We start from the raw sequence: 214,537 nt of genomic DNA on the forward strand, positions 1-214,537 counted from the left end.
CGGATACGTCGTCAGCCACACCTGATTCAGCTAGGCGTCCATGGGCCACTCATGTCCTGCATGTATCGAGGACATTGGTTCAGCCCGCAGCATCGGTTTGGCAGGGGTCAAACCTGCCGTTCTCTGCATGTGCAATCTTCTTCTAGCTATCAATACTACATGCCAAAACGCGGCTCACTTCCGTCAAGCTGCGACCGGACTGGTCGACCCACGTATTGAACGCGCCTTGGACCGCTGACATTGCTTTCAGGGATGTCGGGGCTTTGTCGATTACACCTTCGGCGACCAGCCGAGCGACCACATCACGCGACAACAAGAAGCTGTCGGCACCAAGGCGGCGCAGCGCATAAGCGCCCACGGATCCGCCCAAACGCGATCCATTCTTCTTTAGCCAAATCATCAAACCCGCAAAGTCATCCTTGGGCCAGTCGGCGATAAAGGCGCCAAAGTCGCCTGCCTCTTGGATCATCACAGCATTTTCCTGAATGGCGCGGATTTTCGGGGCGCTGCGGATCACCCGCGTGTCGGTGATCAATTCGTCGAACCAGTCAGGCGACATGAACGCAATCCGCCCAACGTCAAACCCGTGAAAGGCTTCCAAAATGCCCGGCCACTTGTTTTGCACGACAGTCCACGCCAAGCCGGTTTGGAATATTCCTTCCGCGAAAGCGGCCAGCCATTGTTCACCCGGAATAGCGGCGATTGCATCACGAGATTTGGGCAGGCTCATGCCTTCCCACACAACGGCTTCGCCCCCTTTACGATCAGCGGAAATGGCGAGGATCTCGTCGAAGTGTCGCATTGGATTGTCTCCTGATTTGCGGCGAGATTGCCACGCGCTTGGCCGCGAAACAAACAGGTCTTGACCCAGACCGCAAAAGTCCCCATTTCAAGCGCGAACACATAACCCGCAACCGGGCGCTTTGTAGGCGCCAAACTGACGAGGAGCCCATAGCATGGCCCAGATCTCCCTTACATTTCCTGACGGCAATTCACGTGACTACGACGCAGGCGTAACCCCTGCTGAGGTTGCTGCATCTATTGCATCGTCCCTCGCGAAAAAGGCAATCTCTGCGACTGTAAACGGTCAGCACTGGGATATGCAGTGGCCGATCGATGCCGATGCATCCATTGCCATCAACACTATGAAGGACCAAGAACCTGCGCTGGAATTGATCCGTCACGACCTCGCGCACATCATGGCGCGCGCGGTGCAGGAACTTTGGCCTGATACTCAGGTGACCATTGGACCCGTTATCAAAGACGGCTGGTATTACGACTTTGATCGTAAGGAACCCTTCACACCAGAAGACCTCGCGGTGATCGAAAAGAAAATGAAAGAGATCATCAACAAACGCGACGCCGTCCGCACCGAAGTGTGGGACCGCGATGTTGCAATCCAGCATTATAAAGACAAGGGCGAACCCTATAAGGTCGAACTGATCGACGCCATTCCAGGCGACGAGCCATTGCGCATGTATTGGCACGGCGATTGGCAGGACCTGTGCCGCGGTCCTCACTTGCAAAACACGGGCCAAGTTCCGGGCGATTCATGGAAACTGATGTCCATCGCTGGCGCCTACTGGCGTGGCGATAGCGACCGCGCGATGTTGCAACGGATCTACGGTGTGGCATTCCAGAATAAAGAACAGCTCAAGGCCCACATGAACATGTTGGAGGAAGCGGCCAAACGCGACCACCGCAAGCTGGGTAAAGAAATGGGCTTGTTCCACATGCAAGAAGAAGCCCCCGGTCAGGTGTTCTGGCATCCGAACGGCTGGAAGGTTTATACAACCCTGCAAGATTACATGCGACGCAAACAAGAGGCTGGCGACTATGTAGAGGTGAACACTCCACAGGTTGTGGATCGTAAGCTTTGGGAAGCGTCCGGCCACTGGGACAAGTACCAAGAGAACATGTTTATCGTCGAAGTGGACGAAGATCACGCACGTGAGAAAGCGGTCAACGCGCTTAAGCCAATGAACTGCCCGTGCCACGTGCAGGTGTTTAACCAAGGTTTGAAATCTTACCGCGACCTGCCTTTGCGCATGGCCGAGTTTGGATCATGCGCACGTTACGAGCCATCTGGTGCCTTGCACGGTATCATGCGTGTACGTGGCTTTACGCAAGACGATGGCCACATCTTCTGTTCTGAAGATCAGATCACGGACGAAACCAAAACCTTCATCGACTTCCTGTCCACGGTCTACTCTGACCTTGGCTTTGACAACTGGAGCATCAAACTGTCCACCCGCCCTGAAAAGCGGATTGGTTCGGATGAGGTCTGGGACCGGATGGAAGAAGCCTTGGGAGATGCCTGTAAGGCCGCTGGCCACGACTTCGAAATCCTTGAAGGCGAAGGCGCGTTCTATGGTCCGAAGTTGGAATTCACTTTGACCGATGCAATTGGTCGAGAGTGGCAGTGCGGTACTTTGCAGGTTGATAGCAACCTGCCTGAACGGTTGGATGCGAACTATATCGGCAAGGATGGCGAAAAGCACCGCCCTGTTATGTTGCACCGTGCGACGCTCGGGTCCTTCGAGCGATTCATCGGTATCTTGATCGAAGAGCACGCAGGAAAGCTACCGTTCTGGCTTGCACCGCGTCAGGTTGTTGTGGCGTCCATCATCTCGGACGCGGATGATTATGTGCAAGAAGTCGTCGCTGCCTTGAGAGCCGTTGGCGTGCGGGCCGAGGCCGACATCCGCAACGAGAAGATCAACTATAAGGTCCGTGAACACAGCTTGGGCAAGGTTCCGGTGATTCTGGCATGCGGTGCACGCGAGGTTGAAGAGCGTACAGTCTCAGTTCGCCGCCTTGGTGAGAAGCAAACATCTGTAACATCTATGGATGCGATCCTTGAAGACCTGCAAAAATCGGCCACACCACCCGATCTTTTGTAACATTCTGCACCGCAGCAGTGTTACAGGCCCGATCGTCTTTGACGGTCGGGCCTTATTTTTATGGAAATCCGAACCGCTACGTTCTGACATCAGATAACGCACACGCGATACACGCGCCCGTGAATGGCTTGTTAAGCCAGCTCCAGCATAAAGTTAGGAAGTCGCCAATCACGGCGCATATCTGCAACTGAACAACAGGAATTATCCCATGTCCAAGACAACAACTACACTCGCACTCGCAGCTTCCGTAGCAACAGCAATCGCTGGCCTGTCCACAGCAGCTCACGCTCAGGAAAACGAAAAGTGCTTCGGTATTTCCCTTGCTGGTGAAAACGACTGTGCAGCTGGCCCAGGCACAACATGCGCCGGTACATCCACTGTTGATTACCAAGGCAACGCTTGGACATTCGTTCCAGCGGGCACATGTGAAACAACAACAATCGAAGCTATGGGCGACTCCCCAGAGCGCATGGGTTCATTGACTGAGCTGGACCGCGACATCCCAGCATAAGCTGATCCAGATCGTTTCATGACTTTGGCGCCCATCCGCATTAGGGTGGGCGCCATACCTTAAAGGAGCCTGACCATGCTTGATGCCACGCGACACCCCTCCCTGCCCAATCGCCCAGGTGTCGGCTACAAGGCCCAGCACTTTAATGACATCATGAAAGACGCAGGCCCCGTCGGCTGGCTCGAAATTCATGCTGAAAACTATATGGGCATGGGTGGCCGTCCACTCGCGCAATTGCGCCACCTCTCCGAACAATTTCCGTTTTCCGTCCACGGTGTAGGTCTAAGCATTGGCGGCGAAGGCCGCTTGGATGCCGACCACCTTGCACGTTTGAAAACCCTGTGTGACTGGCTGAACCCTGCCAGTTTTTCCGAACACCTTGCGTGGTCGACCCACGAAAGCGCGTTTCTGAACGACCTTCTGCCCCTGCCCTACACGGCGGCAACCGTCACCCGCGTTGCCGATCACATTGACGAAGTGCAATCTGTGCTTGGACGCCAGATGCTTCTTGAAAACCCGTCCAGCTACCTCGCCTTCGCCGAAAGCGACATGTCCGAAACAGATTTCCTTTCTGAAATCGTGACGCGAACGGGCTGTGGGCTGTTGTTGGATGTGAACAACGTTTTCGTGTCCGCCGTGAACCTTGGCTATTCCCCGCAAGGCTACATCGACGACTACCCCCTTAATGCTGTTAAGGAAATTCACCTTGGCGGCCACGATGAGGATGAAGATGAAACAGGTGCGCCCATGCTTATCGACAGCCACGGCGCTGAAGTCGTCGATCCTGTTTGGGCACTGCTTGACTACACCTTGGCCAAATCCGGCCCCAAGCCATTGTTGATCGAATGGGACACCGATGTCCCTGAATGGTCTGTTCTGGTCGAAGAAACCAAACGCGCTGACGCCGCCCTTTCGGTGCTCGCATGATCACGACGCAGACGGAATTTCGGACGGCCCTTCTGGACCCTGCTAGCCCACCGCCAGAAGGTGTGCGAAACCCTGACGGTGTACAGGCCATCAAACGGTTTGACGTATACCGCAACAATGTCGCGGTGAGCCTGACAGACGCATTGGGGGCTGCCTTTCCCGTCGTTGCCAAGCTCGTCGGCGATGACTTTTTTCGCGCAATGGCAGGGGTTTATCTGCGGGCACACCCACCGACTTCACCTGTGATGATGTTTTACGGCGAAGAGATGCCGGAATTCCTTGCGGGGTTCGGCCCAGCACAATCCGTGCCCTATTTGCCAGATGTGGCCCGTCTTGAGCTGGCCTTGCGCCACAGCTATCACGCCAGCGATGCGACCCCGATTGCAGCGGATGCATTGGCCCAAATCGCCCCTGACAGCCTGCCGCAGGTGACTTTCGCCTTTGCGCCTTCTGTTTACCTGATCCCGTCGCGTTACCCGCTACAGTCCATTTGGGCGGCCAATACATCGGGCGGCGATATCGCAAAAGTCGCGCAACCAGCACTGGTAACGCGCCCCGAATTTGACCCAATGGTCGATGCGTTGACGCAAGAACAAGCCGCCGTCACCCAAGCCCTGATCGGCGGACAACCGTTGGGCCAAGCCCTCCAAAGTGGCGACGCTGGCTTTGATCTTGGCCCGCTTCTCGGCCTTCTTTTATCCCGCAATGCACTGATTTCCCTCAAGACCTGAAAGACCAATACCATGTTCGCAACTTATGACCGCATCACCCAATCCCTAAACGCCTCTGCAGCGGCGATCCTACCTACTTTGGCCCGTTTCGTCTTTGCTGCGACGTTGTTGTTCTATTTCTGGAACTCCGCGAACACTAAATGGGATGGTACGCCGTTTTCACCCGGCGTCGGCGGCTACGCGCAGATCTTCCCAAAGGCGATGGAGGCCGTTGGCTATGACATCAGCCAAATGTCGACCTTCCATTGGGCGGTCGTTGTTGCAGGTACCTTGGCAGAATACATCTTGCCCCTGCTGATCGTGATCGGGTTGTTCACCCGCTTTGCGGCACTCGGCATGATTGGCTTTGTAGTCGTTCAATCCCTTACCGACCTGTACGGCCACGGCGGGATTGCGCATACCGAAACGCTGGGCAAATGGTTTGACGGGCTGCCAACCGGCGCGATCTTGGACCAACGTGCGTTCTGGATGGTTGTTCTGGTGACGCTGGTGCTAAAAGGTGGCGGCCCATTGTCCGTGGACCGCCTGCTCAGCAAAAACCGTTAAAAGTGCGCGACGTCTTCATCCGGCTTGCCGGCGGCTATCGCTAGGATGCCGCCCAAGCCGGCGAACCCGATCGGGAACATCGTCGCCACATTAAAACCAAAGGCGGCATAGAACAGCCCTGCACCAATCAGCAGGGCGATCCCGCCCCACAGCGCGCGCGCCTTGGCCATCGCACCACCCGCGATGCAGGCCAGCGGCGCGGCAAAACTTGCGAATTGAACAAATCCGGGGCGTTCAAACATGCCTAATTGGCTTGCTTCGGGCACCTCATTGGTCAGGCTGACCCAGCCGTAGCCGAACAAGCCGACGAAGATGCCCATGATCCCTGCAATGATGCCTAAGATGGCTGCTGCGTTACGCATTATTCTACTCCTATTTCGGCCTTGGTAGCAGGTGTCCAACCTTGATACCATGCGCCATCAACCTCGATCATAGGACGTTTCATCAAGGTCGGGTGGGCCGCCAAAAGCGCGGCTGGATCGCGGGCACGGTCTTCTTCACTTAATCCCCGCCACGTTGTGGATCGGGTGTTAAGAACCCCTGCCCCAAACGCATTGATCATTGCTGCTTGATCTGCAGCACTTACGCCATCGGCACGAACGTCGATGACTTCGACCTCGCGGTCAGCAAGCTGCTTGAGTGCCTTGCGACACGTATCACATGTTTTTAAGCCAAAGAACCGCAAGACTGCCTCCGTTTTAATCATTTTTCGTATCATCCCCTGATTTCTCAGGATTGTCATTTGCCTTTTTCATTCAAGTCTTAACGGTAGCGCAAGGGCTCGCCGTGCGGCGCCCTAAAGACAATATTAAGGAGAAGAAAATGGCCAAAGGCACAGTAAAATGGTTCAACACAACCAAAGGCTTTGGATTTATCGCACCTGAGACAGGCGGTGCAGATGTGTTTGTACACATCTCTGCTGTAGAGCAGTCCGGACTAACAGGTTTGGCGGATGATATGCCTATCGAATATGACCTGATTGAAGGTCGTGACGGGCGTCAGATGGCAGGCAACTTGCAAGCAGGCTAAGCCTTCTTCGCTTCCTGATCTATCAGTTTTCTGAATAAATCTCGTACCTGCTGGGGCGTCAGCGGGTACAATGGGTTGTGCTGTGTTGTTTGATTTTTCATGCAATACATATGACAACCTCCTCGTTACAATATCAGGGGAGAATGGATTTCCCATTCCCCGCACCTGATACATTTCAAATCAGTGGAAGAACCACCGCTTCTTAACAGGCGCAGGCGGATCGTTCTTTACAAGTCCGTCGGCAGTGTCGGACAGGCGGTCCAAAAGATCCGTACGGATTTTAGGAAAAGTATGTGTTGGTTTCGAACTCGTTAATGTCGTTTTCACTTTAGCCCCCATAGGTTTTTGGTGATGCAACCTTTCTACAGGGCGAAACGACTGACCAAAGCGGGAACAATAAATATCCATTCCCCAAAGCACGTAGCGTCACATGTATTGACTCTCCGATTCGGAAAACGGTTTTCTTTTGTTTTCAGTGACTTATAAAAAACGTCGGAAAAGTGCCAATTACCGCAAAAAACGAAACAAATTGAATAATTTTCGCTTATTGCTTCCCAAAAACGGCTGAATAGTTAACAAATTTGGCCGCGAGCAGGCAGGTGCCGCCTCATTTTTGCGCGAATCGACGTGGCATCGTGCAATTCGTTAACGAATTTCAGCGATCTGTGCGCACTAGAGCCATTCTGCTTTCGTGGCTTCGCCCCACCCCACCGTAAACTTGGTTCCGTCCGTTATGACTGGCCGCGCCATGACGGCTGGAGTATCGGCCAGCTGGGCCTCGGCTTCGCTTTCTTTCATCCAAGCGTTTAAGTTGCGAAAGGCTTGGGATTTCCGATCCACCAGATTGTCACCGAACTCAGCTATCAGGGCTGCCCACTCTTCTTCTGAAAGTGGCTCTGCCCGCACATCACGGAAGGTGACCTTGATCCCCTCGTCCTCAAACGCCTTAAGCGCTTTCTTACAGTCGGTGCACGTTGGTAGGCCGTAAAGGATCATGAGGTTTGGCTTTCTGTTGTTTGAGGGACTGTGCCCAAAATTCATCTGAAAAACCACCACCCTATCGGCTAGCGACGCCCCTGACCCGCCATCGGGAGGCAGCAACTCTATGCGCTTTCCGAGCCCGTGTTACGATTTTTCGCATCTTTGGCCAATCTAGCAAGTCGCTGGTTCGGCTGCGCAGAGCGAGTTTCAAAATTAAGAGTCACTTTTCCCGTGTCACGGGACCGAGCGGTGATTTTATCAAAGTGCTTCCTGTCATATTTTTTTTCCGTTTGAGGCGTCGATTTATTTGCTTCGCCAGACTCCGTTTCTTCATCGCTCATAATATTTCTCCAATAATCCAAAATAACATTTGGCAAAAAACCAGTATCGCCGCGAATAAGAAAAGAGACTGAAGCGCTGTCAGCTTTCCCTCGTTTAATTTGTAGTGGTCGAACCTCATTAGTGAGACCATAGCTTTACTTTCAAGCTCATCAACTTCCTCGTCTACGAAAACGTACTTTTCCAAGAAGTCCTTCGTTGAGTTGGAAAAAACCCATCCTCCCTTAGGGATAAGTATCATTATGCAAAGCACAACAGCAACGACGGCGAAGCCGATGGCAATCCAACCGATTAGCAAAGAATCACTCTGTTCAGCGTTGTTAGTGGCCACTCGACCTATTGAAAAGAAATCTCGCGCAAAGAATGATAATACAAGGCCATTGAGTGTGAGCAGGTATGATGTTCTAATTCGCAAATTATGAAGCGTACTACTTTGATCGCGTAGAGCATTTTCCACATCGGCCAATGCATAATTTACCAGTTGAAGTTTCGCTTCACTCACCTCCACAAGCTCCCATAGTCTCACGCTGCTCGCTTTTTCTCATCCCTGTAGCCTCCCGCGCATCTTCACTCATCTTTAAGTATTGACCAAAAGCAGTCAATCTACTTAAGGGGTGGTTTCACCCTCTTCTACCCCCGCAAAAACTCCCGAACCACGCACTTCGGCCCCTCTTCCCGCAGCACCCGTTCATTCACAAGTCGCCAGTCGTTCAGATCGACCTCGGGGAAGTAAGTGTCCGCGTCCTTGACCGTCATCTCGACGTCCGAAATCAGAAGCCGGTCTGCAATCATCAGCATCTCGGAATAAATCCCAGCGCCGCCGATGCCGTAGATGCGGGCGTAGCCTTGATCGGACGCGTATTGCACGGCCTCCGCGACCGAAGACACAACGGTCTCCGCAGCGCCCGGTTGGGACGACACCACCACATTCAGGCGCTTGGGTAGCGGTTTGAACGGTAGGCTGTCCCACGTGTTACGTCCCATGATGAGCGCACCGCCCAAAGTTTCACGCTGAAAGGATTTCAGGTCCTCGGGGATGTCCCAAGGGATCGTCCCGTCTCGGCCAATGGCACCGTTTTCATCGCGGGCGACAATCAATGTAATCATAATCTAAACCGCCACTGGTGCGCGAATTGCAGGATCAGGGTCGTAGCCAATGATATCGAAATCCTCATAGCGGAAATCGAAGATCGAGGTCACGTCGCGATTGATCTTGATCTCAGGCAACGCTTTGGGGGTACGGGACAGCTGCAATTGCACTTGCTCCATGTGGTTGGAATAGATGTGGGCATCCCCCAAGGTGTGCACGAAATCGCCAGGCTCATAGCCTGTCACATGGGCCAGCATCACCTGCAAAAGCGCATAAGAAGCGATGTTAAACGGTACACCCAAGAACATGTCGGCTGAACGTTGGTACAATTGCAGGTGCAGTTTGTTGTTAATGATACGGACCTGCCACATCGTATGACATGGCGGCAAAGCCATGCGCGGCACATCACCAGGGTTCCATGCCGAAACGATAAGACGGCGGCTGTCTGGCGACGTTTTGATCATCTCTACGAGATTGGAAATCTGGTCGATCTCGCGACCTTTAAACAACGGTTCACCGTCGAGTCGCTGATCTGTCGGTTCAAGCGCGGGAAAAGAGCGCCACTGATGGCCGTACACTGGGCCAAGGTCTCCATTTTCATCGGCCCATTCATCCCAGATCGAAACGCCGTTTTCTTTCAGGTATTTGATGTTCGTATCACCAGACAAGAACCACAGAAGTTCATGTATAATGGAGCGCAGGTGCAGTTTCTTCGTTGTGACCAACGGAAATCCGTCCGCGAGACGATAGCGCGATTGCAGCCCAAAATAAGACAGCGTCCCCGTCCCAGTCCGATCCGAGGACTCTTCGCCGTTCTCCAGAATCGTGTTCAATGCTTCGTGGTATTGCCGCACTTTAGTCCTCGTTTCTTATGTTTTCACCCGGCCATCATGCCGAGGATTAGATCGATACGCCATCCGATTATCGCCCCCTTTGGGCAGCAAAAATGCTGCCTGACAGAACGCGCAGCCCGCCAACGGGAGGGAAAGTCATATGAAAGTGGTTGTCCCCTGTTTTGAAACAAATCGCAGGCAGTGATTCTGCCCTGAAGCACCTCACATACTATATCTACGCAATATTGTGGCGAAAACCGCCACATGCGGTGGAGTTTCTCGTCAACCACGCGTTGACTTGGGCGCGTCAATTTCGGACTATGCTCGATAAGAACGCAAACAGCGCAGCATTGATCCGGGGACGGCCGTTATGAGCAGAATTATTACCGCACTTTCGATAGCGGCCCTCTTGGCAGGGTGTGATGGGAAGAATCCGTTTCAAGATGACATCGTGGCAACGAACGAGGATACTGGCGAAACTGAACTGGTGGATGCCAATGATCCCAATACATCCGTAGACAACAAGTTTGCTTATGAACCCACTCGGAACTTGACCATGAATTCGGTCGATTACGATGACAACGACACCCCAAATGACCCGACCGATGATACGCTGGTTATCAACAACCTGCCTTTTGACGGACCCGATGGCGTCTACGATGATATAGCGGGTGCGAGCACAACCAATGCCGATGGTCAAACCACTAACATTTTCCAAAACACCGAAGAAACGATCAGCGGCGAAATGCAGTACTACGCCGTTATGGTCAGAAGCGACTACCTAGAAGCGACGTCCGCTGCTGGCCAGGACTGGGCCAATTTCGGATTTGCTGGCGCCAATGTTAATAGAGATGAATACGACACACCTGACGATTTTCAGGGGTCTTATACCTATGTCGGCGTCTACGCCGGCACGCGTACATATGACGAACGCGGTGGCATTGAGTTGATCCGCGGTGACGTGACGCTCTTTCTCGATGTTCCGGATATTGACCCTCTTGAGGGCCAGCAGGGTACAATCGTAGGCTATGTTGAAAACCGGACGCGGGACGCAAATGGCGATCAAATGGTCGGCGACTTGCCTGATATCTCGATTGAATCCGTGACCTTTGATACCGACACCGGCGTTTGGGCGGATGGCCAGGCCTCGACTTACTACGATGGTTCAGTCCGCGATAACGGAACTCATGACGGCTTGATCGCAGGACCGAACGCCGAAGAGATGGGTGGATATCTCATCATCGAAGGTGTGGCCGACATTCAAACTGTCCAATTCGAAGTTGTTGTCTGGGAAGACTTAGATGGCAATTTGAATGAAACAAATGGCTATGACGTTGCAGATGCCGACACTATCCAAGCGCAAGTCAACGCTGGGATTGACGTAGGTCTTTTGACAGTGACTGCGGCGGATTTGCCGATTGGTGCAAATATTCGCGGCACCTCAACAGAAAGCGTCGATATCGAAACTGAATACCAAGCGCGCGAAATCGGCGTTTATGTCACCGACCTGCAGCCCTAACCCATGATCAAGCCGCGTTTTTCTATCGTGGCTGGGGCGCGGGCCGCCTTTGTCGCTTTGGTGTTGTGTGTTGGCGGGATGCCGACTGACACAACGGCACAGACCACGGGACAACGGATTACACCGCAAGAAGCGCGAACCTTGGCGGGTCAATTGATCGACGCGCGTCAGCCAGCTGCCGCGCGTGAGATCGCATTGAGCCTTGTGAACGCGAACCCAAACGATGTCGCATCGCTGGTCGCACTGGCACGGGCAGAAATTGCGCTTGGCAATCAAGATGCGGCAATAGCGGCGGCTCGCTCTGCCAAAACCGCAGCGCAAACACCGGCACAGAACTACCTCGCCTCTCTCGCCATGGCGGATGTCTTGGCACAATCTGAACGGTTCACGCGATCACAATTTTGGTTACGACGCGCGATCCAGTTCGCACCAAATACCCAAGCCGAACAGGTCGCCGTGCAGGCATTTCGCCGCGTGCGGCGCGCAAACCCTCTTGCCGTAGAACTTAGCTTCGGGCTCGCCCCATCGAGCAATGTAAATTCGGGTAATGCAAATCAAACCATCAGCTTTGCTTATTTACCGGGTGTTTTGGGGGAAATCGAATGGCTAGTCCCAGCCGATGAACGCCCCCTAGCGGGGTTGGAACTGTCGCTCCAGACTGACCTACGCTACCGCATCGCCCAATCGGAAACCAACCGCACATCGCTCGAGTTTGGCTTGTTTGGCCGCACTTACATCATGTCATCTGAGGCACGGGACACTGCGCCCGACGTCACCGGCGAAAGCCTGTCTTACTATAAGGTCTCGACCGGCATATTGCATGAATGGCGCCCACAAGGATCCGCTAACCCTTATTTCGCAAGATTGAGCCTCTCAAACGCTTGGTCGGGGGGGGATCCTTACCAATTCGAAGTCGATGCGACCCTTGGAACAGGTTTTACCTTAGCCAATGAGGACCGCCTGTCCTTCTCTGGCGGGCTGCGCCACACGTCACGCCACGGGAGCGATACGGAAATTTTGACCTATTCAATACGCAGCCGTTGGTCGCGTACGCTGGGCAATAGCGACGTGCTTGGCCTCAATGCGCAACTCGCCCGTGCAACATCCGATACCACCGATCTTGCATATCGCGACACCACGATTGGGGTGAGGTATGACTTCGGTGATATCATCGAAGGGATCGACCTAGAAACTAGCTATTCCGAACAGTTCCGCGTCTATGAAACCTCCGCCTATGACCCCGCAGGTCGCGAAGATCGGATTTCGTCGCTCCGGTTTGACGTCGGCGTTAACAAAGTAGATTTCTTCGGATTCCAACCCGTGGTCACAGTTCTAGGTCGGCGCACAGATTCATCCGTGCCACGGTTTGACACTGAAGGCGTGCAAGTTGGATTAAATTTCCGATCCAGCTTCTAACGACTGGTCGTCTGTTACATCCATGATAGGTTCCGACTAATAACCTAGGAGGTCACATGTCCCTAAAGTATCTACACACGATGGTCCGCGTCAAAGACTTGGACGCTTCAATTGCATTCTACAAACTGCTCGGACTTGTTGAACGAAAACGAACAGACCATGAGGGCGGGCGGTTTACGCTGGTCTTTTTGTGCCCGCCGGATCAGGCTGACGGTCATGCCGACGTAGAATTAACTTACAACTGGGACGGTGATGATGCGCTGCCGTCCGACAGCCGACACTTTGGTCATCTCGCCTATACATGCGAAAATATTTACGATCTTTGTCAAACACTTATGGACAATGGCGTCACCATCAACCGCCCGCCACGCGATGGCCATATGGCATTTGTCCGCAGCCCAGACAACGTATCGATTGAGCTCTTGCAAGAGGGTGACAGACTCGCCCCTGCGGAACCTTGGGCAAGTATGGAAAACACAGGTCACTGGTAAGTTCCAAAAGGCTATTCATAGCTGACATCGACCACCGTCAGATCAAGCCCTGAGGCGCCCCCGAACCATGTTTGGTTTCGTGTGGGCGCCTAAAGCCCTAGTAGATATAGCGAATTTGGTCGGTCCAATATCGCTCAACGCGGCGCAACGCCGTGGCAATCTCATCGAGGCCATTCATATCTAATACACCACGTTCTTGCAGCCCCGTTGCGTGATTTGCAAAGAGGCGCGACACGACATCACGGACACCTCGCCCCTTTTCGGTGAGACGAACACGCACTGAACGGCGGTCAATCTCGCAGCGTTGATGGTGCATGTAGCCCATTTCGACCAACTTCTTGAGATTGTAACTCACATTGCTGCCTTGATAGTACCCCCGGCTTTTCAATTCCCCGGCGGTGACTTCGTTGTCGCCGATATTGAACAGCAACAATGCCTGAACAGCATTGATTTCCAATACGCCAACCCGTTCGAATTCGTCTTTGATCACGTCCAACAGCAGTCGATGCAACCGCTCGACCAAGGTCAAGGCATCGAGATAGGTCGTCATGAATTCAGCCTCAGCCCCGCTGGGGGCCGTGCTGGAATTAGGCGGCAGCGAATGCAGGCTCATCTTAAACTCCGTCACAAAATTGTCTGCGACTCGATTGCCATGCGGAGGTAAAATATTCCGTTAAATTGCTGGAAATTCGATATGATCGATAGAGGGCTTCGAACTAGGGTTTGGTCAGGCCAACGGCACCTTCACGGATCTTCTCCATCAAACCCGAATAGTGGTCCGGCTCTACCACCTGCCCCGTAACCCATTGATATAAATCATGATCGTTTTCTGATAGCAGCGCATCATATTGCTGCAACTGCGGTTCACCCAGATCTGCCAAATGCGCCTCAGAGAAAGCCGTTAAAATGATATCCATTTCTTTGATGCCGCGCCGGATAGACCGCATGTGCAGCCGTTTTCGCATTACGTCCAATTCTTCGCTCATGATTTCCCCACCGCTCGGAACCGTTTTTCCAGCAATGCCAGACGTTCAGCAGACACCGCCATTTGTGCACGTACCGACCGCAGTTCAGTCAGTAATACCGTCATGTCAGGTGCCACCTGGTCCTCTTCTTCGGGAGCCTCGACGCCTTCGCCCTCGCCGGTCAAAAGCCAGCTAAGCGAAACCCCTAGAATGCCTGCAAGAATGCTTAGTCGGTTCGCACGCGGTTCACTTAAGTCATTTTCCCAATTGCGCATCGTGCTGTTTTTGACACCGACCCTCTGTGCCAGCCCTTTTTGGCTCAGCTTGGCAGCCTCGCGTGCTGCAGCCAAGCGATCTCCAAACGTTGCCGTTTCTTCACTGTACCAATCGTGATTGTCGTCTACGTCAGTCATGCTCGTGCCTTATCTGAATTGCGCGTTGCCAGCGCCTACCCCGCCCCATATGACAGGTCTTAACCGATCTTGCTACACGAGGCCCCAAATGCCCTTCCTTTCTGCGACACTCGACCGCGTCAAACCGTCCCCGACCATTGCAATGAACACCAAAGCCGGTGAACTGAAGGCCGCAGGCAAAGACGTCATCAGCCTTAGCGCTGGTGAACCTGACTTTGACACGCCGCAGAATATCAAAGACGCAGGGATCGCCGCAATCAATGCCGGTAAGACGAAATACACGGCCCCTGACGGTATCCCCGAGCTGAAGCAAGCAATCTGTGATAAGTTCGCACGCGAGAATGACCTTTCATACCAACCGAACCAGATTTCAGTCGGCACGGGCGGTAAGCAGATCCTTTATAATGCACTGATGGCCACCCTGAACGAGGGCGACGAGGTCGTAATTCCTGCCCCCTATTGGGTCAGCTATCCCGATATGGTTCTGCTGGCTGGCGGAACTCCAGTTATCGCCGAAGCCTCGCTTGAGGCCGGTTTCAAACTGACGCCAGAACAGCTTGAGGCGGCGATTACCGACAAGACCAAATGGCTGATCTTTAACTCACCGTCCAATCCAACGGGCGCGGGCTACAGCTGGGAAGAGCTAAAGGCGCTGACAGACGTTTTGCTGCGTCACCCCCATGTTTGGGTAATGTCGGATGATATGTACGAACACCTTTCATATGGGGACTTCAAATTCTGCTCCCCCGCGCAGGTTGAACCGCAACTCTATGATCGCACATTGACCACCAATGGTGTGTCAAAGGCCTATGCAATGACGGGCTGGCGGATCGGTTATGCGGGCGGACCAGTTGCTCTCATCAATGCAATGCGCAAAGTGCAAAGCCAGTCCACGTCCAACCCTTGCACCATCAGCCAGTGGGCTGCAGTTGAGGCCTTGAACGGCACACAAGATTTCCTCGAAAGCAACCGCGCACTGTTCCAACGCCGTCGCGATCTGGTTGTGTCTATGTTGAACGACGCCGCTGGCATTGAATGCCCTGTCCCCGACGGCGCATTCTACGTCTACCCAAGCATTGCGGGCTGCATCGGCAAGACCAGCGCTGCGGGCATCAAAATCACCAATGACGAAGTATTCGCTACAGCCTTGCTGGAGGAGACTGGGATCGCAGTTGTCTTCGGTGCCGCCTTTGGCCTTAGCCCGAATTTCCGCGTGAGCTATGCGACGTCGGATGAAGCATTGAAAGATGCCTGCTCTCGCATTCAAACCTTCTGTGCGGGTCTTCGCTAAACCCTAGCGACATCACATTCGCGCTGCTAACATACCGCAAACCAGTGAGTAGGCCCCACCATGAGTGCAGAGCTTCCCGACTATTATTTCCGTGTCCGTGAGAACGGCGCAGCGGTGTTTCGTGTGGACACGGAAAACCGGCAGCGACGCATTGAGATGGACCAGATTGCGGTCATCAACATCAAAAACGGCGAAGTGAAACCACACGGGGATCGCACGCTAAGCGATGAAGACATCGCAGAAATCGAAAGCTGGATGACGGATCGTAAAGCCCTGCTGGCACGCCGCGATATTGACGACATCCACCGTGCTGTGGATTACCTCAATATTACGACACAGTGGGTGCAATCAAAGGCCGAAGACGACCAGTTGGAGGAGGTGACTGACGACCTGCTTTTGGCAATGCATGACCTGCGCTCGCTGCTTGTGCGCAAAAAGGCTGACCGCCTGATGAAGGCGCAAGATGCCGCTGAATAAACAACGCGCGCACTTAGCCGGTGCTGCGCGTTGTTCGCGCCCAAAACCTTAAGCCAAGCAGAATAGCAGCGATTCCCAAGCCCACGGTCAGCCCCAACCACAAGCCCACAGGCCCGACCCCAAATGTGAACGCGAGCAGGTAACTCGACGGAATGCCGATCACCCAATAGCTGACAATCGCCAGCCACATAGGAACGCGCGTGTCTTGCACGCCGCGCAATACGGACAGCGCCACAATCTGCCCTGCATCCACAAACTGAAACAACGCCGACACGATAATCAGCGATATGCCGAGCGTCAAAACGGCATCACGGGCCGGATCGGTCGGGTCAATGAACATGGACACCAAGGTACCTGGCATCGCGAGGTAAACCAAGACGACCAGCAGGCCAAAGGTCAGCGAAACGCCATAGGCTGCGTATGCTCCACGTTTCAAATCAACTTCGTTGCGGGCACCAAAATGACGGCTGGCGCGGATCGTTGCGGCCTCGCACATGCCGACGTGGAACATGAACATGAACGCCGTCAATTGCAGCGCGATTCCGTGGGCCGCTAATTCCACTTCACCGATCCAGCCCATCATGATTGAGGACCCAACGAACAAGCCGCCCTCTGCAAAGGACGTCAGCCCAATCGGTAGGCCAAGCCGGAACACTTCGCCCATTGCTTCGGCGTCGCTGCGCCAAATACGGCGAAACAATTCGGCCTCTGGTTTGGTGCGCTGTGTATAGATCATGAGGGCGATCATCTGGAGCAACTGGATCACAACGGACGCAATCGCCGCCCCTTCGATGCCAAGTTCAGGTGCGCCCAAATTACCGAAGATCAAAGCGTAATTGACCAAGGCATTGGCCGCGAGTGCGATCAGAGTGATCCACAATTGCACGGCTGTCAGTTCCATCGCACCCAGATAGGACCGCATCACTTGCGCGCCCATGGCGGGGAACATGCCTAGCACTGCGATCCGCAGGTACAGCCCACCCTCGGCGGCAACGCTCGGTTCCTGCCCGATCAGCAGCAGCACCTGTTCTCCATACATGAACGGAACGATCAACAGCGTCGAATATATTGCCGAAAGCCACAACGCCATGCGTGTCACGCGGCGCGCGCGAGTCTCATCACCCTGCTCTATGGCTTCGGCAACCATTGGTGTTACCGCACGACCAAACCCTGCGCCGATGATAAAGATCACGAACCACAGCCCGGTCGCCACAGTCGCGGCAGCTAGGGACGAAACCGAATACCACCCAAGCATGATCGTATCCGTCATATGGATCGAAAAGCCTGCAACGTTGGCCCCGACCAAAGGCAGACCCAGTTTCAGCAATCGCGAGACATGCGTTTGATATGACATTGGTGTAGACATGATATCGGCATAGGCTCAATCTTAGCTTGGGTCTAGCCAATGTCTGTTAACCGGAGCACACAATGTTTGATACTTTGATTAACGACGCGCAGACCTTTCTACGCGCCCTGTCACGCGACAACACCCGTGACTGGTTCCACGCCCATAAGGCCGAGTATGACAATAAGTTGCGTGATCCCGCCAAAGCGCTGCTCGACACGATGTCACCAAGGCTAAAGTCTCTGACGGGGTTCGACGTCACGCCAAAACTGTTCCGCGCGCATCGCGACGTCCGGTTTTCCAAAGACAAGACACCCTACACGACCCATTTACATATGATGTGGGCCGTTGAGGCTGGCGCGCGCCAGAACCCCGTCGTGTTCTTTGGTATCAATCTGACTGAGGTCACCGTTGGCACCGGAATGATGGAGTTTAGCAAGGACGTGCTGATGGATTGGCGTAAGATGGTCGACCTTGATGGTGATCACATGGCTGGTCGCATCCGCTCCGTCACTGATAAGGGCTACACCCTTTGGGAGCCCAAATTAAAACGAGTGCCGCCGCCCTTTGACAAAGATCACCCTTATGCTGACCTTTTGCGCCAAAAAGGCCTGGTCGCCACGGGGCAGCCAGAAATGTCGGGCGATCTGGTCGAACGTTTGGATGGCGCCTTTGCTGACCTTTGGCCCCTGTCAGACATGCTGATCGGCGTCGCTGAAACGCCGACGCTATAGCCTAGAGGACCTGATCAGCGACGTCCTTGAATGCTTTTAACGTCGCATCTACGTCGCGCAGTTTATCAATGCCAAACAATCCAATACGGAACGTGCGGAAATCGGCGGGCTCATCGACGGCCAATGGCACGCCAGCTGCGATCTGCATCCCAGCACCAGCGAATTTTGAACCGTTCTGAATGTCTGGATCATCCGTATAACCGACCACCACACCCGGTGCGCCGAACCCGTCAGCGGCAACGGATTTAATGCCTTTGCTTGCGAAATAGGCCCGCACACCGTCGCCTAGTTTCCATTGGGCGTCGCGCAAGGCGTCAAAGCCCATTTCTTCGGTTTCTTGCATGGTATCGCGGAAATCGCGCAGGGCATCTGTCGGCATTGTCGCGTGGTAGGCGTGCCCACCGTTCAGATAAGCCTGCATGATCGAATACCACTTCTTCAGATCAACTGCGAAGCTGTCAGAATTCGTCGCCTCTAACCTTTCCAAAGCGCGCTCGGACATCATGACCAAGCCAGCGGACGGGCTGGACGACCAGCCTTTTTGCGGCGCCGAGATCAGAACATCAACGCCTGTCGCCTTCATATCAACCCACGCGCAACCAGATGCAATGCAATCCAGAACCATCAACGCGCCAACCTCGTGTGCGGCTTCGGCAAGGGCGGTCACATAATCATCCGGAAGGATAATTCCCGCACTGGTTTCCACATGCGGCGCAAAGACCACAACAGGCTTTGCCTCACGGATGGCGGCGGTGACGTCTTCAATTGGTGCCGGCGCGAATGGGGCGCGGCTGTCGTTGCCAGTTTGGCGAGCCTTATGAACCGTCTGCTTGGCCGCAAAATCGCCCGCGTCGAAAATCTGGCTCCAACGGTACGAAAACCAGCCGTTGCGCACGATCATCGCATGCGCCCCTGCCCCGAACTGTCGTGCAACAGCTTCCATCGCGTAAGTGCCGCCTCCTGGAACAATCGCCACGCCGTCCGCGTTATAAACCTTCGCCAACATCCCGTTCAGATCGCGCATGACGCCCTGAAACACCTTTGACATGTGGTTCAACGAGCGATCGGTGAAAACGACGGAAAATTCCATCAAGCCATCGGGATCAACTGGGGAATGATTAGCAGTCATCTGAATATCCTTTACATGTTAAGGCAACGACACTGTGCCCCAACTGGTTGTGCAAAGTCTTTCGCAGAATACTGGAAACTGTCTAGCCCAAATCCGACTTGGCCTAAATGGGACCGGGCCTGCGTTCATCGCTCAACAACACGTTGGCCTCGACATCGCCAACACCAGGCAAGGTCATGACACGGCGCCGCAAGACCCGTTCGAAATCTGCCAGATCACGGGCGACGACACGAATGCGGTAATCATAAAGCCCCAGAACATGTTCAACCAACTGCACTTCGGGGATTGCCGTGACGGCGCGTTCGAAATCATCAAGACTAACGCGCCCTTTCGTCGCCAGCTTTACCCCCAAAAAGACAGTAACCCCAAACCCGAGCGCTTGTGCGTCCAGCGACACCCGTTGTCCCGCAAGAACTCCAGCCTCGCGCAGGCGTTTTATCCGTCGCCATGTCGCAGGTTGGCTTAACCCAATGCGCCCCCCAACAGCCGCAGCGGTCTGCGTGGCGTCTCTTTGTAGTGCTGCCAAAATGGCGCGATCCATGTCATCCAGCGTCATAACGGCAGGCTTTCGTCATTGAGCAGAGTCGCCACGGTCATCAAGGCTTCGATGTCAGCGATATGGGGCAGCGCTAGAATTTGATCGCGGTAAATTTGCTGATAATGCGCCATGTCACGGGCGATCACGCTCAGACGCACATCGACCCGTCCTAGAAACGTCTGGATTTCGGTCACTTCGGCTATACCGCGAGCCGCTTCCATGAATTCGTCAAACGCACGGACTTGGGTTTTGTCCAAGGTGATCCGCAACGAAACCCCGACCGCATAGCCCAACGCTGCCCAATCGATTACGGCATGTTGCCCCTTTAGAATGCCCTGTTCTTGCAATCGTCCTAAACGGCGCGTGGCTTTTAGGGCAGACACGCCAGCGCGCTGCGCCAATTCGGCGGCAGTCAAAGTAGGTTCGGCCTGCAACTGGCGCAGTAAACGGCGATCGGTATCGTCAAGCATGATAATCTCAATTTATCTACAAATCACGAATAACAACTTCATCAAATGAAATAAACCCATAAGAACGCCACTCGCATCCATCCAAAACCTGCGCCATAAGGACCGCAATCTAACCGCAACCAAAGGATTTCCCCATGCGCGTTTATTATGACCGTGACTGCGATGTTAACCTCATCAAAGACAAAAAAGTCGCCATCCTCGGCTATGGCTCCCAGGGCCACGCCCACGCTTTGAACCTGCGTGATTCAGGCGCGAAAAACCTTGTTGTCGCCCTGCGTGAAGGTTCCCCTTCTCAAGCCAAAGCCGAAGGCGAAGGCCTGAAAGTTATGGGTATCGCTGAAGCTGCGGCTTGGTGTGATGTGATCATGTTCACAATGCCCGACGAACTGCAGGCAGAAACATACAAGAAATACGTCCACGACAACATCAAGCCAGGTGCAGCAATCGCATTCGCCCACGGCCTGAACGTCCACTTCGGCCTGATCGAGCCTAAGGAAGGCGTTGACGTGATCATGATGGCGCCAAAAGGCCCAGGTCACACTGTGCGTGGCGAATACACAAAAGGCGGCGGTGTTCCGTGCCTCATCGCTGTTGACACAGACGCATCCGGCAAAGCCCAAGAAATTGGCCTGTCCTACTGTTCCGCAATCGGTGGCGGTCGTTCCGGCATCATCGAAACAAACTTCCGTCAGGAATGTGAAACTGACCTCTTCGGCGAACAAGCTGTTTTGTGTGGCGGTATCGTTGAACTGATCCGCATGGGCTTTGAGACACTTGTAGAAGCTGGCTACGAGCCTGAAATGGCGTATTTCGAATGCCTGCACGAAACAAAGCTGATCGTAGACCTGATCTATGAAGGCGGCATTGCAAACATGGATTACTCCATCTCCAACACAGCTGAGTACGGCCAGTACGTCACCGGCCCACGCATCTTGCCATACGAAGCAACGAAGAAAGCGATGAAAGAATCCTTGGCTGACATTCAGTCCGGTAAATTCGTTCGTGACTTCATGCTTGAAAACGCTGTTGGCCAGCCAACAATCAAAGCGTCCCGTCGTGCAAACGACGAGCACCAGATCGAACAGGTTGGTGCAAAGCTGCGCGCAATGATGCCTTGGATCTCCGAAGGCAAAATGGTCGACAAAGCGAAGAACTAAGTTCTAAGCATTTAGAACGCGATAGGCCGCCCCATATGTGGGCGGCCTTTTGTTTTTCAGGTTCTGTTCACGCCAGATGATGGCCTGCAGTTCAGAGGTTTTGGCGCACATAACCCGGATTGGTGTAAGTGACCCCCTCTTGGTATCCCGTACGCAAGTGAATGCGACCGGCATCAAACAAGGCCCTGCAATCATTTGCATCTGCATATGCATCCTCAGGCAGTAAGACTGTATGCGCACCTGGGCCATCGAAACGCGGGTCATCACAATCACCGTCATTTGCCCACTGGCTTTCATTGGTGCCCCAAACGACCCCCTCAGGAACCGTCATACAGCCAGAAACGGCCCCCAAAAGACAAACCCCAACAATCATCTTCCCAACACTTCCAGCCATTTCGCGAAACTCCAATTCGATAATAATATCACCCAACAGCGGGTGGTTCTTAAGGCCACTCTGCGGAACTCTTTGCGAAGAGACAAGGCAGCTGATCTCCGTCGCCTCGGTCTGAACCGCGCAATCAAAGGTACATGGCAACTGGACACGCCCCTGTCCATCTGTTCCAAGACGGCCATGACATCCCACCCCACGACAACAAATTGGCTCTCTATCTTTTTGCTCGGCCTCATTTGGGGCGGAACTTTTATGGTCGTGGCCATTGCATTGGAAGGGTATGGCCCCCTGACGGTGGCCTGTGCGCGCACGACCTTGGGTGCCGTGACTTTGCTACTGCTTGTGCGGCTGTTGAACCGGCCCTTTCCGCGCGGGCGCGCTGTTTTTGCCTACCTCGGGATCATCGGCGTTTTGAATACGGCCCTGCCCTTTGCGCTGCTGTCTTGGGGTCAGCAGTATGTCCCGTCGGCCTTTGCCGGTATTTCAATGGCCGCACTGCCCCTGTTCGTGCTGCCCTTGGCCCATATTTTTACCGACGAGAAACTGTCTTCCCGTAAACTGCTCGGCGTCATGCTTGGCTTTCTCGGGGCGGCTGTCCTAATTGGGCCAACCGCGTTTGACTTCTCCGAAGGGTCACTCGCTCTGCCACAACTGGCCTGTATCGGAGCGTCTTTCAGCTATGCGATCTCGAGTGTGTTAACCCGTCGCTGCCCGCCGATCGACAGCATCACCATGGCCGCACTGACACTTGTTGTCGGCGCGTTCTGTTTGATACCGGCGATGTTGGTGTTTGAGGGTATTCCCGAATGGACTGGCACGCGTTCCAGCTACGCCATTGTCTTTCTTGGGCTCGTTCCAACGGCGTTCGCGGCCCTGTTGCGGGTCGCGACGATCCGAACCGCAGGCGCCGTCTTTATGACGATGGTCAACTACCAAGTCCCTGTTTGGTCCATGGTCTTCGGCGCGTGGGTCCTGTCCGAAGTCCTTCCGTTGCGCTTCTTCGTGGCACTCGCGATCATTCTCATCGGTTTGGCCATCAGCCAATGGAACAGCCTAAAGGCTATGTTCAGGCACTGACGGTTGCCACAGCTTCGACCTCGGCGACGATACTATCGACAACCTTTTCCAACAGTGCATCATCTACACATTCCGCCATGACACGGATCAGTGGTTCTGTTCCTGATTTGCGGATCAGCAAGCGGCCTTTACCCACAAGGGCTTCCTCAGCAGATGCAATAGCGGCCTTTACTGAAAGCTCGCCAAGTGGATCGGCTCCGTCACCGTAACGCACGTTTTTCAGCATTTGAGGTACTGTTTCGAAAACGCGGCACAACTCGGACGCGCGCTTACCGGTTTCGATCATCGCCGCAAGGAATTGAAGACCCGCCAGCAGGCCATCGCCCGTGGTCGCGAAATCGGACATGACGATATGGCCGGATTGCTCTCCGCCAAGGTTAAAGCCACCTGCACGCATACCTTCGACCACATAACGATCCCCGACCGAAGTGCGCAGAAGCTTTAGACCTTTATCTTCCAAGTGGCGTTCAAGCCCAAGATTGGACATGACCGTGGCCACCAGAGTGCCACCGTTCAAACGCCCTTGCTCGGCCCAACGGGTCGCAAAGAGGCCCATGATCTGATCACCGTCCGCGACCTCTCCGTTTTCATCTAAAATCATCACGCGGTCTGCATCGCCATCAAGACAAATGCCAACATCTGCACCGTGGGTTACAATGGTCTCAGCCGCCGTGCGTGGTGATGTCGACCCGCACCCTTCGTTGATGTTGAACCCGTCTGGCGCAGTTCCGACAGGAATAACTGTTGCGCCAAGCTCCCAAAGGACTTCCGGGGCGACTTTATAGCCTGCCCCGTTGGCGCAATCGATGACCACTTTAAGACCATCAAGGCGCATGCCTGCTGGAAAGGTACCTTTCAGACGTTCCGCATAGCGGAAACGACCATCATCAATGCGCTTTGCGCGGCCAATGTTGTTCGCCTGCGCTGGTTCAATTTCGCTTTCCATTAGACGCTCGATTTCGGCCTCGGCTTCGTCGGACAATTTGAAACCGTCAGGGCCAAAGAACTTGATGCCATTGTCCATCGCCGGATTGTGGCTAGCAGAAATCATAATACCGAGGTCAGCGCGCATTGACGTTGTTAGCAAGCCAACGGCCGGCGTCGGGATAGGCCCCAGTAACAGCACATTCATGCCCGTGCTTGTGAGCCCCGCCGTCAGCGCGTTTTCAAACATATATCCAGAAAGGCGTGTGTCTTTGCCGATAACAACGCGGTGGCCGTTGGACCCGTCATTGCGGAAATATCGCCCTGCAGCCGCGCCAATCTTGAGCGCCATGTCGGCTGTCATTGGGTATTTGTTAGCTGTGCCCCGAACGCCATCGGTTCCGAAAAATTTACGCGCCATCTATGTCTACTCCGCTCAGTGCCTTTTGCAGGCTTAGCGCCTGTCTGGTTTCCTTTGTATCATGGACCCGCAGTATCTGAACACCCTGTGCGGCTCCATGTAGCGCTACGGCAACCGAACCCGCCATACGATCGGCGGCAACATCCGTTTCAGAGATGGTTCCGATGAACCGCTTGCGCGAAGCCCCCAACAAGATCGGCAAGCCAAGGTCATGATAGATCGCCAAGTGGCGAAGTAACGTCACATTGTGTTGCAGTGTCTTACCAAACCCGATGCCAGGGTCCGTGATAATCAAATCGTGCGAAATCCCTGCTGAGACGGCGCATTCAATGCGTTCTGCAAGGTGATCAAAGACGTCCAACACCACGTCGTCGTACTTTGGATCGTCCTGCATGGTCACTGGCGTCTCAACGGAATGCATCAAGCAAACGGGCACCGCAGCATCCGCGACCACCGCCGCCATATCTGGATCGAACCGCAATGCAGTTACGTCGTTCACCATATCCGCCCCCGCCGCGAGGGCCGCAGCAGCAACAGCGGCTTTCCGCGTATCAATCGAGATCGGTGTGGTAATTCCAGCGTCGCGGATCGCCCGAATAACAGGTGCCGTGCGAGTAACTTCTTCTTGAACGTCAACTTCAACCGCACCGGGGCGGGTACTCTCTCCGCCAATGTCAAGAATGTCGGCGTCTTGCGCCATCAGCCGTGCACGAGCTACGGCCTGGTTCACCGTTGCCAGATCCCCGCCATCCGAAAAGCTGTCTGGCGTGACATTCAGAATTCCCATGATACGTGGACGATCCAATGTAAGGCCACAAAGTGGCGTACGCGGTGCGCTTATCCGTTCGCGGACATCTTGCGGTACGTCCTGAAGACGCAGCTCAGTTGGGCTTTCCCCAAGAACGATCTGCTCCAACCGATCAAAATGAACATAGCCACTGCCGCCCAAACCACAGAATTGGGCTTGAGATGCGCCTTGAAAGGTCTCAGGGATCGCGCGACGGTATATGGTCACACGGTTTCTCCTGCGGCCATAACTCGCACGGGAAAACCCACATCAGGTGCATCTGCCCCGATTACGATCATTTCGGCCGCCTGCATTTCGCCTGCAAACCACGCCGCCAACGCCACAGCATCATTCGGCCCTGCATCGGGGCCATCAACGGCATCCAGCACAATCTTGGACGGGGCCCAAACACTGATTTGGCCATTCTTCATAGCCCAATCAAGCTCGGTGCGGGTCCCGACCACAACACAGCGTTTATCGCGCCCTGCAAGCACCCATGCGTTTTGCTCAATGGCCAGCAGATCAATGCGACGCTGCGCTTGTGGGATACTTGAACGAGGTGCGGTAGTGTCGCCAGCCCCAAGACAAAAGATCAATGGCGTCTCATCCTGTAGAAGCTCGTCAATCGTTCGCGCCAGATCATCAGAGGCAATGGTCTCATTGGACAAGAACACCAAGCGCGGATGTGGGGCCTCTACGGTTTGAACAGCGGCATCCAGATTTCCGCCCTTTTCGCGGGCGATCTCAACCCCAAGCGAATACGGCCCACGGTCAATCTTTTCGATGCGCACAAAAACCCGCAACGCCTGTGGTTCCAGCAGAATACGTTCAGCCACGCGGGCCGCCAGTGTTTCAAGGAGGTTCAGCCGTTCATCACCAAGTTCAGCGTCGATTGCTTCTGTAACGCGGTCATAGGACAGGATGCGATCCACATCATCGTCAATGGCACCTGTAAGGGGTTCAACCTCGACAACCACATTAAATTTGATGCGTTGAAGCGTTCCGCGTTCCTGTTGAAATGCTCCGATTTCGACTTCGCGCGTATAATCGCGCAAGGAAATCCGGTCACGTAGCCCGCTCGGGGCAGTTGCCTCTGCCCTCTCGGATGGGTGGGCGAATGCCAATTTGGTGTCACTGCTCATGTCGTCGCCCTTATTGTACCCGATACGGGATACTAAGCGCACAGCGCAACAGCAAGCGCCTGTTGCGGCAGGTTGCCTAGGGGACGCGACTAGCTTTGTCGGTAAAAGTGATGCGACCCGATGGTGGTCGTGCGTGGAAATACACTTGCCCAACGTGGGTTCACGGCACGTGTGTGATAATGCGTTGCGCCGTCCGTCAACGTGCGCGGTGCGCCATCGACCAACAACCGAGCGACCTTACCAACACGGGCCCAAGCGGCAGGTTCATGGATGACCTCAGCGGCACCATCGCAGGTATAAGTGAACTGGCAGGCGTATTGGCGGCCTGTTCCTTGGTTGATCACACCACACAGCGTATTCGGGAAGCGGCCGGAATCGACACGGTTCATGATAACTTCGCCAACTGCGAACAACCCGCGCACGCTTTCACCGCGGGCCTCAAAGTAGAGCGCTTCCGCAAGGCAACGCCATTGGTCGCCACCAGAAGCAGTTGGCTGTTCCGCAAGAAACGCATTGTCGTAAGTAATGACATCAGGAGCGGTCGGGATATTGCGCACGGAGGCAGGAGGCACAGACGTCAACGCCGCGAGGCTCGAGTCTGGCACCTGTTGGATCGCAGCACGTTCTTGCCCAAGCAATGCACCTAAACGGGCAGCTAAGACCTCATCTGCGTTCGCAGGTGCCAATGCCGCAAATCCCATGCTCGTGGCCAAAACAGCCGTCGCACAAATACGCAATCCCAGTCGCTTAATCATCAATCAGTCCAGATCGGCACATGGCAAGCCCCATGCAAGCGCCCCGCCTTTAAGGGAAACTTAACCAACAGTCTAGGATGTCTGATGCGTCAGGAACGCGCACTGCTGTGGTTAAGACACTAGGTAAACTATGACTCACAAGATATTGCGGAATCACAATAATCCCAATCAAGGGATGGACGCTTAGCGAGGATCTTTTTTATCCTCGATTGCCAATTGAGCGGCGGAAAGTCGCGCGACTGGAACACGAAACGGTGAACAAGACACATAATCAAACTTTTGCGCGCGGCAAAATGCGATGGCGTTGGTATCCCCGCCATGCTCACCACAGATCGACAATGTCACGTCCGGGCGGCCTTGTCGGCCCCTCTCAGCGCCAAGCTGTAACAGCTCTCCGACGCCTTCAAGGTCAAGGGTATGAAAGGGATCTTCGGCATATACATGCTGATTGACATAGTCCGACATGAACTTCCCTGCGTCATCGCGCGACAACCCATAGGTCATCTGGGTCAAATCGTTTGTCCCGAACGACAAGAACGCTGCATGCTCGGCAATATCCGCCGCCCGCAACGCGGCACGCGGTGTTTCGACCATGACACCAAGACGGTAGTCAAATTCAACACCGGTTTCTGCATGCACAGCCGCAGCGACAGAATCCACCCGCGACTGAACAAGTTCGACTTCACGCATCGCACTGACCAGCGGGATCATAATTTCAGGAACGACGGCCTCGGCCTCAGCGTTGATAGCCACCGTCGCTTCAAAAATCGCGCGCGCCTGCATTTCATAGATTTCAGGGACAGTGATCCCCAACCGCACGCCACGCATCCCCAACATAGGGTTATACTCGGACAGATCATCAACACGCGCTGTAACCTGCGCCAAAGGCACATCCAATAACTCAGCAAGTTCACGCATGCCCGCTTTGCCCACAGGAAGAAATTCATGCAGAGGTGGGTCAAACAGGCGAATGCAAACTGGCTGGCCTTGCATGATACGGAACAATTCCGTGAAATCGGATCTTTGAAGTGGCAGCAGGCGTTCCAAGACGGCCGCACGACCTTCTGAAGTTTCTGCAAAGATCATCTCGCGCATTAGATCGATACGATCCCCGTCAAAGAACATGTGTTCCGTCCGGCACAACCCTATACCTTCAGCGGCAAAGTTGCGTGCTGTCTGCGCATCTGCAGGCGTGTCTGCATTCGCACGGATGCCGATATCACGCACCTCATCCGCCCAAGACAGCAAGGTTTGGAACCCATCATCGAGAGCCGCTTCCAACATCGCCGTTTCGCCTGCCAGTAATTGGCCTGTCGTACCATCGACAGTCACCATGTCACCGGCGGAAAAGCTGCGTCCATCAGGTACTTTGATGCAGCGTTTGCGTTCATCGACGTCAAGATCCGCTGCACCCACGATACAAGGCAAACCAATGCCGCGCCCAATCACGGCCGCGTGGCTTGTTACTCCGCCGCGCAAAGTTACCACGGCTGCGGATGCATGCATTCCACGAATGTCTTCAGGTGTTGTCTCACGCCGCACAAGAACGCAGGCTTCGCCACGGGCCGCACTGGCTTGTGCTTCACTGCCTGAAAAGACAAGACGACCACTTGCGGCACCTGGGCTGGCGGCAATGCCGCGCACCAAGAAATCTCGTTTCGCACTGCTGTCGACCTGACGGTGCAAGAGTTCTGATAAAGCCGCAGGTTTGACCCGCATCACGGCCTCTTCTTTGGCGATAACGCCGGTTTCCGCTAAATCCACAGCAATCCGCACCGCTGCGCGGCTGGATCGCGGCAATCGAATACCATCCAAAATGGACAGCGCGCCATCACGCACAACGAACTTGATCTCCATCTCTTCGCGCAAGCGCGTGCGAACCAGTTCCCCGTATTCAATGAGTTTTTGATAGGCCTCTGGCGCTTGTTCTTCCAAAGACGGTCCGCGCTTATCGCGCGATAGGAATTCGGCGTTCTTGCTGTCCCGCAAAGATGCGGTTGGCGCTGCCTGCGGGACAAACCGGCCAATGACCTGTTTGCATCCAGTGGTTCCGTCGACGAATTGCACCACGCCAGACCCTGACACCCCTGCCCCTAAGGCCAACGCCATTTCCTGCACCACAAGGCCAAGCCCTGCGTCAGCAGGCGCGCCCTTTGCCTGACGGAGCAACCGCGCAGTCGTTCCCTCCCATGCACGGGCCATGGAACGCAGCACTTCGCTTAACTGTTCACCTGCATCTTGCGGGAACTCTGCATCCATTTCCGACTCATATGTGGCCAACATTGCCTTCAAAGCATCCTGAGACGGGTGATCGGGCAAGTAAAACTCTTCAGGGTCCAGCCGCGCAACTTCGACCGCAAAGGACTGGATGTGGCGCATATAAAGGCGTGTCGCGACGTCTTCGCCCAAGCTTTGGCAGAGTTCTGCGTGCTTGGCATCGTTCAGACCGATGTTAAGCATTGCGCCCGGTCCACCCCAATCGGGATCCATGCTGCTGGGCCGTACGGATAAAAGTGGGGTTTCCTCAAAGTGGCGCAGAATTTGAGGAATATCAGCACCTTGACCAGCGGCAATTGCACGAACTGCATCAAATGAAATCGCAACAGTCGTCGGCACAGGCATGTCCAGACGGATCAACCGCTGAAGACATTTTGCCCGTCCACCATGAATGTCCGCGGCCATCGGCGCGGTCTTGGTGACAAGACATAAGTCTTTTAGCGTAATAACCTTCTGCACTGCAGCATTCCTTTTTCCCGCACCTTAGTCAGGTAGACGGGTTGAGCAAGGATAACCTTAATACGTCCCTAGCCGGCAAGTTTTCTCAAGTCGGCAACACTCAGGCAAATCGTGCGGATGCGGTGCAACAGGTTCAAACGGTTGCGGCGCAACAAATCACTTTCTGCATTGATCTGAACCGTCTCAAAAAATGCATCGATCGGTGTGCGCAAATCAGCCATCGCAGACATAGCGGCCGCAAAGTCCTCGGCCTCCATTGCGGGGGCGATTTTAGCATCTGCAGCATCCAACGCGGCGAACAGCGCTTTTTCCTCATCGGAGTCAGCGAACTTAATGTCTGCCCCAAATGAGTACTCAACACCGTCCTTTTCTTCGGCTTGGGACAGGATGTTGTTCGCCCGCTTAAAGCCTTGGATCAAGTTTTCACCGTCGTCCGTTTTGAGGAACGCAGCTAAAGCTTCGGCGCGGTTCACCAGCAAAAGCAAATCGTCGTTGCCCGGCATCGCGAGAGACGCATCAATCACGTCGTGGCTGATGCCCTCATCACGAAGGTAAACCTTCAAACGGTCGTGGAAGAACGCCAATAGCTCAACAGACTTGTCAGGAACGGACTGTTCAAGCGCACCAAAGCCATCAGACAAGACTTTGTCGGCATTGCCCCATACTTCCTTCATAGTGCGATAGGCGGCGCCAAACACGCCGTGCTTGGCGATCAGTTCAACAAGTTCGTTCACTTCGTCGTTGGTAAGGCTGTCTTCGACTTTAACTTTGTGACGAACCAATTGCGCGTCGATGAACCGATCAAGGCTCAGCCGCAGATCGTTATCAAGCACTAATCTGATAACACCAAGCGCCGCGCGGCGCAGGGCGAACGGGTCTTTGGACCCCGTCGGCTTTTCATCGATCGCCCAAAATCCGGTAAGCTTGTCGATTTTCTCAGCCAAAGCGACAGAGACGGACACAGGCGCAGTTGGCACATCATCGGACGGGCCAAGCGGCGAATAGTGATCCTGCGCGGCCGCAGCAATCGCGTCAGACAGGCCCGCCTCTTTGGCGTAATAACGGCCCATGAGCCCCTGAAGGTCAGGAAATTCATAGATCATTTCAGACGACAGGTCCGCCTTGGCAAAACGCGCAGCGGCTGCGGCTTCGGATGCGTCTGCATTTACCAACGGCGCAAAGTCAGCGCTAAGGGCGGCCATACGGTTGACCAATTCAGCGACAGTTCCAAGCTTATTGTGGAACGTCACATTGCCAAGCGCGTTAAGCCATTCAGCCCCACCTGTCTTGGCAATCCGAAGATCGTTTTCCCAAAAGAATTTCGCATCCGACAGACGGGCGAAAAGCACTTTTTGGTTACCTGCCAAAATCGTCTTGCCGTGGTCTTTGGTTTCACGGTTGGCGACCGTCACAAAGCGCACGACTTGGCCTGTCTTATCACGCACAGAGAAAAATTTCTGGTGTTCTTTCATAGAGGCCGTCAGCACCTCAGGCGGCAAGCCCAAGAAGTCGTCCGCGATGGTTCCCATCAACACAACGGGCCATTCAACAAGGCCCGAGACCTCAGCCAACAATCCCTTATCTTCTACCAGTTCCAAACCAGCAGCAAAGGCTTGGTTCGAAGCTTCCGACCAAATCATGTCAGCGCGCTCATCGGCACGCAAAACGACTTTAGCACGCTTTAGCTTTGACTCGTAATCGTCGAAGGACGTTACAGAAAACGCATTCGGAGCCATGAACCGGTGACCTTGAGTTGCATCACCAGATTTGATGCCATCGATATCAAAAGACACAATTTCAGCGCCAGCTTCATCGGTAAGAATGCAGACAATAGAATGCAACGGCCGCACCCATTTCAGAGAGCCACTGCCCCAGCGCATCGATTTGGGCCAAGGGAAGTTTCGGATCGCATCCTCAAGTACTTCGGCAATGATTTCGGCAGCTTTGCGGCCCGGCTTTTCGATTACGGCAAAATAGACTTCGCCCTTACCAGTGTCTCGCGCTTCAAGGGTTTCGCGTGCAATACCGGCACCACGGCAGAACCCTTCGATCGCCTTCTCGGGCGCACCAACTTTGGGGCCTTTGCGTTCTTCGCGCGTGTCAGGGGATTCAGCCGTCAAACCCTCAACCGACAAAGCCAAGCGGCGTGGCGTAGAGAACGCGCCAGCACCTGAATAAGTCAGGCCTGCTTCAACCAGTCCATTCGTCACAAGCCGTTGCAAATCGGACGCGGCTTTTGCCTGCATTCGTGCAGGAATTTCTTCGGAAAACAATTCAATCAGAAGATCAGGCATCAAGTTTCCTCCGCTGAGATTTCAGGAACATCGGGGCAGCCTTCTGGGTTACTCTCTCCGTCGAAAACCGCTTCGCCGCAGGCGTTCAGCTGATGCCAAACAAAGCCGCGCCCGTCCGGAAGAACCGCAACAACACGATCAACGCCAAACGAAATATTCTCTTCGCTCAGAAAGGCAATTGCGGCGCCCTCTTCTAGGGCAAGGCCGATTTCTTGGGCATTAAAACAGTCAAACCAAGGCGGCGCATTCAGCGGCACGGCATCATCAAAGATCACGAATGTTTCGGACAACATTGCCTGACTGTGCGGTGTGTCAAAGCAGGCGCGGAAAGAAATTGCGCCAGACAGGCGAACACCGTCTTCGACAGTATCAATGGCCTTTAGATTATCCAACATAATCGGTTCGGATTCACCGGAAACAACACTAACAAGTTGGATTTCTCCAACCTCAGAGCGGGTGAGTTCAGCGTAGCCGGCATAGACCAGCTGATAATACATCAAGACAGCGGCAATCAAAGCGGACCCCAATATAGCAACGATAGCAAGGCGAGTCGCATTCATGCTGCCCCCCCCGCTGCGGTCTGCACAAAGGCATCCGCGCAAAGTTTCGAAAGTGTACGCACACGACCAATATAGGCCTGACGTTCAGTGACAGAGATCACTCCTCGAGCGTCCAGCAAGTTGAACAAATGGCTGGCCTTGATCGCTTGGTCATAAGCAGGCTGCGCCATAACGATCTTGTGCCCTGTTTTCGGGTCGATCTGTTCATGGCTAAGGATCGCAGCACACTCTTTTTCTGCATCCTCAAAGTGTTTCAGCAGAATTTCTGTGTCCGCGATGTCAAAGTTGAACCGCGAGTATTCCTGTTCTGCTTGTTTGAACACGTCGCCATAGGACAACGGAATCGGTGCATCCGGATCGTTGAATGGCATGTCCATCACGTGATCCACGCCCAAGACGTACATCGCAAGGCGCTCAAGCCCGTAGGTTAGCTCACCAGACACGGGGTGGCAGTCATGACCACCAACCTGTTGAAAATAAGTGAATTGTGACACTTCCATACCATCACACCAGACTTCCCAGCCAAGACCCCAAGCGCCCAATGTCGGGCTTTCCCAGTCGTCTTCGACGAAACGGATGTCGTGCATTTCCATGTCGATGCCGATGGCCTGCAACGATCCAAGGTACAGCGCCTGAAGATCGGGTGGGCTGGGTTTGATCAGCACTTGATACTGATAGTAGTGCTGCAGGCGGTTCGGGTTTTCACCATACCGACCATCTGTCGGGCGGCGGGACGGCTGCACGTAAGCGGCTGCCCATGGCACATTCCCCAAAGATCGCAGGGTCGTGGCCGGGTGAAAGGTCCCCGCGCCCACTTCCATGTCATAGGGTTGCATAATAGCGCACCCCTTAGCGGCCCAATAGGCCTGAAGCCTTAGGATAATCTCCTGAAAACTGCGCGGTGTATCACTCATATCGGCCCTCTTGGCATTATGGCGCTTGCATAGGGGGACGCGCGGTTGGGGTCAATGTTTGCAAATGCCGCTAAATCGGGCCGAATGAGGTTAATTTACCCCCGTTTCATATCACTTTGGACGTGCGCTTTGGCGCTGTGGTGATAAATTGCGCCAAATGTCCGACTCCCTACAGCGGACGACCGTATTTCTAAGGACGCTTACTCAATTATGTTTCGGATTCTCTCAGCACTCGTCGTCAGCCTATTCTTGGCACTGCCCGCGGCAGCACAGCAATCGGTTTGGGTTCAAATCGAAGCACAGCGAACGCTAACCGGCGCGCAAGACGCAGCACGGGGCTATGCGGCGCGCGGTGTCGATGATGTAACAGGATTTGCCCTACCGGGTGGGTGGTACGGAATTGCGTTGGGGCCATATTCCGCTGCTGATGCCGCAAGCCAGCTGCGCAGCTTGCGCGCCTTAGGCTTAATTCCAAGCGACAGCTACACAGTCGATGGCCGACGCTTTCGCACCCAGTTTTGGCCTGTCGGCGTAACGACCTCAACCGACCCAGTTGCGATCCAAACACCGACACAAACAGAACCGGAAAACACGCCCGTCACCACTGCTGACCCTGAACCTGTTGTTGTGCCAGAACCTGACCCGATCCAGACACCGGACGAAACCCTGCGCGAAGCTCAGGCCAGCGAACAAGCCTTGGACCGCGATGAAAAGCGCCTTCTTCAGACCGCGCTTCAGTGGGCCGGTTTTTATAATTCGGCGATTGATGGATCCTATGGGCGCGGGACACGTCAATCCATGCGGGACTGGCAAGAAGCCAAGAACCACGAAGTGACAGGTGTTCTAACAACGAACCAACGTGCTGAATTGCTAAACGATTATAATTCGATCCTTGATGGTATCGGGCTTCAATTGGTCCGTGATGATGCAACTGGTATAGAAATTCAGATCCCAACCGGTGTGGTTGAATTTGCAGAGTATGAACCACCCTTTGCGCGGTTTGATGCCTCTGGTGACCTCAGCGCGCAGGTATTGTTGATCAGCCAACCGGGCGATCAAACACGTATGTTCGGGCTTTATGAAATCCTGCAAACGCTAGCGATCATCCCACCAGAAGGCGACCGCCGCCGCCGCGATCGCGGATTCGAAATCGAAGGCATTGACGAAAACATTCATTCTTACACCTCTGTTGTGCTGGAAAACGGCGAAATCAAAGGTTTCATTTTGGTTTGGCCAGCGGGTGACGATGAACGCCGTCGTCGTATTTTGACCGAAATGCAGGCAAGCTTTGCGACCGTTGATGGTGTCCTTGATCCGGCCATCTCGCGCCCTGACGAAGACCAAGCGATTGATTTGATCGCAGGCCTAGCGGTGCGTAAACCTGTCCGCGATCGGTCTGGCTTTTATATCAATACTGCAGGCGAAGTGCTGACCAGTGTTGAAGCAATCGCCGAATGCACATCAATCACGCTAGGTATGGAACATATCGCGGCTGTCGTTCATCAAGATGATCAACTTGGCTTGGCGGTCTTGCGCCCCACAGATCGCCTTTCGCCGCCAGCGGTTGCGGAATTCCAAACAGGCGTTCCGCGTCTGAACGCGGACATCGCCGTGGCTGGTTTCCCTTATGGTGGCGTTCTGACGACCCCTGCCCTGACGTTTGGCCGATTGGCTGACATTCGCGGCCTGAACGGCGAGGACGAAGTCAAACGCCTGTCTATCTTTGCCCAGCCGGGTGATGTTGGTGGTCCGGTCTTTGACAACGGCGGCGCAGTCTTGGGCATGCTGTTGCCAAAGGTACAGACGAACGGGCAGTCTCTGCCGCCTGAGGTGTCCTTTTCTGTGGATGCCGACCAGATCATCACATCCCTCACGGATGCTGGTCTGGCAGTGCAAACCACCGATTCCCTTGCCTATATGACCCCAGAAGTCCTGACGCTGATGGCCGCTGATATGGCCGTACTGGTCAGCTGCTGGGAAGACTAAACCGCTACGACTGACTTACTGACAAAGGGCTGGCGTCATGCGAATAATCGTCGGCCCTTTTGCGGTGAAGGCCGCGGCAAGTGCGGGGGCGAGTTCGCCTAACGTCTTTGGCTCCACGGCCTCTGCCCCGTAAGCCCGCGCTAGGGCCAGAAAATCCGGATTGCGTTGAATGACCGAGTTTGGCGCGATCTGTGCGGCGATCATGCTGTCCTCAATCGCGCCCAGTTTTCCATTGTCCCACAACAGGATCGCCAAAGGCAGCCCAAGTTCAACAGCCGTCCCAAGTTCTGCAATTGTATATTGGATACCATAGTCCCCGATGATGCAGACCGTTGGTTTGCCCTTACGCGCGACGGCCCCGCCGATTGACGCAGGTAGCGAATAGCCCAAGGTGCCAAAACCGGATGGGTGATGCCAATGACCGGGGTAAGCCATGTCCCAACATTCTTTTGCGGCATAAGCGAATTGGGTCATATCGGAATAGATCATCGCGTCGTCCGGCATGGCATCACGAAGGCTGTCCATGATCGGCAAGATGTTGGGAAACTCTGCGTCGACCTCGGTGCGCCATTTCGCGCGTGTCTTTGCGACATCAGCGGCTGACCAGTCCGACGGCTGGCTGCCCTCCCCCAGTTCGGCCAGCAAAGCATTCACAAAGGACGCGGCATCAGCTCGAATGTTGTAAGATGCATCCGCAAACGTCGTCAGCGCCTCTTGGTTGGTATCCACGCGGATCATCTTGGCGGTGTGGCCCAAGTGTTCGCGCCAGATGTCGACCTCTGCCAGTTGTGACCCAACCACAAGTACAAGGTCCGCCTCAGCGATGACGCGTGCGCTGTCAGGGCGAGTCAAACCCGGTCCGTAGTGCAGGAGGTAATCCAATGGCACAATGCCCCGCCCAGCAAAGGTACAAAACGTCGCCGGATTAACGCGGTCTAGCAGTGGTGTGATGCAGTCCACCGCAAGGTTCTTTGCGCCACCGCCAAATACAAACAATGGCTTTTTTGCTTTGCGCAGCTGTTCCGCAGCAAAGCGCACGTTCTCGGGCGCAGGCGGTTGTCCGGTCTCGCCTCGGAGAGGTGCACCATGTGGTTCGGCCATGCCTTCTAAAGCCGCAATCGGCACATTGATCGTCTTGGGCCGCGGATCACCAAAAGAGAAGTCTGCCAAAGCGCGGTCGATCAACCGATAAGCGGTTTTGGCGTCTTGGGCCGTTTCGGACCAATCGCAGACGGTGGCAGCGGCGCCTTCTTGATCTTTCATCTGATGCAACTGGCCTTTACGCCCCGTCACATCGTCCAAACAACTTGCCAAAGTAAGCACCGAAACACTGTCCGAATAGGCTTGACCAAGCGGTGTCATAATGTTGCACAAACCGGGGCCTGTGATGACATAGCACACACCAAAGCCGCCCGTCGCTCGGGCATAGCCATCGGCCATGAACCCTGCACCCTGTTCGTGGCGCGCTAGAACGTGGGTGATACCCGCCTCTTCGATGCCGCGATACATTTCCTGATTGTGCACGCCCGGAATGCCAAAGATCGTATCAACGCCACGGTCTTTCAACATATGGGAAATCTGTGCGCCCAAGGGCCGCTCAAGGGATTTTGTCATCATGCTCTCCAGAAGTGCCAGCTAATAATCGTGAAGACGGCCATAATCTCGAGCCGGCCCACCAACATTGCAATTGCAAGTATCCATTTTGCAGTATCGTTAAGGCCCGCAAAATTGCCAGCTGGTCCAATTTCGTTTCCGAGCCCCGGCCCCACATTTGCAAGCGCCGTCGCAGCACCTGAGATCGACGTAATAAAGTCGAGGCCTGTGAGAGCAAGCGCAACACCGACAACGCCAATAGCCACCATAAAGGCAACAAAGAACGCCATAACCGAGTTCAAAACGTCTTCACCCACGGGGCGCCCCTGATAGCGAGGCGTAAAGATTCCGCTTGGGCTGTGGATGCGATTGATCTGCGCTTTGATAGAGGTAAACAGCAACTGATAGCGGAAGATTTTCACACTACAGGCCGTTGAACCCGCACAGCCGCCAATCAGGCCGATAAAGAAGAACATCGTGACCGCAAACGGCCCCCATTGCATATAGTCAGCGCTCGCATAGCCTGTACCCGTCAGGATCGAGACAACGTTGAACAGAGATTTACGAAAGGCGGTTTCTGTCATTTCTGCACTGAGAGACCATTGCCAGACCGAGATCAACACGACCAAAATCGCCGCAACGATAAAGAACGTGCGGATTTGGCTGTCTTTCAACATTGGCGTTGCTCCACCACCCGAGATCAGCTGCACGTAGCGCACAAATGGCAACGCGGCCAGCATCATGAAAACGACGCCCGCGTACTCCACCCCGGACCCGAATTGCCCGAACGAGCTGTCGTAGTTGGCAAACCCGCCCGTAGCGATAGTGGTCATCGCGTGGATGATGGCATCAAACGAATTCATGCCCAGCGCCGAATAGGTCACGGCACAGGCTAATGTCAGCCCCACATAAATAACCGAAATACGCGATGAAATCTCAGTCGCGCGTGGTAGGATTTTGCCCATGGTATCAAATCCTTCGCTGCGGAAGATTTGCATACCACCAACACGTAGTTCTGGAAGAAACACCATAGCTACAACAATAATACCAATGCCGCCGAGCCATTGCAGAACGCCGCGCCACAACTTGAGGCCTTCCGGAAGCGTTTCAATGTCACTGATGACCGTCGACCCTGTCGTGGTTAGGCCTGACATGGCCTCAAAGAACCCATCGGTGAAATTCAAGGCCGATCCGCCCAGAACGAATGGAATTGACCCAAACAATGGCAGCGCAAGCCAAACCATCGTCGTCAGCAAGAACGTCTGGCGAATACTAAGGCCTGATGACACACCGTTCTGGCAGGCCAAGGCAACCAGCCCCCCAATCAAGATCGTAATAACCGCGCTTTCAAGGAACACAGGCCAATGGCCATTCCCCGCCATTAGATCCGCCAACAAAGGCGCGAACATGGTGGCCCCAAGAGCCGCGACCAAAAGGCCGATAACATATCCAACAGGACGAACGTCAATCATAGCGCAGGGTTGGCGTGATGGGCATGAATAGTCAAGCGATGGGATGGCGAAGTCTGCAATGCGGAACAACTCTACCGATCGCTGTAGACGCCTGAATGTCAGCTGTTGAGATACCGGTTAACAAATGTAATTTTTGGAAAGGTTTCGGCAAAAGCAAAGCAAGTCATGAAAGCGCTTTATGGCGAAATCATCCGAGAGAGTGAGGGACTAGCTTGGTACCATCGCGCCACGAATTAGGGTGCTTGAGCCCGGACAGGGAGAGTAAAGTGACGCGACGTAGCGCCTAAAAACAGTTAAAAATGAGCCATTTTCGCCTGAGTTCCCCTTTCGCCCAACCGCGACTGGCTTTCTAAGGAGCATGAAAAGAATTTGCTGCTGAACCTCAATGTTTGTGAGTGCCAATTATGATTAAGAAGTATGTAACCGCCGCTTTAATTTGCGCAGCGCCAGTCGCTCAAGCAGCGACGTTGGATCCGCTTGAACTCCTTAGCGGTTTTAACGGCATTGTCCTGAATGACATGACCTCAACAGTTAACCACGTTGAAGGCACGCTTTTTGTTGGTGGCGATCTGGTCGCCAGCTCTGGCTTTTATGCAAATAGTCGTGGTCTCGCTGATGGAACGGTTGGTGACGTTTCGGGCGCGCTAGTTGTAGGTGGCAGCATCACGAACGGTCTTAACGACGGCGGCCAAGGCGATATCGTCGTTGGCGGCGCAGTCACCGGCACTGTTTCTTCTGGTTCGAACGCAAGACTGACGACAGGAACGACCATCGCAGTAAATGATGTTGCGGCAGCGATGACAGAACTGTCCGGCGCTCTCTCGATGTATGACGATACAGCCGGCGCGAGCGTAGATTTCAGCGATCCTAACCTGAAGTCGATCACAAGCGGTGCGGGTGGCACAGATGCATTGGAAGACATTGCCATAATTAACCTTGATGCCGCAGCAACCATGGCGTTTCTTTCCGGTGGCAACTTGGCGAACCTGAACCTCGTCAGCGGTGTGACCACAATTCTAAACCTTGCTGGCGATAACATAACGCTGTCTGGTAATTTCAACCAAGACGACAGCTCCGTGTTGTTCAATTTCTTTGAAGCCTCGGACCTTCAGATCAACAGCACATTCGGATTTTCCGTCCTTTCACCTTTTGCAGACGTGACCTTGGGTTCCGGCGGCATGGACGGCACTTTGGTTGCCTTCAACCTGAATCAACGGGTTGAATTGCGGCCCTATGGAACGACCGGAGTTTTTGACGGGACCCTGCCAGCGGCGCAGGTTTCAGCTGTACCGCTTCCGGCTGCTGCGTGGATGCTACTGGCTGCTCTCGGTGGGCTTGGCTTAATGCGTCGTCGCACCACTTGATCGCACCCTATGCCTTAGGTGGCACGATCCGTCTGCTGCTTTTGCCCTACAAGTTCTAAGATCGGCCCTAGGTCAATGACTTGGGCCATAGGTGCAGCAACGGTCAAACACGGTTCTAAGTGGACCTACGATGCGGTCACACTTTTTCGGGTCGTCCGTCACCCAACATGAAACAACGTTGCGAACAATCGCGGGTCAAGGCTTTCGGCATCAAACGTTTTGCCTTCGGTCAACACGGACACCGCGTCATGGCTGTGTAGGCTTTCTTGATGGCTGGCGATCACGCGATAATCGAGAACGCGCGCGTCCGCATGTAACCCCTCTGCAAACAAGCGTGCGGCATCTTCAACAAAGATCGGGTTGGCGGCGTTGAGTTCTGCAAAGGCCTGTTCGTCTTCGCGCTTCACCATCACTTGGGTTTCCGTCGGAACGGCCACACGGCATAGATCGATCAAGTCCTCGAACCACAGAATTTCACCGTCGGGAGCCATTTCCACTGAAATGCGCGCAACCGAGCGTTGCGAATGCGGCGTCGCGAGTTGGCCACGGAACTGGCGGGCATGTTCGGACAATTCCAGCGAACAAGGGCATGTGCTCGAATAGACGTAGTCAAGATGAACGATCTTTTTGCGTTTGCCTGCGGTTTCGATCAGCTCAAGCGCGATGTCGTAGTATTGATATCCAGCCAGCCCAGAACGCAGTGAATTCACCTTCATCGGAAAGGACATGCGCATCATGATGCGGGCGTCAAAACTCTCGAGGTCAGTCTTATACGCGTCCAGCGCGGCGTCGATGACTTCAAAACTAAACGTTTCTTCCGCGTGTTTGTAGAATGTCCGCATAATGCGGGACATGTTGATGCCTTTCTTTTCCGCCTCAAGGCTAACCGTGCCCGTGACCGAGGTTTCTACAGCCAGATCGGCGCCATCGCGGGTGTGGAACCGGATCGGCAGGCGGAAGTTGGAAATGCCAACATGCTGGATCGCCCGTTTAGCGCCTTTGATCAGGCTGCTTGGGCCATTTTGCAGATCAGGCATCGTTGCGCGATAGATTTCATCGGCTTCGAATTCTTCAGGATAGGCCCGTGCAAGGGCTGGGTAATTGCTCACCTCGCGCCCGGGAACAAGCCGTGACACCAAAGGATCAAGGGCTGCGATTTCCTCATCGGTGACGGTTGACGCCCAATGGCGAAGCCGCTCGAGCGCCTCTGCGGCGTCGTCGTGAGTCAATTCGGTGTCAAAAGACTTGGTGTGTTCCGTCATGTCGGTCCCTTCAGGCGTCGCCCTTAGAACTTCTAAGATGGGTCGTTTTGAGGAATTGTCCACTATACGGCTCCTGAAACTGGTCGCGCAGCGAAGGATGACTGTAAATCGATGGAAACGCCAGACGACTGTGTCAGATCGCGTCTAGCGCTACCATCAGATCGTCGATCAGATCATCTGCGTCTTCTAAGCCCGCAGACAAACGCACCAATCCGCCCGTAATTCCCAACATGTCCTTCTGGTCTTGTGGCAACCGTTGGTGGGTCGTCGTGGCCGGATGGGTCACGATAGACTTTGCATCCGCAAAGTTGTTGGAGATCGTGAACAATTCCAGTGCGTTGAGGAATTTGAAACACGCCTCTTTACCGCCCTTCACCTCAAGCGCCATAACGGTGCCGCCTGTTTCAGCTTGCGCGCGCGCAAGTTCATGTTGCGGGTGCGCTGCGTGGGTCGGGTAGCGGACCGAGTTAAGTTTGGGGTGGCCGTCCAGCGCCTCGGCAATCGCGAGTGTCGTCGCAGATTGCTGATTGACCCGCAGATCAATGGTTTCAAGCCCTTTGAGGTGGGTCCACGCGGTGAACGGGTTCATCGCTCCGCCCGTGTGTTTCATGTAGGCTTCGATGGGACCGCGGATCAGATCCTTGTTGCCCGCAATCAAACCGCCCAACAAACGCCCCTGCCCGTCAGTGTGTTTTGTTGTCGAAACGACAGCCAAGTCAGCACCGCATTTGGCGGCATAAGAATAGATCGGCGTGGCCATGGCATCATCAACAACGACCAAGGCACCAACGGCGTGGGCAGCCTTACAAACATGGGTAAGGTCGACGACTTCGAGCGTCGGGTTTGAGATGCTTTCAAGGAATACCAATGTCGTGTCCGGCCGGATCGCAGCGTCCCAAGCAGCGTTATCGGTGCCATCGACCAAAGTGATTTCAACGCCAAACCGCGCAAGGATATCTTCTAGCACATAAAGGCACGACCCAAACAAGGCGCGCGACGAAACAACGTGATCGCCAGCCTTCAGCAATGCCGTTAACGCACCGGATACGGCGGCCATGCCAGATGTGCAGGCAAATGCATCTTCATACCCAAGAAGATCCGCCATGCGGTCTTCGAACATACGAACGGTCGGGTTGCCGTAACGGGCGTAGATGAATTCATCCTCGCCTAAAGCCTCAAAGCGCGCTTCGGCGGCTTCGGCGGACGGATAAACAAACCCCTGCGTCAGGAAAATCGCTTCACTGACTTCGCCGTAGCTGCTGCGGCGCGTGCCTGCGTGCACGGCCCGTGTGCGTTTCTTCCAAGTATTCTTTTTCTCTGTGCCCATTTGAATTGCCCTCCTACGGCAAACAAAAACCCTGACACCGGTAAAGGTATCAGGGCTGCGCCTGTCCTCTTTAGCGGCATATTTAAAGTGGCCCGCAATCCGGTAACAAATCGCCACTGACGGGGGGATACGCCTGCGACAACCAGTCGTCAACTGCCTTGCGCCCAATCGTGGAACAGGCATTGTGCCAAGAAAAGGAGCCTATGCGATGATTGATCTATATTTTTGGCCAACCCCCAACGGATGGAAAACCACCATCGCCCTCGAAGAGATGGGCCTGCCTTACCGCGTCAACCTGATCGACATCGGTGCAGGTGATCAATTCAAGCCTGATTTCTTGGAGATCGCGCCAAATAATCGGATGCCCGCAATCACCGATCCGGATGGACCGGATGGTGAACCGATCTCGATCTTTGAGAGCGGCGCCATCTTGCAGTACCTTGCCCGCAAGACCGGTCAATTCGGCGGCCCAACTGAACGCGACCGTATCGCGGTGGATCAGTGGTTGATGTGGCAGATGGGTGGGCTTGGCCCCATGGCAGGTCAAGCGCATCACTTCTTGAAATACGCGCCGAACATGACACCGCCCAATGATATTCCTTACGCCAAAGACAGGTATCGCAATGAAACGGCGCGGCTCTACGGGGTTCTGGATCGCCAGTTGGCGAAACACGAATATGTGGCCGGCGATTTCTATTCCATCGCGGATATGTCGATTTGGGGGTGGGCATCTCTTTGGGAAGGCCAGCAGCAAACGCTTGACGACAAACCCCATATGAAACGGTGGTTGGAAACTGTATCCGCGCGTCCTGCTGTGATTGCAGGCCGCGCCGTTGCCGCTGAAAAACGCGGTGATTACAAACCAGATAAAGCGGCCCAAGATACGCTTTTCAAACCACGCAGCTAACTAAATATTAACGAATAAGCACGACCATGGAACGGTGAGTTCAGGAGTGGCCGATGTCAGAACGTGATAAAAGATACCCAACCAAGTATCCTGTCGTGCTTCGCAAAGGGCCCGAAATGTTTGCAGCCACCTTGTGCAATATCAGCCAAGGGGGTGGCTGTGTCCTTGGCGCGCCAGCTGTAAAAAAGGGTGATACATTTGTTCTTGATTACGGATCAGGTCAGACCCGTGCGACAGCTATGTGGACCATGGCACGCATGACAGGTCTAAAATTTGAAAACCGCTTGTCTCGTGAAGGCCTCAACTCGATCCGTGTTCTGACGGCCCCCGCTTAGGTTTCTTCAGCCTCGGGTTCGATCACGTATTGCTGTAGAGTCACAATCTGCGCCCAAAGATACAAGAACAATGCCAGCGGAAAGCCGAAGGTTTCGATCTTAACCCATGCATCAGTCGACATGGTTCGCCAGATAATTTCGTTGGCAATTGCCAATACGGCAAAACCTATCGCCAGACGCTTGGTCAGCTTCATCCACCCTTCGTCTTCCATCGGCAGTACTTCACCCATCACGTATTTCAACAGGCTTTTGCCGCGCAACAGACCTGCGCCAAGGATCACAGCGAACAATCCATTTACGATGCTGGTTTTCATTTTGAAGAAACGCTCGTCGTTGAACCACGCCGTGAGCGCACCAAAAAAGATAACCATAAAGGCGGTAAACACCTGAATTCTGCTCAGTTTTCCTGTGAGGAACCATAGAATTCCCATCGCGGCCAAAAGAATTGGCACAAAGATGATCGTCGCGACAATGAAACCAGAATACTCGGTTCCGGCGAATGTATAGACCTCATCCTTGATCCGCAGATACAACAGGAAGAACACAATCGTTGGCCCAAGTTCGAGGACTTGTTTCAACACGGGGTTTATCTTTTTCTCACTCATGTGCCCCACTTAACCCCCAACTTGGACCATTACAGCCCCCAAAGCGATTAAACCCATCAAGATTAAGCGACGTGGCCCAACAGTTTCGCCCAAAACGAACCAACCAATCAGGGCAGCAAAGACCGTTGATGTTTCCCTTAGCACCGCTGCTTCGCCAACGCCGCCAAGACGGGTCGCAAGCATCACCCCGCCAAAACTGACCCAAGCGATCATGGCGCCGGCCATTCCGCGACGGATCAAAGAACCTATACCACCTGGCGCGCCCGTGCGGCGATATCGAAAGGCCGCCAGAATAGGAAAATCCAGTGCGGTCAGAAAGAAAAACCAAGCCAAAAATGTAAAGGGATCCGGGCTTTGACGGATACCGTAGGCATCCCAAACCGTATAGATCGCAACCAGGATTCCGCCAGCAAAGGCCCAAAGCAACCCGATTTTCAGCCCACGCAGATCAACCTGTTCAGCAGACATATTACGCAGTGCTAGCATCATCATTGCGGCAGACAATAGCACGACACCGGCCCATTGCAGCGGTGCGAAATGCTCATGAAACAATAAGCTCGCGCCGATCACCGTCACCAGTGGCCCCGTGCCACGGATAACCGGATAGACGACCGTATAGGCCGCCCGTTCATATGCCAGCGCGACCGTCATTTTGTAAGCAAAGTGAACTACCATCGCACCAAGCAACATCACGAAGGTTGGGCCATTCGGCCAAGGGACCATGAACAAAGCAACAGGCGCGGAAATGACAATCAAAGACGCATCAATTGACCCACGCATAAGCCACGGATCATGGCGTCCTTTTTGCAGCGCCCCGAACACAGCGTGAGCCAGAGCCGACATCAACGCCAAAGCCGTTGCCCATGCCGCCCCTGCAGGCGTACCGGAAAGATTGATAATCCAATCTGACATCGCGCTTAATCGGCGTTTTGAGCGTCAGGGCTCCAATTGGCAGACACTGTCAGTCCGTGAAACAGGATTTCCATCGGGTTTTGCGTCGCGCTGCCGCTTTCGTCCATTATGTCAGTTGCCATCGTTGCCATCGACATCACGACTTGCATCAAGCCCAAACCAGCCTCTGAGTCCACAGACACTTCAAGGGTGCCAATTGGTTTGGGCAGATCGCTTGCGAAGGCCGTCAATTCCGCACGCGATGCATCATCAACGACGCCGTCTGGCAAGGATGACAGCGTATCAAAGGCCGCATCGAATTGAGCTTGAGGATCTCCGCGCATTTCAACCGAGACACCAAACCCAAATGGGTTTTCATGGGTCCCATCCAACGTCAGGGTCATCAATCCAGCCTTGAACGCGGCTGATCCCATGGAAACTTGCATCATTGACGACGACGACAAGAAGACCCGTTCAAACACGCCTGAAACGGCCAAACTATCGCCTGCACCGTTTTCCATAACGGCGCGTTCAACGACTATCATCCCAGCCTCGGGGATTTGGCGCAATGTCGCTTCTATATCGACAGGTGGGCGGGTTGTTTCACCGCCGCCTTGCATCTCATCAGGACGCACATCAAATACACGCACTTCAACACCAAGCGGAGGTATCCCCCCGTTTGTCCAACGAATGCTTTCGTCCAAACGCCATTCGATTGAGCTGAAGTTCAGGTGGTCGGTCGCGTTTGTGACTGTAAACTCGCACCATCCTTGCGGCGTGGTTCGAATGGTCCGGATTGCATCTTGTATGGCCGCGTTTTTTGTCTCGCTCTGGTACGAGACAAGATCAAAAACCCTTTGCACGCCATCCTGACAATCACTGCGTGACATCCTGTCAAACGCCGCTGCAGGCAAAGCGGTAAAAGCAATAAGCGCAGCTGGTACAAGGTGTCTCATGACTAATCTCCCGTTGGGGTCCAAGTAACAAACAGGTCCACGCCTTCTAGGCCGAGGTCGATAATCTGCTGCTGTGTAGGCTCCCCGCCCAGCAAAGCAAGCGGCGCCATGCGCGCTGCCCCGATCGGTGGGTCCGCATCCAATTGGAACCGCAAGGTTCCGCGCGGTTGAGGCAATGCGTGAATGAATTCCACAAGGGCCTGTTCACTGGCATCCGGCAAGACCGTATCAGGGATTTCAGCAAGGAACTCACCTGCTTGGGTTTTGAGAGAAGCGACCTGCCTTTCTGGTGACGGGCCGTCACTGTCCAACAAAGCCGCACCAAGCGCCATGGCGGCAAATGTTTCGAACCAGCCGTCGAAATCGCTGGTTATCAAAAGGTCACTTAGGCCCATCGAACCAACACTCGCCTGAATTGTTTGGGAATCAGTCAGATCGATATTGTCGATCCGTGCCGAAGCTTCGATCCGGTTTCCTTCATAGATGTCGACATACAGGTCCTCGATCATGAGAGTGTTTTGCACGCCGTCCCAACGCACCAAAAATCCGAACCCGGATTCAGCGACACTCGTTTGCAGCCCGATAAGATAATCCATAACCGCGTCGCCGGTCTGCGGGACGACAGCGAACCCTTCGCCAACCATTTCGATCGACCGCGGAGGCAGCCCATCATCGAGCAACCGCTCGATACCGCCAGCGCGCCACCGCAACGTGTCGATACGAACGCTTTGCCTTGGGTCTGTCTTTAAAATCAGATCTTGGACCGCGCACCATCCTTCGTCGTCTGCTTCAGCATGAACGCCGCTGACAGGAAGGCCGAGCAATGTTTCAACGGCTTCGACCGACAGAAGGCATTCTTCTGAAGACATGCGTTCTTGGGCATAGGTCGGCGTGCTGAACGCAAGAAGTCCGACTAAAAAGAGCTGTTTCATCGGTCAAGTCCAGTCAAAGCTGCGGCAAATTCTTCAGGATCAAACGGGGCGAGGTCGTCAATCTGTTCACCCACGCCGATCGCATGGATCGGCAGGCCGAACTTATCAGCCAAAGCGACCAAGACGCCGCCCTTCGCGGTCCCGTCCAGTTTTGTCATCACCAAGCCACTGACGTCGGCCAGCTCTTGGAACGTTTTTACTTGGCTCAAGGCATTTTGACCCGTGGTCGCATCAAGCACGAGCAAAGTATTGTGGGGTGCGTCGGGGTCTTTTTTGCGGATGACGCGTACGATTTTTGACAGTTCTTCCATCAGGTCGGCACGGTTTTGCAATCGTCCAGCTGTATCGATCATCAACAGATCGGCCCCGTCTTGAGCTGCCTGTTCCATGGCATCATAGGCCAGTGACGCGGGGTCGCTGCCTTCGGGCGCCGTAAGAACCGGAACGCCAGCGCGTTCACCCCACACCTGCAATTGTTCCACTGCGGCCGCGCGGAATGTGTCGCCCGCTGCAATGACAACCTTTTTGCCAGCAGCCTGAAACTGGCTGGCGAGCTTACCGATGGTCGTCGTCTTCCCTGACCCGTTCACGCCCACAACCAAAACCACCTGCGGCTTGGTCGGGTAGAGCGGCATAGGGCGCGCTACTGGTTCCATGATACGGGCAACTTCGGACGCCAATAGCTCTTTGATTTCTTGTGTAGAAAGCCTCTTTCCGAAACGACCTTCGGCCATATTCGCGGTGACACGAAGCGCGGTATCGACACCCATGTCGGCGGTGATCAGAAGCTCTTCGAGCTGTTCCAACATGTCGTCATCGAGTTCGCGACGCACGACGGTCTTCTTTTCACCTCTCCCCAGAAGGCGCCCAATAAGACCGGGTTTAGCTGCTGCCTCTTGGGCCTTTCGGTCTTCTTCAAGTTTGGCATTTTCAGCCTCGCGAATTTCTGCTGCTTTGCGCGCCACTTCTGCTTGCCGCGCAGCTTCGGCGACGCGGGCTTCTTCAGCCTCTCGGGCTTCGTCTGCCAAACGTGCCTCTTGCGCCAGCTTGGCTTCTGCGGCCTGTTGCGCCTCTTCGGCGCGGCGCGCTTCTTCAGCAGCTTGCGCTTCCTGCGCTTGTTTCGCTTCGAGGGCTACTCGTTCAGCTTCGGCGACGCGCTCGGCAGCCTGACGTTCTGCTTCAGCAGCCGCAGCTTGGGCTTCGGCCTTTGCTGCGGCTTCGCTTTCGGCCGCTAACTGTTCTGCACGGCGGGCTTGTTCTTCTCGAGCTTTTTGGGCTTCTGCTTCGGCCTCGGCGGCTGCGGCAGCACTTTCGGCGGCTAGTCGGTCTTGCTCGACCTGTGCTTCTCGGGCTGCGTCAGCTTCGCGTTTTAGCTCTTCTTGCTTTGCTGCTTCTACGCGGCGGGCTTCGTCGGCATCGGCCTGTGCTTGCAATGCGGCTTGCGCCTCAGCTGCGGCTTGTGCTTCTGCCGCTGCCGCCTCTGCTGCGGCAACCGCTTTTGCTTCTGCTTCGGCCGCCGCAATTGCTTCGGCTTCGGCACGTTCTACCGCATCATTATCAACGGTCTCTAGATCGGTTTCGACGTTCTCCTCGACGCCTCCATCGCTGACAATGGCATCCAATCCATCCTCAATTTTGGATGAGGATTTGAACAATCGATCTTTGAGCTTTTTAAAAAACGCCATTCAGGGCTCCGCTAAAGGTTTTGTAATACCTAATGGCCTAATAAGGCAGGTGAAACCCACGGTGCACAATTATTCCACTTCTTGCACGTTTGTCGGGGCCTTCCACCGTACAAAAACCACAATCAATAGGTTAACCTGAAGCCCAATAAAGGTTAACGCCTTGACCACCCAACCTGCAGGATCAGAATTTTGCGAAATCCAATGCCAATATTCACTGCCGTTACTCTCACCGCGCCAGCCTTGGTCGCTGCGGGTGCGATATGGGGCGGTGTTTGGGCCTTGGCTGGGCTGATTTGGATGACCCTTCTGACCGCGTTTTTGGATCGGTTAATTACGGCGACACTGCCAACCGTCGAGGGGGATGAATTTCCAGCGGCGGACCGCCTCTCGATTGCGCTTGCGATAGTGCACTTTGCACTTTGGGTCTTGGTCATTGCTGCATTGTCCGGTTGGACGGCTCTTGTCCTTTGGGAAAAGCTTGCTGTTTTCCAAGGTGCGGCGCTCTTTATGGGGCAAGTGAGCAATTCGAATGCACATGAATTGATCCATCGACCGGGCCGTTGGCTGCGCCGTGCAGGCCGTTGGATCTACATCTCAATCCTTTTTGGCCATCATTTGTCCGCCCATACGCTGGTCCATCATGTTCACGTAGGAACCCCTTCAGACCCAAACACAGCGCGTTTGGGCGAAGGATTTTACCGGTTCTTACCCCGCGCCTGGATCGGAAGTTTCAAAGAAGGACTGCGCGCCGAAAACAAACGGTTCCCGCGATTGGGTCGGCCTTGGTACCGCCACCCCTATGTTGCCTATGTTGGAGGTGCAGTTGGTTTCGTGGTTTTGGCGGCCCTCATAGGTGGACTGAAAGGCGTGCTCGCGGCAATCCTTCTGGCATCCTTTTCACAGACACAGTTGATGCTTTCAGATTACGTGCAGCACTACGGACTGTCGCGACGCATTATGTCAAACGGTAAGCCTGAGCCCGTAAATGCGCGTCATTCTTGGAACGCGCCTCAGCCAATGTCATCGGCTTTGATGCTGAATGCACCACGCCATTCCGATCACCACGCGAATCCAGTTCGCCCTTATCCGACCCTAAGGCTGGATGAAAACATGCCGATGCTACCGAGATCTTTGCCAGTGATGGCCACGCTTGCGCTTTTCCCACGCTATTGGCGTCGGGTCATGGACCCGCGCACCAAAGAATGGCAGGCCCCCGCCGGCTAAGCAGCATGCGATAGTTTAACTAGTAAGCGCTGAAATGCTCTGGCACAGTTGGCGCATGAAATACTTATTGCTCTTATCGCTACTCGCAGCCCCTGCTCTTGCAGAAACTCCAATGTCAGGCGACGAATTCGAAGCCATGGTCGAAGGAAAAACTTTGACGTTCTCGGCAGAAACGGCGCCTTTTGGAACAGAGTACTACGCCCCGAACCGGCGCGTTATTTGGTCATTCGTCGGCGGTGAATGCGTCGCAGGTGAATGGTACGAAGAAGCCCATGACACAGGGCCAAGCATTTGCTTTGTATATGAAAACGACGAAATCCCGAAGTGCTGGTTGGTCTACGATGTGGACGGAAAAATTCGGGCGGATTATGTGAACACGCCCGGAACGACCGTGCTTTATCAGGCTATAGAATCGGAACCTTTGGTCTGTGGCGGCGTCGGCGCGTAATACTGCATTAAAAGAGCGACCCTTGATCAGATGGATCAGGTTTCTTCTTTGCAGGTTTGGCTTTAGGGGGCATTGCCTGACCTTGGCTTCCACCCGTAACCATCGTCCCATCGGCGAATTCAATCTCAAGTGATTTGGCCTTTGCCGCAGTTTTGGTTGTCGTGACGACCTCGCCATCTCCTCGCACAACCGCGTAACCCCGTTTGAGCGTCTCACGATAACCCAGCGTCTCATGCATCCGGTCCAATGCGCGCAATCGGCTGCGGTTGCGTTCGGTTTGTGTCGATGCGGCAGTTGTAAGACGCTGCACGACCGCCGAAAGATCTTTGGTTGAACGGCTTGAAACCGACAAAAGCACGTCAGGTCGCAATCGGCGCGTCTGTTGATCCAAATCCCTTTTGGCCTGAGAACTCGTGCGCCCCAACGCTGGGGCCATTCGAGCGTCCCAGCCCGCAAGACGTTCGCGATGGCGCTGCATTTGTGTGTTCAGCACCGAAGGCCGCAAAAGGCCAGACGCCTCACCCAAACGCAAACGCCCGTCTTTGATGCGTCCAATCAGAACCGAATCCAATTTTTCAGACCAGTAGTCGAACCGTTGGCGCGCATCCTCGACCAATTGTTGTGGCTTGGGCATAACACGCGCCAGATCGGCCACACGTTGTTTGCGCCGCGTGACCCCCTCGCCCACAGAACGAGACGCCCGTGCGCCCAGTTGATCCACTCCTGCCATGAGTTCAAGGCGCACTGGCACAGCCATTTCCGCTGCGGCACTCGGTGTTGGCGCACGCCTATCGGACACGTAATCAATCAAGGTCGTATCAGTTTCGTGTCCAACGGCGGAAATCAACGGTATCTCGCTGGCAGCAGCCGCGCGGGCTACGATCTCTTCGTTGAAGCCCCACAGGTCTTCGATGGACCCACCACCACGCGCCACAATGATCAAATCGGGCCGCGGCAAAGCCCCGCCCTTGGACATTGTGTTAAACCCAGCAATCGCGCGGGCCACTTGCGGGGCACATTCTTTGCCCTGAACGGCGACGGGCCAAACCAGCACCTTGCGCGGGAACCGATCCCGCAAGCGATGCAGGATATCGCGAATTACAGCCCCCTGCGGCGACGTAATGACGCCAATAATTTCGGGTAGGTATGGAATCTCCGTTTTGCGGTCCGAAGCGAAAAGCCCTTCGGCTTCCAGTGCTTTTTTGCGCTTGTCGAGCATCGCCATCAACGCGCCGACCCCAGCCACCTGCACTTGCAGCACATTCAAAGAATACTGGGATTTGAACCCAGAGGCGGTCATACGACCCGACACAACGACTTCCATCCCCTCTTCCGGACGCACATCAAGGCCAGACATTTGACCTTTCCACGTCATGCAGGACAGCACATTACGATCATCTTTGAGGTCAAAGTACATGTGGCCAGACCGTGCTAGAACCACACGCCCCACTTCACCTTTGACACGGACATGGCCAAATTCGCCCTCGATCGTGCGCTTCACCGCACCTGACAGTTCGCTGACTGTAAACTCTGGCGTGTTGCCTGCGTTTTCGGGTTCGTCGATCAAGTCCAAGGGCGGCCTCTTGTGCTGGGAGTTCTGGCACCATAGAACGCGCCAAACCAGAAGGGAATTGCCAGATGAACATCCTGATCTTGGGCGGCGGCGGACGCGAGCACAGCCTTGCATGGGCTGTAAAACAGAACCCCAAATGTGATCGCTTGATTGTAGCACCAGGAAACGCTGGAATAGCCCAGATTGCAGATTGTGCTGCGATTAACATTGAAGACGGGGACGCTGTGGCGTCCTTTTGCGTCGAGAACAAAATCGATTTCGTCATCATCGGGCCAGAAGCCCCCCTCGCCGCGGGCGTTGCCGATACGCTGCGTGCTGACGGAGTGTTGGTGTTTGGCTGTTCCAAAGCGGCCGCGCAGCTGGAATCATCTAAATCCTTTACCAAAGCGATTTGCGATGCCTGCGATGCGCCAACCGCTGGCTATGCGCATTTTACGGATGCTGAGGCAGCTAAAGCCTATGTCACGCAGCAAGGCGCGCCAATTGTCATCAAAGCCGATGGTCTTGCAGCGGGCAAAGGGGTCGTCGTGGCTATGGAACTGGACACGGCACTTGCTGCGGTGGATGATATGCTGGGCGGTCAATTTGGCGATGCCGGTGCTGAGGTCGTGATCGAAGAATTCATGACTGGCGAAGAAGCATCGTTCTTTATCCTATGTGACGGCAAAACCGTTCTGCCTGTTGGCACAGCCCAAGACCACAAACGCGCTTTTGATGGTGACGAAGGCCCGAACACCGGCGGCATGGGCGCCTATTCCCCTGCCCCTGTCCTGACAGACGCTATCGCAGAAAAGGCCTTGGCCGAAATCGTGCGCCCAACCGTAGCTGAAATGGCTGCGCGTGGCACACCGTTCGAAGGCATCCTTTACGCGGGCCTGATGATCGAAAACGGTCAGCCGCGCCTTGTGGAATACAACGTGCGATTTGGTGATCCGGAATGTCAGGTCTTGATGATGCGGTTGGGGGCTCAGGCGCTTGATCTGCTTTTGGCCTGCGCCGAGAACCGTCTGGATGAAGTCACGCCAAACTGGGCGGACGATCACGCGATGACCATTGTCATGGCTGCGGACGGTTATCCCGGGGCTTATGAAAAAGGCAGCGTAATTAACGGCTTGGACGATCTGCCCGAGACGTCGTTGGAAATGACATTCCACGCAGGAACCGCAGAAAAAGACGGCCAAGTCATTGCAACTGGAGGGCGGGTTTTGAACATCACGGCGCGGGGCGCGACACTCAAGGACGCACATGCCAAAGCCTATGCCATGACACGCCAGATCAATTGGCCCGAAGGATTCTACCGCTCTGATATCGGGCACCGCGCCCTCTAAGGCCGCACCCATGAAAATACAAAAACCCGCGCTTTCGTTGATGAAAGCGCGGGTTTTTCATTGCCTGAAAGACACTTAAGCGGCGGATGCGCGACTTTGTAGCGTTTCCATGATCTCAGCGTTGGCATCTGTTTCATTGCCATTGCCGACTGCCGCAATTTCACGGGTCAGGCGTTCCAATGCAGCCTCATAAAGCTGACGTTCGGAATAGCTTTGCTCACGCTGATCATCGGCGCGGTGCAAATCACGCACAACTTCGGCAATCGCGATCAGATCGCCAGAGTTGATCTTTTGCTCATATTCCTGTGCGCGACGGGACCACATGGCTTTCTTGACCTTGGCCTTGCCTTTGAGGGTTCTCATCGCGTCCGCAACAACGTCAGCAGACGCAAGGCTACGCATACCGACTTCTTCGGCTTTGTTGGTTGGAACGCGCAGGGTCATCTTATCCTTTTCGAACGCAATCACGAACATTTCCAGTTCGAACCCAGCAATTTCCTGTGTTTCAATCGAAACGATTTTTCCGACACCATGGGCCGGATAAACTACAAAATCGTTCGGGCTATAATCGTACTTCTTCTTCGCCATGAGATTTCCTTTCCTCAAAGCAGCATCACCAGACACAAAAAGACCGGCGGGGACCATGCGGTCTCCGTCAGTACATCTTCATATCTGGATCAACAATTACGCGGCATTGAAGCCACCATATCATAAAAAACGCCTGATTCCCACAGGAAACGAAAGCGTTACAACGTAGCGTTTCAGCCGCCTTCGCCTGGCGCTTCGGAGAACAGCTCCATCTTGCCTTCTTTGCCGTCCATCTCTTCGGCATTCGGCAATTGGTCTTTCTTCGTAATGATGACCGGCCACATCTCGGAATACTTGCGGTTGAACTCAACCCACTTTTCCATGTCCGGCTCTGTGTCAGGGCGGATCGCGTCAGCGGGGCATTCTGGCTCACACACACCACAATCGATGCATTCGTCTGGGTGGATCACCAACATGTTTTCACCCTCATAGAAGCAATCTACGGGGCAAACTTCGACACAGTCGGTGTATTTACAGGCGATGCAGTTATCGTTGACGATGTATGTCATGGGGCGTCCAAATATATGGGTGTAGAACTTGTTTCGCGACGTCTCTAACGCTCACCTGCCCTGCCTTCAAGGGCCGACATGGCGGCAGCATCACCGCGACCCTTTCAGAATGTCCATGTCGCGGCGGTCCTTCTTAGTCGGACGGCCACCAACCCTATGTTCTAAAGGGTTAACTTTCGGTTCTCGCGCTGGAGTTAAATCTTCGTATAGGGCTTGGGCTTCTGGTGCTGGCCCACGTCGAACACCTAGCCCTACGACCCTAATCACCCGTACTTCGTCTTCTTTCGGGAAGGTCAGAACCACACCGGCGCTAATTGTACGGCTTGGTTTGGAAACGGGTGTGCCATCGACACGACACCGCCCCGATTTGACCAGTGCTGCGGCCAGCCCGCGCGACTTAAAGAATCGCGCGTGCCAGAGCCATTTGTCTAAACGGAGTGTGTCCGCCTCGCTCAATCTTTCTTAAGCCCCGCCAAAGCAGCCGCGAACGGGTTGTCCGGATCGATAGCTTTTTCTTTCTTGGGAGGACGCGCAGAGAAGTTCTGCGCTTTGTCACGCTGAGGTTTGCCACCCTTTTTGCCGCCCTTGCCTTTCGGTGGGCCACGGCGCTGGGGTTTGTCACCTTGCGGACGTTGCTGACGCTTTGGTGCCCAAGAGATCGTGTAGAATACTTCCATTTCAGGGGCATCTTCTTCGGCAACGGCTGCCGTCTCACCCTCTGGAATCGGGTTGGCTGGCACGTCATCGGCAGGAGCATCAACAACAGCCTTCACCTTTTCGCGTTCACCTTTTTCTGCCTTGTAACCAAGGCCTTCCATTAGGTTTGCGAATTGCTCAAGCGTCATGCCCGTGATCGACAGCATATCTGCGGTCGCCTCAAACCCAGCGCGTGTGTTCTGGTCGCGCAGCATATCAGCCAAGCGTTCCAACATATCGATGCGGATCGCACGCTCACCAGCGGCGCGGTAGCCAGACATCGCGTAGGTTCCAGGCTCGAGTCCGGAAATCGTTGGTACAGTTACAAGACCCGGGGGCGGAGCTTCTGGAAAGTCCTGCAAACCCTTGGAAAGAGACCACAAAACCAACCGAAGACGCGTCGGCGCTGGCTTTAGCAACAACGGCATGAAAATCGTGAACTGGCCGAAACGCACACCATGTTTGCGCAAAGCACCACGGGCATCTTGGTCCAACGCTTTGACATCTTCAGCAACGTCTCCGCGTGGCAGAACGCCAAACCCTTCGGCCATTCGGAACGCGAAACCTTTCGCGAGACCAGTCAGCGTCTCGTCAGCCTGCATTTTGATCATTGGCTCGAACGCGGACGCGATCTTGCGGTCAATAAAATGCTGCAAACGGCGCTGGACCTTTTCAGCCACATCAGCGCCAGCTTCGTCATCAACAAAGGCTTCAACGCGAGGCTTGAGCGGATCATCGCCGCTGGTCAGCTTACCGACGGCTTCGGCACCCCACATCAGGCCACCTTGCTCGGTGAAATCAATTTCTGTGTCGGGGGCGTTGTAGAAACGATCCGCGCGCAGATGGAACTGCGGCGCCAACGCCTGAATGGACGCGGCGCGAATTGTTTTCGCCTCTTCCGCGCTGGCGTTCTTATCCTGACGGAACCGGAACCCCTCGATTTTACCAACAAACTGCCCTTCGACAGTCACTTCACCTTTGTCGTTTACGTCGGCCACGAGGCCCTCCTTTTGGTTGAGCCGGCGAAGCAGAACACTGGTCCGCCGGTCCACAAATCTTGCTGTCAGACGCTCATGCAGGGCATCTGATAAACGGTCTTCTACAGCGCGCGTCGCGTCACGCCAATGGCTTTCGTCTTGGACCCAGCCATTGCGTTGCGCAACGTAGGTCCATGTGCGGATATAGGCGAGTCTTTTGGACAGAGCGTCAATGTCCCCATCTGTGCGATCAATTCGGTTCACCCGCCCAGCCAGCCATTCATTTGGCACACGGCCAGATTCATGCAAGAAATTGTAAATCTCGGTCAAAAGCAGCGCGTGTTCAGCATGGCTGATTCCCCGAAAATCCGGAATACGACAAACATCCCACAACAAGCGCACCGATGGGCCATCTGTTGCCCGCGCTGCGACTTCTGCGTCTGCGGATAAAGCCTTGAGCGCGCCAAGATCATCGCTTTCGCGCACGCGAGTTAACCAAGGATCATCTGTTCTCTCTTCGAGCGTTTGTATCAGTCGCGCCGTAGATCCGAACTGCAACCGCGCGTTGCGCCACTGCAGCTTTTTGACCGGCGCGAACTGGTTGTTTGAAATTGCATCAACAACGTCTTCGTCCAAAGTCGGGGCTTCGCCCGTGACGCCAAATGTACCGTTGTTCATATGACGCCCTGCCCGCCCCGCGATTTGCGCCAGCTCATTGGGCATCAAATGGCGCATGCGGCGGCCGTCGAATTTGGTGAGGCTGGAAAACGCGACGTGGTCGATATCTAGGTTAAGCCCCATTCCGATGGCATCCGTCGCCACAAGATAATCTACATCCCCGTTCTGATACATCTCCACTTGGGCATTGCGGGTTCTGGGGCTTAATGCCCCCATAACCACCGCAGCACCGCCCTTTTGACGGCGCAAAAGCTCTGCGATGGCATAGCAATTTTCAACCGAAAACCCAACGATCGCGGATCTTGGCTGCATCCGACTTATCTTTTTGGAACCTGAATACGTTAGCGTACTAAAACGATCCCGTTTCAGGAACTCGGCCTCAGGCACCATGGACGCAATCGCGCCCCACATCGTCTCGGCCCCCATGAAAAGGGTCTCTTGCAGGCCACGCATACGAAGCAACCGGTCGGTAAAGACATGGCCACGGTCGAGATCCGCGCACAGCTGGATTTCATCAATCGCTACGAAATCCGCGCCCATATCTTCGGGCATCGCTTCCACAGTGCAGACCCAATAGGCAGCCCGCGGTGGCACGATGCGTTCTTCGCCTGTGACCAACGCCACAACACTCGGGCCGCGAATGGCGACGATCCGGTCATAGACTTCGCGCGCCAATAGACGCAGCGGCAAACCAATAACGCCTGTGCGATGCGCCAACATACGTTCGATTGCGTAGTGGGTTTTGCCCGTGTTTGTAGGCCCCAAGACAGCCGTGATCCGGCCTCGATTGGTCATAGTTACGATTCCGATACCGAATTAGAGAGCTTCGCCAGACAGTTGTACTTCTAGCCGTTCAATCATGGCAGCGACTTCTGGGGCAGACGGGCTAAAGGCTGCAACACGTTGCCAAACTTCAAGCGCATCTTCTGGCCGCTCCAATTCTTCGAGAATCACCGCCACGCCAATCATTGCCCCGAAGTGCCGCGGTTCAAGCACCAAGACCTGACGCAAATCATCAATTGCCGGCCCATAAAGTCCAAGTTGGTAATATGCCGCCGCGCGGGCATTGTAGCCTTCGGCGAAATCTGGCGCATGATCGACCAAAGCGCTGAAATGTTCCAAGGCGACTTCAGGCATGCCCTCATCGATGGCGTCTTCACCTCGGCGCAGCAGCAAATCCATCGCAGGTGATGCGCTTTTGCTCCATTCAGTCATGATTTGGTCTTCGATGCGGGCCACGTCCTCGGGCTCCGCCTCAAGAAGACGTTCAAATAGCGTATCCAATCGTTCGGTTTGCGACCAAACGGGTGTGGAAATCCCTACTCCAAAAAAAAGTGCCGTAAGGATAGAATTGAGAAGCTGTTTCTTAATGCCCATAGTGAGAGTGTAGCGCATCATGCGCATGATACCAGAGGGCCTGAACGCAAACTGTTCACAATACCGAGGCCTGCAACCGAAGGATTGACCAAACTATGAGCGACGTAATTTCCCAAGCTGTAACAGCCCTGAACGATAAAATCGGCGGTTCCGGCTTTGACGGCACCGCAAAGTTCGAGATCGAAGGCGAAGGCGCAATCGTTGTCGACGCTGACGGCGCGCGCGAATCTGATGACGAAGCAGACGTCATCTTGAGCGCTGATGCCGACACGTTCCAAGCGATTCTTGAAGGCGAGCAAAATCCAACAGCCGCATTCATGACCGGCAAACTGACAATCGATGGTGACATGGGCCTTGCCATGAAACTTGCAGGAGCATTGGCTTAACATGTCTCAAGCGGCCCCCTACCACGCTGATATTGCAGGCAATTCCGACGGGATTTGCCATTGGTTGACCACCGTGGATGGGGTCCGCATTCGGGTGGGCCATTGGCCTACCCCGAACGCTCAGGGAACTGTCTTAATTTTCCCCGGGCGTACTGAGTACATCGAAAAATATGGCCGCACGGCGACCGAGCTTACAAAGCGAGGGTTTGCTTGTGTGGCGATTGATTGGCGCGGTCAGGGAATTGCAGATCGCCTTCTGCCAAATCGTGCGGTCGGCCATGTTGATGTCTTTGAAGACTACCAACTTGATGTGAAAGCTGCACTTTTGCACGTCAAATCCCTTGGCTTGCCCGAACCTTACCATCTGCTTGCCCATTCCATGGGGGGCTGCATCGGATTGCGGTCCCTCTATGAGGGTCTCCCCGTCAAATCCGCAGTTTTTTCGGCCCCTATGTGGGGAATCAAAATGTCTCCTGCATTGCGGCCTATCGCTTGGGGTCTCAGCTCGGTCAGCAAACAACTTGGCTTTGGTGGAGTGTTCGCCCCGGGTCAGCAAGCCGAAACATATGTGTTGCGCGCAACAGCCGACGACAACACGTTGACGTCCGACACTGCGAATTTCGATATTCTGCAACAACAGTTAAAGGTGCAGCCGGACCTGGCTCTTGGCGGCCCATCGCTGCATTGGCTTAATGAATCGCTGCGCGAAATGCGGGTGCTGGCTCAGCGCCCGTCCCCTGACATCCCGTGTCTTACATTCCTTGGATCAGATGAGGCTATCGTAGACCCGACCCGTATTTACGAACGCATGGCCAACTGGCCGAATGGCGAACTGGTGGTGCTAGAAAAAGGCCGTCATGAAGTGCTGATGGAAGTGCCTGACATTCGCACACGCGTTCTTGACGGTGCAGCTGCGCTGTTTTCTGCACATTCACCGGAAATGGCCTGACTTTCTGACACTCGGCCACGCCGCCCCATGGTCAAGCCGCCCACGCGCCCCTACATAAGGGGAAACACCAACACGTGAGGCGCTATGTCATTCCCAGTTTTCACTCCCCGTCCCGCAACTGATCCCCGCATGTTTGATGCGAACGCCTCATCTGGCGACGCATTTGGTGATCTTCCGGAATGGAATTTGACCGACCTGTACCCAAGTCCTAACGCCAAAGAGCTTTTGAGCGATCTTGACTGGCTCGAAACTGCCTGCAGCAGCTTTGCTGAAGACTATGAAGGCAAACTTAGCGCCCTAGACGCTGCCGGATTGCTCGAAGCGGTTAAACGATATGAACAAATTGACATCACTGCGGGTCGGATCATGTCCTATGCAGGGTTGCGGTATTATCAGCACACGACAGACCCAAAACGTGCACAATTCATGTCTGATATGCAGGACAAGATCACCACGTTTACGACCCCGCTTGTGTTCTACGGACTTGAATTTAACCGTCTCGAAGACACGCATGTTGACGGTCTTCTCTCTGCAAATGCGGACCTTGCCCGCTACAAGCCCATCATGGACCGGATGCGCGCGATGCGCCCCTACCAACTGTCTGATGAGTTAGAAAAATTCCTGCACGATCAATCCGTTGTCGGGACATCCGCATGGAACAAACTGTTTGATGAAACCATTGCAGGGCTAAAGTTCACGGTCGACGGCGAAGAATTGAACATCGAAGGTACACTTAACCTTCTGTCCGAACAGGATCGCAGCAAACGCGAAGCCGGGGCACGTGAATTGGCCCGCGTTTTTGGTGAGCAGGTCGGCTTGTTCGCCCGTGTCCACAACACGCTCGCCAAGGAAAAAGAGATCGAAGACCGCTGGCGCGGCATGCCATCACCACAAGCAGGCCGCCACCTGTCCAACCATGTGGAACCCGAAGTGGTCGAAGCGCTGCGCAACGCTGTCGTTGACGCATACCCACGTCTTTCGCACCGCTATTATGCGCTGAAAGCCAAGTGGATGGGCCTTGAAACCATGGAAGTTTGGGACCGCAACGCGCCCCTCCCTATGGAAGCCGACCGCACCGTGTCATGGGACGAAGCCGAAACCACAGTCATGGACGCCTACGCCGCTTTTGACCCGCGCATGGCCGAAATCGCCAAACCGTTCTTCACAGACGGCTGGATCGACGCTGGCGTCAAGGAAGGCAAAGCGCCGGGTGCGTTTGCGCATCCAACAGTCACAACCGTGCACCCTTATGTCATGCTAAACTACCTCGGTAAGCCTCGTGATGTTATGACGCTTGCCCACGAACTGGGCCACGGCGTGCATCAGGTTTTGGCCGCGGAACAAGGCGAACTGCTCAGCTCTACTCCGCTGACCCTTGCTGAAACTGCTTCTGTATTTGGGGAAATGCTGACGTTCCGCAAACTTTTGGATCAGGCGGAAACCCAAGAAGAACGCAAAGTTCTGCTCGCCGGTAAAGTCGAGGACATGATCAACACCGTCGTTCGCCAGATCGCGTTCTATGACTTTGAATGCAAACTCCACGATGCACGCGGAAACGGCGAACTTACGCCCGATGACATCAACGAACTGTGGATGTCCGTTCAAGGCGAAAGCCTCGGCCCAGTGTTCAATTTCATGGATGGCTATGAAACGTTCTGGGCCTATATCCCGCACTTCGTCCACTCGCCCTTCTACGTCTATGCTTACGCGTTTGGCGACGGCCTCGTGAACGCGCTTTATGCGGTCTATGAGGATATGGGCGAAGAGTTCAAAGACAAGTACTTTGACATGCTCAAAGCTGGCGGATCCAAGCACCACAAAGAACTGCTGGAACCGTTTGGTCTGGACGCCTCTGACCCTAAATTCTGGGCCAAGGGCCTTGGCATGATCGAAAGCATGATTGATGAACTGGAAGCGATGGAAGGCTAGTTTCGCTTCCTTTACGATAGCTTAGAATTACATCGAGGGAAGAGGCCGCCTCTTCCCTCGATTGCAATCAATCTGTCACCGGTAGCTTGGGTGCGCGCTAGTCTAGTTCGGTCCAAGGCCACGGCTTAACCTCTGATGCAGCCGTCTGATACCGCGTCGCCTTGGCAACCCAAATCCCGACGTCGGTGCCTAGTTCCGCAATCCGCTCGTTGGGCTGTTTATTGCTCGCCAGCATTATTATGAACTGGATCAACGCCAGCACACCAATAACAGTGCCCGCAAACGAGATCATGAACGCAATAATGATCATATAGATAAGCCGCGTGAACAGGTTCTCCTGAACAGGTTCTTCCGGTTCACGGCGGGACGTGTTTTCCGGCATTACGTCGTCAAATTCATGCGGATCAGCCATCGTTCGAATCTCCTTGTTCCGGCAAGTCTAACGTTTGGCGTCCGCCGCATAAACCACAACAATTTTGTCCCCCGAATACAAAAGGCGCCAACCTTGCGGTCGGCGCCTCTGCGGGAGGGAAGTTTATGCCGCTGGCAACATGCCCTTTTCGCGGGCCAATGTTTGCATTTTGGCTTGCAGTTTCTCGAACGCACGCACTTCGATTTGGCGAATTCGTTCGCGGCTTACGTCGTACTGACCGCTGAGTTCTTCAAGCGTCACCGCTTTTTCGGTTAGGCGGCGCTGCATCAGAATGTCTTTTTCACGGTCATTTAGAACGTCCATAGCCTCGGCCATAAGTTCACGACGCATGTCGAGTTCGTCTTTCGCCTCATAGTCACCCGCTTGGTCGGCGGATTCGTCTTCTAACCAATCTTGCCACTGCATGGTGCCTTCGCCCTCGGAACCGACAGTTGCGTTCAGCGATGCATCCCCACCGGACATCCGGCGGTTCATTGAGATCACTTCATCCTCTGTCACGCCAAGGTCATTGGCGATGCGTTCGACGTTCTCAGGGCGCAGATCACCCTCTTCTAAGGCACCAATACGGTTCTTGGCTTTGCGCAGGTTGAAGAACAGCTTCTTTTGCGCGGAGGTTGTGCCCAGCTTAACCATAGACCAGCTGCGCAGCACGTATTCCTGAATGGACGCACGGATCCACCACATAGCGTAGGTCGCAAGGCGGAAGCCCTTTTCAGGGTCAAAACGTTTCACAGCCTGCATCAGGCCAACGTTCGCTTCCGAGATAACCTCGGCTTGTGGCAAACCGTAGCCACGATAGCCCATGGCGATTTTTGCTGCTAAACGCAGGTGTGATGTAACCATTTTATGGGCCGCTTCGGTGTCCTCATGGTCCACCCAGCGTTTTGCCAGCATATATTCTTCATCCGGTTCCAGCATTGGGAACTTGCGGATGTCTTGCATGTAGCGGTTCAACCCCTGCTCGGGTGATGGCGCCGGTAGATTTGAATAAGAGCTCATAGTGTCCCCCTAAATTATTGTCGATCGCCGTTGTTTATATGGCGCAATGCCTATTATGTTTACGGCCTTAACATGGATATGGGTATGCAGCATGCCCAATTCAAGACCGTTTCGTTCAGTTTTCGTAAAATAGATTTAAGGGTGTATGAACAGATGACCAGAGTTGTTTCTGCGCGCTCACGCACATGGGAAAGATTGTTTCAGTAGAATTAAACCGAAACCTTACCCGTCGCATAAGTTTTGGGCAAAAATGCAAGCTCAACCGAACGGCTGCACGACTGCTCAATATGTTGGTCCACAACACTCGTCAGCTTTTCCAACAATGCCTGCATAAACGCGGCATCGCGATGTGGTTTGTCCAAAACCCTAACCGTCAGGAAAACATGAGTGTGATTGAATTCAGCTGCCGGATAGGCGCGCCCCTTGCAGTCACCTGCCCCGCTATCAAAGTCACTTATCTCGGCTTCGATTGCAGCCAACAACGCAACCGCATCAATCTTCATATCCACTGAATACTTGAGATCTGCTTGGGGCATGTCTTAGTCCTTTGACGCGTTTAAGGCGGCGATCAGTTCGTCCATGTCGTCGGGCATCGGTGCCTCGAAACGGATCATTTCTTTGGTTACGGGGTGCTCGAACCCTAGTGTCGCAGCGTGCAGCGCTTGGCGCGGGAATATGCGGGCAGCTTCGCGACCTGCTTCTCCAACGGCTTTTTCAGACAGCTTGCGGCGACCGCCATAGGTCGGATCGCCAATTAAACCGTGACCCGCATGGGCCAAATGCACCCGAATTTGGTGCGTGCGGCCCGTTTCCAGCCAACAATCCAGCAGTGCGGCAACGGCGGGTGAGCCCAATGGCTCAACAATTCGGGCACGCGTGACCGCATGGCGGCCATTGTGCCAAACCACGGCCTGTTTCTGGCGGTCATGTTTATGACGCGCCAGTTGCGTTTGCAGTTTCAAAATATTGCCGGGCTCAAAGGATGCCCCTTTGATGCCCCGCACCCGAGGGTCTGCGGAATCAGGCACACCATAGCAAATTGCACGGTAATGGCGTTCAACGGTGTGGGCCTCAAATTGCGCGGCGAGGCCGTGATGCGCTCGATCGGTTTTGGCGACAACCAAAAGCCCGCTGGTTTCTTTATCAATGCGGTGCACGATACCCGGGCGCTTTTCGCCACCCACGCCAGAAAGCGCGTCACCACAATGGTGTAAAAGTGCGTTCACCAATGTGCCCGACGGCGTACCGGGGGCCGGATGAACCACCATGCCCGTGGGCTTGTTGATGACAATCAGATCGTCGTCCTCAAACACCACATCCAGTGGAATATCTTCGCCCGCGACATGGTAATCATCCGCAATTTCGACAACGATCTCAACGGCGTCGCCCTCAACCGGCTTTGCGCGTGGATCCGTCACAACCGCACCGTTCACCTTTACCGCGCCATCGGCCAACAGCCGCATCAACCGGGATCGGCTAAGCGACGCCTCGATGGGCACATCGCGCGCAAGCGCTTTGTCCAGCCGTGGGGCCGGATTCTCGGAGATGGTGAATGTCACAGTTTGAGAAGTCATAAACGCCTCTTAGGCCAGCGCGACGACCATGTCACGCAACACGGGCTGCGCAAATGCGTCTCATTTACAAATAAGGGGTGGTGGTACCGCCTCCCCGGCTCGAACGGGGGACCCCTGGTTCCACAAACCAGTGCTCTAACCAACTGAGCTAAGGCGGCAACAAGGGGGGATTTAGCGAGGCCCCGCCACGATTGCAAGACAATACAGTGCTCTTTTTTGAAGCTTTGCAGATCGCAACTGGGCCACCACGCGGGGAAAGGGCCTGCCCCCTTGTCATTGGCCACAGGCGCGGGGTAAATCCAAAGGACTAAAACACACCAGCAGTTCCAAGGAACCATTATCATGGGCATCAATACCGAACGCGACATCGAAGCGAACTTGCAAATCGGGCCGACAGATCACGGGCAAGTACGACTGTTTATCGAAGGCGAAGGCATTGAAATCCCCATGGATTTTCTTCCCGAAGAAGCTGAAGAGATCGCCGAGGAAATTCTAGCCGCTGCAAAAGCCGCGCGGCTTATAAAGCCCTGATAACGTGACCGACACTCCCCAAGGGCCACCCTTGTGGCAAGTCGGCGTCGTCATGTTGGCATCGATGACGTTGATTGTGGTTGGGGATGTTGCCGCCAAAGTCTTGTCGCAAGTCGGGATTAGCCCGATATTTGTTGCTTGGACGCGATTTGCGCTAGCCTCCGTTGTCTTAATCCCCTTTAGCGGCTTGCGCCGGAGCGACACCCCTGCCTTGCGCGACCCTGGTGTTTGGTTACGCGCGTTTCTGATTATGGGCGGCATTAGCTGCATCCTGACGGCCCTGCGGACCGAACCTGTCGCCAATACGTTCGGTGCCTTCTTTATTGGGCCAATCGTGGCTTATGTGCTGTCTGTCATCGTGTTGAAGGAAAAGGTCACGGCTTCTCGGACTTTGCTGCTTGGGCTGAGCTTTATGGGTGTTCTGCTAGTCGTGAAGCCCGGGTTCGGGGCAACGGTCGGAATGGGGTTCGCGGTTTTGGCGGGTGTCTTGCACGGCAGCTACGTGGTCGCCACACGCTGGATCGCACCGAGATACCGCCCGAGGCTTTTGCTGATCTCACAATTGGTTCTAGGTGCCATTCTGTTGGCGCCGTTCGGTCTGGCCGCCCGCCCCGAGGCAATTACGTGGGGCATATTTGGGTTGATTGCGATTAGCGCCATGGGGTCGGCAATTGGCAATCTTTTCCTCGTCACGCTCAGTAAGACCACGCCATCTAGCATCATTGCCCCGCTGATTTACACGCAACTTTTGTCTGCAACGGTGCTTGGTTATCTGGTGTTTTCCGATTGGCCGGACTGGATCGCATTCGTCGGCCTGGCAGTTATCTTTGCCAGCGGTGTAGCATCGCTCGCCCTGTCGCGGAGCGCGCGTTAAAGCATACCGCTTTTCATGCGGTGCGTTGGATCACGAAAACTGTGAAGGCGCTGCGCTGCCGTGCGCGCAAACTTGTGCACCATGACTTTGCGCCGCGCGGCTGCCAGTTTGTCGTCTGGTCCCATACGGACGATTTCAGCGTCATAGGCATCGCCAAGGATCAGGCCTGTATCATCGGGCAACAATTCTGTCGGGAAATCCGCATCGACGGCCCAAAAGAACCGATCACACCATTCCAGATAGCCCTGCCATTTGTTGTCCGATTGAAAATCCGCACGGCTGGATTTGCACTCGATTATCCAAACATCGCCTTTCGGTCCCAGCGCCATTACATCAACGCGCAGGCCTCGCGTTGGCACCAGTTCTTCGACACAAACGAAATCCAAGCTGCGCAAATGGCGGCACACACCCCGCGCCAGAAGTTGGCCGGGTTGGTAGGCGGTCAGGTCATCTAGGATCGCGTCATCTGGCATCCCTCAAACATGAACAATATGTGAACATCCGTCAAGACACAGAGCTTTCGTTCAAACACCCTTGACGTAATACCATTTAGTATCACATAAACATGAAACCCTTTGGTATCACGTGAGTCGAAAATGAATGAACCCCAACCACTATTCCGCGCCCTTGCTGATCCAACTCGACGCGACATCCTTTTGATGCTTCGCACTGAGGACATGACAATCGCGCAAGTCGCGGAGAATTTCGACATGACCCGTGCCGCCGTTAAAAAGCACCTCACAGTGTTGTCGGACGGCGGGTTGATTACAGTTCGGGCCGAAGGTCGTGAAAAGATAAACACCCTTAACCCAAGCGCTTTTGCCCCCATCAAAGACTGGCTGTCCTACTTTGACGCCTTCTGGGATGACCGCTTGGGTGATTTGAAATCGGCTATTGAAAAGGACGTCCAATGACCAACATATTGAAAAAGAACATCTATCTCCGCGCCACAAAGGAACAGGTTTGGGCCTATCTGACCGACCCAGACAAGTTAGCGATTTGGTTTCACAAGCCCACCGAGACTCTCGCTGAAGGTTCAGACTATGAAATGCACGGCGTGCAGTCTGGTGACAAATTGATGTGGGGCAAAGTCACAAAATCCCAACCCCATGACCTACTGGAGTATACATTTACGATTGCCCCGATGGGCGATGCAGTCAGCACTGTGTCTTGGACCTTGACCGAGGTTGCAGGTGGCACGCAGCTTTCCCTTAAGCATTCCGGCCTTCCTCAAGGCGAAGACGCCTTCGGTCTAACGCTTGCTCTCGACAAGGGGTGGGACGATCACTTGGGCCGGATGCGCAACGATATTCATACGGTGGAGTGCTAAATGGACTATTCCGCGACCATAAAGGTTCCTGCCGATCCGCAGGTGGTAAGTCATGCGATCCGCAGGGAAATGCACCTCTGGTGGTCAACTCGGGTTGAGATGAAAGAGGATGGCGCGACCGTTCGGTTCAACAACAGCCATGTGACGTTCGCCTTTGACCCTATGGATCCCGCCCTAAAAATGACTTGGCCCTGCACAAAGGCGCATATGATCATTGAAGACGTCCCAGACACCGAGGAATGGGAGGGGACGTCCCTAATCTGGGACATCTCTGCGTCGGTAACTGGCAGCGAAATAACGTTGACGCACAAGGGGTTAAACAATGACCTTCAGTGCCTAGAAGTCTGTTCGCGCGGCTGGGACCATTTCTTTGTCGGATCTCTTCACAAACACTTAAGCGGAAAAACCCCAACACCAGAAACAAGCACTTAGCCCTTGTTTGACCTGCTATGCCACACTAGATCGAATGGTGGCGGGCTTCTGCTCTTCTCGTAAACATGAGGCAACATTCCAGTGGCCTTAAGCAAATCCGAGGTGGCTGGCGCTGTCGGGGCTCTGGCTTCGTTACCTGGCTACCACCTGTACATACAGGTCCTCGGGAATTAGACCTCTACGGTCGCTGCGGGGCCCGCCACCTTGTCCCGAACAGTCATCCTTGACGTCGCTGTGCTGGGCGATCAACACGCACGGGGATCGGTTCTGCCAGAAAGACCTTTACTGGGCGACCGCCGCGTGGCTCATCGTCGTCATCATCCGCCATGCTCATGATTGCAAAGGCAAATTGCACGCCCGCAAAGACGATCCCGTTAAAGATCCAGATCATCATCACAGCAACAATGCCGATGTCAGACCCCATGATCAGGCCACGCAATCCTTTAACATCAAACCCTATCAGCAGCCCTACAAAGACCGCCGACGCAAGAAAGCCGATCAAGCAACTCTTGATATAGAGCTTGATGAGTTCCGGCATTTGATTTGGATGTTTTTGAGCGGACATGACAGTGCCTCCTGCCCTTAACTTAGGAACTTGAGGCGCAATGTCCAAGCGTCAGAACGCCTCAGGCTTGGCCTCTTTTGCCATATGGTCCAGCACGGCGTTGACGAACTTCGGTTCATCGCCGTCCTCAAAGAATGCTTTTGCAACATCAACGTATTCGGTGATTGCAACGCGCGGCGGCGTATCACGACCAATCAGCTCAACGCCGGCCGCCCGAAACAAGGCGCGCAGTGTTGGGTCGATCCGCCCCAATGGCCAACGGGCCACAAGTGCGCGATCTGTCATTTGGTCAATCTCGGCCTGATGATCGACAGCCCGTTCAACCAACATTTTGAAGTGTGAAATGTCGCCATCGATCATTTCGGCACCTTCATAGGTCTCGCCAAAACGGAAATTCAGAAACTCGGCTGTGACTGCGTCAATGGTCTGGCCACTGTGTTCCATCTGAAACAACGCCTGAACCGCATAAAGCCGCGATGCGGATTTCATTTTACGCCGTTGATTACCGGACTGGTTTGATTGGGTCTGCGTCATGCTGTGGTGCTGCCATCCGTATTGCCTGCCATCAAGATATCGTTGGTGAATCCAACGCCCCGGCGAGAGCTGCCCCACTTACGACTGAGTGCGATCAGGTGCAAGGCCGCAGCTGCTGCCCCGCCCCCTTTGTTTTGATCTTTCGGATCAGCACGCACTTCGGCTTGTTTCTGGGTCTCAACGGTTAAGATGCCATTACCGATACACAATCCCTGTAAGCCAAGCAGTTGGATCGCGCGCGAACTGTCATTGCAGACAGTATCGTAATGCGTGGTCTCCCCGCGAATAACGCAGCCCAGCGCGACATAGCCGTCAAAATTGCTCATGCGTTCTGCGATTCCAATGGCTGTCGGAATCTCCAAGGCACCGGGCACGTGAACAACATCCAAGGATGCGCCTGCGGCTTCGAGTTCGGCAACCGCACCTGCGATCTGATTATCGCTGATCTCTTTGTAATACGGCGACGCCACGATCAGAACTTTGACAGGCATGTCAAACGTCGGGCGTTCAAGAATGTGATGTGATGATCCGGCCATTAGCCTAGCTCCGAAATTTTGCGTGTGCCGATGATTTCAAGGCCATATGCATCCAGCCCGACAATCTTGGGCTTGGGTGAATTAGTTAGGAGCTCGATCTTCCCCAACCCAAGCGAGGACAGGATTTGCGCGCCAAGTCCGTATTGCCGCAACGTCTGAGGAGATACCTCATCATGGGCCTGCATTTTCATGGCTGTATCCCGCAAAAGCACGACAACGCCGCGCCCTTCTTCAGCGACACGCATCATAGCTTCACCAAATTCATTAGTGCGCCCTTTGGGGCCAATGCCGATGACGTCTTGCATCGGGTCCATCGAGTGCATTCTCACAAGGACAGGCGCATCGCCGGTAAGGTCGCCCTTGGTCAGAACAATATGTTCGTCCCCATGGGTTTCGTCCGCGTACACCTTCATTTGCCAATCACCGCCAAATTCAGACGTGATGGTTTTCACTTCTTGCACGCGTACCAGATTGTCGTTGCGGCGACGGTAGGCGATCAGATCGGAAATAGTTCCGATCTTTAGGCCGTGCTTTTGCGCGAAGGCCACCAGATCGGGCAAACGTGCCATTTCGCCGTCGTCTTTCATGATTTCACAAATCACACCGGAAGGGTTCAACCCTGCAAGGCGGGAAATATCAACCGCAGCTTCTGTGTGACCTGCACGGACCAGAACGCCCCCTGCTCGAGCACGCAACGGAAAGACATGGCCCGGTGTCGCAATATCGGTCGCGCCTTTTGTCGGGTCGATAGCCACGGCAACGGTTTTCGCGCGATCTGCGGCAGAAATACCTGTGGTCACACCTTCGCGGGCTTCGATCGATACCGTAAACGCCGTTTCGTGACGGCTGGAATTATGCGTCGACATCAGCTGCAAGCCCAGCGCATCAAGCCGTTCTGCTGGTAAGGTCAAACAGATCAACCCGCGCCCATGGGTCGCCATAAAATTGATCGCATCCGGCGTTGCCATTTGCGCAGGGATCACGAGATCGCCTTCGTTTTCACGATCTTCGTGATCGACCAACACAAACATGCGGCCATTGCGAGCGTCATCGATGATGTCTTCGATGCTGGAAATCGCGTCTTTCCAGTCTTCTTCAACTGGGCCGGGGTTTTCGAACGTCTGGTTCATGGTGATCCTCTAAGCAGGTATAGCGCAAATAGCCTTTTGCCCCCCTATTGAAAAGGGGCACAGGGTCGGCTCAGTCTAAAAGCCAATCAACATTACGCATTGCAGCTGAATAGGCAGCGTATTCCGTTTTGTATGTTAGTACTTCGCCGTCGACGGCATCCCATTCGTCGCCTTCGCGGTGCAGTTCGGCATAGGTATAATGCCCCTCTGGGTGGCGTGCGATTTCTACGACGCGTGTGTCGCCATCGTCGTGAAGTGTTTGGACAATCTCAATTGCATCATCGCTCATGGTGTTGCCTCAAAATATTGCGAAGCGCTCAAAACGCCTGCCATGCGGCCCGCTTCGGCCCACTCGCGTTCCAACTCTGTTTCGCAAATCAACACAACGCGGCTGGACGGCGTGCCTGCCGTAGCGAGTACATTGCGCAACTCTGCGCGGGTCCGAACCCACGGGGCCAAAGGTTTTGGCGCGGTGAACGCCGCCTCCAACGGAGGCACCAGCTGTTTAGGATCGACCGGAGCATGCGCTACACCCACCGTCCGCGTATCTTTCAGCGCACTCAATTTATCGGCCTTTGGCGCAGGCACGACGTCTGAGCGGCGCAGCACATCCAGCGCATTGTTGGAAAACATGAACCCGATCAGGTCATCCCCAGATGCCGCACGTAGCCCCGCATAGGTCTTATACGGCAGGCCCAATTCTTTGGCCCGAGCCACGCGGCGGCGGATCACTTCGATCGGGAGCTTTGGCATCAATTGCTGACGCGCCTTGGCCCAAACATGGGTACGCCAGCTTTTGCCCGGCTCATCCACACGGCCCGAGTTGTGGCCGATCCCGCTCATGAGTAATCCTGCAAACGCGCAACGTAGCGTGCCATTGTATCCACCTCGAGGTTGATCGCATCGCCGACTTTCGCATCCCCCCATGTGGTCACCGATTTGGTATGCGGGATAAAGTTAATCCCAAAAGAGGCGCCGTCGACCTCGTTCACGGTTAAGGATGTGCCATTCAGCGCGACGGACCCTTTCGGGGCAATGAAACGCGCAAGATCCTCAGGAGCTTTAAGAGTAACACGGGTGCTGTCGCCTTCATCCACCATCTTGATGATCTGTGCGACACCATCCACATGGCCCGACACAATATGCCCCCCCAGTTCGTCACCAACTTTCAAGGCCCGTTCCAGATTGACGCGTTTCCCGACAGCCCAATCACTAAGATTGGTCAGGTTAACGGTCTCCGCCGAGATATCGACATCATACCAACCACTTGGGTCAGCTCCCTTATCCACAACAGTCAGGCAAACACCATCTGACGCGATCGATGCGCCAATCTCTATGCCTGAAATGTCATATTCTGTGCCGATCCGCGCCCGCAAATCACCGCGGTTCTCGAGCCCCAAAACGGTGCCCACGTCGGTAATGATCCCTGTAAACATGGCATATCCTTTCGAATTTTCCCCGCGTCATGTTAGGCGTATCCCCTTGATCGCGCGGGGGCAAGGTGGCTAGGTAAACCATAGCCCTTAACCTCTCTGTGGTGTCGCCATAATTCGGCCCTACTGCTTAGTTAACCATAGGGAAACCCACACCCGATATCGATGGGACCGAAGTGAGCGAGCACGACACCAAATCCTTCCTGTTCTTGCAGGGGCCTCATGGGCCGTTCTTCCATCGACTGGGCAAGATGCTCCGCGCGGCGGGGGCGGATGTGTGGCGCGTTGGCTTCAATGCGGGGGATCGCGCGTTCTGGTTTCGCGGCAAGGGCTACATCCCGTATCACGGCACACCCGAAGCATGGGTCGAAACATTTCGCCAGATCGTAGCCGAAAAAAACATCACCGATATCGTCCTCTATGGTGACACCCGTCCGATCCACGCAGAGGCCGTCACCGCCGCGAAGGAATTGGGCCTGAACGTTCATGTTTTCGAGGAAGGCTACATGCGCCCCTTCTGGATCACCTACGAACGCGGCGGAACAAATGGGCATTCCAAACTCATGAACACGAGTGTCGAAGACATGCGCGAAGCGCTTGCGCAATCCGAACTCGACGTCCCAGAAGCCCCCGCGCATTGGGGTGATATGCGCCAGCACGTTTTCTACGGTGCAGTCTATCATTGGTTCGTGATGTTCCGAAATCGAGAATACCGCAACTTTCAGCGCCACCGAGAACTTCCGCTTGTCGCTGAAACAGCGCTTTATACGCGCCGTCTTCTCTTGATGCCTGCCATCGCGATGGACCGGATCATTTCAACGTTTCGGATCAAACATGGCGGCTACCCTTATCACATCGCACTTTTGCAGCTGGAACATGACAGCAGTTTTCAGATGCATTCGCCCTTCGACCGGATGGAAGAATTCCTAACAGTCGTGATCGAAGGCTTTGCCAAAGGCGCGCCAAAACATCACCACCTTGTTTTCAAAGCCCATCCACTTGAAAACGGCCGCAGCCCCCTTCGTAAGATCATCCGTCGTCTTTCAAAGGAAAACGACGTCTTTGACCGTGTGCATTACGTGCGCGGCGGCAAGCTGGCGCAAGTGCTGGACCATGCCCGTACGGCAGTCACTGTCAACTCAACGGCGGCGCAGCAGGTCTTGCACCGAGGCATCCCACTGAAGGTCTTTGGCAAAGCCGTCTACTCCAAACCAGAATTCGTGTCCGACTTACCCATTGATACATTTTTTGCCCAACCCGAAAGACCAGACAACCGCGCGTTCAAAGACTACCGCCGTTATCTATTGGAAACATCTCAGGTTCCGGGTGGGTTTTATTCGGCACGCGGTCGACGACAATTGATGCGCCAAGTTGTCGATATGATGCTTGATCAGCGCGATCCCTATGATGCGTTGCGGTCTGGCAAAGCACCCCCACGCCAGCAGTTGCGTGTCGTCAAATAACCGCCACAACACTTAGGGGTAGCGGTGGCACGGCAGCCACACCCAGCCCGCAGTGCAAGGTAAGACTGGATTTTGTGACGGGATTCCGGTAGCTTCCAAACAAAAGGTGAGGTGAATACAAATTCGCCCGCATACGACTGAGGCAGTTTTAAATAGGTCGAGGAGACCGGAGCAGTGAAATCTAATAGATTGCGCCTGACAAAAGGCGTGGCCCTGATTGCCGCATTGGCGGTTGTAGCGTCTTGTGGTTTGCCCCGTTCGGGCCCGACCAAAAGCGAAATTTTTGCCGGCTCAGTAATGGAAGAAGGCGATGCCTTTGTCCTGCTGGTTGATGACCGTGTAAATCGGGTCGCAGGCGTAACCCCCGCCCTCGGCTTTTCCGCCGGCTTCCGCGATGCTGCCGACCTTGGCAGCGACACGATCCGCGCTGGCGACGTTCTTGGCCTGACGATCTGGGAAAACGTGCGTGATCCATTGCTCGTTCCTGCGGGTCAAAACGCAACTGTCCTTGAAGAAGTACAGGTTGACGGCTCTGGCTTTATCTTTGTGCCTTACGCAGGTCGCATCCGCGCTGCAGGCAACACACCAGAAGCCATTCGCCGCATCATCACAGCAAAACTAGAAGAACAAACACCCGATCCACAGGTCCAAGTCCGCCGTTTGGCTGGTGATGGGGCCACGGTGTCAGTCGTTGGTGCTGTTGGCGCACAGGGCGTCTATCCTATCGAACGCCCGACCCGCACCTTGGCCTCAATGTTGGCCCGTGCTGGTGGCGTTGCCGTTCAGCCCGAAATCGCACAGGTCACAGTCGTCCGTGGCAGCCATTCTGGATCTATCTGGTTCGAGGACCTCTATGATCACCCCGGTCATGACATCGCTTTGCGTGCAGGGGATCGTATTTTTGTTGAACAAGACACCCGCAGCTTTACGGCAATGGGCGCGACAGGCGCGCAATCTCGTGTGGCTTTCGAAAGTCAGACTATTTCTGCAATCGAAGCGATCGCACAAGTGGGCGGCCTCAACACCAACCTCGCTGACCCAACAGGCGTTTTTGTGTTCCGCAACGAACCAGAAGAAATCGCCAACCAGCTTGTTGGGCGCACTGACCTGATCGGGACACAGCGTGTTGTCTATGTTCTCGACCTGACAGAGCCCAACGGCATGTTCATGGCGCGCGACTTTTCTATCCGTGATGGCGACACTGTTTACGTCACCGAAGCGCCGTACAGCCAGTTCAGCAAGACGATTTCTGCCGTATTCGGCACATTGAACGCGGTTGATGCAGCAGCCAGCCTCTAATCCATGACTATGGTTAAAGAAGATCCAGCCGCCGTGAGGGCAACCTCACGGCGGCTTTTCGTTTACAACGGTGGCTTTCTGACCAAAACGCGCATCAAACGCATTTTGGCGCTTTCGGGCTATGACGTTTCAATCGGGAAGCCATCGCCAGACGATCTAATTGGAGTCTGGGGCCAGTCCCCAACATCATGGCGCGGCGAAGCTGTCGCCGAACGCACGTCTGCCCCCGTATTGCGGGTCGAAGACGCATTCTTGCGCTCTGTCCTTCCTGGGCGTGATGGGGAACCTCCAATCGGGCTGCACTTGGATAGCCGCGGCGTGCATTTCGACCCATCCAAAGCATCTGATCTGGAAATGATCCTGCGCGAGGAACCTTTGGATGACACCGCCCTGTTGAACCGCGCCCGCGATGCAATGGAGGCGATCAAACGCGCCAACTTAAGTAAATACAACGCTTTCGACCTTGACCTTAACGCGCCCGATCCGGGCTATGTCTTGGTCATTGACCAAACTGCTGGGGACGCATCCGTCACTGCGTCGCGCGCGGACCGCAACACGTTTCTTGAAATGCTCTTCGTGGCCCGCGAAGAACATCCCAGCGCGCGCATCCTGATCAAAACGCATCCTGAAACCGCACAAGGCCACCGAGACGGCCATTACCGAGACGGCGATCTCGGTGAAAATGTTGAATTCTATAGCGATCCGATTTCCCCCCATGTGCTGCTAGACGGTGCCGTAGGGGTCTACACGGTGTCATCGCAATACGGATTTGAGGCGATCCTCGCTGGTCATAAACCCGTTGTGTTTGGCCAACCGTTCTACATCGGTTGGGGGTTGAGCGATGATAGAATGCCGCTTGATCGTCGCCAACGAAAGTTGACCCGTGCGCAACTTTTTGCAGGTGCTATGATCCTTTATCCGCGTTGGTATGACCCGTTTCACGACACGCTCTGCGAGATAGAAACGGCGATCCATTCACTGGACGCAGCGGCCCGCGCTTGGCGCGACGACGCACAAGGTTGGGTCGCCTCTGGCATGCGGCTCTGGAAACGTGCGCCGCTTCAAAAGGTTTTTGGGCAGCACCGTAAGCTCGTGTTTGAGGATAATCCCGAAAAGGGAGACGCGATCGCAGCAGATACAGGGCGTGGTCGAATGGTTTGGGCGGGAAAAGCCGCCGGTCATGACAGTGCCTATCGCGTTGAAGACGGGTTTCTGCGATCTCGGGGCTTGGGCGCAGACCTGATCGCGCCCTTGTCTTTGGTCGTTGATGATCTTGGCATTTACTACGACCCAACGGGCCCTAGCCGCCTTGAGACGTTGATAGAAGCCTCCCCCAATTTACCCGACGGCGCGATCCGCCGCGCGGAAAGCTTGATCACCAAAATCACATCCGCAGGGTTGAGCAAATATAATCTGTCCGCCGATGACCTGCCAGACAACCTGCCCAGCGGGCGGCGTATCCTTGTACCCGGACAGGTAGAAGACGACGCCTCGATCCGTTTGGGTACCACTGACATTAGCACAAATCGCGCCCTACTCGCCGCAACCCGCGCGGCGAACCCTGCCGCAGTAATCTTGTATAAACCACACCCAGATGTAGAAGCGGGCCTACGTGATGGCCACGTACCTGACGCCGCAGAACTTGCTGACGTCGTTTTAACTCACACATCGCCGATCGCCGCACTGGAAGCAGTCGATGCGATCTGGACCATGACATCAACAATCGGCTTCGAAGCCTTGCTGCGCGGTAAAGACGTCACTTGCTTTGGCACACCGTTTTATGCGGGTTGGGGGCTGACGGACGACCGCGCCGTCCCAACGCCACGCCGCACGGCACGACCGACTTTGGCACAGTTCGCGCATGCTGTCCTAGTGGACTACCCAAGGTACTTTGATCCGGTAACTTCCCAGCCTTGCACAATCGAGGTGGTAATCGAACGCTTAGAAACGGGGACACTCCCCCGCCCGACGCGGGCAAATCGCTTACTGGCGAAGTTACAAGGAGTGTTTGCCAGCTATGCGCACCTGTGGCGTTAGGATCGTACCCAGCGATGCAGCGCGTCCGCACCCAGTTGGCGCGTTTCGATTAAGCTAAAGCGTGGCGCTTCGGCCAAAGACTCAATTCCCATCGCACCGATTGATGGAGTGCCTTCTGCGCCCAATGTCACCCCAGCCGTGAACCCGACAAGTTCATCGACCAAACCCGCGCCCAACAAGGACGCCGCAAGGCTGCCCCCCCCCTCGCAAAAGACCCGTGTGAGGCCTGCGGAGGCTAATTTTTGCATCATATCAAGCGGATCAATCTGGCGGCCCTGTGCTGTGCAAGCGATTGGCTTCGCGCCACGATCAGCCCACTCTCCAACGGACGCATCAGGTCCATGGCACAGCCAAAGCGGAGCAATGTCTTGAGTATTCAACAGGTTCGTCGCAGTAATATCCAACTTTCGCGACGCGACAACGCGTCCAGGTTGGTGTGTCACACCTATGTCGCGCACTGTCAGGGTCGGGTCATCGGCACGAACGGTCCCTGCCCCGACCAGTACTGCATCATGACGCGCACGCATGGCATGAACAGCGCGTCGCGCATCGGGGCCTGTGATCCATTTGCTCTCACCGCTTGCCGTCGCGATGCGGCCATCAAATGAACTGGCGAGCTTTAGCGTCACAAAGGGCCGGTTCTGAGTGATCCGAAGAAGAAACCCCGCCATATCGGAGCGGGCTTCGTCTTCCCTCACTCCGGTATCGACCGTAATCCCAGCGGCCCGCAGCATCGCAATACCCTTGCCTGCAACACGCGGGTCTGGGTCACCTGCCGCTATCACGACCCGTGCAACGCCCGCCGCGATCAGTGCTTCACTGCAGGGCGGCGTCTTGCCGTGATGGGCGCAAGGTTCCAGTGTGACGTAGGCCGTAGCACCACGTGCATCGATCCCATCCAGCGCTTGGGGTTCTGCATGAGGGCGCCCGCCATCGGCCGTCCAGCCGCGTCCGATCACGCGTCCGTCTTTTACAACCACGCACCCCACATTGGGGTTAGGCCAGACACGACCAAGGCCCCGCCGCCCGAGCGACAGGGCCATGCCCATGAATCTATGGTCTAAATCCGCGCTCAATCGTCCGGTTTTTCAGGCGGACGCAGTTCGCTTACGAACTTGTCGAAGTCATCTGCAGCCTGGAAGTTTTTGTAAACACTCGCAAACCGCACGTAGGCGACGGTGTCGATGCGGGCCAAAGCCTCCATCACGATCTCACCGATTTGCTTGGACCCAATGTCGGTCTCGCCCATACTTTCTAGGCGACGCACAATACCGGAAATCATCTGATCAACGCGTTCCGGTTCTACGGGGCGTTTCTGCATGGAGATCCGAACGGATCGTTCCAGTTTCGGCCTGTCAAAATCTTCGCGACGCCCGTTGGATTTGATTACGATCAGATCGCGCAATTGCACGCGTTCATAGGTCGTAAAGCGACCCCCACATGCCGGGCAAAACCGACGGCGCCGAATGGCGACGTGATCTTCCGCAGGGCGGGAGTCTTTCACTTGGGTGTCGACGTTTCCACAAAAGGGGCAACGCATGTCTGTCCTCGTTTTTCTGCCTCTGGGGTCTAACGCCCCATTTATCCACAGCCACTATAGGCGTTGGGATAAGTTTTGGGTAGTGGGCAAATCACACCACAACATCATGAGTCGGATGGGCCACAGTCTGGAGCTAGTCTGGCAGTGCGTTCCACTCGCGAGTAAGGTGGTCCCAGACATATCCAAGGTTATTTTTGGCCTCTCCGAGCGCTACATCCCACGTAAAATCAACGGTTTCGCGTGCACAAGACAGATCAGTGATAACCTCATCGCCGCGCGTGACACGGACCCCGCCAAAATTTCTGTGTGGGATGTCTTCGTATTCTTCCTCATCGAACATGCGTTCAAACCCTGCCGAAACCTCATATGAGTATCCGTTGTTTTCAAACTGAACCGTCTCCCAGATCGCGCGCCCTACGCCAGGCCACGGGGTGTAATCGAAGGTTTCGATCGACTCCTTAAGTTCCAGTTCAGGAAGTTGGCCTAGTGCGCCAAACCGATAGTAAGCCGTGTGTTCCGTAAAACAGACACGTAGAACGCTTTCGCTGTTTTCGATCTGACAGGACATGAAGGCGGCTTCCGATGGAAGGCATACGGCCCAAGCAGGATTTGTGATAGCAATCAAAGCAATAGCGAACCTCATAGCGCCTCCAATGTTGAATTATGTCTATCTACCCGCGCTGAGTTTGGGCGTATTTTGACCATTTGGATGGACGTCAGCGTACAAGATCGCCCCCTGCTGGTGAGTGCACGGACAAAACCAAGTCTACATTTTAAGCGTTGATGTGCCACTGCCGTCATATTGCACCGCAGTCGGCTTATGGACAGATCAGATGCGCGCCCGGCAGTCTCTCTGCAATTTTCAGCCGCAATCTGAATCGCAGATTTTCTCAAGACATCATCCCTATAACCTGCCGCCGATGCGGAGCCGTTCTATGTTCAAAAAGGTATATGCCTTGCCACGTTCCCAGCTGCATTCGGCCGTCAATAACTGGAATCTGCAGGCTGGTCGGAAGGATTGCCGCCTTAATATGAGCAGGCATGTCGTCAGGGCCCTCATAGGTATGCCGCAAGTAGGACATGGACGGGTGATCCGAAGGTGGAACGAGCCGCTCAAAAAATGCCGAAAGGTCAGATTGAACTTCGGCGTCTGCGTTCTCTTGAATAAGGAGTGAGCACGAGGTGTGCCGTACAAAAAGGGTCAATACACCCGTCCCGTGCAACCGTCCTGCCACGTCGCGGGTAAATTCATAAAGGCCGGAGCCAGATGTCTGAATATCAAAGTTCATAAGGCAAGTGTCCCTGCCCTATGAAAAAATCTCAAGCTCTTACTTTTTAGGTTTTTCAATAACCTGGTAGCCCGTTTTTTCTAACGTTTTCAGCGCCTTCATGCCGATCTTCGTGAAATCTTTTTGGGCTTCGTACCATGCAGTACGGCGTTCTTCTTTGGTCGCGTTGGGATTTTCGGCCTTAAACCCCGTGAGCCAAACACCGCGTCCAATCGTACGGCCTACACGCATACGCAATTTATGTTCAGGTGTCGGGCCATCTTTTTTGGCGTCGGATGCTGCCGCAGCCTTTGCTGTCGTCGTGCTCTTAGTCGTGGTGGCCATGTTTAGGTCTTCCCTTGTGTTGGGCAAAACGCCCTTTACCGTTACTCGATTACTGATCCAAGAATGACCGCAGACGGCGCGACCGGCTTGGGTGTTTCAACTTACGAAGCGCTTTCGCTTCGATCTGGCGAATACGCTCGCGGGTAACGCTAAATTGCTGACCGACTTCTTCAAGCGTATGGTCAGTGTTCATCCCAATTCCGAACCGCATCCGCAACACGCGTTCTTCGCGTGGCGTCAGGGATGCTAGTACGCGTGTCGTGGTTTCCTTCAGGTTTTCCTGAATCGCGGAATCCAACGGGAGAACGGCGTTCTTATCTTCAATGAAATCACCAAGCTGGCTGTCTTCCTCGTCACCGATTGGCGTCTCGAGGGAGATCGGCTCTTTGGCGATCTTCATGACCTTGCGTACCTTCTCAAGCGGCATCTGCAGCTTGGCGGCCAATTCTTCCGGCGTCGGTTCGCGACCAATTTCGTGCAACATCTGACGACCAGTACGGACCAGCTTGTTGATCGTTTCGATCATATGTACCGGAATACGGATCGTGCGGGCTTGGTCAGCGATAGAACGGGTGATCGCCTGACGGATCCACCATGTCGCATAGGTCGAGAATTTGTAGCCACGGCGATATTCGAATTTATCAACCGCTTTCATCAGGCCAATGTTACCTTCTTGAATCAAATCAAGGAATTGCAGGCCACGGTTCGTGTACTTTTTAGCGATCGAGATAACCAAACGAAGGTTGGCTTCGACCATTTCTTTCTTGGCTTGGCGAGCTTCTTTTTCGCCCTTCTGAACCTGCTGAACAATGCGGCGGAATTCGGAAATATCGACCCCAATGTAGTTACCTACCTGTGCCATCTCTGCACGAAGGTCTTCGATTTTGCCAGTTGAGCGTTCAATCAGCATCTGCCAACCACGACCTGACTTCTGACCCATCTCGTCCAACCACGTCGGGTCAAGCTCACGGCCTTTGTAGGCGTCGACAAATTCACGACGGTTGATACGGGCTTGGTCAGCCAGTTTCACCATATTGCTGTCGATCTGCATGATACGGCGGTTGATGCCATAAAGCTGGTCAATAAGCGCTTCGATACGGTTGTTGTGCAGGTGAAGCGAGTTCACAAGCTCAACGATTTCAGACCGCAATTTCTGGTATTTCTTTTCTTCTTTGCCAGAAAAACTGTCGTCCTCATTCAAGGTCGCGGACATCCGCGCGTCTTGCATGTCTGACAGTTTGGCAAAATCGCGTGCGATCAATTCCAGCGTATCCAAAACCTGTGGCTTCAGTTGCGCTTCCATTGCAGCAAGAGACAGGTTTGCCGCATCTTCTTCATCGTCGTCATCGTCTTTCGCGATCGGGTTACCGTCTGCATCGAGTTCTTGTTTTTCTTCTTTTTTGTCACCGTCACCGGAAGTTACGACTGCCGCTTCCTCGGTCTCTTCCGCCATCTGGTCACCGAACGTTGTCTCAAGATCGATAACATCGCGCAGCAAAATGTCTTCTGACAGCAATTCGTCGCGCCAGATTGTAATCGCCTGGAATGTCAGAGGGCTTTCGCAAAGCCCAAGGATCATTGTATTGCGGCCGGCTTCAATTCGTTTGGCGATGGCGATTTCGCCTTCACGTGACAGCAGCTCAACACTGCCCATTTCACGCAGGTACATGCGAACTGGGTCGTCGGTGCGGTCAAGCTTTTCAGTCTCAGCCGCGCCAAGCGTCACTTCACGCCCGCCAGCCACAGTGGCTACTTCCTTAGACTTGCCGTCGTCATCGACTTCTTCGGACTCTTCTTCTTCGGTGACCTGAATGCCCATCTCGTTGAGCATAGACATCACGTCTTCGATTTGATCCGAGGACACCTGATCTGGCGGCAAAACTGCGTTCAGTTGATCATAGGTGATCGTGCCACGTTCGCGGGCTTCGGCGATCATCTTCTTGACGGCAGCTTGGCTCATATCAAGGGAGTGCGCACCGTCGGCGTCTGCGTGGCGGTCATCAGTGTCTTTGGCGGCCATGTGTCGTTGTTCCTTCGACTAATGTGGGGCGATTCGCCCGCACCTGATTCGCAGTGATTCGGTTAGCCACGAATCAATCAATCTGTAGAGTGATTCGCAATGGCCAAACGTCTTGTTTCTTTGGGCTGTTGCCCCGCGGTAATCCTTGGCGGTTAACCCGCAGTTTCGACCAATAAGGCAGCTTGAACAACCACTTAGGTGTCACGGCCTGATTTTGCAAAGTCGATTTTGTCTAAAAGTGCGTCAAAAGCACTGCGTTCTTCTTTTTTGATTCGGGCTCCGTTGCCACTGGTGTCGTATTCGGCACTGTCGTCATTGTCTTGGCGGCCAGCGTTGTTCATGGCCGCAATGGATTGCGCCAATCGTTGCGTTAACCGCTCATCAGCCACGTCCGAGTTCATCTCTTCTATAGCGTCTTCTACTTCATGCGCATGGCCGCGCCGTGCGGTCAGTTTGGCGAGTTCTTCGGCGAGGCACATACGCGCCATGTCACCATTGTCAGGCCGACGAACCGGAGGTGTAATTGCCACGTGGGCTTGGCTGAACAGCATTTCAAGTGGCTCTTCGCCGATCTGTTCGATCAACTGATCCTGGAGGCCCTCCTCGGCCTCCATGCGCAGTAGGGCTTGGCGTAGGTGATCCGCTTCGGGCGTCGAACAGCGCATCCGTTCTAGAGCGCCATAGAAATCATTCAAAATCAACGGATTGCGGATCAATACCGCGAGGATTACGGCCTCACGAAGGTGATCTTCGGACAGGTTATCCCCAGCAAGCATCGACGCCTTTGTGCTCGATTGCGCAGGCAGTTTTGCGCCTTTCGGCGTCCAAGTATTTCGCGGACCTCCACCGATCGCGGCAGGGCGCTTTGCCCCAAACAAGTCCCAGCGCATGTCCTTAATCGCCTGCCCATAGTGGCTGCGAATAGACGGATCTTTGATCAGCTTGATCTTCTCACGGAGCGATTTGTCCAACGCGGCTTTGCGTTCAGGACTGTCAAAATTCTTACCCTCAACTTCGCGATCCCAAAGCAGTTGCACCATCGGCAACGCGCCTTCGATCTTATCGCGCATCGCGCCTGATCCGGCTGATTTCAAAAGATCATCAGGGTCCTGTCCTTCAGGCATCATCGCAAAGCGGACCGATTGCCCCGCCTCTAACAATGGCAAAGCCAGATCAATTACCCGCATTGCAGCCCGTTGACCCGCTGTGTCCCCGTCCAGCGTGATGACGGGTTCTGGCGAAACGCGCCACATCATCTGCAGTTGGTTTTCGGTGACTGCAGTGCCCAGTGGCGCGACGGCGGCTTCAAAACCCGCCTCGCTTAGCGCGATCACGTCCATGTACCCTTCGGCAACGATCAAGGGCTGCCCTTTTCCGGCAGCCTCGCGCGCGGGTTTTAAGTTGAACAGGTTGCGTCCCTTATCAAACAGCTCCGTTTCAGGAGAATTCAGGTATTTCGCGTTGTCATTGGGGTCCATCGCACGCCCACCAAAAGCAATCGCACGACCACGCGCATCACGGATCGGGAACATGATACGGTGGCGAAACGTATCATAAGGTTTCTTGCCCTGATTGCTTGGCTTGCCGAGCCCTGCGCCAAGGATCAAATCCTCGGTCACGCCCTTACCCGTAAGATGATCCCATAAGTTTTGCCACCCCGGAGGAGCGACGCCAATTTCCCAACGTTCAAGTGCACGATCACCCAGCCCGCGCCCAGCCAGATACGCACGCGCTTCCGCCCCTGCCCCTGTCTTTAGCTGAAGCCGATAGAACTGCACGGCCATTTCCATGACTTCGGCCAGTTGAGTACGCCGGTCGGATTTTTGCTGGGCTTGCGGATCACGCTTGGGCATCGGCATCCCAGCCTCGCCTGCCAAAATTTCAACGGCCTCCATGAACCCAACATTCTCGGTTTCGCGCACAAACGAAATCGCGTCCCCTTTGGCGTGGCACCCAAAGCAGTAGTAGTACCCTTTGCGGTCATCCACGTGGAAACTTGCAGATTTTTCCTGATGGAACGGGCACGGCGCCCAAAGATCGCCTTTGCCTTGGTTGCTCTTGCGTTGATCCCACATGACTTTACGCCCGACGACTTGCCCAATGGACAGTCGCGTGCGCAGTTCATCTAAAAATCCCGGTGGCAATGACATGACGTCTATATTGGGTCTGTTGGCGCTAGAGTCCAGTTACCCTTTGGTTTGATACGCAGATGGTGTGATCCGCCGCTTAGCAACAGCTTCGCGCCACGTGATGAAACTGACCGACGCCAAAATGACGCCCCCGCCCAACAAAACCCAAGCATCCACAGGTTCGTTGAACACGACCGCTCCAAGGATCACGGCCCAGACCAACTGCAAGAAGGTCACAGGCTGTGTCACCGTCAAAGGCGCTGCTGCAAAGGCCAACGTCATAGAATAGTGACCCGCGGTGGCAAAACAGGCGACCAGAAAAAGCCAGCCTATATTGGCCATACTTACAGGTTCCCAAACCATAACAGCGAAAGGGGCCAAACCGATCGTCACCGTTATTGAAAGCATTCCGACGACAACGGCCGCGCTGACCTCTCCGCTCAATTGTTTGGCGATCAAATACCCTGCTGCAAACATCAAAGCCGTGCCCAACATGGCGATATGACCTGAATCGATTTCCCGCAGCCCAGGGCGAAGAATAATCACGGCCCCCAAAAGGGCCACCACCACAGCGGCCAAACGGCGTGGTGGCAATGGCTCCTTCAGTAAGATGGCCGCCCCAAGTGTTATGTAGACCGGTGACAGATAGTTCATCGCGGTGACGTCTGCGATAGGAATGCGTGCCATGGCAAAGAACCACAATATGACTGCAATGGTGTGCATCACCCCACGCGCTGCAAACAGCTTAAGCTGCCGTTTCGTAAGGCGCGCGGCCAGAATGGGCCGGATCATCGGCACCAAAAACACCAACCCTAGCAGATAGCGCAGGAACGCCCCTTGCGCGGCAGGCACGTCTGATCCGACATGTTTCACGAGCGCAGTCACCGCTACGAAGTTCAGCCCCGTTAGGGCCATCCAGAATACACCTAAAAGGGGACGATCTTGAGTTACCATGGGCGCACCAGACGCCCCCGCGCGCGGAAGATCAAGCCCCGCGAATAAGACCGTAAGCGATGGCCCACATCACACAACCAATCAAAGCCTCAAGGATGCGCCAAGACAGCGGCTTTGCCATAATGGGGGCCAACAATCGCGCGCCGTAACCAAGCCCGAAAAAGAAGGTAAATGAAGACGTTACCGCCCCCGCCCAGAACCCAACCTCAAAACCGGAGAACCGTGTCGCTACCGACCCGATCAGCATTACGGTGTCCAAATAAACATGTGGGTTCAGCCATGTAATCGCGAGGCAAAACATCACCGCCGCCTTAAGGCTCAGGCCCTTACCCGATGCTGGATCCAAACCAGCGCCGCCCTTCCAAGCCCGCCAAAAACTAAACGCGCCATAAGCCAGCAAGAAGATAGCCCCAAGCCAAAGCATCACGGGCGCCAAACTAGGCATCACATTCGTAAGGGCGGCAAACCCGAACACACCGACGGTAATCAAAATAGCATCCGAAAGCGCGCAGACCAATGCAATTGGCAGCACGTATTCGCGCCTAAGCCCCTGCTTTAAAACAAAAGCATTCTGAGCCCCAATCGCCAAGATTAAGGAAAACGCAACACCAAACCCATTCAGATATGCCGATAGCACTGCGTAATCCTCTTTGTATCTTGTTCAGAATTACCGTTGCCAATGGCACCGATCAACAACACACGGCACCGCCTATCGCGATTGGCTCACGGCAAAACAACAGCCCAATTCTCATGCAGTGGCGTGAGCCACTCCATTCAGATCAACCGTCGCTTTCAGCAAACGCCTGCATCACTTCGTCAGAAGCATCCAAGTTGGTCGTAACGGACTGGATATCGTCGTCATCTTCCAGCGCCTCGACCAAACGCATGACCTTTTCCAAACCTTCCAAGTCAACTTCGGACTGGATGTTGGGTTGCCAGATGAGCTTGGTGGTTTCAGATTCACCCAGCTCGGCTTCCAATGCATTGGACACATCGTTCAAGTCCGTATCGCCACAGATGATCACGTGGCGTTCTTCGTCACTTTGCACGTCTTCCGCACCGGCTTCGATCGCAGCCATCATGACAGTGTCGTCATCACCAACGGACGCTGGATAAACCACCTGCCCTTTGCGGTCGAACATAAAGCCAACGCTGCCTGTTTCGCCCAGATTGCCGCCCGCCTTGGAAAAGGTGGATCGCACTGTAGACGCTGTGCGGTTTTTGTTGTCCGTCATCGCTTCAACGATCACCGCAACACCTCCGGGCGCATAGCCCTCATAGCGGATTTCGTCGTAATTTTCTGCGTCCCCACCAATCGCCTTTTTGATGGCGCGATCGATGTTGTCCTTTGGCATGGAAAGGCTCTTGGCCTCTTTCACGGCCATACGCAGGCGCGGATTGTTGTCCACGTCAGGATCACCCATTTTGGCAGCAATCGTGATTTCCTTGCTCAGTTTACTGAACAATTTGCCACGGATCTTGTCCTGACGCCCTTTGCGGTGCTGAATATTTGCCCATTTTGAGTGGCCGGCCATTGCTGCTCTCCCGTTCGATCACATCTCGTTTCGCCGCCCTCTATAGGGCACGCGGCGACCTGCCTGCAATCCCATCCGGCGTCAGACCTTCGCCTACTGGCCAATTACGGTGTTTTCGTCAGGGGGCCGGCGCGTTACACCTTTGTCATGAGTACAGATCAAATCATTCTATTCACCCTCTTTGGCGCAGTATTCGGCATGTTGCTTTGGGGACGTTTTCGTTACGATCTTGTGGCGTTCACCGCCTTGATGATTGGCGTAATCTTAGGCGCAGTCCCGACGAAGGACGCGTTTTCGGGGTTTGGCCATCCGGCAACAATCATTGTGGCCTTGGTGCTTGTTGTCTCGGCGGGGCTTGTGCGCTCTGGCGCGGTTCAACTGATCACCAGCACGCTGGTTGATTCCTCAAGGAAGCTTGGGGCTCACATCGCGATTATGGGGGCAATTGGCGGCGTTCTATCTGCGTTCATGAACAACGTTGCAGCCCTCGCCTTATTGATGCCCGTCGATATCCAAACCGCCAAAAAGGCGGGGCGTTCGCCTGGTTTGTCCCTGATGCCGCTGAGCTTTGCGACTATTCTTGGCGGTATGGCCACGCTGATCGGCACGCCGCCTAACATTATCATCGCTTCTATCCGCGAGGAAACACTGGGCGAGCCGTTCAAGATGTTCGATTTCGCACCAGTCGGCGGCATCACCGCAATTGTTGGCCTGCTATTTGTCGCGCTCATCGGATGGCGCTTAATTCCAACACCAGAAGGAAAATCCGCCAGCGCATCGCTCGAAAGCTATACAGATTACCTTGCCGAATTGACCGTTCCTGAAGGCAGCAAACAAATCGGCAAACGCGTCAGCGAACTCTATGAAATCGCAGAAAAAAGCGACGTTGCGATCCTTGGCCTTATCCGAGACGGCAAACGCCGCTACGGCACCGCAAAAAACGCGACCCTTCAAAGTCACGACATTTTGGTCATGGAAGCCGCCCCCGAAGCGTTGGATGAGTTCCGGACGGCATTGAAACTGAATTTCTCCGATACAAAACGCGAAGAAATCCTATCTGCCGCAAACGACGGGCTCGTGAAAATCGAAGTCGTCGCGACAGAAACGTCCCGCATCACAGGCAAGACGGCCGAGTCTATCGGTTTGTCATGGCGCCAACGCACGGTCCTGATGGGACTTTCCCGCAAGGGGAAGGCTGTCAAATCCCAGATGCGCAAAACCGTAATTCAAGCTGGCGACATCTTGCTTTTGCTTGCACCGCAGGATGCCGCAAATGACGTGGTGGAATGGCTCGACTGTCTTCCGCTTGCCGATCGTGGCGTCGCTGTAACTGCAAACTCCAAGGTCTGGCTCGCCATTGGCCTGTTCGCGAGCGCAGTGGCGCTGGCCAGCTTTGGGCTGGTCTACTTGCCTATCGCTTTGGGCCTCGTGGTTGTCATCTATGTGCTGGCAAAAATCGTACCGCTGTCGGAACTATATACTCATATCGAATGGCCCGTGGTCGTCTTGCTTGGCTCGATGATTCCGCTGGGGGCTGCTTTGGAAACGTCTGGCGGCACTGAACTGATCGCTGGCGCCTTAGTGAGCCTAACCGAAGGGCTCGCACCATGGATGATCTTGACGGTTCTGATGATTGTCACGATGACCCTATCGGATGTTCTGAACAACACCGCCACAACCATCGTTGCCGCGCCTGTTGGCATACAGATGGCGCAATCCCTCGGCGTCTCGGCGGACCCGTTCCTTATGGCAGTTGCGGTTGCGGCTTCTAGCGCGTTCCTTACTCCGATTGGGCATAAGAACAATACCTTGATACTTGGTCCCGGCGGGTACTCTTTTGGAGATTACTGGCGCATCGGTCTGCCGTTGGAAATCCTTGTGGTTGCCGTTTCCATTCCCGCAATTCTTGTGTTCTGGCCGCTATGAGTAAACGCTTCCTGATCCTGCAATTGCGTCCCGAAGCCGAAGCCTCGGATGATGAATACGCGGCCTTCTTGCGCTTTGGTGGATTGGCTGCGTCCGACACCCACCGTATTCGTCTGGAACGCGATGACTTGCCGGATCTTGATGTCACCGACTACGCTGGCGTGATTGTCGGGGGTGGCCCCGGCTGCGTGTCCGATGCGCCAGAGGACAAAACCGAACTGGACGCCCGCGCCGAGGCGGCGTGCCTTTCGCTTATGCCGCAGATCACCGAAATGGATCACCCCTTTATGGGATGCTGTTATGGCATTGGCATCCTTGCCCATCACCTAGGTGCGGAGGTGTCTAAAGCTCAGTACGGGGAACCCGTCAGTGCAGTCACCTGCACCCAGACCGCCCAAGGAGAGGTCGATGCGATGCTGCAAGGGCTGCCGCAGCAGTTTGATGCCTTCGTGGGGCACAAAGAAGCGGTGCAGCACCTGCCCGATGGGGCGGTTCAATTGCTAAGTGGGGACACCTGCCCGTTCCAGATGATCCGTTATAAATCAAACGTCTACGCAACGCAGTTCCACCCAGAAGCAGACGGGCACGGTTTTGCGACACGTATTCGTATCTACAAAGACAAAGGGTATTTCCCCCCCGAGGATGCTGAGGCCCTGACAGAGATGGTGCATGCCGCGGATGTCACCGCCCCACCCGCGATCTTGCGAAATTTCGTCGACCGTTACCGCTAGTTCATAGCGGCCAGAAGTATGGGATCGCCGCTGACGCGAGCAACCCAATAGTCAGGTTCAACGGTACGCCGACCTTTAGAAAGTCGCTGAATTTATAGCCACCAGGACCATAGACCAACGTATTGGTCTGATACCCGATTGGGGTCGCAAAGCTCGCCGAGGCGGCGACCATTACGGCCACAACAAGTGGACGCGGATCAAGCCCCATAGCCTGCGCCAATCCAATCGCGATCGGGGTCACAACAACGGCAACCGCATTGTTGCTGACCAGTTCGGTCAGGATCGACGTCAGCAGGTATATGGCCCAGATAATCAAGAACGGCGGAAGCATGGCCAGTGCAGGCGCAACGGCCTCAACAATCAGCGCCACGGCACCTGACGCCTGCAAGGCAGCGCCGATCGCTAACATCGAAAAGATCAGCGCCAGCAGTCGCCCGTCGACGAATGAAAACGCTTCTTCGGCGTCAATACAGCGTGTGATCAGGACCACTGCGACGGCGAAAATGCTTAGCAAGAAGATCGGCGCGACACCAAAGGCCGCGAGCCCGACAATACCAACCAGTGCTATCAGCGCGATTGGCGCATGTGCACGGCGATATGCCCTTTCGGTCGGGTGTGACACGTCAACCAAATCCATGTCAGCGGCAAGGCGTTGAATGTCCTCACTGGACCCTTCCAGCAAAAGCGTGTCACCCACGCGAACGACCAAATCATCCAACTGACGGCCAATATTCTGATTACGGCGATGCACCGCCAAAACGTAAACACCGTAGCGACGGCGCAGGCGCAACGCACCCAGCGTTCGGCCAATCATTTTACAGCCCGGAGTGATCAGCACTTCGACTGTTTGGGTTTCCACCGCAGACACCTGATCCACGCGCCGCAAGTCCTTGGTTGCTTGCAACGACAAGAGTTCTGTCATCGCAGTCCGCAAAACAACTCGGTCTCCGACCGCCAATTGCACGCCAGAAAGGTTGCGGCGCAACGACAGATCACCGCGCACCACATCGATAAGACGCACACCGTCGCGCTTGAACAATTGAACGCCCGTCACTTCGCGACCAATAAGGTTGCTGTCTGGCGGGATCACGGCTTCGGTAAAGAACCGCATCTTTGAACGGTCAGATAGAAGGTTTGCCATGCTGTCGCGGTCCGGCAGCAAGCGCGGCGCGATCACGCCAAGATAGATCATGCCCCAAATCACAAGGATAATACCCAACGGGGTGACTTCGAAAATCGTGAATGGTTCAAGCCCTTCGGCCCGTGCAACACCATCAACCAACAGGTTGGTTGATGTGCCGATCAACGTCAGCGTTCCGCCCAAAATCGCGCCATAGGACAGCGGGATCAGCAGCTTAGATGCCGAAAGCCCCATGGATTTCGCCAGTTGGACAAAAATCGGGATCATAACAACAACGACCGGCGTGTTTGACACAATGGCCGATGCCAAAACAACAAACGTCATCATTGCGCCCAGCGCGACGATGGGTCGATCCTTCGCGTTTCGCTCTGCCATCGCAGTAAGCGCCTCAAGCGAGCCAGTTCGCACAAGCGCGCCCATGACGATAAACATTGCAGCAATCGTCCATGGCGCGGGGTTGGACAAGACGGTTAAGGCTTCTTCGTAGGGCAACACGCCGGATGCCAACAGCAACGATACCCCTGTCAGCGCGACGACCTCTGTGGGGTACGTTTCGCGCAGGAAAAGAACGAACATGATGGCAACCACGGTGAGGGTCATCACCGCTTGGCCTGTTTGTGTTATTCCAAATAGTTCGACCACGTTTTTAGGTCCTTCGCGTGAGTTTAACGCAGTTTCGCTTGGAGGCGACGCCCGCGCAAGCCGCGATTAACGAGGGTGCCACTACATCGGCCCTTGCTGGGACAGCAGCCCGCCCTGTCGAACCTGTTCTACACGCGTGGCTTTGCCACTGCGGTCATCGGTTTCGACGTAAAGGCCAGAAAGGGTCGCCTCGCCTTTGGCGGGTTCAAACCGTGCTTTCGGCATTCCGGTGATGAAACGTCGAAGCGGTTCTTCTTTTTGCATACCGATCACGGAATTATAATCACCACACATGCCTGCATCAGATTGAAAAGCGGTTCCGCCAGATAGAATCATGGTGTCAGATGTCGGGACATGGGTGTGCGTGCCCACAACAATCGAGGCCCGCCCATCGCAGTAGTGCCCCATCGCCATTTTTTCGGACGTGGCTTCGCAGTGAATGTCGATTAGACTGGCGTTGACGTTTCCGCCCATTGGATGAGCACGAAGCACGCTGTCGACGGCAGAAAACGGATCATCAAAGGCGCGTTTCATAAAGACCTGTCCAAGCACTTGCGCAACAAGAACCTTGCGACCGCGCGTGGCCTCGAAGACCCGTGCGCCTTTGCCGGGGGCGGCTTTTGAAAAGTTTAAAGGCCGGATGATGCGTGGCTCTGCCTCGCAGTATTGCATCATGTCTTTTTGATCGAAGGCATGATCGCCCAAGGTCAAAACGTCAGCACCGGCGTCTAGCAATGCTTTGGCGTGGGTTGATGTCAGCCCCATACCGTTGCTGGCATTTTCACCGTTGACCACTACAAAATCGAGTTTCCATGCCTCGCGCAGTTTTGGCAATCTTTCGATGATTGCGGTGCGACCTGCGCGGCCCATGACGTCGCCTAAGAAGAGTATTTTCATGGAGTCGGGTATTCCAAGCCTGTCACGGTTGAGCAAGGATGAAATTGCACAAACGGGGGGCCGTCCCCACGCTCCCGATGTATTTAGGAAACAATGACCGCTTCATGAGGGTTCGATAATGCCGCGTTCCGTCACGATCAGGTCGAGCGGCTGGTCCGTTGGTTCCAGCGGGAGATCGTCGAGCTCTTGCGCTGAAAAGGCATATCCGATGGCGAGTGTCGATTTCTTTGCGCGAAGTTGCTCGAGGGTTCGATCATAAAACCCGCCGCCATAGCCCAAACGTCCGCCATCTCGTGAGAAAGCAACCAGAGGTACGATCAAGATTTCTGGTGTGATCCAATCGCCGTGCTCCGGAACTTGCGCCCCAAACGGGCCATCCACCATCAAGCAGTCCGGCGTCCATTCACGAAACTTCAGCGGTTGTCCCGCGGCTTGAATCACGGGCATTGCAACCGGCCCGTGGGCGCTGGCCTCTGCCATGGCGGGGGTTGGGTCAATCTCGGTGCGCATTTGCGCATACCCAGCAAGGGACACGCCGCGATAGCCCGCTAAAACCGAGGACAGGTGGCCTGCGTAGCTTAGCCCCGCATCGTGAGCCGCTTTGCGAGCGGCGAAGGCCGCCTTACGGGCTGCGTCTTTACGGGACTGAAGGGTCATAACAACATCACCGCGGCAAGGCCAAGGAAGGCAAAGAAACCGACGACATCGGTCACCGTCGTCACGAACGCGCCCGATGCCAGTGCAGGGTCAACGCCCATTTTCTCAAGAACGACAGGAATGGCCGTCCCCGCTAGACCCGCAACAACCATGTTGATCACCATCGCCAGCGCAATCACCACACCCAGCATCGGTTGGCCAAACCAGACCCAGCCAACGATCCCCATGACGACTGCGAAAATCACGCCGTTGACCAAACCGACGAGAACTTCGCGTCGGATAACGCGCCAGACGTTTGCCCCAGTAAGGTCTTTGGTCGCAATGGATCGTACCGCAACCGTCAGCGACTGCGTGCCAGCGTTGCCACCCATAGACGCGACAATCGGCATCAACACTGCAAGCGCCACAAGGCTGGCGATCGTTTCCTCAAACATCGAGATAATCAGAGAAGCCACAATCGCTGTTGCAAGGTTCACGGCCAGCCACGGGAAACGACGCTTGGTGGTCGCTATGACTTTGTCGGTGAGGCTGGATTCCCCATCAACACCGGCCAAACGCAAGATGTCTTCTTCGTGTTCTTCGTCCAAAACGATCATCGCGTCATCAATGGTGATGACACCGACCAATCGATCGTCTTCATCGACAACGGGGGCGGAAATCAGGTGATATTGGTTGAACGCATAGGCAACGTCTTCTTCGTCTTGATCTACGCGGAACGTGCGGAATTTGTCTTCGGTCAACGCGGTCATTTTGATCTGGCGAGGCGTGCCAAGAAGGCGCCCAAGGGTGACATACCCCACGGGTTTCATCCGCGGATCAACAAGAATGACGTGGTAAAAATGCTCAGGCAGATCATCATTGGCGCGCAGATAATCAATCGTTTCACCGACGGTCCAATGTGACGGCGCGCGCACGACTTCCATCTGCATCAAACGGCCAGCAGATTCCTCGGGATAGGCGAGCGCTTTTTCAACAACGAGGCGATCGCCCGCCTCTAGCGCATCAAGCACCTGATCTTGTTGGGACTGTTGAAGGTCTTCGACCAGATCAACGACGTCGTCCGATTCAAGGTCGCGTACGGCGTCGGCCAATTCTCTTGGCCCAAGGACATCAATAATCTCTTCACGCAGATCATCGCCAAGTTCGGACAGGATTTCCCCGTCCATCCCACCTTCCCAAAGCGCCAGCAAAGACGCACGATCCCGTTCGTCGATTTGTTCTAACAAATCGGCGATATCAGCCGCGTGGAGCGGTTCAAGCAACCCTTCCAATCCAGCGGCATCCCGTGCGCCGACTGCGTCGACAACGGAAGCGACAAGGCGCTTTGGAAGAGCCTCTTTTTCGTCTGTGATGGTGTTGATTTGATCGGCCATAGGACCCCCTGTTGCAGCGCAGCATATCCAGTTGCCAGCAACCCTCAAGAGGTATCCTTGATTTCGCGATTTACGACCATGGGGAGTGGGGCTAGGTTGATGGAATGAAAGACATTCTCCTCATTGGTCAGACTTTGCGCTTCACGGCGGATCCATTTACCGTTCCGCTGGAAGACGCCGCTAAAACAAGCGCTCGCGGGGCTGTCTTGGTGCGTGACGGCAAGATTGCCCAAACCGGTGAAGCCGCTGATTTACAGCGCGAAAACCCACTGGCCGAGGTTATTGATAACGGCGACCACGTCATTACGGCCGGATTTGTTGACGCGCACATGCACTTCCCACAGACAGCCATGATTGCCTCGTGGGGGTTGCGGCTGATTGATTGGTTGAACACTTATACTTTCCCAGAAGAAATGCGGTTTGCGGACCCGACTTATTGCGACAAGATCGCGGACCGTTCTTTGGATCTTGCTCTGTCGCATGGCACGACGACACTCACCAGTTTTTGCACGATTCACCCTGCCAGTGTTGACGCGTTCTTTAGCGCTGCCGCAAAGCGGAACATGGCAGTGGTCGCAGGCAAGACCTGTATGGATCGAAATGCACCGGATGGGCTGCAAGATACGGCACTAACTGCTTATGATGATAGCAAGGCGTTGCTGAACAAGTGGCATGGCAAAGGCCGTGCGACTTACGCGATCACACCTCGTTTTTCGCCGACTTCCACACCGGATCAGCTTGACGCACTTGGTGCGCTTTGGGGTGAATTTCCGGACGCGATGATGCAAACGCATCTCTCCGAACAATTGGACGAGATCGAATGGGTGCGTGGCTTGTTCCCTGACGCGAAAGACTACTTGGACACCTATGAAACCTTCGGGCTTCTTGGTGAACGGGGCCTATACGGCCATGCGATCCACCTTGAAGGCCGTGAGATTGATCGCCTCGCTGAAATGAATGCCGCTGTGGTCCACTGCCCGACATCCAACACGTTTATTGGGTCAGGGTTGTTTGACATGGCGGGCCTAAAATCACGCGGTATTCGCACAGGACTGGCAACAGACACAGGCGGCGGATCGTCCTTTTCCATGTTGCGGACGATGGCAGCGGCCTATGAAATCGCCCAATTGCGCGGGACGGCACTACATCCGGCTCAACTCATGTGGCTGGCGAGCGAAGGATCGGCATCCGCCCTTCATATGTCCGGAGAAATCGGATCGCTGAATGTTGGGGCGGTGGCGGATATTGTCGTGCTCGATCTGTCATCGACCCCAGCCATCGCGCAACGCACGGCTGAGGCGGAAACGTTTTGGGAAGCACTGTTTCCTACCATCATGATGGGCGATGATCGTGCAATCGCGCAGGTCTATCTCGCAGGCAAGCCGGTCTAGCAACCGCGCCCCATCATCAGGACCCACATCGTTCCAACACGCCCGACGCCAATCTCAGTGGCATCCGCCAACAAAATATTGCGCCGATGGCCAGGCGAATTCATCCAGCCAACCACGACTTCACCTTGGGTGTCTTGTCCATACGCGATGTTTTCCGCTGCGGCGCAGTCATACCCTGCAGCACGCGCTCGATCTGTAAACGAAGACCCTTCGAAGCCGGTATGTGAAAAGTAATTCAGCGCAACCATGTCTTGCGCATGCGCCGCCGCCGCCCGACTTAGTCTGGTATTTTCAACAACAGGTCCCAAACCTTGGTCGGCCCGCAACTGGCTTAACGTCGCCGCCATAGACCCAGAAGATGCGCGCGCAGCCATCGGCGCCGGCGATGTGGATACGGACGGGGATTGCGCAGCTGGCTGACATGCCGCCAAAACGACAACCCCAAAGAGTGCTGTGAATCTCATCATGACGTCATCCTTGTAGCTTTTGAACCAATTGGTTTTGACGTTTTATAGCACGCCCCAGATCAAAACTCACCACCACGCCGTCCTCAACGACGCGACGCCCCTCAACCAGCAGGTCGCGCACTTTGGTTGGACCAGCCAAAAGGAGTGCAGCTGGGTCCCACGACCCCGCACTTTCGACACCCGTTGTGTCCCAGATCGCGATGTCTGCACGTTTTCCGACAGCAATTTGCCCGCAGTCATCACGGCCCAATACCTCTGCTCCGCCGCGTGTGGCGATCTCCAGTGCCTCGCGTGCGGACATTGCGTCGGCCCCTTGTGCGACACGCTGCAACAACATGGTTTGGCGGGCCTCTCCGATCAATGATCCAGCGTCATTGGAAGCGGATCCGTCCACCCCCAGACCAACCGGAACACCCGCATCCCGCATCGCCCGAACAGGCGCGATACCCGACCCAAGGCGGCAGTTCGAACAAGGGCAGTGAGCGACACCCGTTTTGGTTCGTGCAAATAAATCAATATCTTGCCCATCGAGCTTCACGCAGTGTGCGTGCCAAACATCAGGCCCTGTCCAACCGAGGTCTTCGGCGTATTGCCCCGGTCGGCAACCGAATTTTTCAAGGCTATATGCAATGTCCTCGTCGTTTTCAGCCAGATGGGTATGCAACATCACGCCTTTGTCCCGTGCGAGGATCGCTGCGTTACGCATCAAATCGCGACTGACCGAGAACGGCGAACATGGCGCCACACCGACGCGCACCATCGCGCCCTCGCTTGCATCATGGTGAGCGTCGATCACACGAATGCAGTCTTCGAGAATGGCAGCTTCTTTTTCGACCAGCGTGTCAGGCGGAAGTCCGCCATCGTTTTCGCCGATGCTCATCGCGCCACGGGTGGGATGGAACCGCAAACCGACTTCAGACGCCGCTGCAATCGTATCGTCTAAACGTGATCCGTTGGGATAAAGGTAAAGATGATCAGACGTCATCGTGCAACCAGACAACGCCAGTTCTGCTAGCCCCACTTGGGCAGAGATGAACATCTCTTCGGGGCCAAATCGCGCCCAAATCGGATAGAGCGTCTGCAGCCAGCCAAATAGCAAAGCGTCTTGGCCACCCGGTACGGCGCGGGTCAATGTTTGGTATAGATGGTGGTGTGTATTGACCAACCCAGGCGTCACGACACAGCCAGCGGCGTTGATAATATCGGCGGTTCCGGCCTCAAGACCAAACCCGATTTCAGCGATAGTGCCGTTCGAAATTAAGACATCTGCGCCCGCCAATTCGCGGCGTGTGTCGTCCATTGTCAGGACTGTCGAAGCACCCTTAATCAAAACATCAGGCATAAGCCCCCCTTTCGATCCCGTTCGGCAAGGAAGATGTCGCCAGAACGGGTAAGGACGCGACGGTTTGAATTAACGAAAAATCAAGGCTGTTTTCAAGTCATCGATGCGTTTGACAGTATCTCAAGCGCGCGTGCGTGGATGTCCGCGTTTGCGGCGGCCAAGACCTGCCCACCTTCATGGGCCGGGCCGCCCTGCCAGTTTGTCACGACACCGCCTGCGGCTTGGATCACTGCAATGGGTGCTTGGATATCATATGGGCTAAGGCTTGCTTCAACGACCAGATCAATCTGCCCCGCAGCCAGAAGCGCATAAGCGTAACAATCCATACCGTAACGCGTCAGCTTACAGTGAGAGGCAACCGACCTGAACGCGGCGCCCTCGGCCATTGTGCCGACTTCTGGGAAAGTGGTCAAAATCGTAGCATCCGCCAGATCAGTTGTCGTTTTGGTGCCAAACGCAGCAATCCCCATGGGGCCAACAACTTCGCCAATGCCAAAGCCGCCTTCAAATCGTTCGCCGATATAGGGTTGATCGATGATTCCGTAGATCGGGCCACTGGCATCACGCACCGAGATCAGAACACCCCAAGTTGGTGTGCCACTAATGAACCCGCGTGTGCCGTCAATCGGATCAAGAACCCATTGCAGCCCGCTGGACCCGTCTTTGGTTCCGAATTCTTCGCCCAAGATGCTGTCATCTGGACGCAGCCGCGCCAAAACTTCTCGCATGGCCAGTTCGGCAGCGCGATCGGCTTCTGTAACGGGATCAAACCCGTCGGCTTCTTTGTTGTCAGATACAATCCCTGTCCGAAACAGGGGTAGGATGGCAGCGCGCGCAGCATCAGCCAATGCGTGCCCGCAGGCACGCAAAGCTGTCTGATCGTCCGAGCTCAACGTAATTTGTTTTAGGGTCATTGTGCCCCCCCTTTGGCTGCCTGTGTCCCAGCGGTAGCGGGACTGGCAGTCAAAGGTCAAGAGGGTCGCTTAAGCGGCTTCGCTTAGGACACGTGCCAGATCGAACAACCGGCGACGCTGGTTTTCGGGAATGGCATAGTAAGAGCGCAGCAAATCCAACGCTTCTTTGTCGGACAGGACATCACTTGGCATGTCTGATCCGTCTGCTTCGATCAACGCGGCATCCAGACCTTCGAAGAAGAAAGAGACGTCGACACCCAGAGCATGAGCGATATCCCAAAGACGGGACGCACTAACACGGTTCATGCCAGTTTCGTACTTTTGAATCTGCTGGAATTTGATTCCAACTTGGTCGGCCAACTGCTGCTGAGTTGTACCACTTACCCAACGGCGATGGCGAATGCGTTTACCAACATGGACGTCAACTGGGTGCTTCATATACTGGTTCCTGTTCTTTCGGCCTGTCCAGGCAACTGGCTTCGCTGTACCTTGCAGACTATTAGGGTGACAGATTTCTCTGCTGATAAGCCTTTACACGACACCAGACGCGGAACACGCAAGGGTTGCACGCCGACCCCTATCCTTTAGGACAGGTTTTGCATCTGTTACCCTGTCGAAAAGGATAGTCTTCCGTTTCTTTGGCCAAAAATAGCCTCCTAATTAACCCGCCCCAATTCAGTATCCCGCCGACTCAAAAGGGTTTAATTCCATGAAAGATCACATGCGCGCCTATCAAGTTATCAAGTCCGGAGCCCTACCTGAGACCGTAAACGCCTCGATTCCAACTCCCGCAGAAGGCGAAGTCTTACTCAAGATCGAGGCCTGCGGGCTCAACTTTGCTGACCTCTTGATGGCCAAAGGCACGTACCAAGACACACCGGACGCGCCATTTACACTGGGAATGGAAGTCTGCGGCACGGTCCTGGCACAAGGTCCGGGTGTAACGACACCGGCCATTGGTGCGCGGGTTGCTGTATTCGGCGGACAAGGCGGGCTGGCGGAACAGGGCGTCTTCCCTGCTGATCTGTGCCAACAAGTGCCGGACGGTATGACATCTGAACAAGCTGCTGGCTTCCAAGTCGCCTATGGCACCTCCCATTTGGCGCTAACGCGTCGTGCCCAGCTGCAAGCCCATGAGACATTGTTGGTACTGGGCGCTGCGGGCGGGGTTGGCCTGACAGCTGTTGAAGTTGGTAAGGCGCTTGGGGCAACCGTGATTGCCGTTGCCCGCGGCAAGGAAAAGTGCGCGGTCGCCAAGGCCGCAGGGGCTGATCATGTTTTTGATGCAAGCGCGGACATCACGGCCGAAGTCAAAGCATTGGGCGGCGCCGATGTGGTTTATGATCCTGTGGGCGGTGATGCCTTTACCGCTGCGATGCGGGCAACCAACCGCGAGGGACGCATTCTGACAATCGGATTTGCCAGCGGCGATGTTCCACCGATTCCCGCCAACCACCTTTTGGTGAAGAACATTAGCGTAATAGGCTTCTATTGGGGCGGTTATCTCAAATTTAACCCTGAAGCGCTCACAACCAGCATGGCAGAGCTGTTTACGATGTTCTCACAGGGACGCCTTGCGCCCCACGTCAGCCACGTTTTGCCCCTTTCGCAAGCGGGTGATGCGCTGGAGCTTTTGCGCAGCCGCAAAAGCACCGGCAAAGTTGTCGTCACGCCCTAGGCGCGCAAACGAGTGTCCTCAACCGCCCATTCTGACATGTAGGAATGACGGATCATGTCATAGAGGGCGGCCTGAACAGGATCGGATTTGGACTGCATATACAGGACAATCTGTGATTTCCCTGGATCTGGCAGGTTTGCCTCCGCAGGGATCGGAACTGTTTGACGGGCATAGACGCCTTTGATGACGGCGTGCACGGCCAAGTCTGCACTCACCACCGCTTGGATGGCCGTGTCCGTATGAGAATCAACGATCATTTCCCATTCGAATTTGGCGTCGTCCATGCGCTTCAAAACACCCGCACGGAAAATGCAGTTGCTGCAAAACGCGACAGGAAGTGGGCGTTGTTTCCATGCGTTGCCCCCTTGGGACCCGACCCAGACCAACGGCAAAGTGACGAGCGACTCGCCCCCTGGGCCAGGTTCCGCTTCGGTGGTGATAATCGCGTCGCACTCGCCGCGATCAAACATCTCGCGCAGGACGCGCGTCGGTTCTGACACCAAATGAATCTTCATACGTGGAAAGTCAGACGCAAAGCGGCGCAGCACCGCAGGAATATAGGGATCGATAATGTCGTGCGGCACACCGAGGGTGATCTCTCCTTCGAAATCATCCGCCGTGAGCCGCTGTAAGGCTTCGTCGTTCAACGCCAGCATCCGGCGTGCATAACTGAGAAGCTGTTCACCTTCGGGCGTGACGCCAATTTGGCGGGCAGACCGATCCAGAAGCGACGCCCCAAGGCTTTCTTCCAATCGCTTTAGCTGCATGGAAACCGCCGATTGCGTCAGGTGCAGAACTCCAGCGGCTTTCGTCACGCCACCCGCATCTGCAACCGTCACAAAAGACCGCAGCGCCGTCATGTCTAAATTTCTCGCCATATCAAATATCCTGATGTTTCATCTATCAATCATTCATTTCACTTATGTCATGAGATCGTGGATATATCAACGTACAACATATGAATAACGCAACACATCACGAAAGGACTTGTAATGACACAATCAATTAGCCGCGCAGAATGCCTGCCACGCACCACATCCCAACCCGCTCCGCGCACGACCCTTGGCACTTACATGGCCGTCTGGAAACAACGCCGCGAACTGGCGTCCATGGATGTTAACCGCCTGAAAGATCTTGGCATTTCCCCAAGAGATGCCGCGAAAGAGGCAACACGCCCGTTCTGGGACCTGCCACATTGACCCCGAAAACGCGGCGCTAAGCGCACTTCCGGCCAAATTCACACCGATTTGCAGCAAAGCGCCGCTGGTTTCCCTTGAAAATCAGGGCAAACGTGCCAATATCCAATCCAAGGGAGTTCATCAGAGGCGTTGTGCCTCTTTTCGGGCCCGTATTTTTAACGTTCACCCCTGGAGGGACTTCATGGCCGACTATAGAAACCCGCAGATGACAGCTGGAGCTGGCGTCCGCACCGCAGAAATCGACGCGGGCCTTCGCGCCCACATGAACAAGGTCTACGGGCTTATGTCCGCGGCCATGGTTGTCACAGCAGCGATTGCCTACTTCATTGGCACAAACAACGCAGCGCTGGCAACAATCTACAACACACCGCTGTTCTACGCCGTGGTCTTTGGCCCGCTGGCCTTGGTTCTGGTGCTGAACTTCAGCTTCGCCCGCCTTTCGGTCGGCGCGTTGAACGGCATCTTCTGGGGCTACGCAGCCCTCACTGGCGCTTCGCTCGCAGTGATCTTTGCTATGTTCAACTTGGGCGAGATCTTCTTGGCTTTCGGCATTACGTCTGTCGCCTTCCTTGGATTGTCGCTGACTGGCTACACCACAAAACGTGATCTTGGGCCAATGGGTGCCTTCTTGATCATGGGTGCATGGGGCCTTGTTGCTTTGTCGCTCGTGTCTTGGATCTTCGGCTTCAGCTTTAGCGGCATGTCATTCTTCATCAACGTTGCCGCGCTGGTGATCTTTGCAGGGCTCACAGCCTACTACACGCAGAGCATCAAAAACGAATACCTGCAGGCCCGTCAGTACGGTGGTCCAGAAGCAGAGCAGTACCTTGAAAAAGCCGCCATCGTTGGCGCGTTGAGCCTCTACATCTCGTTCATTGCGATGTTCCGCTCTATCCTGTTCTTGCTGTCGTCCAACGACTAAAGACCAGCACAACCAAATCCAAAGGGCCGCCTCGGATCAATTGTCCGGGGCGGCCTTTTTTTATTCTAAGACCCGTTAGGCGCCCCCAAAACCCACGCCGCGGCGGCGGTAACCTGCTTGATTACGGCACGCCCCTCCCCGCCCGTTTCTTTGCGACATCCGAGTTGTTAGCATTCCGTACACAGGCGCAGGCGTCTGGACTTGGGGCGATATGGGGCGAGACTCTTGAATTTGATGAAGCGGCTCTTCGGCGATGGCCAACAGGAACAGACCACTTTGGTCCGCTCTGAACTTGCGGCCGCCGATCCTGCCAAAGTGGCTGGTCCATGGGCTCACATCGCCGCTTTGGGCATCCCTTATATCAAAGCGCTCGGGTTTGACCGTGTCAGCGAAGACATGCTGGTTGTGACCAGTAACGGCCAGAGTGTGATCTGCGGCCAAACGGGCGACATCATTTACCGCAACCGTGATGAAGATGGGTTCGACGCTGAGGCGCTTAAGGGGACCCGTTTAGATCACCCTGCAAACGAACGCTTTGACATGGCAGGGCCGTTCGGTGGGGGTCTACGGACCCGCCTTAAGGATGGATGGAAGGTCGAACAATTGGACCAATACCGCGTCCTGACGCCAGCTCTTGGATCGATCCACTTTCGCGGTCCGTCGTGGGACGGGCAGGACCACGACGACACCTTCCATCTCTTGGATCGCTCTGGCGATAGCTTGCAGGTTCTTGGCTTTTCATGGACGGGGCGCACTCTTGTCTGCGCAACATCAAAAACCTTGAACATCTGGGCCCGCCCTGCCCCCTTGACCCTCTGACAAACGAAAACGGGCCGCCGCAGAAATTAATCTGGGGCGACCCGTAAATCCGACCTAGAAAGGCGATCTTACTTGATCTTGCCTTCTTTGTATTCGACGTGCTTACGGATAACTGGGTCGTATTTGTTAACGACCATTTTTTCAGTCATCGTACGTGCGTTCTTTTTGGTCACATAGAAGTGGCCAGTGCCTGCAGTGGAGTTCAGGCGGATTTTAATCGTGGTTGGCTTCGCCATGGTGTGTCTCCGGCTTCGCGCGGCAAAATGCGACGCGTAAATTGAATCTGAACCCGCCTTTTAGGGGGTTTGCCCACCGAGTCAACAGCAATCGGCGCTAAACATCCTCCGAAGACGTCGCCCAGAGGTTTAAGCCTTTATCGCCCGCGAATTTATCGATCTCAGACAACTCTTCTGCGGTGAACTCCAAATTCGAAACCGCACCCGCGCAATCCACAATTTGGCTGGCTTTAGACGCACCAATCAGGGCCGTTGTGATGCCATCGTCGCGCAACACCCAAGCGATCGCCATCTGTGCCAGTGTTTGTCCGCGTGCCTCAGCAATTGCGTTAAGGCCCTTGAGGGATGCAATCATCTCATCCGTTATCGCGGCTGCATCAAGCGAGCTGTCCTGCGTCGCACGGCTCCCTTCGGGAATGCCGCCAAGGTACTTTTTCGTCAAAAGCCCTTGCGCCAGTGGGGTAAAAGCGATCGATCCAACCCCAAGTTCGTTCAGCGTGTCCTTAAGGCCATCACGTTCTACCCAACGGTTCAGCATGTTGTAGCTGGGTTGGTGGATCAAACAGGGCGTCCCAAGGTCCTCAAGGATCGTTACGGCCTCACGGGTGCGTTCGGAATTATAGGATGAGATGCCAACGTAGAGAGCCCGGCCTGACCGCACGATATGATCCAGCGCGCCCATGGTTTCTTCAAGCGGTGTATCGGGATCAAAACGGTGCGAATAAAAGATGTCTACGTAGTCAACACCAAGCCGTTTCAAGGATTGGTCACAGGATGAAATCAGATATTTGCGGCTGCCCATTTCACCGTAAGGGCCATCCCACATATGATAGCCTGCCTTGGAACTGATTATCAGTTCATCACGGTAACCTTTGAAATCTGTCTTGAGGATTTCACCAAAGGCTTCCTCGGCGCTGCCTGCCGGAGGACCATAGTTATTTGCGAGGTCAAAATGCGTAATTCCGTGGTCAAACGCAGTCTGGCACATTTCGCGTTTGGCATCATGCGGCGTTGCCCCACCGAAATTGTGCCAGAGGCCAAAGGAAACAGCGGGCAGCTTTAACCCAGAGTTACCGCAGCGGCGGTAGGTCATCTTGGAATAGCGATCGGCGGCGGGTGTATATGACATCTGGATGCTCCTATTTGCTTGGAGTTTGAGCGAGCGAGGCGGCGGGATCAAGACTGATCATGGTGATCAGTCACTGAGTCACACTGTCTAAGCGGGCTGCGCCCTTGTAGACAAACATGCCTTTCCCATCCGTTTTTTTTGGCCTTAGATCAGAAATACGCGGAGGATCTATAAGCCGGATTTTGTTCCCCGCCGAAACGGTTCGATGACCATTCATCTAAGGTGCCTGTTACCAGACACCCTCTAGCTGCCAACCCGGACCTGCTCGGATCAAGACGATCCTGCGAAGGTTGCCCTTCACGCGCGGCCCCTATTTGGCATTGCTCCCGATGGGGCTTGCCGTGCCAGCGATGTTGCCACCGCCGCGGTGGTCTCTTACTCCACCGTTTCACCCTTACCCACACATGATGGGCGGTCTGTTCTCTGTGGCGCTGTCCGTCAGGTTACCCTGCCTGGGCGTTACCCAGCATCGTGCCTTGATGGAGTCCGGACTTTCCTCGAACAGGTTGCCCCGCTCGCGGTCATCCGATCCTCCGCGTAAGACGTGTCCTAAGAAGTGAGGTTGAACTTAGCAATAGGGAACCGCGCAGCAAGATCAGCGGCGATTGCACAATCCCACCCGTCCAGCGGGCCAACATGCCCCTGACGATGCCGCATCCGCAGCACTGAGATCAGAAGATCCAAGTCGATGCCGTCCCCATAGCCTATAGCCGACATGTCCGTGCGAAACGTGTCTTCGCTCACGGGGGCTGGCGTACTGGGGGATGCCATTACGGCTAGCCCTGTCCTTACCAAACGCGCCCAATCAAACCGCGAACCCGGATCAATCTTGCGACCCGGCGCAAGATCAGAATGGGCAATGACGCGGTCTGGACGGATCGCCCAGCGGTCCATGATTTTTGGGAGCAGTGTTTCGACGGCGTCCATCAGCGGAGCGGCAAACGGCGAGTACCCATCATTGGACAATTCAATCCCGATAGATCGGGAATTGACGTCCGTAACATCACCCCACGACCCTGCCCCCGCATGCCATGCACGTTGGTCTTCATCGACCAAAGATACGACCTCACCCTGTGGGGAAATCAAGTAATGGGCGGACACTTCTGCTTCTGGATTACACAACCAATCCCGCGCTTTGCGCCAGTCAGGCATCGCGGTGTAGTGCAAAACGATAATGTCGGGTGTCGCGCCGTCGCGGCGCGGACCGAAATTAGGCGAAAGACCCAATCTTAGTTTCCAGTTGCGACCGAACGGAACGCCTGAGGGTCCCAGCCGCATGCAAACCCGTCACCGTCAGGGTCAATGCCTAGACGGTCACGCTGTGGGCCGCCACGGGTCAAGAAATCGCGCTGCGCTTCGTCGGGAGTGCGGTACTTGGCGCAATTGCGCTGGAACCGGCTTTCTCCTGAAAAACCAGAGCGATCAAAGACGCCTTCGCCACGATTGTTTGGCGCTTGAAGGGCATAAAGCACGATGTTCGGTTCAACACGGCCATTGCGTACGGGTAATGCTGTCGCTTCGATCAACTGATACGCAGCAGCTTGGCGGGCACGGCGTTCAGCGTCGCTTTCGATGCTTTCGCGGCCAGATACGGCGCTGAAATCTTGTTCATCCGAGATGTCAGGGTTTGACGCCAGCGCGGTCTGCGGTTGAACAGGGTCCGGTGTGGTTGGTGTCGTTCCGATCCCAGCCTCAGCAAGCTCGCTTGTGGTGACAACATTCGTTGTTGGCTGCACAATCGGGCCAGTGGTCAGCGGCGGTGCCGTCCCTCTCAGCGCGGCCTCGCGGCGGGCGCGCTCAATTTCATAGTCAGCATAATCGCTAAAACCAACGCCAGCACCGCTGTCGGGAACCTGCGGTGCACAGGCCGTTAGGGCCAAAAGGCTCGCGCCAAGAATTGCAATCTTCTTCATATACTTTTCCACGAAAACGGCCTTGTCTGACTGACTTCAATCTGTTGCTTTAAGGCGGTTTACCACCAACGGCTTGGTTTTGCTACAAATTGCGCAGCTTTCTCAAGTGCATAGGCAGTATTCAGCAACTCGCCCTCTTCCCATGGACGGCCAATCAGCTGCAAACCAAGCGGCAAACCGTCTTTATCGACGCCTGCAGGCACAGCCACACCTGGTAGCCCTGCAAGGTTCACAGTCACTGTGAACACGTCGTTGAGATACATTTGCACCGGATCCGCATCCTTCATCGCGCCCAACTCGAATGCAGATGATGGTGTAGCAGGTGTCAGGATCGCATCTACACCGTCAGCGAACACGTTTTCAAAGTCGCGCTTGATCAACGCACGCACTTTGCGGGCGCGGTTATAATACGCGTCATAAAAACCAGCACTTAGGACGTATGTTCCGATCATCACACGGTTTTGCACTTCGTGACCAAACCCTTCGGCGCGGGTCTTTTCGTACATCTCGGTGATACCATCGCCCGCATCAAGTTTGGCACGGTGGCCAAAGCGCACCCCATCATATCGCGCTAGGTTCGACGATGCCTCAGCAGGCGCAATTACATAATACGCAGGAAGCGCGTATTTGGTGTGTGGTAGCGTAATATCGCGGATTTCGGCGCCTGCATCTTTCAACATTGCTGTGCCATCGGCCCAAAGTTTACTGATCTCTTCGGGCATGCCATCCATGCGGTATTCTTTTGGAATACCAATGACTTTGCCGCGAATATCACCTGTAAGGGCTGCCTCGAAATCGGGCACTGCGATATCCGCCGAAGTGGAATCTTTCGGATCGTGACCGGACATCGCGTTCAGCATGATCGCGCTGTCGCGCACGTCTTTGGTCATTGGGCCCGCTTGATCCAGTGAACTTGCGAACGCAACGATGCCCCATCGGGAAACACGTCCGTATGTTGGTTTGATGCCTGTGATACCAGCAAAAGCAGCAGGTTGACGGATAGATCCGCCAGTATCCGTGCCGGTCGCACCAAGACACAGATCAGCCGCCACAGCAGAGGCAGAGCCACCCGATGACCCACCAGGTGTCAATTCAGCAGCGTCGTTTCCGCGTTTCCACGGGTTCACAGCGTTGCCATAGACAGAAGTTTCGTTGGAAGACCCCATCGCGAATTCATCCATGTTGAGCTTACCCAACATGACAGCACCCTGCCCGAACAACTGCGTTGTTACTGTCGATTCATATTCGGGCTTAAACCCTTCAAGAATGCCGGACGCCGCTTGTGTCGCCACACCCTTGGTGCAGAACAAGTCTTTAATACCCAACGGAATACCATTCAGGTCTCCGCCGTCTTTGCGCGCATCTGCGGCCTTGGCTTGCTCCAGTGCAACCTCCGGCGTCTTGTGGACGAAAGCGTTCAATGTGCCGGCCTTGTCGATCTCGGACAGGCAAGCTTCGGTTAGCTCAACGGAGGTCACTTCGCCCTTTTTCAAGGCATCGCGCGCTTCGGAAATTTTTAGTTTGCTCAGCTCAGACATTATTCAACCACCTTTGGCACAGCAAAGAACCCTTCGCGGGCATCAGGAGCGTTTTTCAGAACGGCTTTTTGCTGATCGCCATCCGTCACTACATCGTCACGACGTTTCAGTCGCTGGGGTGTCACGGATGTCATCGGTTCGATTCCGTCAACATCAACTTCGTTCAGCTGTTCGATAAATCCAAGAATCGCGCTGAATTCATCGGCCAACTCTGGCAATTTGTCTTCTGGCACCTGAATGCGGGCAAGCTTTGCCACGCGGCGTGCGGTTTCCGTGTCGATGGACATGAAAGGTCTCCGGTTTGACTGTTAAGTTCGCTTTACCTGCGGCGCGGCGCGGCTTCAACCATTGTGGCGTCAGCGATCACGTTTTGCGGCAAAGAAACCCTTAAGCAACTCTTCTGAGGCTGTTGCGGACAGGCCATCATAGATTTCAGGCACGTGGTGGCATTGCGTATGTGCAAAAACCCGAGGCCCCTGCGCGACGCCGCCTGACTTCGGGTCTGCCGCCCCGTAATACAGCCGCGCAATACGCGCATTCGAGATAGCTGCTGCACACATCGGGCAAGGTTCAAGAGTCACATAAAGGTCGTGCCCCGTTAGGCGTTCTTGGCCCAATGCAGCGCATGCCGCGCGGATCGCTAGTATTTCTGCGTGCGCTGTCGGGTCGTTCAGTTCACGGGTGCGATTACCTGCGACGGCAATCACGTCACCGGATGGCGACACTACAACGGCGCCCACAGGCACTTCGCCACGTGCAGCGGCGGATTTAGCCTCTATTAGGGCGGCGTCCATGTGGCTTTTGAAACTCATGCGCTTTGATGGGCTAATGTGGACGACTTTTGCAAGGGGCGGGCACTTGGCGGATAAACTTGCGGCCAAAGGACAATGGGCCGTTTCCCTTGCTGCATGCCCTCGGTAGCATCGTCTTATGATTGATGATCCGTCCTATGACCCCGAAGACGTCGCCGCATTGTTTGACCGTTGTGCAGGAAATTATCGATGGTGGAGCAATGTTTCATCCTTTGGGTTCGTTGAACGGTGGCGCAAAGCCGCAGTGCGCCAAATTCCAAGTGACAATCCCGAAACTATCGTGGACCTGATGGCAGGCACCGGAGAGGCGTGGCCCCATATTTTGGCCCGTTACCCTGATGCCAAAGTCACCGCGATCGACATTTCCCATCAGATGCATCTGCACGCGCTGGACGTTTTGCATAAAGAACGCGCTGACAAGATTACACATATTGAAGCCAATGCGCTGACCACGCCTTTGCCTGACAGCATTGCGGATGTTGTGTTTTCTACGTTCGGCCTAAAGACTTTCAATCCCGAACAACACGTCATTCTAGCGGGCCAAGTCGCGCGATTGCTCAAGGACGGCGGCGCGTTTTCAATGATCGAAGCCTCTGATCCAAAAGGTTGGATTTTGCGCCCCTTTTATCGGTTCTACATGGATCGGGTGATCCCTTTAGTTGAGAAAATCTTCCTTAAGGGCGCCGAGGATTTCAGCATGGTTGGCCCCTATTCGAAGCGGTTTGGCGGCTGTGACGGTATTGCGGATGCATTACGCGCTGAGGGGCTTGAGGTGCAAATAAACCGCCACTTCTTTGGCTGTGCGACCTCTGTGTCGGGGCGAAAGCCTGTTGCGTGAAGGCGGCCGAGTGCTTAGGCGGACATCATGACAGATGAAAAGAACAAGACACCATCAGGTGATCGTATCGCAAAAGTTTTGGCGCGTGCTGGTATCGCCAGCCGCCGCGAGGCCGAAAAGATCATCGAAGCCGGACGTGTGACCGTGAATGGTAAAACCATTCTGACCCCTGCCCTGAATGTGACGCGGCGGGACCGCATTGTCGTGGATGGCAAAGAACTCGCCGAACCCGAAGCCCCGCGCATTTGGATTTATCATAAGCCAGCTGGACTGGTCACGACTGAGCGTGATGAAAAAGGCCGCGATACAGTGTTTGATGCGCTGCCCAAAGACATGCCTCGTGTGATGTCTGTCGGCCGCTTAGATATCAATTCAGAAGGGCTGCTGTTGTTGACCAACGACGGTGCCCTCAAGCGAACGATGGAGCTGCCCGCAACCGGATGGCTGCGCCGGTATCGCGTGCGGATCAAAGGGTCCCTTTCAGAGGCCAAACTGGACGAATTGCGCGCGGGAATCGAAGTCGATGGCGTCCGTTACGCCGGCGTCGAAGTGAAATTTGACCGCCAACAAGGCGCAAATGCGTGGCTAACTATGGGGTTACGTGAGGGCAAGAACCGCGAGATTCGACGCCTCATGGAAGCCCAAGGCGTGATCGTGAACCGATTGCTTCGCATCTCTTACGGGCCATTTCAGTTGGGCACTCTCAAACCCGGTGCCGTTGAAGAAGTAAAACAACGTATTGTGCGCGATCAGATGGGTCTGAGAGACGCTCCAAAGCCATCAAAACCCGTGCCAAAGGGCAAACGCCCACCGCCAAAACGCGGCACTGCTGCCTCTGCCAAGCGCCATACTGGCGGTTCAAGGGGTGGCGCAGGGGGGAAATCTGGCGACAGATGACCCTTGCCCAGATATTATGGCTGTGCATGGATAGGCGTGCTGATGAACGCAGCAAAGTTTGGGGGCACGTTTTTTGCCAGAGATTCAGGACTATTGCGCGCACTATTTACCGTGCGAAACGATGTCGTGGACTCGTAAGACGGTCGTAATGCCCCTATCCTTGTTAAAGATCGCGACTACTGGAGGCGCTTGTGCCTAAGACAACCAAGACAATATCTTTCGCATTGCTCATTGTGCTCATGCTTGGCGTGGTCACAGGCTGGCTTGGAGGGCTTTGAGCATGGCCAAGAAGTTTGGTGGAAAATTTAGCCCCGACGGAACAACGCAAGACGGCATCCGCGAGGCGGTCGTAGATCAGCGCAAGGTTAATGCGGCTGGCGCCAAGGCGAATTTGCTATTTGTACCAGGCGTCTTGCTGGCGTTCTTATCCTTGAACGAAGGCGCAACAGGTTTGCTGATGGGGCTTGGTGGCGCCGCGTTGATGTCTCTAGCAGCTTGGCTCACTCGGGATGGTATGCGCGCTGCGGCGGCTTATGACCTACGCAAAGTGGCGCGCAAGCCCAGCATTCCGCGCAAAATGATCGGGTCCGTACTGACCGGCCTTGGCGTTACTCTAGCGTCTTTAATGAATGATCCCAGCATGTTGGCGGCAATTCTTTATGGAATCGCTGCAGGCGGCCTACACACGATGGCTTTTGGCATCGACCCGCTGCGCGACAAGCGCATGGAAGGGATCGATACCTTCCAACAGGATCGCGTGGCAAAGGTCGTCGACGAAGCCGAGGCAAACCTAGCGTCGATGACGGACCACATCGCCAGCATTGGCGATCGCCACCTCGAAACCCGCACAGCGCAGTTTCAGGCGACTGCCCGCAAAATGATCCGCACAGTCGAAGAAGATCCGCGTGATCTAACCGGCGCTCGCAAATTTCTTGGCGTGTATTTGATGGGTGCGCGGGATGCGGCGGCAAAGTTCGCCGACCTTTACAAACGCCAACGCGATGAAACTGCACGCGCGGATTTTGAAAGCCTGCTCAGCGATCTTGAGCAGAACTTCGCCGCACGGACCGAAAAGCTGTTGCTCGATGACCGAAGCGACATGGATATTGAAATCAAAGTGCTGCGCGATCGATTGCAGCGAGAAGGCCTGTAAGCAGGCCGTATTATAGGGGGACATTATGTCTGACACAGTCGTAAAGAATATGGAGGCCGCGAAAGCGAGCCTTGGACAGCTGGAAAAAGTCACTGCCGTGATCTTGGCTGAGCCAAAAAACGAGCTGGTGCCACTGGCCGCTGCGGATGAACCGACCAGCGCCGAAATCACCAAACGCATGGCCGAGCTGGACATGGAAGACACCAATTCCATTATTTCCTTCGGCTCATCTGCCCAAACGGAACTGCAGACGATTTCACAATCCATGCTGCAAGGCGTGCGCAACAAAGACGTGGGCCCTGCAGGCGATTCCCTTCGCGAGATCGTTACAACGATCCGTGGCTTTAACGTTTCCGAACTAGACGTGCGTCGTAAACGCAGCTGGTGGGAAAAGCTTTTGGGTCGTATGGCCCCTGCTGCAAAATTTGCCGCAAAGTTTGAAACCGTTCAGGGGCAAATCGATAAGGTCACAGATGATCTTCTCAAGCATGAACATGTTCTTCTCAAAGACATCGAAAGCCTCGACGTTCTTTATGACAAGACATTGAATTTCTACGACGAACTGGGGCTCTACATCGCTGCCGGTGAAGCTAAACTTGCTGAAATGGATGAAACTGTCATCCCGGCAAAAGAAGCCGAAGTCGCTGCCGCGCCAGAAGATCAAGGTGTGATGAAAGCGCAAGAACTCCGCGATCTGCGTGCCGCACGTGACGATCTGGAACGCCGCGTACACGATCTTAAACTGACCCGACAGGTCACGATGCAGTCCCTGCCGTCCATTCGTTTGGTTCAGGAAAACGACAAGTCCCTGGTGACAAAGATCAATTCTACGCTGATCAACACAGTGCCATTGTGGGAAACACAATTGGCACAGGCGGTGACGATCCAGCGTTCTGCAGAAGCCGCAGTTGCGGTCCGTGAAGCCAACGACCTCACCAATGAACTGTTGACGGCAAACGCGGAAAACCTGCGCTCTGCGAATAAAATGATCCGCACCGAGATGGAACGCGGCGTCTTTGACATCGAAGCGATCAAACAGGCCAATGCCGACCTGATTGGCACCATCGAAGAGTCCTTGCAGATTGCCGACGAGGGCAAGCGCAAGCGTGCTGAAGCAGAGCAAGAATTGCAAAACATGGAAGCGGAACTGAAAGAAACTCTTTCCGCTGCCAAGGCGCGTGGCACTGCATCCGGCCACAACATCGGTTCTGCCACTGGCGAGGCCTAATCCTTGACGAAGATGGCAAGCGGCATCACAGCGATCAGCATGGGTTTAACGGCCCTGCTGGTGCTTGCCGCTTGCGAGCCAGCCGTTCCTGCGCTTCCACCCGTGGCGCCACAAGAGAGGCCCAACAATTTGGTGCCGCCAGTTGAGCCGCCTGCCCCTGCGATCAGGCCGCAGCCATCGGATGCCAGCCGCGCCCTATCGGTCTATTACAAGCGTCAGGAGAATGATCTCATCGCGATTGGTTCGCTACGTAGCGATGGCGGGGGGCCAGATACGATGTTCACCGCTGCGGAGCTCGCGCGGAACTTCGTTCGCATTGCGCTGTTTGATGAATATGCGACAACTCCAACTGGCCTACGTGCGCAACCTACCATCAGCCGTCTTCGCCGCTGGGAACAGCCCGTCCGATTTACTGTTCAATTTGGGAACACGGTGCCTGACGATCAACGCATGGAGGACAGTCAGAACATTAGAAACTATGTGTCTCGTCTAGAACGTGTGACCAATTACCCGATGAGCATGGACGACACGGACCCTAATTTTCACGTACTGATCCTGAACGAAGACGACCGACTAGGATTTGAAACCCAATTGCGCGCTTTGGTTCCAGGCATTAACGCAACAAGTGTGCGGGCGTTTATCGATGTGCCTCGTGACACGTCCTGCCTTGTTCTCGCGTTTAGCGTGGACAACAGCCCCGAATATTCCAAAGCCATCGCGATGATCCGAGGTGAACACCCCGATTTGATACGACTGGCCTGTATCCACGAAGAACTCGCGCAAGGGCTTGGCCTGGCCAACGACAGCCCTCAGGCACGCCCCAGTATCTTTAATGACGACGAAGAATTTGGGTTGCTGACAACCCATGATGAGTTGCTTCTCAAAATGCTTTATGATGATCGTTTTGAAACTGGAATGTCCGCTGCCGAAGCCGCCCCGATCGCGCGGGTAATTGCAACAGAAATGCTGAACAACGGGCCGTCCTAACTGGCCCAACTGACTTAACTATGAAGGAGTCCTGACATGGGCATTCTCGATTTTCTCACTGGCGAATTTATTGACGTCATTCATTGGACAGACGACACGCGTGACACCATGGTTTGGCGTTTTGAACGCGAAGACCACGAAATCAAATATGGCGCCAAGCTGACCGTCCGCGAAGGTCAGGCAGCTGTGTTCGTACACGAAGGCCAGTTGGCGGATGTGTTCACGCCTGGTCTCTACATGCTTGAAACCAACAACATGCCGATCATGACGACCCTGAATCACTGGGATCACGGCTTCAAATCTCCGTTCAAGTCCGAGATTTATTACGTCAACACAACGCGGTTTAACGATTTGAAATGGGGTACAAAAAACCCGATTATGCTGCGCGACCCTGAATTCGGTCCAACCCGTATTCGGGCCTTTGGCACCTATTCCGTAAAAGTAACTGATCCAGCCAAATTCCTGACCGAGATCGTCGGCACTGACGGCGAATTCACAATGGATGAAATCAGCTATCAGGTCCGCAATATCATCGTGCAGGCCTTTACCCGCACGATTGCTGCATCTGGCATTCCGGTTCTCGATATGGCTGCAAATACGGCCGATCTGGGCAAACTCATCGCAGGCGCGATTGCAGACACTGTTGCACAGTACGGTATCTCGATCCCCGAGCTTTACATCGAAAACATCAGCCTCCCGCCTGCCGTAGAAAAGGCACTGGACACACGCACGTCACGTGGTTTGACAGGCGATCTGGACGCCCACATGAAATACGCTGCCGCCGAGGCACTTCGTGCTGGCGGCGAGGCCTCAGGTGCGATGGGTGCTGGTATGGGCGCTGGCATGGGCATGGCGATGGCACAACAGATGGCGAACCCGTGGGCGAATGCTGCGGCACCGCAAGCGGCCCCTGCCGCTGTTGCACCGCCTCCACCGCCAGTTGAACACATTTGGCACATTGCGAACGCGGGTAAGACAACCGGTCCCTTCTCCAAGGCGGACCTTGGGAAGATGGCCGCTGATGGATCCCTCACACGTGAAACGCACGTCTGGACAGCGGGTCAAGACGGTTGGAAAACTGCCGACGAAGTCGCGGAACTTGCGCAATTGTTCACGGTGATGCCACCACCAGCACCGGGCGCATAATTCGAAAGGCGGCAATTCAAGTTTATTGCCGCCTTCAGCCGCCCGAATTGCATCGGGTATTGCGGCACATGCCGACGATCACATTCAGCTATGAAACGTTTTGATGTCTGAAACATACTTAGAAGACAAACCAACACCGGCCGACGAACACCGTTTCCCTTGTGATCAGTGTGGGGCGGATTTGCGTTTTGACCCTGGTCAAGATCAGCTTATTTGCGACCACTGCGGAAATACGCACCCAATTTCACAGGGACCTTGGCGCGGCGGGTCTTTGGCCGAACTGGATTTCCGTGCGGCCGTTTCTGGCGATATGCCCGAAGCCGAGATCGAGGAAACCCGCGTTGTTTCCTGCCCCAATTGTGGGGCGCAAACTGAATACGACGAAACCGTCCACAGCGCCGAATGCCCATTCTGCGCCACGCCTGTTGTCACCGATACCGGCCTGCATCGGCATATCAAACCCAAAGGGCTATTACCGTTTGCGCTGGATGAACGGGCAGCGCGCGGCACGATGTCGGACTGGCTTGGCTCGCTTTGGTTTGCACCAAACGGGTTGAAAGACTACGCGCGAAAGGGGCGGTCTTTGTCTGGTATTTACGTGCCTTACTGGACCTTCGATGCCGATACCAAAAGTGCATACACCGGACAGCGCGGGACCCATTACTACGAAACCAAAACCGTTGTTCGCGACGGCAAACGCCAACAAGTGCGCGTCCGTAAAACCAAATGGCGCGGCGTTTCTGGCCGTGTAGCGCGGTTCTTTGATGATGTTTTGGTGCTGGGCTCACGCAGCCTTCCGAAACGATACACCGACGCGTTGGAGCCTTGGGACCTGTCAGCGATGGAACCTTACCAGCCGGAATACCTCGCTGGGTTTCGCGCCGAAGGGTATCAAGTGGAGCTTGAGGATGCTTTTAAAGAAGCGCGCGAAGTCATGGACCGCGTGATCCACCGTGATGTTAAATTCGACATTGGTGGGGATGCCCAGCGTGTCGGCACCGTGGACACAAAAATCGGGACGCTCACGTTCAAGCATGTTTTGCTACCCGTCTGGATGGCCGCGTATAAGTATCGCGGAAAAACCTACCGCTTTGTTGTGAACGGGCGGACTGGCCGCGTTCAGGGTGAACGCCCTTACTCCGCAATAAAGATCGCAATCGCTGTGATATTGGGATTGATCCTTGCAGGCTTTGTCGGATTTGTTATCGCTAACAGTCAGTGATAGTACGACGCAAACTTCGGGGAGATAAGATATGATTCTGGCATGTGGTGAAGCGCTCATTGATATGTTGCCGCGCGAAAGTACGGCGGGAGAAGACTGTTTTGCGCCCTACCCCGGTGGTGCTGTTTTTAACACGGCGATCGGCCTTGGTCGTTTGGGCGTCGATGCACAATTCTTTTGTGGCATGTCTTCGGACTTCTTAGGAGACATCCTTCGCAATGCTTTAGACGCCAGCGGCGTTGACCACACTCCTAGCCCTCGCATGGTGGCTCCTTGCACGGTTGCCTTTGTAAAACTCGTAGATGGCCAAGCAACATACGCTTTCTATGACGAAAACTCTGCCATGCGGACCTTGGCCGCCGCCCCCGAGATCGAGGCAAACGCCCTCTTCTTTGGCGGTATTTCTTTAGTGGGCAATGGCTGCGGTGAAGTCTACGAGGCGATGATGCTGCGCGAAGCACCGCGCCGCGTCACGATGATTGACCCGAACATCCGCCCATCCTTCATCAAAGACGTTGTTGCCTATCGCGCACGGATCGAACGGATGATGGCAACTGCTGACGTTATCAAACTCAGCGACGAGGACCTTCATTGGCTGGAAGGCGAAGGCGACTTGGCCGAGCTTGCTCATGGGTTGGTCGCAAAGGGTGCCAAGCTCGTTTGCATAACTCAAGGCGCCGACGGCGTGACAGGTTACACGGCAAATCACGAAGTTTTCGTTCCGTCCGAACGCGCCGAAGTCGTCGATACAGTAGGCGCGGGTGACACGTTCAACTCTGGAACATTGGCTGGACTGGACCGTCTTGGCTGCCTGACCAAACATCGGATCGCCAACTTGACCGAAGACGAAATCCGCGAAGCGCTGCACCTTGGGGTTCGCGTTGCGGCCGTAACCGTAAGCCGAGCGGGCGCAAACCCGCCAACGGCGGCTGAACTTGGCCTCTAAATGCGTGCTCTTATTCAGCGGGTGACCTCGGCACAGGTCCACGTGGACGGTGATCTGATCGGTGAATGTGCGGCAGGTGTTTTGGTGTTGGTCTGTGCTATGCAGGGCGACACAGATGATCAGCCAGCGAAACTAGCGGCAAAGATTGCTAAACTTCGGATTTTCAAGGATGATGACGGTCGCATGAACCGATCGCTCCTCGACATCAGTGGACAGGCCTTGGTTGTCAGCCAGTTCACCTTGGCTGCGGACACGTCACGCGGCAATCGACCCGGGTTTTCTGCCGCGGCATCGCCCGAAGACGGCAATCGTCTTTATGAGTCCTTTGCAACTGAAATGGGGGCTTTGGTTCCGACTCAAACCGGCCAGTTTGGCGCGGATATGGCGGTATCGTTGGTCAACGATGGGCCAGTCACGATCTGGATGGACACCGACGCCTGAACGATCAAACTAAAGCTGTTTGCCAAACAAATGCAGGCGGTGCATCCGGCTGCTGCCTGCCTTTTCAGCCTGAGCAAGCGACATAGGGTTAACATCAGCGATCCACGTGTTGCCGATAGACGTATAGCCCGCGTCACGCGCGTTCTTAAGGACATGATGCAGGATAACAGGGTTCACCCCCTGGCCTTGCAGATGCGGCATGATCCCCGCAAATATCAACACAGCACGTGTATTGGTCATCCGTTGGCGGATGAAATGCCACGGTGTTGTTATCCCGATGCGCGATCGAATACGGCGCAAAAACGGGTTCATGTCGGGCACACAGATCACACAGCCCGCTGGTTCACCTTTGTGATGCAACACCGCAGAAATGCGTTTATCCATCACCCATTTCATGTCCTTAGCCTGAAAATGAAACTCTTCCGCACTTACGGGAACGAACATCGGGTTTTCTGCGAAGGATGCGTTCAGGATCAGACGCGCTTCTTCAAGCCGTTGGCCAATCGTGGCCCGTGTGATGGGTGCAAATGAAAAATCAGGGTTATTGAGAATGGCCTGATGTTTCGGACCAAGCGACATATCGGATGCCGCTTGCAGGTCTTTGGTTTCCATCGTGGCCATCGGAAACGTCGCTGCATAGCCGTTTTCCATAAGCAGACGCGCAATATGGGGCGGTGACCATGTTTGATCCAAGTAGGGTGCATGTTCAAACCCTTCCGTGACCACACCGATTTGCTGCATCGCAGTGAGATTGAAATTTCCAGCAATTTCATCAAGGCCACGTAAGCGACACCAGTTTTCCGCCGCGCTTAGCAGCGCTGCCGCAGCTTCGGCGTCATCGGCACAGTCGAAATACCCGAAATAGCCCCGTTTGACACCGTGAATACGGTTAGAAGCGCCATGTACATGGGCGGTGATCCGACCAACAGCACGGCCCGCCCGATGGGCCGTGAAATAGGTTAATGCCCCCTCGCCAGCGCCGCTGACCAACGGATTGTCTTGCGACAAGAACCGTTGCAAATCCCCCTTTAGGGGGGAGACATAAGGGCTATCTGTCCCGTAGGCATTAAACGGGGCATCAAAGAATGCGTCAAAGTCTTCAGTGCGAATTTCGAGGTCCATACAGTGCAATACCTTTGCTGCCTAATGCGACCATACCCCCAGCTTCGAACGTTTCCCAGAAACTCCGATCAGAAATCAGTCGGGGCACCACCCTCAGAAATGCGCCGCGCAACAAAGTCTTCCAGCTCGGACTTGATACCTGCATCTATGGGCGGTTCTTCGTAATCCGCGATAATCTCTTTGAAGGTACGGTGGGCGCGTTCTGCCGTCCAAACACCTCCGGCAAGTTCCCATGCTTCAAAGTTGCGCCAATCAGACACAAACGGCGAATAGAACGCGTCCTCATAGCGGTCTTGCGTATGCTGAATGCCAAAGAAATGCCCGCGAGGGCCGACCTCTTTGATGGCATCAATTGCGATTTCTTCGGGGCCCGTCGCGGTCACGGAGGGCTCCATATACCGCTGGATCATCTGCAAGACTTCGCAATCCATTACAAACTTTTCAGGGCTGGCAATCAGCCCCCCTTCAAGCCAACCCGCCGCATGATAAACCATATTGGTTCCCGACTGGACCGACGCCCAAAGCGAGTTTGAGGTTTCCCACATCGCCTGCCCATCCGGCACATTGGCCGCACAAACACCGCTTGATCGCAGCGGAAGCCCGTAAAACCGCGCCATTTGCCCCGTCATCTGGGTCGCACGCATATACTCAGGCGTGCCAAATGCTGGGGCGCCGGATTTCATATCAACGTTGCTGGTGAACGTGCCGATCACACAGGCGGCGCCGGGGCGGACATATTGAAACAGCGCAATGGCAGACAAGGCTTCTGCAATGGACAAGGCGACCGCGCCCGACATCGTCACAGGAGCCATAGCGCCCGCCAAGGTAAACGGTGTCACTACAACCGCTTGCCCGCGCCGAACACAGCGCAGGCATCCATCGATCATGGGGACGTCATGTTTCAATGGCGATGTGGAATTAATGTTTGTGTACATCTTTGGGCTGGATTCGAATTCCTCATCCGTCCATCCACCGGAGATACGAACCATTTCCATCACGTCTTCGACGCGTTCCTTACCCAGCGAATAAGCGTGGCTGACTTTGTCGGTCAGGATCAGTTTATCCAATCCTATCACAAGATGCCGATCGCGTGGATGAACATCGACAGCTTCGACGGGATAACCACCCGCAAAATGGATGCAGTTGAAATACTGCGTCAGACGCAAAAGATCGCTGGACTGCTTTCGATTGCCAGTGACTTTGCGACCAATCTCAAGGTCGAAGTAATTCGGGGGCGAAGACACATTCCCAAACAGGATATGGCCCCCGCCGATTGTAATCTTTCGATCCGGATTGCGCGGCGTAATGTCAAACTGCTCTGGCGCTTTGCCGACCATCTCCATGACCCAATCACGCCCCATCCGAACGTTGGTCCCGTCAACTGTGCAACCGGCTTCTTTGAAAATCTCGATCGCTTCTTCATTCAGAAACTCGATCCCGATTTCTTCAAGGATCCGCATTGCCCCGTCGTGGATGGCTTGAACACCATCTTCGCCAAGGGGTTCGGTCGGCCTGTCGATATTGATCGGAATCCGCCACGGCATTTGGTTCAGTTTTGCGGTTTGACGTTTGGCGGCATTGGCTGCACGGCCGCCAGCGCGACGGCGTTTGGGGGCGGTGTCGTTTGACATTTTATGGCTCCGGTTACGGTGCCTTTAGCGTGACAGCCTAAAATCCGAGCGCGGCGCGGTTTGCGACATCTGCTGTCGTAAACTGTGCATCAGGCAGCTAGAGACCCAACCACGCAGGTAATTCGGCAATCGAACCCAAGACGACATCCGCATGTGGTGCCAGCTCATCGTGCCCTGCTACACCTGTCAAAACCGCAACCGTTGTCATCCCCGCAGCCCGTCCTGCGTGCAGGTCGTGGGTGCTGTCACCGACCATGGCACAGACGTCAGGCGAAAGCCCTGTCGTCGCGCAGAAAGCGTGCAATTGGCCCGCTGCTGGTTTGCCGCCAAATCCGGAATCAAACCCCGCGATGAAATCAAAGAACCGCGTCGCGCCTGCGACGTCTAAATGCGCGCGTGCAGGTTCCTCAGCATCATTGGTTGCTACCCCCAGTTTCAGGCTCGCAGTTTTCAAGCGGTCCAGAAATGGCACCAAAGGTGCAGCCTCAACCTGCGGCACATCCATGGTTGCAGCATTGAAACGCGCAATGATTGGGGCCGTTTCACTGTCCGGAAGGTACGGTAAAGCAGCCAAGGCCACATCCTCGATCGTACCGGCAATCACAATACTTTGCGGTTTGAACAATCCAGCATCAAGATCATACCCTAAAGCCTGAGCCAGTGGCGCAAGCATCTCGGGCGCATTTGCAGTCTCGGCCGCCAGCATTCCGCGCGCCCAAGCCCCCCATGTCGCATTGAAATCAAAAAGCGTGCCATCTTTATCGAAGATCACACCTTTGATTGCCTTTTCGGTCATGTCCAATGCACAGCCTCTGCTCCCGGTAGCGCATAACGCGCGGTTAAGGGTTCTTCGTACTTAAGATGATGAACATCGCAGAACTCCACGACCCACGTATCGTCCATTGTTAAGAAATCGAGCACCGCCGCCAGAAAAGCGGGGTTTTCCGCCTGTTCTCTCAACTCATCTGCATTTGCGCCAGAAGCCCCTAAAAACACTGGGAAAAGCTCTTCGTTTTGGCCAAGCCATGACAACGCTAAAATAGCAATTTGTTCGGCACGCTCGGGGGACATCACATTCATTACCTTCACGGAAAGAGTTTCTTAACCATTTAATACGCAAACTTAGTGAACAGTAAATTGATGCAAAGCGTGAAAGGTTTCAAGAATGCCTGGGGACATACTGATCATAGATTGCGCTGCCACGAACCGGATCATCCTGAAAGTTAAACTTCTCACAGCCCAATATCGCGTGCGACCCTGCTCAAATGTCGCTGAGGCGAAGGTCGAAATCGCGGCATCTCTTCCAGATCTCATCTTGATGGACATCGGCACGGACACAGAGGCCATCATGGCGTTTTGCCAATCTCTAAAGGCGCAGGAAGACACAAGTTTGATACCAATTATTGCCACAGGTGGGTTTTCCACCCCACAAGAACGCGTGACCGCCCTTGAAGCTGGGGCGGATGACGTTCTGACGAAGCCTTTTGATGATCACATCCTACAAGCCCGTATCAGAAGCATGTTGCGGGCACGCGATGCACGTCAAGAACTCCGCATGCGGGAAGGAACGAGAACTGCGCTTGGGTTCGCAGAAGCCTGCAGCGACTTTACAGCTCCGTCGACGGTTGTGATTGCCACGATGGACGGTAAGGCCACGGGCGATGGGCTTGATCTCGAAAACTGCCAAGTGTCTAGCGTTGCAATAGAACGGCTAACTTCGGGCACTGAACGAAACACTGCGGCGGATCTCTTTGTTGTTGATTTCAGGTTAGGGCTTCCTGACGATACTATCCTGTTTCGACTGTTATCTGAGCTGCGCAGCCGATCCAAAACCCGGCATTCCAGCATCTTAGCGCTTCTATCGTCCAATACACGCCAAGCAGCAGCGATGGCGCTTGATCTTGGTGCCAATGATATCGTTACATCGCCAGTCGCAGACGACGAAATTCGGCACCGATGCCGCGTTCTATTACAAGCCAAACACGAAGCCGCTGCACTGCGCCGCACGGTCGAAACAGGCCTTGAGGCGGCGATCACGGATCCCCTGACCGGCCTGTTTAACCGCCGCTATGCCCTGCCCCATCTGGCACGACTATCTGAACAAAGCCGGAAGACGGGTCGCCAATTTGCGATTATGGCGCTCGATCTAGATCACTTCAAAGGGATCAACGACACTTATGGTCATAAGGCAGGTGACGAGGTACTGCGGCAAGTCGCGCTTCGGCTGCAAGGAAACTTGCGAGCAGTTGATCTTCTGGCACGCATCGGCGGCGAGGAATTTTTGGTTGCGATCCCGAATAGCGACGTGGTTCATGCGCGCACAGCGGCTGAAAGACTATGCAAACTCATCGGAGACACACCATTTTTCGTCGGCGAAGACGGGACCGAATTAAGCATAACAATGTCGGTCGGCGTCAGCCTCAACAGCGGACCACAGACTGACGACGAAGAAGCCGACCTAGAAGAGCTGGTAAACGCCGCAGATCTGGCGCTTTATGCAGCGAAAAGCGGTGGCCGGAACATGGTTAGCCTTTCAGCCGCTTGATTAGTTCTTTCGAGGGCCATGACGGTCTTCGCGCGACGGCGGTCCCTGACGTGACTGACTTTCAAGACGATCCGCAAAGGCCGACCGTTCTTCTAAAGACATATTGCCGATTTCAGCACTCACCACATCCAGCACTGCGTCTTGCCCAACTTGCAGTCGGCGGCGTTGGCGCTGGAGTATCTCGAGGAATTTTTCACTATCGAATGCCTCAGCACGGATTGTTGCCACGAGGGCCTGCATGTCCTCGTTCATCGCAGAACGATCCCGGCGTTGGAAAACATCGCTCTCGCGCAGCGCCGTGCGGACAGCCGCGCGGTTATCATCATCCATAGCGCGGGTCAGAGGGCCCGCTGTCAAATCGAAACGCTGTGAAGAACCAGGAGGGCCGCCGTTGAAAACAGCACCCGCTACAACACCAAGAACAACAAGGTTCAGCGCCAGTGAAGACACCAGCAAGACACGTTGCCACCGCTTTGTTTTTCCTTGCTCATTCGCCATTCTTAACCCTCCAATGCCGCAAATAGATCGCTTTCAAGAAGCGGCACCTCAATGGTGTCTCCCCATAGTCCTGTCGACAGATCCGTCAGGGCAGCGGGTTGAGCCGCCCCAATCCAAACACCAGCCACTGTCGCCGCTGCGAGGCCCGAAAACGTCGGCCAGCCGCCGATCACGTCTCGGAACATCGCACTAAGCCCACGTTTGGGTCGTTGCGGTACAGTTGCCCCTTCGGCCAAGACCATGTCGGCATCCAGCATAATCCGGTTCATCAGATCCTCTGACGGAACTGGATCAGCAACGCGCATTTGCGCGAAGGTCTCATTCAGCATCTTTTCGTCATTGTCAGTGGTCATCTTCATACCCCAATTCTGCTTTGCGTCCCGCCAGTCGTGCGATCAGGGAACGCTTTCCCCGTGCTATCAGACTTTCGACTGTGCGCACATTCGTCTTCATAATCTCTGCAATCTCCGGATTGCTGCGGTCTTCTAAGTGGCGCAGCGTGACCGCTTCAGCCTGTCGTTCTGGCAGATCACATAACGCTGTGCGCAAGGCCTGTGCGCGCGCTGTGTCCTGCAATGTTTCCGCCACAGATGGCGCTGTGTCGGCGGGTTCTTCGATACTGTCGATATCAACACCGCGTCCGGACTTTCGCAATCGATCCGTACACAGGTTTGCCACAACGCGGTAAAGCCATGTCGTCACTTTAGCCCGGTCCGGGTCCCACTCTGGCGCGATCTTCCACAGACGCAGCATCGCTTCTTGCGCGACATCTTCTGCTTCTGCCCGGTTACCCAGCATTCGATAGGCTTGCCCCATTACACGCGGGGTCAACCGCTGGGTCAATTCCAGCGCAGCACTGCGGTCGCCGCCGGAAAAGGCCGCTAATAAATCCGCGTCGGTTAAGATCTTCGCCGAGTCTGTCATAGAACGTAGTGCTATCCATGTCGTTGGGCCGTCACAAGGTAAGATAGGTGGCACGGCGGATCATCCGCCGTGCCACGGGTCGTTCTTAGTTGTCGCCGCGCGGGCCACGTTCGCCGCGTTCGCCACGCTCACCGCGTTCGGCCATACGTGATTTCGCTGCTTCAAACTCTTCAGCGCTAACCGTGCCGTCTTCGTTGGCATCTACGCGGTCAAACATGCGCTCAAGGTTTGGTCCACGACGACCTTGACGGTCTTCCATCTGGGCTGCCATTTCTTCAGCCTGCAAAAGTCCGTCACCATTGGTGTCCGCATTTTCGATCCGTTCAGCAAGACGTTCGTTGGCACGTTCGGCACGCTGAGCGTCGCGTTGCGCAGTCATTTCTTCGGCAGACAAACCACCGTCTCCGTTTGTGTCTGCTGCTGCAAAGCGTTCTGCTGCAAGTGTCTGCATTGCTGTTTCGATTTCTTCGAGCGTTACGCCGCCGTCTGCATTGACGTCGAGCTGTTCGAATGTTGGCATTTCCATACGCTGGCCACGGTCGTTATCACGCGCATCTGCTGTTGCCGCTACTGTCGCGCCTGCTGCGATTGCTGCCACAAGAATAAAGGTCTTCATTTTTTAGTTCCAATCTTTGGTTTGTATTGAGCGACGTCTTAGCCGCTGATGTAAGTGAAACGGGACAGCTCGAAATTTCCGTCGTTTTTGCACCAAAAAAATTTTCAGACCGTGCGCCGCGACACTTTCGCCTATAGTCTCTGGCCTTAAAAACAGGCCACAAAGACGGGATTAATGTTTAATGAGGTGACCAGATGTCCCAAGACGCTGCCCCGACTGCCGAACGCCCGACAAAGCCCGCAATCTGGAACGGATTGCGCCGCTGCTGCCCAAACTGTGGCGAAGGGAAGATTTTTGATGGTTACCTGAAAGTCGTGGACAACTGCCCTGTCTGCAACGAAGACTTATCTCATAGCCGCGCAGATGATGGGCCCGCCTATCTTACTATTCTGGTCGTCGGACATGTTCTGGCGATCCTTATGCACCTTGGATTTTCTCAATTCCGGCCGGACCCGCTCTTGTTTGCCTCTGTGCTGACGGTGATTTGTGTTGGGTTGTCTCTCTTTCTATTGCCGCGCTTTAAGGGCATGATCATTGGGATTCAGTGGGCCCGCAGAATGCATGGGTTTGGCGGCACCACATAAGCCACGAAAGCAAGCTATTTGATGAGCGATCAAATCGACAAGACAGCGGTACGCGATGCGGCAACCGTCATCGTGCTGCGTGATCGTGAAACAAAACCACGTGTTTTAATGGGACAGCGCGGGGCGTCTGCGGCCTTTATGCCAAACAAATACGTCTTTCCAGGGGGCGCAGTTGATACTGTCGACGGTGCGATAGACTTATCGTTGCCAGCCAAAACACAGGCAAACCTGAGCGAAGACAGCACACGATCCGCGACAGCCCTTGCCGCCGCCGCAATACGGGAATTGTGGGAAGAAACGGGGCAGATATTGGGGCGAGCCGCCAATTGGCCAGACCCGCCCAAAGGCTGGCGTGGGTTTGCAGCATCAGGCCATTTGCCCGACGCATCTGCGCTTGATTTCGTCTTTCGAGCGGTAACACCGCAAGGCCGCCCCCGCCGCTTCGATGCTCGGTTCTTCGCGGTTAATGCGTCCCGTCTGGCCAGCGACCCTGATGATTTCACCCGTGCAGAAGATGAATTGAGCCATCTGCACTGGGTTCCTTTGGATGAAGCCCGCGCGCTCGACCTGCCGTTCATCACAGAAGTTGTCTTGGCTGAAATTTCCGCGTCGTTGCGGCGTGGTCCGGCGCCCAGCGTTCCATTCTTTCGCAACGATGATGAAACGCATTTGGTGACGCGGCTCGGCGGACGTAGCCCGCTGGACGTCTAAGTCACTAGGATCAACGCCAGAACCGATAGCATCAACAAAGCACCACCCCAAAGCTCTCTCGCTGTGATCTTTTCTTTGAAAAAGAAAAACGAGACAAACAACGAAAACAGCAATTCTATCTGCCCCAAGGCCTTAACGTAGGCCACGGTTTGCAATGTGAACGCGATAAACCAGCTGGCTGATCCAATCATACTGGTGATCCCGACCAGCCCCGCGATACGCCAGTTCGCCAAAACCCGGCTGATCTCCCCTGCTTCGCGCAGACGTAGATAGGCAGCCATCGCGATGGTCTGAGCGGTCGTCACACACGCGAGCGTCAACGTCGCCCGTAAGAACACGTCGCCAGTTTCAAGCGACAGCGACGCCCCGCGATAACCAACACCGGAACAGGCAAACAGCAGACCAGATGCCAGACCCAGCCCAGTTGCACGATTTAGGATCCGTTTGCGCCACGGATCGCTGGATACCGTTGGCGGATCAGAAAGCAGCAACACACCCGCCACACCGATTAGGATGACCGCAAAGCCCCAGCTTGAGACGCCTTCGCCCAAAACGATAAGACCAACGAACACGGCCATGAGGGCCTCTGTCTTTTTGAATGTGATACCAACCGCGAAGTTACGGTGCGCAAAAAGGGCCACGACGCACATCGTCGCCAAGATCTGAGCCAATCCACCCGCCAGCGCATAAGGCCAGAAACGTGCAGGAATTTCGGGCAGGTTTTGCCCCGTGAGGGCGGCGTAAATCAGAACGCCAAGCGCGACCAAAGGCGCGGAATAAACGAACCGCGCAAACGTCGCCCCCGCCGTGCTAAGCCGCGTCGCGCGCAGTTGCTTTTGTAACCCGAAACGGGCCGTCTGTGCCAAAGCGGCCAAAATCGTGACGTAAATCCAAGCGTCCATTCGCTACTCATGACGAGTTTGCCGTCCAGAAGCCAGACAGGAATGGTCTTGGCCAAGTATGGACGGGCTGCTTTTACGGCTTTGGGTCGGGATTTTCCGTATGGCCATCAACCGAAATAACCTGCCCAGAAACCCGCCCCGCGCCACTGGACGACAAAAAGACCGCCATATCTGCGATGTCGGATGCCCGCACAAAAGTCTTCATCGAGGTGCCAGCGGCATAACCTTCATAGACAGCATCACGCGACATACCCTTGGCAGCAGCTTCGCGTTCGAGCACGCCTTCCATACGCGGCCCTTCGACAGCGCCTGGGCAAATCGCATTCGCCCGAACACCAAACGGGCCAAGCTCCATCGCCAATGTCTTCATCAATCCAATAACGCCCCACTTGGCCGCCGCATAAGGCGCGCGGTTGGGATAGCCAAAGACACCCGCCGTGGATGACGTCAGCACGATCGCCCCTGCCCCCGCCGTCTTCATGATGGGGGCGGCGTATTTCGCAGTTAGGAACGCACCACCGAGGGTAACGTCAACGCAGGACTTCCAATCGTCCCACGCCACGTCTTCGACCTTAGCCGTTGGTCCCGCGACACCCGCATTTGCACACACGACGTCTAACGGCCCCGTCGCTGAAACCTCTGCAAACAGTGCTGACATATCGCTTTCGGATGCCGCATCTACACGCCGCATCGTCCAGTTATCCGGACATGCCGCGAGCGCGGTTTCATCAACATCGGTGACCCAAACGTCATATCCCGCTGCTTCAAACGCCTGCCCCATTGCATACCCGATGCCAGACGCCCCTGCGGTGATCAAAACACGCATCAGCGTTTGCCGACAGCTGCACCGGCACCAATCGGGCGTGGCAGCTTCGCGTGTGCCGTTGCAAGTTCCGAAAGCGCCGCTGCTACCTGTGGTGCCGGATTGCTGGCCGCGCGGGTTTTGAGGTCGACGTGGATAAGCATATGCTCACCAGTGGCCAAGGCGCGGTCGCCTTCATACATCGTGTGGAACAGTTGCATCTTCTTCCCTTCACCAAGCAAGACCTGTGTCTCAACCCTGATCCGCGCACCTGCGTGCACTTCATCCAGATGGCGGATGTGCGTTTCGGCGGTAAAATAGCTCCCGCCGGACGCTATATAGTCAGGCGTGCAGCCCACAATCAGCATCAAACGATCAGTGGCGTCGCCAAACGCCTGCAGATAGCGCGCTTCGTTCATGTGGCCATTATAATCGGTCCAATCCAGCGGCACGGCACGGTCCACCGTTTTCACCGGGCGAGTTATATCCGCGACATCGGCCAGACTGTTTGGGATCACATTCTGCGCGTTCATGACCTTATCGTGGCCATTCAACACGGCGCCAGCACCCCAATCCCGTGCCTTGAGTGTGCGCATCATACCAACCAAGTTGGCGTCTCGATGGCGTTCTAGTTCACGAATGCTGTACATGCCGGATTGGGCATCTGACTGGTCCGCGATTTGATCGATCAGCTCATCTGTAAGCTCCGGAACATCCATCAGTTTGGTCCACGGCCATGACAGGCACGGGCCGAACTGTTCGATAAAGTGGCGCATACCGGCCTCTCCGCCTGCGATACGGTAGGTTTCAAACAACCCCATCTGTGCCCAGCGCAATCCGAAACCCATGCGGATCGCTTCGTCAATTTCGCTCGTCGTCGCGACGCCGTCTTTGATCAGCCAAAGCGCCTCGCGCCAGACGGCTTCAAGGAAGCGGTCCGCGATATGCGCGTCGATCTCTTTCTTAACGACAAGGGGGAACATACCGATCTGTTCCAATACCGTCTTTGCCCAGTCCACAGCACGCGGGTCATTATTATCGCCCGGCACCAATTCGATCAGCGGCAAAAGGTAAACTGGGTTAAACGGGTGTGTGACCATGATCTGCGTCGGATCTTTGGCGCCCTGCTGAAGCTCGGAAGGTTTGAACCCTGATGTCGACGAGCCAATGACGGCCTCCGGATCAAGGTGCGCCTGCACTTCGGCAAATACTTTGTGCTTTAACTCTAGCCGTTCTGGCACGCTTTCTTGCACCCACGACGCACCCGATACGGCTTGTTCAAGTGTATCGCAAAACGACAATTCGCCTTCGGCAGGCATCGGCATGTCATACAATCCAGGCAAGGACGCCCGCGCATTATCAAGAACCTCACCGATCTTGCGCTGCGCCTCTGGGTCTGGATCAAAAACCCTGACATCCCAACCATTTAACAGGAACCTTGCGGCCCAGCCGCCCCCGATTACACCACCGCCGATGATTGCCGCTACTTGTGCCAAAGCTTGCCCCTTTAATGTCAAAAGCCCCGCTCATGCGAGGCTTTTTTAGTAGGGACGTCAAGCCAATTAACGACCAATTGCGGCGTTAACCGTCGACGACTTCGGCCGTCTGTGGAACAGGACTGCCTGGATGATCAAATTCATTAGCCGGGACAGGTTCGCGGCGCACACGTGGATCACATGCGATCATCGGGCTGCCACTGTCGCGAATGATGATACCGCCACGAGAACGGCACTCTTCGAAACCCATATTGGACCCAAGAACGAGGAATTCCATCCGGCCGTTACCGCCGCCTGTCACCGCGCTCGCCATCGGGAAGCCAGCCCCACCACCAGTCGGCATTGCGATCTCGTCACAGCCCGTCAACGCCAAAGCGCACCCTAGTCCTACAATTAAACGATTCATCTTCTTACCTCTTGGAGTCGTGACACATCATAACCAAACCAATCCATAATGTCCCGTGCCGCAGTGATGCGATCACCCCCTCCGGTCGGATTTTTATCCATGATCCAGCCAAATTCCCCTGTCGGAATGCCTATAGCCACCGTACGGGTATCAAAATCCATCCACATCACCCAGATTTCTCCATCAAACAAAACCGTTTGATCCCCTGTCGGCTTCCAGCGACCAGGGCCAACGGCTTCAAGTAAAACAAGGGTTTCAAACTCTGCGCAGGTGCCATCATCACAGCGATGCGTCATCACATTCATCTGCAAAGCGCCTTGCGGCAGAGTGCTGATGGAGATTTCATGGGCCGGACCGGGTTGGCCAGCAAATCTTTGCCGAATGACCCAATTACCAGCCATTCTGTCAGCCGTAACGTCAGTTTGGGATGCAATTTGTGCCGACTGATCCCTGAATCGTTCCATGACGATGGGAATTTCAGGGCTCTCAGGTTCTTGGGCCAAACAAGCCGCCAAAATGACAAACGGCAGCACCTTAAAAAATCGCTTCATTCCACCCCTCGTCAGGGATCCATCGAGCAAAACCCGCCATCTGACCCCATCACAATACGCCCACCCAAACCGTTACAGGTGGTTTCTTCAACCATTGTCACACCAAATGGTTCCGGCAAAGGGGCTGGGGCCGGAACAGTTGTGCAAGCGGACATTCCGCCAAGCAGGATGGCCCAAATGGCACAGATGACAGGTTTCACGGGTGTTACCCTCGGGGCGCTTGCTTCACCAACCCCAGCTTTTCACGGACTTCTGCTGGGCCAATGACCCGTGCACCAAGGTTTTCAATAATCCCATGCGCCCGCTCAACGAGTTGCGCATTGGTCGCCAGCACGCCCTTATCGAGCATCAAGTTGTCCTCAAGACCGACGCGCACATTGCCACCTGCCAACACGGACGCCGCAACGAAGGGCATCTGGCTGCGGCCAAGCCCGAAGGCGCTGAACGTCCATTCATCCGGCACGTTATTCACCATTGCCATGAATGTATTCAGGTCATCAGGCGCGCCCCATGGAACACCCATGCAAAGCTGAACAAGCGCGTCCGGTTTTAGAATCCCTTCGGCAACCAGCTGTTTGGCGAACCAAAGGTGGCCTGTATCAAAGGCCTCGATTTCAGGTTTCACACCGAGGTCAGTCATCATTTGGCCCATCGCACGCAGCATGCCAGGCGTGTTGGTCATCACGTAGTCAGCCTCGGCAAAATTCATTGTACCGCAGTCGAGCGTACAGATTTCCGGCAAGCATTCAGCAACGTGGGCAACCCGTTCTGTCGCCCCGACCATATCGGTCCCTGCCACGGTGGGCAGCGGGCTTTCAACGCCACCAAAGACGATGTCCCCCCCCATGCCTGCCGTCAGGTTCAAGACTACGTCGACATCTGCGGCCCGAATTCTGTCCGTTAGTTCGCGGTATAGGTCTAGATGCCGGCTTGGCACGCCACTTTCAGGATCGCGCACGTGACAATGGACCACTGCAGCCCCTGCTTTGGCGGCATCAATTGCCGACGCGGCAATCTGTTCAGGAGAGCGCGGCACATGTGGGCTGCGATCTTGCGTGCTGCCTGATCCGGTGATGGCAGCAGTGATGAAAACGTCGCGGTTCATGGTCAAAGGCATTGGGAATCTCCTGTATTTGCCTGAACCCTAGTCCCACCATCTTGACACGCAAGGCCTCAAAACGCCTCTAATGGCTCATGAACGACATCGCCTCCGCCACCCGTGACGACCTACCTGTTCTCTATGAAATGATTTGTGCTCTTTCGGCATTTCATGGGGATGAAGCGCAGGTCTCTTTGGCCCATCTAGATGACATCTTTTTCGGCCCTGCCCCGATGGGCACCGCGTTGATCGCCAAACAGGACGGATCACCTGTAGGTTATGCGGGCCTAACGCCTACAATGGTCCTACACGAAGGCAAAATCCGCGTCGATATTCACCACCTATTCGTCGTTGAAACGCACCGCAGCACAGGCGTCGGCACCGCGCTGATCCTTGCCGCGAAATCGCACGCAAGAAAGATCGGCGCGACCCGATTGACCATTGGGACAGACCCGAGCAACGAAACCGCCATTGCAGCTTACCGAGCGATGGACATCCTCAAAGACATTACAGGCGCAGGTCCACGATTCATGGTTGATTTGACGACCTAATACGGCATCGGGTGCAGACGGTGCACGGCGTCAATATCGGCCTTCGCCTCAGCAGACAGTTCGATGTCTTTACCGTCCAACAAAGACGCCAATTGTTCGGACGTGGTCGCGCCAAAGATCGCGCTCACTTTGAACGGGCGGGATCGTTGAAATGCCATCGCCATATGTTCCAACTTCATCCCGTGTTTGTTGGCTACATCTTGGTAGGCGTCCACGGCCACAAATGCGCGCGGCGTCACCCGCCCGCCAAGTTTCGGCCCATGAGTCATGCGCGACCCTTCCGGAATTGCACCGTTTTGGTATTTACCCGTCAGAAGCCCCGTGGCCAGAGGCGAATAAGAGAAACAGACGACGTCTTCGTTGACCGACATCTCAGCCATGTCGGTGTCGTAAAGACGATGAAGAAGCGAATATTCGTTCTGCACCGACGCCATGCGCGGGGCCCCGATTTCTTCGGCGACATCGATCCACTTTGTCGATCCCCATGCAGATTCATTGGACATGCCGAACGCACGGATCTTCCCTGCCTGTTCCGCCTGTTTCAGTTTCTCAAGAACGCCGCCCATGTGGTCGATCGTCTGCTGGCGGTTCTGTTTGCTTGGGTCGAACGACCAATTTTGACGAAACGCATAAGACCCACGCATGGGCCAATGCAGTTGGTAAAGGTCGATGTAATCAGTTCCGAGACGTTGCAGATTTCCGTCCAAGATAGACAGAATATTTTCGGGGCTATATCCCTCACCGCCACGGATCATCTGGCTATCGCCGCCCGCTTTGGTTGCGATAATAGCATCCTTGCGGCGGCCCGTTTTGGCGATCCAATTGGCAATGCACTTTTCTGAATTTCCGACAGTTTCTTTGCGGATCGGGTTAACGGGATACATCTCTGCGGTATCCATAAAATTGATCCCCGCATCGAGGCACATGTCAATCTGGCGATGTGCGTCATCTTCGGGGGTTTGGGTGGAAAATGTCATCGTGCCAAGGCACCAATCGCTGACATTAATGCCTGTCCGGCCAAGTTCGATCTGTTTCATAGCGCCCTCATGTTTTCTTAGCGGAAACATAACCTTGGAACGGCGCTGCACAACCCGTTGTTCCCGTGATTTGGTCATCCCGGTGTTAAATTCAGCCGATACGACATCCACGACACAATAAGTCGAATTAGCCCTAGCGCTGGCCAGTAGTTCCAGCGCTTATGGCCCTATGCGGATGTTTATCTCTTTTGCAGCCCTGTTTTTAGCGGCTCTTCTCCTGCAGCTCTCTTCGGGGGCTGTCGGACCTCTGGATGCTTTGACAGGGTTGGGAAGCGGTTTCAGCACTGGCGAAGTCGGATTTCTGGGCTCCATGCACTTCGTCGGGTTCTTTGTCGGCTGTTGGTGGGCGCCGCGTTTGATGGGCGACGTCGGCCATTCGCGTGCCTTTGCGGTTTTCACCTCCATGGGCGCGATTGGCATGGCGGGCCATATCCTTGTGTTTGACCCGACGGCCTGGGCTTTCTTACGGGTCATGTCTGGGATTTGCATTGCGGGTTGCTACACCGTGGTTGAAAGCTGGCTACAAGCCAAAGTCACCAATGAAAACCGTGGTCGCGCCATGGGGATGTACCGCGTTGTAGACATGGGCGGCAGCTTGATTGCACAACTTCTAATCGGGAGTTTAGCCAGCATGGAAACCTATGTGGCATACAATCTGCTAACAATCCTGTGCTGCGCTTCCCTTTTGCCACTCGCTCTGACCCGTGTTCCCCAGCCCGACACGCCAAAGGCACCGCGCCTACGCCCGGGCCTTGCATGGCGCATGTCGCCTCTTGCGGTTGCTGGAGTACTTGTGGCGGCCTTGTCGGGTGCATCGTTTCGTATGGTCGGGCCAATCTACGGTCAGGAAGTCGGCCTCGAGGCAAGCCAGATTGGCTTGTTTCTTGCGGCCTTTGTTGCGGGCGGTGCGGCTGCGCAATATCCGGCCGGTTGGCTGGCCGACAAATATGACCGTCGCTGGGTGCTGATCTGGTTGTCTGTGGCGTCCGTGCTGTCATGTGCTGTCACGGTTGCCGCATCTGGACTTGGCACCGTTGGCGTAATGGCCAGTGCAACTTTCTTCGGCTTCACGACATTTCCAGTCTATTCGGTTGCCGCATCCCACGCCCATGACTTTGCCACCTCCGAGGAGCGGATAGAACTGTCTGCCGCATTGATGTTTTTTTATGCCGTCGGCGCAATTGCGGCGCCTTGGGTCACGTCATTGCTAATCGAAAACTTTGGCCCCGCCGCATTGTTCTACTTTATCTCCGCCGGCCATATTCTATTGCTGGTGTTCGGCCTGAGCCGGATGAAAGTGCGCGAAACCCGCGAAGATCGCACGCCCTACATTTACGCGCCGCGTACATCCTTTACGATTGGGCGGCTCTTGGGGCGTTCGCGTGACCAGAAAGACGAAAATTGACACCATCACCGCCCAAATCTGACAGCCGCTACAATCTTATCGGTAGCCTTTGGATGATCGCTGCGATGGCCGCTTTCGCAGTCGAAGACGCACTTCTCAAGGCCGCTTCCACGACGCTACCAGTCGGTGAAATCCTGATACTCTTCGGGCTGGGTGGCGCTTTGGTTTTCGCGGTGATTGCCTTGCTTGGCCGCGACCCGTTATTTCCGGCAGCCGTGCTATCACGCCCTATGCGCATCCGCGCAGTGTTCGAGATTACAGGACGGTTGTTTTATGTGCTGGCCATTGCGTTGACGCCTTTATCCGCGGCCACGGTGATCTTACAGGCGACACCGCTGGTGGTGGTTGCCGGCGCTGCATTGGTATTTGGCGAAACTGTTGGCTGGCGCAGATGGGGTGCAATTATAGTCGGATTGATCGGCGTCATTATCGTTGTCCAACCTGGGGCAGACGGTTTCTCGGCCCTATCAATCTTCGCGATCTTAGGCATGTTAGGCTTTGCGGGGCGCGACTTAGCCAGCCGTGCAGCCCCCAAGTCACTGAGCACGACCATACTCGGTCTTTACGGTTTTCTGGCGGTCGCTGTCGCCGGGGCGATGTTTTCTCTGTGGCAAGCCAAGCCATTCGTGTGGCTTGATTGGCGAACAACGATCTACATGCTCGCCGCGATATTCACAGGCGCTGGCGCCTATGCATGCTTGATGAAAGCAATGCGCACGGGCGAGGTTTCCGCAGTCACGCCATTTCGATACACACGGCTATTATTCGGCATCGCCCTCGGGGTCATGCTATTTGACGAAGCCCTAAGTGGGGCAATGATTTTCGGGTCAGGACTGATTGTGTTGTCTGGATTGTTCATTCTGTGGCGCGCGAAGCAAACGCCTTAGTTTCACATCAGAGTGGGCGGCCAGTTGGTGCAGTAGCGACCCCGCGCACGGGATCGCTCTTAGTGCATGATGGAAAACTCGTCAGAGGATGAAATCATCCGCCGTCAGCGTTGTAACACCTGACACCAGAATACGCATGTCAGCGACCCCGCTGCCGTCTGTATCAAGGTAAACATTCGTGTCCCCACCAGCCGAAACCACTGCGCGCAGTTCGGGTGCAGTGCCCGAAAAGCCCGCCGATCCAATGAACGCAAATGCAGGGCTGCTAAGTTGGCTGACCCCGATCAGATCAACACCCACTTCGAAATCGCGGATGATATCGCGGTCGGTGTTAGTATTGGGACTGTCGGTGATTGAGGTGAACAAAAACTGATCCTCGCCGGACCCGCCAAACAGACGGTCACTGCCAGCGCCGCCATACAGCACATCAAGCCCAGCATCGCCGCGCAGAATGTCGTCGCCATCGCCGCCGAACAGAACGTCTTCGCCTGCTTTGCCCAGCAGACGATCATCGTCGTCTTCACCGTAAAGCACGTCATCACCGACGCCGCCGTCCAAGACATCGTCATCACTGCCGCCAAACAACACATCATCACCGTCAGCGCCGCGCAGGATGTCATCGCCAGCGTCACCGAAAAACTCGTCTTCGCCAGATGCGCCCGTTAATGTGTCATCACCGCTACCACCCACGATAGACCCAGCCACGGCACCATCCCCGATTGCACGGTAGATATCGTCGTCACCGCCCAAATCGACATCCCCGTCTATGAGGCCGAAGTTAAGCAATTTATCATCACCGTTGCCTAGGTTTACGTCGCCCCCGATCAGCCCGCTGTTGGCCACGTCCTCGATTCCAGCCCCGCCCTGCATGCCGGCAACGTTTCCTGAAATTGTACCGTGGTTGTTGATATCACTGACGAGAATCGTACTGTTAGAATTATTGACAAAGCCGTATGCGTCGCCAACAATTTGACCAAAGTTGTTCAGCGTGAACTCACTCCCAAAAAGATTAGACATGATTACGACACCGGATCCATCTTGAGAGGACGTTCCAATGATCCCGCCATCCAAATTGGTAATGACAGACGCACCACCGCGAACCACAACCCCATGGTCTACAAATTCATCCGTCCGGTCGTTCGCACTTCCCATAATCGTGCCGCTATTTACGATCGTGGCATCCGTATCCCACAAAAGGACGCCGGATGTCCCTGAAATCTGACCGCTGTTGTTTAATGTCGCAGATGGATCGCCGAAGAAAATGCCAAACATGTCCGACCCCAAAATTGTGCCGTAATTGGTAACGGATGCATTCTCCCCTTCGAAATTCAACGCCCCAGTGCCGGCATCTTCTAGAGTTCCGATTACCGATCCAGTTTCCAAGATGGTCAGAGTGATGTCGTCCCCGAACGCCATGATGCCTCGATTGTCGCCGACAACGGTTCCTGCGACTGTGATATCAACGTTGTCAGCCGACGTGCTCCCGTAAATGCCGTCGCCTGTCGTTGAAATGACGTGCACGCCTTCTAGGATTAAAATTTCATCATCGGTCGTAAGGGTTACGCCATTTGCTGTCCCGATGATGTCGCTAGAAACTACGGTAAATGTCATTGATCTTTTCCAATATATCTTAGGTTTCAAATTTATTTGGCTTCAAAGCGGACCCTTGAAAAGGATGCGGCAAACATTCTCTCTGATTGTCGAAATTGACGGAAAGAGATGTTATAAAACAAAAAAAGGAGCAGCTTTAAATTACCGGCACAGTACCGACGTCAACGTTTGAAACAAGGTATTGTTTCACATACCAAGGTGTGTACCCTTCCACTGGCGACACACGCCTCCTTATTCTCATGGCGAAAGAAAACCCGCCGCTCGATACGGTTCATGCCATTGCAAGGCATCCCGCACGCCTGTTGGCCCCTGCGGAAAGTGTTGGAAGGTCTGGTAAGGACCATGCACCCCTGATAAAGCGAAATTTCATTCAGATAATAGACGGTTTACATGGCGCGCCACCTTATCACCTCCGCAATTCCCTACATCAACGGGATCAAACACCTTGGTAATCTCGTGGGCAGCCAACTGCCTGCCGACTTGTACGCTCGCTACCTGCGTGGACGGGGTGATGAGGTTTTGTTTCTATGTGCGACCGATGAACATGGCACCCCAGCAGAACTGGCCGCAGCCAAAGCGGGAAAACCCGTTGCGGATTACTGCGCAGAGATGTGGGCCGTGCAGGCAAAACTCGCCGAAGGGTTTTCACTGTCGTTTGATCATTATGGGCGTTCCAGCAGCGAACAGAACCGCAAGCTGACACAACATTTTGCAGGCGTCTTGGCCGACAACGGGTTGATCGAAGAACGCATGGAAACGCAGATGTATTCCCATGCTGACGGGCGCTACCTGCCGGATCGCTATATTGAGGGCACCTGCCCCAACTGCGGGTATGAAGACGCGCGCGGCGATCAATGTGACAACTGCGGCAAACTCCTTGATCCGGTTGATCTGATCAATCCACACTCCACCATCTCCGGCTCCACAGATCTGGAAATGCGCGAGACCAAGCACCTTTATCTGCTGCAATCCAAGCTGAAAGACGACATCGACGCATGGATCGACAGTCAGGACGGTTGGCCTGTCCTCACCACCTCCATCGCCAAGAAGTGGCTCCATGATGGTGACGGGCTGCAAGACCGCGGCATCACCCGCGACCTTGATTGGGGCGTTCCTGTTAAAAAGGGCGACGACGATTGGCCCGGTATGGAAGGCAAGGTTTTCTACGTCTGGTTTGATGCGCCCATCGAATACATCGCGTGTTCGCAGGAATGGGTCGATGCAGGCAAAGGCGACGATTGGGCACGCTGGTGGCGCACCGACAAAGGCGCAGACGACGTGCGTTACACCCAGTTCATGGGTAAAGATAACGTGCCATTCCACACGCTGTCCTTCCCCGCGACAATCATCGGGTCGGGCGAACCATGGAAGCGCGTCGATTACCTAAAGTCGTTTAACTATCTGAACTATGATGGTGGCCAGTTCTCAACGTCGCGCGGACGCGGCGTTTTCATGGATCAGGCACTTGAAATTCTACCCGCAGACTACTGGCGCTGGTGGTTACTCAGCCGTGCGCCAGAAACGTCGGATTCCGAGTTCACGTGGGACCAGTTCCAAACGGACTGTAACAAAGACCTTGCCGATGTTTTGGGCAATTTCGTCAGCCGCGTCACCAAATTCTGCCGTTCCAAGTTTTCTGAAAATGTCCCGGCGGGCGGAACCTATGGCGACGCCGAAACTCAGCTGATTGCCGATCTTCAGGCCCGATTGACCAGCTATCAAGACGCAATGGATAAGATTGAAATTCGCAAAGCAGCCGCTGAATTGCGTGCGATGTGGGCTGCAGGCAATGAATATTTGCAAGCGACCGCGCCTTGGGCGGTCTTCAAAGAAGACCCGGATCAAGCCGCCGCACAAATCCGCCTCGCGCTAAACCTGATCCGCATCTACGCGGTGCTGTCCGCACCGTTTATCCCGTCAGCCTCTGCCAAGTTGCTGTCCGCGATGAACACGCTGGACACGGAATGGCCCTCGGATATGGCGACCGCCATTGCGGCCCTACCAGAAGGCCACGAATTCACGGTCCCAGACAACTTGTTCGCGAAAATCACCGATGATGAACGCGAAGAATGGTCCGAAAAGTTTGCCGGGAAACGCGACTAACCTTTGACCGCCCGAATAGAAAGGCAATCAATCGCAGCCGTCGTCGCCGCGATGACCATTTCCTGTGACTTTTCACCAGACGTTCAAAGTGTTCTTTTTCCTCTCTTGCATAGTTTCTTGGGCCGTTTGTGTTAGAAGAAATAAGCGATTGCATTTTTCACCTATGGAACTGATGCGACTAGACCCAAGATATATTGCCTTGATTAACTCATAAAACTGCGCAAATTTTGAACATGGCTTTCAAAAATGAAATCAGCTTTGATGATCTCGCTCTCCTTCTTGCAGTCGTTGAGGCAGGCAATCTTACATCTGCTGGACAACGCATGGGGATCCCTTTGCCGACGGTGTCACGCAGAATGAGGCACCTTGAAACAGAACTTGGCAGAACCCTTCTGGACCGTAACGGACCGTCCGTCACCCTCACCGAAGATGGGCGCTCACTGGCCGACGAAATAACGAGCCTCAACGAAGTACGAAATCGCCTTCGGCGTTGGCGCGACAATACAGACCCAGCACCACTGGTTCGGATCACATCCGGCACCTGGACGCTCACGCATTTGGCAAAACACCTTCCAAATCGCCCCGATTGGCGCCCCGCCTTTTTGGATACGATCAACCATCTGGACCTTGCGCGACGCGAAGCGGACATAGGAATTCGAAACGCGCCGCCAGACCACCCTTGGCTGGCAAGGCAAAAAGTTCGCCCTGTAGAATTTGCGATTTACGGAACCGATCCATCAGTTAAGGGCTACATTGCACCGGCCCCGAGCGATCATGCAGGGTCATCCCAACGTTGGTTGCTTCGCCACTATAGCGATCAGATCGTCGCAACGGCCTCAACGCCACAAATAGCGTACGAGCTGGCAAATACTGGGTTTGGCCGTGCTATCCTACCAACGTTTATTGGCGATCCGTCCGAAACCATGGTGCGTCTTTCTGACCCCATCCCACAGCTATCCCATTCACAGTGGATTGTGGCCCATCAAGACGCCCGCCAAGACCCCGCCATACGCGCCGCGATCGATGTTATCGCAGAGATCCTTTCCCTTTGATTGGCGATGCAACGCCGAAAAGAGAAAAGGCCTTGAAAACCTGACTACCCCCTTCACCAAAACATGTTAGCTTCTGGTCAACCATTCAACCGGAGTACTCTTAATGCGTTTCGTTCTTGCCGCCGCTTTTGCGGCCCTCGCCTCACCTTCACTTGCTGCACCATGCGGCAACGACAGCAGCGGTTTTGCCGCTTGGAAACAGGCTTTTGCCGCAGAAGCCGCAGCCGCAGGTGTCGGACAAGCCGGCCTTTCCGCACTGGCCAACGCCCAATACTCCCAATCCACGATCAACGCAGACCGCAACCAAACTGGCGTGCGCTATGAGTTGAACGAATTTATCCGCATCCGTCTTGGCAGCCTTGATAGCTTTGCTGGCCAAATGCGCCGTCAATACAATCAAAACGCTAATTTCTATGCCTCTCTCGAAAGCGCTTATGGCGTGCCAGCGGGTATCTTGCTGGCCATCCACGGGATGGAAACAGGGTTCGGGCGTACAATGGGCAACACACCCGTCGTCGATAGCATCACGACTGTAGCTTATGATTGCCGCCGTTCTGGGTTCTTCACACCACACGCGATTGCCGCGTTGATGTTGGTGGACCAAGGTGGGCTCGGCGCGAACCAGCGGGGCGCAGCCCACGGTGAAATGGGCCACACACAGTTCCTTCCAGGCAACGCGCTACGTTATGGCGTCGATGCAGACGGCAATGGGCGTGTTGACCTCTATTCTGTGACCGACAGCCTCGCGTCTACGGCGAATTTCCTGCGCCAAAAAGGCTGGCAACCCGGACAAGGCTATCAAGAAGGCAGCGCCAACTTCCGCGTGTTGAACGAATGGAATGCCGCAACCGTTTACCAACAGGCCATCGCCCTGTCCGCAGCACGGATGTAATTTCAAACCTATTCAATGGAAAAGCGGCCCCGTATTCCGGCGGCCGCTTTTTTTCATGCCCTGCATGTTTTTTTCATCTGACGTTTCTTGAAGTGAAAACACCTTGGTACCCGCGGCCGGACTCGAACCGGCACGGCCATACGGCCAAGAGATTTTAAGTCTCCAGTGTCTACCATTCCACCACGCGGGCACACGGGTTAGGCAACGAGTGCGAACATAGGCAAATGTTGCGCGGCGTCTAGTCAGATATCGCTTTCAATTGACCCATCCAGCAAATGACGTTCCGCAAGCCACGGATTGATGTCTAAAGCTTCACGCAAAACCAGCTGCGCCTCGTCGTCGCGACCCAATTCTATCAATGTGCGCGCTTTGCCTGTTAGGGCCCCCAAGTGGACGGGCTGCAAATCTATCGCGATATCCAGATCAACCAATGCGGCCTCATAGTCAAAAGACAAAAACGCCGCATAGGCCCGTTGATTATACCCTTCGGCATACCTCGGGCAGTACACAATAAGCTCGCTCAATACAGCGCGGCTCGCATCGTAGTCACCATACCGCTGAGTGGCCAAGCCCTCGTCGAGCATCGCTTGCGCCAGCTCATCAGGTGCATCCAACCAGATTTCCCACATCGCATTCGAAAACTGGCGCGCAGAGGCTTCGCTCGGCGCATCACGCATATTTTCGACGATTTCTACAAGGGCCTCACCAACGCCTACGTCTTCGGGACACACAGCAAAGGCTGGTGAAGCAAAGATCGGGCTCGCTGCTAGGCACAAATGTTTTAGCGTTTTCATGACCCCAAAGAATGGCCCAAAACTGCGCTGCGTCAACTCACGCCTTTGCGATCATCCAACAGGCGGGGCGACAGCCTCTTCTTTGACAGACTGCATCGCGACATATGTCGACGTGTTTGCCAGATAAGGTAGCGTCGACAAACGTTCAGCCAAAACAACGCGGTAGCTCGTCATGGAGGCCGTGCGGACCTTTAACAAATAGTCAAACGCGCCCGCGATCAGATGGCATTGTTCGATCTCGGGGATCTGCAACACCGCATTGTTAAATTCAGCCAACGCCGCTTCTCGCGTATCGGTGAGCTTCACCTCAACGAACGCAACGTGGTCACGCCCTAGCCGAATTGGATCCAGTAAAGCGCGATAGCCGCGCACAACGCCATTTTCCTCAAGCCGCCGCAGACGGGCTTGGGTCGGGGATTTCGACAGGCCAATCCGCTTTGACAACTCGGTCACGCTGATTCTACCGTCTACGGCAATGACGTCGAGAATCTTGCGATCAAACCCGTCCATCTCAAAAGTTCGTTCGGTCACAAATCACTCCACCCTTTAAGTAAATAGACCACGATATGGGACACCTTCAGTCCACTTGAACGGTCATTATAGGATATCAAAGGCAAAAGATACACAAGGATTTTGACAGCAGGAGGCCCTATGTCCCACCGTACAGCAAACCACTTTCGCCAACAGATCGACGCGACCTACCTCCAAGACGAAGTGACTGCCGTTAATTCGCTTATCGAGACGGCCAAGCTGTCACCGCAAGATCGCACAGATATTGCAGCGGCCGGGGCTGACCTTGTTAGCCGCATTCGGGCCGCATCCGACCCCGGTTTGATGGAGGTCTTCTTGGCCGAATACGGGCTTTCTACAGACGAAGGCATTGCGCTGATGTGTCTCGCTGAGGCGCTTCTGCGAGTCCCTGACGCCGATACGATAGACGCGTTGATTGACGATAAGATCGCCCCATCCAATTGGGGCACTCACTTGGGAAAATCCGCTTCAAGCCTTGTGAACGCATCGACTTGGGCCCTGATGTTGACCGGACGCGTGCTGGAAGATGATCGTGGTGTGGCACAGCCTTTGCGCCGTGCAATCAAACGATTGGGTGAGCCCGTCATCCGTACTGCTGTAGCGCGTGCCATGCGCGAAATGGGGCGGCAGTTCGTTTTGGGCGTAGACATTGATTCCGCAATGAAACGGGCCGCCGGAATGGAGGCACAAGGATTCACCTACAGCTACGATATGCTTGGCGAAGCGGCGCGCACAGATGAGGACGCAAAACAGTACCATCTGGCCTATTCCCGCGCGATTTCATCCATCGCCGTCGCCTGCACCTATGACACTGTCGCTGAAAACCCTGGGATTTCCGTCAAACTCTCGGCGCTGCACCCGCGTTACGAAGAAGCCCAGCGCGACCGTGTCATGGCCGAGCTTGTCCCGCGACTGCGCAGCCTCGCCATGCTCGCCAAATCGGCGGGTCAGGGTTTCAATGTAGACGCAGAGGAGGCCGACCGCCTTTCGCTCTCACTTGACGTGATCGAGGCCGTCGTAAGCGACCCTGCCCTTGCAGGATGGGATGGGTTTGGCGTGGTTGTTCAAGCGTTTGGTCAACGTGCCGGTCACGTGATTGATTGGCTTGCCGACTTGGCCCAACGCACGGATCGCAAACTGATGGTGCGGCTGGTAAAAGGCGCCTATTGGGACGCCGAGATCAAGCGCGCCCAAGTGATGGGGTTAGATGGCTTTCCCGTCTTCACATCAAAAAACCACACAGATGTTAGCTATATATCTAACGCGCGCAAACTTCTCGCACTTACCGATCACATTTACCCGCAATTCGCCACGCATAACGCACATACAGTTGCTGCAATCTTGCACATGGCGCGCGACACACCGAAAGATGCCTTTGAATTCCAGCGTCTGCACGGCATGGGTGAAACACTGCATAAGATTGTGCTAAAGGATAACGACACCCGCTGCCGGATATATGCCCCAGTCGGCGCCCACGAAGACCTGCTGGCCTACCTTGTGCGGCGCCTGCTGGAAAACGGCGCAAATTCATCCTTCGTCAACCAGATCGTCGATGAAACCGTCCCGCCCGAAGTCGTCGCAGCTGACCCATTCGAGGACATCGGGAACATGCCTGATCTTCCAAAAGGGCCGCAACTGTTCCTGCCCCAACGCGCTAATTCCCGCGGTTGGGACATCACGCACCAACCAACACTTGATGCGATCGAAGCTGGCCGCAAACCTTTTGAAACCCACCAATGGCATGCGGGGCCTTTGACATCTTCAGACCCGTCGCCCTCTACCCCACACCCCGTGCGTAACCCCGCCAAACCCGATGACATTGTCGGGCATATTACATGGGCCAGCATTGATGACGCACAATTCGCAATGGGCACGGCAACGCCGTGGAATATCCCTGTCAAAGATCGCGCCACCGTTTTACGTGCAATCGCGAAATCTTATGAAGACAACGCAAATGAACTCTTTGCATTACTGCACCGCGAAGCCGGGAAAACCATGCTCGACTGTGTCGGAGAGTTACGAGAAGCCGTTGATTTCTTGCACTATTACGCCTCTGAAGCTGAAGAACGAGGTCCAACGCCACGAGGCATCTGGGCCTGCATTTCACCGTGGAACTTCCCGCTCGCGATCTTCACAGGACAGATTGCGGCGGCGCTTGCGGCTGGGAATGGTGTCCTCGCAAAGCCCGCAGAACAAACCGGTCTGATTGCACACCGCGCGGTGAAGTTGATGCACGACGCCGGCGTTCCGAGCGAAGTGTTGCAACTCCTGCCGGGCGGGGGTGATATCGGGGCGGCAGTAACATCTGATGCGCGACTGGGAGGTGTTGCCTTTACCGGATCGACCGCCACCGCGTTGAAAATCCGCAAGGCGATGGCTGATAACTGCCAACCTGGCACACCGTTGATCGCCGAAACGGGCGGGCTAAATGCAATGATCGTCGATTCCACCGCCCTTCCCGAACATGCCGTGCGCGATATCTTGCAATCAGCGTTCCAGTCCGCAGGTCAGCGGTGTTCGGCGCTGCGTTGCCTGTATGTCCAAGAAGACGTCGCCGACAAAGTGCTGCACATGCTGAAAGGCGCGATGGATGAGCTGCGCATGGGCGATCCTTGGTTGTTATCCACGGATGTTGGCCCCGTCATCGACGAGGCCGCGCGGAAAACGATCCAAGACCATATTGATTTGGCAAAAACCGAAGGCCGAGTGATGCACGCACTAACAGCACCGGCTGGCGGCACCTTTGTCGCCCTAACGATCATCAAAGTGAACGGCATCGCCGACCTAGAACAAGAAATCTTTGGCCCTGTGCTGCACGTGGCCACCTATAAGGCCCGCGATCTGGACAAGGTCATCGAGGATATCAACGCCACGGGATACGGGCTTACCTTTGGTCTGCACACCCGCATTGATGACCGTGTCGAACAGGTTTTGGACCAAGTTGGCGCCGGAAATATCTACGTGAACCGCAATCAGATTGGCGCAGTCGTCGGCAGCCAACCCTTTGGCGGAGAAGGACTTTCTGGGACGGGACCCAAGGCGGGCGGGCCGATGTATATGCCCCGTTTTGCAGCACACGTAGATCACCCGACACCACCAGCCGCGCCAATGGATCTGCCTGGCCCAACGGGTGAATCCAATCGATTGTCGTCGCATCCGCGTGGCCCGATCCTGTGTCTTGGGCCTGATCGACAGGCGCAAGCGGATCAGGTTCTCGAACTGGGCGGGATACCAATGCTGCTCAATGACGTCGAACCCGACCTCACACAGGTAGAATGCGCCGCCGTGGTCTGGAACGGCGACGCAACCTTGGCGCGCCGCTTTGAACAGGCACTTGCCAAACGCGCTGGCCCTATTGTTCCGCTGATCACGGGTGCACTGGATGCAGGACACGTGCTGCACGAACGCCATATCTGTGTCGATACAACCGCAGCGGGCGGTAATGCGGCGCTTCTGGCGGATATGGGCGCATAATTCCTTGACCGTCCGTCGCGATTGGCGGACGGTCACACGATGTTACCAATTCGAGATCACAACCCGTCCGAACGCACGCCTTATGTCACTTATGCCTTGATCGCGATAAACATCGTAATTTTTGCGTGGCAATATGGCGTACTCACGAATGTCAGCGCCTCAAATCAGTTCCTGATTGACTACGCATTCTGGCCCGTACTGTTTGAAACCGGTGAAGGCTACACAGGCATGTTTACCCATATGTTCTTGCATGGCGGCTTTATGCATCTCGCTGGAAACATGCTGTTTTTATGGATTTTCGGCGACAATATGGAAGAAGAGTTCGGGCATATCCCGTTCTTGATGTTCTACATCGCCAGTGGGCTTGCGGCCGCTTACCTGCAGTACCTTCCCAACACGAGCAGTCAAATTCCTATGGTCGGTGCATCCGGCGCGATTGCTGGCGTTATGGGAGGCTATTTACTGCTGTTTCCAAAAGCGCGGGTCGATATTTTCTTCTTCTTTGTGATCTTCTTTCGCATCTTCTCATTGCCATCGTTCATCGTATTGGGTGTCTGGATGGCGTTGCAGGTGTTTAATGGCCTCGGCAGTGACCTGAATGGCGGCGGCACCGCCTACTGGGCACACGTTGGCGGCTTTATCGCAGGACTGGTGATTACAATCCCGATATGGTTGCGCCGCGGGGCCACCAAGTATTGGGATCGCACCCACGGCCACCCACCGCATCCCGAAACCCACTATCCGACATCAAATGTCCCTCTTGTTAGGAGAAACCGATGACCAAAGTGACATGCCATTGCGGCGCGGTTGAGCTCAAGGTCACGCTCGCGGATGGGCTGAACACTGCACGGCGGTGCGACTGTTCATTTTGTCGGCGCCGTGGTGCCGCTGCTGTCACCGTGAATGTCGGCGATTTAGAAGTGGTAAAGGGTGCCGAGAACTTGACGCTTTATTCCTTTAATACCGGCACTGCAAAACACCATTTTTGCAAGGTCTGCGGAATTTACACGCACCACCAACGTCGCTCGAACCCGAACGAATATGGGGTCAATATGGGCGGTATCGATGGCGTGAACCCAGCAGAGCATGAACCCATCCGATGGGACGACGGTGTTAATCACCCCTCTGATCGAAAGGCCTGACATGATCCGACTAGATGCTGTTGCTGTTTCCACCACAGATATGGCCAAAACAGTCGCGTTCTACGAATTACTGGGGTTTGAATTCCCCGAATGGGGCGCGGAAGATCAGCACGTTGAACCCATAACCAAACAGGGCGATGTGCGCCTGATGATCGACACCGCCGCTTTGATGGAACAGCTTACGGGGCATGCGCCCGTGCCGCCCAATCATTCCAGTTTTGCAATGCTGTGTGACACGCCAGCCGAAGTTGATAAAGCAGCTGCGGCGCTCAAGGCTGCGGGTCATACCCTAACGGTTGAACCTTGGGATGCTTTTTGGGGTCAACGGTACGCCACGGTCAAAGACCCTGACGGATATCAGATCGATCTTTTCGCCGAACTTTGATGCGTGAGCTTAGTTGCGGATAACTTTCGCGAACTGATCAAAGATTGGTTCTGCGGCACAAATCACGGCTTTGTCGCCCATGATGTCACCACCGACAGTCAACGGCTCAACGATGCCACCTGCTTCGCGCACGATCAGCAAGCCCGCAGCCATGTCCCATGGGTGAAGGCGACGTTCCCAGAACCCATCGTAACGGCCAGCTGCAACATAGGCCAAATCAAGCGCAGCAGCGCCCCAACGGCGCACACCGGCACAGGTTGGCAAAATGCGTGCAAGGTCCTGCAACGTTTCTGGCAAATCAGACCGGCCAGCAAATGGCAGACCCGTTGAGAAAACACTCTCGATCATCTTGTTGCGGCCAGACACGCGCATACGCTTTTCGTTCATCCATGCGCCAGAGCCTTTTTCCGCAAAGAACAACTCGTCCTTTACAGGGTCATAAATCACGCCGATGACAATCTCGCCTTTGTGCTCAAGCGCGATCGAAACGGCCCAGTGCGGCATCCCGTGCAAAAAGTTGGTTGTGCCGTCCAGCGGGTCAACGATCCAACGACGCGTCGGGTCTTCGCCTTCGACTTCTGTGCCTTCTTCGCCCAAGAACCCATAGGTTGGGCGCGCTTCCATTAGCGCTTCTTTGATCATATATTCCGCGTTGCGATCTGCGCGGCTTACAAAGTCGCCCGGCCCCTTTGTAGAGACCTGCAAATTCTCGACCTCACCGAAGTCCTTAAGCAACGCGCGACCTGCGCGGCGCGCCGTTTTCATCATCACGTTTAGATTTGCACTTAAAGCCATGGTGGTCTCCTTGGTGTGCTTGGGCCGCATTGCCCACACACTCATTCGAAGCGGCGTATAGGGGAGTGCAGTTAAACCGACAAGGGGCAGCAAGATCGATATTGAACGGTTTTAGCCCACGGCGACTGGAATTTGGACGATCATGCTGTCTAAACGGTATCTGGCCGTTGAAGTTTCACTGCTTCTTGGCGGGCATTTCGCACAAGATGCGCCACATATGGTAGGTCTGCCTCTTCTTCGCGTACCGCTGCATAAAGGCGTCGTGTCAGACCCTTTTCTGTCAACGGACGCGTGATGTAATCCGACCCGTATGAGGCTTGGCGAACCACCCAATCGGGCAAAACAGCTACCCCGCGATTAGACGCCACCAACAACAGGATCACCGCTGTCAGCTCAACTTGGCGCAGGTCCTTTGGCGCGACCTTCGCTGGGGTCAACAACTGTGAAAACACATCAAGCCGTGCCCGTTCAACCGGATAGGTAATTAACGTTTCATTTCGGAAATCTTCTGCATCGATCCACTCTTTTGCTGCCAAAGGATGATTAGTAGCCGCCACGAAAATAGGCTCGTAATCAAACAACGGCAGGAACGTGATACCAGGAATGTCTTCGGGGTCCGATGACACGACCAGATCCACCTCTTCTTTGCGAAGCGCGGGTAGTGCGTCAAACGCCAAACCCGGTCGGATATCGACATCCACGTCAGGCCAAGCCTTACGGAACCCTTCAAGAACGGGAAACAGCCACTCAAAACACGCATGACATTCGATCGCAATATGCATGCGCCCTGCCCGTCCTTGCACCAAGCCGGTGAATTCCTGTTCTAAAGCAGCCACCTCTGGCAGGATCCGTTCAGCCGCAGCCAACATCCGCAATCCAGCCGCCGACAGCTTTAAAGGCTTAGAGCGGCGCACAAACAATTCCACGCCAGCCTGATCTTCAATCCCCTTAATTTGATGGCTCAACGCTGACTGCGTAATGCCCAATGTCTCGGCGGCGCGTGCCAATCCGCCCGTGTCGTGGATCGCCTTGATTGTGCGCAGATGACGGAACTCAATGTGCATTTCCCAACGATCCTCATGATCTTATTGAAGGTTATGAATTTGCTTCACATACACCAATCCGAGATAAAGGCGCAACCTTCAGGAGAACCTCATGACCACCCCGTCCGTCTCATTCGAATTCTTCCCGCCCAAAACTCTGCAAGCCTCGTTCCGGCTGTGGGACTGTGTGCAGGTCTTGGCACCGTTTGCGCCTGAATTCGTATCGGTAACGTATGGCGCTGGCGGCACGACCCGCAAACTCACCCATGAGGCCGTGGACACAATCGGCACAACGACAGACCTCAAAGTGGCCGCACACCTGACCTGCGTTGATGCCACCCGCGAAGAAACCCTGTCTATCGCGGACAGCTATAAAGCGGCTGGCGTAAACCACATCGTCGCATTGCGCGGTGACCCGCCAAAGGGCAGCGGCGGCTTCACGCCCGCTAAAGACGGCTTTTCTGGTTCAGTTGAACTCACCCGTGCGCTTGCTGACAAAGGGTTTGACGTGACCGTGGGTGCCTACCCTGAACCCCACCCTGACGCCACAAACCCGCAAGCCTGCATCGATCACCTCAAGGCTAAGTTTGATGCTGGTGCGACGCGCGCCATCACTCAGTTTTTCTTTGAACCAGACACGTTCTTGCGGTTCCGTGATGCTTGCGCAGATGCCGGCATTACTGCGCCCATCCTTCCTGGCATTCTGCCGATCGAAAACTGGAAAGGCATTCAAAAATTCGCCTCCAACTGTGGCGCTGCGATCCCAAAGGTCCTCGCGGATGCATTCGCCCATGCGGATACACAGGAAACGGCTGATCTCCTCGCCGTGGCGCAAGCCAGCGAGCTGTGCGACGATTTGCTGAACGAAGGTGTCGAACACCTGCATTTCTATACGCTCAACAAACCGGAACTCAGCCGCGACATCTGCCGCGCTTTGGGGCTGACGCCACAGGTTCGGCTTGAAAAAGTAGCCTAACAGCGCGCGCGACCACCCGAGATGAGCTCAGCTCAACCAAACGCGCCAATGAAAACAGCAGCTGCCAATGGCGGCTTCAATTTGGTAATGGCACGCGACGTATGCGTGTTTTGCGACCAAGTAGGGATGGGTGCAGCCGTTCCGAAGGGTCGCGCCCCACGACACGGGCTTTGCGGGACAAAAACAATTTGGACCATCCTTTCCAACGGCCAATCGAAGGTGCCGTTTGATCTGTCGGAAATCGACCCAGCCAATCGTCGGGCAAAGGCAATCCACAGGCCTCCAAACGGTCCAGCATCCAAACCAGCGACATGTTTGCTAATGGACGGACTGCGTCCACGCCGTCAATTTGCCCGCCAACATCACCGTGTGTGCCAGGGAACCAAAGTTGCTCGACGCGCCCTTCCCAACCCGGGGGACAGGACCACAAAACGGGTGTGTATGCCTCTCTCGTTTCATCAATGGCGAGGGCATGAAACCCGTTCTTCACGGAGGGGCCCAGCGCATGGTTGTGGAATTCATGATCAACAACGGACCAACGCCATAGGATCGGCAACCGCATCCCAAGGGCCTTGACCGTGTCCCATACAGCGACCGCTTCGATCTCTACGTCAGTATGGCACATACGTTTGCGAAAGGCTTCGGCCGCCGCGCCGCGACCGCCACGGCGATAATGGCGGTAGGCCAATTGAATGTTTCGTTCGGTTGCGCAGTCAGATTTCACAAGTCCGACCATATCCACAACGCCCGCCAACGACCGCACGGCATAGGCCCCACGTGAATACCCCGCCAACACAATCGTATCGCCAGCTCGGTAGCGCGATGCCAACACACCATACGCCCGTTTGATCTGCCTATTGATGCCGCGACCTTGCATGACGTCCAATGTCGCGCGCCATTCTTTCCATTGGATGCCAGGTTCGTAATAGACTGTCAGGTTCGCCCCGGTCCCAGCCTCACGTAATAGCTTGTAAAGCTGGCCCGCGTGGGTCTCATACCCATCTTCGAGCGATGACATCGTACCATCCAGAATGATTACATGAGTGGCTGGCCCCCGTTTGCGGATGCCCCCTGTCTCACTATGACCGTGCCGACCAAATAGTGATCGGACAAACCTAGTCAGCGACATAAGCGCCCCTTTGAGGTGTCAGCATCAATCCAGATGTCTCAAGTGTATTGTCGGCTTCGTGCATGGGTCCAGCATCTCCCAAGACGACATCACTGTCTATCAACGAAACCGAGAACACCTAAGAATACCAGATGGGTCATATTCATTGCGCCGTTTCCAAACCGCCGCCATGATAGCCCTGACATCAGGTCACCATCCCGTATCGAAAGGCCCCATATGGATCGTGTAAAGTTCACCCAAATGAAAGACGGCGACGCCGAAGACTATGCTTTTCTGACGAAACATGAAGTCGAATACACCAAGGGCACCGCGGACCGCCTCTTGAGCGCGCTGGTCAGCTTGGACGAAAGCCTGTCGGGATATCAGATCACCCGCCTTGGCCACTCCTTGCAATCGGCTACCCGCGCAGAGGCCGATGGCGCAGATATCGACTGGATTGTCGGCACGCTCCTGCACGACATTGGTGACATCTTCGCCCCTTACAATCACGATGAATACGCCGCGACGATCCTGCGCCCATTTGTGCGCGAACAGGTCACATGGGTCGTCGAAAAGCACGGTGATTTCCAGCTGGTGTATTACGGCGAACATGTGGGCGCAGACCCTGAAAAACGCCAAGCCTACGCAGGCCACCCCTATTTTGAGGACTGCGCGACCTTCTGTGAACGCTGGGATCAGTCGTCATTTGACCCCGACTACACGCACAAGCCTATCGAATATTTCGCCCCCATGGTGAACACAGTCTTCGCCCGTGAACCCTATGATCCTGCCGTTATTCGCGAAGGGGAACGTGAACCACTTATCAGGGGCTAATGCCCCGAGCATGGGGGAGGCAAAACAGGGTCCATGCGTAGACGGAATTTCTGGGTAAGTGGTGCCTACATACGGGTCGATAGGGATACGTATTACCATGCACCCTGTTTTGCGGGGGTGCAGCCCATCCCGCTGCATCCCCAAGTTGTTTCTGCAACGGGAACTACTAACAAACCGTTAACATTTGTTCATATTCCATTAACCGGTGCCAAATTTCTTGGTTTCCGCCCGCTGCCGCTTTCCCTTTCCGTCCCCTTTGGCTATTTCATGCCCAACTTGATGAAAGGCACACCCCCATGCCCATGGAAAAGAAATTTGACGCTCACGAGGCCGAGGCCCGTATCACCGACCGCTGGCTGTCCGCTGACGCCTTTAAGGCTGGTGCTAATGCCAAACGTGATGACACTTATTGTGTGATGATCCCCCCGCCTAACGTCACTGGCGTTTTGCACATGGGCCATGCCTTCAACAACACGCTTCAAGACATCCTTGTGCGCTGGCACCGGATGCGCGGGTTCGACACCCTTTGGCAGCCGGGAACGGACCACGCGGGCATCGCCACGCAAATGGTTGTGGAACGTAAGCTTGCCGAAAACGGTGAACCCAAACGCACCGAATTGGGGCGTGAAAAATTCCTAGAAAAGGTCTGGGAATGGAAGGGTGAATCCGGCGGTCAGATCATCAATCAGCTGAAACGTCTTGGCGCATCCTGCGATTGGTCCCGCGAAGCGTTCACCATGTCTGGCGCGCCCGGTGCCCCTGCCGATGCGCAAGGCAACTTCCACGACGCGGTCATCAAAGTCTTTGTTGAGATGTACAACAAAGGCCTGATCTATCGCGGCAAACGTCTGGTCAACTGGGACCCGCATTTCGAAACAGCGATCTCTGATCTCGAAGTCGAAAACATCGAAGTCGACGGCCACATGTGGCACTTCAAATATCCTCTCGCGGGTGGGGCGACCTACACCTACGAAGAGAAAGATGAAGACGGAAACGTAATACTTAGCGAAACACGTAACTATATCTCAATCGCGACGACGCGCCCTGAAACCATGCTTGGTGACGGCGCGGTTGCGGTGAACCCAAGGGATGAACGTTACGCGCCAATCATCGGAAAACTATGTGAAATTCCGGTTGGCCCGAAAGAGTCCCGTCGTCTCATCCCGATCATCACCGATGACTATCCAGATATGGAATTCGGTTCTGGTGCGGTGAAAATCACCGGTGCGCACGACTTCAACGACTACATGGTCGCCAAGCGCGGCGGCATCCCGATGTACTCCCTGATGGACACCAAAGGTGCCATGCGCGCCGATGGGAAGCCCTACGTTGAAGAAGCAGCCACAGCCCAAGCCATCGCCAACGGCGAACAGGAATTCGACGAAGCGATGATCGCTGCAATGAACCTTGTGCCCGATGCTTACCGCGGCCTCGACCGGTTTGAGGCTCGTGAAAAAGTCATCGCAGACATCACCGCCGAAGGCCTCGCCGTCATGCACGACGTGACCCGCACGGTGAAGAACGACGACGGCGAAAAGGTCGACGTGACCGAGACCGTCCCGATGGTCGAGAACAAGAAAATCATGCAGCCGTTTGGTGACCGTTCCAAGGTCGTCATCGAACCCATGCTCACGGACCAATGGTTCGTTGAAACCGACAAAATCGTCGGCCCTGCCCTCGATGCCGTTCGCGATGGCACAGTTAAGATTTTGCCAGAGTCTGGCGAGAAAACATATTACCACTGGCTGGAAAACATCGAACCATGGTGCATCTCCCGCCAGCTCTGGTGGGGTCACCAAATTCCGGTTTGGTATGGGCCGAAACTGGATTCCTTGAAAGACGATAGAGAACTCGCAGCGGAGCTTGCTCGGCTTTCAGAAGGAAAAGCGCCCAAAGAGAAAATTGCATTCTGCGCATCTTCTTACGATGAAGCACGGGCGATAGCTCAAGAATACTATGTCGGTGTACTTGCTCCAATGGGTGTCCAAGCGATCATTCCCGCTTCAGTGGTTGCGATGGAAGAAAGGGTCTTTAAAGATTCACATGGGCAATGGTTCCACCTGGATCGCGACCCCGACGTCCTCGACACATGGTTCTCCTCCGGCCTCTGGCCCATCGGCACCCTCGGCTGGCCCGAGCAAACCGAGGAACTGGCGAAATACTTCCCAACATCCGATCTGATCACCGGACAGGACATTCTGTTCTTCTGGGTCGCTCGGATGATGATGATGCAGCTCGCCGTCGTCGACGACATCCCCTTCGACACCATCTACCTCCACGGCCTCGTGCGCGATGCCAAGGGTAAGAAGATGTCGAAATCCACGGGCAACGTCATCGACCCGCTCGACATCATCGACGAATACGGTGCCGACGCGCTGCGCTTTACAAACGCCGCCATGGCGTCCCTTGGCGGTGCGCTAAAGCTCGATACGCAACGCATCGCGGGGTATCGAAATTTCGGAACCAAACTCTGGAATGCCTGCCGTTTTGCCGAAATGAACGGGGCCTTCGGGGCAGATCGCGCCCATACCGGACCCATATCGGACCCATACCCGACCCATATCACGCAATCCGTGAACAAATGGATCATCGGAGAGACCGCGACGGCACTGGCAGACGTCAACGCCGCGCTTGATACTTACCGTTTCAACGACGCTGCCGACACGCTGTACAAATTCGTTTGGGGCAAGGTTTGTGACTGGTACGTAGAGCTGTCCAAGCCATTGTTGATGGACGGATCGGACGAAGAAAAGCAGGAAACTCAACAGGTTATGAATTGGGTCTTGAACCAGTGCCTGATCCTGATGCATCCGATCATGCCGTTCATCACCGAAGAACTATGGGCGCTGGATGGGAACACCAACCTCCTCGTTCATCAGGACTGGCCCGAATATGGCGCTGATCTGATTGACAAAAATGCCGACGCCGAGATGTCATGGGTGATCCAGATCATCGAAAACATTCGCTCAACTCGCGCGCAGATGAACGTGCCTGCAGGCCTTTACGTGCCGTTGATTCAGACAGAAGCTGATGACGCCGCAAAAGCCGCTTGGGCGGGCAATGAAGCCCTGATCAAACGTCTTGCGCGGGTTGATAGCCTGACTGTTGGTGCGGCCCCTAAGGGGTCCATGATGGTTGGAACCAAGGGCGCGACCTTTGCGCTGCCATTGGCCGACATCATCGACGTGGACGCAGAAAAAGCGCGTATCACCAAGTCTTTGGGCAAAGTTGAAAAAGAGGCTGGCGGTTTGCGCGGGCGCTTGGGCAACCCCAAGTTTGCCGAAAACGCAACTGTTGAAGTGGTCGAGGAAGCTAAGGCAAACCTCGCTTTGCGCGAAGAAGAAATCGCGCAGCTGTCCGCCGCTTTGGCCCAGCTCAACGAAATCTAACTGGGGGGGGTGGTTCCTAGCGAACCACCCGTTCCACCGCACGCATCATGCCGAGCGATTTGTCGTAGACCAGCGTCAGAATGCGGCGGCCAGAAACGCTCCGCGCGAGTGGCGCAACGCCACGTACGCTTAGGGCTGCGCCCGATGTGGCAAGAAATCCGCGTCGTGTAAGTTTAGGCATAATTAATCTCCTGAATTATAGGTGGTCGTTGCGTTAACTCTTTTCAAAGGGGAACAGACGGACCAAACTCCCCCCATGTCCAAGACCTCAGAAAATGACCCGCGCCTGACCCCTCTTGCCGCTCGCCTTCCGGCGACGGTTCCCTTTGTCGGACCGGAAGCGCAGGAACGCGCTGCGGGTGTTCCCTTCAAAGCCCGCCTTGGTGCGAACGAAAACGCATTTGGGGCATCTCCTGAAGCGGTCCGTGCCATGCGAATGGCCGCCAAAGAGACGTGGATGTATGGCGACCCCGAAAGCCACGATCTACGCAATGCGTTGGCCGTAAAACATGGCGTTGCCGTGGACGAGATCGTGGTCGGGGCCGGCATTGACGGATTGCTCGACAGCCTTGTGCGCCTCACCGTGACCGAAGGTACGCCCGTCGTGACGAGCGCTGGCGCCTATCCGACGTTCAATTATCACGTGACGGGCTATGGTGGGGTGATCCACACCGTCAACTACACAGCTGATCACGAGGACCCCGATCACTTGGTCGCAAAGGCCCGTGAGGTAGGCGCAAAACTGATTTATTTATCTAACCCAGACAACCCGATGGGAACGTGGCACACCGCCGGAACTCTCAAGCAGATGATCCAAAGTCTCCCCGAAGGCTGTCTCTTGGTGCTGGATGAAGCCTATGTTGAACTCGGGCCCGACGGGATCGCGCCGCCAATCAACACGGCCGATGAACGCGTCATTCGCTTGCGAACCTTTTCAAAAGCATACGGTATGGCGGGCGCGCGGGTCGGTTATGCTATCGGCCCCAAACGGCTGATCGCGGCCTTTAATCGCGTGCGCAACCACTTTGGCATGAGCCGCGTCAGCCAAGCTGGTGCATTGGCCGCTTTGGAAGACGAAGATTGGCTTGAAAAAATGCGCGCAAAGGTCTCGCAAGCCCGCGAGACGCTTTATCAAATCGCCCAGGATAATGATTTGAAGGCGGTGCCGTCGGCGACCAATTTTGTGGCAATCGATTGCGGCGATGACGGTGATTTCGCACGTACTGTACTTGCGTCGCTGATCGAACAGGGCGTTTTCGTCCGTATGCCATTCGTCGCACCCCAAGATCGCTGTATCAGAGTGTCGTGTGGGCCGAACAAGGACCTGAAGCTGTTCGCCAAGGCGCTTCCTAAGGCGTTAGCCGCCGCGAAAGACAGCACACAAAAGGTTTAAGTGATTTCCCAACCCACCGCGCTAAGATGAAGTACCATCTAGCCGGAGGATCAAAATGAGCCGCCCAATTCAACGCGTCGAAAACTACACCAACGCCTTTTTGGTAACGGCGGGAGTGACGCTCTTTATGGCGTTTTTTACCCTTGCCGCGATTAAAGGCATTGTTTGGGTTATGCTATCCGCAGCATTTCTCGACGGGCTTATCCGTATTCGCGCGGCTCGTATCAGCGCCAGCTAGGTCGGCCAAAACAGCGGATGCGGCCTCGAGAGCGCCTTTGCCGTGAGGAATGCCCAGCGCCTTTAGCCCCGCATCAATGGTCCCCAAAAAACCCATAACCATGTGACCATTTACGTGGCCCATGTGACCCAATCGGAAATACGCGCTTGCGGGTGCACGGCCTAGACCGATCCCCAAAGTCACGCCCATCTTGTTTTCGCACCATTCCCGCAAGGCATCGCCCTGCCCTTCGCCCAACTTTACAGACGTCACTGCGCGAGACCGTTGCGACGGTTCAGCGACATTGATTTCAAGCGGGCCATCTGCCCCCCACGCATCAGCTGCCGCCCAAATCGCACGCGCCAAGCCTTCGTGGCGGGCCCACACATTTGAAAGGCCTTCTTCTTTGATCATATCGAGGGCCTCGCGCAGCCCATAGATGTGGTGCGTAGGCGCGGTACCATTAAAGTACTGATAGTATTCCTCTGCGGAGGTGCGCGGCCGCCAGTCCCAATAGCGGGACACGCGTTTCATGTCGCCCCGCACAGCGTCGGCTTTGCCATTAAACCAGACGAACCCAATTCCTGGCGGCGTCATCAAGCCCTTCTGGCTTGCGGCGACGGCAATATCGACACCCCAATCATCCATGTGAAATTCGTCACAGCCCATGGATGCGATGCAATCCACCATGAACAACGCGTCATGCCCCGCCGCATCAATTGCGCCACGTATTCCTTTGATATCATTTAAAACGCCTGTGGATGTATCCACCAAAACCGTCATGACGGCTTTGATCTTACCTTCGTTATCCGCCTTCAATGCGGCTTCGACCTGCGCAGGATCAACTGCGTTGCTCATACCAAAGTCGATCGTTTCTACATTCGCGCCAAGCCCGTCCGCCATTTCGCCCCAGCCAACGCAAAAACGACCCGTCGCAAGAACAAGAACAGTATCGCCTTCGCCAATCACGTTGGACAAAGCCGCCTCCCAGACGCCATGCCCGTTCCCGATATAAATAGCGACATCGTGTCTAGTCCCGGCAACGGCTTTTAGATCAGGGATCAAACCGTGCGTGATGTCGTGCAATTCACCCGTGTAAATATTCGGCGCTGCCCGATGCATCGCGCGCATCACACGGTCGGGCATTACGGAAGGTCCTGGAATGGCAAGATAGGGCAGACCATTGGCAAACATGCGATACGTCCTTAACTGTGAGAAATGAGGTGTCTTTAGGGCGACACTATCCTCACCGCAGGCCGCGTCAATGCTCGTTATTGTGCCAAACCTTCCCCCCCTTAACGAATGCGCGTAAACCGAACGAAACAAGGCGACGGAACCAAGATGACCGACATACCTTCAAACCAAGAACGCACCAGTAAGGCCATGTTTGGCTGGTTGTGGAACGGCTACCTGAAAAAGCAGGCAGGATGGCTTATCTTTGCGACGGTCTTGATGATGTTCGAGGGCGCAACGTTTGGCTCTCTGAGCTATATGATGCAGCCTATGTTCGACAACGTGTTCGTTGGCGGTGAACGCAGCAGTATTTGGATCGTTGGACTTTTGATCTTTGCGATCTTTGCAGCACGGGCAGTGACCGCCTTGGCGCAGCGTGTGATCATGAAATACGTGTCTGAAAAATGCGCGGCCGAGATGCGCGGTGACCTAATGAACCACCTGATGCGGCTGGATTCATCGTTTCATCAATCCCATCCCCCAGGACAATTAATCGAACGGGTGCAAGGCGACGTGCAGGCCTTGGGAACCGTTTGGACCAGCTTGCTGACAGGGCTTGCGCGTGATCTTGTCGCTGTGACCGGTCTATTTCTTGTGGCCGCGATGATTGACTGGCGTTGGATGTTGATCGCGTTGATCGGCATGCCGATTGTTGTGTTGCCGTCTTTTGGCCTGCAAACCTTCGTGCGCCGCAAAGCATTAGCCGCCCGCAAGGTATCAGGCGATATGTCGACGCGCCTTGATGAAGTCTTTCATGGGATTTCCCAGATCAAACTGAACAGCATGGAAACGTACCAGTCCAAACGCTACGAGGGCCTAATCCGCCGTCGTATCAGCACGGAAACCGAAGCCGCTGCAGGGCAAGGACTGATGTCCAGTACTGTCGACATCATGGCGGGCTTGGGGTTTCTTGCAGTGATCATCTACGGCGGCTCTGAAATCATTGACGGCGAGAAAACCGTCGGGGAATTCATGGCGTTCTTTACGGCGATGGCAATCGCGTTTGATCCGCTGCGCAGGCTGGCCAAGATTGCGGGCCTCTGGCAGGCCGCAGCTGCCGCGATTGACCGTTTGCTTGATCTGTTCGATGAACAACCAACGTTGCTGTCACCTACCTCTCCCGAAGCCGCGCCGACGGATGCTCCCAAAGTCACGTTCGACAATGTTTCCCTTAGCTATGGCGACTTGCCAGTTTTGAACGGAGCAAGCTTTGTCGCAGAAGCCGGGCAAACCACGGCATTGGTCGGCGCATCGGGTGCTGGCAAAAGCACGCTGTTCAATGTGCTAACACGTCTCGTTGAACCGCAATCGGGCGCGGTGACATTGAACGGATCTTCGATTGATGCGCTGGCACTGACGGATTTGCGCGGGATGGTTTCGACGGTGTCTCAGGACGCAGCCCTGTTTGATGAAACCCTGCGCGACAATATCCTGCTTGGCCGCGAAGACATCAGCGATGACGCACTAAAGGCAACGTTGTCTGACGCCCATGTCATGGATTTTCTCGACAAACTTCCAGCTGGCTTGGACAGCCCCGCAGGTCCACGTGGGTCCAACCTGTCGGGCGGACAGCGTCAACGCGTCGCAATTGCGCGCGCGCTGTTGCGAGATACGCCGATCCTGCTTCTTGACGAAGCCACAAGTGCGCTTGATACGAAATCTGAATCCATCGTTCAGGGGGCGTTGGACCGCCTCGCAAAGGGCCGCACAACGCTGGTTATCGCCCACCGTCTGTCGACGATCCAGAACGCCCATAAGATTGTCGTTCTCGACAAAGGTGCCGTCGTTGACCAAGGCACGCACACAGAATTGCTTGCGCGTGGTGGACTTTATGCTGATCTGTATCGACTACAATTTCGGGACGGCAAACAGGTTGTGGACGGCACAAACCGTCCAGCCCATGTTCCAACCTCTCAACCTGCAACACGCACCAAAGGGACTTGGCTGACACGCCTTTTCCGACGTGGAGAACCACAATGACAAACGATCGCAGCCTCATCCGTCTGTCCGGACAAGACAGCCGTGACTTCCTACAGGGTTTGATCACCAATGATGTCGCCAAGACATCAGACGGTTTGGTTTATGCGGCGTTGCTGTCCCCGCAGGGTAAATACATCGCGGACTTTTTTGTGCTCGCAGATGGGGACGCCTTGGTGTTGGATGTGGCCTCGTCCCATGCTGCCAACTTAGCGCAAAGGTTGGCAATGTATCGCCTTCGCGCCAAAGTCGACATTGCAGAAAGCCCCAAAGTTGTGTCGCGCGGCACGGGCCCTGCCCCCGACGGCGCCTTTATTGATCCCCGTGATCCAAACATGGGATGGCGGGCCTATGGCACCGAAGACATCAGTGACGATACAAACTGGGATTCCTTACGCGTGGCCCACGTTATCCCCGAAACAGGGATCGAACTGACGCCTGACACATATATTCTTGAAACTGGGTTCGAGCGCCTAAATGGCATCGATTTCCGCAAAGGCTGCTACGTCGGGCAGGAGATCGCCGCACGTATGAAACACAAGACCGAGCTGAAAAAAGGGCTGGTTCAAGTTGAGATTGAAGGGGTGGCCCCTGTCGGCACCGAGATTACATCAAATGGTAAATCTGTTGGCACGCTATTCACCCAGAGCGGAAATCGCGCGCTTGCGCATCTTCGGTTTGGCCGTGCCACCGATGAGATGCAGGCAAGCACAGCCACGCTGCGCCTGCCCTAGTCGACGCACTTAGGCGCGTTCGACGTATTCCATTGTTTCCGTGCTTACGATGATGTCTTCGTCCTGACCAACGAAAGGCGGCACCATAACGCGTACACCATTATCAAGGATGGCAGGCTTGAAAGAGTTCGCAGCCGTCTGACCTTTGACCACTGGCTCGGTCTCAACAATCTTGCAGGTCACTTTTTGCGGCAGTTGCATGTTCAAGGCTTCTGCTTCGTGGAACTCTACAACCGCGATCATCCCGTCCTGTAAGAAGGGACGACGTTCGCCCAAAAGTTCTGCAGGAAGTTCGATCTGTTCGTAGGTCTCGGTGTCCATGAACGTCAGCATTCCGTCTGTTTCGTATAGGAATTGTTGATCTTTTTGTTCCAGACGGACCTTCTCGACCTTATCGGCGGACCGGAAGCGTTCGTTCAGTTTTGACCCATTGCGAAGGTTGCGCATTTCGACTTGTGCGAATGCGCCGCCCTTACCGGGTTTCACATGATCCGTTTTCACTGCGACCCAAAGGCCACCATTATGTTCCAGCACGTTACCGATGCGGATTTCATTGCCGTTGATTTTTACCATGGGCCAAATGTGTCCAAATAATGTCAAAAGGTTGAAGGAAGGTTGACGCGCCCTATATCTTGGGTTGAGACCCCGTGCAAGCCAACCAAATACTGTTCACGAAATGGGAGAGGTATGCAATAAGTGCATATCTGCTATTCCAAATTAAGAACCCCGAATCGGATAAGAATAGGCATATTGCCTCCTACGCCTGATACAAGACTAAAAACAAAGAAGGATCCAATATGCGTGATTTCGTCGACGGCACAGCGTTTAACAATGAACAAGGCAATCGCGCGCGGAAACTCTTCGCTGCTGTGGTACTTGCTGCATTGGATGACGCAATTGCAGACGACAAGAAATACGGCAACGGCCCCGAACAGATCGCCCGCTGGGCGCGCTCTCGTGATGGCCGCGAAGTATTGTCCTGCGCAGGCATCGATCCCAACGAACGTGTTGTGACAGGTCTGATGGACTTTGTCGGCAAAGGCGTACGTACATCCGTGGCTCTGTCACGTGAAGAAAGCGAACGTCGCGCAGTGGCTGAAGCCGCTGAAATGGAAACTCGCGCCGCTTAAACACTTAGATATTTTAGACTGCCATAGAACGCGACCCTCTGCTCGGGGTCGCGTTTTTCTTTTGCCCAGACTGGGGCGCAAGAGTTGCGACTTGAACAAGGCCTGTTTCTCACTCCACGGCACCATAAAATCAAAGATCAGAGGCGCTGTGGCGCTCATAGGTCTTCCCTCGGGCGGCATGGCTGCTAGGTAAGACCGTGGAGGGTTCTCATGGCCAAGGCAATCATGATCCAAGGTGCAGGCTCCAATGTGGGGAAATCCATGTTGGTGGCAGGGCTGTGTCGCGCGGCAGTGCGACGCGGACTGTCCGTTGCTCCGTTCAAGCCGCAAAACATGTCAAACAATGCCGCCGTAACGTTGGATGGCGGTGAGATCGGCCGCGCACAGGCCCTACAAGCCCGTGCATCGCAATTGGACCCGCATACGGACATGAACCCCGTCCTTCTTAAGCCCGAGACCGACATTGGCGCGCAGGTGATCGTTCAGGGGCAGCGGTTCGCCACGATGAAGGCCCGCGAATACGGGAGCCGCAAGTCAGAACTGATACCAAAAGTTGTGGAAAGCTACCGCAGGCTTGCCGCAGACCATGATCTTATCCTGATTGAAGGTGCGGGTTCGCCGGCCGAGGTTAATCTTCGGGCGGGCGACATCGCCAATATGGGGTTTGCGGAAGCCGCCGACTGTCCTGTGGTCTTAGTTGGCGATATCGACCGTGGCGGGGTCATTGCGCAGCTGGTTGGCACCGATGTGATCCTGCCCCCAGAAGACCGATCCCGCATCAAAGCCTTTGCGATTAATAAGTTCCGCGGTGATCCGACGCTGTTTGCTGACGGTCTGACAGCGATAGCCGACCACACGGGTTGGATATCCTTGGGCATCGTTCCTTGGTTTGACGACGCATGGAAGCTTCCTGCTGAGGATGTGATGGATGTCGCGACACGCAAAGGCGGTGCAATCAAAGTTGCTGTTCCTCGTTTAAACCGGATCGCTAATTTTGATGATCTTGATCCGCTAGCTGCCCAGCCGGACGTCACGGTTGAAATCATCGAGGCCGGTCGCCCCCTGCCCGCGGATGCAGACCTCGTGTTGATCCCCGGATCAAAGTCCACGATCGCCGATCTTGCGCACTTCAGGTCCCAAGGGTGGGATATCGACTTGAACGCGCACGTAAGGCGGGGTGGCCATGTATTGGGCATCTGTGGCGGGTATCAGATGCTAGGACAACAAATAGCAGACCCGGACGGAATCGAGGGGGAAGCGACGACAGTCGAAGGCTTGGGCTTACTGGACGTCATGACCACCATGACGGCACAAAAGCGTGTCGCATTAAGCGATGCGCACTATGACGCGACAGGAGACGCTCTGACGGGCTACGAGATCCATCTAGGGGCGACGACAGGTCCTGACATGGAAAACAGCTGGTTAACCCTAAATGGGCGTCCCGAAGGCGCGGCCAGCGACAATGGTCGTGTAAAGGGCTGCTATTTACATGGATTGTTCGCCGCTGACGGATTTCGCTCCGCTTTTATGGCGGCAGTCGGCGTCCCCATTCAAACAATGTCTTATGACGCTGGGGTGGAAACGACCCTAGATGCGCTAGCTGCACACCTTGAGGCCTGCCTAGACGTGGACCGACTATTTGACTTGGCCGAGGATGTCCCAAAAGGACCGTAAAGTGCGAGCGACACCCGTTGTTAGTCGAATTCTTGGCTCGACAACACGCGGTAAATCTCGCGACGGACCAGTTTGCGCACGTTTCGAGTGATGCGTTCGCCCAAAGGCCCTGTCAGTTCTTCGCGTACAACATCGGACACCAAATCGCGCAATGCTTCTTCGTCCAGCGCCACACCACCTGCTTCGAGAAGACCATCAAGATCATCGTCCGCATAAACGTCAGCCTCGGCACGTGCGTCCGTTTGCGGATTTTTCGGCGGGCTGTCATCGCTGGCGGCATCAATCTTGGGCTCGTCAGCGACAATACCGGCGTCATCAGGTGATAGGTCGTCAACGGCCTTGTGGTGGAAATCCATAACCGTTTCATCGTCATGACCGCTGTCGATATCGTTTGCATCTACGGTCTCGGCGATTTCGGCATCTCTGATCTGTTCGGCAGATCGCGCGATCGTCCCCGGCCACGCAATCGTTTCAGCCATATGTTCGCTAACATCAATCTCACTGCCGTCTGGCTCGTAATCGTCTTCACCACTGCTTATTGCGGCCTCTAGCTCGGCGATGGTTGCCACCAACTCAGAGCGATCAGGTGTCTCGACTGCAATATGAACACCGTTGTCACCGTCGTCTTCGAAATCACCCATGTCAGGCTCAGGTGCATCCCAAACCATGTCTGTTAATTCTAACGGGGCAACATCGTCGTCATCATGTGCACTGTCTACAGTTTGATCCGTCTGATCGCCTTCAACTTCTTCTACAGCCGCAACTTGATCTTCATCATTATCATCTTCGGATGCATTTGATTGCTCAGTACCGCCAGCAACAAGGAAGGCTGGCGTCAAAACCAGTTTTCCAGGACGCGCGGCGCTATCCGATTCGGTAGATTTGACGTCCGCAGACGGAACCGTTGGAACTTCTTCGAGTTCCGCTGCAATCGGGGCAGTGTCACGCGTACGCGCCTTATCTCCATCACTCACCAGACGGCGGATAGACGTTAAGACATCCTCGATTTCTACGTTGGTTACCGGTTCGGACATTGCTTATCCTGCGTTTGTACTACTGTTGCCTCAGCGGTGACTTTAACCTGACACCGTGTTTCAAACAACAGATAGTCGGGATTTGAGGCACTAATCCTTACCCCACGCCCGGAGCGCTTAACCACAGGATTTAGCTTACAGGTTGCTTAGTCGCCGATAGATTGCAGCACACGATCCAAAGCCTGCCCCTGACGGGAGTGCGTCGCTGGCGCTTCTCGTACGAGGTTGTAGTAGGCTGCTGGGTCGTAGGACTGAACACCAAGGTTTAAGTGACTGGCTGTCAAAAGCCCCATCGTGGCCAACACGCGATAGCTTGCGACCACCTCATCCGCTTGGGCCGAAATCTGACTGGCTTGGGCATCAAGCAATTCCTGTTCAGCGTTCAAGACATCAAGTGTCGTACGTGCACCAAGCGTTGCTTCTTCACGAACGCCGCGGAAAGCGGTGCGGGACGCTGTGATTTGCAGCCCCGCAGCTTCGCGGCTCGCGCGAGCGACGCGCAGGATAGCATAAGCGTTGCCCACGTTCTGATTCACCGCCTGCGTTGTCACAAGAAGGCCGGAACGCGCTGCATCACGGCGTGCTTGGGCCTGCCGGATCAAGGATTGCAATTGGCCGCCTTGGTAGATCGTACCGCCATACGTAAGGCTGAGACGGCGTGTTACGTCTCCGTCTTCATCAAGGGATACGCCTCCGCCCAAAGTCAAATCCGGCTGCAAGCCCGCTTGAGCACGACGAATATTAAGTTCAGCCGAAGCAACACCATGCTGCGCCCCAATCACATCAGGGTGGTGACGCATGGCAAAAGCCCGTGCGGCTTCAATATTGGATTCAACGCTTGCTGGGCTAACAACATCAAGACGTCCCGGTGCGCGCCCTACGGCTGCGCGAAATTCTTCATTCGCCTGTGCGAGATCCCCTTCCGCGGCAGCCAATAGACTTTGAGCGGCAGCCAAACGTGCCTCAGCAAGGGACACATCGGTGCGTGTCACTTCACCAACGTCAAACCGGTCCCGTGCAGCACGCAATTCTTGGTTGATCACCCCAACATTGCTGCGTCTCAATGCAAGAAATTCAGAAGCACGGCGTACTTGCATATAAGCCTCAACGGCGCGGAAAAGAATCTCCTGTTCAACCTGAACAAGCCCTTCTCGTGTCTGCAACACCAGCTCTTTTTGCGATTCTGTAGCCAGCGCACTGGCTCCGCCATCGGCAAGCAGCAAGCTCATTGAAATAGATGCAGACGCTGTAATGTCGTCGGACAGGCTGCTGGAACCCGACTCCGTCGCGGAATAAACCGCCTGCGTTTGCCAAGTGACGATTGGCCGTAGCGCGGCCAAAGACTGTGCAACGTCTTCATCAGCCGCCCGCAACAACGCACGATTCTGATCGAGAAGCCCTGAATTGTGGTACGAATCCCGCAAGGCATCGGCCAAGCTTTCTGCACGCGCAGGAGAGACCAGAGTGACGCTCAAGAGGCAAATGGCGGTGATTAGTCTGATAGCTGGCATTTCAACGGTCCTTCGATGCTCTCGCAACTATTTATGGGGTTGTTAAATGGCGGCAGCCACCACGTTCTCAGAACGCGAAAGCTGCTACTTTTTCAAAGCCGGACAGGACCGGTGCAGTCGCATTGAATGCCATGCGCCAATTCATTGCTCCATCAATTTTACGCCCGACACGGACCACGCCCAATGCACCTTCTGCAAAGATCGCAACGATGCGGCCGCCTTCTTTGATTTGTGACGTAAGATCGTCAGGAATTTCTTCAACAGCGCCCTGCAACAGAATCAGATCATACGGACCATTCTTGGCAGCCCCTTGCGCAAGCGGCCCCGCAAATACAGCAGCGTTGTCCACGCCATGGGACGACAAGTTTTGCTGAGCTTCTTCTGCGCGGGCTTCATCATCTTCGACGGCTACGACAAATTCCGCCATATGGGCCAGAACCGCAGTCGAATACCCCAAACCACAGCCCAAATCGAGAACCACATCGGTTTTTTGCACGTCTGCAGCATCGAGAATCTTAGCCAAAGTTCGCGGTTCAAGCAAAACGCGCCCCTCACCAAGGTCGATATTCTCGCCAATATAAGCGGCATCGCGCAACGCGTCCGGCACGTACTCTTCACGCGGTACGTCCAACAACGCATCGATGATCGGGAATTTGGTTACATCTGAAGGACGCACTTGCGTATCCACCATCAATGTTCTGCGATTTTGAAAGTCAGTCACGAGCTAAACTCTTTCGTTCAGTATCTGTTGCCCCAACATGCCACACCCCCCGAGGCGGAGCAACGGCCATTGCACACAAACAACCATTGCGCACAACAGTAACGTCGTTGATGTAAAACGGGCTATTGAACCCACCGGACAACGCGGCTAAACGACCACTCAGACCACAGGCGGCGAGTTGGCGGAGTGGTTACGCAGCGGATTGCAAATCCGTGTACACCGGTTCGATTCCGGTACTCGCCTCCATTTACTTTCAATGACTTAGAAAAATTTCGGTAAATGCGCGTCGCGTGCTCTAAACAAATGTCTAAACATTCTGTTTTTGTTCTGTTCGCTTTTGCTGCGCTTGGATAGCACGAATTTTCTGGCGAACCTTCTTTGTGTAGTGCTGCACCATCGCAGGGCTTTGGCCTGTGACTGCCGCCACAAGGTCATCGCCACACCCTGCTTCGACAAGTTCGCAGGCCGCATTGTAGCGCCATGAGTGGATATCGAAGTCCAACGCGCCGACGCTTTCCCTGACCTTGCGCACGGCCTGAGACGCACCCCGATAGGACCAACGGTTTGTACCGCGTTCGTTTGTTAGGATGAAAACTGAATGGCGGCTGGCGGCGTCCAAGGCTGTCTGTAGTTCTGGCAGGATCGGAACCCAGAGTTCCTTTGCCGTCTTATTCTGACGAATAACAAACCCGCCATCTTGAATATCGCCCCAGCGCATTTCCAGCACGTCACCAATGCGCTGGCCAGTGCCGACGCACAGCTCCATCACAAGGCGTTCTCTGGTGCCGATGGGGCAGCGGGTGCGGTAAGCTTCCAAAAGCTCATGAGGCCAAGGCTCACGAGCTTTTTTGTCAGTTTTGATTTCTTGCACACCTTTGGCCGGATTATATTCCGACCACCCCAGATCGACGCAATGTTCCATGAGAACACGCAGAACGCGGAGCGAGTAGTTGGCAAAGTATGGTTTGTCTGCGTTTGCGTCTCGAAGCCTGATGACGTCCTTGCGCTGCATCTTTGCGGGATTGGCATCCCCCATGATGGATTTGAAAAAACTCAGATACTTGTCGTAGTCCAGCGCCGTCCGAGGTTTAAGCCGCCGGTAACGCGGCGACTTATGATAGTGGTCGATCAGCGAAGAAAAGTTGCGGGACGACACAAACTTCGACTTAGGTTTGATAGCGCCGTTAAGTATATCGGAATACTCGGCCCAAAACTCGGGTGAGCCAAACTCGTTTTTGATCTTATAGGAGGGCCAGCCACGGCGCTGAAAATACAACCCATTCTTTTGGCGGTAGATGTGTTTTGGAAGCTCACGTTTTGCCATGTCGCATGTCGATCCTATCAAATTCATCGCGATCATCACCTCTAAGAAGCTCGATCTCAATACGTCGCCCGTCGATGACCACACGGCTGACCGCCCTGCCCGCGTTCTCAAAGGCGTCGAGCATCTGTAAAGCACGTTGCTCAGGCTTAATCGCGGGCATGATCACGCCCCCAAATAATAATATTCATTTTTTGCCCGGTAGAAGCTGATTGCAGGACACTTCTCCCTATCAAACACTGTTGTTCTAGCCTTGAAGTATGGCGCCCTGTCGCAGTGCTCTGAACCAAGTGAAATTTCCGCAAGGTTGAGTCTAGTAACGGAAAATTCGATTTGCTGATACTTGACGGGCAAGCCCTCAAGTCGTTGGTAGCCTCCACGTCCACAGTTCATCCCTTTCACTTTTGTTCGCGCGCCAAATGAGGCGAATGGGGAGCACCCCATGCAAACCGTTCTGAGGGTGAGTTAGGACATTAGAAGTACCTTTCGCAAATCGCAGATCACGGACGCGACCACTAAATGGATAAGAGCATCTGCAACAAATGAAACATATCGTTACAGATCGTGGCCCCATTGAATGGATCTAGAGTGCTGGATGGAGTGGGCATTTGAAAAAATGGGGGATCGACGTGTTATAGCTGATCGCGACCACTAAAAAGATATACTGTCAAGATAGTGTAAGCTCCCTGCCCCAACATCATTATCGAATGAGGTTGGGGCAGGACATCGCGAGAGTACGAGCGCACCCCTTTCTAAGGGGTGCTAGGCTCTCCTAACAAATTGAATGCCTCCGGCATCCAGCGCATCGCCAACAGCGACAGTCAACAAGGCCCGCTCCCAGAACTTGCTTAGAAGGGCGCAGAAACGGCACCTAGAGCGCCGTCGCACCTTGCGGCGAGGGGGCACCGACCAGCGGCACGACTTAAAGCTCTGAGCTATGCTCTAAACAGGTTCACGTTCATTCGGGCGAAAAGCAGACCTGCGTTGCTACTGCACTACTCATTGACCCCAATTGAGCTATCCCAAAACTGGGATGTGAAAGATCGGTAAGACGGCTTAGTTTGGGTCGCAAGCTGTCAAAAAAGCAGATTCAAACGTATCGGGACGCTTCAGCTTTCATAATTTCCGTCAGCACTAAGCTGAACCAGTACAAACCAGGATCAATCAGAATTGAACAAATAGTGTTTGATCCCTGCATGCCGTCAAGTTTGAAGTTTTCATTCGAAATTGCATTGTGGAAAAGTCGATTTCGACAAGACACCATGAAGCTGGAAACAGATTTGAATTCTATTGAAACCCCATCATTCGGGCTTGCAAACCCCGTATGAGAAATGTTTGCGTTCGATAAAACGAAGCTATCAAGTTGCGATCTCAGGTGTGCTCGGGCAGACGCGTCAAATTCATCAAATGAATAGTCAATCGACAGGTCGGAAAAAGAACCACTTTTAGATATTTCTTCTGAAAAATATCTAAGGATAGATAAATCTTGATCTCTCTCGTTCTTTGAAAGTGACTTGATAAATCTGACGGCATCACGAAAATCGGCGACTTTGGTGGCATAGATCAAAGGCAAAGCGACGGAGACAAGTTCAAAGACACGATAGAGGTGCAAGAAAGCCTCGACGTGCCTATGCTTCTTTTTTGCAGATAAGCAAAAGCATATCTCAGTTTTTAGCTCTTCCCAGAAGGCTCGGTTGGTGCTTGCTGACCTTGTTAAGTAAGTTCCAGCGTCTATGGCGCTTAAGTCTCCATCAAATGCCAATTCGACAATCTTTTCAGTTGTATTTCCTGAGAGCCGCCGAGATTTCTGTGAGAGGTAGCAAAACCTGTGCTTAACAATCTTACTGCTGGGTTTATGCTCTACGTCCAGCGACCCAGTAAGCAATCTTAAACATTCAAAAACTGGGACACCATTGCTGCGTACTCCAAATGGACTTGCAAAAGTTCCCGCAGGCAGCGGCTCCAAGAGTCTAAAAGTCGAGGGCATACACTACTCTGAAATTGTCTGTTCAAAAAATGCAGCTTCGATTTCTCCAACCGACGCTTCAGCGTAGGTATCTATGCTTGAAACGAAAAAGTAGGAAAGTTCGCGTCTTATCTTTCCAACATTGACCTTTGAGGGGTTGATGGCGTCAAATGCTTGATCGAACTTTGCTATAACCTGAGCAAAGTCATCGGGCTCAATATTTCTGAGGGCCGCCAAAGATTGTTTTGCGCCAACTGTAAAGCCGATAAGGTTATTCCCCAGCCGCAACCATGTTCTTACTTCGGCTTGCGTAGAAAGTCTTCCCACCTCCTCAAGAATGGCCGAGAAACTAACATCTTCGTCAGTTAGGCTCGATTCCATAACCCGCCCAACTAATATGTCATTAAGTTTAGATTCGATTATTTTCTTATTTTGGTTGTTAACGTTATTAGTCAAATAGGCTGTGTAAGCTTCGATAATATCAGACTTTTTGAATGCTCCAGAGACCTTGATGTTCTCAGTCTCTTTTTCTGTTAGAATCGGAAAATTTACGCCTGAAATATCGATAGCTCCGCCAGTGAGCATCTCAATTTGGTGCCGCGCCGTCATCGGCTTCTGACCGTTGTTGAGCGTTATCATTCGATAGAGCAGCAGGTCATATTTCTTTGCAATGATGACGTTAATATGAATTGGGCGATTGACATCGAACGACAAATCTTCTGACGCATCATGAAGAGTATTCAAGCGCTGCATACCGTCAAGAATATAACCTTCTTTAATATTCTCGTTTATGAATTTCTGGGCCTGCGATGTACTTAAGTCCTTCGTTGAATCTTGGCTCACGAACGCAAGTGTAATCGGCGGCATAATACACCCAGATAGGATGTCTGACTTCAGTCTGGAGTAGAAGCCTTTTGACTGAAGTTTACGCTGTTCGCCAAATCGGTTCAGTAGTGGGTACAGTTCATCTAAAGCAAACGAATAGTTCGCCTTACCAATTGCGACAATGCTATTGATTACATTGTCACGGTCAGTGCTGAAGACTTCTATCACATCGTCACCCTTATTCTATTCTCTGCCTACTTGGTATTGTTACACAGGCACGTTGCCGAGCATATGGCGGGGAGCCTCATTTCACCAGGCACATCATGGGTGTTTGAACCAAAGAAATTTGGGCATCGGCCAATCCTTGATTGAAGAGGGTCACTGCACATCATGTCAGAGGTCGATCGATGTCCGCTTTGGGCCGTTGGCAGCGGTGTGCCTACACCTGTGAAGCTGGACTTGCCGCAATGAAGCGAAGTTCAGCTTCGAGCCTATTTTGGCGAATACTGCGTTGTGGTTGGATGCCTGCAATGCGCAAGCCAGCAGGGAACTTCATAATCCGACTGCAGCCGCGACCACATCAAATCGCTGAATGATGTAATCTAGGCAGAGCATAATTGCCGCCAAGCCGGTGGCATTAGCAGCCGTAGAATTTCTAGTTGCACCACGGGCTGCTCGCAGAGCTAATAGTGCCGCGACACCAGTCGATACTACGACCAGAATAGTGATAATAATCTTAGCGAATTCCATAACTTATCGTCCCATTTTGTATCTGTTTTTTAAAAATCAATTTGGCATGAGGATAGAACCGGCACCAGCATTAAAACGCGCATACACAATTTCGAGCTTCGCGTTCTACAATGAGTGAACCAATCCACCGCATCAAAGAACCACCGTTTTGGGGCCGAATGACCAAATCGGACATTGGGCGCTTGCACCGAAGGTCTGAAAGGCCCCGCATTGCAGTCCTTGGTCTCCCATAGGTGCCGAACGACCGCTTCAGAGAAGCTGCGGCGCAGCGTCGGACCAACTCACGAACGACAGATTTGGGCCGATTTTCTCCGCAATGGGCAAGCTTTTCCAATAGCATAAATCGTTCTTGCGAATTATTGCGAGAAGGAACAATTTAGACATTTAAGAAATCGAACATATTGGGGAAAACTGTGGTGAACGAAAGTATATTCCTATTTATAGTGGTCATCTACTTGGCTCCGCTTGCATTTATCTTATGGGCTATTTTGTCGGCAGTATTTGCGCTTAGGCGGATTGCAAGTGCATTAGAAAATCAAAGTACTGGCACATACCAGAAATCTCAAAAGGCAGTTTCGTTGCCAAAAAAACAGGAACCTAGAATCACTAAAGGAGACGATCCAGCCTTCAAGTACATCCCTAGGTGAACGAGAATTGTCCTGTGCTCACCCGAGAAGTTGAAACACGATGACCGACGAACATCCGCAAAAGAAGCGCCGATGGCCTTGGGTCGTCGGTTTCTTGATTTTACTTGCTATGTGTAGCGATGACGACGACGATAATGATCGCCCTCGACGGTACTGCTATGACTTTTCAAACAACGAAACTCTTTGTTTTGCTAAGCCGCTACCAGCCGATCAATTTTGCTATCTTGAGGAAGACGACAAAGTCAGGTGCTATGATGAACGCAATTCCAATCGATAGAAGAAACAGAAACTGAAGCCCAATGCTTCTGGCTCACAGAAACCTGCTTCATCAACTCTGGATGCATCTAAACATTCTCGCAATGTTCTCACTGCCAAAGCAGCCTACTCTAAGCAAAAAATCACATAAACTCAAAAAGATGCTTAGTCTTGCAAATCCGTGTACACGAGTTCGATTCTCGTACTCGCCTCCACTAAAACCACAATATGCTGTGTGTTTTTCCTAATACCCCCATCAAGACCACAAGCCGCAAGCTGTACACAAATCGTACACACTCCGCATGCAGTTTTCGCTGCACGTTACCCATTTTTCCGTATAGCATTAAATAGAAGGTGTTTGAGGGGAGCGGTACACGATGAGCTACGGCGCAAAGACTGTAACTGTGCACAAAAAGCTAAAGCTCGACCGACGTGCTAACAGCACGAATTGGTATGCACGATTAACGCTTGAGAACGGCAAACGAGTTATCAAAAGCACTAAGACAGACGACTTAGAAGACGCGAAAGAAATTGCGTTAGCGTTATATTATGAGACGCAAGCACGCATCAAAAACCAGCTTCCTGCCCAAACACGCAAGTTCAAACACGTTGCTGCTTTTGCCATCAAACAAATGCAGAACGAACTTGCCGCTGGCAACGGCAAGCAAGCATACAAAGACTATATCTCCGCACTGCAACGCTGGCTCATTCCATACTTTGGCACCTTAGATGTAGCAAAGATCGATTTGGCAGCACTGACTGCGTTTGACGCTTGGCGCACTGAGCAAAACAACAAGCCGTTTTCACAAAGCGGCATCAATAACCACAACGCGGCTTTAAACAGAGTTCTGGATCAAGCCGAATTGAATGGCTGGATTGTAAAATCAATGCGCCCCACCCTGCTAAACAAGGGGACCAAAAGCGAAAGTAGAGGCAGCTTTACGGACGCTGAATACACGAAAATATACACAGCTCTGCGAACTTGGCACAAACAAACTCAGAACAGTAAAGCTGTCGCAACACGTGAAGTTCTAAGGAACTATGTACTGTTCTTGGCAAACACTGGCGTGCGACATGGCACCGAGGCGCTTGGGTTGAAATGGCGCAATATTGAGTGGGAAACAGTTAAGGACGAGCGCTATTTGATGGTGAACGTCGACGGCAAAACGCGAAAACGCAGCGCTGTCGCACGCGACAAAGTCGAAGAATATTTGGACCGTCAGCGCAAGTTTAACGCGCTACTGACCGACGGAACCTTGGATGAGTTGATTGCGGCGCGTAGCGATGAGTTTGTTTTTACGACGCGGCTTGGCGACGTTGCGAATATCTTTAGCCTAAATCGCGCCTTCAATGCTCTTCTAGACACTCTGGACCTGAAACATGGCGCGGATGGAAAACCACGCACTTTATACAGCTTCCGACATTATTACGCGACGCGCGATCTAAAGCGTGGCGTTAGCTCGCATGCACTTAGCAGACAGCTGGGCAACAGCACAGCGATGGTCGACAAACATTACAGCAAATATAGCCCGCTGCTTAACGCTGAAATGCACAGCGCACGCAACATGCGCAGCGAAACCAAGTCGACGCCTAAAACGGGCGCACAAAGCGTCGTTGACGTCGCGTTTACGATGCTTGCGGATGCGCAGCTAGATGAGCATGGGTTGATTGCTGTACTTGGCGTCGGTCAGAACGGTTATTTTGCGACGGACGAAATCAAGCTCAAAGCACTTTCAGCAAAAAGTGCTGAGTTAATCACCAACGATACGTTTCTATTAATTTTGAATGGATAAGCAGGCGCAGGGTTCGCGCCTGCTCGATGTTTAAGCAGCCTTGCGCTTGTTCAACCCAGCTTCGATTGCAGCATCCAGTTCGCCGCTACGTGCGGCTGCCAAAAATGCACTCAGTGCAGTTTCGACTTCCTTCAGCGTTTTAACAAACACAGCGTTCCCGTTGCCAAGATCAAGCACTTTGCTGCCGTAGCGACACTGCACATACCAACCACTGTCTTGCTCAAAAAACCAAGCACGCACCTGCCGCATTTTCTCAATGGCAACTTTTTCGCCTTGCTCGTTCTTCGCCCAGCCCTTTGCACGCACCATGTGCGTTTCTCCCTTAAGCGCCGCGGCTAGTACTTTTACTTGTTCTTCGATTGCAACGACAAGCTTTGCACGTCTTTGCTGCGTCGGATCACTTTTGCTTACCCGCTTAACTGTCTTCAAAGTTAGTTTCGTTAGTTCCGTCATTCGTTCGCTCCTTGCAAATAGATGCTGCAAGTGTGTTTTCAAAATGAGCTTTGAGCTATCGGAAATCACCATAAAACACTATAAAGCCTGTACAAAATGTACAGGCTTTGCTGGTTTAAACTAAGCGCAACGGCGGTTTGGTTTTTGGTGGAGGATTGGCGTTTCGGATCGTTTTATTCACGGCTGTCTGGATCGGTCGGAAGTCGACTGTCGTTGTCTTGATTGGTAGCTGAGCAGTAATTAGTTCCAACACCTTGTCTCGCCCTACATGTAATCCTGCACATGCCAATTTTGACTGAACCAGTGGAACAAAGTTGCTTGGCGCTTGCGGGCGGACTTCGAGCTGGGTGTTGAACCGACTAACTAGTGCTGGTGAAAACACTTTACTTGTCGCTATGCGATCAGACACTTTTACGTTCGTTGTTGCCAGTATCATGCTTCGCAACCCGTCAGAGTTACTCCAATCAATAAACGCCGTAAGTTCTCGCTGTTGCATCCCAGAAAGCTCGTCCAATTCATCAATAATCAAAACGGGACAGTTTGAATAAAAATGCGCTAAGTTATACCAACCTAGAAGCCATTTGCTGTTCAGTTTTTTGGCAACCTCCTTGTCCTTACAGTTCAAAAATATTAACCCGTCCTCTGTCAACGCCGCAGTACTGCATCGTCCTTGCGCAATCGCCTTTGCAATTGTTGTCTTGCCCGTGCCGGGCAAGCCCCACAGAAGCAAATTATCGGTGTTGGCGGGACTTAAAAAATCCCGCGCTTCATCCTCGGTAAACTTGTCAGCGAAAACACATTGCTGAAAGCTAACGGCTTCATCACGCTCCCACTTATCGCTCATCACGCTGCCTCCAGATCAATGTTTGCCGATTCAGAAATCAACTTAGTCGCGTTTGCAGCATCTTCCTTTTGCTTGCGCTCCAATTCATCGGCGCGTTCCTTGCTGTCCTGCACGTCAAGCGCTTTGCCAACACGTGCCAGTGCCTGCTTAGTCAGCGCCGCATTATCTACAGTTGTAACAATGCCAAACGTTCCGTCCGCATTTTTCCGCACGACTGCCACACAGTATTCAGCATCTGGTTCCGCAGCGCCCATCGAAGCGATGTGGGCAGACGCAACAGGTGCTAGCTGGTCGGTGAACTTAAGTTCGGCACGAGCGCGCGCGATATAGTCGACTGGAACTTGTCCGTTTCCACTGCGACGCACTGCATCAATGCCGCCTGCTCCGATGATCCAGTCTACAAAACTAAGGTCAGTATTTGTGTGCAGGTCCTCAGCGAATGCGATGCGAAGCACGCGAGCATATGTGCTTTCACGCTTATTGTTCAGATTACCGCAAACGAAGCGGATAACTTTGAGTTCAAGACTAGTTGCTTGGGTTGCGTGCTTCGCTTTGCTGCTGCGGGTCATCTCGCTCAGCTTGTAATCAAACAGCTCACGAACCGGCTTCGGCTCTTCTGCAGTTTTTAGTTCGACAAGTACAGCGAATGCATTGGATAGCACGTCATAGACGGCGTTATTTGCGCGGGTCAGAAGTGCATCAGCAGACTTGAAGCGCTTTTGAAGCTTTGTGAGGTCGCTAATGGCTTTGATGGCAACGTCGTTGTTCAAGACTGAGTTTTCAGTTGTGGTAGTCATTTTGTTTCCTTTCAAGATCGAAACAAGATTTGGGATATTTCCCTTTTCGCCGAGGCTTGATTGCCAGCGACATATACAGAATACGTCAAATATATGCGCTTTGCGGGCTACCAAAAACACACCGACCTGATATGATATAAAATCTATTAACCAACTGGTTTAAAACAAATGATTGAAAACAGATATGCTGTTGGACGTGTGTTTTACGTTCATGCGCCACCCTTCAAAGGCAGAAGGTCAAAAACAACAGGTGAATTCCTGTCAAAACGACTCGCTCGAATCAAACAACCGTTCGTCGGCGCTGAGCCGTGGCAGTGTTCGATTTATTACTTTTGGTGGGAGTTCTTGCGCCGTCACGAAGGCTATAAGGACTGTTGCCTGCGCGGTGGTAAGGGACAGTATCGACAGCTATTCAAAGACTTTGGTGACATTCACGCTTGTGGCGTCGAGGACTTTTGGGCGTGGTGGACGACAAAGCGCGATGATGGGCTGAAACGCGGTGAGTATCTTTTTGCTGAACCACCTGCTCGGCAATTGCGCGCAACCGATGGGGTGTTGAACACCCAAACTACGGACACACTGCTCGTTGAAATACCACTAGAAGTCAGAACTCCGCAGTTAGTAAAAATGTTTAGGAAAATGCTCCAAGATCACAGTAGCGAAGTCCGTTCAGCCCGAAAGATTAGCCGAGCACGTTATCCTGTCGCGACCAGCGTTCCACTTCATACCCTGCACCTCTCTCTGAGAGCATTGGACACTTGGAATGAGCATCTTCACCGCAAGAAAAAATATGAGCAATGCGACATTGCTGGCATCTACGTCAACGAAGTCGTGCATGGAGAAACCATCGCAAAGTTGATGCGTGCAGACTTGCCATACAAAGATGTTGAACGTGAAGTCCGCAGACGCAAAACGCAGGCGTTCAATCGCTATTTGACTGCCGCACAAGAATATGTCGAATACGCAAGTATCGGGAGCTTCCCTCGAAGAGGTTAGTGGATGCTTTTATAGCCTTCATCCAATCAATGAAGCATTCAAGAATGGGAGCATAAAATCATAGACGTCTTCATACTTGTCTTCCGACAACAGCGACCTCTTGCTATCAGGCTCAATCAGTCTCCCAGGCGGTACAATCCTATTCAAGCTGCCCGTAGCTAATATCAGTTGACTACCGACTGGTTTGTTTTCGATCGCAAAACGTATCAGGCGCTTTGAGTTTTCGGGGTCTTGATCTTGTTGTAGTGGTGTATCAACGACGATCGGGCAGAAGCACGAAGTGGAGAATTCATCTATAGTATGAAGAACCGCATAGTAGTATGCGAGTAGCAAGCGCGGGTTAAGACTACCAGTTTCGCTAATTACTGGACGCACTTTCCCCCAGACCGATGATGGAATGTTGGTAATATTTAGCAACCCGCAAAACTCTCTTAGTTTCGCATCATAAAATTCAACTATTTTTTTCTTTCGTGAAGCCTTGGTTAGGGAATCCATCTCAGCTTTTGCATCACTAGCAGTGACGTTTAATATGCCTATCTCCCCATCCAACACCCGTTCTTCGTCTTCAAACGATTTATCCACTAGCCGTTCGCTCTCGTCTTTCAACATATCGGCAAGCTTCACCTCTCCTCGGGTCTCTTGAAGAATTGCCTTGATCGAAGAAATACGCTTTTCAAGACTAGGCACACTTCTTAAAACCTTCTCGATGTCTCCATCGTGCTTTGCGACCTTCGCGCGTGCCTCGATTAGGACAATACGACATGCATCAGCGTCGTTAATTAATCCAAATCGATTGGCAAAGTCGTTGTCATGAACAGTACTGCAAACTGGACAGACGATTTCATCGTCCGAAAAATCTGTGGCAAACTTGATGTCTGAGTTGAGTTCGCTAAGAACTCGTTCAGCAATATCGACTTCTTCCTGTGCAATCGAACGCAGTGACTGCAAGTCCGAGACTTTCGCACGAAGATCATCATAGAGCGATTGCAGAGCATTTTGCTCTTTCAGCAACGCTTGGATGCGGTCTTTGAAGACTTCAACGTCCAAAGCAATGCCAAGCTTCTTTCGCTTGTCAGAGAACCGCTTTTTAGCCTTGAGCAATGCGCCCTTCTCATCTGAAAGCAACTTCCGCGAAGTTATTGCCTCATCCCGCTTGCTCTTTGCTATATAGTACTGGCGCGGCTTGATGCCCGTGTGGAACTCAGCAATCTCACTTTTATACGCTGGGACCATACCTAAGCCCGAAAAAGACGCCCAAGTGTCGCTCCACCCATTGTCTTGATCTACATAAAACGGCAGGAAACAGAACGCAGGAGGTGGCGTAATTGACTTTCCGCCCTTTTGTTTCAGGGAGATATGGAAGTCCAAAAGTTCACCAATTTTTGGCGCAAGTCCGGCAACTACTGAACTCGCAGTCCACAGCAGTTTCTTTGCATCATCAAAAAGAGCGAAGTAGCCTTCCTGGCGTAAGATATAATATGTTGCGCCGCCTACTGTAAAACGAAGTAGCAGTGCTACTTTTGCATTTTTCCACGCCTCTGGTGTCTTGTAAGGGTCGGCACCAAGTGCGGAGTACAGAGATTTTACTAAACTGGATTTTCCAAACTCGTTGTCTGCAACGATTGAGGTAACGTCTGGATCAAAGCTCTCAGTTCTCGCTCTTCTCTCTTGCGTCGACAGCAGCCAGAGCTTTTCGAATTTCAGCCTTTTCATACTGTTTGGTCCTTAAACTTCGGATAAGTGATTTAAAACTCTCAAGCTTCTTTGTTTGTATACGTTTCATATAGAACCATAGCCTTTATTCGTTCCGTCGAAATCAACGCCAATTCTTGTTGTGCATATTCAGCGACACTGCCATTGACTTGGTCGACCAAGTCAGTAAGACCAAGAAGTTGATATTGCTCCTCGTCCAGCAATTTACTTATCTTACGTCTGACTCTTCGAGTTGCTTCATTAGGATTCAACACCTCAACACGGTAAGCCCCCCAGTGCCTTCCAATCTTAACCACTTCCAAGACAGGCAAAGTCAGTTGCGGCGCAATTACCTCCCAATTGGGGCAATCAACGACTTCACTTACTGTTGCTATCCAGTTTTCCGCATCATTTCTGGTAACACCGCGATCCCTCACGACTTCATCGAAATCGCTCAGCTCACTTGTTGCTCGCGACTTGCGCGTGCATTCATCGGCGACAGCAGTAAACAATGCTGAAACGGAAAATGAAACTTCACCAAGCTGTGCAGCAACAAAAGCCTCCAGCTTCCCTTTTGCATGAGTGTCCATATCTTCAAGACTGAGATCAGAACGCCTGAAATGAATGAGATCCGTGCGAATAACCGACTCATTCGGAAATTGCGCTTCGAGCTTTGCTTTGAGTTTTCCCAAGTCATCAACGGTGCATTCCTCCAAACAAAACTTAGCTTTATTCTGAGAGAATTTCATAGGTGCATTTGAGACAAAGGTTGTTGCTTCGACGGTGTCGCCAAATGCAACAACGTTGTCGTACATCTTTCCAATAATGGACGGCAGCATAGAATCCGACTTTTTAGATTTTCTCTGTCCTGTTAGCGAAGCGTGTGTCCACTCTCCGCTTCCTTTTGTTTTAACTTGATAGAAGCGAACAGAGGTTGGTTCAGAACTGCTGTTGAATACGGCAACATCGTCGTGAAATTCAAAGACTACTGCGTAGTCACCATCCAGAACATGCCGTTCCAGTATCAATGCCATGCCAAACAGCGCTTGATAGCGAAAACGGGCAGTTGTTCGTGCACCACTATCCTCCCGCAAAGGGGTTTGAACCAACTTTTCTTTCAGATCGCTCAAATCGATGCACTCCACTGCTCAATGACACAACCATTGCGCGTGCAGTGAGTTTTGGCAAGTACATGCAACTCCTTCCAGCCCTTTGTGAACTAACAAAATTTCCACTTTGGATGCGTGCTATATACACATCTCATCGAAGCTCTAAGGCTCCATTGGTAGTTAGGCGCTGCCTTTGTCCTCTAATGATAAATATATCAAAGAGGACAACACTATGAACACGAAACCAAACGCAACATCGAACAGACGCAAAGCAAAAAGCCGCGAAACGTCCCTAGATCCAAAACCACCCGTAAAACCCATCTCCGTCGCCGCTCCTAGCAAACCCAAGAAGCCAAAATACAATGGACTTTGAGCAGCAGCAAAAACTGACGCTTGTCGAACTAGTCTACGAGACGCTTGCCGAACATGACCTTGTCCTAACAGCAGAGGATTTTAGCACCGACTGGTGCAGGAAGAGCAAAAGTTGGTACGCTGAACGAAAGCACAACGGGCGAGGGTTTAGCGTTACGGCTGCTATTGACTGCCTTGATGCGGTTAACATGAAATGTGCAATCCTAAGCTTGAGCCAGCGGCGAATGGGTGGGCTTTTAGAAGCCGAGATCAATGCACTTGGCGACATCAGTGAAGCGCTGAAAACTTACTTGGCGGAACAACATCGCATTACCGAAGTCGCACTGCGCAAGACACCAACATCGAAAATGTTAAGAAAGTAGTATTCTCTAACATTATTGTCTAACCACGTTTGTTTTCAATGACTTAGCTAAACTCAAAATAGTGGTCGTCCACAAAAATGTTAGAATTTACAATGCATTACAGTGAAACAATACATTTCAGGTGATGCATGAAACAAGCCAAGCTACTGACAGATGCAGAACGCAAGCGCGTTGCAGCAATAATCAACGCACATCGCTACACAACGAGGAACCATGCAATTTTTGCACTCAGCTTTTATGCTGGGCTGCGTGCATGTGAGGTTGCAGCCTTGCGCGTGGGCGACGTCTTCGATGAAACTGGCACGGTACGCGATACGATCTTTCTAGAGGCAGCGCAGACCAAAGGCGACGAAGCGGCAACGGTGCTTGTGAGCAAAAAGTTGAGCAAGGAACTGTGTGCGTATGCAGCGCATTATCCTCGACATTGCAGCAATCAGAACGCCTCGCTGTTTTTCAGCGCAAAAGGCGGCGGCTTTAGCCCACAAACAATCGTCAACTTGTTCGCGCGCTTTTACAAGCTCGCAGGGATCAAAGGCGCTAGCTCGCACAGTGGTCGTCGTCAGTTTTTGACCGAGCTAGCAGACAAGGGTATCAACGCTCGTGTTATCCAAGCACTTGCGCGCCATAAGCACCTAAACACCACGATGCGCTACATCGACCTAAACGAAAACAAGCTGCGCAATGCAATTGAACTCGTTTGAGGTCAAATTCGCCAAAAACGCTACATTTGACGCGGTGACGAAGTCCAAATGATAAATAAATTAGTCAGCTAAGGCTGTATGAAAAACTGAACCCAAGGTTAGCACGCCAGTCGAAATTGTGCCGCAAGTCCGTTCTGATGTGTGACGGTACGCAAACGCATTGTCAGTTATGCGCTTCAACAGTCTACCCTGCCATTGTGCGCAGGATGCTTAAAGTACGCCGCCTATGCGAGACCGTATCTTACTGTTGTCGGAATGGTTGTAGCGCAGAGATGCGTGAATGAAGTGAGACGGAAAGACAAGCTGCATTGCAGCACCCGTCATCGTGTTGGAACAGCTATGCTACACCAGCCCAACACGTGCGTTGATATCCCAATAATAGAGATGATAGCAAAACCTGCTCTTCCAATATTTGGTTTGGGGAGTGTAGCCCATAATGTGACGAGTAAAGTTGCCAAGTTGGATTGAGCCTAAACAGGCTTGATCCATTGGCTCTAAGTAAAGCCAAAAAAAGACAATAAAACATTATCGCATAATTATATTCTGATGATCGAAATAAATATGCATTGAAGTGAAGCTGATGCTTTGCGCAGCAAAGTTGAAGTATCACAAAGATGCTTGTGAAACCGCAAAGCGGTTACGCAATTACCACGCCAAATTGATAGTTATTCAGCTGCTAAGCTCAAATCGAACTGGCTTTCGCAGTCCGAAAGAGCGATTTCATCTCCGCGAAGTGCGCAGATGATACTTCTGCCGATCATGTTGGCAACTGGAGGCGGAAATGCGTTTCCAATTTGACGGTACACAGAAGTTTTTTTCCCACTAAACTCCCAGGCGTCTGGAAAGCCCTGAATCCTTGCAGCCATACGCAATGTCAGACGGGGTAAATGGTCTCTTGAATGTGTAGTATTCGGCGGTTCATTCGCGATTCCTTTGCCGTCAACACCCAACTCAGCCCACTGACGTTTTGCTCTTGTTGGACCCAAATCTGCACCGCCATGTTTCTTTGAACCACCGACGATTGTTGGAGCTATAGCGTTTGCCTTCTCAAGCCAACCGTCAACGCCCGACCAACCATCAACTGCCATTAAGTCACCCAATGCTTCGGCTACAGTGAGTTGCTTCTTAATCGGTTCGGGAAACTTAAAATTAGCTGTAAACTCTTGTTTGAGGGCAACCAACACAAAACGAGGGCGCAGCTGCGGCACTCCGTAGTCGCTAGACTTAACAAGTTCCCAAGAAACCTTGTACCCCAACCTTTCAAGATTCTCGACTATGCCCTGCCTGTAACCCTCAAATCTTGGCGACGATAACCCTCTAACGTTTTCCAGTAGAACTGCTTTCGGGTTGCACTCTTCAACAAGCCTTAGTGCTGAGGGGAAAAGATCACGTTCGTCGTCAGCCCCCAACTGTTTGCCTGCGACCGAGAAAGGGGGACAAGGCACACCGCCAGCTAGCAAATCGACCCCTTCAAAAGGCTTTGCGTTAAAGGTTTTCAGGTCGCCTTCAACAACTTCCCAATCGGGTCTGTTTAGACGAAGCGTACCGCACGCATCGCGATCAATCTCGACGGCTGCGGCGGTCTCAAACCCAGCGCTCTCAAGTCCTAGCGCCTGCCCGCCAGCACCGGCACAAATTTCTAAAACCTTGAATTTAATCGACATTATTACCCCCAAAGAGACTCTAATACATTGTAACGCCGTTAGTCTTTGACGCAAGAAGAAGTACAGTCATGTCTGGCTAGTTCAGACATTGAAGGCTACCGTTAGCCCCGAGCACATGTTGGGTAGGCAAGAGAGCGATATGAATATTGACGAGTACATCAAACTAGTAAGCAAGAAAAAGCTGAGCGTCGTCAAAACACTGATCATTACGACGTTGTGGAGCTCCAGTAACACCTTTCCTAGAGCTTGGGTAGCTAGCTCGAGATTGCTGGATCTCACCGGACAAAAGTATTTCGACCGCCGAACCCGCGAGTTGCGTGATGAGTTAGGTTGCGACATTGAAACTCAACATATTGATGGCGAGCATCACTACCGCCTTAAATCCAACCTGCTCACGCAAGCAAATCCCCGCGCTTACTTGTCTAGCGCCGAAAAAAAGAAATTATTCATAGCGGCGGGCAATCAATGCGCGATTTGCGGGAAGCAAACTTCTGCTGGAGTTCGAGGCTTGCAAGCAGACCACAAAACACCCTTGATACGGGGCGGAACTAATGACCTCGGTAACTGGCAAGCAATTTGTAACGATTGTAACGTCTCAAAACGGAGGGCGTGCCAAGGCTGCAATGAAACCTGCTCGTCTTGCTCGTGGGCGTTTCCCGATGTGTTGGGCGTAGGCATTAGTCTGCGGCTACCCGTTTCAACTGTGCAAAAGATACAACTCCAGACCGCTGATGCTCCTAAGTGGATTGCAGACCTGATTAAAGAAAAACTAAAGGAATAGGACGCCTCAGTAAATTCTGATGCTCTGCAAAGCAAAGTAGAAGGATTCCAATGGTGCTTATCAAACCGCACGACCGCGGCGAAACGAGTTAGAGACGCAGGATTGGTTGCCGAAAAAATGCTAAGAATGACACTCATTCATAGCTCATCGCCGCTACTGCCAAACCCCGGATGGAAAAGCCGTTTGTAGAGCTTCTCTGCATAGGCGTCAGTCATTCCTGCGACATAATCACAAACTCGTCTTTCTCGTGTCGCATCGACGCAACCATCGCTCCAAGAACCTTCGGGAATCAGTGCTTCGGGGTTTGAACTCAGCACTTCGAATAATCTCGACACAACCATTTGCCCACGGCGTTCTAACTGTTGTAGTTCTGCCTTCTTTATAACCAGCTTATACGCTAATTTTTTGATCATTTTCAGAAGCCTAAAGTGTTCGTCCGGCAAAACTGCGTTGAATCTCAAAAGAGGGTGTTCAAATTCACCAGCAGTTTCAATTCTGACGCTTGTGACGAACAAGTTCACAAGGCACGAAATCATTTGCTTCCGCTCAAAACTGTTTTCTAATAAACCCGTACAGACAAAGTCCGCTGTAAAATCCGTATTGCCATGGCTCAGTTTTCCGCCAACCTCCTCAAATGCCGTCTTCACAGCGGCTCGAATATCCTCTGAAGTAGCAAGCCCACGTGCTACGATGTCTTCGAGATCGTGGATTCCGTACGCTATATCGTCCGCGAGCTCCAATATACTGCAATCAAAAGTGTGATACTTACCTTTTGCCTTTTCAAGATCCGGTTTCTGAAACTCTGCTCGGTCATCTTCAGTAAATGCGTCAAGCGCCCAATCGACGATTTCTTTCTCTTCTGAATGGTAGCACTTAGGCGGTTCGGACTGATGAGCATTCATGTCAAACGCGTCAATTGCACAGGGGTATTTCAACACACTAAGAAGCAACCGTCTCGTTGGATATATGCCCCTGCCCCGCTGCTTATACTTCTCAAGCCGTGCCAGAATTCTCAAAGTCTGACCGTTGCCTTCGAAACCGCCAAATTTCAACATTGATTGATGGAGCGCTTTTTCGCCTTTGTGCCCAAACGGGGGATGACCAAGATCATGTGCCAAGCCAGCAGCCTCAATCAAATCTCGGTGTGGCAGCCAGCTCTGGATCGCTGCAGGATAAAGTGCTTTGTTTTTCTGCAGTACTTCAAGAATACCGTAACCAATTTGGGCAACTTCAATTGAATGTGTAAGCCGCGTGCGGTGAAAATCCCCTTCACCAACTCCCATAACTTGGGTTTTGCCTTGCAGTCTTCGAAAGGCTGCAGAGTGCATTATGCGAGCACGATCTCTCTGAAATTGATCACGGCGATCACCTGAACGATTTGGTTGCTCCTCGTGGAGGCGCTGTTCAAAGTCTTTAAAATTCTCTGTCAAAGCAAGTCCTTACTAACATAAATTCAATGAGAAACACGTATGTGAACAAAGGCTATCATGACTTGTCAGTCAAAGCGCAAATGCCATGAGCCTAGATTGGTCATATGCCAAGTTCCTCCGTTGTTTGCTGGCTTGGTCTCGCCAGTGAACGAAATATGAGGGATCGAACTGTCCGAAAATAGATTTGAGTTGTCCTTACTCATGTCAATTTCCGGTTCAAGATCGTCTTCTTGCAGTCGATCTTTAGACTGTTTGCGTTCCAATTCAGAGACAGAAATTGCCTGAAGATCTGTAAGTTCAGAAAGCAGAACTTTTCGCCGATTTCCTGCATTGTCTCGACGAGTCACAATTCGAAGGTTATGCGGTCTGTTATCAGACGGGTTATGATTGACATGATCAATGTCAAATTCTCGCGGTGCCCACTTACCCAACGTTACCGCGGCGATAAACCTATGGGTGAGAATAGATTTCCCTGCGTGCTGAAACCAATAATAGTCATTCCCCTCGCGGCTCTTACTTCCGTTCGGTGTTTCGCCCTCTACTGTGCCTAAATCGTAGTCGAACTCAATCAAGTTAATAGTTTCGTCTAAACTTGGGTATGGAATTTCATGATCACGATGCATCTTATAGCTGTCCGTCAAAACAGCTTTAACAAACTCTACGTCTAAAAATTCCATGCAACATACCTCTCAAATCAGCATTAAATTAGGTAAGTATGTGCTTGGCAAAAAACAAGCTAGGGTTGATCTATAGAGCGTGACTACACCGCTCGACATCGACGTACACAAAACTGTACACACCTAAATATTGACGCCAATTTCGCTTGATAATAAGCGATTATAGCAGTGCAATGTTATTGCAAATCCGTGTACACCGGTTCGATTCCGGTACTCGCCTCCATCTTTTCCCGAACTATTGAGTAATTGTCGGCATTTCAGGTGCTAGGCTTTGATCGCTTCGGTTCGCACCAATCGGGGACATCCAGTTTAAGATACTTTGTGGCGGGTGAACGAGATTTGAGCAGCATGACAATTATCATTTGCGTCACACACGGGCTAAGCGCCCGTCATGATGCAAACCATTTACGGGCCTAGGTTGCGCCAAATGTGTTGCACCCAAGCTTTGATCTGCAGGGCTTCGTCCCAGCGGTTCGACATCTCGCGCCCATCAGGGCCGGTCATCGCGTAATCTGGTGGACCCAGTTCGCATAGGAACACACAGTTGCCTTCAGGATTGCGAGATCGCCAGCCGGCAAAACCTTCTTGCCACCAGCCTTTAAACATCTCGACCCATTTTTGGTTCTGCGGAAAGTCTAATTGCAGCTGAATCTGGCTTCGGCTGGCGACGCGACCTTGGAAACTGTCAGACCGCGCGAGAATGCGGCTCATGTGTTCGGCGTCACGTGGGCGTAGCGGACAGGCCATTTCACGCCCTGTTACGTAGTGGGACAAATCTGCACACATCCGCATCTCGGGCACCGCGTCCAGCAGGCAGAGCGTGGAGAAAAGATCATTGGTGATGCAGTCTCGGTGGGTTTCAAACAGGATTGGCATCCCTTCTTGCTCTGACATGTCGATCCATGCGCGGATAACGGGGATCATGCCCTCCACGCTCACAGGCATCACCTGCCCTATCACAACCACGAAAGGCGCGCCGAAGTCTTTCGCCAATTTCAAAGTCGGTCGTAGGCCTTCGATGGTTTTCGGAAAATCAACCAAGAACGGTCGAAGCCCAGCGCGGGCCATCATGGGTTCAATTCGTTTAACGTCTTCAACCGAGGTCGCGCCGAAGTCCAGCGCCATGCCTTGGTATCCAGCATCTGCAACCATTTCGACAACAGCTTCAAAGGGCAGTTTAACACCGCTTGGGTCATGGGGCTGCATCGCCCATAGTGAGGTGTAGATATCGAGGGACTGGGTCATTCGGCTTCCACCCGCATGCTGCGTCCGTTCACTGGAACCACCCAGACTTCGTTCATCGGGTACTTGCTTTCGTCCTGTTGGCGCAACTTTTTGATGACTTCGATTTGGAACTCGATCCACCCCATGCGCCAGACCTCACCGCCGATTTGGGTTTCGATTTTGTCGTTCAGATCACGCAGCTTCCAAAATGGCACGGACGGGAATGTATGGTGGGCTGTGTGGTATGGCATTTGCCAGCACAGCCAGCGAATAAATGCATTTGTGCGCGTGCTGCGGGTGTTTTCCAAGATGTTATCTTCGTGGCTCAATCCCAAATGCTCGATTGTATTTTGAAGCTGGTGAACGGGTTTGGTCAGGATCATCGGCAAAATCCAAAATGTCAGCCACGCCCAGCTTCCTGCAATCAGTGATCCGACAAGGATCGCGACATAAAGAGCGAGGTGGATGCGGCTTTCACGGATAACTTTGGCTTCTTCGTCGGTTCGGATAAAGGGTTCTACGATAACCCCACGCGCCCGGCGCACGACGCCAAATACGCGATTACGCCAATAGGTGACGCCGCTGAGCCATAAAAGATAGGTTGTCAGAGTGTAAGGTTCACGCACCAACTCGCCGTCGCGTTCCCAATCTTGGGTCCATTTGTGGTGGGCAAAGTGCATGACCTGATCAAAGTCGCGTGGAAAGATCATAACGAACCCGATCACACGCCCCCAGATTTCATTGACCTTCTTGGTGGCAAAGACTGTGCCGTGAGATAGTTCGTGTTGGCCTGCGTATAAAAAGTTCAACAACACCCCTAGCACAAATCCGGTCGCCAGAACCCAAACGCTCCCCATCGCCTGTGCATGAAGGATGGCAAACACGACAATGGCACCAACATGGCTTAGAATCTGCATCCATCCACGCAAGTCGGACCGCGCGTTGAGATCGCGTAACTCCTGCGGTTCCAACAACTTACGGCGTGAAAAGCTGGCTTCCATGGCGTGATCCTCATGTTTTTTGCTATTCAATCACTATTCATCTAATTTTCGCATGTCTAATGATTAAATTCACCCGAAATCATGAAGTAACCACATGAGTTTACCCCCTCTTTCTGCCTTGATCGTTTTGGATGCACTGGCCCGAACAGGGACCGTTCGTGATGCAGCGGTCGCGGTTCGACTGAGCCAAAGCGCCGTAAGTCACAAACTGAAGGCCCTTGAGGCGCAACTTGGTTTTGCGTTGACCACTGCAAAGGGTCGCGGTGTTGTCCTCACATCAGATGCTCGACGTTACGTGGCGGCTATTCGGCCTGCCCTTTCGATATTGCATGAAGCGCATAGTAGTTTGGATCAGGCCAAGGGTCCCCTTGAAATCGTGGTAGCATCTGGATTTGCAGCGACTTGGCTGGCACCACGCCTGTCAGATTTTCGACAACGCCATCCCGCGATCTCACTTAGGCTGCGCAGTATTGCAGCTGGCGAAGACATACCGGAATGTGATCTTGCGATCCTGTTTACGGACCGTCCTGCTGAAGGGTCGATACATCTGTTTGATGTCACCTTCTTTCCGGTCTGTAGCCCTGACTTTCTCCACGCGCGTGCGCCGCTGACGTTGGACAGTCTCACAGCGGATATGTTGATGCACCTGAACTCGCAGGACGACTGGAACCAATGGATGGCGCAAACGGGTCAGTCGTTGGCGATCGGTGAACCCAGCATGATTTTCACAGGACTTTTAGCTATGTATGCCTCGGCTGAGGCAGGTATGGGCCTATGCCTTGGTGATGCGGTGACATCAGATCACGCCCTTCGTTCCGGGCGTTTAGTGCGGCCGTTTACGTATGAAATTCCTGTGCGCGCGTCTTATTGGGTAACACCACCGCCGAACGGCTTTACAGCGCCCGCCGCGGCTTTTGCGCGATGGTTGCGCGAAAGGTTTCCCCAAGAAACGCCAAAGGCAATCGTTGGGGCGAAGACATAAAAGTGTCGATAAAAGTCTTTGGAAGTAACAAGGCCAACGGGAAATTCGTTGTAGAACCTGTCTGCCACGTCCCCGCCGACCAATGCTGATCCGCGATAAGCAAAGGATCGTTTCTACGTTTGGTCCAATGACGCATCGATGGCTTCAAAATGAGGGAATGACCGAACATCAGACCCGTTAACCTGCCGACTTTTTGTATACGCAATGAAGCTTTCAATGGCCGGTTCCGGCTGCCAGTCAACTAAGGCTTGGCGATAGCTTGGTCGTTCCGAGACACGCTGGAACCATGCTTCAAGATGTGGCGTCCTCCCAAACGGCCAATCCATCAACTTGAATCGATGCACGTTCGGCATCCAAGCGATGTCGCTGAGGGTGAATTCTGGGCCTTCCAAATAGGTTCGACCGTCCGACAACACTTGGTTCAGGTGCTGAAAACCAACGTCCGTGCGCGCGATTGCGTCGTTGATGCGGTCACTGTCAAACCCGTCGGCAAAGTCTTTGCGAAACTGCTGCAGCCATTCATTCTTGTGGCCTTTTTGAAAGGCTTCGACAGCTTCTGCTGGAGGGGGCGGATCCGCGCGAAACAAGAATTCAAATGTCAACAACTTGAGGTCAAGCTGCGCCTCGTCCGCCATTGTCAGAAGTGTCTTATCCCGAACGCGGGCGAGCGGGCTATCGGCGCCCGCAATATGTCCAATTATATCGATAGACTCGATATATAGCCGCCCGTCTTCAACCAAGGCCGGAACCAACCCTTTAGGATGGATTTTTTGATACTCCGGCGTTGCATGCTCGTCTTTTTCGAGGTTAACAACGTGGCTTTCGAATGTGCGATCGCTTTCGAACATCGTGATCCGGACCCGCTGTGAACAGCTCGACATTGGCGCATGCCAAAGGTGAAGCCCCTTAAGGCTCTTTAGGCTGGTATCCTTTGGTTCGATCTCTGGCACGGCTCGCCCCTCTTAGAAATTCACCCGGTCTCCGCCCTTAAGATCAAGGATCTCACGGGCTTCGTCAGGTGTAGCGACAACAGACCCGAGGTCCTCGACGATACGGCGGATCTTGGCGACTTGTTGGGCGTTGCTTTCGGCCAATTCGCCGCGATTGATAAACAGGCTATCTTCAAGGCCGACACGTACGTTGCCGCCCATTTGGCTAGCTGTCGTGGCCATCGGAATTTGCGATGCACCCGCGGCAAGAATGGACCAGCGGTAATCATCCCCAAACAGCTTGTCGGCGGTCTGTTTCATGAACACGAGATTGTCGATGTCCGCCCCGATCCCCCCCAGAATGCCCATGACGAACTGGATGAAGATGGGGGCCTTAAACAGCCCGATATCCATGCAGAATTTCAAGTTATAGAGATGTCCTACATCGTAGCATTCGTGTTCGAACTTGATGTCGTGGGGGGCCAGCGTTTTGGCCGCTTCTTCGATGTCGCGGAACGTGTTGCGAAAGATATTGCCGTCTGATCCCGCAACATATTCCTTTTCCCAATCAAACTTCCAATCATCGTCGCCATAGCGCTTGGCCAAGGGGTGGAACGAAAAGTTCATCGATCCCATGTTCATGGAACACATCTCGGCGCTGAATGTTGCTGCGGGTTTGATCCGATCCTGAATTGAAAGTGTGAGAGAGCCGCCAGTCGAGATATTCACAACCGCGTCGGTCGCCTGTTTGACACGCGGTAGGAACGCCGCGAAATCGTCGGGGTTCACAGACGGGGCGCCTGTTTCATTGTCACGCGCATGAAGATGCAGGATTGATGCTCCTGCTTCGGCTGCTTCAATTGCTTCGCGCGCGATGTCGTCGTATGTGTAGGGCAACGCATCAGACATCGTCGGCGTATGAATGGCACCCGTTACGGCACAGGTGATAATGGTCTTTTTCTGGCGTGCCATGGTCAGGCTCCTTTGTCGTTACTATCAACCCGAACCCGATAGCTGAGTGGGAAGAGTTCAAGGTCGTATCTGTCACGGATCAGGCCCCAGACGCCTTTAGGCGCTTTGAGCATAACCACGATGGCTACTGCCCCGAGGGCGATCAGGTAAATCGTTCCGTAATCGGCCAGCGTTTCGCGCAAGGCGAAGAACAGTAAGGTGCCGATGATGGGTCCCTCAAGTGTGCCAATGCCGCCGATCACCACGATGAAGATTACGAAAGCCGTCCAGTCATTGACGCTAAAAGCCGCATCCGGTGAAATCCGTAACTTTTGAAGAAAGATCAGCCCGCCCACTATCGCAGTGAAAGCGGAGGTTACGACGTAGACTTCGAGCTTGGTGCGCCAGATATCAATGCCGAGCCCCGACGCAGCGATTTCGCTGTCTCGGATGGCGGTCAACGCAAGGCCGCGACGTGTGCGCAAGAAAGCGTAGACGGCTCCAATAACCACAACGGCCGCCCCGAGTGCCAACCAATAGGATAAGGCCTCGCGCCCCGAACGGGACTCGGAAAGTGACTTAACCACACCAACAGGCAGCGACGAACCGGACCCGCCACCAAGGGCTGATGCTTGTGCAAAGGACAGGCGGAAAACCTCTGCTACGACCCATGTTCCAATGGCGAAATAAGCCCCGCGTAAACGAAAGATCAGGATGGCAATCGGCACTGACAGCACCGCCGCCAACAGCCCGCCAATCAAGATCGCGACTATGGGATGTACGCCCCCGAAAATAGTTAACGCAAAAAGCATGTAGCCACCAAAGCCGACAAAGGCCTGCTGGCCGACAGAAACCAAACCCGCATATCCCGCCATCAGGTTCCAAAGACAGGCCAGCGACAGGTAGAGGAAGATTTCCCCCATAAGCCGCAGATCGGCACGACCGGCCCACCATGGTGCGGCGGCCAAAACGATTAAGGCCAACAGCCCAATGATCATTGCAACGCGCGATGCGCGGGTGGCTCTAGTGACGATACGCGCGTTCAATGGTCTATCCTCGGGAAAAGGCCGTTCGGGCGGACTGCCAAAACGACAAGAAAAGCAATATGTCCGGCCAACAGCTGCCATCCGGGATCAATCTTTGCACCGATCGTTTGCGCGACACCAAGGATGACACCGCCCGCCAATGTGCCCCAAAGGTTTCCGAGCCCTCCGATGATCACCGCCTCAAAGCCAAAAATCAGGCGACCACCGCCAACTGACGGATCAAAGCTGGTGCGCATCCCCAAAAGAATGCCCGCGATTGCAGTGACCGCCAGCGCAAGCGCCATAGCCAGCCCAAAGATGTGCGACTTGTTGAACCCCATGATCTGGGCGATGTCCTGATTGTCGGACACAGCGCGAAACCCGCGGCCAAGGCTCGTGGCGTAAAAAACCCATTGCAGCAGGGCAATCACCGCGACCGCGATACCAAATGTCAAAAGTGGCAAAACACCAAGAGCCAATCCGCCAACCTGCAGACTTGCCGTTTCAATCGCGCCACCGTTCAATTTTTGCGGATCGGCGGTGTACCCTTCTAGAAGGGCATTCTGGATGATGACCGAAAGCCCGAAGGTAACAAGAAGCGGTGGCAAGATGTCATCGCCAAGCGTCTTGTTCAGTAGCCCCCTTTGCAAAACATAACCAAGCCCCGCCATGACAGGGACGACAAACAGCAGCGCAACAAAAGGATGAACGCCCAACAAAACGGTCGTCGTCAACCCGAAATAGGCAGCGAGAACAATGAGATCGCCGTGGGCGATATTCACCAGACGCATGACCCCAAAAATCAAAGACAGCCCTGCCGCAAACAATGCATACAAACCGCCTAGCAGGATTCCCTGCACAATCGCATTGGTCCATTCCATCATTCCGATACCCCAAAATATGCTGCTGTGATTTCGTCTCGACTGACGTCTTCTGTGCGCCCTTCGAGCGAGACTCGACCTTCTTGCATGCAGTAAAAACGAGACGACACACGAAGCGCCCGCGAGATGTCTTGTTCGACCAGCATCGCCGTCATCCCTTCCGAGATGATCCCCGGCAATGCTTTGTAGATGTCGCCGATAATGACCGGAGCCAATCCAAGGCTGATCTCGTCGAACAGGATCAGATCAGGATTTGAAAGGAGGGCCCTACCGATGGCGACCATCTGTTGCTGCCCACCAGACAAAGACGTGGATTTTTGCTTTCTGCGTTCTTCAAGGATCGGGAACATGCTGTAAATCTTCGCAAGGGTCCAAGGACCCGCGCGACCTACGGTTCCACCAACAAGCAGGTTTTCTTCAACGCTGAGTGACGGGAAAAGCTGACGCCCTTCGGGGACCATTGCCAGACCGAGGTACGCGACTTGATCCGCGCGCAAGCCGCCAATGGGCTGCCCGTGAAATTGAATTTGCTCAGATTGGTTTGCCACGAGTCCAGTGATCGACCGCATCAAGGTCGTTTTGCCTGCGCCGTTTGCACCGATAATGGCCACGACTTCGCCTGCGTGAACATCCATATCGACACCGTAAAGCGCTTGAAAATCCCCGTAGTGGGCATCAAGGCCCGCCAATGAAAGCAATGGGTCAGACATCGGGATCCACCCCCAAATAGATTTCTTTTACTTCTGCGCTATCCATGATGGCCTTAGGTTCTCCTTCAGCAATTTTCTTACCGAAATCGATGACGATGAGTTTTTCGACAACGGCGAGTAGCGCATGGACGACGTGTTCGATCCAGATGATCGTCGTACCGGAGGCATGTACATTTCGAATGGTCTCGATAAGGGCAACGCATTCGCCGTCGGTTAGGCCACCCGCGATTTCGTCCAGCAGCAACAGCTTTGGCTTTGCTGCCAATGCCCGCGCCATTTCCAGTCTCTTACGGTCGAGCAATGACAGAGATCCTGCCCGAGTATTCGCTTTGTCGATCAGCCCCGTTGCCTCCAATACCTCCAAGACAAAGGTTTGCGCATCGCGTCCAGACAGACCCGCGCCCTGTGTCGCGCCAACGAGTGCGTTTTCGAAAACCGTCATGCCGCCAAACGGTTGCGGCACTTGGAACGACCGAGCGATCCCCATCTTGCAGCGCTTCGCGGCGGATTGGGCCGTTACGTCCGTGCCCCCAAATTCGATCCGGCCCGCATTTGGCCGCAATGTGCCCGTGATTAAATTGAACAAGGATGTCTTGCCCGCACCGTTTGGTCCGAGGATTCCAACTGCGGAACCTTCTTGGACGTCGAAGCTGGTCTCATCGGCGACCACTACGGCGCCGAAAGACTTGCTAAGTCCTGAAATGGAAAGGATTGCGGGCAAGATTTTTCTCCTTAGTTCAACAGTTGCAAGTCAGCGGTGATCGGGATTTCGGGTGCCGATGCGTTTCCTACGATCTGCAACTCGAAGCCGTCTCCCTGTCGCTGCCACTGACCGCCGACAAGCGGTGTCTTAGTGACGTTGTTGATCGGGCCGTTATCCCAGTTCACCGGGCCAACCATGGTGTTCAAATTGGTCGATGAAATAGCCGCAACAATGGCCGCAGGATCGTCCAAATCTTCGGCGCGTGCGACAACGTCGGCAACGACTTCGAACAATGCGTGCTTGAACCCAATCGGTTGTGTCCATGGACGACCAGAGGCCGCAGTGTACCCTTCGGCCAGATCACGCGAAGACGTGCCCGTTAGAGAAGACGTGTAAGGGTGATGCGGGGACCACCAAACCTCGGTCGTTAGACCATTTCCGCGATCGCCGAGGCCTTCGATAACGGACGGGAACAACAACGCCTTACCGATCGTGACGATCTTGGGGTTAAATCCTTGCTGCGCTGCCTGAGCCCAGAACGTCGCAAAGTCTGGCGGGATCATGTTGCCAGTCACGATTGTACAACCCGCCTCTTTGAATGCGGCGATCTGGTTGGAAAAATCGTCTGAAAGCGGCTGATACCGACCTGGGTCTGTTACAGTATAGCCCGCCGCAGCCATCGCTGGCGGCAAGCCACGTTCTGGATCACCAAACGCGTTACCGTCCGCGTCATTCGGGAACAGTCCAGCAACTTGCGTTCCCATATCCGCTTTGGACCACATATCCAAAGTCGCGGCGATCCAGTCTTCAATACCAAAGAAGAAGTGATAGGTGCTTTGGAAACCTTCACCCGGCACGCCGTTGCGGCCAAAGAAATACGGCTGCCATGGACAGTCAGTCGTAACGCAAGGCACTTCGTTAATCTCGGCTTGATCTGCGACCGGGTTCACTGTGTCAGGCGTTGACGCGGCAACGATAATGTCGACCTCGTCACCAAGGATCAAGTCAGCTGCGACTTCTGCAGCACGGTTCGGGTTCGATTGGCTGTCCTTAGAAATGATTTCAATGTTGTAGGACTTGCCATTGTTTTCGATGCCTCCCGAAAACGCAGCCTGGATACCTTCCAGAATGTAATCGTCAGCTTCCGCAAAGCCAGCCAATGGCCCTGTGCGTGGGCTAACATGCCCGACCCGCAAAGTAGGTGTCTGCGCATATGCGCGCGTCGCCGATAGGATTGCTGGCGCGGCCGCCGTTGCAGCCAACCCTCCGAGTAGTTTCCGTCTGTTTGTCTTGATAGCCATGATTGTCTCCTCCCAAAGAATGATCAGTGTGGCAGTATTGCCTCTAGCTTTTTCAGATGTTGAGCGACGCGGGCTTTTGTTGCCTCTAGATCGCCTTCGTTCCAGTCTCGGAACCCTTTACCGCTCGCCATACCGTCGCGTCCCTCGTCTCGTAGTTTTTGGAGATAAGGGGACGGGTCCGGTGTCGTTTCCAAGTCAAACAAGACCTGAGCATGAATGTCATGGGTCAGTTCAATCCCGACGAGGTCGGCATTTTCCAAAGGCCCCAAAACCGCCAAGCGACGTCCAAAGCTGGCTTTGACGACATCGTCTACAGCCTTGGCCGAACATATCCCGTTCTCAACCAATGAAATGGCTTCGCGCCAAAGAGCGTGTTGCAGGCGATTGCCGATGAAACCGGGCACGTCCTTTTCGACCATCACCGGGGTCTTGCCCGCTTCGGCAAGCAGATCATGCATGCATTGGGCCACGCTTGGATCAGTCCATTCTGTCTTAATGACTTCGACCAACGGGATCATGTGTGGCGGGTTCCACCAATGGGTCCCGACGGCACGGTGGCGGGTCGTTAACCCCTCCATAATTTTGCTGATCTGAATGACAGAGGTGTTTGACGCCAGAATGGCGTCTTCAGGCGCATGCTCTTCCAACTGGGCAAAGATCGATTGCTTCAGCTCCAGCTTTTCTGGTGCCGCTTCAAATACGGCTGTCGCCCCCGAGACGGCCGCTGCCAGAGTGTCCACAGGGCGGATCTTGGCCAGCACACACTCGCATTCTAGCTCATCCACGCCCATTAACTTCAGGCTTTCGGCGACGCGATCTTTGACGGTGGCCAATGTCTCGGCCATCGGGTCCGTGATGTACACATGGCAGCCAGCCCGCGCGAACGTGAGCGCAATGCCATGCCCCATTAATCCAGCACCGATAACCGCGATATCCCGTTTATTGGTCATCCTGCGGTGTATCCGCCATCAGCATAAAGAATATGCCCTGTATAAAAATCGGACGCCTTTGACGCTAAAAACAGGAGTGGACCAGACAGGTCCTCGGGTTCGCCAAGCCGTCCTTTCGGAACACGTGCAAGAAACCCGGCGCGGACTGCTTTTGCCTTTTCGTCGTCTTCGAACATCCACTGCGTGAGTGGAGACCGGAACACAGTTGGCGCGATGGCATTTACCGTGATCCCCGTCGGCCCCAATTCACAACCCAGCGACTTGGTGATGCCGTCTACCGCAGACTTGGACGCACAGTAGGCCGTGTATCCAGCAGGGTGACCAAGGAGACCCCGAGCCGAGCTGACAAGGACGATTTTGCCACCATTTCCTTGCGCTTTCATTTGCGCGGCTGCGGCACGAGCCAATAACCAGCTTTGCGTAACATTGGCATCCATTACTGACGTAAATGTTTCGGGCGACATGTCATTGATCATCGCGATCTTGTTCATACCAGACGCCACAACAAGGATATCGAGCCCGCCAAATTCATCGACCGCTGCTTGCACAAGTTCGGCACAGATAAGTTCATCTGTAGGGCGTTTGTTTACGGCCACAACTTTGGAACCTGCACCGCGGCATTCGTCCGCAATATCATCCAACGCGTCCTGATTTCCTGCGACCAGAACCAGATTACAGCCCGCCCCCGAAAGGACCCGCGCGGCAACCATTCCGAAGGCACCGGATGCGCCAGTAATCAGTGCGGTCTTACCTTTGACGTCGAACATCTCAAGCGGATTGGAAATTGTGCTCATTACTTCGCTCCCGGTGGGTACGGCATAACAACCAGCATCTTACAGACGTGATTGGATTTGTTTTCGATCTGGCGCACTTGGCCGGGTGGGATGGTGCAACTGTCCATTGCGCGCAGCACCTCGGTCTGGCCGTCCCATTCGATCGTCATCTCGCCTTCGAGAACGACATAGACTTTTTCGAATGGCGTGCTGTCTGGCCCTGCCCCGCCGCCAGGCAAGAATTGGGAAAAGCCGATCCATTGATTGGTCGGGCCTCCATCTTCGAAGCCCTGTAACCGCAGCCCTGTAACATCCCAATGATTGGGCGCCTCATAGGTCTCAGCATCGTCATAACGTTTGATTAGCATCATTCCCCCTCCCAAAAGAACGAAGGGCATCGCCATCGGTTGGCGATGCCCAAATGTTCTAGAAGCGTTCGCCTGCTTCGATACGGTACGCCTGCTCTTTGTCGGTGATGGCGACCAAACGGATAATACAACCGTCGCCGCGATCCCAGTTCCACGGGAAGAACGCGAATGTCACGCGCTTGCCTGTGACGCTATCGAGATCACCGCCAACATTTTCGATTCCGAGAATGCCGTTTGAGAACAATGTGTTGTGAACTGGCTCCCACTCAGGGAAGTCGTCTTTCCAATCGTTGCCACCAGACCATTCACGATACTCTTCTTCCAGATGTGGTAGAATTGGACCGTTGCGCTGTGGGCCAATCGCTGTGGCGAGCGGATGATCGTTGGCTTGGGTGTCGTGACCGACAACCTTAACGCCCTTTTCAACCATCCAATCTGCGGCAGACTGAACAAGGCCAGGGCAATACGCAAAGTAATCGCCATCCTCGTATTCTTTGTGCCAGCCAGTGTTGATGATCAGTACGTCACCCTTGCGGATCGCATGGCCACAGGCTTTCTCCAGGTCTTCGCCCGTGATGCTTTCCCACTTTTTCTTTGGAATCGAAACGACCAGTCCAGACCCGAAGAAATGCGGCAATGGCACTTCGTCAATGAAAGGCGTGCCCTGAACAACGTGCGCAGGTGCGTCGATGTGAGTTGTCACATGCATTGTCGTCGTAATGGTTTGCGATAGAACCCCAGACTTGGCCATGTAGTGTTTGCGCTCGATTGCGACGTCTTTGAAGTAAGGCCAGTTCGGGCACTGATACCCGAAACGGTGGCTCAGGTTCACGAACTCGAGCCCCATGTCGTTATCGTCGTTTGCTTGAAAATCAATTCCGCGGATCGTGATGCTCATCTGTTCCTCCCAGTGCTCAATCAGCTGTCCCGCACAATGGTGCACATGTACTGCCAGGCGGTCAAGTATTGATTTGGATTCAGAACGCACCTAGGCTAAATCACCTGCTAACGGCGCACGCATTAAAAGAGGAACAGTTCTTGGACGATCAGAAAGATCATAAAAATCAAGGCATTAAAGTCATCACCCGGGCCGCCGACATTCTTAAGGCGCTGGGGCAATCTACAGCTGGACTCAGTCTCGGTCAGATCGCCTCACGGGTCGAACTGCCCCGTTCTACGGTACAGCGAATTGTTGCTGCTCTGGAATCGGAGGGTTTCATTTCAATTGAGAAGGGCAACGCTGGAATCAGATTAGGCCCCGAAATCCAAAGTCTGGCTCAAGCGCGATCGAGTGCGATCCGCGATAGATTGCGTCCCTTGATGAAAAAGATTTCAGAGACCACCGGAGAAACCGTTGATCTGGCGGTCCTTGAAGGAAAGCGGATGCGATTTATCGATCAGGTTATTGGCAGTCAAAGACTGCGCACTGTCTCAAGCATCGGTGAGTCCTTTCCACTTACAACGACGGCGAATGGGAAGGCAGCATTGGCGACCTTCGATCAAACAGAAGCCACCAAACGGATCATAGAAGAATTTGAAGATCGGCCAGACACAAAGCACGATCTGACCGGCCTGCTCGCCGAAATTGAAGCAATCCGAACCGGAACCCTTGCACGCGACGAAGGCGAACACACCGATGGTGTAAGCGCCTTGGGGTTTGCAATCAGTGAACCAGGGGGTGGTGTTTATGCGATCTCCGTACCGGTCCCGACCTCAAGGTTCGCCCGCAAAGAATCCGAACTCACCACAGCTCTAGAAAAGTTTCGTTCAGGCTACACTGCTTAAGCTGGACTATTAGGAAGCCCCCCAGCTAGAGCACCCAATTCCAGTTGATGCTTACGCATACGGTTCTTGTTCAAGAATTAAGAGCGATTTAGGCCCTGCCCTACGGACACGACATCCTTCGCTATTTAAGGTGCGTCTTGGAGGATTGTTATGGCTTCAGATTCCGCCTTTAGGCTACGCGAATTGGCTTATCTGAAACAATGTCTAGACGAATAACGTGCTCTAGATCCTCTCCCTTCACGTCTACTAAAATGCTCAGCATAGACTCGAGAGTGAAGTATGCGCGAAGCACTCGGAAGATCAGGTATTCGGGCAGCGCAAGAATACCTTTGGGCACCCCATTCAAGAGCGATGCTAGAACAGCCATGATCGCTGGCGCCCCCGTTGTGACAGCGACGATTGATTGCCAAATGATCGGGCTGTCAGGATTAAGTCGAAGCCCCCATTCAAGCACCCCATAGAGAATCAGCGGAACCAACATCGCACGGCGGGCAGAATTGATCAGCATATATGGCAGGATGATCTTACCGCGGAGCGTCTTGTTGGGCCCGTAAATCAAATCGCGGCATCTCGAAGAGATATGATAGATCGAACGGAACCATCTCATCCGCTGCTCACGCATATGGCTATAAGACGACGGAACCTCGGAAATATAGCGGATCCTCGGATCAACGACTGAGTGGAAACCAAGTTCGCCAATACGCAACGAAATGTCAGTGTCTTCGCCATTCATGCCCTCAACAAATCCGCCAAGGTAACGTGGATGGTGGGTCCGATAGACAACGAACATTCCAGGGATGCCCACGACGCCATTCACCGCGCCCATAGCAACCGAGTAGAACCCATGTTTCACCAGAACCTCGAGAAGGCGCGCACGATCAAAGAGCGCCCCGCCGGGCGGAACCGGGACCCCACCAACAACCCCGACTTGCGGGTTGGCAAAGTATGGCATCGCGCGCGAGAAATTATCCTCTCCAACCAATGTATCTGCGTCTACGCGAACGAGGAATTCAGTTTCACAGGCATCCAAGCCAGCATTCAACGCGTTCGACTTTCCAGGCTTGGGAACATTGATCACCCGCCCCTTTGCGGCCTTGCAAGCTGCGAGAGCCGCGCGCGCGATATCTTCGGTATCATCCGTTGAATTGTTGTTCATGATTAGGATGTGAACATCGCCGCCATAGTGCTGTGCCGCGACGTCCATCGCGTTGATGGTATCCTTTATGATGTAGGACTCATTGTGAGCAGGCACGATCACGGAAACAGGGGGCCTAAAGTCCGGCGTTTTGGCAGTCCAAACATCGTAAACAGCCAGCAAGTAAAGCTGCCCAAACAGCGTCGGCAAAAATAAAAATACCCCCGGCCCGATGCCCCCTAACAAGGTCCATTGCCGCAGTACTTCAACAAGCCGAATGTCCATTCCACCGACCCAGATCGAAACAATCGTCGCGACCAGCAATGTAACGCCGATGCGCCAAAATGCGCGCCCCTGACTAACGGGAATATGTTCGATCCGAATGCGCGCAGGCATTAACCCACGTTCAAGCAATTTGAAGGAATAGATCGCAAAGCCGAAAAGCCCCGAGAGGATCGCGCTGAAATGTAACGACAGAGATTGGCCGATAACGCTGTGTGCAGCCAAATTCCCCAAATCGAAAACAGCGCATCCCGCTAGAAACGTGAGAACCATATCGAGCCCAAACAAAACGCGCCCGCGTATGTCTCCATTGCTAAATGCGGCAAATGAGACAAAGAACGAGATTAAAAAAATCCGGATCGCAATCGCATGGCGCCCTTCGTGAGGCGAAAAAACGTAATCATGGTTTGGAAAGATCCGCGCCGCGGCCTCCAAGTTGACGAGCCAAAGCTGCAGCGTTGCAAGCGCCACAAAGACCACTAACATTTTCGGGGCGTGCCACTCAGTCACGGCACCCGCAAATCGTTTCGGCGCGCTATCTACAGAAATGAAATTGATCTGTTCGCGCTTATCATCTGCATCGCTCATCCGGCCACATCCGTCAGGTTGACGCCATTTGGAACAACTAGGATCCCCAGACCATGACGCGGCAATTCGGAACCTTCTTGGATGACTTCTGCCACCAGTTTTTGGGATATGGGATCTCGTGTGACCAACCAAACTGGCCCTGAGCTTGGAAAAGCTGCAATGCTGCGATTGGTAGACGTTAGAATGATGTTTGCGGATTCAGTATTCGGGCCGATAGCAACAGCATCCGGCAGCAACGCCCCCAACATCGCACTCGCCACTTGGGCATCAGATGCTGATAAATCCGCGAAGGCCCAAACATTCAACCGGTCAAGCCACTCGAGTGTGGCCCGAAGTTCATCAATTGAATCGTTATATGTCGCATCGCCATGATAAAGCGCGGTTGTCGGCAATAACTCGGCAATTAGCTCTGGCCCGTTATCGCATTCACCGACGGACCGGTGTGGTGAAATCACACTAATTTCGATAACGTTTTCGCGGGTTTGCATTTCTTCAGGAAGGGGCACAGAAGCTTCAAACTTAGTGTCCTCTGGAGCAACGATTTCTTGATACACAAGGCGGTTATTGAGCGCGACTGTAACGGTCCAGCCCTGAGGGTGTATTTGCCGCCCAAGCGCGAGATGAAGTTCCAAGGTCGCAGGCACTCTTAAGGCTGGGTCATCTCGTAAATCATATCGTTCACGCCATGTTGTACCCCGATAAAAGTGACGAATGCCCGCGTTTGCGCCGCTTTGTGCTAGCTCTTTAGGCCAATCAGCACCCCCGAGGTCATCTTCCTGCGCCTCAAAAAACGGTAATGCATTACGCATATCATTGGTCGTCAGTGCATCATTCGATTGCCCATCGACCATCACGGATTGGATGCCTTCCATCTCGAATTGTGAAGCGAGGATTAGACGCCGAATGCGTTCTTCTTGCTGCAACCAATCTGGCCATGCAACGCGTACTAAATTGCCCCATGCATGTACCCTGTCACGTGGTGTCTCCAACTCACGATCTAAGGTCAGAGCCAAAAGGCTGGTCGTCTCAATCTCAACGACGGCTTCCAAACCTTCGTTCCTAGAACAGGAAGAGCCCGGGCCCTCGCCTTGTAGTGAGAAAGAGACGACCAACTGGTCCCTAACAAAATCCGTCGGTGAAAGCGGAATTTGCAGGGAACGCTCGACCACGCCTGGACGCAGCAACACTTCGCCTCTCTTGGTCCCGTCAATGGAAATCCGAAGAACCCCTTCAACGCCCTCGAGAGCCTGTAGTGTTGCATTGATTTGGAGGTATCCAGATGTAGGTCGCGCATCCAATGGAAGATTGAACTGAATGCTTTGAAAGGCCGGAAGCCCAGAAAGAATAACCGGATGGTTTGGGTTGGATCGATAGACCATCGCAATGTCTTCGCCACTCGATTCAACAGCCTTGCGGTCTTCAAAAACAAGACTTTGATCGTGTTTTAAAGTGCCAACATAGTGTTGCCCTCTTTCCAAAAGCCCCGTCGTTGAAAGCAGGAGAGCCACGCCTGCAAGGAGAATCCCTATAAGCCCAATGCCAATCATTCGCATAGTTTTCACCGATTTGTTCTGAGGTAGAGTCGACTAAATCGCAGCGTTCCACCTCCAAGCGGAACGCTGCGACAGTGCCGACCCGTTAAGCCGCTCGCGAGTTTTCCGGATCAATCACGCCAGGGCGCTGATTGTCGGTCCATGTCGAGACACAAGGGATCATTTTCCGGATGCAACGTCCTGCGTACTTTGCCGCGATGTGCTGCGTTTCATCCATTAAGCCTTCTGCCAGTGTCACAGGTTTTAGGCCCAATGAGATGAAGGTCTTGTTCGAGACACGCAGATCATTTTCTGCCGCTTCGTTGCGCGGATTGTCGACATTCGCAATCTTGGCGCCAGACGTTTCAGAAACAAGCTTAGCAAGCTCCCGCACGGTGTGCGTCTCCGTCATTTGGTTCATGATCGCGACTTTGCCATCACGCACTGGCGGGTTTGCAACAGCCAATGCAAGACATTTCACTGTATCCTGAATGTGAATGAATGCGCGGGTTTGCCCGCCTGTGCCATGCACAGTCAATGGATGCCCAACGACAGCCTGCATCAAGAAACGATTGAGCACCGTTCCGTAATCACCGTCATAGTCAAAGCGATTGATAAGCCGCTCGTCCAAGCGAGTTTCGTTCGTCTGCGTTCCCCAAACAATCCCTTGGTGCAGGTCGGTAATACGCATTTGGTCGTTCTTTGCGTAGAACTGAAACAGCAACTGATCCATGGACTTGGTCATGTGGTACACGCTGCCCGGATTGGTTGGGTACAGGATGTGACGCTGGAATATCTTCTTGTCGTCGCCTGGGATGTAAACAGGAAGGTATCCTTCTGGGATTTCGATGCCATCGTCGTCGTAACCGTAAACACCCATTGTTCCGAGGTGAACAAAGTGCGCGTCCAAGCCGAGCTCAACGGATGCTGCAAGCAGATTGTGTGTGCCAGAAATGTTGTTGTCGACTGTGTAGCGTTTCTCGCTCACGCCTTTCATCGAATACGGCGCGGCACGCTGTTCTCCGAAATGGATGATGGTATCGGGCTTCACTGCAGCCATAAGCTCACGAATGCGGTCAAATTCACGTGCGACATCGATCTTCTCGAACTTGATCGTGAGACCCGTTTTCTCTTTCCAAGCAAGAAGGCGATCTTCCATTGAGGCAATTGGCGTTAAGCTGTCGGCGCCCATTTTTGCATCGATCTCTCGGCGTGACATGTTGTCCACGATAGTGATGTTGTGACCTTGTCCAGACAAGTGCAGAGCTGTTGGCCAGCCGCAAAACCCGTCGCCACCGACTACGATGATATTTTTCATTTTTGTCATTTTCTTAGTCCTTTCAATTGGGCCCCTCCAAGCGGCCCGTGTTGTTGATGAACAAAGAAATAAAGACTGAACGCCTAAAGGCCCCCCGCCCGAGGGTGTAGGTTACAAAAAGAGGGAATAGGTCGACTACTCGGTCGGATAGGTGGCCCGCCGAAAGGATATCCTAGGACGGCACCGACATCCGCACATAGAAGTCCGACTCTGCTTTGCGGGCGCAGCGCTCGAGAACGTCCAGCTGCGCGATGAGGTCAGGAACCGCCCCTTGACGCGCGTCTTTTTCTACCTTTTCCAACAAAGGCTCCAGCTCTTCAAAGCCAAAAAGCGACGCAGCGCCTTTCATTTTGTGCGCCGCCTCTGCAAGTGCCAATGGCTCTCCTTCAAAGAGGCCTTCTCGGGCCTGTGAGGCGAATTCTCCGAGCTCATTAAAGAACTGTTCCCCGACAGCGCTCGCTTGCTCAGCACCAAGTGCATCGCGCATCTCGCCCAACGCGTCTGGGTGCTTAGCAGAAACCATGGGCACAGGATCGGCCACAGACAACTCAGCAATGATTGACCGCAAAGCATCGAGGCGAATGGGCTTGGTATGGAACGTGTTCATTCCAGCTTGTTCCGCCGCTTCGCGATACTCTTCGCGGCCGTGTGCCGTTAGCCCGATAATCCGCGTCTCAGCGTTGGGGCCATTGTCGTGCCTAAGTCTGCGTGCAGCCTCAATTCCATTCATGACCGGCATGCTGATATCCATAAATATGACGTCGAATTCTAACTGTGCAGATTTTTCGATGCAGTCAGCACCGTTGACGGCTTGGGTCACGTGGTGTCCCATTCCTTCAAGCATATCGCTTAACACTTTGCGGTTGATGCTATTATCTTCGACAACCAGAACTTTGCATGGCTTCATGGACGGAGCGACCGGATCTTCGTCCGTTGCATCGCTATTTGGCACCTCTTCCCGGCGCTGCAAAGGGACCGTTAAGGTGAACGTTGATCCGACCCCGACCTCACTTTTCAGGCTGATATCACCGTCCATTCGACGCGCAATTTTTTGAGAAATTGACAGCCCAAGGCCATCGCCGCGTGATTGCCGCCCTTCGCTTGGGGCAAGCGCGACAAAGGCGTCGAACACTTGTTCTTGGTGTTCCGGTTCGATTCCAGACCCTGTGTCAGAAACTTTGAACTTCACCGACGAATGTTCCGGGCCGTGGATTCCGTCTACCTTCACAGTGATTTGGCCACTATCTGAAAACTTAATCGCGTTGCCGATAAGGTTTGTCAAAATTTGGCGAATGCGATTTTTGTCCCCGTAGAAATCCATACAGACAGGATCGCCCAATTCTACGATTAGGCGTAGTTCCTTTTCACGGGCTAACGGTTCAAGGACATCTGCCAGACCATTAACCAATTCCGGTAGACTAAACTGCTGAAGCGTGAGTTTCAGGTCGCCCGTTTCAATGCGCGTAACATCGAGCGCCTCATTTGTGTGTTCCAAAAGAATCTCGCTCGATGCGAGCGCGATGTCGGCGTAACGTTCCTGTACAGATGATAGTTTGGTCGTCTTAAGCAGATCCAACACGCCCATAATACCGTTCAACGGCGTGCGCATTTCGTGGCTAATCAAGGTCAGGAACTGCGACTTGGCCTTGTCTGTACGTTCCGCGCGATCGCGTGCATCTACCAGTTCTTGTTCCGCAATCTTGCGTTCGCTGATGTCCCGAATGTAGGCAATGAATTTTACGCCATCCTCATCCTCGGTAGAGGTGATGTTCAGTTCGACTGGAAACTCTTCGCCGCTTTTGCGCAACGCCGACAATTCAACCCGCCCCGCATCCACAACCCGTGGCTGACCGGTTTTGATATAACGTCGCATCCCATTGTGGTGCGCATCGCGCATATGATGAGGGATGAAAGTTTCCTCCATAGATTTTCCGATAATCTCACTTCGGCTCCAACCAAACACGTTCTCGGCTGATGCATTAAAGTCGATGATCTCACCTGCTCCGTTCGCAGTTACAATCGCGTCGAGCGACGCAGAGACTGTAGAGCTAAGCAGCTTTGCCGATGACTGAAGTGCCGCGTCATTCTTGGCCGCTTGACGGAACATGCGGTCCAGCAACATCAAAAGAGCGCCCATCAAAACAAGCAGTACAATCGCAATGCCCCCGGTGCGCCGCAGTTGTCCAGCAAACTGGGCACGGCGTTGTTGAGATTGCTCGGCTGAAAGGCTTAGGCCAAGCAAAGCTATTCTGCGGACATTGGGGCGTAGTTCTGTGACGATCGTTAACAAATCTGCAATCTGATCATCCGTGAGTGGGTTCGAACTATCCGAAACAGATATCGCCAGTTCTTCAAACTGGCCGAGGTCACGTATCAAAGAAGTAAGCTCATCGTTTTCACCGATAATCCGCGCCGCGCGACCGGAGTTCACGATATCGAGGCGACTTAGCGTAATGTCGACCCGCAACTTTAGATCTTCGTCTGAAAAGCGCCCTGTCGCCAATTGATCTAAAAGGTCCGCATTTAGATTGGCGAATTCCGTATCAAGTTGGGAAATGCTCCATTGCGTGCTGTCACCCTGCGCCGTCGAGAGATCGCGTAGCTGTGACAAAAGATTGGTCACCATTAGACCCAACAACAAGACCAACAGGCCTAGGCCTGCCAGTATCGAGAGTCGGTACTTTCCTGAGTTCATTCTCACGTTAACCCCTTGGACTGAGACCACCCTAGGGTGCGATCCCTCATCAATCTATGATGTTTAAGCGGGTCAATTGCCAAATACTGCGCGCATAGGTGACTTCGGTGCTGTACTTTGTGTCGCTGTCATACGGAAAAACCACCCAAAACGGCCCTTTGTCACGTACCGACATGATGTTCCCATCCATTCTCGTTGCAATGATAGGCGCGCCGTCTTCTAAGTCGGAAATCGGCATCGTCACCGCGTAATCATTAAGTGCGACCATTTCGATTGTGGAGCCGTTTGCATCAATGCTTTCCAACAAGGCCTTAAGCGAAACACCTGAGAAATGGGTGTCACCGTCGGTCCAAATTGTTGTCGTCGTGAACTCGACTTGATCAAACGCATCCAGCGTTTCACGGCTAAACTCAATAATGTCCGAAGACGTCGCGCTTGGCACAACTTGAAGCGCCATCCCATCTTGAGATGCCGCACTCGACGCAAAAAGCGTAGCGAAAACAACAGAAAGGATCGATATCCGTGAGCGGGTTAGTGCAGCCATTTTCCGTTTCCTTTGATCACATGACTTAAATTTAGAAGAAACTCGAAAAATTAGTTTGGGGCATCGGCATAGCGATCTATACTTTGGTATAGGTCTGCCACTTTTAGATCATATTTGATGTGCAAGTTTCGGTGGAAATTAAGGACGATAAACTATGCCTAATATTCTTCTAGCCGACGATCATGATCTCGTTCGCGATACAATCGCGGCTTACCTAAGAACCGTCGAAGAATTCAATGTTCTGACAGCCCCCGACCTGGACGCGGCTTTGGAATTGATGGGCGGGATCGATTCTATCGATCTATTGATACTAGATTACAATATGCCCGGAATGGACGGGCTAGATGGGCTTACGAAAGCACGCGCGGCCCACCCTGTCGCGAAGGTCGCCATTATGTCCGGCGTTGCTAACCGCGACGTGGCGAACTCTGCCATGGATCGTGGTGCGCACGGTTTCATTCCGAAATCCTTGACTGCGGACACGCTGGTAAACGCTATTAAGTTCATTCTCGCGGGTGAGCGTTATATCCCGTTTGATTTCGGGTCGAACGATCCTAAAGAGAAAGCAAGCGGTGAGTTTGCGAATTTGTCTGCTCGTGAAATGCAGACATTGGAACAATTATGCCTAGGACTGTCGAATAAAGAAATCGCTAGAAATCTCGACATTCAGGAAGTCACTGTAAAGCTGCACGTCAAGAACCTTCTGTCAAAGCTTGGCGTCTCAAACCGCACTCAGGCGGCACTCTTCGCGAAAGAGCGCCACCTGTTCTAGGCGGCTACAGAAAAGTGTCATAGTCCGAAACCAAAAGATGTTTGGGGGCTTCGTCCTCTTCAATCGATGCAAACCGCCCGATTTCCATCTTGAACTTATTGTCATTTCGATCGTCGTTGACGGTGGAAACTTCGCCAATTAGCACGTCGCCCCCCTCGCCCCAAAACGCATGCCAGACACCGGGCATCAGCGTGACACTTTCACCCGGTTCAAGTTTCAAAAGTCCGCCAGCAGGCAAGGTCTTCAAACGTCCGTCAACAGGAACAACAACGTCAGCGGATGGGTCAATTTCACCAGTCTTGTCGCTGGAAAATAATTCTAGAACCAAGGTGCCGCCACCACGGTTGATGATGTCTTCGGCTTTTACAAAGTGTTTGTGCATAGGGGACAGCTGCTTATCGCGGCTGATCATGATCTTCTCTGCATATAACATTCCATTGCCGCTTTTTAGATCAGCTTCGAGACCATTGCGGACTGTGAACAAGAACAGTCCCAATTCGTCGAACTTGCCCTGGCCATAGTCTGTGATGTCCCACCCCATACCGCGTTCCCTGATCATAGAATGATCACTCGCCTTGAGTTCGCTAGGTGATTGATAGGCGAACGGTGGCATCACGTAGCCAAAGGACCGAATGAAGGCGTCACCCTCGGTAAGGATCGAATTTATCAGTGAACGTTTCATCATAGTTTCTTTCGTTAAGTATCTTGCAGGCTCCGGCAGACAATTTAGCACTATGCGAGGTGGCGCCGTCGCCTTCGGCCATCAGTGATCCACGCCCCGTCGAACCAGATCTCATGCACTGTGCCATTACACGCTTGAGCTTAGTGTGCATAGTAGGCGGCCATTTTCCTCTAACAATCGAACACTTACGATAGATGCAACGCTTACGGTCAAGTAACTGAGCTCTACGAGGACTTGGCTTCGATCTTGGCTTCACCAATCCCAAAAAACAACAAAACCCACCGTTCTACGGGTGAGGTGTAAGTTGTTTTTGATTGCGGAAGGGCGCAACCGCCGAAGCCTACCTGCGCTGAAATGTGTCGTATGACCTTTAGTTAATAGGGGCCGAAAGCGCTCACCCTTCAGTTTTCGGGTGATGAAGTTGCCTACTAGAAGGCCCCTAGAAAGGGGCTCTCAAGCTTGGGGTCCAACAACGGCTCAAGGAACGGCGTCTCGAGGCCCAAGGGGACGAATTGTGACTTACAGAAGCCAGTTTGCTTCCGCTTTGGGGATCGCTTCCGAGAAGGACATTTCGTGTATGATTTCGCCGGTTGCGACCTCGACGCCGCCATCGAGAGGCACTGTCATCCTGATGTCACCGGCAAGTCGGATATAACCGGGTTGTGCGGTTTCATCATTCGGCTCTTGTTCGGTATTAAGCGCGTCACTCAAAAGGTGATTGCCCGAAATCTCGATGCGGATTTTGTCGCCATTGTAGGGCGTTTCGATCAAGAAGCCGTCCGGCCAGCCGTTCCCGGACTGCGGGCCCACGTGGATTTCACCAACAAAACTGTCCTCGAACGCACCCGTACTCAGCAAGATTTCACTGCCTTTTGCCAACATGAACTTGCAGACGACCTTGTTGCCGTAGTCGGAGTTGTGTTCAATGTACGAAAAATTCAACGTGAATTCCCCACATTCAGCACGGCCCCAGTGCCACGCCTTGAGAACACCTTCGATGCCGGCGTTGCCCCAATTGTGGTCATGGTAGCCCATGCCGTCTTCGATGGCGATGGTTTCGCCCGCGACTTGAATGGTACCATTCACAACGCCACGCGGCGCGGGCACGACATGCGCGTTAAACACGGTCAGAGCTTCATCGAAGTACATCGCACCTGATCCCGCACGCCAAGATTCAACGGTCGCAACAAGTTCAAGGTCCACGACCACATCTTCATGCTCAGCGTGAAGCTGCCAATTCGGGTAGCGCCCTTTAAGCCAGTTGTTACCCAGCCTCACGTCGCAATGATCTTCGGCCGCGATGAAGTCCACGCCAGGGAATGGCACCTGAAAATCACGGTTAGTGCCATCGGGAAGTTCGACATTCAACATCATCATCGGCGGCAGATCTGGGTTGTCCAACATGATCAATGGGCGATCCATAAGGACCACTGCGGCCTTGAGCCCTAAAACGGTAAACAAATCAAAGTACCACCACTCGTAATGGCGCGGGTTTCCGTCGTTGTGATAGCCATCGTCTCGATCTGTCACGATTTCCTGGGCAGCCTGATCGTACAGGCTTGGCGCTTCGTAGTTGCCAATGACGAATTTAGGCGTTTGGGCCATCGCCACAGAGCGCAAGCCTGGCACAAGCAGAAGCCCTGCTCCGAGCGCGGTTGAAGTCAGAAAGGATCTGCGTGAGATTTCCATGGTCTTTCCTTTTGAAGGAGTTAGATGCCAGAGGACGACCGTCCCTGTGGCCGGTGTGTGGGGCACAGGTCGATGCCTTGATCTTTTGGGTCTGAAAAAAGTGAGTGATGCCGGGGCCTTGTGCGCCCCGGCGGTGGCTTTTTAGCCGTCGTACCCGTCATAGTGATCATCTTCGCGGATGGTGAAGACGATCTCGTGTAGGGCCTGTGTTTTGAACTCCTGCGTTTCGCCCGCTTTGGTGATGCGAATGGTTTCGTTCCCAAGGTAGCGGTAGGCGGGTTCCCCGTTGGGGGCGCATTCTTTCAAGGGGCGCTCGACCATAACAAGGTGGTCTTGGTCGATCTAGAATTCAATCGCGAAATCGCCCTGAGCGGCCTGCATTTTGAGGGTTTTGCCGTAGGGCAGCCCCAACTCACTCTCGCTCGCCGGGACCATATCTTCCACCGAACCGGTCATCGTTAAACCTTCGCGGTTAAAGACCGGGTCAATGACCGCGCCATCCTTTGAGAAGACAAGGCAGCTAAACTGTGGCGGGCCGTCACGCAGGATCATGACCGAGTAATCGACGGAATACTCGGGCGTGTGCAGCTTGCCCCAATACCAATTGCGTTTCCCGGCGGACACGGGAACCTTGCCCCAATTGTGATCGCGGTAACCGCTGCCTTTGACGGGCGTTTCAACACCATCTTTCGTCAACGTCCCTTCGGCGCGCCCCTGCGGCACGGCAATAGTCCAGCCCATGGCGGCCGCCGCCATTTCTTGTGGGGTTTTACCAACCACCCAGGACGGGAAATCTTTGTAAAGTTTCAGGTGGACCCCGTGATCATTGCACAGCGCCTTCATCTCGAAGTGGTCACCTTGGTCGATGCAAAAGTCATCGCCAATACGCACATCACATTTGTCATAGGACAGGCTGACCTGATCGTCAGAATAGCGAACCAGCTCGCTGATTTCACGACCGTCAGGTGCGAAGATATTCAGGCGAACGGTCGGTTGGCGCGGCGACACACGGGTGTCATTGGTGGACCACATCACGACGACATGGTCGCCGGTGTCCAGTTCGGCGTCGAAATACCACCATTCGAAATCCGTCTCGCGGTCTTCCATCGGGAACGGCAAATGCATTGCGTCGTGCTTCAAAAACTCCGTCATAATCTTCTCCTAATTACACGAGCCATTCGAGCGGGCGGATCAGCCCTTTCGGCCCAAAAGCTTGTTGTATTTGGTCAAAAACAGGTCTTTGCCCTTGATCCTGCTGGTCAGGAAGTTTCCTGCGATGAAGACGCCAAGGAAGGAACTCCCCAGCTTGGGGCCTAGAGGCACAAGGATCGGCGCCCTGTTGCCCCATGGCTTGTAAGGTTTGATGCCTTCGAGCGTTTTGCCCTGAGCCAAGCCGATCAGCGCGGCCTTAAGCCATGGCAGTTGGCGGCTGATGGCCACGATGGTCATCGCATCGCCCCCATCCGCAACATCACCCGCCGCAAAGACGTTGGGCAACGTCGATGGGCGCATCCACGGGTCGACTTTAATGCGGTTCGCGTTTGATTTTTCGACACCATTAAGCGCCTCCAGCAACTCGGAGTTCGCGCGCGATCCGATGGCAGGGAATATCAGATCAAAATCGTGCTGTGATCCATCGGTGAGCTCTAAGCTGCCCGCATATGGCTCGGTCATGCTTTCAAGGTTCTCTGCCCGTTGGCCGAGGAGGAGTGTAACGCCTGCCTTGCTCAATTTCTTAGCCAGAGAGCGACCCAGCTTTGGTGGCATAGTCGGAAACAAGGTGTCGTCGCTTGAAATCAGCGTCACCTTTTTGCCGGGCATGGCATGGGCGATTTCACCCGCAAGCTCGGTACCGACAGCACCTGCTCCGACAATACCAACGCTCTGCGCTGCTTTGAGTTGCTGATGAATACGCTGGTTGTCCGCCCAAAGACCCGCAATGTCTGCGCCATGTGGCTTGAACGGCATGGCATTGCCCGATCCAGTGGCGACAACGATCTGATCCGCTTCAACCCGTGTGCGGTCGTCCAAGGTTACGCCAGTTGCGTCTATACCCGCTGCCTTGGCTACGACAATCCGGCCATTCTTGAGCAGCCCGTCATAAGGGATGAGCGCACGGTCCAGCAGCGAGGGATCAACAACAGCGCGGATCATTGCCGGCGAGTGAACAAAATGACTACGCGGCTCGATCAAGGTGACTTGTGCGACTTCGTCCAAGGATTTCGCAAGTTCGGAGCCTAAGTAACCGCCTCCGATGATAGCAATTTTCTGTGACATGGTGCTGTCCTGTCCGATCTCTTTGGTTGCATTTCGATTCGCAACACTACATAACGGAAGTTGAATTGGAAAACAATAGACCATGGTCCATGGTTTGGAGGTATTGATGAAGATTGGCGAACTTTCCGAAAGATCCGGCCTGAGCCGAGACACCATCCGACTGTATGAAAAGAACGATTTGATCTCGTCCTCCGCCAGTCAAAGCGAAACCAACAACTACCGCGACTACAGCGACGACGTCTTGTTACAGTTGAAGTTCGTAAGCTCAGGTCGGGAGGCAGGGATATCTATCTCCGATCTACGCGAACTCATGAAGGCGTTTTTCGGCAGTTGTGATCCGTCTGAAGCGGAGAATGTCATCGTCGCCAAAACTGCCGAACTCAAAGAACGGGTATCGCAGATCGAAAACGTGATCGTGTTTCTTGATGCTGCGCTGGTAAAGGTTCGTGAAGGGCTTGATGAGACCTGAAGCGGTAGAAGACGCTTTTGGGTTTCGATCGCTTAAGGTGACACAAGATCGGCCGAGAGGTTATCCGGACACTTTAGACCGCTAGCACCCCAAAATCACAGCCGAGAACCTGTCGTTCGTTATGTGATGGCTCAATTGGGAGCGTTGCGTTGCCCTACCGCGCTTTGATTGCGAGGCTTGGCCGGAGACACCCCGCCCCCCGATCAATGACAAAATAGCCATTGAAGCTTAGGTACGAAAAGAACTCCGTGACGAAAGAAGAGACAGAGTACGGTTGTCCGGTCAATTGAAGGTCCACCAAAAACTCCCAGTATCTGGCAGGTCAGAACATCTGTTAAACGATCAAACAAAGGGCATTAGCCCCGCGCAATTGTTTTGCTCCCACAACGACGGAGCGCCTCCCCAGCGTTAGGGGCAGACAGATAGCTCTCAAAGCTACCTACAGTAAATTCTCAAAACAGCGCCGCCCAATGCCTGCTGGTGACAGCAGCCGAAAACGCAGAAATACTCTGCCAATCAAAGCGGTCTCTGCAAAAGTGGCGAGTGACAGAGATTAGTTTCGTCTACGATAAAATCGGTTGCTGTCTTTGCAAGTCATGATGTTTGGTCCGTGGTCCCAAAGGATCTGACGTTAGTCCCCCAGTAGGGTTCATGCCG

The 214,537-nt window shown here is 54.0% G+C and carries 219 protein-coding genes, 3 tRNA genes, 1 other RNA gene and 1 riboswitch (1 of these 224 cut by a window edge); of the genes, 80 read left to right on the forward strand and 143 right to left on the reverse strand.

What is annotated here, in order from left to right; genetic code table 11:
* On the forward strand, positions 1-25 hold the end of the coding sequence (locus tag L0666_RS05615) for a hypothetical protein (protein WP_235259331.1). It extends 215 nt beyond the left edge of the window; the window shows 25 of its 240 coding nt (coding positions 216-240); the start codon falls outside the window, past its left edge; it ends in the stop codon at positions 23-25.
* 117 nt (positions 26-142) lie between these two features.
* Here the strand turns inward: L0666_RS05615 and L0666_RS05620 are convergent, their stop codons facing one another.
* Positions 143-802 (reverse strand): DNA-3-methyladenine glycosylase I, encoded by a 660-nt coding sequence (locus L0666_RS05620; protein WP_235259332.1) that lies wholly within the window; start codon positions 800-802, stop codon positions 143-145.
* A 154-nt stretch (positions 803-956) separates the two neighbouring features.
* Between L0666_RS05620 and thrS the strand changes: the two genes are divergently transcribed.
* From thrS to L0666_RS05645, 5 genes are all read left to right on the forward strand, one after another.
* The gene (gene thrS / locus L0666_RS05625; protein WP_235259333.1) at positions 957-2,903 is read left to right on the forward strand and encodes a threonine--tRNA ligase; all 1,947 of its coding nucleotides are present in this window, start codon (positions 957-959) and stop codon (positions 2,901-2,903) included.
* Positions 2,904-3,111: 208 nt separating this feature from the next.
* Positions 3,112-3,414: a BufA1 family periplasmic bufferin-type metallophore gene (locus L0666_RS05630; protein WP_235259334.1), complete on the forward strand. Its 303-nt coding sequence runs from the start codon at positions 3,112-3,114 to the stop codon at positions 3,412-3,414.
* 75 nt (positions 3,415-3,489) lie between these two features.
* Complete coding sequence (bufB, locus tag L0666_RS05635; protein WP_235259335.1) at positions 3,490-4,341, forward strand: MNIO family bufferin maturase; 852 nt, start codon at positions 3,490-3,492, stop codon at positions 4,339-4,341.
* On the forward strand, positions 4,338-5,072 hold the full coding sequence (locus L0666_RS05640) for an HvfC/BufC N-terminal domain-containing protein (protein ID WP_235259336.1): 735 nt from the start codon (positions 4,338-4,340) through the stop codon (positions 5,070-5,072). The genes bufB and L0666_RS05640 overlap by 4 nt, the downstream gene beginning before the upstream one ends.
* A 12-nt stretch (positions 5,073-5,084) precedes the next feature.
* A complete protein-coding gene (locus L0666_RS05645; protein WP_235259337.1) occupies positions 5,085-5,618 on the forward strand; it encodes a DoxX family protein in 534 nt (177 codons plus the stop codon).
* On the opposite strand, the gene L0666_RS05650 is transcribed toward L0666_RS05645, so the two are convergent.
* Both L0666_RS05650 and L0666_RS05655 read right to left on the reverse strand, forming a co-directional pair.
* Positions 5,615-5,980, reverse strand: a complete 366-nt coding sequence (locus L0666_RS05650) for a hypothetical protein (RefSeq protein WP_235259338.1) — start codon at positions 5,978-5,980, stop codon at positions 5,615-5,617. The two genes, L0666_RS05645 and L0666_RS05650, sit on opposite strands and share 4 nt — an antisense overlap.
* Complete coding sequence (locus L0666_RS05655) at positions 5,980-6,324, reverse strand: arsenate reductase family protein (RefSeq protein ID WP_235259339.1); 345 nt, start codon at positions 6,322-6,324, stop codon at positions 5,980-5,982. Before L0666_RS05655 ends, L0666_RS05650 begins: the two co-directional genes overlap by 1 nt.
* A gap of 116 nt (positions 6,325-6,440) precedes the next feature.
* Between L0666_RS05655 and L0666_RS05660 the strand changes: the two genes are divergently transcribed.
* The gene (locus L0666_RS05660) at positions 6,441-6,647 is read left to right on the forward strand and encodes a cold-shock protein (protein ID WP_235259340.1); all 207 of its coding nucleotides are present in this window, start codon (positions 6,441-6,443) and stop codon (positions 6,645-6,647) included.
* A 672-nt stretch (positions 6,648-7,319) separates the two neighbouring features.
* On the opposite strand, the gene L0666_RS05665 is transcribed toward L0666_RS05660, so the two are convergent.
* The 5 genes from L0666_RS05665 to L0666_RS05685 all read right to left on the reverse strand — a co-directional run bounded on the left by L0666_RS05665 (position 7,320) and on the right by L0666_RS05685 (position 9,911).
* Complete coding sequence (locus tag L0666_RS05665; protein WP_235259341.1) at positions 7,320-7,643, reverse strand: arsenate reductase family protein; 324 nt, start codon at positions 7,641-7,643, stop codon at positions 7,320-7,322.
* 107 nt (positions 7,644-7,750) lie between these two features.
* Entirely contained in the window at positions 7,751-7,969 is a 219-nt protein-coding gene (locus L0666_RS05670) for a hypothetical protein (RefSeq protein WP_235259342.1), read from the reverse strand.
* Positions 7,966-8,469, reverse strand: a complete 504-nt coding sequence (locus tag L0666_RS05675) for a hypothetical protein (protein WP_235259343.1) — start codon at positions 8,467-8,469, stop codon at positions 7,966-7,968. Before L0666_RS05675 ends, L0666_RS05670 begins: the two co-directional genes overlap by 4 nt.
* 128 nt (positions 8,470-8,597) lie before the next feature.
* A complete protein-coding gene (locus L0666_RS05680; RefSeq protein WP_235259344.1) occupies positions 8,598-9,074 on the reverse strand; it encodes a dihydrofolate reductase in 477 nt (158 codons plus the stop codon).
* Between the two features lie 3 nt (positions 9,075-9,077).
* Entirely contained in the window at positions 9,078-9,911 is an 834-nt protein-coding gene (locus L0666_RS05685) for a thymidylate synthase (RefSeq protein ID WP_235259345.1), read from the reverse strand.
* 349 nt (positions 9,912-10,260) lie between these two features.
* On the opposite strand from L0666_RS05685, the gene L0666_RS05690 reads away from it, so the two are divergent.
* From L0666_RS05690 to L0666_RS05700, 3 genes are read left to right on the forward strand one after another with little or no spacing between them, the layout of a single operon-like run.
* Positions 10,261-11,409, forward strand: a complete 1,149-nt coding sequence (locus L0666_RS05690; RefSeq protein ID WP_235259346.1) for a hypothetical protein — start codon at positions 10,261-10,263, stop codon at positions 11,407-11,409.
* Between the two features lie 3 nt (positions 11,410-11,412).
* The gene (locus tag L0666_RS05695; RefSeq protein WP_235259347.1) at positions 11,413-12,825 is read left to right on the forward strand and encodes a tetratricopeptide repeat protein; all 1,413 of its coding nucleotides are present in this window, start codon (positions 11,413-11,415) and stop codon (positions 12,823-12,825) included.
* Between the two features lie 56 nt (positions 12,826-12,881).
* Positions 12,882-13,316: a VOC family protein gene (locus L0666_RS05700; RefSeq protein WP_235259348.1), complete on the forward strand. Its 435-nt coding sequence runs from the start codon at positions 12,882-12,884 to the stop codon at positions 13,314-13,316.
* A 97-nt stretch (positions 13,317-13,413) separates the two neighbouring features.
* Here the strand turns inward: L0666_RS05700 and L0666_RS05705 are convergent, their stop codons facing one another.
* From L0666_RS05705 to L0666_RS05715, 3 genes are all read right to left on the reverse strand, one after another.
* Positions 13,414-13,929: a MarR family winged helix-turn-helix transcriptional regulator gene (locus tag L0666_RS05705; protein WP_235259349.1), complete on the reverse strand. Its 516-nt coding sequence runs from the start codon at positions 13,927-13,929 to the stop codon at positions 13,414-13,416.
* Positions 13,930-14,032: 103 nt separating this feature from the next.
* The gene (locus L0666_RS05710; RefSeq protein WP_235259350.1) at positions 14,033-14,302 is read right to left on the reverse strand and encodes a succinate dehydrogenase assembly factor 2; all 270 of its coding nucleotides are present in this window, start codon (positions 14,300-14,302) and stop codon (positions 14,033-14,035) included.
* Complete coding sequence (locus L0666_RS05715) at positions 14,299-14,694, reverse strand: helix-turn-helix domain-containing protein (protein WP_235259351.1); 396 nt, start codon at positions 14,692-14,694, stop codon at positions 14,299-14,301. Before L0666_RS05715 ends, L0666_RS05710 begins: the two co-directional genes overlap by 4 nt.
* An 88-nt stretch (positions 14,695-14,782) precedes the next feature.
* Here L0666_RS05715 and L0666_RS05720 point away from each other — a divergent pair, with 88 nt between their 5' ends.
* Positions 14,783-15,985 carry a pyridoxal phosphate-dependent aminotransferase gene (locus tag L0666_RS05720; protein WP_235259352.1) on the forward strand — a complete coding sequence of 401 codons (1,203 nt, stop codon included), beginning with the start codon at positions 14,783-14,785 and terminating at the stop codon, positions 15,983-15,985.
* 60 nt (positions 15,986-16,045) lie between these two features.
* On the forward strand, positions 16,046-16,462 hold the full coding sequence (locus L0666_RS05725; RefSeq protein WP_235259353.1) for a hypothetical protein: 417 nt from the start codon (positions 16,046-16,048) through the stop codon (positions 16,460-16,462).
* A gap of 13 nt (positions 16,463-16,475) precedes the next feature.
* On the opposite strand, the gene L0666_RS05730 is transcribed toward L0666_RS05725, so the two are convergent.
* Positions 16,476-17,828 (reverse strand): MATE family efflux transporter, encoded by a 1,353-nt coding sequence (locus L0666_RS05730; protein ID WP_235259354.1) that lies wholly within the window; start codon positions 17,826-17,828, stop codon positions 16,476-16,478.
* Positions 17,829-17,890: 62 nt separating this feature from the next.
* Here L0666_RS05730 and L0666_RS05735 point away from each other — a divergent pair, with 62 nt between their 5' ends.
* Positions 17,891-18,541, forward strand: a complete 651-nt coding sequence (locus L0666_RS05735; protein ID WP_235259355.1) for a DUF2461 domain-containing protein — start codon at positions 17,891-17,893, stop codon at positions 18,539-18,541.
* A gap of 1 nt (position 18,542) precedes the next feature.
* Here the strand turns inward: L0666_RS05735 and L0666_RS05740 are convergent, their stop codons facing one another.
* The 3 genes from L0666_RS05740 to L0666_RS05750 form a co-directional block, all read right to left on the reverse strand.
* Positions 18,543-19,670, reverse strand: a complete 1,128-nt coding sequence (locus L0666_RS05740) for an aminotransferase class V-fold PLP-dependent enzyme (RefSeq protein ID WP_235259356.1) — start codon at positions 19,668-19,670, stop codon at positions 18,543-18,545.
* Positions 19,671-19,773: 103 nt separating this feature from the next.
* A complete protein-coding gene (locus L0666_RS05745; RefSeq protein WP_235259357.1) occupies positions 19,774-20,226 on the reverse strand; it encodes an Lrp/AsnC family transcriptional regulator in 453 nt (150 codons plus the stop codon).
* Positions 20,223-20,678, reverse strand: a complete 456-nt coding sequence (locus L0666_RS05750) for an Lrp/AsnC family transcriptional regulator (protein WP_235259358.1) — start codon at positions 20,676-20,678, stop codon at positions 20,223-20,225. The genes L0666_RS05745 and L0666_RS05750 overlap by 4 nt, the downstream gene beginning before the upstream one ends.
* 134 nt (positions 20,679-20,812) lie before the next feature.
* Between L0666_RS05750 and ilvC the strand changes: the two genes are divergently transcribed.
* Positions 20,813-21,835: a ketol-acid reductoisomerase gene (gene ilvC / locus L0666_RS05755; protein ID WP_235259359.1), complete on the forward strand. Its 1,023-nt coding sequence runs from the start codon at positions 20,813-20,815 to the stop codon at positions 21,833-21,835.
* A gap of 91 nt (positions 21,836-21,926) precedes the next feature.
* Here the strand turns inward: ilvC and L0666_RS05760 are convergent, their stop codons facing one another.
* The gene (locus L0666_RS05760; protein ID WP_235259360.1) at positions 21,927-22,229 is read right to left on the reverse strand and encodes a hypothetical protein; all 303 of its coding nucleotides are present in this window, start codon (positions 22,227-22,229) and stop codon (positions 21,927-21,929) included.
* A 177-nt stretch (positions 22,230-22,406) separates the two neighbouring features.
* Here L0666_RS05760 and L0666_RS05765 point away from each other — a divergent pair, with 177 nt between their 5' ends.
* The gene (locus L0666_RS05765) at positions 22,407-23,303 is read left to right on the forward strand and encodes a DMT family transporter (protein WP_235259361.1); all 897 of its coding nucleotides are present in this window, start codon (positions 22,407-22,409) and stop codon (positions 23,301-23,303) included.
* Here the strand turns inward: L0666_RS05765 and glmM are convergent.
* The 8 genes from glmM to L0666_RS05805 all read right to left on the reverse strand — a co-directional run bounded on the left by glmM (position 23,293) and on the right by L0666_RS05805 (position 33,836).
* Positions 23,293-24,648, reverse strand: a complete 1,356-nt coding sequence (gene glmM / locus L0666_RS05770) for a phosphoglucosamine mutase (RefSeq protein WP_235259362.1) — start codon at positions 24,646-24,648, stop codon at positions 23,293-23,295. The genes L0666_RS05765 and glmM overlap by 11 nt on opposite strands.
* Positions 24,638-25,642 (reverse strand): dihydropteroate synthase, encoded by a 1,005-nt coding sequence (folP, locus tag L0666_RS05775; protein WP_418887981.1) that lies wholly within the window; start codon positions 25,640-25,642, stop codon positions 24,638-24,640. Before folP ends, glmM begins: the two co-directional genes overlap by 11 nt.
* 17 nt (positions 25,643-25,659) lie before the next feature.
* Positions 25,660-26,577: a dihydroneopterin aldolase gene (locus L0666_RS05780; protein ID WP_235259363.1), complete on the reverse strand. Its 918-nt coding sequence runs from the start codon at positions 26,575-26,577 to the stop codon at positions 25,660-25,662.
* Between the two features lie 89 nt (positions 26,578-26,666).
* Positions 26,667-27,332, reverse strand: a complete 666-nt coding sequence (locus L0666_RS05785; RefSeq protein WP_235259364.1) for a cell wall hydrolase — start codon at positions 27,330-27,332, stop codon at positions 26,667-26,669.
* Positions 27,333-27,515: 183 nt separating this feature from the next.
* On the reverse strand, positions 27,516-30,068 hold the full coding sequence (locus tag L0666_RS05790; protein WP_235259365.1) for a putative PEP-binding protein: 2,553 nt from the start codon (positions 30,066-30,068) through the stop codon (positions 27,516-27,518).
* A gap of 68 nt (positions 30,069-30,136) precedes the next feature.
* Positions 30,137-32,362, reverse strand: a complete 2,226-nt coding sequence (gene glyS, locus L0666_RS05795; protein WP_235259366.1) for a glycine--tRNA ligase subunit beta — start codon at positions 32,360-32,362, stop codon at positions 30,137-30,139.
* Positions 32,362-32,922: a DUF6446 family protein gene (locus L0666_RS05800; protein ID WP_235259367.1), complete on the reverse strand. Its 561-nt coding sequence runs from the start codon at positions 32,920-32,922 to the stop codon at positions 32,362-32,364. Before L0666_RS05800 ends, glyS begins: the two co-directional genes overlap by 1 nt.
* The gene (locus L0666_RS05805; protein WP_216036371.1) at positions 32,919-33,836 is read right to left on the reverse strand and encodes a glycine--tRNA ligase subunit alpha; all 918 of its coding nucleotides are present in this window, start codon (positions 33,834-33,836) and stop codon (positions 32,919-32,921) included. The genes L0666_RS05800 and L0666_RS05805 overlap by 4 nt, the downstream gene beginning before the upstream one ends.
* Before the next feature lie 210 nt (positions 33,837-34,046).
* Between L0666_RS05805 and L0666_RS05810 the strand changes: the two genes are divergently transcribed.
* Entirely contained in the window at positions 34,047-35,822 is a 1,776-nt protein-coding gene (locus L0666_RS05810) for a trypsin-like peptidase domain-containing protein (protein ID WP_235259368.1), read from the forward strand.
* 15 nt (positions 35,823-35,837) lie between these two features.
* On the opposite strand, the gene L0666_RS05815 is transcribed toward L0666_RS05810, so the two are convergent.
* Both L0666_RS05815 and L0666_RS05820 read right to left on the reverse strand, forming a co-directional pair.
* The gene (locus L0666_RS05815) at positions 35,838-37,436 is read right to left on the reverse strand and encodes a thiamine pyrophosphate-binding protein (protein WP_235259369.1); all 1,599 of its coding nucleotides are present in this window, start codon (positions 37,434-37,436) and stop codon (positions 35,838-35,840) included.
* Complete coding sequence (locus L0666_RS05820; RefSeq protein ID WP_235259370.1) at positions 37,436-38,887, reverse strand: TrkH family potassium uptake protein; 1,452 nt, start codon at positions 38,885-38,887, stop codon at positions 37,436-37,438. The genes L0666_RS05815 and L0666_RS05820 overlap by 1 nt, the downstream gene beginning before the upstream one ends.
* A 404-nt stretch (positions 38,888-39,291) precedes the next feature.
* On the opposite strand from L0666_RS05820, the gene L0666_RS05825 reads away from it, so the two are divergent.
* Positions 39,292-40,251: a collagen-binding domain-containing protein gene (locus tag L0666_RS05825; protein ID WP_235259371.1), complete on the forward strand. Its 960-nt coding sequence runs from the start codon at positions 39,292-39,294 to the stop codon at positions 40,249-40,251.
* A 158-nt stretch (positions 40,252-40,409) separates the two neighbouring features.
* Here the strand turns inward: L0666_RS05825 and folE2 are convergent, their stop codons facing one another.
* Both folE2 and L0666_RS05835 read right to left on the reverse strand, forming a co-directional pair.
* The gene (gene folE2 / locus L0666_RS05830; protein WP_235259372.1) at positions 40,410-41,513 is read right to left on the reverse strand and encodes a GTP cyclohydrolase FolE2; all 1,104 of its coding nucleotides are present in this window, start codon (positions 41,511-41,513) and stop codon (positions 40,410-40,412) included.
* 133 nt (positions 41,514-41,646) lie between these two features.
* On the reverse strand, positions 41,647-42,840 hold the full coding sequence (locus L0666_RS05835) for an aminotransferase class V-fold PLP-dependent enzyme (RefSeq protein WP_235259373.1): 1,194 nt from the start codon (positions 42,838-42,840) through the stop codon (positions 41,647-41,649).
* Positions 42,841-42,889: 49 nt separating this feature from the next.
* Positions 42,890-42,967: riboswitch (SAM riboswitch) on the reverse strand.
* A gap of 81 nt (positions 42,968-43,048) precedes the next feature.
* On the opposite strand from L0666_RS05835, the gene L0666_RS05840 reads away from it, so the two are divergent.
* The gene (locus L0666_RS05840) at positions 43,049-43,747 is read left to right on the forward strand and encodes a glutathione S-transferase N-terminal domain-containing protein (protein WP_235259374.1); all 699 of its coding nucleotides are present in this window, start codon (positions 43,049-43,051) and stop codon (positions 43,745-43,747) included.
* Between the two features lie 53 nt (positions 43,748-43,800).
* Positions 43,801-44,082, forward strand: a complete 282-nt coding sequence (locus tag L0666_RS05845; RefSeq protein ID WP_235259375.1) for a PilZ domain-containing protein — start codon at positions 43,801-43,803, stop codon at positions 44,080-44,082.
* On the opposite strand, the gene L0666_RS05850 is transcribed toward L0666_RS05845, so the two are convergent.
* Genes L0666_RS05850 through ftsY form a run of 5 tightly spaced genes read right to left on the reverse strand, consistent with a single transcriptional unit; the run spans position 44,079 to position 49,151 of the window.
* Positions 44,079-44,687 (reverse strand): inner membrane-spanning protein YciB, encoded by a 609-nt coding sequence (locus tag L0666_RS05850; RefSeq protein ID WP_235259376.1) that lies wholly within the window; start codon positions 44,685-44,687, stop codon positions 44,079-44,081. The genes L0666_RS05845 and L0666_RS05850 overlap by 4 nt on opposite strands.
* Before the next feature lie 9 nt (positions 44,688-44,696).
* The gene (locus L0666_RS05855; protein ID WP_235259377.1) at positions 44,697-45,599 is read right to left on the reverse strand and encodes a DMT family transporter; all 903 of its coding nucleotides are present in this window, start codon (positions 45,597-45,599) and stop codon (positions 44,697-44,699) included.
* 5 nt (positions 45,600-45,604) lie between these two features.
* Complete coding sequence (locus tag L0666_RS05860; RefSeq protein ID WP_235259378.1) at positions 45,605-46,534, reverse strand: hypothetical protein; 930 nt, start codon at positions 46,532-46,534, stop codon at positions 45,605-45,607.
* Between the two features lie 2 nt (positions 46,535-46,536).
* Positions 46,537-47,466 carry a hypothetical protein gene (locus L0666_RS05865; protein ID WP_235259379.1) on the reverse strand — a complete coding sequence of 310 codons (930 nt, stop codon included), beginning with the start codon at positions 47,464-47,466 and terminating at the stop codon, positions 46,537-46,539.
* Positions 47,463-49,151, reverse strand: coding sequence for a signal recognition particle-docking protein FtsY (ftsY, locus tag L0666_RS05870; RefSeq protein ID WP_235259380.1), 1,689 nt, complete (start codon positions 49,149-49,151; stop codon positions 47,463-47,465). Before ftsY ends, L0666_RS05865 begins: the two co-directional genes overlap by 4 nt.
* 201 nt (positions 49,152-49,352) lie before the next feature.
* Between ftsY and L0666_RS05875 the strand changes: the two genes are divergently transcribed.
* Positions 49,353-50,375 (forward strand): alkane 1-monooxygenase, encoded by a 1,023-nt coding sequence (locus L0666_RS05875; RefSeq protein ID WP_235259381.1) that lies wholly within the window; start codon positions 49,353-49,355, stop codon positions 50,373-50,375.
* A gap of 55 nt (positions 50,376-50,430) precedes the next feature.
* Positions 50,431-50,823, forward strand: a complete 393-nt coding sequence (locus L0666_RS05880; RefSeq protein WP_235259382.1) for a hypothetical protein — start codon at positions 50,431-50,433, stop codon at positions 50,821-50,823.
* A gap of 7 nt (positions 50,824-50,830) precedes the next feature.
* Here L0666_RS05880 and xseA read toward each other — a convergent pair whose 3' ends face one another.
* A complete protein-coding gene (gene xseA / locus L0666_RS05885; protein WP_235259383.1) occupies positions 50,831-52,396 on the reverse strand; it encodes an exodeoxyribonuclease VII large subunit in 1,566 nt (521 codons plus the stop codon).
* A gap of 65 nt (positions 52,397-52,461) precedes the next feature.
* On the opposite strand from xseA, the gene purD reads away from it, so the two are divergent.
* Positions 52,462-53,724, forward strand: coding sequence for a phosphoribosylamine--glycine ligase (gene purD / locus L0666_RS05890; protein ID WP_235259384.1), 1,263 nt, complete (start codon positions 52,462-52,464; stop codon positions 53,722-53,724).
* A 75-nt stretch (positions 53,725-53,799) separates the two neighbouring features.
* On the opposite strand, the gene L0666_RS05895 is transcribed toward purD, so the two are convergent.
* From L0666_RS05895 to L0666_RS05915, 5 genes are all read right to left on the reverse strand, one after another.
* Positions 53,800-54,312 carry a CarD family transcriptional regulator gene (locus L0666_RS05895; protein ID WP_216036353.1) on the reverse strand — a complete coding sequence of 171 codons (513 nt, stop codon included), beginning with the start codon at positions 54,310-54,312 and terminating at the stop codon, positions 53,800-53,802.
* A 173-nt stretch (positions 54,313-54,485) separates the two neighbouring features.
* Positions 54,486-54,821: a ferredoxin FdxA gene (gene fdxA, locus L0666_RS05900; protein ID WP_216036352.1), complete on the reverse strand. Its 336-nt coding sequence runs from the start codon at positions 54,819-54,821 to the stop codon at positions 54,486-54,488.
* 90 nt (positions 54,822-54,911) lie between these two features.
* Entirely contained in the window at positions 54,912-55,277 is a 366-nt protein-coding gene (locus L0666_RS05905; protein WP_235259385.1) for an RNA-binding S4 domain-containing protein, read from the reverse strand.
* Positions 55,274-57,967: a helicase-related protein gene (locus L0666_RS05910; protein WP_235259386.1), complete on the reverse strand. Its 2,694-nt coding sequence runs from the start codon at positions 57,965-57,967 to the stop codon at positions 55,274-55,276. Before L0666_RS05910 ends, L0666_RS05905 begins: the two co-directional genes overlap by 4 nt.
* Positions 57,968-57,988: 21 nt before the next feature.
* Complete coding sequence (locus tag L0666_RS05915; RefSeq protein WP_235259387.1) at positions 57,989-58,576, reverse strand: tetratricopeptide repeat protein; 588 nt, start codon at positions 58,574-58,576, stop codon at positions 57,989-57,991.
* A gap of 68 nt (positions 58,577-58,644) precedes the next feature.
* Between L0666_RS05915 and L0666_RS05920 the strand changes: the two genes are divergently transcribed.
* The 3 genes from L0666_RS05920 (at position 58,645) to L0666_RS05930 (ending at position 61,813) form a co-directional block, all read left to right on the forward strand.
* Positions 58,645-58,935 carry an SCP2 sterol-binding domain-containing protein gene (locus L0666_RS05920; RefSeq protein WP_216036348.1) on the forward strand — a complete coding sequence of 97 codons (291 nt, stop codon included), beginning with the start codon at positions 58,645-58,647 and terminating at the stop codon, positions 58,933-58,935.
* Between the two features lies 1 nt (position 58,936).
* Positions 58,937-59,884 carry an alpha/beta hydrolase gene (locus tag L0666_RS05925; protein WP_235259388.1) on the forward strand — a complete coding sequence of 316 codons (948 nt, stop codon included), beginning with the start codon at positions 58,937-58,939 and terminating at the stop codon, positions 59,882-59,884.
* Positions 59,885-60,013: 129 nt separating this feature from the next.
* Positions 60,014-61,813 carry a M3 family oligoendopeptidase gene (locus tag L0666_RS05930; RefSeq protein WP_235259389.1) on the forward strand — a complete coding sequence of 600 codons (1,800 nt, stop codon included), beginning with the start codon at positions 60,014-60,016 and terminating at the stop codon, positions 61,811-61,813.
* A 97-nt stretch (positions 61,814-61,910) separates the two neighbouring features.
* On the opposite strand, the gene L0666_RS05935 is transcribed toward L0666_RS05930, so the two are convergent.
* The 5 genes from L0666_RS05935 to L0666_RS05955 form a co-directional block, all read right to left on the reverse strand.
* Positions 61,911-62,225 (reverse strand): DUF4389 domain-containing protein, encoded by a 315-nt coding sequence (locus L0666_RS05935; protein ID WP_235259390.1) that lies wholly within the window; start codon positions 62,223-62,225, stop codon positions 61,911-61,913.
* A gap of 123 nt (positions 62,226-62,348) precedes the next feature.
* Positions 62,349-63,245: an RNA polymerase sigma factor RpoH gene (rpoH, locus tag L0666_RS05940; protein ID WP_235259391.1), complete on the reverse strand. Its 897-nt coding sequence runs from the start codon at positions 63,243-63,245 to the stop codon at positions 62,349-62,351.
* A gap of 209 nt (positions 63,246-63,454) precedes the next feature.
* A complete protein-coding gene (locus L0666_RS05945; RefSeq protein ID WP_235259392.1) occupies positions 63,455-63,781 on the reverse strand; it encodes a hypothetical protein in 327 nt (108 codons plus the stop codon).
* 3 nt (positions 63,782-63,784) lie between these two features.
* Entirely contained in the window at positions 63,785-64,819 is a 1,035-nt protein-coding gene (locus L0666_RS05950; RefSeq protein WP_235259393.1) for an RluA family pseudouridine synthase, read from the reverse strand.
* 81 nt (positions 64,820-64,900) lie between these two features.
* A tRNA-His gene (locus tag L0666_RS05955) sits at positions 64,901-64,977 on the reverse strand.
* A gap of 184 nt (positions 64,978-65,161) precedes the next feature.
* Here L0666_RS05955 and L0666_RS05960 point away from each other — a divergent pair.
* A complete protein-coding gene (locus L0666_RS05960; RefSeq protein ID WP_235259394.1) occupies positions 65,162-65,350 on the forward strand; it encodes a DUF6324 family protein in 189 nt (62 codons plus the stop codon).
* Between the two features lie 52 nt (positions 65,351-65,402).
* Positions 65,403-66,224, forward strand: coding sequence for a DMT family transporter (locus tag L0666_RS05965; RefSeq protein WP_235259567.1), 822 nt, complete (start codon positions 65,403-65,405; stop codon positions 66,222-66,224).
* Here the strand turns inward: L0666_RS05965 and L0666_RS05970 are convergent.
* Positions 66,221-66,697: an MmcB family DNA repair protein gene (locus L0666_RS05970; RefSeq protein ID WP_235259395.1), complete on the reverse strand. Its 477-nt coding sequence runs from the start codon at positions 66,695-66,697 to the stop codon at positions 66,221-66,223. The two genes, L0666_RS05965 and L0666_RS05970, sit on opposite strands and share 4 nt — an antisense overlap.
* A gap of 123 nt (positions 66,698-66,820) precedes the next feature.
* Here L0666_RS05970 and L0666_RS05975 point away from each other — a divergent pair, with 123 nt between their 5' ends.
* Genes L0666_RS05975 through L0666_RS05985 form a run of 3 tightly spaced genes read left to right on the forward strand, consistent with a single transcriptional unit; the run spans position 66,821 to position 67,986 of the window.
* On the forward strand, positions 66,821-67,138 hold the full coding sequence (locus L0666_RS05975; protein ID WP_235259396.1) for an ArsR/SmtB family transcription factor: 318 nt from the start codon (positions 66,821-66,823) through the stop codon (positions 67,136-67,138).
* Positions 67,135-67,554, forward strand: a complete 420-nt coding sequence (locus tag L0666_RS05980; protein WP_235259397.1) for an SRPBCC family protein — start codon at positions 67,135-67,137, stop codon at positions 67,552-67,554. The genes L0666_RS05975 and L0666_RS05980 overlap by 4 nt, the downstream gene beginning before the upstream one ends.
* A complete protein-coding gene (locus tag L0666_RS05985; RefSeq protein WP_235259398.1) occupies positions 67,555-67,986 on the forward strand; it encodes a hypothetical protein in 432 nt (143 codons plus the stop codon).
* Between the two features lie 217 nt (positions 67,987-68,203).
* On the opposite strand, the gene L0666_RS05990 is transcribed toward L0666_RS05985, so the two are convergent.
* The 7 genes from L0666_RS05990 to L0666_RS06020 form a co-directional block, all read right to left on the reverse strand.
* On the reverse strand, positions 68,204-68,551 hold the full coding sequence (locus L0666_RS05990) for a hypothetical protein (protein ID WP_235259399.1): 348 nt from the start codon (positions 68,549-68,551) through the stop codon (positions 68,204-68,206).
* 51 nt (positions 68,552-68,602) lie between these two features.
* Positions 68,603-69,085: a transcription antitermination factor NusB gene (nusB, locus tag L0666_RS05995; protein ID WP_216036336.1), complete on the reverse strand. Its 483-nt coding sequence runs from the start codon at positions 69,083-69,085 to the stop codon at positions 68,603-68,605.
* Positions 69,082-69,621 (reverse strand): 6,7-dimethyl-8-ribityllumazine synthase, encoded by a 540-nt coding sequence (locus L0666_RS06000; protein ID WP_235259400.1) that lies wholly within the window; start codon positions 69,619-69,621, stop codon positions 69,082-69,084. Before L0666_RS06000 ends, nusB begins: the two co-directional genes overlap by 4 nt.
* A complete protein-coding gene (gene ribB / locus L0666_RS06005; RefSeq protein WP_235259401.1) occupies positions 69,621-70,751 on the reverse strand; it encodes a 3,4-dihydroxy-2-butanone-4-phosphate synthase in 1,131 nt (376 codons plus the stop codon). Before ribB ends, L0666_RS06000 begins: the two co-directional genes overlap by 1 nt.
* A 70-nt stretch (positions 70,752-70,821) precedes the next feature.
* Positions 70,822-71,040 (reverse strand): hypothetical protein, encoded by a 219-nt coding sequence (locus L0666_RS06010; RefSeq protein ID WP_235259402.1) that lies wholly within the window; start codon positions 71,038-71,040, stop codon positions 70,822-70,824.
* Entirely contained in the window at positions 71,037-71,594 is a 558-nt protein-coding gene (locus tag L0666_RS06015; protein WP_235259403.1) for a hypothetical protein, read from the reverse strand. Before L0666_RS06015 ends, L0666_RS06010 begins: the two co-directional genes overlap by 4 nt.
* Positions 71,591-72,187 (reverse strand): riboflavin synthase, encoded by a 597-nt coding sequence (locus L0666_RS06020; protein ID WP_235259404.1) that lies wholly within the window; start codon positions 72,185-72,187, stop codon positions 71,591-71,593. Before L0666_RS06020 ends, L0666_RS06015 begins: the two co-directional genes overlap by 4 nt.
* Before the next feature lie 173 nt (positions 72,188-72,360).
* Between L0666_RS06020 and L0666_RS06025 the strand changes: the two genes are divergently transcribed.
* From L0666_RS06025 to L0666_RS06035, 3 genes are all read left to right on the forward strand, one after another.
* A complete protein-coding gene (locus L0666_RS06025; RefSeq protein WP_235259405.1) occupies positions 72,361-73,647 on the forward strand; it encodes a capsule biosynthesis protein in 1,287 nt (428 codons plus the stop codon).
* A gap of 174 nt (positions 73,648-73,821) precedes the next feature.
* On the forward strand, positions 73,822-74,946 hold the full coding sequence (locus L0666_RS06030) for a polysaccharide biosynthesis/export family protein (RefSeq protein ID WP_235259406.1): 1,125 nt from the start codon (positions 73,822-73,824) through the stop codon (positions 74,944-74,946).
* A 3-nt stretch (positions 74,947-74,949) separates the two neighbouring features.
* Positions 74,950-76,983 carry a capsular polysaccharide biosynthesis protein gene (locus L0666_RS06035; RefSeq protein WP_235259407.1) on the forward strand — a complete coding sequence of 678 codons (2,034 nt, stop codon included), beginning with the start codon at positions 74,950-74,952 and terminating at the stop codon, positions 76,981-76,983.
* Here L0666_RS06035 and ribD read toward each other — a convergent pair.
* From ribD to L0666_RS06085, 10 genes are all read right to left on the reverse strand, one after another.
* On the reverse strand, positions 76,980-78,032 hold the full coding sequence (ribD, locus tag L0666_RS06040; protein ID WP_235259568.1) for a bifunctional diaminohydroxyphosphoribosylaminopyrimidine deaminase/5-amino-6-(5-phosphoribosylamino)uracil reductase RibD: 1,053 nt from the start codon (positions 78,030-78,032) through the stop codon (positions 76,980-76,982). The genes L0666_RS06035 and ribD overlap by 4 nt on opposite strands.
* A gap of 23 nt (positions 78,033-78,055) precedes the next feature.
* Positions 78,056-78,523 carry a transcriptional regulator NrdR gene (gene nrdR / locus L0666_RS06045; protein WP_216036327.1) on the reverse strand — a complete coding sequence of 156 codons (468 nt, stop codon included), beginning with the start codon at positions 78,521-78,523 and terminating at the stop codon, positions 78,056-78,058.
* A gap of 133 nt (positions 78,524-78,656) precedes the next feature.
* Positions 78,657-79,166: a hypothetical protein gene (locus L0666_RS06050; protein ID WP_235259408.1), complete on the reverse strand. Its 510-nt coding sequence runs from the start codon at positions 79,164-79,166 to the stop codon at positions 78,657-78,659.
* A 247-nt stretch (positions 79,167-79,413) separates the two neighbouring features.
* Complete coding sequence (locus L0666_RS06055; protein WP_235259409.1) at positions 79,414-79,812, reverse strand: secondary thiamine-phosphate synthase enzyme YjbQ; 399 nt, start codon at positions 79,810-79,812, stop codon at positions 79,414-79,416.
* Positions 79,813-79,851: 39 nt separating this feature from the next.
* Positions 79,852-80,136, reverse strand: a complete 285-nt coding sequence (locus L0666_RS06060) for a hypothetical protein (protein ID WP_235259410.1) — start codon at positions 80,134-80,136, stop codon at positions 79,852-79,854.
* Between the two features lie 49 nt (positions 80,137-80,185).
* Positions 80,186-82,156: an RNA polymerase sigma factor RpoD gene (rpoD, locus tag L0666_RS06065; protein ID WP_235259411.1), complete on the reverse strand. Its 1,971-nt coding sequence runs from the start codon at positions 82,154-82,156 to the stop codon at positions 80,186-80,188.
* 194 nt (positions 82,157-82,350) lie between these two features.
* A complete protein-coding gene (dnaG, locus tag L0666_RS06070) occupies positions 82,351-84,306 on the reverse strand; it encodes a DNA primase (protein ID WP_235259412.1) in 1,956 nt (651 codons plus the stop codon).
* 36 nt (positions 84,307-84,342) lie between these two features.
* Complete coding sequence (locus L0666_RS06075; RefSeq protein WP_235259413.1) at positions 84,343-85,239, reverse strand: DMT family transporter; 897 nt, start codon at positions 85,237-85,239, stop codon at positions 84,343-84,345.
* Between the two features lie 31 nt (positions 85,240-85,270).
* Positions 85,271-85,876 (reverse strand): LysE/ArgO family amino acid transporter, encoded by a 606-nt coding sequence (locus L0666_RS06080; RefSeq protein ID WP_235259414.1) that lies wholly within the window; start codon positions 85,874-85,876, stop codon positions 85,271-85,273.
* Between the two features lie 142 nt (positions 85,877-86,018).
* Positions 86,019-86,774: a YebC/PmpR family DNA-binding transcriptional regulator gene (locus L0666_RS06085; RefSeq protein ID WP_235259415.1), complete on the reverse strand. Its 756-nt coding sequence runs from the start codon at positions 86,772-86,774 to the stop codon at positions 86,019-86,021.
* A 147-nt stretch (positions 86,775-86,921) separates the two neighbouring features.
* Here L0666_RS06085 and L0666_RS06090 point away from each other — a divergent pair, with 147 nt between their 5' ends.
* Together L0666_RS06090 and L0666_RS06095 are read left to right on the forward strand one after the other, a co-directional pair.
* Entirely contained in the window at positions 86,922-88,700 is a 1,779-nt protein-coding gene (locus tag L0666_RS06090) for an SLC13 family permease (RefSeq protein WP_235259416.1), read from the forward strand.
* The gene (locus L0666_RS06095; protein ID WP_235259417.1) at positions 88,697-89,431 is read left to right on the forward strand and encodes a glutamine amidotransferase; all 735 of its coding nucleotides are present in this window, start codon (positions 88,697-88,699) and stop codon (positions 89,429-89,431) included. The genes L0666_RS06090 and L0666_RS06095 overlap by 4 nt, the downstream gene beginning before the upstream one ends.
* Before the next feature lies 1 nt (position 89,432).
* Here the strand turns inward: L0666_RS06095 and L0666_RS06100 are convergent, their stop codons facing one another.
* From L0666_RS06100 to mgtE, 4 genes are all read right to left on the reverse strand, one after another.
* Complete coding sequence (locus L0666_RS06100) at positions 89,433-91,172, reverse strand: SLC13 family permease (protein WP_235259569.1); 1,740 nt, start codon at positions 91,170-91,172, stop codon at positions 89,433-89,435.
* A gap of 123 nt (positions 91,173-91,295) precedes the next feature.
* Positions 91,296-92,111 carry a TIGR00282 family metallophosphoesterase gene (locus L0666_RS06105; RefSeq protein ID WP_235259418.1) on the reverse strand — a complete coding sequence of 272 codons (816 nt, stop codon included), beginning with the start codon at positions 92,109-92,111 and terminating at the stop codon, positions 91,296-91,298.
* Positions 92,112-92,213: 102 nt separating this feature from the next.
* On the reverse strand, positions 92,214-92,768 hold the full coding sequence (locus L0666_RS06110) for a 5-formyltetrahydrofolate cyclo-ligase (RefSeq protein ID WP_235259419.1): 555 nt from the start codon (positions 92,766-92,768) through the stop codon (positions 92,214-92,216).
* The gene (gene mgtE, locus L0666_RS06115; protein WP_235259420.1) at positions 92,765-94,141 is read right to left on the reverse strand and encodes a magnesium transporter; all 1,377 of its coding nucleotides are present in this window, start codon (positions 94,139-94,141) and stop codon (positions 92,765-92,767) included. Before mgtE ends, L0666_RS06110 begins: the two co-directional genes overlap by 4 nt.
* Before the next feature lie 104 nt (positions 94,142-94,245).
* Between mgtE and guaD the strand changes: the two genes are divergently transcribed.
* On the forward strand, positions 94,246-95,532 hold the full coding sequence (gene guaD, locus L0666_RS06120) for a guanine deaminase (RefSeq protein WP_235259421.1): 1,287 nt from the start codon (positions 94,246-94,248) through the stop codon (positions 95,530-95,532).
* On the opposite strand, the gene L0666_RS06125 is transcribed toward guaD, so the two are convergent.
* The 4 genes from L0666_RS06125 to L0666_RS06140 all read right to left on the reverse strand — a co-directional run bounded on the left by L0666_RS06125 (position 95,529) and on the right by L0666_RS06140 (position 98,693).
* Positions 95,529-95,999, reverse strand: a complete 471-nt coding sequence (locus tag L0666_RS06125; protein ID WP_235259422.1) for a CAP domain-containing protein — start codon at positions 95,997-95,999, stop codon at positions 95,529-95,531. The two genes, guaD and L0666_RS06125, sit on opposite strands and share 4 nt — an antisense overlap.
* A gap of 4 nt (positions 96,000-96,003) precedes the next feature.
* A complete protein-coding gene (locus tag L0666_RS06130; protein WP_235259423.1) occupies positions 96,004-97,341 on the reverse strand; it encodes an 8-oxoguanine deaminase in 1,338 nt (445 codons plus the stop codon).
* Between the two features lie 92 nt (positions 97,342-97,433).
* Entirely contained in the window at positions 97,434-98,255 is an 822-nt protein-coding gene (locus L0666_RS06135) for an inositol monophosphatase family protein (RefSeq protein ID WP_235259424.1), read from the reverse strand.
* A 69-nt stretch (positions 98,256-98,324) separates the two neighbouring features.
* On the reverse strand, positions 98,325-98,693 hold the full coding sequence (locus L0666_RS06140; RefSeq protein ID WP_235259425.1) for a helix-turn-helix domain-containing protein: 369 nt from the start codon (positions 98,691-98,693) through the stop codon (positions 98,325-98,327).
* Between the two features lie 283 nt (positions 98,694-98,976).
* Here L0666_RS06140 and L0666_RS06145 point away from each other — a divergent pair, with 283 nt between their 5' ends.
* Entirely contained in the window at positions 98,977-99,933 is a 957-nt protein-coding gene (locus L0666_RS06145) for an NADPH:quinone oxidoreductase family protein (protein WP_235259570.1), read from the forward strand.
* Here the strand turns inward: L0666_RS06145 and L0666_RS06150 are convergent.
* Complete coding sequence (locus tag L0666_RS06150; RefSeq protein ID WP_235259426.1) at positions 99,930-100,811, reverse strand: LysR family transcriptional regulator; 882 nt, start codon at positions 100,809-100,811, stop codon at positions 99,930-99,932. The genes L0666_RS06145 and L0666_RS06150 overlap by 4 nt on opposite strands.
* 114 nt (positions 100,812-100,925) lie before the next feature.
* Between L0666_RS06150 and L0666_RS06155 the strand changes: the two genes are divergently transcribed.
* The 3 genes from L0666_RS06155 (at position 100,926) to L0666_RS06165 (ending at position 102,873) form a co-directional block, all read left to right on the forward strand.
* On the forward strand, positions 100,926-101,132 hold the full coding sequence (locus tag L0666_RS06155) for a DUF1127 domain-containing protein (protein ID WP_235259427.1): 207 nt from the start codon (positions 100,926-100,928) through the stop codon (positions 101,130-101,132).
* A 181-nt stretch (positions 101,133-101,313) separates the two neighbouring features.
* Positions 101,314-102,054: a Bax inhibitor-1/YccA family protein gene (locus L0666_RS06160; RefSeq protein WP_216036306.1), complete on the forward strand. Its 741-nt coding sequence runs from the start codon at positions 101,314-101,316 to the stop codon at positions 102,052-102,054.
* 234 nt (positions 102,055-102,288) lie between these two features.
* Positions 102,289-102,873 (forward strand): hypothetical protein, encoded by a 585-nt coding sequence (locus L0666_RS06165; protein WP_235259428.1) that lies wholly within the window; start codon positions 102,289-102,291, stop codon positions 102,871-102,873.
* A gap of 68 nt (positions 102,874-102,941) precedes the next feature.
* Here L0666_RS06165 and rpmG read toward each other — a convergent pair whose 3' ends face one another.
* From rpmG to L0666_RS06205, 8 genes are all read right to left on the reverse strand, one after another.
* Complete coding sequence (rpmG, locus tag L0666_RS06170) at positions 102,942-103,109, reverse strand: 50S ribosomal protein L33 (RefSeq protein ID WP_048597310.1); 168 nt, start codon at positions 103,107-103,109, stop codon at positions 102,942-102,944.
* Between the two features lie 97 nt (positions 103,110-103,206).
* Positions 103,207-104,238 (reverse strand): L-glyceraldehyde 3-phosphate reductase, encoded by a 1,032-nt coding sequence (gene mgrA / locus L0666_RS06175; protein WP_235259429.1) that lies wholly within the window; start codon positions 104,236-104,238, stop codon positions 103,207-103,209.
* A gap of 155 nt (positions 104,239-104,393) precedes the next feature.
* Positions 104,394-104,775: RNase P RNA component class A (gene rnpB, locus L0666_RS06180), an RNA gene on the reverse strand.
* A 12-nt stretch (positions 104,776-104,787) separates the two neighbouring features.
* A complete protein-coding gene (locus L0666_RS06185) occupies positions 104,788-105,465 on the reverse strand; it encodes an N-acetylmuramoyl-L-alanine amidase (protein WP_235259430.1) in 678 nt (225 codons plus the stop codon).
* 2 nt (positions 105,466-105,467) lie between these two features.
* Positions 105,468-106,151 carry a hypothetical protein gene (locus L0666_RS06190; protein WP_235259431.1) on the reverse strand — a complete coding sequence of 228 codons (684 nt, stop codon included), beginning with the start codon at positions 106,149-106,151 and terminating at the stop codon, positions 105,468-105,470.
* A 59-nt stretch (positions 106,152-106,210) separates the two neighbouring features.
* Entirely contained in the window at positions 106,211-107,689 is a 1,479-nt protein-coding gene (gatA, locus tag L0666_RS06195) for an Asp-tRNA(Asn)/Glu-tRNA(Gln) amidotransferase subunit GatA (protein ID WP_235259432.1), read from the reverse strand.
* On the reverse strand, positions 107,689-107,976 hold the full coding sequence (gene gatC, locus L0666_RS06200) for an Asp-tRNA(Asn)/Glu-tRNA(Gln) amidotransferase subunit GatC (RefSeq protein WP_235259433.1): 288 nt from the start codon (positions 107,974-107,976) through the stop codon (positions 107,689-107,691). The genes gatA and gatC overlap by 1 nt, the downstream gene beginning before the upstream one ends.
* A 69-nt stretch (positions 107,977-108,045) precedes the next feature.
* Positions 108,046-108,501, reverse strand: a complete 456-nt coding sequence (locus L0666_RS06205; RefSeq protein WP_235259434.1) for a nucleoside deaminase — start codon at positions 108,499-108,501, stop codon at positions 108,046-108,048.
* A gap of 118 nt (positions 108,502-108,619) precedes the next feature.
* Between L0666_RS06205 and L0666_RS06210 the strand changes: the two genes are divergently transcribed.
* From L0666_RS06210 to dtd, 9 genes are all read left to right on the forward strand, one after another.
* Positions 108,620-109,339, forward strand: coding sequence for a class I SAM-dependent methyltransferase (locus L0666_RS06210; protein ID WP_235259435.1), 720 nt, complete (start codon positions 108,620-108,622; stop codon positions 109,337-109,339).
* Positions 109,340-109,366: 27 nt separating this feature from the next.
* Positions 109,367-110,236: a pseudouridine synthase gene (locus L0666_RS06215; RefSeq protein ID WP_235259436.1), complete on the forward strand. Its 870-nt coding sequence runs from the start codon at positions 109,367-109,369 to the stop codon at positions 110,234-110,236.
* A 280-nt stretch (positions 110,237-110,516) separates the two neighbouring features.
* The gene (locus L0666_RS06220; RefSeq protein WP_235259437.1) at positions 110,517-111,389 is read left to right on the forward strand and encodes a 5-bromo-4-chloroindolyl phosphate hydrolysis family protein; all 873 of its coding nucleotides are present in this window, start codon (positions 110,517-110,519) and stop codon (positions 111,387-111,389) included.
* 25 nt (positions 111,390-111,414) lie between these two features.
* Positions 111,415-112,617: a toxic anion resistance protein gene (locus L0666_RS06225; protein WP_235259438.1), complete on the forward strand. Its 1,203-nt coding sequence runs from the start codon at positions 111,415-111,417 to the stop codon at positions 112,615-112,617.
* 12 nt (positions 112,618-112,629) lie between these two features.
* Positions 112,630-113,604, forward strand: a complete 975-nt coding sequence (locus L0666_RS06230) for a DUF2927 domain-containing protein (RefSeq protein ID WP_235259571.1) — start codon at positions 112,630-112,632, stop codon at positions 113,602-113,604.
* A gap of 36 nt (positions 113,605-113,640) precedes the next feature.
* Positions 113,641-114,750, forward strand: a complete 1,110-nt coding sequence (locus L0666_RS06235; RefSeq protein WP_235259439.1) for an SPFH domain-containing protein — start codon at positions 113,641-113,643, stop codon at positions 114,748-114,750.
* Between the two features lie 103 nt (positions 114,751-114,853).
* Complete coding sequence (locus tag L0666_RS06240; protein WP_235259440.1) at positions 114,854-115,972, forward strand: TFIIB-type zinc ribbon-containing protein; 1,119 nt, start codon at positions 114,854-114,856, stop codon at positions 115,970-115,972.
* 31 nt (positions 115,973-116,003) lie between these two features.
* The gene (locus tag L0666_RS06245; RefSeq protein ID WP_235259441.1) at positions 116,004-116,918 is read left to right on the forward strand and encodes a carbohydrate kinase family protein; all 915 of its coding nucleotides are present in this window, start codon (positions 116,004-116,006) and stop codon (positions 116,916-116,918) included.
* Entirely contained in the window at positions 116,919-117,359 is a 441-nt protein-coding gene (gene dtd / locus L0666_RS06250) for a D-aminoacyl-tRNA deacylase (protein WP_235259442.1), read from the forward strand. It begins immediately after the preceding gene.
* Between the two features lie 9 nt (positions 117,360-117,368).
* On the opposite strand, the gene L0666_RS06255 is transcribed toward dtd, so the two are convergent.
* The 4 genes from L0666_RS06255 to L0666_RS06270 all read right to left on the reverse strand — a co-directional run bounded on the left by L0666_RS06255 (position 117,369) and on the right by L0666_RS06270 (position 121,183).
* Positions 117,369-118,481: a hypothetical protein gene (locus L0666_RS06255; protein ID WP_235259443.1), complete on the reverse strand. Its 1,113-nt coding sequence runs from the start codon at positions 118,479-118,481 to the stop codon at positions 117,369-117,371.
* A gap of 68 nt (positions 118,482-118,549) precedes the next feature.
* Positions 118,550-120,112: a trimethylamine methyltransferase family protein gene (locus tag L0666_RS06260; protein WP_235259444.1), complete on the reverse strand. Its 1,563-nt coding sequence runs from the start codon at positions 120,110-120,112 to the stop codon at positions 118,550-118,552.
* A 97-nt stretch (positions 120,113-120,209) separates the two neighbouring features.
* Entirely contained in the window at positions 120,210-120,908 is a 699-nt protein-coding gene (locus L0666_RS06265) for an HAD family hydrolase (protein ID WP_235259445.1), read from the reverse strand.
* Positions 120,905-121,183, reverse strand: a complete 279-nt coding sequence (locus L0666_RS06270) for a DUF3572 domain-containing protein (RefSeq protein ID WP_235259572.1) — start codon at positions 121,181-121,183, stop codon at positions 120,905-120,907. Before L0666_RS06270 ends, L0666_RS06265 begins: the two co-directional genes overlap by 4 nt.
* A 94-nt stretch (positions 121,184-121,277) precedes the next feature.
* On the opposite strand from L0666_RS06270, the gene L0666_RS06275 reads away from it, so the two are divergent.
* Positions 121,278-122,657 carry a diguanylate cyclase gene (locus L0666_RS06275; protein ID WP_235259446.1) on the forward strand — a complete coding sequence of 460 codons (1,380 nt, stop codon included), beginning with the start codon at positions 121,278-121,280 and terminating at the stop codon, positions 122,655-122,657.
* Here the strand turns inward: L0666_RS06275 and L0666_RS06280 are convergent, their stop codons facing one another.
* From L0666_RS06280 to L0666_RS06295, 4 genes are all read right to left on the reverse strand, one after another.
* A complete protein-coding gene (locus L0666_RS06280; protein WP_235259447.1) occupies positions 122,658-123,155 on the reverse strand; it encodes a periplasmic heavy metal sensor in 498 nt (165 codons plus the stop codon).
* Positions 123,156-123,157: 2 nt separating this feature from the next.
* Entirely contained in the window at positions 123,158-123,508 is a 351-nt protein-coding gene (locus L0666_RS06285) for a hypothetical protein (protein WP_235259448.1), read from the reverse strand.
* Positions 123,498-124,079 (reverse strand): sigma-70 family RNA polymerase sigma factor, encoded by a 582-nt coding sequence (locus tag L0666_RS06290; RefSeq protein ID WP_235259449.1) that lies wholly within the window; start codon positions 124,077-124,079, stop codon positions 123,498-123,500. Before L0666_RS06290 ends, L0666_RS06285 begins: the two co-directional genes overlap by 11 nt.
* Before the next feature lie 85 nt (positions 124,080-124,164).
* On the reverse strand, positions 124,165-124,695 hold the full coding sequence (locus tag L0666_RS06295) for an EF-hand domain-containing protein (protein WP_235259450.1): 531 nt from the start codon (positions 124,693-124,695) through the stop codon (positions 124,165-124,167).
* 194 nt (positions 124,696-124,889) lie between these two features.
* On the opposite strand from L0666_RS06295, the gene L0666_RS06300 reads away from it, so the two are divergent.
* The gene (locus L0666_RS06300; protein ID WP_235259451.1) at positions 124,890-125,279 is read left to right on the forward strand and encodes a DUF983 domain-containing protein; all 390 of its coding nucleotides are present in this window, start codon (positions 124,890-124,892) and stop codon (positions 125,277-125,279) included.
* A gap of 21 nt (positions 125,280-125,300) precedes the next feature.
* A complete protein-coding gene (locus tag L0666_RS06305) occupies positions 125,301-125,990 on the forward strand; it encodes an NUDIX hydrolase (RefSeq protein ID WP_235259452.1) in 690 nt (229 codons plus the stop codon).
* On the opposite strand, the gene L0666_RS06310 is transcribed toward L0666_RS06305, so the two are convergent.
* The 7 genes from L0666_RS06310 to bcoG all read right to left on the reverse strand — a co-directional run bounded on the left by L0666_RS06310 (position 125,987) and on the right by bcoG (position 131,264).
* On the reverse strand, positions 125,987-126,892 hold the full coding sequence (locus tag L0666_RS06310) for an EamA/RhaT family transporter (RefSeq protein ID WP_235259453.1): 906 nt from the start codon (positions 126,890-126,892) through the stop codon (positions 125,987-125,989). The two genes, L0666_RS06305 and L0666_RS06310, sit on opposite strands and share 4 nt — an antisense overlap.
* Before the next feature lie 73 nt (positions 126,893-126,965).
* Positions 126,966-127,718, reverse strand: coding sequence for an SDR family oxidoreductase (locus tag L0666_RS06315; RefSeq protein ID WP_235259454.1), 753 nt, complete (start codon positions 127,716-127,718; stop codon positions 126,966-126,968).
* Positions 127,718-129,190: a carnitine 3-dehydrogenase gene (locus L0666_RS06320; RefSeq protein ID WP_235259455.1), complete on the reverse strand. Its 1,473-nt coding sequence runs from the start codon at positions 129,188-129,190 to the stop codon at positions 127,718-127,720. The genes L0666_RS06315 and L0666_RS06320 overlap by 1 nt, the downstream gene beginning before the upstream one ends.
* Before the next feature lie 85 nt (positions 129,191-129,275).
* On the reverse strand, positions 129,276-129,596 hold the full coding sequence (locus L0666_RS06325; RefSeq protein WP_235259456.1) for a hypothetical protein: 321 nt from the start codon (positions 129,594-129,596) through the stop codon (positions 129,276-129,278).
* Complete coding sequence (locus tag L0666_RS06330) at positions 129,593-130,147, reverse strand: lipocalin/fatty-acid binding family protein (RefSeq protein WP_235259457.1); 555 nt, start codon at positions 130,145-130,147, stop codon at positions 129,593-129,595. The genes L0666_RS06325 and L0666_RS06330 overlap by 4 nt, the downstream gene beginning before the upstream one ends.
* Positions 130,148-130,158: 11 nt before the next feature.
* On the reverse strand, positions 130,159-130,347 hold the full coding sequence (locus tag L0666_RS06335; protein WP_235259458.1) for a hypothetical protein: 189 nt from the start codon (positions 130,345-130,347) through the stop codon (positions 130,159-130,161).
* A gap of 5 nt (positions 130,348-130,352) precedes the next feature.
* Positions 130,353-131,264 (reverse strand): 3-dehydrocarnitine:acetyl-CoA trimethylamine transferase BcoG, encoded by a 912-nt coding sequence (gene bcoG / locus L0666_RS06340; RefSeq protein ID WP_235259459.1) that lies wholly within the window; start codon positions 131,262-131,264, stop codon positions 130,353-130,355.
* A gap of 77 nt (positions 131,265-131,341) precedes the next feature.
* Between bcoG and L0666_RS06345 the strand changes: the two genes are divergently transcribed.
* A complete protein-coding gene (locus tag L0666_RS06345) occupies positions 131,342-131,797 on the forward strand; it encodes a GNAT family N-acetyltransferase (RefSeq protein ID WP_235259460.1) in 456 nt (151 codons plus the stop codon).
* On the opposite strand, the gene L0666_RS06350 is transcribed toward L0666_RS06345, so the two are convergent.
* Positions 131,794-132,834 carry an aldo/keto reductase gene (locus L0666_RS06350; protein WP_235259573.1) on the reverse strand — a complete coding sequence of 347 codons (1,041 nt, stop codon included), beginning with the start codon at positions 132,832-132,834 and terminating at the stop codon, positions 131,794-131,796. The genes L0666_RS06345 and L0666_RS06350 overlap by 4 nt on opposite strands.
* Before the next feature lie 169 nt (positions 132,835-133,003).
* Between L0666_RS06350 and L0666_RS06355 the strand changes: the two genes are divergently transcribed.
* Both L0666_RS06355 and L0666_RS06360 read left to right on the forward strand, forming a co-directional pair.
* Entirely contained in the window at positions 133,004-134,239 is a 1,236-nt protein-coding gene (locus L0666_RS06355; protein WP_235259461.1) for an MFS transporter, read from the forward strand.
* A 53-nt stretch (positions 134,240-134,292) separates the two neighbouring features.
* Positions 134,293-135,126 carry a DMT family transporter gene (locus tag L0666_RS06360; protein ID WP_235259574.1) on the forward strand — a complete coding sequence of 278 codons (834 nt, stop codon included), beginning with the start codon at positions 134,293-134,295 and terminating at the stop codon, positions 135,124-135,126.
* Positions 135,127-135,207: 81 nt separating this feature from the next.
* On the opposite strand, the gene L0666_RS06365 is transcribed toward L0666_RS06360, so the two are convergent.
* Positions 135,208-136,737 (reverse strand): calcium-binding protein, encoded by a 1,530-nt coding sequence (locus L0666_RS06365; protein ID WP_235259462.1) that lies wholly within the window; start codon positions 136,735-136,737, stop codon positions 135,208-135,210.
* Between the two features lie 390 nt (positions 136,738-137,127).
* On the opposite strand from L0666_RS06365, the gene metG reads away from it, so the two are divergent.
* The 3 genes from metG to L0666_RS06380 all read left to right on the forward strand — a co-directional run bounded on the left by metG (position 137,128) and on the right by L0666_RS06380 (position 140,784).
* Positions 137,128-138,840: a methionine--tRNA ligase gene (gene metG, locus L0666_RS06370; RefSeq protein ID WP_235259463.1), complete on the forward strand. Its 1,713-nt coding sequence runs from the start codon at positions 137,128-137,130 to the stop codon at positions 138,838-138,840.
* Between the two features lie 233 nt (positions 138,841-139,073).
* Complete coding sequence (locus L0666_RS06375; protein ID WP_235259464.1) at positions 139,074-139,892, forward strand: LysR family transcriptional regulator; 819 nt, start codon at positions 139,074-139,076, stop codon at positions 139,890-139,892.
* A 103-nt stretch (positions 139,893-139,995) separates the two neighbouring features.
* The gene (locus tag L0666_RS06380; protein WP_235259465.1) at positions 139,996-140,784 is read left to right on the forward strand and encodes a lytic murein transglycosylase; all 789 of its coding nucleotides are present in this window, start codon (positions 139,996-139,998) and stop codon (positions 140,782-140,784) included.
* Between the two features lie 104 nt (positions 140,785-140,888).
* On the opposite strand, the gene L0666_RS06385 is transcribed toward L0666_RS06380, so the two are convergent.
* From L0666_RS06385 to L0666_RS06395, 3 genes are all read right to left on the reverse strand, one after another.
* A tRNA-Leu gene (locus L0666_RS06385) sits at positions 140,889-140,974 on the reverse strand.
* Positions 140,975-141,026: 52 nt separating this feature from the next.
* Positions 141,027-141,578 carry a tetratricopeptide repeat protein gene (locus L0666_RS06390; protein WP_235259466.1) on the reverse strand — a complete coding sequence of 184 codons (552 nt, stop codon included), beginning with the start codon at positions 141,576-141,578 and terminating at the stop codon, positions 141,027-141,029.
* Between the two features lie 51 nt (positions 141,579-141,629).
* Positions 141,630-142,088, reverse strand: a complete 459-nt coding sequence (locus L0666_RS06395) for an Lrp/AsnC family transcriptional regulator (RefSeq protein ID WP_237693242.1) — start codon at positions 142,086-142,088, stop codon at positions 141,630-141,632.
* Positions 142,089-142,229: 141 nt separating this feature from the next.
* Here L0666_RS06395 and putA point away from each other — a divergent pair, with 141 nt between their 5' ends.
* Genes putA through L0666_RS06415 form a run of 4 tightly spaced genes read left to right on the forward strand, consistent with a single transcriptional unit; the run spans position 142,230 to position 147,110 of the window.
* Positions 142,230-145,583, forward strand: a complete 3,354-nt coding sequence (gene putA, locus L0666_RS06400; RefSeq protein ID WP_235259467.1) for a bifunctional proline dehydrogenase/L-glutamate gamma-semialdehyde dehydrogenase PutA — start codon at positions 142,230-142,232, stop codon at positions 145,581-145,583.
* A gap of 39 nt (positions 145,584-145,622) precedes the next feature.
* On the forward strand, positions 145,623-146,363 hold the full coding sequence (locus L0666_RS06405) for a rhomboid family intramembrane serine protease (protein WP_235259468.1): 741 nt from the start codon (positions 145,623-145,625) through the stop codon (positions 146,361-146,363).
* A complete protein-coding gene (locus tag L0666_RS06410; protein ID WP_235259469.1) occupies positions 146,360-146,725 on the forward strand; it encodes a GFA family protein in 366 nt (121 codons plus the stop codon). The genes L0666_RS06405 and L0666_RS06410 overlap by 4 nt, the downstream gene beginning before the upstream one ends.
* Before the next feature lies 1 nt (position 146,726).
* Entirely contained in the window at positions 146,727-147,110 is a 384-nt protein-coding gene (locus L0666_RS06415; protein WP_235259470.1) for a VOC family protein, read from the forward strand.
* A gap of 9 nt (positions 147,111-147,119) precedes the next feature.
* On the opposite strand, the gene L0666_RS06420 is transcribed toward L0666_RS06415, so the two are convergent.
* Entirely contained in the window at positions 147,120-147,905 is a 786-nt protein-coding gene (locus L0666_RS06420; RefSeq protein WP_235259471.1) for an inositol monophosphatase family protein, read from the reverse strand.
* Between the two features lie 149 nt (positions 147,906-148,054).
* Positions 148,055-148,969 carry a LysR family transcriptional regulator gene (locus L0666_RS06425; protein ID WP_235259472.1) on the reverse strand — a complete coding sequence of 305 codons (915 nt, stop codon included), beginning with the start codon at positions 148,967-148,969 and terminating at the stop codon, positions 148,055-148,057.
* A 91-nt stretch (positions 148,970-149,060) separates the two neighbouring features.
* Between L0666_RS06425 and metF the strand changes: the two genes are divergently transcribed.
* Positions 149,061-149,924 carry a methylenetetrahydrofolate reductase [NAD(P)H] gene (gene metF, locus L0666_RS06430; RefSeq protein ID WP_235259473.1) on the forward strand — a complete coding sequence of 288 codons (864 nt, stop codon included), beginning with the start codon at positions 149,061-149,063 and terminating at the stop codon, positions 149,922-149,924.
* A 76-nt stretch (positions 149,925-150,000) separates the two neighbouring features.
* Here the strand turns inward: metF and L0666_RS06435 are convergent, their stop codons facing one another.
* Positions 150,001-151,053, reverse strand: a complete 1,053-nt coding sequence (locus L0666_RS06435) for a DUF2235 domain-containing protein (RefSeq protein WP_235259474.1) — start codon at positions 151,051-151,053, stop codon at positions 150,001-150,003.
* A gap of 216 nt (positions 151,054-151,269) precedes the next feature.
* On the opposite strand from L0666_RS06435, the gene L0666_RS06440 reads away from it, so the two are divergent.
* Positions 151,270-151,866, forward strand: a complete 597-nt coding sequence (locus L0666_RS06440) for an HD domain-containing protein (protein ID WP_235259475.1) — start codon at positions 151,270-151,272, stop codon at positions 151,864-151,866.
* A gap of 296 nt (positions 151,867-152,162) precedes the next feature.
* On the forward strand, positions 152,163-155,255 hold the full coding sequence (locus tag L0666_RS06445; RefSeq protein WP_235259476.1) for a valine--tRNA ligase: 3,093 nt from the start codon (positions 152,163-152,165) through the stop codon (positions 155,253-155,255).
* 16 nt (positions 155,256-155,271) lie between these two features.
* Here the strand turns inward: L0666_RS06445 and L0666_RS06450 are convergent, their stop codons facing one another.
* Positions 155,272-155,436 (reverse strand): Tat pathway signal protein, encoded by a 165-nt coding sequence (locus L0666_RS06450; protein ID WP_235259477.1) that lies wholly within the window; start codon positions 155,434-155,436, stop codon positions 155,272-155,274.
* Between the two features lie 75 nt (positions 155,437-155,511).
* Between L0666_RS06450 and L0666_RS06455 the strand changes: the two genes are divergently transcribed.
* Positions 155,512-156,648 carry a pyridoxal phosphate-dependent aminotransferase gene (locus tag L0666_RS06455; RefSeq protein WP_235259478.1) on the forward strand — a complete coding sequence of 379 codons (1,137 nt, stop codon included), beginning with the start codon at positions 155,512-155,514 and terminating at the stop codon, positions 156,646-156,648.
* 175 nt (positions 156,649-156,823) lie between these two features.
* Here the strand turns inward: L0666_RS06455 and L0666_RS06460 are convergent, their stop codons facing one another.
* On the reverse strand, positions 156,824-158,059 hold the full coding sequence (locus L0666_RS06460; protein ID WP_235259479.1) for a pyridoxal-phosphate-dependent aminotransferase family protein: 1,236 nt from the start codon (positions 158,057-158,059) through the stop codon (positions 156,824-156,826).
* 147 nt (positions 158,060-158,206) lie between these two features.
* Here L0666_RS06460 and L0666_RS06465 point away from each other — a divergent pair, with 147 nt between their 5' ends.
* Together L0666_RS06465 and ygfZ are read left to right on the forward strand one after the other, a co-directional pair.
* A complete protein-coding gene (locus L0666_RS06465; protein ID WP_235259480.1) occupies positions 158,207-160,078 on the forward strand; it encodes an ABC transporter ATP-binding protein in 1,872 nt (623 codons plus the stop codon).
* Positions 160,075-160,809 carry a CAF17-like 4Fe-4S cluster assembly/insertion protein YgfZ gene (gene ygfZ / locus L0666_RS06470; RefSeq protein WP_235259481.1) on the forward strand — a complete coding sequence of 245 codons (735 nt, stop codon included), beginning with the start codon at positions 160,075-160,077 and terminating at the stop codon, positions 160,807-160,809. Before L0666_RS06465 ends, ygfZ begins: the two co-directional genes overlap by 4 nt.
* Positions 160,810-160,818: 9 nt before the next feature.
* On the opposite strand, the gene efp is transcribed toward ygfZ, so the two are convergent.
* Entirely contained in the window at positions 160,819-161,382 is a 564-nt protein-coding gene (gene efp, locus L0666_RS06475; RefSeq protein ID WP_216036251.1) for an elongation factor P, read from the reverse strand.
* A 224-nt stretch (positions 161,383-161,606) separates the two neighbouring features.
* On the opposite strand from efp, the gene L0666_RS06480 reads away from it, so the two are divergent.
* A complete protein-coding gene (locus L0666_RS06480) occupies positions 161,607-161,939 on the forward strand; it encodes a DUF6280 family protein (protein WP_235259482.1) in 333 nt (110 codons plus the stop codon).
* Between the two features lie 210 nt (positions 161,940-162,149).
* Positions 162,150-163,613, forward strand: coding sequence for a cobyric acid synthase (locus L0666_RS06485; RefSeq protein WP_235259483.1), 1,464 nt, complete (start codon positions 162,150-162,152; stop codon positions 163,611-163,613).
* 20 nt (positions 163,614-163,633) lie between these two features.
* On the opposite strand, the gene L0666_RS06490 is transcribed toward L0666_RS06485, so the two are convergent.
* The 3 genes from L0666_RS06490 to L0666_RS06500 form a co-directional block, all read right to left on the reverse strand.
* Positions 163,634-164,647: a hypothetical protein gene (locus L0666_RS06490; RefSeq protein ID WP_235259484.1), complete on the reverse strand. Its 1,014-nt coding sequence runs from the start codon at positions 164,645-164,647 to the stop codon at positions 163,634-163,636.
* A gap of 146 nt (positions 164,648-164,793) precedes the next feature.
* Positions 164,794-166,158, reverse strand: coding sequence for a TolC family outer membrane protein (locus L0666_RS06495; protein WP_235259485.1), 1,365 nt, complete (start codon positions 166,156-166,158; stop codon positions 164,794-164,796).
* 67 nt (positions 166,159-166,225) lie between these two features.
* Positions 166,226-166,879: a protein-L-isoaspartate O-methyltransferase family protein gene (locus L0666_RS06500; RefSeq protein WP_235259486.1), complete on the reverse strand. Its 654-nt coding sequence runs from the start codon at positions 166,877-166,879 to the stop codon at positions 166,226-166,228.
* Between the two features lie 172 nt (positions 166,880-167,051).
* Here L0666_RS06500 and L0666_RS06505 point away from each other — a divergent pair.
* Positions 167,052-167,125, forward strand: a tRNA-Cys gene (locus L0666_RS06505).
* Between the two features lie 61 nt (positions 167,126-167,186).
* Here L0666_RS06505 and L0666_RS06510 read toward each other — a convergent pair.
* The 4 genes from L0666_RS06510 to L0666_RS06525 form a co-directional block, all read right to left on the reverse strand.
* On the reverse strand, positions 167,187-168,203 hold the full coding sequence (locus L0666_RS06510) for a tyrosine-type recombinase/integrase (RefSeq protein ID WP_235259487.1): 1,017 nt from the start codon (positions 168,201-168,203) through the stop codon (positions 167,187-167,189).
* Positions 168,190-168,363: a hypothetical protein gene (locus L0666_RS06515; protein WP_235259488.1), complete on the reverse strand. Its 174-nt coding sequence runs from the start codon at positions 168,361-168,363 to the stop codon at positions 168,190-168,192. The genes L0666_RS06510 and L0666_RS06515 overlap by 14 nt, the downstream gene beginning before the upstream one ends.
* Before the next feature lie 927 nt (positions 168,364-169,290).
* Positions 169,291-170,187: a hypothetical protein gene (locus L0666_RS06520; protein WP_235259489.1), complete on the reverse strand. Its 897-nt coding sequence runs from the start codon at positions 170,185-170,187 to the stop codon at positions 169,291-169,293.
* A gap of 3 nt (positions 170,188-170,190) precedes the next feature.
* Complete coding sequence (locus L0666_RS06525) at positions 170,191-171,219, reverse strand: hypothetical protein (protein WP_235259490.1); 1,029 nt, start codon at positions 171,217-171,219, stop codon at positions 170,191-170,193.
* A 1,801-nt stretch (positions 171,220-173,020) separates the two neighbouring features.
* On the opposite strand from L0666_RS06525, the gene L0666_RS06530 reads away from it, so the two are divergent.
* Entirely contained in the window at positions 173,021-174,436 is a 1,416-nt protein-coding gene (locus tag L0666_RS06530; protein ID WP_235259491.1) for a tyrosine-type recombinase/integrase, read from the forward strand.
* A 30-nt stretch (positions 174,437-174,466) separates the two neighbouring features.
* Here L0666_RS06530 and L0666_RS06535 read toward each other — a convergent pair whose 3' ends face one another.
* From L0666_RS06535 to L0666_RS06545, 3 genes are all read right to left on the reverse strand, one after another.
* Entirely contained in the window at positions 174,467-174,889 is a 423-nt protein-coding gene (locus L0666_RS06535; protein WP_235259492.1) for a hypothetical protein, read from the reverse strand.
* A 115-nt stretch (positions 174,890-175,004) separates the two neighbouring features.
* A complete protein-coding gene (locus tag L0666_RS06540) occupies positions 175,005-175,733 on the reverse strand; it encodes an ATP-binding protein (protein ID WP_235259493.1) in 729 nt (242 codons plus the stop codon).
* Complete coding sequence (locus tag L0666_RS06545; RefSeq protein WP_235259494.1) at positions 175,733-176,530, reverse strand: hypothetical protein; 798 nt, start codon at positions 176,528-176,530, stop codon at positions 175,733-175,735. The genes L0666_RS06540 and L0666_RS06545 overlap by 1 nt, the downstream gene beginning before the upstream one ends.
* Before the next feature lie 168 nt (positions 176,531-176,698).
* Here L0666_RS06545 and L0666_RS06550 point away from each other — a divergent pair, with 168 nt between their 5' ends.
* Positions 176,699-177,526, forward strand: a complete 828-nt coding sequence (locus L0666_RS06550; RefSeq protein WP_235259495.1) for a hypothetical protein — start codon at positions 176,699-176,701, stop codon at positions 177,524-177,526.
* Between the two features lie 18 nt (positions 177,527-177,544).
* Here the strand turns inward: L0666_RS06550 and L0666_RS06555 are convergent, their stop codons facing one another.
* A complete protein-coding gene (locus tag L0666_RS06555) occupies positions 177,545-179,239 on the reverse strand; it encodes a hypothetical protein (RefSeq protein ID WP_235259496.1) in 1,695 nt (564 codons plus the stop codon).
* 41 nt (positions 179,240-179,280) lie between these two features.
* A complete protein-coding gene (locus L0666_RS06560) occupies positions 179,281-180,348 on the reverse strand; it encodes a dsDNA nuclease domain-containing protein (protein WP_235259497.1) in 1,068 nt (355 codons plus the stop codon).
* Positions 180,349-180,689: 341 nt separating this feature from the next.
* Between L0666_RS06560 and L0666_RS06565 the strand changes: the two genes are divergently transcribed.
* Complete coding sequence (locus L0666_RS06565) at positions 180,690-181,061, forward strand: DUF6626 family protein (RefSeq protein ID WP_235259498.1); 372 nt, start codon at positions 180,690-180,692, stop codon at positions 181,059-181,061.
* A 128-nt stretch (positions 181,062-181,189) separates the two neighbouring features.
* Positions 181,190-181,762 (forward strand): tyrosine-type recombinase/integrase, encoded by a 573-nt coding sequence (locus L0666_RS06570; RefSeq protein ID WP_235259499.1) that lies wholly within the window; start codon positions 181,190-181,192, stop codon positions 181,760-181,762.
* Positions 181,763-182,427: 665 nt separating this feature from the next.
* Here L0666_RS06570 and L0666_RS06575 read toward each other — a convergent pair.
* Positions 182,428-183,426: a DNA cytosine methyltransferase gene (locus L0666_RS06575; RefSeq protein WP_235259500.1), complete on the reverse strand. Its 999-nt coding sequence runs from the start codon at positions 183,424-183,426 to the stop codon at positions 182,428-182,430.
* A gap of 139 nt (positions 183,427-183,565) precedes the next feature.
* On the opposite strand from L0666_RS06575, the gene L0666_RS06580 reads away from it, so the two are divergent.
* Positions 183,566-184,207: an HNH endonuclease gene (locus L0666_RS06580; RefSeq protein ID WP_235259501.1), complete on the forward strand. Its 642-nt coding sequence runs from the start codon at positions 183,566-183,568 to the stop codon at positions 184,205-184,207.
* Positions 184,208-184,344: 137 nt separating this feature from the next.
* On the opposite strand, the gene L0666_RS06585 is transcribed toward L0666_RS06580, so the two are convergent.
* The 4 genes from L0666_RS06585 to L0666_RS06600 form a co-directional block, all read right to left on the reverse strand.
* Positions 184,345-185,637 carry an anti-phage deoxyguanosine triphosphatase gene (locus L0666_RS06585; RefSeq protein WP_235259502.1) on the reverse strand — a complete coding sequence of 431 codons (1,293 nt, stop codon included), beginning with the start codon at positions 185,635-185,637 and terminating at the stop codon, positions 184,345-184,347.
* A gap of 65 nt (positions 185,638-185,702) precedes the next feature.
* Positions 185,703-186,314 (reverse strand): HNH endonuclease signature motif containing protein, encoded by a 612-nt coding sequence (locus L0666_RS06590; protein WP_235259503.1) that lies wholly within the window; start codon positions 186,312-186,314, stop codon positions 185,703-185,705.
* A 405-nt stretch (positions 186,315-186,719) separates the two neighbouring features.
* Entirely contained in the window at positions 186,720-187,559 is an 840-nt protein-coding gene (locus L0666_RS06595; protein ID WP_235259504.1) for a sugar phosphate isomerase/epimerase family protein, read from the reverse strand.
* Positions 187,556-188,539: a fatty acid desaturase gene (locus L0666_RS06600; RefSeq protein ID WP_235259505.1), complete on the reverse strand. Its 984-nt coding sequence runs from the start codon at positions 188,537-188,539 to the stop codon at positions 187,556-187,558. Before L0666_RS06600 ends, L0666_RS06595 begins: the two co-directional genes overlap by 4 nt.
* A 94-nt stretch (positions 188,540-188,633) precedes the next feature.
* On the opposite strand from L0666_RS06600, the gene L0666_RS06605 reads away from it, so the two are divergent.
* Positions 188,634-189,521, forward strand: coding sequence for a LysR substrate-binding domain-containing protein (locus L0666_RS06605; protein WP_235259506.1), 888 nt, complete (start codon positions 188,634-188,636; stop codon positions 189,519-189,521).
* 113 nt (positions 189,522-189,634) lie between these two features.
* Here the strand turns inward: L0666_RS06605 and L0666_RS17350 are convergent, their stop codons facing one another.
* The 11 genes from L0666_RS17350 to L0666_RS06660 are packed head-to-tail and all read right to left on the reverse strand — an operon-like array spanning position 189,635 to position 199,010.
* On the reverse strand, positions 189,635-190,471 hold the full coding sequence (locus L0666_RS17350) for a glutathione S-transferase family protein (RefSeq protein WP_235259507.1): 837 nt from the start codon (positions 190,469-190,471) through the stop codon (positions 189,635-189,637).
* Between the two features lie 12 nt (positions 190,472-190,483).
* Entirely contained in the window at positions 190,484-191,422 is a 939-nt protein-coding gene (kce, locus tag L0666_RS06615; RefSeq protein ID WP_235259508.1) for a 3,5-dioxohexanoate:acetyl-CoA acetone transferase, read from the reverse strand.
* A gap of 2 nt (positions 191,423-191,424) precedes the next feature.
* Entirely contained in the window at positions 191,425-192,447 is a 1,023-nt protein-coding gene (locus tag L0666_RS06620) for a branched-chain amino acid ABC transporter permease (RefSeq protein ID WP_235259509.1), read from the reverse strand.
* On the reverse strand, positions 192,444-193,310 hold the full coding sequence (locus L0666_RS06625; protein ID WP_336246270.1) for a branched-chain amino acid ABC transporter permease: 867 nt from the start codon (positions 193,308-193,310) through the stop codon (positions 192,444-192,446). The genes L0666_RS06620 and L0666_RS06625 overlap by 4 nt, the downstream gene beginning before the upstream one ends.
* On the reverse strand, positions 193,307-194,017 hold the full coding sequence (locus L0666_RS06630; RefSeq protein ID WP_235259510.1) for an ABC transporter ATP-binding protein: 711 nt from the start codon (positions 194,015-194,017) through the stop codon (positions 193,307-193,309). The genes L0666_RS06625 and L0666_RS06630 overlap by 4 nt, the downstream gene beginning before the upstream one ends.
* Entirely contained in the window at positions 194,010-194,738 is a 729-nt protein-coding gene (locus L0666_RS06635; protein WP_235259511.1) for an ABC transporter ATP-binding protein, read from the reverse strand. Before L0666_RS06635 ends, L0666_RS06630 begins: the two co-directional genes overlap by 8 nt.
* Positions 194,739-194,749: 11 nt before the next feature.
* A complete protein-coding gene (locus L0666_RS06640) occupies positions 194,750-196,021 on the reverse strand; it encodes an ABC transporter substrate-binding protein (RefSeq protein ID WP_235259512.1) in 1,272 nt (423 codons plus the stop codon).
* Positions 196,022-196,044: 23 nt separating this feature from the next.
* Positions 196,045-196,971 (reverse strand): 3-hydroxyacyl-CoA dehydrogenase family protein, encoded by a 927-nt coding sequence (locus L0666_RS06645; protein WP_235259513.1) that lies wholly within the window; start codon positions 196,969-196,971, stop codon positions 196,045-196,047.
* Positions 196,968-197,765 carry an SDR family NAD(P)-dependent oxidoreductase gene (locus L0666_RS06650; protein ID WP_235259514.1) on the reverse strand — a complete coding sequence of 266 codons (798 nt, stop codon included), beginning with the start codon at positions 197,763-197,765 and terminating at the stop codon, positions 196,968-196,970. Before L0666_RS06650 ends, L0666_RS06645 begins: the two co-directional genes overlap by 4 nt.
* Complete coding sequence (locus tag L0666_RS06655; protein WP_235259515.1) at positions 197,765-198,115, reverse strand: cupin domain-containing protein; 351 nt, start codon at positions 198,113-198,115, stop codon at positions 197,765-197,767. Before L0666_RS06655 ends, L0666_RS06650 begins: the two co-directional genes overlap by 1 nt.
* Positions 198,116-198,170: 55 nt before the next feature.
* A complete protein-coding gene (locus tag L0666_RS06660; protein ID WP_235259516.1) occupies positions 198,171-199,010 on the reverse strand; it encodes a cyclase family protein in 840 nt (279 codons plus the stop codon).
* 140 nt (positions 199,011-199,150) lie between these two features.
* Here L0666_RS06660 and L0666_RS17390 point away from each other — a divergent pair, with 140 nt between their 5' ends.
* On the forward strand, positions 199,151-199,897 hold the full coding sequence (locus L0666_RS17390) for an IclR family transcriptional regulator (RefSeq protein ID WP_418887973.1): 747 nt from the start codon (positions 199,151-199,153) through the stop codon (positions 199,895-199,897).
* Positions 199,898-200,066: 169 nt separating this feature from the next.
* On the opposite strand, the gene L0666_RS06670 is transcribed toward L0666_RS17390, so the two are convergent.
* From L0666_RS06670 to L0666_RS06690, 5 genes are all read right to left on the reverse strand, one after another.
* Positions 200,067-201,902 carry a glycosyltransferase family 2 protein gene (locus L0666_RS06670; RefSeq protein WP_235259518.1) on the reverse strand — a complete coding sequence of 612 codons (1,836 nt, stop codon included), beginning with the start codon at positions 201,900-201,902 and terminating at the stop codon, positions 200,067-200,069.
* Positions 201,899-203,410: a cellulose biosynthesis cyclic di-GMP-binding regulatory protein BcsB gene (locus L0666_RS06675; RefSeq protein WP_235259519.1), complete on the reverse strand. Its 1,512-nt coding sequence runs from the start codon at positions 203,408-203,410 to the stop codon at positions 201,899-201,901. Before L0666_RS06675 ends, L0666_RS06670 begins: the two co-directional genes overlap by 4 nt.
* 130 nt (positions 203,411-203,540) lie before the next feature.
* A complete protein-coding gene (locus L0666_RS06680) occupies positions 203,541-204,761 on the reverse strand; it encodes an NAD-dependent epimerase/dehydratase family protein (RefSeq protein ID WP_235259520.1) in 1,221 nt (406 codons plus the stop codon).
* Between the two features lie 163 nt (positions 204,762-204,924).
* Positions 204,925-207,447, reverse strand: a complete 2,523-nt coding sequence (locus L0666_RS06685) for an ATP-binding protein (protein ID WP_235259521.1) — start codon at positions 207,445-207,447, stop codon at positions 204,925-204,927.
* A gap of 49 nt (positions 207,448-207,496) precedes the next feature.
* Entirely contained in the window at positions 207,497-207,991 is a 495-nt protein-coding gene (locus tag L0666_RS06690) for a putative pterin-binding protein (RefSeq protein WP_235259522.1), read from the reverse strand.
* A 154-nt stretch (positions 207,992-208,145) separates the two neighbouring features.
* Here L0666_RS06690 and L0666_RS06695 point away from each other — a divergent pair, with 154 nt between their 5' ends.
* Complete coding sequence (locus tag L0666_RS06695; protein WP_235259523.1) at positions 208,146-208,763, forward strand: response regulator; 618 nt, start codon at positions 208,146-208,148, stop codon at positions 208,761-208,763.
* Positions 208,764-208,767: 4 nt separating this feature from the next.
* Here the strand turns inward: L0666_RS06695 and L0666_RS06700 are convergent, their stop codons facing one another.
* The 5 genes from L0666_RS06700 to L0666_RS06720 all read right to left on the reverse strand — a co-directional run bounded on the left by L0666_RS06700 (position 208,768) and on the right by L0666_RS06720 (position 213,411).
* Positions 208,768-209,445 (reverse strand): D-lyxose/D-mannose family sugar isomerase, encoded by a 678-nt coding sequence (locus L0666_RS06700; protein ID WP_235259576.1) that lies wholly within the window; start codon positions 209,443-209,445, stop codon positions 208,768-208,770.
* Between the two features lie 519 nt (positions 209,446-209,964).
* On the reverse strand, positions 209,965-211,134 hold the full coding sequence (locus L0666_RS06705) for a hypothetical protein (RefSeq protein ID WP_235259524.1): 1,170 nt from the start codon (positions 211,132-211,134) through the stop codon (positions 209,965-209,967).
* A 141-nt stretch (positions 211,135-211,275) separates the two neighbouring features.
* Complete coding sequence (locus tag L0666_RS06710) at positions 211,276-211,455, reverse strand: hypothetical protein (protein WP_235259525.1); 180 nt, start codon at positions 211,453-211,455, stop codon at positions 211,276-211,278.
* Positions 211,456-211,476: 21 nt separating this feature from the next.
* Positions 211,477-212,286: a hypothetical protein gene (locus L0666_RS06715; protein ID WP_235259526.1), complete on the reverse strand. Its 810-nt coding sequence runs from the start codon at positions 212,284-212,286 to the stop codon at positions 211,477-211,479.
* 39 nt (positions 212,287-212,325) lie between these two features.
* A complete protein-coding gene (locus L0666_RS06720) occupies positions 212,326-213,411 on the reverse strand; it encodes an NAD(P)/FAD-dependent oxidoreductase (protein WP_235259527.1) in 1,086 nt (361 codons plus the stop codon).
* A gap of 82 nt (positions 213,412-213,493) precedes the next feature.
* On the opposite strand from L0666_RS06720, the gene L0666_RS06725 reads away from it, so the two are divergent.
* Positions 213,494-213,880, forward strand: a complete 387-nt coding sequence (locus tag L0666_RS06725; protein WP_235259528.1) for a MerR family transcriptional regulator — start codon at positions 213,494-213,496, stop codon at positions 213,878-213,880.
* The last annotated feature ends 657 nt before the right edge of the window (positions 213,881-214,537 follow it).

Source organism: Octadecabacter algicola, assembly GCF_021532625.1.
GTDB classification, from domain to species: Bacteria; Pseudomonadota; Alphaproteobacteria; order Rhodobacterales; family Rhodobacteraceae; genus Octadecabacter; species Octadecabacter algicola.

What these genes read in the sequence shown, in the direction of transcription:
- L0666_RS05620 (WP_235259332.1), bottom strand. Translation starts at nt 802, where the DNA reads ATGCGACACTTCGACGAGATCCTCGCCATTTCCGCTGATCGTAAAGGG.
- thrS (WP_235259333.1), top strand. Translation starts at nt 957, where the DNA reads ATGGCCCAGATCTCCCTTACATTTCCTGACGGCAATTCACGTGACTAC.
- L0666_RS05630 (WP_235259334.1), top strand. Translation starts at nt 3,112, where the DNA reads ATGTCCAAGACAACAACTACACTCGCACTCGCAGCTTCCGTAGCAACA.
- bufB (WP_235259335.1), top strand. Translation starts at nt 3,490, where the DNA reads ATGCTTGATGCCACGCGACACCCCTCCCTGCCCAATCGCCCAGGTGTC.
- L0666_RS05640 (WP_235259336.1), top strand. Translation starts at nt 4,338, where the DNA reads ATGATCACGACGCAGACGGAATTTCGGACGGCCCTTCTGGACCCTGCT.
- L0666_RS05645 (WP_235259337.1), top strand. Translation starts at nt 5,085, where the DNA reads ATGTTCGCAACTTATGACCGCATCACCCAATCCCTAAACGCCTCTGCA.
- L0666_RS05650 (WP_235259338.1), bottom strand. Translation starts at nt 5,980, where the DNA reads ATGCGTAACGCAGCAGCCATCTTAGGCATCATTGCAGGGATCATGGGC.
- L0666_RS05655 (WP_235259339.1), bottom strand. Translation starts at nt 6,324, where the DNA reads ATGATTAAAACGGAGGCAGTCTTGCGGTTCTTTGGCTTAAAAACATGT.
- L0666_RS05660 (WP_235259340.1), top strand. Translation starts at nt 6,441, where the DNA reads ATGGCCAAAGGCACAGTAAAATGGTTCAACACAACCAAAGGCTTTGGA.
- L0666_RS05665 (WP_235259341.1), bottom strand. Translation starts at nt 7,643, where the DNA reads ATGATCCTTTACGGCCTACCAACGTGCACCGACTGTAAGAAAGCGCTT.
- L0666_RS05670 (WP_235259342.1), bottom strand. Translation starts at nt 7,969, where the DNA reads ATGAGCGATGAAGAAACGGAGTCTGGCGAAGCAAATAAATCGACGCCT.
- L0666_RS05680 (WP_235259344.1), bottom strand. Translation starts at nt 9,074, where the DNA reads ATGATTACATTGATTGTCGCCCGCGATGAAAACGGTGCCATTGGCCGA.
- L0666_RS05690 (WP_235259346.1), top strand. Translation starts at nt 10,261, where the DNA reads ATGAGCAGAATTATTACCGCACTTTCGATAGCGGCCCTCTTGGCAGGG.
- L0666_RS05695 (WP_235259347.1), top strand. Translation starts at nt 11,413, where the DNA reads ATGATCAAGCCGCGTTTTTCTATCGTGGCTGGGGCGCGGGCCGCCTTT.
- L0666_RS05700 (WP_235259348.1), top strand. Translation starts at nt 12,882, where the DNA reads ATGTCCCTAAAGTATCTACACACGATGGTCCGCGTCAAAGACTTGGAC.
- L0666_RS05705 (WP_235259349.1), bottom strand. Translation starts at nt 13,929, where the DNA reads ATGAGCCTGCATTCGCTGCCGCCTAATTCCAGCACGGCCCCCAGCGGG.
- L0666_RS05710 (WP_235259350.1), bottom strand. Translation starts at nt 14,302, where the DNA reads ATGAGCGAAGAATTGGACGTAATGCGAAAACGGCTGCACATGCGGTCT.
- L0666_RS05715 (WP_235259351.1), bottom strand. Translation starts at nt 14,694, where the DNA reads ATGACTGACGTAGACGACAATCACGATTGGTACAGTGAAGAAACGGCA.
- L0666_RS05720 (WP_235259352.1), top strand. Translation starts at nt 14,783, where the DNA reads ATGCCCTTCCTTTCTGCGACACTCGACCGCGTCAAACCGTCCCCGACC.
- L0666_RS05725 (WP_235259353.1), top strand. Translation starts at nt 16,046, where the DNA reads ATGAGTGCAGAGCTTCCCGACTATTATTTCCGTGTCCGTGAGAACGGC.
- L0666_RS05730 (WP_235259354.1), bottom strand. Translation starts at nt 17,828, where the DNA reads ATGTCTACACCAATGTCATATCAAACGCATGTCTCGCGATTGCTGAAA.
- L0666_RS05735 (WP_235259355.1), top strand. Translation starts at nt 17,891, where the DNA reads ATGTTTGATACTTTGATTAACGACGCGCAGACCTTTCTACGCGCCCTG.
- L0666_RS05740 (WP_235259356.1), bottom strand. Translation starts at nt 19,670, where the DNA reads ATGACTGCTAATCATTCCCCAGTTGATCCCGATGGCTTGATGGAATTT.
- L0666_RS05745 (WP_235259357.1), bottom strand. Translation starts at nt 20,226, where the DNA reads ATGACGCTGGATGACATGGATCGCGCCATTTTGGCAGCACTACAAAGA.
- L0666_RS05750 (WP_235259358.1), bottom strand. Translation starts at nt 20,678, where the DNA reads ATGCTTGACGATACCGATCGCCGTTTACTGCGCCAGTTGCAGGCCGAA.
- ilvC (WP_235259359.1), top strand. Translation starts at nt 20,813, where the DNA reads ATGCGCGTTTATTATGACCGTGACTGCGATGTTAACCTCATCAAAGAC.
- L0666_RS05760 (WP_235259360.1), bottom strand. Translation starts at nt 22,229, where the DNA reads ATGGCTGGAAGTGTTGGGAAGATGATTGTTGGGGTTTGTCTTTTGGGG.
- L0666_RS05765 (WP_235259361.1), top strand. Translation starts at nt 22,407, where the DNA reads ATGACATCCCACCCCACGACAACAAATTGGCTCTCTATCTTTTTGCTC.
- glmM (WP_235259362.1), bottom strand. Translation starts at nt 24,648, where the DNA reads ATGGCGCGTAAATTTTTCGGAACCGATGGCGTTCGGGGCACAGCTAAC.
- L0666_RS05780 (WP_235259363.1), bottom strand. Translation starts at nt 26,577, where the DNA reads ATGAGCAGTGACACCAAATTGGCATTCGCCCACCCATCCGAGAGGGCA.
- L0666_RS05785 (WP_235259364.1), bottom strand. Translation starts at nt 27,332, where the DNA reads ATGATTAAGCGACTGGGATTGCGTATTTGTGCGACGGCTGTTTTGGCC.
- glyS (WP_235259366.1), bottom strand. Translation starts at nt 32,362, where the DNA reads ATGCCTGATCTTCTGATTGAATTGTTTTCCGAAGAAATTCCTGCACGA.
- L0666_RS05800 (WP_235259367.1), bottom strand. Translation starts at nt 32,922, where the DNA reads ATGAATGCGACTCGCCTTGCTATCGTTGCTATATTGGGGTCCGCTTTG.
- L0666_RS05805 (WP_216036371.1), bottom strand. Translation starts at nt 33,836, where the DNA reads ATGAGTGATACACCGCGCAGTTTTCAGGAGATTATCCTAAGGCTTCAG.
- L0666_RS05810 (WP_235259368.1), top strand. Translation starts at nt 34,047, where the DNA reads ATGTTTCGGATTCTCTCAGCACTCGTCGTCAGCCTATTCTTGGCACTG.
- L0666_RS05815 (WP_235259369.1), bottom strand. Translation starts at nt 37,436, where the DNA reads ATGACAAAATCCCTTGAGCGGCCCTTGGGCGCACAGATTTCCCATATG.
- L0666_RS05820 (WP_235259370.1), bottom strand. Translation starts at nt 38,887, where the DNA reads ATGATTGACGTTCGTCCTGTTGGATATGTTATCGGCCTTTTGGTCGCG.
- L0666_RS05825 (WP_235259371.1), top strand. Translation starts at nt 39,292, where the DNA reads ATGATTAAGAAGTATGTAACCGCCGCTTTAATTTGCGCAGCGCCAGTC.
- folE2 (WP_235259372.1), bottom strand. Translation starts at nt 41,513, where the DNA reads ATGACGGAACACACCAAGTCTTTTGACACCGAATTGACTCACGACGAC.
- L0666_RS05835 (WP_235259373.1), bottom strand. Translation starts at nt 42,840, where the DNA reads ATGGGCACAGAGAAAAAGAATACTTGGAAGAAACGCACACGGGCCGTG.
- L0666_RS05840 (WP_235259374.1), top strand. Translation starts at nt 43,049, where the DNA reads ATGATTGATCTATATTTTTGGCCAACCCCCAACGGATGGAAAACCACC.
- L0666_RS05845 (WP_235259375.1), top strand. Translation starts at nt 43,801, where the DNA reads ATGTCAGAACGTGATAAAAGATACCCAACCAAGTATCCTGTCGTGCTT.
- L0666_RS05850 (WP_235259376.1), bottom strand. Translation starts at nt 44,687, where the DNA reads ATGAGTGAGAAAAAGATAAACCCCGTGTTGAAACAAGTCCTCGAACTT.
- L0666_RS05855 (WP_235259377.1), bottom strand. Translation starts at nt 45,599, where the DNA reads ATGTCAGATTGGATTATCAATCTTTCCGGTACGCCTGCAGGGGCGGCA.
- L0666_RS05860 (WP_235259378.1), bottom strand. Translation starts at nt 46,534, where the DNA reads ATGAGACACCTTGTACCAGCTGCGCTTATTGCTTTTACCGCTTTGCCT.
- L0666_RS05865 (WP_235259379.1), bottom strand. Translation starts at nt 47,466, where the DNA reads ATGAAACAGCTCTTTTTAGTCGGACTTCTTGCGTTCAGCACGCCGACC.
- ftsY (WP_235259380.1), bottom strand. Translation starts at nt 49,151, where the DNA reads ATGGCGTTTTTTAAAAAGCTCAAAGATCGATTGTTCAAATCCTCATCC.
- L0666_RS05875 (WP_235259381.1), top strand. Translation starts at nt 49,353, where the DNA reads ATGCCAATATTCACTGCCGTTACTCTCACCGCGCCAGCCTTGGTCGCT.
- L0666_RS05880 (WP_235259382.1), top strand. Translation starts at nt 50,431, where the DNA reads ATGAAATACTTATTGCTCTTATCGCTACTCGCAGCCCCTGCTCTTGCA.
- purD (WP_235259384.1), top strand. Translation starts at nt 52,462, where the DNA reads ATGAACATCCTGATCTTGGGCGGCGGCGGACGCGAGCACAGCCTTGCA.
- L0666_RS05895 (WP_216036353.1), bottom strand. Translation starts at nt 54,312, where the DNA reads ATGGCGAAGAAGAAGTACGATTATAGCCCGAACGATTTTGTAGTTTAT.
- fdxA (WP_216036352.1), bottom strand. Translation starts at nt 54,821, where the DNA reads ATGACATACATCGTCAACGATAACTGCATCGCCTGTAAATACACCGAC.
- L0666_RS05910 (WP_235259386.1), bottom strand. Translation starts at nt 57,967, where the DNA reads ATGACCAATCGAGGCCGGATCACGGCTGTCTTGGGGCCTACAAACACG.
- L0666_RS05915 (WP_235259387.1), bottom strand. Translation starts at nt 58,576, where the DNA reads ATGCGCATGATGCGCTACACTCTCACTATGGGCATTAAGAAACAGCTT.
- L0666_RS05920 (WP_216036348.1), top strand. Translation starts at nt 58,645, where the DNA reads ATGAGCGACGTAATTTCCCAAGCTGTAACAGCCCTGAACGATAAAATC.
- L0666_RS05925 (WP_235259388.1), top strand. Translation starts at nt 58,937, where the DNA reads ATGTCTCAAGCGGCCCCCTACCACGCTGATATTGCAGGCAATTCCGAC.
- L0666_RS05930 (WP_235259389.1), top strand. Translation starts at nt 60,014, where the DNA reads ATGTTTGATGCGAACGCCTCATCTGGCGACGCATTTGGTGATCTTCCG.
- L0666_RS05935 (WP_235259390.1), bottom strand. Translation starts at nt 62,225, where the DNA reads ATGGCTGATCCGCATGAATTTGACGACGTAATGCCGGAAAACACGTCC.
- rpoH (WP_235259391.1), bottom strand. Translation starts at nt 63,245, where the DNA reads ATGAGCTCTTATTCAAATCTACCGGCGCCATCACCCGAGCAGGGGTTG.
- L0666_RS05945 (WP_235259392.1), bottom strand. Translation starts at nt 63,781, where the DNA reads ATGCCCCAAGCAGATCTCAAGTATTCAGTGGATATGAAGATTGATGCG.
- L0666_RS05950 (WP_235259393.1), bottom strand. Translation starts at nt 64,819, where the DNA reads ATGACTTCTCAAACTGTGACATTCACCATCTCCGAGAATCCGGCCCCA.
- L0666_RS05960 (WP_235259394.1), top strand. Translation starts at nt 65,162, where the DNA reads ATGGGCATCAATACCGAACGCGACATCGAAGCGAACTTGCAAATCGGG.
- L0666_RS05965 (WP_235259567.1), top strand. Translation starts at nt 65,403, where the DNA reads ATGTTGGCATCGATGACGTTGATTGTGGTTGGGGATGTTGCCGCCAAA.
- L0666_RS05970 (WP_235259395.1), bottom strand. Translation starts at nt 66,697, where the DNA reads ATGCCAGATGACGCGATCCTAGATGACCTGACCGCCTACCAACCCGGC.
- L0666_RS05975 (WP_235259396.1), top strand. Translation starts at nt 66,821, where the DNA reads ATGAATGAACCCCAACCACTATTCCGCGCCCTTGCTGATCCAACTCGA.
- L0666_RS05980 (WP_235259397.1), top strand. Translation starts at nt 67,135, where the DNA reads ATGACCAACATATTGAAAAAGAACATCTATCTCCGCGCCACAAAGGAA.
- L0666_RS05985 (WP_235259398.1), top strand. Translation starts at nt 67,555, where the DNA reads ATGGACTATTCCGCGACCATAAAGGTTCCTGCCGATCCGCAGGTGGTA.
- L0666_RS05990 (WP_235259399.1), bottom strand. Translation starts at nt 68,551, where the DNA reads ATGTCCGCTCAAAAACATCCAAATCAAATGCCGGAACTCATCAAGCTC.
- nusB (WP_216036336.1), bottom strand. Translation starts at nt 69,085, where the DNA reads ATGACGCAGACCCAATCAAACCAGTCCGGTAATCAACGGCGTAAAATG.
- L0666_RS06000 (WP_235259400.1), bottom strand. Translation starts at nt 69,621, where the DNA reads ATGGCCGGATCATCACATCACATTCTTGAACGCCCGACGTTTGACATG.
- ribB (WP_235259401.1), bottom strand. Translation starts at nt 70,751, where the DNA reads ATGAACCAGACGTTCGAAAACCCCGGCCCAGTTGAAGAAGACTGGAAA.
- L0666_RS06010 (WP_235259402.1), bottom strand. Translation starts at nt 71,040, where the DNA reads ATGAGCGATGATGCAATTGAGATTGTCCAAACACTTCACGACGATGGC.
- L0666_RS06015 (WP_235259403.1), bottom strand. Translation starts at nt 71,594, where the DNA reads ATGAGCGGGATCGGCCACAACTCGGGCCGTGTGGATGAGCCGGGCAAA.
- L0666_RS06020 (WP_235259404.1), bottom strand. Translation starts at nt 72,187, where the DNA reads ATGTTTACAGGGATCATTACCGACGTGGGCACCGTTTTGGGGCTCGAG.
- L0666_RS06035 (WP_235259407.1), top strand. Translation starts at nt 74,950, where the DNA reads ATGACTATGGTTAAAGAAGATCCAGCCGCCGTGAGGGCAACCTCACGG.
- ribD (WP_235259568.1), bottom strand. Translation starts at nt 78,032, where the DNA reads ATGGGCATGGCCCTGTCGCTCGGGCGGCGGGGCCTTGGTCGTGTCTGG.
- nrdR (WP_216036327.1), bottom strand. Translation starts at nt 78,523, where the DNA reads ATGCGTTGCCCCTTTTGTGGAAACGTCGACACCCAAGTGAAAGACTCC.
- L0666_RS06050 (WP_235259408.1), bottom strand. Translation starts at nt 79,166, where the DNA reads ATGAGGTTCGCTATTGCTTTGATTGCTATCACAAATCCTGCTTGGGCC.
- L0666_RS06055 (WP_235259409.1), bottom strand. Translation starts at nt 79,812, where the DNA reads ATGAACTTTGATATTCAGACATCTGGCTCCGGCCTTTATGAATTTACC.
- L0666_RS06060 (WP_235259410.1), bottom strand. Translation starts at nt 80,136, where the DNA reads ATGGCCACCACGACTAAGAGCACGACGACAGCAAAGGCTGCGGCAGCA.
- rpoD (WP_235259411.1), bottom strand. Translation starts at nt 82,156, where the DNA reads ATGGCCGCCAAAGACACTGATGACCGCCACGCAGACGCCGACGGTGCG.
- dnaG (WP_235259412.1), bottom strand. Translation starts at nt 84,306, where the DNA reads ATGTCATTGCCACCGGGATTTTTAGATGAACTGCGCACGCGACTGTCC.
- L0666_RS06075 (WP_235259413.1), bottom strand. Translation starts at nt 85,239, where the DNA reads ATGGTAACTCAAGATCGTCCCCTTTTAGGTGTATTCTGGATGGCCCTA.
- L0666_RS06085 (WP_235259415.1), bottom strand. Translation starts at nt 86,774, where the DNA reads ATGGCCGGCCACTCAAAATGGGCAAATATTCAGCACCGCAAAGGGCGT.
- L0666_RS06090 (WP_235259416.1), top strand. Translation starts at nt 86,922, where the DNA reads ATGAGTACAGATCAAATCATTCTATTCACCCTCTTTGGCGCAGTATTC.
- L0666_RS06095 (WP_235259417.1), top strand. Translation starts at nt 88,697, where the DNA reads ATGAGTAAACGCTTCCTGATCCTGCAATTGCGTCCCGAAGCCGAAGCC.
- L0666_RS06100 (WP_235259569.1), bottom strand. Translation starts at nt 91,172, where the DNA reads ATGACCCTCACCGTGGTTGCCATCATGTTCGTTCTTTTCCTGCGCGAA.
- L0666_RS06105 (WP_235259418.1), bottom strand. Translation starts at nt 92,111, where the DNA reads ATGAAAATACTCTTCTTAGGCGACGTCATGGGCCGCGCAGGTCGCACC.
- L0666_RS06110 (WP_235259419.1), bottom strand. Translation starts at nt 92,768, where the DNA reads ATGACCCTTCAGTCCCGTAAAGACGCAGCCCGTAAGGCGGCCTTCGCC.
- mgtE (WP_235259420.1), bottom strand. Translation starts at nt 94,141, where the DNA reads ATGGCCGATCAAATCAACACCATCACAGACGAAAAAGAGGCTCTTCCA.
- guaD (WP_235259421.1), top strand. Translation starts at nt 94,246, where the DNA reads ATGAAAGACATTCTCCTCATTGGTCAGACTTTGCGCTTCACGGCGGAT.
- L0666_RS06125 (WP_235259422.1), bottom strand. Translation starts at nt 95,999, where the DNA reads ATGATGAGATTCACAGCACTCTTTGGGGTTGTCGTTTTGGCGGCATGT.
- L0666_RS06130 (WP_235259423.1), bottom strand. Translation starts at nt 97,341, where the DNA reads ATGCCTGATGTTTTGATTAAGGGTGCTTCGACAGTCCTGACAATGGAC.
- L0666_RS06135 (WP_235259424.1), bottom strand. Translation starts at nt 98,255, where the DNA reads ATGACCCTAAAACAAATTACGTTGAGCTCGGACGATCAGACAGCTTTG.
- L0666_RS06140 (WP_235259425.1), bottom strand. Translation starts at nt 98,693, where the DNA reads ATGAAGCACCCAGTTGACGTCCATGTTGGTAAACGCATTCGCCATCGC.
- L0666_RS06145 (WP_235259570.1), top strand. Translation starts at nt 98,977, where the DNA reads ATGCGCGCCTATCAAGTTATCAAGTCCGGAGCCCTACCTGAGACCGTA.
- L0666_RS06150 (WP_235259426.1), bottom strand. Translation starts at nt 100,811, where the DNA reads ATGGCGAGAAATTTAGACATGACGGCGCTGCGGTCTTTTGTGACGGTT.
- L0666_RS06155 (WP_235259427.1), top strand. Translation starts at nt 100,926, where the DNA reads ATGACACAATCAATTAGCCGCGCAGAATGCCTGCCACGCACCACATCC.
- L0666_RS06160 (WP_216036306.1), top strand. Translation starts at nt 101,314, where the DNA reads ATGGCCGACTATAGAAACCCGCAGATGACAGCTGGAGCTGGCGTCCGC.
- L0666_RS06165 (WP_235259428.1), top strand. Translation starts at nt 102,289, where the DNA reads ATGAAGCGGCTCTTCGGCGATGGCCAACAGGAACAGACCACTTTGGTC.
- rpmG (WP_048597310.1), bottom strand. Translation starts at nt 103,109, where the DNA reads ATGGCGAAGCCAACCACGATTAAAATCCGCCTGAACTCCACTGCAGGC.
- mgrA (WP_235259429.1), bottom strand. Translation starts at nt 104,238, where the DNA reads ATGTCATATACACCCGCCGCCGATCGCTATTCCAAGATGACCTACCGC.
- L0666_RS06190 (WP_235259431.1), bottom strand. Translation starts at nt 106,151, where the DNA reads ATGAAGAAGATTGCAATTCTTGGCGCGAGCCTTTTGGCCCTAACGGCC.
- gatA (WP_235259432.1), bottom strand. Translation starts at nt 107,689, where the DNA reads ATGTCTGAGCTGAGCAAACTAAAAATTTCCGAAGCGCGCGATGCCTTG.
- gatC (WP_235259433.1), bottom strand. Translation starts at nt 107,976, where the DNA reads ATGTCCATCGACACGGAAACCGCACGCCGCGTGGCAAAGCTTGCCCGC.
- L0666_RS06205 (WP_235259434.1), bottom strand. Translation starts at nt 108,501, where the DNA reads ATGAGTTTCAAAAGCCACATGGACGCCGCCCTAATAGAGGCTAAATCC.
- L0666_RS06210 (WP_235259435.1), top strand. Translation starts at nt 108,620, where the DNA reads ATGATTGATGATCCGTCCTATGACCCCGAAGACGTCGCCGCATTGTTT.
- L0666_RS06215 (WP_235259436.1), top strand. Translation starts at nt 109,367, where the DNA reads ATGACAGATGAAAAGAACAAGACACCATCAGGTGATCGTATCGCAAAA.
- L0666_RS06220 (WP_235259437.1), top strand. Translation starts at nt 110,517, where the DNA reads ATGGCCAAGAAGTTTGGTGGAAAATTTAGCCCCGACGGAACAACGCAA.
- L0666_RS06225 (WP_235259438.1), top strand. Translation starts at nt 111,415, where the DNA reads ATGTCTGACACAGTCGTAAAGAATATGGAGGCCGCGAAAGCGAGCCTT.
- L0666_RS06230 (WP_235259571.1), top strand. Translation starts at nt 112,630, where the DNA reads ATGGCAAGCGGCATCACAGCGATCAGCATGGGTTTAACGGCCCTGCTG.
- L0666_RS06235 (WP_235259439.1), top strand. Translation starts at nt 113,641, where the DNA reads ATGGGCATTCTCGATTTTCTCACTGGCGAATTTATTGACGTCATTCAT.
- L0666_RS06240 (WP_235259440.1), top strand. Translation starts at nt 114,854, where the DNA reads ATGTCTGAAACATACTTAGAAGACAAACCAACACCGGCCGACGAACAC.
- L0666_RS06245 (WP_235259441.1), top strand. Translation starts at nt 116,004, where the DNA reads ATGATTCTGGCATGTGGTGAAGCGCTCATTGATATGTTGCCGCGCGAA.
- dtd (WP_235259442.1), top strand. Translation starts at nt 116,919, where the DNA reads ATGCGTGCTCTTATTCAGCGGGTGACCTCGGCACAGGTCCACGTGGAC.
- L0666_RS06255 (WP_235259443.1), bottom strand. Translation starts at nt 118,481, where the DNA reads ATGGACCTCGAAATTCGCACTGAAGACTTTGACGCATTCTTTGATGCC.
- L0666_RS06260 (WP_235259444.1), bottom strand. Translation starts at nt 120,112, where the DNA reads ATGTCAAACGACACCGCCCCCAAACGCCGTCGCGCTGGCGGCCGTGCA.
- L0666_RS06265 (WP_235259445.1), bottom strand. Translation starts at nt 120,908, where the DNA reads ATGACCGAAAAGGCAATCAAAGGTGTGATCTTCGATAAAGATGGCACG.
- L0666_RS06270 (WP_235259572.1), bottom strand. Translation starts at nt 121,183, where the DNA reads ATGTCCCCCGAGCGTGCCGAACAAATTGCTATTTTAGCGTTGTCATGG.
- L0666_RS06275 (WP_235259446.1), top strand. Translation starts at nt 121,278, where the DNA reads ATGCCTGGGGACATACTGATCATAGATTGCGCTGCCACGAACCGGATC.
- L0666_RS06280 (WP_235259447.1), bottom strand. Translation starts at nt 123,155, where the DNA reads ATGGCGAATGAGCAAGGAAAAACAAAGCGGTGGCAACGTGTCTTGCTG.
- L0666_RS06285 (WP_235259448.1), bottom strand. Translation starts at nt 123,508, where the DNA reads ATGACCACTGACAATGACGAAAAGATGCTGAATGAGACCTTCGCGCAA.
- L0666_RS06290 (WP_235259449.1), bottom strand. Translation starts at nt 124,079, where the DNA reads ATGACAGACTCGGCGAAGATCTTAACCGACGCGGATTTATTAGCGGCC.
- L0666_RS06295 (WP_235259450.1), bottom strand. Translation starts at nt 124,695, where the DNA reads ATGAAGACCTTTATTCTTGTGGCAGCAATCGCAGCAGGCGCGACAGTA.
- L0666_RS06300 (WP_235259451.1), top strand. Translation starts at nt 124,890, where the DNA reads ATGTCCCAAGACGCTGCCCCGACTGCCGAACGCCCGACAAAGCCCGCA.
- L0666_RS06305 (WP_235259452.1), top strand. Translation starts at nt 125,301, where the DNA reads ATGAGCGATCAAATCGACAAGACAGCGGTACGCGATGCGGCAACCGTC.
- L0666_RS06310 (WP_235259453.1), bottom strand. Translation starts at nt 126,892, where the DNA reads ATGGACGCTTGGATTTACGTCACGATTTTGGCCGCTTTGGCACAGACG.
- L0666_RS06315 (WP_235259454.1), bottom strand. Translation starts at nt 127,718, where the DNA reads ATGCGTGTTTTGATCACCGCAGGGGCGTCTGGCATCGGGTATGCAATG.
- L0666_RS06325 (WP_235259456.1), bottom strand. Translation starts at nt 129,596, where the DNA reads ATGAATCGTTTAATTGTAGGACTAGGGTGCGCTTTGGCGTTGACGGGC.
- L0666_RS06330 (WP_235259457.1), bottom strand. Translation starts at nt 130,147, where the DNA reads ATGAAGCGATTTTTTAAGGTGCTGCCGTTTGTCATTTTGGCGGCTTGT.
- bcoG (WP_235259459.1), bottom strand. Translation starts at nt 131,264, where the DNA reads ATGCCTTTGACCATGAACCGCGACGTTTTCATCACTGCTGCCATCACC.
- L0666_RS06345 (WP_235259460.1), top strand. Translation starts at nt 131,342, where the DNA reads ATGAACGACATCGCCTCCGCCACCCGTGACGACCTACCTGTTCTCTAT.
- L0666_RS06350 (WP_235259573.1), bottom strand. Translation starts at nt 132,834, where the DNA reads ATGAAACAGATCGAACTTGGCCGGACAGGCATTAATGTCAGCGATTGG.
- L0666_RS06355 (WP_235259461.1), top strand. Translation starts at nt 133,004, where the DNA reads ATGCGGATGTTTATCTCTTTTGCAGCCCTGTTTTTAGCGGCTCTTCTC.
- L0666_RS06360 (WP_235259574.1), top strand. Translation starts at nt 134,293, where the DNA reads ATGATCGCTGCGATGGCCGCTTTCGCAGTCGAAGACGCACTTCTCAAG.
- L0666_RS06365 (WP_235259462.1), bottom strand. Translation starts at nt 136,737, where the DNA reads ATGACATTTACCGTAGTTTCTAGCGACATCATCGGGACAGCAAATGGC.
- metG (WP_235259463.1), top strand. Translation starts at nt 137,128, where the DNA reads ATGGCGCGCCACCTTATCACCTCCGCAATTCCCTACATCAACGGGATC.
- L0666_RS06375 (WP_235259464.1), top strand. Translation starts at nt 139,074, where the DNA reads ATGGCTTTCAAAAATGAAATCAGCTTTGATGATCTCGCTCTCCTTCTT.
- L0666_RS06380 (WP_235259465.1), top strand. Translation starts at nt 139,996, where the DNA reads ATGCGTTTCGTTCTTGCCGCCGCTTTTGCGGCCCTCGCCTCACCTTCA.
- L0666_RS06390 (WP_235259466.1), bottom strand. Translation starts at nt 141,578, where the DNA reads ATGAAAACGCTAAAACATTTGTGCCTAGCAGCGAGCCCGATCTTTGCT.
- L0666_RS06395 (WP_237693242.1), bottom strand. Translation starts at nt 142,088, where the DNA reads ATGGACGGGTTTGATCGCAAGATTCTCGACGTCATTGCCGTAGACGGT.
- putA (WP_235259467.1), top strand. Translation starts at nt 142,230, where the DNA reads ATGTCCCACCGTACAGCAAACCACTTTCGCCAACAGATCGACGCGACC.
- L0666_RS06405 (WP_235259468.1), top strand. Translation starts at nt 145,623, where the DNA reads ATGTTACCAATTCGAGATCACAACCCGTCCGAACGCACGCCTTATGTC.
- L0666_RS06410 (WP_235259469.1), top strand. Translation starts at nt 146,360, where the DNA reads ATGACCAAAGTGACATGCCATTGCGGCGCGGTTGAGCTCAAGGTCACG.
- L0666_RS06415 (WP_235259470.1), top strand. Translation starts at nt 146,727, where the DNA reads ATGATCCGACTAGATGCTGTTGCTGTTTCCACCACAGATATGGCCAAA.
- L0666_RS06420 (WP_235259471.1), bottom strand. Translation starts at nt 147,905, where the DNA reads ATGGCTTTAAGTGCAAATCTAAACGTGATGATGAAAACGGCGCGCCGC.
- L0666_RS06425 (WP_235259472.1), bottom strand. Translation starts at nt 148,969, where the DNA reads ATGCACATTGAGTTCCGTCATCTGCGCACAATCAAGGCGATCCACGAC.
- metF (WP_235259473.1), top strand. Translation starts at nt 149,061, where the DNA reads ATGACCACCCCGTCCGTCTCATTCGAATTCTTCCCGCCCAAAACTCTG.
- L0666_RS06435 (WP_235259474.1), bottom strand. Translation starts at nt 151,053, where the DNA reads ATGTCGCTGACTAGGTTTGTCCGATCACTATTTGGTCGGCACGGTCAT.
- L0666_RS06440 (WP_235259475.1), top strand. Translation starts at nt 151,270, where the DNA reads ATGGATCGTGTAAAGTTCACCCAAATGAAAGACGGCGACGCCGAAGAC.
- L0666_RS06445 (WP_235259476.1), top strand. Translation starts at nt 152,163, where the DNA reads ATGCCCATGGAAAAGAAATTTGACGCTCACGAGGCCGAGGCCCGTATC.
- L0666_RS06450 (WP_235259477.1), bottom strand. Translation starts at nt 155,436, where the DNA reads ATGCCTAAACTTACACGACGCGGATTTCTTGCCACATCGGGCGCAGCC.
- L0666_RS06455 (WP_235259478.1), top strand. Translation starts at nt 155,512, where the DNA reads ATGTCCAAGACCTCAGAAAATGACCCGCGCCTGACCCCTCTTGCCGCT.
- L0666_RS06460 (WP_235259479.1), bottom strand. Translation starts at nt 158,059, where the DNA reads ATGTTTGCCAATGGTCTGCCCTATCTTGCCATTCCAGGACCTTCCGTA.
- L0666_RS06465 (WP_235259480.1), top strand. Translation starts at nt 158,207, where the DNA reads ATGACCGACATACCTTCAAACCAAGAACGCACCAGTAAGGCCATGTTT.
- ygfZ (WP_235259481.1), top strand. Translation starts at nt 160,075, where the DNA reads ATGACAAACGATCGCAGCCTCATCCGTCTGTCCGGACAAGACAGCCGT.
- efp (WP_216036251.1), bottom strand. Translation starts at nt 161,382, where the DNA reads ATGGTAAAAATCAACGGCAATGAAATCCGCATCGGTAACGTGCTGGAA.
- L0666_RS06480 (WP_235259482.1), top strand. Translation starts at nt 161,607, where the DNA reads ATGCGTGATTTCGTCGACGGCACAGCGTTTAACAATGAACAAGGCAAT.
- L0666_RS06485 (WP_235259483.1), top strand. Translation starts at nt 162,150, where the DNA reads ATGGCCAAGGCAATCATGATCCAAGGTGCAGGCTCCAATGTGGGGAAA.
- L0666_RS06490 (WP_235259484.1), bottom strand. Translation starts at nt 164,647, where the DNA reads ATGTCCGAACCGGTAACCAACGTAGAAATCGAGGATGTCTTAACGTCT.
- L0666_RS06495 (WP_235259485.1), bottom strand. Translation starts at nt 166,158, where the DNA reads ATGCCAGCTATCAGACTAATCACCGCCATTTGCCTCTTGAGCGTCACT.
- L0666_RS06510 (WP_235259487.1), bottom strand. Translation starts at nt 168,203, where the DNA reads ATGGCAAAACGTGAGCTTCCAAAACACATCTACCGCCAAAAGAATGGG.
- L0666_RS06515 (WP_235259488.1), bottom strand. Translation starts at nt 168,363, where the DNA reads ATGCCCGCGATTAAGCCTGAGCAACGTGCTTTACAGATGCTCGACGCC.
- L0666_RS06520 (WP_235259489.1), bottom strand. Translation starts at nt 170,187, where the DNA reads ATGCCCTCGACTTTTAGACTCTTGGAGCCGCTGCCTGCGGGAACTTTT.
- L0666_RS06530 (WP_235259491.1), top strand. Translation starts at nt 173,021, where the DNA reads ATGAGCTACGGCGCAAAGACTGTAACTGTGCACAAAAAGCTAAAGCTC.
- L0666_RS06535 (WP_235259492.1), bottom strand. Translation starts at nt 174,889, where the DNA reads ATGACGGAACTAACGAAACTAACTTTGAAGACAGTTAAGCGGGTAAGC.
- L0666_RS06540 (WP_235259493.1), bottom strand. Translation starts at nt 175,733, where the DNA reads ATGAGCGATAAGTGGGAGCGTGATGAAGCCGTTAGCTTTCAGCAATGT.
- L0666_RS06545 (WP_235259494.1), bottom strand. Translation starts at nt 176,530, where the DNA reads ATGACTACCACAACTGAAAACTCAGTCTTGAACAACGACGTTGCCATC.
- L0666_RS06550 (WP_235259495.1), top strand. Translation starts at nt 176,699, where the DNA reads ATGATTGAAAACAGATATGCTGTTGGACGTGTGTTTTACGTTCATGCG.
- L0666_RS06555 (WP_235259496.1), bottom strand. Translation starts at nt 179,239, where the DNA reads ATGAAAAGGCTGAAATTCGAAAAGCTCTGGCTGCTGTCGACGCAAGAG.
- L0666_RS06565 (WP_235259498.1), top strand. Translation starts at nt 180,690, where the DNA reads ATGGACTTTGAGCAGCAGCAAAAACTGACGCTTGTCGAACTAGTCTAC.
- L0666_RS06570 (WP_235259499.1), top strand. Translation starts at nt 181,190, where the DNA reads ATGAAACAAGCCAAGCTACTGACAGATGCAGAACGCAAGCGCGTTGCA.
- L0666_RS06575 (WP_235259500.1), bottom strand. Translation starts at nt 183,426, where the DNA reads ATGTCGATTAAATTCAAGGTTTTAGAAATTTGTGCCGGTGCTGGCGGG.
- L0666_RS06580 (WP_235259501.1), top strand. Translation starts at nt 183,566, where the DNA reads ATGAATATTGACGAGTACATCAAACTAGTAAGCAAGAAAAAGCTGAGC.
- L0666_RS06590 (WP_235259503.1), bottom strand. Translation starts at nt 186,314, where the DNA reads ATGGAATTTTTAGACGTAGAGTTTGTTAAAGCTGTTTTGACGGACAGC.
- L0666_RS06595 (WP_235259504.1), bottom strand. Translation starts at nt 187,559, where the DNA reads ATGACCCAGTCCCTCGATATCTACACCTCACTATGGGCGATGCAGCCC.
- L0666_RS06600 (WP_235259505.1), bottom strand. Translation starts at nt 188,539, where the DNA reads ATGGAAGCCAGCTTTTCACGCCGTAAGTTGTTGGAACCGCAGGAGTTA.
- L0666_RS06605 (WP_235259506.1), top strand. Translation starts at nt 188,634, where the DNA reads ATGAGTTTACCCCCTCTTTCTGCCTTGATCGTTTTGGATGCACTGGCC.
- kce (WP_235259508.1), bottom strand. Translation starts at nt 191,422, where the DNA reads ATGGCACGCCAGAAAAAGACCATTATCACCTGTGCCGTAACGGGTGCC.
- L0666_RS06625 (WP_336246270.1), bottom strand. Translation starts at nt 193,310, where the DNA reads ATGATGGAATGGACCAATGCGATTGTGCAGGGAATCCTGCTAGGCGGT.
- L0666_RS06630 (WP_235259510.1), bottom strand. Translation starts at nt 194,017, where the DNA reads ATGTCTGACCCATTGCTTTCATTGGCGGGCCTTGATGCCCACTACGGG.
- L0666_RS06640 (WP_235259512.1), bottom strand. Translation starts at nt 196,021, where the DNA reads ATGGCTATCAAGACAAACAGACGGAAACTACTCGGAGGGTTGGCTGCA.
- L0666_RS06645 (WP_235259513.1), bottom strand. Translation starts at nt 196,971, where the DNA reads ATGACCAATAAACGGGATATCGCGGTTATCGGTGCTGGATTAATGGGG.
- L0666_RS06650 (WP_235259514.1), bottom strand. Translation starts at nt 197,765, where the DNA reads ATGAGCACAATTTCCAATCCGCTTGAGATGTTCGACGTCAAAGGTAAG.
- L0666_RS06655 (WP_235259515.1), bottom strand. Translation starts at nt 198,115, where the DNA reads ATGATGCTAATCAAACGTTATGACGATGCTGAGACCTATGAGGCGCCC.
- L0666_RS06660 (WP_235259516.1), bottom strand. Translation starts at nt 199,010, where the DNA reads ATGAGCATCACGATCCGCGGAATTGATTTTCAAGCAAACGACGATAAC.
- L0666_RS06670 (WP_235259518.1), bottom strand. Translation starts at nt 201,902, where the DNA reads ATGAGCGATGCAGATGATAAGCGCGAACAGATCAATTTCATTTCTGTA.
- L0666_RS06680 (WP_235259520.1), bottom strand. Translation starts at nt 204,761, where the DNA reads ATGACAAAAATGAAAAATATCATCGTAGTCGGTGGCGACGGGTTTTGC.
- L0666_RS06685 (WP_235259521.1), bottom strand. Translation starts at nt 207,447, where the DNA reads ATGAACTCAGGAAAGTACCGACTCTCGATACTGGCAGGCCTAGGCCTG.
- L0666_RS06690 (WP_235259522.1), bottom strand. Translation starts at nt 207,991, where the DNA reads ATGGCTGCACTAACCCGCTCACGGATATCGATCCTTTCTGTTGTTTTC.
- L0666_RS06695 (WP_235259523.1), top strand. Translation starts at nt 208,146, where the DNA reads ATGCCTAATATTCTTCTAGCCGACGATCATGATCTCGTTCGCGATACA.
- L0666_RS06700 (WP_235259576.1), bottom strand. Translation starts at nt 209,445, where the DNA reads ATGAAACGTTCACTGATAAATTCGATCCTTACCGAGGGTGACGCCTTC.
- L0666_RS06705 (WP_235259524.1), bottom strand. Translation starts at nt 211,134, where the DNA reads ATGGAAATCTCACGCAGATCCTTTCTGACTTCAACCGCGCTCGGAGCA.
- L0666_RS06710 (WP_235259525.1), bottom strand. Translation starts at nt 211,455, where the DNA reads ATGGTCGAGCGCCCCTTGAAAGAATGCGCCCCCAACGGGGAACCCGCC.
- L0666_RS06715 (WP_235259526.1), bottom strand. Translation starts at nt 212,286, where the DNA reads ATGACGGAGTTTTTGAAGCACGACGCAATGCATTTGCCGTTCCCGATG.
- L0666_RS06720 (WP_235259527.1), bottom strand. Translation starts at nt 213,411, where the DNA reads ATGTCACAGAAAATTGCTATCATCGGAGGCGGTTACTTAGGCTCCGAA.
- L0666_RS06725 (WP_235259528.1), top strand. Translation starts at nt 213,494, where the DNA reads ATGGTCCATGGTTTGGAGGTATTGATGAAGATTGGCGAACTTTCCGAA.